Genomic DNA, 230686 nt, shown 5'->3' with positions numbered 1-230686 from the left:
CACGTGGCCGTCGACGCCGGTACCGCGCCCGACGCCGACACGACCCGCATCGACCACGAGACCGCCGAGATGGCCCTCGACTTTGCGGCCTGCATCGGCTGCGGCGCGTGCGTGGCGGCGTGCCCCAACGGCTCGGCGTCGCTGTTCACCGGCGCCAAGCTGACGCACCTGGCGGCGCTGCCGCAGACGCGCCAGGAGCGCGGACGGCGTGCGGTGGCGATGGTCGACCAGATGGAGCACGACTTCGGGCCGTGCTCCACGTACGGAGAGTGCGCGCTGGTGTGCCCGGCGGGTATCCCCCTGACCGCGATCGCCGCGGTCGGCAAGGAGCGCATGCGGGCGTTCCTGCGGGGCCGCGCGAGCTGACCGCCACCGGGCGACCGCTGGGAGCCCACGACCCCCACGGCGGGTGCGTTAGCGTCGCGCCGTGACCACACCCGACGACGGCACGACACCCCTCGCCGTCGAACACGCAGGACCGCCCGTCCACGTCGACAGACTGCGCCGCCGCACGGTCGCGGTCCTCGCGGCGGCGCAGGTGCTCGGCGGCCTGGCCGCGGGCTCGGTCGTGTCGGTCGGGTCGCTGCTGGCCGTGGACCTGTCCGGCGTCCGGGCGTGGGCCGGGTCCGTGACGACCGCCTCGACGCTCGGCGCAGCCCTGGGGTCCCTCGCGCTCGCACGCCTGGCCGTCGCGCACGGCCGACGACGCGCGCTGTCCACGGGTCTGGCGCTCGCCGCGGCGGGCGCCATCGGCATCGTGCTCGCAGCCGTGCTCGCGTTCTTCCCCCTTCTGCTCGTCGCCGGTGCCCTCCTGGGCGTCGGGGCGGCGGTCACACTGCAGTCCCGCTTCGCCGCCACGGACCTGTCGACGCCGACCACGCGATCGCGTGACCTGTCCGTGGTGGTCTGGGCGAGCACGGTCGGTGCGGTCGTCGGGCCCAACCTCGTCCACCTCGACGAGCAGGTGGCGCGGCTCACCGGCCTGCCACCGATGGCCGGCGTCTTCGTGTTCGCGGCCGCCGGTCTGCTCGGTGCGCTCGTGGTGGTGCAGGTGGGGCTGCGGCCGGACCCGCTGGACGTCGCGGGCCGCCGGAGCGGTGCTCCCGGGACGCGGCCGCACGTGCCGCTGCGCAGCGCGCTGACGACGCTGCGGCGGCACCCGCGCGCGGCTGCGGCCGTCGTCGGCGTGCTGACCGCGCACGGGGTGATGGTCGCCGTGATGTCGGTGACGTCCGTGCACCTGGAGGACCACGGGGGGTCCATCTCCGCGGTCGGCCTGACGATCAGCCTCCACCTGGGGGCGATGTTCGCCTTCGCTCCGCTCATGGGCCTGCTGGCCGACGCGGTCGGTTCGCGCCCGACGCTCGTCGCAGGACTTCTCGTCCTGGTGCTCGGAGCCGCAGTCTGCGGCGCGGCGGGCGGTGACCACGTGGCCGTGACGGTCGGGCTCGCGCTGGTGGGGCTCGGCTGGTCGGCGGCGACGGTCGCGGGCTCGAGCATCGTCAGCGGTGCCGTGCCGCGGGCCGACCGGGTGGCGGTGCAAGGGCTGTCGGACGCGATGATGTCGCTCGCCGGCGCCGGCGGCGGGCTGCTCGCCGGGGTGGGGCTGCAGGTGGTGGGGTACTCCGGCATCGCGGTAGCGGCGGCGGTGGTGGGTCTGCTCGGCGCGACGGCCGTGGTCGTGGTCTCCCGGCGCGGGGGCCGCACGACCCCGACGGGCTGAGCCCGACCCACCTCCCCGGGCGTGAGGTCGCCGAGTGCGGTGCAGCGCGCACCGCGCAGGGCCCTGTGCAGGGCACTGCGCGCGCGGCTGCTGCCGGCCCGGTGACAATGACGCATGACCTCTCCCACGATCACCCTGAACGACGGCATCGAGATCCCGCAGGTCGGCTTCGGGACCTTCCAGGTGGAGCCCGAGCAGACGCAGCGGACCGTCGAGGACGCCCTCGCGGCCGGGTACCGCCACATCGACACCGCTGCCGGCTACTACAACGAGGCGGGCGTCGGCGCCGCCGTGCGCGCGTGCGGCCTGCCGCGGGACGAGGTGTTCGTCACCACGAAGCTGCGCAACGGAGACCAGGGCTACGAGCAGGCACTGCGGGCGTTCGAGGACAGCCGCCGCGAGCTCGGGCTCGACGTCGTGGACCTGTACCTGATCCACTGGCCGGTGCCCAGCAAGGACCTGTACGTGGAGACGTGGCGTGCCTTCGAGAAGCTGCTCGCCGACGGCGCGGTGCGTGCGATCGGCGTGTCGAACTTCCTGCCGGAGCACCTCGACCGGCTCGTGCGCGAGACGGACGTCGTGCCGGCCGTCAACCAGGTCGAGGTGCACCCGACATTCCAGCAGCGACCCACCCAGGACGCCTCCACGGGTCACGGCATCGCGGTCCAGGCCTACTCGCCGCTGGGCCGGGGCAAGGACCTGCAGGCCGACGCGATCACGACGGTCGCCGAGCGGCTGGGCGTCACGACCGGCCAGGTCGCCCTGCGCTGGCACGTGCAGGCCGGGCGGATCGTCATCCCCAAGTCCGTGACGCCCGAGCGCATCCGGTCGAACCTGGACCTCTTCTCGTTCGACCTCACGGCGCAGGACGTCGCCGCGATCGACGCCCTCGACTCCGACGAGCGCCTCGGTGCGGACCCGGCGACGGCGGCGTTCTCCCAGATGCGCTGACGCGGACTGACGCGCCCCGCCCCGGACCTCACGTCCGGGGCGGGGCGCGCGTCTGCACACTGTGAGGATGAACGGTCCGTTCGAGGACGTCGTGCGTGTGCACGGCGGCACCGTCCTGCGCGTCTGCCGCGCGGTGCTCGCCGGGCACGACGCCCAGGACGCATGGTCCGAGACCTTCCTCGCGGCGCTGCGCGCGTGGCCGGGGCTGCCCGCGGACGTCAACGTCGAGGCGTGGCTCGTGACCGTGGCTCGTCGCAAGGCGATCGACGAGCTGCGCCGACGAACGCGGCAGGCGGCACCCGTCGCGGAGCCGGGCGCGCTGGACGGCGTCCCGCTGCTCGGTGCCGTGGCCGGGCCGGGGGAGCGGGACCTCGACCTGTGGCAGGCCGTGCGCGCCCTGCCGGACAAGCAGCGACGGGTCGTCGTGCTCCACCACCTCGGCGGGCTGCCGTACGCCGAGGTCGCGGGCCTCGTCGGCGGCACCGACGCGGCGGCGCGGCGCGCAGGCGCGGACGGCGTGGCGGCTCTGCGCCGCATCTACGGAGCCAGGGAGGCGCGATGAGCACCGTGCAGGACGGACGGGGCGGGGACGTGCGCGACACGCTCGCCGGCACCCACGAGGAACGGCTGCTGGCGGTCCTGCACGCGCGCCTGGTCGCACGAGCGCAGGACGAGGGACTGCTGGACGTGGCGTACCGGGTCGTCGACTCGCCCGTCGGCCGGGTGCTCGTGGCGGCGGGCGACGCGGGCGTGCTGCGCGTGGCCTTCGAGGTCCAGGGCCACGACGCGGTGCTGGACGACCTCGCGGCACGCGTGAGCCCTCGGGTGCTCGAGGGTGGCGACCGCCTCGACCCGGTGCTGCGTCAGCTCGACGAGTACTTCACGGGGAGCCGGACGTCGTTCGACGTCCCGGTCGACCTGCGCCTGGCCCGAGGCCTGCGGCGCGACGTGGTCGAGGCGCTGCCGCGCATCGCCTACGGCACCACGGCGTCCTACACGCAGGTCGCCGCCGCCGTGGGGCGGCCCGCGGCCGTCCGCGCCGTGGCGACCGCGTGCGCCCTCAACCCGGTGCCCCTGCTCGTGCCCTGCCACCGCGTCGTGCGCTCGGACGGGTCGACCGGCCGGTACGTGGGCGGCGACGAGGCGAAGCGCACGCTGCTGGCGCTCGAGCGCACTCCTCTGGTTTCCGGCGCACCCGAGGCGTAGTTTCGGCTGGCATGTGCAGGAACATCACGACGCTGCGCGGCCTGGAGCCGCACGCCACCGACGCGGAGATCGAAGCGGCGGCTCGCCAGTACGTGCGCAAGGTCACGGGGGTCCAGCAGCTGTCGGACGCCACGCGTGAGCCGTTCGAGCGCGCCGTCGCCGAGATCGCCCACATCACGGCGCACCTGCTGGAGGACCTGCCGGAGCGGCGACGCCCGCCGACGACCGTGCCGCCGCTGCGACGGCCCGAGGTCGCCGCCCGGGTCGCGGCCCGCGAAGCCGGCTGAGGGACCAGCTGCCCGTACCGCGCGACGCCTCCGCCCGGAGCGGAGCCGCTCAGTCGGCGGACGCGGGCGGCAGCGAGCCGATCAGCCGGGGGATGCCCGGCGGTGCGACGGCCGACAGTGCGAGGAACCGGGCCTCTGCACGGTGCAGCCGGATGTGCTCGTCGAGCGACCAGCCGGGCCCGTTCGTGAGCGTCATGCCGCACGCGCACCCGATCGTCACGCCCCCGTCGGGGTCGACCACGACCTGGCCGACCGTCGTGTGATCGGTGTACGCACGGACCTTGGCGTGCCGCATGGGCGCGCTCACCGGGACGGGCAGGTCCCCGGGCGGGATGTCGGCGCCGTGGGCGCTGTCCTCGTTCTGCACGAGGTCAGTGTCCGCCCGTCAGCGTCCCGTCGTCCACGAGCTGGTGCAGCTCGAGCGCCGCGTCCCACTCGCCGCCGCCCAGGCTGGGCATCAGCCGCTGCAGCTGGGGACGCCACGTCTCGGCGCGGTCCGGGAAGCACCGGTCGAGGAGGTCGAGCATCGTGGCGACCGCGGTCGAGGCCCCCGGCGACGCGCCCAGGAGCCCGGCGATCGAGCCGTCGGCCGAGGCCACCAGCTCCGTGCCGAACTCCAGCACGCCCCCGCCCTTGCCGCGCTTGATGACCTGGACGCGCTGCCCGGCGGTGATGAGCTCCCAGTCGCGGGGGTGCGCCGACGGCATGTAGGCGCGCAGCGAGCGCAGCCGCGCGGTGTCGCTCGCGGTGACCTCCCGCAGCAGGTACGTCACGAGGTTCATGTTGCGCAGCCCGACCGCGAGCATGGGCACGAGGTTGCCGGGGCGGATCGAGCGCAGCAGGTCCGTCCAGGAGCCGCGCTTGAGGAACTTCATGCTCCAGCCCGCGTACGGCCCGAACATCAGCGCCTGGCCGCCGTCGACCGTGCGCGCGTCCAGGTGAGGCACCGACATAGGCGGCGCACCGATCGCGGCCTTGCCGTAGACCTTGGCCCGGTGCTGCTCGACGAGCCGCGGGTTGGTGGTCCGCAGGAACTGGCCGCTGATCGGGAAGCCCGCGTAGCCACGGATCTCCTTGATCCGCGAGCGCTGCAGCAGGTGCAGGGCGCCACCGCCGGCGCCGACGAACACGAAGCGTGCGGTGAGGGTCCGCGGCGGTCGGCCGTTCCAGCGCCGGTCCACGACGGTGACGCGCCAGCGGCCGTCACGCAGCCGCTTGAGGCGCGTGACCTCGCTGCTGGTGTGCAGGGCGGCCCCGCGTGCGACGGCGTCGGTGAGCATCGCGCGTGTCAGGGAGCCGAAGTCGACGTCGGTTCCCCAGGTGGCGCGCGTCGCGGCGATCGGCTCGTCGTCCGTGCGGTCGGCCACCAGCAGCGGCGCCCAGCGGGCGATGACGGCGGGGTCGGTGGTGAACTCGAGGTCCGCGAAGAGGTGGTGCTGACGCAGGGCCTCCCAGCGTCGGCGCAGGTACTCGACGTCGGCGGCCCCGCGCACGAACGTCAGGTGCGGGGTCGTCGTCACGGCGTTCTCGGCGCCCGGCAGGCGGCCTGCGGCGGCGAGGTGGTGCCACAGCTCGCGTGAGAGCTCGTACTGCTCGTTGATCGTCACGGCCTTGGTGACGTCGACGGTGCCGTCAGGGCGCTGCGGCGTGTAGTTCAGCTCGCAGAGGGCCGCGTGCCCGGTGCCCGCGTTGTTCCACGGGTTGGAGCTCTCCAGCGCGGGGGCGTCGAGCCGCTCGTGGACCTCGATGCGCCAGCTGGGCTCGAGGCTCCCGAGCAGCGACGCGAGGGTCGCGCTCATGATGCCTCCGCCCACGAGGAGGACGTCGACGTCGGCGGTGTCGTGCGTTCCAGGAGCCACGTCTGGCGACTTTAGGTCGGTGCCGAGGCGTCGCCCAGGCCGAGTCATGTGATGTTTGTCCCATGGGACTTTGGTCACATCCGGCAATCTGACCTGGCGCGACGCTCCGCAGCCGGACTCGGGCGGCACGACAGCCTGCATGCCACGGGTGTCGAGCGAGGCCGCCCCGGGTCTGGTCCTTCGGGGTGCGGCTGGGGCCGGGTACGCGTCACCGGTGTGAGGCGCTTCGACGCTCGTGAGGCGACGGAGCGCCCAGGACGTGCGGGCAGACCGCCCAGCCGGGCCCCAGGTCCTACCCGGCGGGCGACACACCGGGGACCGTCGCGGCGACACGCGGGGCGACGGGCGCGAGCGGGTGCGGGACCCCGCCCGGTCTTGGTAGAACCGGTGCATGAGCCCGAACCGCACGAGCGACCTGACGTCCGACCCCTCGGCGCACGGTCTCGCCGACCAGCCCCTGGTCCAGGCAGACCTGGACGCCGCGGACGCCCGCGCCGGAGGCGACGCCGCCCGGGCCCCCCGCTCGCTGCGCGCGGCGGAGCTGGGGCCCGACGACGAGGCGATCGCGTCGAGCGACGACTGGGACGACCCCGAGCGGCTCTGAGCCGCAGGACCCCGGCGCGTCAGCCGACGAGCCCGGCCTCCCGGAGGCGCGTCAGCCGACGAGCCCGGCCTCCCGGACGCGGCCCAGGAGCTCCTCCCCGTCGGCGCCCAGCAGCACCTCGATGCCCGGCGTCTGGTCGGCGTCGTCCGCCGCGTCCTCCTGCTCGGGGGTCGCCACGGGCAGGCCGTGCGAGAGCACGTGCTCGCCGGCGGTCAGCTGGCGGATCAGCACCGCCTCGACGTGCTCGGGGTACCGGGCCACGGCCCCCGCGTAGATCTGCGGGTCGTGCTGGCCGTCGTCGCCGACGAGGATCCAGCGCACCTGCGGGAGCTCGGCGAACAGCCGCCGCAGCTGGGCGACCTTGTGGCGCTGCCCGCTGCGGAACAGGCCCGTGTTGGTCGGTCCCCAGTCCGTCATGAGCATCGGACCGGCGGGGTAGTCGTGGCGGCGCAGGAACCGGCCGATCGCGGGCGCCGCGTTCCACGCACCGGTCGACAGGTACACCACGGGGGAGTCGGGGCGCGCCGCCCGCAGCTCCCGGTAGAGCCTGGACATGCCCGGGACGGCCTCACGGGCGTTCTCGTGCCGGACGAACACGTTCCACGCCGCGACGAACGGGCGGGGCAGCCTCGTGACCATCACCGTGTCGTCGATGTCGCTGACGATCCCCACGGTCGGCTCGGGGCCGACGACGACCACCCGCGTCGTGGTACGGGCACCGTCCAGCGACGTGAGCGTCAGGTCGTGCCAGCCGGGCTCGAGGTCCGCGTCGACCAGCTCGTCGACGTAGCCCCCGCGGTCCGCCGTCAGCTGGTGGGTGGTCTCACCGATGGTGACCTCCACGGGGGCACCGGCGACCGGCGCGCTGAAGAAGGACCGCCACCCGCGCACGGCGTCCGCCGGTCGCTCGCCGGTCTGCGCGTCGCCTCCGCTGTCCGGCAGGTCCTGCTGTCGCACGCCCGGGGACGCGAGCAGGGTGCGCGCCAGGACCCGCACCTTGCCGCCGGACCCGTAGCCGGCGTACCCGACGACGCGGACGGTCCACCCGCGGCGCCGCAGGACGTGCGCGAGCGCGGAGTCGAAGCGGTCCTCGAGCCGCGCCGCCACGTGCAGGGGCTGCACCGGCGAGCCGTCGGGGTTCTCCAGCCGCGGCGCGACGCGGCCCGCCCGCAACCCGTCCTGCCCGCCCGTGCCGGCGTGGTCGGGCTGCGCGGCGTGCGCGCCCGGGCGCTGTCCCGTCGTCACGACGTCGTACGGGACGCGGCCGCCTCGGCGGCCTCGGCCGCCCCCGCCTCGGTGGACGTGCCGGCCGTCGAGAGCGCACCACCGGACGACTCGAGGTGCGCACGGACGAACCAGTGGAACAGCTCGAGCTCGGCCAGGTGACCGACCAGGAGGTCGTTCGTCACGGTGTCGAGCTCCTCGGCCTGCGCCGCGGCCTTCCGGTGGTCGGTGATGACCCCGACGTACACCTCGTCGAGGGCGCCGAGGTGCTCCGCCGTGGTCGCGCGACCGATCGAGTAGTCGTCCCACGTGCGGGCCGCGACGAGGGCTCCGGGCGTGCCGACGGGTGCGGAACCCAGCGTGGCGATCCGCTCTGCCGTGGCGTCGACCATGAGCCGCACGGCGTCGACCTGCGGGTCGAGCATCTCGTGGACGGCGATGAAGTGGGGGCCGACGACGTTCCAGTGGATGTGCTTCAGCGTGAGTGCCAGGTCGTTCAGGGCGTTGAGACGTTCCTGGAGGATCGCCGCCACCTGCGCGCCGTCCTCCGGGGTGAGGGACGGGACGGTGTACTTCGGCAGATCGCGGGCCATGACCACTCCTTCGCAGACGAGCCGGGCTCGTCGGGCCCGGGGACGTCCACGCTGCCAGGCCCCGGGGACGCCCGCCATCCGAGCGTCGCCCGTCCCGGACGTCTCGTGCGCCCGGCGTCACGCGGCGAACGGGTCTCCGTCACGAGCCAGACGCGCCGCAGCCTCGGTGGCCGTGAGCTGCTGCAGGCCCGGCCCGATCTCGTCCCAGTGGCGGGGAGCGGCGACCGTGGGACGGTCCCGGCCACGCAGGGACCACGGGGTGATCGTCGTCTTCGCGGGGTGGTTCTGCGACCAGTCCAGCAGCACCTTGCCGCCGCGCACGTCCTTGCGCTGCACGGCGACCACGAGTTCCGGGTGCTCGGCCGCGAGCGCGTGCGCGAGGGTGCGCGCCTCCTCGCGCACCCTCGTCGCGGGGCGGGGGCGGGGGAGCGGTGCGTAGAGCTGCAGCCCCTTGGAGCCCGACGTGACGGGCACGGTCCGGGCGAGGCCCTCGTCGCGCAGCCTCTCGGCGACGAGGTGCGCGACGCGGGCGCACTCGTCGAGGCCCGCGCCGGGTCCGGGGTCGAGGTCGACCACGAGGCGGTCGGCGTCGCGCAACCCTCCGCGGGGGCCGACCGTCCACTGCGGCGTGTGCAGCTCGAGGGCGCCGGAGTTGGCCGCCCACATGAGCCCGGCGAGGTCGTCGAGGAACGGCAGGTCGAGGACGGTGCCCTCGTCGTCCGTCCCGGGCGAGGCGGGCAGCCGTCGGTGACGCAACCAGGACGGTGCGCCGCGGGGGGTGTTCTTCTCGAAGAACTTCTCGCCGCCCACGCCGTCCGGCCAGCGGATGCGGGTGACGGGCCGGTCGCGCAGCTGCCGGAGGATCGCCGGCTCGACCTGCACGAGGTAGTCCATGACCTCGGCCTTGGTCGTCCCGGTCGCGGGGTACACGACCTTGTCGAGGTGGGTGAGTCGGACGGGACGGCCCCCGACGTCGACGCTCTGGCGTTCCGGGCTCATGCGGCTGCGTCCCCTTCTGCCCTCACGGCTGCTCCCAGGGGTCCACGGTGGCATCGGTGCGCACCCCCCGCACCACGGGCTGCCGCAGCCGGCCCGACGGCGTGCGGGCCAGGTACAGGGTCTCGACGACCACCACGGGCTCGCACCAGACCGCACCGCGTGCGTCGAGGGCGGGAACGTCGTCCGCGAACGGGCTGTCGCTGCGTTCGTGGGGCGCGAGGAGCGCACGCATCGCGCGCGCGGCGGGCCCACCGAGCCCGGAGCCCGCACGGCACAGGTACCGCAGCCCGCCGGTCGCGTCGGGCGCACCCAGCAGCACGGCACCGAGCCGCCCGGTACCGGTCGACTCCGGACGCCACGCACCGACCAGTGCCGTCCGGGTGCGGCGGTGCGCGGACTTCACCCAGTCGGGCGACCGCCGTCCAGGTCGGTACGGCGCGTCGCGACGCTTGGCGACGACCCCCTCGAGACCGTGGGCGGCCGTGACCTGCCACAGGTCGTCGCCGTCGTCGTACCAGGGCGAGGTCTGCACGTGCTCGGGCAGCACCAGGCCGTCCAGGACCGCGCGACGCGCGTCGAGCGGCAGCCCCGTGAGGTCCTGGCCGTCGTGGCGCAGCACGTCGAAGACGACGTACGTGACGGGCCGGGCCGCCGCGAGCGCCTGCGCCCGTCGCAGGTCACGCACGTGCATACGCTCGGCCAGCGCGGCGAAAGAGGGGCGTCCGGCGTCCATCAGGACGACCTCCCCGTCGAGCAGCACGTCCCCCAGCGCGGCCAGGCCGCCGAGCTCGGGGTACGCCGGGGTGACGTCGCGCTCGTTGCGGCTGCTCAGCCGCACGGCGCCGTCGTGCGCGTCCGCGAGCACGCGCACCCCGTCCCACTTGACCTCGAACACCCAGTCGCGACCGCGCGGGAGCGCGGCGGGTGCGGGCGCAGGGGTGGCGAGCATGGGCTCCACGGGTCCATCCTGCCCGTGGACGGTGCAGCGGGCCGCGCGGGCGGCCGACGGGGGACGACGCCGCCACGACGAAGGAGGACGGCCGTGCGGGCGATCTGGAAGGGCGCGGTGGCCTTCGGCCTGGTGAACGTGCCGGTGCGGCTGTACGCGGCGACGGGCGAGCACGAGGTCCGGCTCCACCAGGTGCACCGCGAGGACGGGGGGCGCATCCGCTACCGCAAGGTGTGCAGCCTGGACGGCGAGAGCGTCGAGTGGTCGGACATCGCCAAGGGCTACGAGACGCAGGACGGCGAGCTCGTCGTCCTGACGGACGAGGACTTCCAGCAGCTGCCGCTGTCCACGGAACGTGAGATCGAGGTCCTGGAGTTCGTGCCGGCTGAGCAGGTCGACCCGATCCTGCTGCAGAAGACCTACTTTCTCGAGCCCGACAAGAGCGCCGCCAAGCCGTACGCGCTGCTGCGCGGCGCGCTCGAGGAGACGGACCGTGTCGCGGTGGTCAAGGTCGCGATCCGGCAGCGGGAGTCGATGGCCGTGCTGCGGGTGCGGGACAAGGTCATCGTCCTGCAGACCCTGCTGTGGCCCGACGAGGTGCGGGAGGCCGACTTCCCGGTCCTCGACGACGACGTCACGGTCCGGCCCCAGGAGCTGACGATGGCGTCGTCGCTCGTGGAGTCCCTCGCCGGCGACTTCGACCCGTCGCAGTACGAGGACGCGTACGTCGCGGCCCTCGAGCAGCTCATCGCCGCCAAGGTGTCGTCGGGTGACACCCAGGCGCCCCCGGCTCCGCCGGAGGAGGAGGCGTCCGACGGCGGGGGCGAGGTCGTGGACCTGCTGGCGGCGCTGCAGCGGTCCGTCGACAAGGCGCGTGCGGCGCGCGGTGAGGACGCGCAGGCGCCCGAGCCTGCCGAGAGCGGGACGAAGAAGGGGACCGGCACACCGAAGAAGAAGAAGCCTGCGGCGAAGACCACCGCCGGCAAGGCGTCCACGGCCGCGACCCCCGCCAAGGACGAGGACACCGGCGAGGACGCCGCGCCCGCCCGCCGCCGGGCCCGTACCAAGGCGTCGTGACCGCACGCGAGGACCAGGACCGCGCCGTCGCGACGCTCCGGCGCATCGCCTTCCTCCTCGAGCGTGCCCAGGCCAGCCGGTACCGCGCTGAGGCCTACCGGGCCGCAGCGCGCACGGTCGAGGGCCAGGACGCAGCCCGGCTGGGCGTCCTGGCCCGTGCGGGCGCGTTGACGGACCTCCCGGCGGTCGGCAGCAGCACCGCCGAGGTGGTCTCGCGCACGTTGGCGGGCCGTCCGGTGCCGGCCCTCGTGGAGCTCGAGGAGCAGGCAGCGGCGCACGACGCGTGCACGACGCCCGCGGCGGCCGCGCTGCACGCGGCCCTGCGCGGCGACCTGCACAGCCACACCGACGCCAGCGACGGCGCGACCCCCGTCCAGGAGATGGTGCTGGCCGCGCTCGAGCTGGGACGCGACTACCTGGCGGTCACGGACCACTCGCCGCGCCTGAAGATCGCGAACGGGCTCTCCGCGCCCCGGTTGCGCGCGCAGCTGGCGCAGCTCGCCGCCCTGCGACCCGCGGTCGCGCCCTTCGAGGTGCTCAGCGGCATCGAGGTCGACATCCTCGACGACGGCTCGCTCGACCAGGACCCCGACCTGCTCGACGAGCTGGACGTCGTGGTCGCGTCCGTGCACTCGAAGCTGCGGATGGAACGCACCGCGATGACGCGCCGCATGCTCACGGCCGTGCGCGACCCCCGCACCGACGTCCTCGGGCACTGCACGGGACGGCAGGTCGCGGGCAAGCACCGGCCCCCGAGCGACTTCGACGCCCGCGCGGTCTTCGACGCGTGCGCCGAGCACGGCGTCGCCGTCGAGATCAACTGCCGCCCCGACCGGCTCGACCCGCCGCACGAGCTGCTGCAGCTCGCCGCGGACGCGGGCTGCACGTTCACGATCGACTCCGACGCGCACGCGCCCGGTCAGCTCGACTGGTTGCGGGCCGGGTGCGAGCGCGCCGCCGCGCACGGCATCGGACCCGACCGTGTCGTGACCACCCGCAGCGCCGCCGAGGTCCGCGAGCGCTCCCGGCGGTGACCGACGACACGGTGCGAGGAACCACGCCAGTGCAGGTCGGCGCGGCTAGGGTCGGAAACCGTGCGCACGCTGGTCGTGCGGCACCGCCGCGGCCCGTACTGTGCCGCGGCTGCGAAACCCATCACCGAGGAGCACCCGTCGTGAGCTTCAACCGCACCGAGCTCGTCCAGGCCGTCGCCGAGAAGGCCGGACTGACCAACGCCGACACCGACAAGGCGCTCAAGGCCCTGCAGGAGGTCGTGGTCGAGCAGCTCGCCGCCGGCGGCAGCGTCTCGATCCCCGGCTTCCTGGCCGTGGCCCGTGCCGACCGCGCAGCACGCACCGGCGTGAACCCCCAGACGGGCGAGAAGCTGGAGATCCCCGCGGGCTACCGCGTGAAGATCACGGCCGGAAGCGCCCTCAAGCGCGCCGTCCAGGGCTGAGTCGACCGACGGCCCCGTGCCGCACCTGCGAGGGTGCGCACGGGGCCGTCGTCGTTCCCGCGTCAGGCCGGGCCGTCGGGGCCGTCGGGGTCGGCACGCTGGGCGATGACGTGGGGGAGCACCAACCAGGCCACCGCGATCGCGAGCAGCACGGCGCCACCGGCGACGATCCCCGCGGTGCGGGTCAGCACGACGTCGAACAGCAGCATCGTCGCGCCCGTGAGGACCAGCGCGAGGGCCGCGAGTCCCGCGCGGGCGAACCAGTGGCCCGCGTCGACGAGCTGCGACTTGAGACGACGTCGGAAGAGCAGCCGGTGCAGGCTCACCGGCGCGACGATGAGGATCGTCGCGAGCACGGCCAGGAGCACCAGGACGAGGTACACGTCCTGCTGGTACGCGTCGAGGTCGGAGAAGCGGGCCTGGAACGGCAGCGTCAGCAGGAAGCCGGTGAGGATCTGCGCGCCGGTCTGCGTCACCCGCAGCTCCTGCAGGAGCTCGGCCCAGTTGCGGTCCATCCGCTCGACGAACGTCTCGTTGCGGTCGTCGTCACTCGCTCCGGTCGGGGCGTCCGACGCCCGGGCGCCTGCAGGCCGGGCGTCGTCGACGGTGCGGTTCATGGGGGTCTCTCCTGTCGGTCGGCTGCACGGATCATGCCGCTCGCCGGCCCGTCCTGCACGACGAGGACCGTGGAGGGCGACAGGTCGGCGAGACTGGGGACGTGACCGAACAGCACACCTCCGGCGTCCACCACTTCGCCTCGGACAACTACGCCGGAGCGCACCCCGAGGTGCTCGCCGCCGTCGCCGCGGCCAACGTCGGGCACGTGCCCGCCTACGGGGACGACCCATGGACCGCACGCCTGCAGGACGTGGTGCGGGCCCAGCTCGGCGAGCAGGCCGTCACCTACCCGGTCCTCAACGGCACGGGCGCGAACGTCCTCGCGCTGCAGGCCATGCTGCCCCGGTGGGGGGCCGTGATCTGCACCGAGGCGGCGCACGTGAACACGGACGAGAACGGCGCGCCCGAGCGTGTCGGGGGGCTGAAGCTGCTGACCGTCGCGGCCCCGGACGGGCGCCTGACACCCGAGCTGGTGGACCGCCAGGCCTGGGGGTTCGGTGACGTCCACCGCGCGCAGCCCGGTGTCGTGTCCCTCACGCAGGCCACGGAGCTGGGCACCGTGTACACGCCGGAGGCGGTCCGGGAGCTGTGCGACCACGCGCACGCACGGGGGATGCGCGTCCACATGGACGGGGCGCGGATCGCCAACGCCGCCGCGCACCTGGGACTGCCGCTGCGCGCCCTGACGACGGACTGCGGTGTCGACGTGCTCTCGCTCGGCGGGACCAAGAACGGCCTGCTGCTCGGGGAGGCCGTCGTCGTCCTGGACCCGTCGGCGGTCGTTGGCGTGGACTTCCTGCGCAAGGCGGACATGCAGCTCACGTCGAAGATGCGCTTCGTCTCCGCCCAGCTCGTCGCGCTGTACGAGGGCGACCTGTGGCTCCGCTCAGCGGGACGGGCCAACGCGATGGCGGCGCGGCTCCGTGCGGGCATCGACGCGATCGGGTCGCTCGACGTCGTGCAGCCGACCGAGGCGAACGCGGTGTTCGTCCGCCTGCCGGCCCACGTCGCGCGTGCCCTGCGGCGGCGGTGGCGCTTCTACGACTGGGACGCGGCCGACGGCACCGTGCGCCTCATGTGCGCCTTCGACACCACGGAGCAGGACGTCGACGAGCTGCTCGCCGCCCTGGCGGACGCGCTGGACGACGCACCGGCGCCCGAGGGCGGCGCGCCCGCCACGCCCTGACCGAGCCCGGCGTGACCGAACCCGGCGTGACCGAACCCGGCCGCCGTCCCCGGGAGGGAACGGCGGCCGGACGTCAGTGCGTGCGGGTCAGCCCACCGTGCATGCGGCGCCGTTGAGCGCGAAGCCGGTCGGGGTACCGGCCGTGCCGGCGTGCGAGGCGTTGAAGCCGATGTCCGCGGTGCCGCCCGCCGCGAGGTTGCCGTTCCACGCGGCGTTCGTGACGGTCACGGTGGTGCCCGACTGGGACCACGTCCCGCCCCAGCCCTGCGTCACGCTCACGCCGGCCGGTGCGGTGAACGTGAGGTTCCAGGACGTGAGCGTCGTGCCGGTGTTGGTCAGGCGCACCGAGCCCGACAGGCCCGAGCTCCAGGAGCTCGCCGTGTAGGTGACCGCGCACGTACCCACCGCGGGGCTCGCCGTGGCCGACGGCGTCGCGCTCGGGGTGACCGACGGCGTCGCACTCGGGGTGACCGACGGGGTGACGCTCGGCGTGACGCTCGGCGTCGCGCTCGGCGTGACCGACGGCGTCGGGCTCGCGGTGGGGCCCCCGCCGTTCACCTGGGACAGCGACTTGCCCGTGGTGCTGCCGACGCCACCGAGGGGGACGTCGTGGTCCAGGCCGACGAACTTGCCGCCGTCCTGCCACAGCGCGGGCTTGAGCAGCGCGTACTTCTCCTCGTCCCAGGTCGCCCAGTCGTAGCCGAGCAGGCCGCCCGTGTCACCCGAGTTCGGGTTGAGCACCCAGAACGTGTGGCTCAGGCGGCGGTCGGTGATGAGGTCGCGCAGCGCGAGCATCCACTTCTCGTTCGGCCCGCCGTCCATGAACCCGCCCCACTCGCCGATGAGCAGCGGAGCGGTGTTCTCCTTGTGCAGGTACAGCCAGTTCGGGTCCCACACGTCGCGCTCGAGGCTGGTCCGGTCGAAGTCGCCCTTGAACCACGGCTGCAGGTGCACGAGCGGTCCGTAGTCGTGCGGGGAGTACACGAGCTGGTCCTGGTTCGCTCCGAGGTCGATCGGGAAGTCGCGCACGCCGCGCAGGTTCCCGCCCCACCACATGTTGTGGTAGTCGGTCAGCCCCGTGGAGGTCCAGGAGACGCCCTCCTTGGGGTACACCTCGATGCCCTCGACGAAGACGAGCCAGTTCGGGTTGATCGCGAGGATCTTGCGGGACGCCGTCTCGGCGAAGTGCTTGAAGTTGTCCTTGTCCGTCGAGCCGTCCCACTTGGCGCGCTCGGTGGACCCCTGCGTGCCGTGGGGCTCGTTCTTGATGTCGGCGCCGATCATCGTGTCGTTGGTCTTCCAGCGGGTCGCCGCCCACTCCCAGCCCTCGTACACGTCCTCGGTCGTGATCGAGCCCTTCCACCACACCGGGTGCACGTGCCCGGAGTTGTCCGCCTCGGCGCTGTGCACGTCGAGGAAGACCTTCAAGCCGTACTCCTCGCACATCGCGAGCCACTTCTCGAAGATCTGCAGGCTGTTGAGGCCCGCGAGCTCGGGGTTGGCGAACTCGTTGACGTTGGGCTTGCTGAACGTGCCGGCCTTCCACTCGAGCAGCAGCTCGGTGGAGATCGGCACCCGTACCACGTTCATGCCGCGGTCGGCGATGCCCTTGGTCAGCGTGCGCATGTCGGCCGACCACAGCCCGTGGAAGATGCGCTCGTCCGCGTTGAAGCCGAACCAGTTGACGCCCGTGAGCCACACCTCCTTGCCCGAGGCGTCGACGATCTTGTTGCCCTGCACGTGCAGCCAGTCAGGGGTGGACGCGGCCTGGGCCGGTGCTGCGGACAGCGCAAGGGGCAGTGCGAGGGCGCCGGCGGCGAGGACGCCGCCGAGTGCTGTGCGCAGACGGCGCACGGGCGAGCGGGACACGGTTCTCCTGGTGACGTGGAGGGGTGGGGGAGCGAGGCGGGGCCGACGAAGGGGCCCTCCCGGACTGGTCCAGGAGGGCCCCTTCGTCATGTCAGGCGTTCACGACGCCCGGATGGGTGCGACTCAGGAGCAGGTCGCGCCGTTCAGCGTGAACGACGTCGGGACGTTGTTCGTCCCGGTGTGCGAGCCGTTGAAGCCGATGTCGACCGAACCACCCGGTGCCAGCGTGCCGTTCCAGGCCGCGTTCGTGGCCGTCACGGTCGAGCCGGACTGCGACCAGGTCGCGCTCCAGCCCTGCTGGACCTGCTGGCCGTTGGCGAAGGTGAACTTCAGGTTCCAGCCGCTCAGCGCGGTGGTCCCACGGTTCGTGACCTTCACCGAGGCCGTGAAGCCGGTGTTCCAGCTGTTCGCCGTGTAGCTCACCGAGCAGGACGCCGTCGGGTTCTGCGTCGGCGTGGGCGTGACCGTCGGCGTCGGCGTGACCGTCGGCGTCGGCGTCACGGTGGGCGTCGGCGTGACCGTCGGCGTCGGCGTGACCGTCGGCGTCGGCGTGACCGTCGGCGTCACGGTGGGCGTCGGCGTGACCGTCGGCGTCACGGTGGGCGTCGGCGTCACGGTGGGGCCGTCGCTGGTCGGGATGGCCGGGTAGGCGTTCTTGACCAGGGTCACGAACTGCGTCTCGAACCACTTGCCGGAGACCGGGGCGTCCGGGGTCGCACCCGTCAGCAGGTTGGAGAGCTTCGGCGAGTTGAACGTCGGGTCGCACATGCGGTCGAAGCTCTTGCCCTCGTCGTTCGGGATCTCCTTCGAGGCGCCGTCCGACTCGCCCGGGGGCTTGATCCAGACGTACGCGTCGAGGTGCGAGGCGGAGGGAGCGCCGGCCGGCGTGGCCGTCGGGAGCTCGCCGATGCCCGCACCCAGCGGGTTGCACCAGGCACCACGGTGCGTGCGACGGTCGATGCGCGACTCGTCGACGTACGTGTCGACGTTCGTGCTGGTCGAGACGGCCGTCGGACGGTCCGGGCCGCCCCAGCCGTTGCGCGAGGTGTCGATCAGCATGCCGGTCGAGGCCGGGAAGCCCTCGGCGACGAGCAGGCGGTGCAGCTGCGCGGTCCACGCGTGCTCACCGAAGTCGGTGTTCCACTCGTAGAACTTCGACGAGCGGACCGGGACGCCGCCGACCTGCTTGTTCGGGTCCGTCAGGAACGGCTCGGCGAGCGGCGTGGTGTTCGCCGTGTTCGTCACGAAGCCGTCGATCGACGCGAAGCCCTTCTTCGTGGTCTTGGCGACCTCGGCGAAGAGCTTGGCCGCGGGGCCCGCGTTCGTCTCCCAGCCGAGCCAGCCCGAGTGGGCGGCGTCGATGTAGGTGTAGACGTTGTCGAGCGTCTTCAGCTCGTCGAGCGCGTACTTGACGCCCTGGCGGTAGTACGGGCCGGCCGTCTGGCAGGCGGCCTCGGAGTTGTTCGTGATGAGGTTCGGCAGCGAGTCGGGCTCGATCGTCGCCGCGATCCGCAGACCCTCGTACTTCGAGTCCGAGAGCAGGTCGACGATGGGGTCGATGTACTCGGTCTGGTACCGGGTGAGACCGGCGGCGGTGGCGGGGAGCTCACCGTTCGACGCGAGTGCGTAGCAGTCACGGCCGGGCAGGTTGTAGATGACGAGGTTGAAGACGAGCGGCGTGCTGCCGGTCTTCTGCTTGAGGGCCTCGTCGAGGTGGAACTTCAGGCCGGGGCCGTCCGCGTTGCCCGTGATGGCGCTGGTGCGGTCCATCCAGACGGCCGTCGGCTGCTTGGCGACCGTGCGCATCCGCGCCGCGAGGGTCGGGTCGCCGGCACGTGTGGCAGCGCTCTCAACCGTCGCTGCCCAGTTCGGGTTCACGTACTGCTTGGCGCCGGCGTAGGGGTTGTCGACGTGGGCCTCGGCCGCGGTCGCGGCCGAGCTCATGAGCGTCATCGGCACTGCGACGAGCGCCGTTGCCGTCGCGGCGGTCGCGACGGCGCGCAAGCGCCGCCCGGCCGTTCGATTGCCGTGTGTGGACACGGGTGTCCTCCGGGGGGTCGGTCGGTCGTACCCGGCCCTCGGCGGCGACGGGTACGAGCCGCCGGGGACTCCAGTCCTCGACGACTGCTGCGGAATCCATCACGCTCCGTCTCCGAGCGGAGCGGGGCGAATCGTTTAGGCAGCCGCGCGTTACCGAATCGTGACCTTCTCATGGGCCTGCCACAGATGCCGAAGGCCCTGGTCAGGGCCATATCGTCCTGTCGTCCGGCCCTGCGGCAAAGCAGACCGCACCGGGGGCCGAGACCCCCGAGGAGCGGCCTCAGCGCGACCGCGGCCCGGTGCTGCCGCGGACCGCGAGGCCGCCCACCTCGATCTGGCGCACGGGGGTCGGCTGGGAGTCGAGAATCGTGAGGACGGCCTCGCCCACCGCGGTCCCGAGGTCGGCCTGCACGGACGGCAGCGCCGTGATCGAGGGCGTCGCGAGCCGGCACAGGGGGGAGTCCGACAGCGCCACCACGGACACGTCCCAGGGCACGGCCAGACCCGTGCGGCGGGCGACGTCGAGTGCCGCGACCGCCATGTGGTCCGTGTCGAAAACGACAGCCGACGGCGGACGGTCGCCGGTCAGCAGCCGCCGGCAGGCGGCGGCGGCCTCCTCCGGTGAGCCGCCCGTCGGCTCGTGGACGAGCGTCGCACCCCCCGTGTCGAGCGCACGCTCCATGCCGGCGATGCGCGAGCGTGTCCGCTGGAGCGAGGCGGGCCCCGTCACCGAACCGACGTGCCGGTGGCCCAGCTCGATGAGATAGCGCCCGACCCGCTCGGCCGCCTGCTCGTCGTCGACCCGGACGTTCGCGACCTCGCCCGGCACGTCGCCGGCGCCGACGACCACGGCCGGGATGCGCAGCCGCCGAAGTGCGTCGAGGCGCGGGTCCTCGGTTCGGACGTCTGTGACGACCATCACGTCGAAGCGCCGCTCGGCCCACCACTCGCCGTAGAGCGTCACGGCCGCCGGGAGGTCGTCGACCACCTGCAGCACCAGTGCGAGACCGCGGGTCGCCAGGACGTCCTGCAGCGCGACGACGAACTCCAGGACGTGGGCGCCGTACCCGACCGCTCCGGTGAGCCCCCGGTCCACCACCAGGCCCACGGCGCGCGGCCCGCTGCGCATCGAGCGCGCCGCGGCGCTCGGTCGCCAGCCGAACTCGTCGGCGACGCGCAGCACCCGTTCTCGGGTCGCGGCCGAGACGCCAGGACGCCCGTTGAGCGCGTAGGACACGACGGCGATGGACACCCCCGCGGCCTTGGCGACGTCGGTGATCGTCGGTCGGCGGGCGCCAGGGCCGCCGAGGACGGGCTGGGCTCCGGTCGTCGGAGAGGCAGCATCTTTGCCTGTGTCATGTGCAGGAGTGACCACGATCACCTAGTGTTGCGCCCGATGTGGGTGAAATGCATCAGCTCGACTCCGACGGCGTGGGCGAGGTGTGGAAAATGATGGCAGTCCGACGCGGGGTACCCGCCACGGTGCGTCGGACGATCGGCGTCCTGTCCCCGGTGGTCGGGGGCTTCTACTTCGGTGCAGTGATCGCTGGTGTGGCACGTGCCGCACGCGGCGTGGGCCACCGGGTCGTGGCCGTCCAGACGTACCCGGCGGGCCTCGACCGCGAGCGCTATCCCGAGGAGTCGGTCCTCGACACACCGGTGGCGCTGGGCGCGGTGGACGGTCTCGTCGTCATCGGGAAGGCCCTGAGCCCCGAGCGCCTCGCCGCGGTCCGCGAGTGGGGCGTGCCGGTCGTGCTCATCAGCGAGGATCCCGCGCACCCGGACGACCCCGTGGTCGTCCCGGACAACGTCGGCGGCGTCCGCGCCGCCGTGGAGCACCTCATCTGGCACGGTCACACCGCCATCGGCTTCCTGGGGAACCTCGGGCAGCGCGACATGCGCGAGCGCTTCGCGGCGTACCGCACCACGCTGGCGGAGCACGGGATCGAGTCCGACGACTCCTGGTGGTACGAGGCGTCGGACAACCAGGAGCAGGGCGGCGCCGACGCCGCGGGTCGCATGCTCCAGGCGGGCACACCGACGACCGCGGTGATCGCGGCCACCGACCGCAACGCCGTGGGATTCCAGCGCGCGCTGCGGTCGCACGGACTGGTTCTCCCGCGCGACCAGGCTGTCGTGGCGTTCGACCACGCGGACTCCGGTGCGCGTGTCAGCCCTCGCCTGTCGACCGTCGACGCGCACTTCGGGCGTGTCGGTGAGCACGCCGTCGGGCTGCTGCTGGCCCGTATGCGGGGTGACGACGTCACGCCGGGGGAGCACCGCGTGCCGTCGTCGCTCGTCGTGCGTGAGTCCTGCGGCTGCACGGAGATCACGTCACCCGGGGGCGACCTCGCCAGCGGTGACGTCTCGGGTGTCGAGCTGCTGCGACGGCTGGCGGAGTCGGCCTTCGCCGGCCCTGCGGGTTCCGCGGTGTCGCGGCGCGCCGGACCGGACGCACGCGAGGCCTGGTGGCGTGCGGTCGAGGAGCCCATGGACGTCGCCGCGGAGCGGGGCATCTCACCTGCTCCCGCCGCACTCGGACGGCTCTCGGACCTGACGGCGGCGCTGCAGCCCCACCCCGAGGCGCTGGAGCAGATGGTCGCCGTGCTGCGGATGGTCGAGAGCCGACGGGTCGAGTCGTTGGTCGAGGGACGTGCCGCGAACGCGACCGCTGTCCGGCGGGCCGTGACGGACGTCCTGCTGGCCGTGACCAAGGGCTGCACGCGGGCGATGCTCGCGCGCAGCGGGCAGCTGGAGCGCACGATCGTCGACCAGTACGAGGTCGACATGGACCTGCTGCGGGGCGACGGGGCGAGCCCCCGGGCTCTCGGCTGGCTCCCGCGGGGAGTGCGCGGGCACGCGTGCCTGGGTCTGTGGGTGGGCAACGACCGCGGGCCCGGCGACCGCGAGATGGAGATCGTCGGCGTCCACGACACGAGCGGGACGCTGTCACGGCTCGTGGGTCTGCGGACGACGGCCAGCCAGTTCCCGCCGGCCGCCCTCACGCGGGCGGGCACGGTGGGATCCAACGAGCTCACGTTCGTCGTCCCCGTGACGTTCGGTGGCAGCGACTGGGGGCTGCTGGCGATCGACGGGACCGTCGAGACGCGCGCCACCCAGCCGCGCGACCGTTTCAACCACTGGGCTGCGCTCCTCGCGGTCGCGTTGGACCAGGAGCGTCTGCTGGGCTCGCTGCGCGAGCAGCGCAAGGCGCTCGAGCAGGCGGCGGCGCGCGAGCGTGCGCTGGCGGACACGGTCCGTGAGAGCGAGGAGCGTTACGCGCTGGCGTCGATGGCCGCGCACGACGGCACGTGGGACTGGGACGTGTCGGCCGGTGCGGTGTACTACTCGCCGCGCTGGAAGCAGACGCTCGGCTACGCCGAGGACGTCATCGGTGACCAGCCGTCGGAGTGGCTCGAGCGGGTCCACCCGGCCGACCGGGACGAGCTGTCGGCCGCGATCGCGGCGCAGCTCGCCGGGTGCGGTACGCCGCTCGAGCTCGAGCACCGCGTGCGCACGCAGTCCGGCGACTACCGCTGGATGATGTGCCGAGCCGTGACGGTCCTCGACGACGCGGGGTGTCCCGCGCGGCTCGTGGGCACGCTGGTGGACGTGACGGAGCGCAAGGAGGCGGAGATCGCGCTGCAACGCGATGCGCTGCACGATCCCGAGACGGGCCTGGTCAACCGGTTGCTCTTCCTCGACCGGCTGGGCGCCGCACTGCTGCGGTGCCGGCGCTCGTCGGGGTACGACTGCGCGATCGCGCTGGTGCGGGTCGTGGACGGTGCCGCGCTCTCGCGGGACGACGACCACGCGCCCGACGTGCACCGTGAGGTCGTGCGGCAGCTGCGCCGGCCGTTGCGTGAGGGTGACACGACGGCACGCACCGGTGAGGACGACTTCGCGATCCTCGTCGACGACGTCGGCCCCGGCGGGATGCCCGACCGGTTGACGGAGCTGCTGGAGCGTCTGCGTCGCGAGATCGGGCCGCGCATCTCGATCGGTGTGCTCGGGTCCATCCGCGGCATGCGGGACGTCAGCGAGGTGCTGCGGGAGGCCGACATCGTCCTCCTGCGCGGACAGACGCGCAGCGACCCCCGGAACACGGCGGTGCGCTGAGCACGGTCGGTGCGCCGAGCACGGTGCGCCCCGAGGCACCGGGGACGACGAGAGGGGCACCACCCGCGTGGGTGGTGCCCCTCTCGTCGTGCGGAGGCCGGGACCGTCAGACGTGGGCGCGGTGCACGCGCTCACCGCGCGACGGGCCACGCGATGCCTGCGGGCCCGTGTCGAGCCGGATGCGCAGGGGCCGCCCGGCGACGCGCGTGCGCCCGAGGCGGTCGACGACCTCGGCGGTCAGGCCGTCGGGGATGTCGACGAGCGCGAAGCTGCCGAAGATGTCGATCTTGCCGACGTCCTTGCCGGTGAGGCCGCCCTCACCGGTCAGCGCACCCACGAGGGCACCCGGCTGCAGGCCGTCACGCTCGCCCACGGAGACGCGGTAGCGCGGGCGTCCGCTGGGGCCCGTCGTGCCGGGCCGACGGCGGTTGCCGGCAACCGGACCGCCGCGGCTGTCCTCCGCGCGGGTCTCCCGCGCGCGGCGCACAGCGTCGTCGAGGTCCTCGACCTCGGAGGCCGCGCCGGGGCCGTCGTCGCCGACCGCGAGCGCGGTGACGGCGGTGAGGAGGTCGATCGGGTCGAGCTCGGGGTGGGCGGCGAGGTGCTCGCGCACGGCGTCCCGCACGACGTCGAGCCGGCCGGCGGCCATGCGCTCGTCGGTGCGCGTGAGCAGTGCGGTCGCGCGGTGGGCGCTGACCTGTGCCGGGGTCGGGATGGCGATCTCGATGAGGGGGGTGCGCGTCATGCGCTCGATCTGCCGCAGCCGGGGGCGCTCGCTGGGCGTGACGAACGTGAGGGCCTCACCCGAGCGGCCTGCGCGGCCGGTGCGCCCGATGCGGTGCACGTAGGCCTCGGGCTCGCGCGGCAGGTCGAGGTTCACGACGAGGCCGAGGCGCTCCACGTCGAGGCCGCGGGCGGCCACGTCGGTCGCGACGAGGACGTCGAGCGCACCCGAGCGGAGCCGCTCGACGATCCGCTCGCGGTCCGACTGCGCGACGTCGCCGCTGATGTGCGCGGCCGAGATGCCCCGCTGCACGAGTGCGTTGCCGATCTCCTCGGCGGCCTCGCGGGTCCGGACGAACACGATGGCCGCGTCGGCCTCGCTGACGGCGAGCACCCGGGCGAGCGCGCCGGCCTTGTGCCGGTAGGGCACGACGGCGAAGGTCTGGCGCACGGACTCGACCGTCGAGGACTGGCGCGTGACGGAGACGGAGACCGGGTTGACGAGGTGCTTGTCCGCGACCCGCCGGATCTGGCTGGGCATCGTCGCGGAGAACAGCGCGACCTGACGGCCCTCGGGCGTGCCGGACAGGACCTTGTCGACGTCCTCGGCGAATCCCATCCGCAGCATCTCGTCGGCCTCGTCGAGCACGAGGAAGCGGACGTCCTGCAGACGCAGGGTGCGCCGTTCGATGTGGTCGATGACGCGTCCGGGCGTCCCGACGACGACCTGTGCGCCGCGTGCGAGCGCCCGCTGCTGGGGGAGGTAGGGCGAGCCGCCGTAGACGGGGACGACCTGCAGGCCCGGCATGTCGGCCGCGAAGGTGGTGATCGCGTCGGCGACCTGCATGGCGAGCTCGCGCGTCGGGGTCAGCACGACGACCTGCACGGCCGCGATGGTGGGGTCGATCGACTGCAGCAGGGGAAGACCGAAGGCCGCGGTCTTGCCGGTGCCGGTCTGCGCGACGCCGACGACGTCGCGGCCCGCGAGCAGCGCGGGGATCGTCTGCGCCTGCACGGGGGTGGGCGCGGCGAAGCCGAGGCGCTCCACGGCGGAGAGGATCTGGGAGCTCAGGCCCAGGTCGGCGAACGTCGTCGCGGGGGCCTCAGGGGTCGTGGGCAGGGCAGCAGACAGGGGGGTGCTCATGGATCACCGTTCGGTGGCAGCGGGGGAGAGCCGGGACGTCGGTACGACGACCAGGACGTCGCTCACCCCGAACCAGACCACACGCCGTCGATGACGGCGCACGCAATGTGCACGAGAAGGCAGGTGGTTGCCGGACGAACCGGCTGACCGCCCTACGAGAGGGGATGCGACACGACTCCAGATGTCGCGGACACACTACCCGCTGAGGCGCTCGGCCGGGCAGTGGGCCAGGCGTGACCTCTGGCACACGGCGATCCGCGGCTGCCGCGCGCGGCCCGTCATCCGAGCCCGCGCGCCCGTCCCTCGATCACCGGGCACGTGTCCTGCACGACGACGAGCCCCGCCTGGCGGGCCCTGGCCACCGCCTCGTCGGCGTGGACACCGAGCTGCAGCCAGACGGCACGGGCCCCCACGGCCACGGCCTCGTCGACGACCGCGGCCGCGCGCGAGCTGTTGACGAACACGTCCACCGCGTCGGGCGACTCGGGCAGGTCGGACAGCCGGGCGTAGCCGGTGGCACCGTGGACGGTCTCCGCGCTCGGGTGGACCGGCACGATCGTGTGCCCGAGCTGCTGGAGGTAGGCCGACACCCCGTACGCCGCCCGGGCGCGGTTGCCGGACAGGCCGACGACGGCCCACGTCGCAGGGGCGCGCAGCAGCGCTTCGATCACATCGGCCTCGTCCATGGCACGAGGTTGCCACCGCGCGGCGCCCGGCGTCCCGGGATGCACGTCCGGGTGACGCACGGGTTGCGGGCCGCGTCGCGGCGGGGGTCGCGGCGACGCGCGACATAGGATCGCGACCAGGACGACGACGGGGGAGGGTGTGGGCCAGGACGTGGAGGCAAGCTCGCGCGTGCTCACCGTGCCCAACGCCATCAGCCTCGCGCGGCTGCTCATGGTGCCCGTGTTCGCGTGGTTGGTCGCTCAGGGGCACGACGCATGGGCTCTCGCGGTGCTCCTGCTCTCCGGTGCCAGCGACTGGCTCGACGGCGTCCTGGCGCGGCGGATGCACCAGGTCACGCGCTTGGGCCAGATGCTCGACCCCGCGGCGGACCGGCTGTTCATCCTCGTCACGCTCGTCGGCCTCGCGTGGCGCGGCGTCGTCCCCCTGTGGCTCGTGGCAGTGCTGGTCGTGCGGGACGTCGTGCTCGCCGCGATGCTGTTCGCGCTCGCCCGGTCCGGCTACCCGCCGCTGCGCGTGCACCTGGCGGGCAAGGCCGGCACCTTCGCCATCATGTACGCGTTCCCGCTCCTGCTGCTCTCGGAGTGGCCGGCGCCGGTGGGCGTCGTGGCAGGCGTCCTGGGGTGGGCGTGCGCCCTGTGGGGTGTGGCCCTCTACTGGTTCGCGGGCGTGCTGTACCTCACGCAGGCCGCGTCGGTCATGCGTCGTGACACCCGGGCGGCCCGCACGGCCGGGTCGACGTGAACCCGCGGCACGCGGTTCCCGCGCCGCCGCGCGCGGCGGACGAGTCGATGACGCTCATCAACGAGGTCTACCGCCAGCCGCTGGACCCGGGCTACCAGGAGGTCGCCGCGCGCCGTGCGGAGGGCAGCACGCCTCCACGGACGGTGCGGGGAGGCGTGGCGCTGCTGGTGCTGGCCGTCCTGCTCGGAACGTTCGCGACGACGTCCGCCGTCGCCCTGCGCCGACCGGCGCCTGCGGCGCTGGAGGCGCGGGCGCTGCTCGAGGCGGAGATCCGGGAGGGGACGGCGCGGGCCGACGAGCTGCGGCACGCGAACGCCGCCATGTCCGCGCAGATCGCCCAGCTGCAGGGGGACGCCGCCTCCACGGACGACCCCGAGCTGTTCGCCCAGCTGCAGCGTGACGCGGTGGAGTCCGGCGTGGTCCCGGTGACCGGTCCGGGCCTTCGTCTGGTGCTGACCGACGGTGACCCGTCGGACGGCACGACTCCGGACGACGGCAGCGAGCTCGTGCAGGACAACGACCTGCAGGTGCTGGTCAACGGCCTGTGGGCCGCCGGCGCGGAGGCCGTGACGGTCAACGGCGAGCGCCTCACCTCGACGACGGCCATCCGGAGCGCCGGTGACGCGGTCCTGGTCGACAGCACTGCGCTGAGCAGCCCGTACACGGTCGAGGCGATCGGTGACGCGGCGGCGATGCAGACGCGGCTCGCGCGGCTGTCGGCCGGGCAGCACCTCGCGTCGCTCGGGCAGTACGGCATCGAGGTCCGCGTGACGGCCGAGCGTGAGCTGCTCCTGGCGGGCCGCGGTCAGCTCACGCTGCGCTCGGCACAGGTGCTCGGTGACACCGAGACGGCCACGGGCTCCGACGCTGCGTCCACCGCAGCCACGGCGCCAGGTCCGCAAGCCCTTGGGGCGACGTCGTCGGGTGTGGCAGGGTCAGGGCGACACGACGGAGAGGAGTTCCGGTGATCGCAGTGATCGGGCTCGTGCTCGGCGTGCTCGCGGGCCTGCTCATCGAGCCGACGGTTCCCGCCAACCTCCAGCCGTACCTGCCTATCGCGGTCGTCGCTGCCCTCGACGCGCTGTTCGGTGGGTTGCGCGCCTACCTCGACGGGATCTTCGACGAGCGGGTCTTCCTCACCTCGTTCCTGTCCAACGTCGTCGTGGCCGCGCTGATCGTCTTCCTGGGCGACCAGCTGGGTGTCGGGTCGCAGATGACGACGGCCGTGATCGTGGTGCTCGGCATCCGCATCTTCTCCAACGCCGCGTCGATCCGCCGGCACCTGTTCAAGGCATGACCAGCGCGGACGGGACCCGTCCCGACCCCTCCGGAGAGCCGGACACGGAGACGCCGCTCGACGACGGTCCCGTGATCGACCCGCGCGACCCGCTGGGTCTGGGTGCTCTGCCGCTCGGCGACCCGGACCTGGACGCGGACGCGGACGAGCGGTCGATGCCCGTCGTGGCCGCGCAGTCGCCGGACGAGCAGGACGCACCGGCGCAGGACGTGCTGCCGGTCGAGCACCCCGACGAGCCGCCGGTCGGCGCCGCGCGCGACGACCGATCGGATGACGACCGATCGGATGACGGCGGATCGGATGACGGCGGATCCGACGACCTGCACGCCGACGACCTGCACGCCGACGACCTGCTCTCGGACGCCGACGAGCCGCTCGCCGTCCGGTCGCCCGACGAGGGCCCGGACGGCGACGGGTCGGTCGACGGCGTCGACGACGCAGGCGGCGAGTCGAGCCAGGGCCCCCCGTCCGCGGCGGCGGTGCGTCCGGCCCGGTCGGGCTGGGCGCGGCTCGGGCACGCCATGCGACCCCGCACGACGCAGGGTCAGCTCATCACCGCCGCCCTGTGCGCGCTGCTGGGGTTCGCGCTCGTCGTCCAGGTGCGCCAGGCCACCGACACGCAGCTGGGTGCGCTGCGGCAGAACGACCTCGTCCGGCTCCTGGACGAGACGACCACTCGCACCGACGAGCTCGAGCAGGAGTCCCTCGACCTGCAGCGGGAGCGCGACGAGCTGCTGTCGGGCTCGGACCGGCAGCAGGCAGCGCTCGACGCCGCCCGTCGCACGGCCGCGATGCAGGGAATCCTCACCGGGCGGCTGCCCGCGACGGGTCCGGGCGTGCGCATCACCCTGACGGAGCCGGACGGCGAGATCCGACCCGCGACGATGCTGCACGTCCTCGAGGAGCTGCGGAACGCGGGCGCGGAGGCGATGGAGCTCAACGGGCACCGCATCACCGCGAGCAGCGCCTTCACCGGTACCCGTGGCGCGGTCGAGCTCGATGGAGCCACGCTCCGCTCGCCGTTCCGGTGGTCGGTGATCGGCGACCCTGACACGATCGCGCCGGCGCTGGAGATCCCCGGCGGCGCCCTCGTCCGGGTGCGGGCCGACGGCGGGCGGGGCACCGTCGAGAAGTCTGACCGGGTCGACGTCACCGCCGTCCGGACCCCGCACGAGCCCGAGCACGCCTCACCGGCGTCCGACGAGGGGTGAAGTCCGGGGCCGAGTCACCCGACCAGCGCCGTCCGCGTGCTGCGCGCGCGCGTCGACACCGCATAGGGTGAGTCCCGCAAGGCTGGGTCGACGGCGAGCGCGCTCGCACGGGGTGCCCGCGACCGACACGGGAGGTGCGCATGAGCGACGATCGAGGAGCGCCGGACGGCGTTCTGCCCGCCTACCGGACCGACGGTCCGGACACGACGATGACCTTCGGCTCCGTGGAGCCCGCGGAGACCGAGGCCCCCGCGGTCGGTCTGACCAGCGACGAGGCCGCAGCGGTGCACGCGCTGCCCCCCACGTCGGCTCTGCTGCTCATGCAGCGTGGGCCGAGCGCGGGCGCGCGATTCCTGCTCGATGCGGAGCGCACGACGGCCGGGCGCAGCACCAGTGCCGACATCTTCCTCGACGACGTGACGGTGTCGCGCAAGCACGCCGAGTTCGTGCGTGACGGGCAGCAGTTCATCGTGCGCGACATCGGGTCGCTGAACGGCACGTACGTCAACCGGGCGCGCATCGACGCGGTCGTGCTGCGCCCCGGGGACGAGGTGCAGATCGGCAAGTACCGGATGACGTTCCACCCCAGCCCTCACCGTGACGCCTCCTGAGCGCGCGGTGAGCGCAGCGGTCGAGCAGGTTCCGGCCGGGGCCGCGGCTGAGCCGTGGCCCCGGGGGATCTCGCGCCGCGCCTCGATGCGCATCTCGGACGTGCTCGCAGCCCTGCGCATCGAGTTCCCCGCGGTGACGACGTCGAAGCTGCGCTTCCTCGAGGAGCAGGGGCTGGTCGACCCGGTACGCACGCCCGCGGGCTACCGGCAGTACTCGCCGGCGGACGTGGAACGCCTCCGCTTCGTCCTGGTGCAGCAGCGGGACCGCTACATGCCCCTGAAGGTCATCGGGGAGCGTCTTGCCGCGCTCGACGCGGGCGAGGACGAGGAGTCGCCGTCCCGCGCGCGCCTCGCGACGAGTGACGGTGTCGCGCCGACGGCCGATCTGCTCACCGCCGAGCGGCTCGCGCAGGACGCCGGCGTGGGGGTGGAGCTCGTCTCGGAGCTCGTCGCGCAGGGAGTGCTGCGGCCCGGGCCGCGCGGCGTGTTCGACCCCTGGGCGCGTGAGGTCGTGACGGTCGCGGCGTCGCTGGCCGACCACGGCATCGACCCGCGCCACCTGCGGACGTTCCGCGCGTCGGCGGACCGGCAGGCCGACCTCGTCGAGCAGGTCGTCGCGCCATGGCGCGGACAGCGCAGCGTCTCGTCGCGCGCACGCGCGGGCACGCTCGCGGCCGAGGTCGGGGAGCTGTGTGCGCGGATGCACACGGCACTGGTCCGGTCGGCGGTCCACGACCTGGCCCCGTGACGTCGGGTCACCTCCGGCGGGCCGGTCCTCCGTGCTCCCGGCAGACGTCGCGCCCGGAGCGACGTAGCGTGTCCGTGTGGGCGTAGAACCCGAGATGGTCCCTGTCGAGGTCGTCGGTGTGCGCACGCACCTGGCCGACGATGAGATCGTCGTGCTGCTGCTGGATCCCGACGCCGCCCTGCTCGTGCCGATCCTCATCGGCCCCTCGGAGGCGTCGGCGATCGCCTCGGCGCAGGCGGGGATCGTCCCACCGCGACCCATGACGCACGACCTGCTGCGCGACGCGCTGCTGGCCGCAGGCGCGGCGGTCGACCACGTCGAGATCAAGAGGCTCGAGGACGGGGTCTTCCACGCGGCACTGGTTCTCGCGTCGGGGCGCCACGTGGACGCGAGGGCCTCCGACGCCATCGCGGTCGCGCTGCGGTTCGCGTGCCCTGTGCTGTGTTCGGCCGAGGTCGTCGCACTGGCCGGCGTCGAGCTGCGGCCCGCGGCGAGCGAGGACGACATCTCCCAGTTCCGGGAGTTCCTCGACCACGTGTCGGCCGAGGACTTCGAGACGGGAAGGGACCCGGGGCCGGAGGGCGGGGGCCGCGACGGCTGAGCCGACCGGGTGAAGAACCTCGATCTCCACCTGAAGGTGAGACTGCGCGCACGACACGCCGGGCCGCGTTCGTTGCGCCCCTGACCGCGCAGGCCTAGCGTGGCGGAAGAACCAGCACAGTACGGCCGCCTCGCAGCGCCGTCGAGGGAGGGCCCCGTGATCCGCAACGAGAGTGCCGACGACTCCGGCACGATCCCGCAGCACGCGCAGGGCCTGCTGTTCGACGACGACCTGCCCGACCTCGACGTCACGACCGGCTACCGCGGTCCGACGGCGTGCAGGGCCGCGGGCATCACGTACCGGCAGCTCGACTACTGGGCCCGCACCGGGCTGGTCGAGCCGTCCGTGCGGCCCGCGACAGGCTCCGGCACCCAGCGGCTGTACTCCTTCCGCGACATCCTCGTGCTCAAGGTCGTCAAGCGGCTGCTCGACACGGGCGTCTCGCTGCAGCAGATCCGCGCAGCGGTCGGTCACCTGCGTGAGCGCGGGGTCGACGACCTCGCCCAGATCACCCTCATGTCGGACGGCGCCAGCGTGTACGAGTGCACGTCGCCGGACGAGGTCATCGACCTCGTGCAGGGTGGGCAGGGCGTCTTCGGGATCGCGGTCGGCCGCGTCTGGCGCGAGGTCGAGGGGACGCTCGCCGAGCTGCCCAACGAGCGTGCCGACGACGACGCGACCCCCGTGGCCTCGTCCGCGCGCGACGAGCTCGCGATCCGGCGCCAGGCCCGCACCGCGGGCTGAGCCCTGGGAGGTCGGGGCGGCCGGCAGGTCGCGGCGGCTCCACAGGGACGTCCTGCGTTACACGGGCATCCTGCAGGGAGCCGTGGGCGCGGTTCTTCAGCGCGCCGGCGTCGACGCGGGCGCGCGGTCGTCAGCGACGCGGCGCGCGCATCGCCCGGTCGAGCAGCTGGTCGAACACGTCGGCGAGCTCCGCGGCTGCGGCCCCGGGCCACACGTGGACCGGCTGCGCGGCGCCCTGCGCCTGCTGCAGCGCGGCACGCTCCGGGATGCTCGGGGTCAGCACGAGAGGGCCGTAGAGCGTCTGCAGCTCCTGCAGGCGGTACGCCTGCTCGACCGAGCGTGCACGCACCCGGTTGACCACGATGCCCAGCGGCTGGAGCGCCGGCGCCGGGCCGCGGCGCAGCTCGTCGATGGTGCGCATCGCCCTGCCGACCGCCATGACGGCGAACAGGCCGGGCTCCGTCACCACGACCGCGCGGTCGCACGCCGTCAGGCCGGTGCGCGTCAGCCCGCCCAGCGACGGGGGGCAGTCGATCAGGACGAGGTCGTACCCCTCGGCCCAGGACAGCGCCAGGCGCAACCTCTCGGCGTCGGAGTCGTCGATGCGGTCGTGCAGGACGGAACGCTCGGACCCGACGAGCACGTCGAGCCCGTGGTCCGCCCAGGACGACGGAGCGGTCGCGGCCTCCACCGACTGCGGCGACGGCGCGTCGAGCACCGTCGACACGTCACCGCGGCCCGCCGTGGTCCCCAGGGCCATGGTCGAGTCGCCCTGGGGGTCGAGATCGACGACGAGGGTTCGCAGACCGCGTTCCAGGGCCGCCGAGGCGAGCCCTAGTGTCACGGAGGTCTTGCCCACGCCGCCCTTGAGGCTGCACACACCGACGACCAACACGCGGACACCGTAGTCGGATGAGGCGCCGCTCACGAAACGCGCGCCCGACACGCGGACGCCGCGGGCGCGATGGGGCGCGGCGGGCCGCGTCATGTGTCCTGATCTGCGAGGGGATGGCCACTTCGTGCCCCGAGGCGGCCGGCCCAGCGAACCGGCACCGTCGGCCGGTCGCCGGGACACGTACCCCGGGCTAGCGTGGTCGCGCCGTGAGGAGGCCGACATGACCGAGTCGTTCGATGACGCGCAGGTGCCGGAGCTCGAGTACGACGAGACGATCCCGCCGCGACCCGAGGAGGAGGTCGCCGATGCTGCGCGGGCCACCCCGGACCGCGCGGGCCACGGGGGAGACGGAGCCTTCTCGCCGGGCGACGACGCCCTGGTGGCCGACCCGCGCGGCAACGCGGGCGAGGAGCGCACGGGGCACGGGATCGCCTGACGCGCGTCGCGGGCAGCCCCACGGCGCGGATGCGGCATGCTGGTCCGGTGCTGATCCGACGTGTCGACGAGGACGACTGGCCGACCGTGCGCGATGTGAGGCTGCGCGCCCTGCGGGAGTCGCCGGACGTCTTCGGTTCGTCGCTCGCGCGCGAGGAGCGGTTCGCCGAGTCGCACTGGCGTATGCGGCTGCGCACCAGCACCACGTGGATGGCGCTCGACGACGCGGGGGAGCCACGGGGTCTGGTGTCCCTCATCCAGGAGCCCGGCTCGCCTGAGGACGACCGGCACGTCGTGTCGTTGTGGGTCGCGCCCGAGGTGCGCCGGCAGGGCGTCGGCTGGTCCCTGCTCGACGCCGCGGTGCGCGGGGGAGCGGCGCAGGGCGCGGCGACGGTCTCCCTGTGGGTCGTCGACGACAACGCCTCCGCGGTCGACCTGTACGTCCGGGCCGGCTTCACGCGCACCGGCGAACGGCAGGTGCTGCCGCGGAACCCTGACCAGACCGAGGAGCGGTACGTGCGGCACACCGACCCCGGCGGCCTGACACCTCACTGACGTCGGAGGGTGGCCCGGGTGCCTCGAGCGCGCGGATCGCGCGCCCGAGGCGGCATCGTCAGCGAGCCGAGCGGTACTGCTCCGTCAGGGGGCACTGGAACGGGTCGCGTGCCGCGAGACCGACGGCGTTCAGGTGTCGGATGACGATCCCGTACGACTCCAGCAGCGACGTCTCGGTGTAGGGGATGCCGCGCTCGGCGCAGAACGCCCGGACGGTCGGCTGCACCTTGCGCAGGTGCGGGCGCGGCATGCTCGGGAACAGGTGGTGCTCGATCTGGTAGTTGAGGCCGCCCATGAACAGGTCGGTCAGCCGGCCGCCGCGCACGTTGCGGCTCATGAGCACCTGACGGCGCAGGAAGTCGATGCGCGAGTCGCGCGGCACGATGGGCATGCCCTTGTGGTTGGGCGCGAAGACGGCACCCATGTAGAGGCCGAACAGCCCGAGCTGCACGCCCAGGAACGCGAACGCCATGCCGACGGGCAGCACCCAGAAGACGAGCGCGAGGTAGCCGCCGATGCGCGCGGTGACGAACGCGATCTCCACGGGACGCCGCTTGACGGGTCCGCGCCCGAAGATCGTCTTGACGCCCGAGATGTGCAGGTTCAGGCCCTCCAGCAGGAGCAGCGGGAAGAACAGCCAGCCCTGCCGCTGCGTGAACCACCCGACGAGCCCGGAGCGCGGCTCCTTGAGGTCCTCGGTGTGGAAGACGAGGGCACCGGTGCCGATGTCCGGGTCCGCGCCGACCTGGTTCGGCTTGGCGTGGTGGCGGGAGTGCTTGTGCTGCCACCAGCCGTAGCTCATGCCGGCGTACAGGTTGGCGATCACCAGGCTGGCCCAGTCGTTCCAGCGCCCGGAGTCGAAGATCTGCCGATGGGCGGCGTCGTGGCCGAGGAACATCACCTGGCCCAGCACGACCGCGAGGACGGCGGCGGTGACGAGCTGCCACCAGGACGGACCACCGATGACGAGGGCGGCGACCAGGCCGGCCAGCAGGAGGGTCAGCACGACGAATCGCGTCCAGTAGTACGCGTGCCGCCGTCGCAGGAGCCCGGCGGCCTCGACGGTCCGGCTCAGCGCGGTGAAGTCGCTGACGACCCGGTCGCGCACCCGTCCACCTTCGCTGACGGCGGTCGCGGGCATCTGGTCCGTGTCCATCGCGCCTACCTCGCCCATGTCGTCGTCACGAGGCCGCAGAAGCGTCCGGGGGCGGGGGAGCACTGGGCAGGCATGAAGCCCTCCTTCGGGTGCGCGAGGCGGGTCCGCGGGGACGGTCGTCGTCCTGGACGGGTCCGATCGTACGTGTGCGTACGGCAAACCGCCCACAGGGTCCAATGGATTCACTCGCGTGTGGCGGGCGGCGTCCGCGCGGCCCCCTCCGCGTCGTCGCGCGCCGCGCACGAGCTGCAACCGGCGAGGTCACCGAGCGTCGTGGACCGAGCGACGCCGCCACCGGGGGAGTGCCTCAGGATGCCGACGCGCACCTGGGGTTGGCCACGGCCCGTTGCTGAGCCGCTGCGCCTGAAAGCAGTCTTCGGGAAAGAGAACCGGACGACAGGTCCGGCCGAGCGTAAAGACTCATTGCCGCCGCTGTGGCGTCGCGTCGCGGCTAGCTGTCGTGGCTCATGAGGTCGGTGCGCGGCGACGTAGTGGGCCCAGGTGCCGGCGTCGGCCTGCTGATGGCTGAACGCGGTTGCCTGGCTGTGACCGAGCGCGGCGGCGACGACGGCGCGCGCGGAACTGCTCTCGACTTCACGCAGGTCGCAACCCATCTCGGCTGGCGTACCGGGGAGTGGGCGGTCGACTCCATCGTGGCGTCGGATGCACCACGCAGCCGCCTACTGGCACCCCTGCGTATCAAGGACGGTCGTACTCACGAGGTGAGTCAGCGGGGGCGGTCTGAGCCAGCGTCTGCGGGTTGGCCCTCGGGCTCCTGCTGAAGCACTCGCGTAGGGTGGATGCACTGACGATCAAAGGAGATGGTCTCGCGTGGGCAACTATGGATGGGTCCTAGTTATCGCACTGCCCGTGGCGGTCATCGTCGGCATCGTCGTTCGCTATGTCAGATCGCGACACGACCGGCAGGCCCGACGTGAAGGCATGCGAATCGCGTTGAGTGCCGCTGACGAAGCTCAAGGAATATTCCTCGCGCGCCCGGAGCAAAGCCCTCTGCACTCTGAGTTCACGAATCGGGCCGCGCCCGAACTGGTACTTGACGAACATGAATCCTCGCCCGAGAACAGGCTTCGGGAAAGGGAACCCAACGACAGGTCCGGCCGAGCGTAAAGACGCAATGTCGTCACGGCGGAGTCGCGTCGCGGCTAGCTGTGTGGTTGAGGTCGGTGCGCGGCGACGTAGCGGGCCCAGTTGCCGGCGTCGGCCTGCTGGTGGCTGAACGCGGTGGCGTGGCTGTAGCCGAGCGCGTCGGCGACGACGGGCGGCGGGATCTCGTTCACGAGGTCGTCGAGGGCCCGGTTCCGAGCGCCCCGCAGTTCGACTCCGAGCCGGCGGAGGCGGTCCATGACCGTGTTCGGGTGCAGGTGACGGCCTGCGCGAGGGCTGGGAAACAGCCAGTCGCTGGCGTGACTTGCGGTGTTCAGGTTGGGTCGAGCGTGCACGTGTGCGCGAAGGAGCGCGGCGAAAGGTTCGGGCAGCGGGGTGGGGTGCTTGCCAAGGGCCAGAGACATGCCACCGGGAGAGTCGTGGACCGCGTCGACGCGCAGCGCGGATATCTTCACGAGCGGTTGGGCGAGGAGCAGGAGGAGCATCCCTGCGGTCCGGAAGGGAAGCGACTCGCTCTCACCCGTCAGCAGTTCGCGGATCCACGCCATCCGTTGGTCCTGCGTCATGGAGGGCCGGCTGCGAGCCATCCGGTGAGGCACCGTGACTGCCGGGTTGATGCGGCGCGCGTTGGCGAACACGAAGAACGTCCGGATGAAGTAGCGCGTCGTTGGTCCACCGTGAAGGTAGGCGTCGACGTCGCTCTGCAGGCAGGTGGCCGCGGTGCGGCCGTGCATCACGTCGAGCCAGGTCAGGAACTTGATCGTCTCGGTGATCTCCTGCTTGGCGTGGTGCACAGGCCCTCGCAGAGTGCGATCTCCGGGGTCGATCGCGCGGATCCGGTGCAGGTGGTGCCAGCGGGCGAACTGTTCGACTGGCTGCGCGATCTCCCGGCGCAAGGAAGCCAGCTTGCGTTCGAGCCACTGCTCGAACAAAGCCAGGAAGTGCTCACGCGCGGGGAGGATCTGGTGATGCTCCAGGAGGGCGCGCAGGTGTTCGACGTGCGTCCCCGATGCGTAGGCGTCCAGCCCGTCGTGGCTCAGCGGGACCGCTCCGGAAGCAACGTCGGTCAGCAGTGCCTGCACCTTTGCTGACCGCATCCAGGTCCGGATGCTCTCGGGTCGCCGGGCTGCGGACAGCACGTCGACCAGGCGCGACATGGCCGCGGGGTCGGCTGCACCTCGGACGAGTAGAGCATCAAGCTCACGACGCAGCAGGCACCGTGCGCAGCGGCGCGCGCGGCCGATCTCGCCCTCAAGTCCACAGTCGGCGCAGGTGAAGTCGAAGGGGATGCGCGCGCACGGTGCGCACATCCGGGCTCCGTCAGCGCGCAGGCCCGGAGTCAGTCGCCCGGCGCCACACTCGGCGCACGTCCCGTGGCAGCGGGTGGCCTCGTAGAAGCAGCTGCTGCAGATACGCCCTTCCGGCCACGTGGCGCGTTGACGCGTGGCCATGCGACCACAGCGGCCGCACGGTACGTCCCCAACGGATCGGGGGCGGCCGCGGGTGGTGTTCCGAGGTCTGAGTCCGTCGGGGGAGTCACTCATCGTCCAGAACCCGGGCGCGGCGCGGCCGAACAGAACGATCGAGCGCGACGACGTTCTCGCCGGCGGTGGCGGCCTTGCGTCGCGCACGCGCGTCGGCGGCGGTGACCGTGACGAGGTCGCCGATCTCGCACTGGAAGATGTCGCACAGGGCCGCGAGCAGATGCAGTGAGACCCGTTCCGGGCGCTGGTTGACCACCCGGTAGACCTGCACTCGTGACAGCTCGATGCCGCGCTCGGCGAGCAGAGGCACCAGCTCCGTGGTGTTGTGCAATCCGCGGGCGGCCATCAGTTCAGGAAGCCGCCAGGTGTAGTCGACGTCGCGTTTCATGTCCGTCCCTCCAGCGCTTCCCGGGTGGTCCGATTCAACGCTTGTCGCAGGGTAGAGGTCCGGAAGTCGGAACTGACGAAGGTGTAGATGCCCGTGGTCGACGCGTGCTCGTGTCCCATCTGCGCCTGGACGAACAGCGGATCCCAACCGTCCTCGAGCAGGTGGGTGGCGTAGGAGCGGCGAAGCGAGTGCAGGTCGAGCCCGGCGGGGAAGTCCAGTGCCTGGCAGTACCGCCGCAGCCGCCGCAGCAGGGTCGGCTCCGTGACCAGGGAGCCACGCTCGCTCGGGAAGACGTCGAGCGTGTCGCGCGAGCCGCGCCCGTTGGCCAGCCAGTCGCGGATGACGTCGGGGGTCCATCGAAAGACCGTGAGGACCGCTCGAGGCTTCGGGGGAGAGGCGCGTCGCGCCTTGCCGAAACGGACCTTGCACACGCCGTACTTGCCGAACTCCGCGGCGTGCGGGTTGCGCGCGAAGTCGACCAGCTGGAGGTGGCGCAGTTCGTTGAACCGCAGCCCGTAGGAGTACGCGACCTTGAGCATCGTGGCGTCTCGGTACGCGGCCTGCCACCCGCGCACCCCGGCCTTGGCTATCCGTTCGACTTCGGTGTCCGCGTGGTCGAACAGGCGCTGGAGCTCGCCGTGGGTGAACGGCCGCTTCGAGGGCCCGCCTTCGTACTCCTGGACGTGGGTGGCGGTGTTCCAGTCGAAGAAGACCTGCGCCGGGTGCTGGCCGAACAGCCGTTCGCACTCGAGGTCCCAGCCGTAGTCCGGGCTCGAGATGTACGAAGTGAAGAGCCGCAGCGCCGCCTGGTGAGCGCGGATCGTGGAATGGCTCAGGTGCCGGACCGACCTCAGGTCACCGAAGTACTCCTCGACGAGCAACGGGGTCCAGCGCCAGGGAAACTCGTTGACGTACTCGCTGAATCGGCGCACGTAGCGCAGTCGTTGATCGATCGTCGCGAACTGGAGGTTCCGGGAGAGCTGCTGGTTGCGCCATCCCTGCAGCATGTCCTCGACCGTCTGGTCCTCGGGATGCAGTGAGTAGACGCTGGGGACGACCCGCACACGACCTGCCTCGTCGACCGCCACGGGGCCTCCCAGTTGGTTGCATCTGATGAATCATCGTTGCATCAGATGTAACAGGAGGACAAGACGTGCAGGTCACGGCCTCAGGCGTGACGCGCCGTCGAGCGCCGCGCGTCGACGGGGTCGCTGGGCGCGCAGAACTGCTTCCGCGTTCGCGCAGGTCAGGGCCCATCTCGGTCGACGTACCGGGGAGGGGGTGGTCGGCCCGGTGGTTGCACCAGATGCAACACGCAGTCTACGTTCTGACATAATGCACATTATCGGCATTAGCGGGATGGGGCCCGAGAGCGGTGACCCCGACAGCGGCGAGGACTCCCTGGCTCTCTAGAGCACCGCAGCGAGCGCCCTGGCCCGCTCGGCGATCGCGGCGGCGTCGGCCGGCAGCCCCGGTTCGAACGGCAACGCGAGCCGGTCCTTGCTCTTGTCGCGGTAGCGCGGGATCACGTGCAGGTGGAAGTGGAAGACGGTCTGCCACGCGACAGGCCCGGAGCAGTTGAGCAGGTTGACGCCGTCGGCACCGAGCTCGGACAGGACGGCCCGGGCGATCCGCTGCGCCGCCAGCGTGGTGGCGGCCAGATCCTCCGCGGGAATGTCCGTCAGGTCGACGCTGTGCCGCTTCGGGATGACGAGCAGGTGGCCGTCCGAGCCCGGGTCGATGTCCATGAAGGCGAAGGTCGTGGCGTCCTCGGCGACCTTCGCGCACGGGACCGTCCCCGCCACGATGCCGCAGAACACGCACTCGGGCGTCGATACGATCGGCGTCGTCACGCCGCAATCGTAGCGACTCCCCTGCCCGACACTCCGGACATCAGCGACACCCCGCCACACCGGGGACGACGGCGCGCGGTGAACCGACCACAGGGCATGCGCGCGCCAGGGGCGTCCACAGATCCCCGGGAGAGCCACCCTCGCCTGCCGGCCGACCTGCACGCTCGAGCCATGGACAGCGACGACTCCCCCGGCTGGGCAGCGCCGGGGCCGGACGACGACCTCCCCGCGCTGCCGACGCACCCGTTACGCGACGTCGACGACATCCTGGAGGTGATGCTCTCGCTGGTCGGCCCGGAGCGTGCCGGTCCTCCGGCGCTCTGGCTCGTGCTGCTCGACGCCCACGGCATGATGCTGCCCGTCGTGCTGCCCCTCGTCGGGATCCCGCTGCAGCCCGACCCGTCGCAGGTGCGGCAGGTGCTGCTCGCGATGAGCGACATCCTGGCGCACGATGCCCCGGGCGGTTCGATCGCCGCCGCGCTCGTGCGCGCCGCAGGGGGTGACCGCGGAGCGTTCGAGCGGTCGTGGGAGCACGCCCTGCGTGCGGCGAGCGACGACCGCGGCCTGCGGGTGAGCGCCGTCGTCGCGATCGGCGAGCATCGCGCGCGTGTGCTCCCACCGTGACGCTGCGGCGTGACGCCGATGGCGGAGGCGCCTGCTGGTCAGGCCGGTCCGGGCGATGCCTCGTCGATCGCGGCGAGCTGCTCGAGCGTCGGCTCCCACAGCGCGGCCGCGACGTTCGCGCGCACCTGCTCCGGCGTGCGTGCACCGGAGATGATCGACGCGACTCCCGGCTGCGCGGCGAGCCCCCCGAGTGCGACGGTCGGCAGGTCGACACCCCAGTCGTCGGCCAGAGCGGCCAGGGCCTCGATGCGGTCGAAGTCCGCGGCGGCGAGCCGGTGCGGCATGCGCGAGAGTCGGCTGCCTGCGGGGGCTTCCTGCCCGCGTCGGTACTTGCCGGTCAGCAGGCCGGAGGCGAGCGGGACGTACGGCAGGATGCCGACGCCCACGTGCTCGGCGGCGGGTACGAGGTCGGCCTCGACGCCGCGGTCCAGCAGGTTGTACCGGTTCTGCGCGGACACGAACGGGGAGGTCCCGGCCGTGCGCGCCACCCAGTCGGCATCGACGACCTGCCAGGCCGCGAGGTTCGACGAGCCGAGGTACCGGACCTTGCCCTCCACGACGAGCTCGTGGAGGGCGGCGAGCGTCTCCTCGATCGGCGTCGCCGGGTCAGGACTGTGCAGCTGGTAGAGGTCGACGTGGTCCGTGCCGAGTCGGCGCAACGACCCCTCGATCGCGCGTCGGACGTACCGGCGCGAGCCGCGCGCGCCCCAGTCGGCGCCGTTCAGCCCGCCGACGTCGAGGCCGAACTTGGTCGCGACCACGACGTCGTCGCGACGACCACGCAGCGCCGCTCCCAGGAGCTCCTCGCTCTGCCCGGGCACTCCCCCGTACACGTCGGCGGTGTCGAAGAGCGTGACGCCCGCGTCGAACGCCGCGGCGACGACCCCGTGGACCTGGTCGGGCGGGAGCGTCGCGCCGAACGTGTTGCACCCCAGGCCGGCCGTCGAGACGGCCAGACCGCTGTCGCCGAGCCGGCGGAACGTCATGGTCATGCGCACCAGACTAGGCAGACGACGTGACGCACCCCCGCGCGTCACCCGACCGGACCACCGCGCGGACCAAATCCCTGTGAGCGGTGCCCCGGTCCCCCAGCCCGGCGCGCGACCGGTCCGCGTTCCTGCCACAGTGTGTGTTCACCAGACCTTCACGGCGGGACGGAACATCGCGGTCCCCGACCACGTTGGAGCATCAGGAAGCAGATCGATTCGATTCACGACCCGGCACGGCTCGGCACCCTGAGCCGTCGGGACGACACGGCACGGAGGTCCACCATGGCCAACAGGTCCCTGCGCGGCATGCGCATCGGGTCCCACAGCATGGAGACCGAGGAGGGCGTCGACTTCGCTCCTCGGCTCCAGGCGCACTACGACTGCCCCAACGGGCACACGATCATCCTGCCGTTCTCCGTCGAGGCGGACGTGCCCGTCGTCTGGGAGTGCCGTTGCGGCGCCGAGGCTCTGCTGCGCGACGCAGCGCAGCCCGAGGCCAAGGCCGGCAAGCCGCCGCGCACGCACTGGGACATGCTCCTGGAGCGCCGGACCGTGAACGAGCTGCAGGAGCTCCTCGACGAGCGTCTCGGCCTGCTGCGCGCCGGCAAGCTGCGCCGCAGCGCCTGACGCACGGGCTCACGCCCGCTGGTCACGACGACGCCCCGGTGGTTGACCACCGGGGCGTCGTGCTGCGTGCGGGGTGTGGCCCCGTGGCTCAGGCCGGGCCGTCGGGACGCTCGTCGCGCGGCAGCCGTGCCGCGCCCACCATGCCGGCCAGCACGATCCAGACGGCCAGCACGTCGGCCGTCAGCGCGGGCCAGTTCCCTGCGCGCGTGGCGGGCGTCAGGGACTCCCGCAGGGGCAGCGAGGCCACCATCTGGTCGGCGGTGAACAGCTCGGTGCGCTGCATGACGGCACCGTTGGGTGCGATCATCGCGCTGACGCCGACGGTCGAGATCTGCACCGTGGCGCGCCCGTGCTCGATGGCCCGCAGCCGCGACATCGCCAGCTGCTGCGTGGACTCGTCCGACCACCCGAACGACGCGTTGTTGGTCTGGACGACCAACAGCTCGCCGCCCTCGGCCACCGACTCACGGACGATCGCGTCGTACGCCACCTCGAAGCAGATGACGTCGCCGATGACGACGGTGCGCCCGAGCCGGGGCGACTCGACCGGCACCACACCGGGCTCGGTGCCCGGCAGCATGTCGCGCGTCACCAGGTCGACGGCGTCCGAGAAGTGCCGCACGAACGAGCGCATCGGGATGTACTCGGCGAACGGCGCGGGCCGCTGCTTGGAGTACGTCGCGACGGGTCCCACGCCCGGCTCCCACAGGACGGCGGTGTTGTAGCGCCCGCCCGACTCCGGGTACTGCACGGTGCCCACCAGCATCGGTGCGGCGACCTCCTGCGCGACGCCGTCGATGAGCCGGGCCGCCTCCTCGTCGACCTGCGGGTCGATGTCCGTGCCGTTCTCCGGCCACAGCACGACGTCGAGGTCGCCCGGTGCCGCACGGTCCAGCAGCGCACGGGTCCCGGCGACGTGGTTGTCGAGGACCTGGCGTCGTTCACCGAACGCATCGAGGCGTCCCGGCTCGGGGACGTTGCCCTGGACCGCGCCGACGCGCAACGTCCCGATCTGCGCGACCGTGTCGAGCGGGATCAGCAGCGAGGCCAGGACCACACCTCCGGCGGCGGCGAGCGCGCCGACGGTCCGACCCAGCGCGACCTGCCGGGCCGCCAGCACCGCCCGGGCGAGCAGCACCCCGAGCCCGGCCACGACGGCGGAGAGCAACGGCGTCCCGCCCAGCCACATGAAGGCCGCGAGCGGCGAGTCCGCCTGGGAGAACGCGAGCCGCCCCCAAGGGAAGCCCCCGAAAGGCCAGGTCGAGCGCAGCTCCTCCGCCCCGACCCACAGCAGCACGAACGCGAGCAGCTGCCACGCGCTGCTGCGCCACACCGCGTGCCCCCGGCGCGCCCACGCCCAGGCGGCGCCGAACAGGGCGATGTACGCCGCCTCGAGCACGGTGAGGGCGAGCCAGGGCACGGGGCCGACGGCGTCGTCGGCCCAGGTGATCATCGGGCCGAAGCAGGTCAGTCCCCAGACGAGTCCCACGAGCGCGTTCCAGCGGGCCGAGTCACGGCGCAGCGCGAGGTAGAGCAGGGCCATACCCACCGGGGCGAGGACCGGCCAGCCGGGGTCGGGGAACGCCAGCCGCGTGACCCAGCCTCCGGCGGCGGCGAGCACGAGCGTCAACCAGCGTGCGGGCGGCGGGAGGGGCACTGCAGCAGGTTACGTCAGCGACGGGGTGGCTCCGGCGGGAGGCTCCGCGGCGCAAAGCCCAGGCGCGCCGCCGATGGTGCGTCGCGCTCCCCCGCCCGACGCCCGTGTCCGACCGGTGATGCTCGACCGCTCTGTCGGACCGGACCGCTCGGCCGCACCGCACGGCCGGCCCGACCGACCGGCCCGCGCGCCCTTCGTACCGGCGAGGACATGTCCTGCCGTTTTCTGTTGAGCGCGCGGACCCGGCCGGAGCTCGGACCGTGCGGCACCGGATCAGCGGTACGTGTGGATCCCCCTCCGGTGCCCGCAACGACGGGCCACTGCGAAACTACCCCGCTGGCCCATCGTGTCAAGGGGACGTCCGGGCTGGTCAGGAGGATCGACCCAGGCCACAGCGTCCGCTTCGACCGTTCAGGGAAGACTTCACCCGGCGTGTCGTCAGCGTGTCGCGATTCGGGGCGACAGGGACGATTCGCCGCGGCGCCCGATTGCCGCGCTTTTTCACCCGCCGTCGGACGGGTAGCGCACATCAGTCCAGCGCGTCGTGCAGGACGACCCCGGCGCGCGTCGTCCGCAGGCACCGCGGCGTGGGCTCGTCGGGCCCCAGGTCCGGCAGCAGCGGGCTGCCGGCGCGAGGGTCGGCGCTCCACGTCGAGGTCCGCGACGCCTGGACGACGAGGTGCTCGGCCTGCCACACGGCGAGGTGCGCCGGCGCGCCGACCCGCACCTCCCCGGCGCCGCTGTGGTCGAGCCCGGCGAGCCGCCACCCACCGCGGGTCGCGGCACGGAACGCGGCGCGCACCGAGATCCGCTGGTCCGCCTCGTGGTGCCCCGACGCGCCGCGCACACCGGCCCACGGGTCGAACGGTGTCACGGGTGCGTCCGAGCCCAGGGCGAGCGGCACACCGGCCGCCGCCAGGTCGGCGAACGGGTTGAGGGACGCAGCCCGCCCGCGTCCCAGCCGGGTCGCGTACATCCCGTCAGGGCCGCCCCACGCCGTGTCGAACGCGGGCTGCACGGACAGCCGCAGGCCCAGCAGCACCATCTGCGCCAACGAGTGCGCGTCGACCATCTCGGCGTGCTCCACGCGGTGACCCGCGGCGGCGATCGCCGCTGTGCCCTCGACATCGGCCGCGGCGCGCAGACCCAGCAGGAGCTCGTCCAGCGCGCGGTCGCCGATGACGTGGAACGCCGCGTGCCGCCCGGCGCGGGTCACCGCGGTCACGTGGTTCGCGATCTGCTCGGCCGACATGTGCAGCGTGCCCGACGTGCCGGGTGCGTCGGCGTACGGGTGCCGCAGGGCGGCGGTACGTGAACCGATGGACCCGTCGACGTTCAGGTCCCCCCCGATCCCCGTCAGGCCGGGCAGGTCGGCCAGGAGCGCGCGGGCGTCGTCCACGGTGACGCACTGCTCCGCGCGGTACCCGATGACGAGCGGCAGCCCGGAGGCGTCGTCGGCGGTGGTCGTCAGCAGCTCACGCAGCCCGTCCCGCGTGTCGACGTGGGGCGCGGACTGCTCGTGGACGGAGACGATGCCCTGCGCGGCGGCCTGTGCGAGGACGTCGCGGTACAGCTGGCTGCGCTCCTGGGGTCCGACGGCCCGCGCCACGGCACGCGCGGCGTGGTGCGCTGCGCCCGTGACCCGGCCGTCGTCCGACCAGCCGGGCAGGTCGCGCAGCCCGGCGAGGTCGGCCAGCGCGCTGGAGACCACGGCGGAGTGCACGTCGACCCGCGCCAGGTAGACCGGCAGGCCCTGCCCGGCGACGTCGAGCTCGTGCCGGGTCGGGGGTCGTCCTTCGGGCCACGTGCTCTCGTCCCACCCGGTGCCGTGCACGACGCGGCGGTCACCTGGCGCGCGGGACGACGCGATGCGGGCGACGGCGTCCAGCGCGGCGGCCGCGCTCGGCACTCCCCCGGCCGCTGTCAGGTCCAGCCCGGCGGCGGCCAGGGCGGTCTCGAGGAGGTGCACGTGTGCGTCGACGAACCCGGGGGCGACGAGCGCCCCCTGCAGCTCCACGACCTCGTCGACGCCTGCGACGAGGCCGTCAGCGGTGTCGTCCGAGCCGAGCCAGGCGATCACCCCGTCCTCGACGAGCAGAGCCTCGGCGAAGGGGTCCGTCGGTGAGTGCACGACGCCGTGCCGGTAGAGGGTCGAGGTCACAGCGGTCCACGATAGGGCCACCTGGACGGTCGTGGCGTCTGCGGGTCGGACAGGCGTCCGACCCGCCCGCGGTCAGACGGCCGAGTACGCCACCACGCCGCGGCGCAGAGCGGTCACCGCGCGGTCCGCCGTGGTACGTAGGCGGGCCGTGGGCGCGGCGCCCGAGATCTGGTCGAGGACGTCGATCACCTGCTTGCACCAGCGCACGAAGTCCCCCGCAGCGAGGTCCGACCCACGCAGCACGGCGTCCAGGCTGCGACCGGCCGCCCACCGGTGGATCGGTTCGACCAGGCCCATGTCGAGCGGCTGGATGGTCTCGAGCCGCGCGTCGTGCTCGAGGTCCTCGAGCTGGGACCACGCCCGGACCGCGGCGTCGAGCGCGCGACCGAGGCGGCTGTCCGGACCTCCCGGGACGCGCGCCTCCGCGGCGTCGTCCCGACGCGACCGGTACACGATCGTGGAGACCGCCGCGGCGAGCCCGGGCGCGTCGAGCTCGTCCCACACGCCACGGCGCAGGCACTCCGCCAGCACCAGGTCGTTCTCCGCGTACAGGCGGCGCAACCAGCCGCCGTCCGGGGTGACCTGCAGGGCGCCGAACTCGTCCGTCGTGAGGTACCCGAGGGTGCACAGCACGTCGCAGATGCGGTCGAACACGGCCGCGATCGAGCCGGTGCGCCCGGCGATCCGTCGCACCAGTGCGGCGTGCTCGTCCCGCAGCCGTGCCCAGCGCTCGGCCCACCGCGCGTGGTCCTCCCGCTCGGGGCAGCGGTGGCACGGGTGCGCGCGCAGCTCGCGACGCAGCGACTCGAGCTCGGCGTCGTCGGCGGCTGCCGACCTGCGCTCCGCGCGCCGGCCGGCAGCGCGCGCGGGTGCCGGGGCGAGGTCGAGCTCGTCGAGCCGGGACCGCAGCCGCGCCGCCAGGTCGCGCCGGGCGGCGGGCGCCCGGACCTCGAACCGACCCGGGACCTTGAGCCGACCGACGGTGCGCAGGCCGGTCCCCACGTCCGCGACGGTCAGGCGGCGGACCTGCCGGTCCGTGGTCAGGACGGTCGGCCGCGGCCCGTCGAACCCGCCCTTGCCGCCGGGGTCGACGACGACTGCGTGCTCGACGCGCCGTCCGGCGGGGATCTCCACGACGTCACCGACGCGCAGGCCCTCGAGCGTGCGCGCGACGTCGGCGCGCCGCGTCGCGGCCTGGGCCTTCGCCAGGCCGCGCTCGCGGTCGGTGATCGCCCGGCGCAGGTCCATGTACTGGCCGAAGTCGCCGAGGTGGCACGACATCGCCTCGGCGTAGCCCTCCAGCGCCTCGGCGTGCGTCTGCGCCTGGCGTGCCAGTCCCACCACGCCGCGGTCCGCCTGGAACTGCGCGAAGGACGTCTCGAGGACGTCGCGGGCCCGCTCGCGCCCGACCTGCGCGACGAGGTTGACGGCCATGTTGTACGTGGGGCGGAAGGACGAGCGCAGCGGGTACAGCCGCCGTGACGCGAGCCCGGCGAGCTGCACGGGGTCGAGGGCGCCGTGCGCGACGACGACGGCGTGCCCCTCGGTGTCGATGCCGCGGCGGCCCGCCCGCCCGGTGAGCTGGGTGTACTCCCCCGGTGTGACGTCGACGTGCGAGCTGCCGTCCCACTTCACGAGCTTCTCGAGCACGACCGACCGGGCGGGCATGTTGATGCCCAGCGCGAGGGTCTCGGTGGCGAACACGACCTTGACCCAGCCCCGGGAGAACAGGTCCTCCACCGTCTCCTTGAACAGCGGCAGCATGCCTGCGTGGTGTGCGGCGACGCCCCGCACGAGACCCTCGACGAACGCGTCGTAGCCGAGGATCTCGAGGTCCTCCGGCGGGATGGCCGCGCACCGCTCCTCGGCGACGCGCCGGATGTCGGCCCGCTCCGCCGGGGTGGTCAGGCGCACGCCGGCGGTCAGGCACTGCTGCACCGCGGACTCGCAGCCGAGGCGGGAGAAGATGAAGACGATGGCAGGCAGGAGCCCGGCCTGGTCGAGCTCGTCGACGACCACGAACCGCGGCGCGGGGCGCACTCCCGTGCCGGGCCGGTGGCCGCCGCGCCCGCGGTCCCCCCGGTCGCGTGGCCCGCGGCGCTCCCGCTCCCCCGGCGGTTGACGCCGCAGCAGGTGGGTGAGGTCAGGGTTGATGGGCGGGTCGACGCCCGGCGCGGTGGGGTCGACGTGCCCGGCGTACAGATCGAGGAGCCGGTCGCCCACCAGGACGTGCTGCCCCAGCGGGACGGGACGGTGCTCGCTGACGACGACGGTGGTGTCGCCCCGCACGGTGGCGAGCCAGTCGCCGAACTCCTCCGCGTTGGACACCGTCGCGGACAACGAGACCAGCTGGACGTCGTCGGGCAGGTGGATGATCACCTCTTCCCACACGGGCCCGCGGAACCTGTCCGCGAGGTAGTGGACCTCGTCCATGACGACGTACCCGAGGCCGTCGAGCGCCGCCGAGCCGGCGTACAGCATGTTGCGCAGCACCTCGGTGGTCATGACGACCACGTCGGCGTCACCGTTGACGGTGGTGTCGCCGGTCAGCAGCCCGACGCGCTCGGTGCCGTGCAGCCGGGCCAGGTCGGCGTACTTCTGGTTGGACAGCGCCTTGATGGGTGTCGTGTAGAACGCCTTGCGTCCGGCCGCGAGTGCCAGGTGGACGGCGAACTCCCCGACGACCGTCTTGCCGGCCCCGGTGGGTGCGGCGACGAGGACGCCGCTACCGCGTTCCAGGGCGGCGCACGCCTCGACCTGGAAGTCGTCGAGCGGGAAGTCGAGCCGCGCCCGGAACTCCGCGAGCCGGCCGCGGTCGGCGGCGGCGCGACGCCGGGACGCGGCGTAGCGCTCGGCCGGTGACGGCTCGGGTGGGGAGGACGGGCGGTTCGGCTCGAGCGTGTCGGGCGCGACGCGTGGGGTGCTGCGGCGACGTGAGGGCACGGGGCAACCCTAGGCACGTGGGGTCCCCCGGGCGCGCGGCACGTCGCTACCCGAGCAGGAGGAGCGCCCCCGGTACCACCTCGACCAGCAGGGGCAGGCCACCGAGGCGCTCGCCGTCCGCGAAGGCGGCAGGTGGTGCGGGGCCCAGGTCGGGCGCGGGCTCGACGAGGACCCGGCGCCCGCGCAGGACGCGCACCCGCGGGTCGTCGACGTGCCGCCCGCGGTAGATGCGCGGGAAGATCCCGACGGCCTCCCGGCGTGAGAACGGGCCGGCGAGCACGACGTCGAGCAGGCCGTCGTCGGGGACGGCGTCGGGGGCGATCGGCAGGCCACCGCCGAACCACGGGGTGTTGGCCACGGCGACCAGGGTGCCGGCGGACTCCCACGTGGTGTCGTCGACCTGGACGCGGTAGCCGTAGGGGCGGAACGCCGCGAGCTCGGGCACCAGGGCGCGCAGGTAGCGGGCGTGCCCGTGCGGCCACGTCAGGGCGTTCGCGCGCGCGTTGACAGCGGCGTCCAGACCGCAGGACAGGACACCGGCGTACCACCGTGGCGAGTCCCCGTCGGGTGGGCCCGCGCGGACGGCATCGACACGGCGCGGCCCGGCGCGCAGCGCCCGGTCGACCACCGCGACGGCGCGGTCGACGTCGCCGCGGGGCAGACCGAACGACCGCGCGACGTCGTTGCCGGTGCCGACCGCGACGATGCCGAGCGGCAGGTCGGTACCCGCGACGACACCGACGCCCAGGTGCACCATGCCGTCGCCGCCGACCACGACCAGGGCGTCCAGACCGGCGGTCGCCGCCTCGCGCGCGCGGTCCGTCGCCAGGGCGAGCGTGGGCGCGGACAGGTCGTGCACGTCGTGGCCGGCACGCCGCAGGAGACGGTGGGTGCGGCGTCCGACGCTGCTGCCGTGTCCCGTGCCGGCGACCGGGTTGACGACGAGACCGACGGTGCTCATGCGGTGCCCGGTGCGGTGTCGTCGTCGGCCATCGTGCCGTCGAGCCGCGGCAGGCCCTGGGCGACGAGCTTGCGGTCGAGCCGTCGGTCGTGCAGCACGCACACGCCGAGGGCGGCGAAGAAGAGCAGGCACATCGGGATGGCGACGGCCAGCATCGTCATTGCGTCGGGTGTGGGGGTCGCGATGGCGGCGAACACGAACGCGACGAGCACCGCCCAGCGCCAGCCCGCGAGCCACGTGCGGGCGCGCACCAGGCCGACCAGGTTGAGCGCCACCATGACGACGGGCAGCAGGAACCCGACGCCGAACGCCAGGACGACGCGCATGACGAAGCTCAGGTACAGCTGCGCGTCGACCCAGTTGGTGGTCTCGGGTGGGACGAAGTCCGCGAACAGGTGCACCGCGTTGGGCAGGGCCCACCACGCGAGTGCCGCACCGGCGAGGAACAGCGGGACCGCGACGGCGAGGAACCCGACGGCGTACCGGCGCTCCTTGGACGTCAGACCCGGGGTGATGAACGCCCACAGCTGGTAGATCCACCACGGGGCGGTGAGGAGCACGCCGAGGAACAACGAGACCTTCACCTGCATGTCGAACGCGGTGGCCACGCCCTGGAAGTTCAGGGCCACCTGCCGGCCGCGTTCGTCGGCGATGTCGAGGACCGGCTGCTGGAGGATGTCGAAGACCGGCTCGTACAGCAGCCAGCCGCCGACGCCGCCGACGAGCAGCCCCAGCGCGACGAGCACGATTCGTCGGCGCAGCTCGCGCAGGTGCTCACGCAACGGCATGCGGCCGTCGGGCTCGGCGCCGCGCCGGGGTCTCCGGCTCACGGGCGGTTCAGGGACGCGGCGGGGCGGGCGGCCCGGCCGGGGGCGGCGGCGGCACGTCGGTCCCGGGTCCGGCCACCGGGTCCGGGCCGGCAGCGGGGTCGTGCCGCTTGTCGTCGTCGGTGAGGTCCTTGACCTCGTTCTTGAAGATCTTCATGGACTGGCCGATGCTCTTGGCCAGCCCCGGCAGGCGGTTCGCCCCGAACAGCAGCAGGACCACCACCAGGACGATGATCACGTGCCAGGCACTGATGTTCCTGCCCATGACGACCCCTCTGTGATCCGGTGTGTTCCTGCGCCCGCGAGTCTATGTCGTCGCTCAGGCGTGCCGATGCACCTGTCCTCGTGGACGGGCGCCGACGCTGGGTCCGCCGACGTCACCCGAGCCAGCGCGCGGACGCGTCCGCGACGCTCGCGCGGTGCCTGTCGCGTCGCCGTGCGCGTCGCTCACGCCGCTCGGCGCGCAGCTGCTCGACACGGGCCCGCAGCGCGTCGGCGTCGCCACCCAGTGCCGGGCGCAGCTCCACGTGGGCCGCACGTGCCTGCTCCTCGAGCTCGGCGGCGCGCTGCGCGAGCTGCTCGGCGACGTCACCGGCGCGGACCAGCTCGTGCCCGAGCGCGACCGCCGAGCGCCAGAGCCGCCGCCCCACCAGGAACGCCCCGGCGAGGGTCGCCAGCACCAGGACCGTCCAGACCGTGAACCAGAGCACCTCAGGCCTCCCCCGTCGTCGTGCCGAGCAGCGGGCCGTACGCCTCGAGCGCCGCGCGCGCCGCGGCGGCGGTGTCCCGCGCCACGTGCGACGGGCGGACCTCGAGGACCTCGTCGGCGACCTGCAGGAGCAGGTGCCGCAGCCACGCGGGCTGCACGACGCGCAGGTCGACCTCGAAGGCCCCGTCCGGCAGCTCACGCGTGCGCTCGACGGGCACGGTCTCGGCGACCCACCGTGCCCGCCCGGCCAGCCTGACCGTGACGAGCTCACCGGACGCGTCGGGCTGGAAGTCGACGTCGTCGTCGGCGAGCGGGTGCTCGTCCGCCGGTGCGTCCAGGACGGTCGCCTCGACGATCCGGTCGACGCGGAACTTGCGCTCGGCGTCCGCGGCCAGCGACCACGCCAGCAGGTAGGAGTGCTCGTCCGCCGTGACCAGCCGGACGGGGTCGACCTCGCGCTCGGTCAGGACGTCGGACGCGTCGACGTACCGCAGACGCAGGCGACGACGACCCGTCAGGGCGGTCCCGATCGCGGCGGCGACGGCGGGCACAGCGCCGACCTGGAGCTCCACGTCGACCGGCGCGCCGGCGGCCGCGTCACCGGTCGCGGCCTGCACCTTGGCGAGCACCGAGTCGAGCGCCGCGGCGCGCTCCGCGTCGAGTGCCGGGCGCAGCGCCGTGAGCGACCGCAGCGCCGCGAGCAGCGCGACACCCTCCCGCGGCCCGAGCCGCAGGGGCCGCGTGACGCCACGGCCCTCCGTGAGCCGCACGACGCCCTGCTCGTACGACGAGGCGTCGAAGTCGATGAGGTCGTCGGGCAGGTACCCGGGCGTGCCGGTGACCCACAGCGTGTCGACGTCGGCCATGACCTGCTCGGGCGTGACGCCGAACTGGGCCGCGACCTGGTCCACGGGGACGTCCTCGTGCCGCTCGAGGTAGGCGATCATCCCGAGCATCCGCACCAGGCGGTCGCTCGCGCGCTCAGGCACCTCGCGCCTCCTCGACGTGGGGGTCGCGCCGACCCGTGGGGCCGGCCGCGTCGGTGCCCGGTGGCCGCAGCGCGTCCAGCGTCGCCGCGACGCGCAGCATCCCGACGACCGCGTCACGCACCTGCGGCGGGTCGAGGACGACCACGGCGTCGCCGTAGGCGACGACCTCCTCGGCCAGCTCCCAGTCGAGGCGGTAGGGCACCGCCACCAGCTCACGGCCGTCCAGGACGTGGTCGGCACCGGGGGGCAGCGGGCGGTCCGCCGGGGCGGGCGTGGCACGTGCCCGCAACGCCTCCGCCCGGTGCGGGGTCACCGCGAGCAGTGCCGTGCGCTCCGGCCCGTCGCCCATCCATGCGTGCGACGCGTCCGCGAGCTCCTGCGCGGTCGGCGCGTCGAACCCGCCCGGACCGCCCAGGGGCCGGACGGCACCGCGGATGCGGCTGAGCCGGAACGACCGGCTCGCGTCGCGGTCGCGGTCCCGCGCCAGCAGCACCCACCCCCCGCGACGGGCCAGCAGCTTCCACGGCTCGACGCGCCGCTCGCGCACCTCACCGGTCGTCGCCGCGTGGTACGTGAACCGGACGGCCTGCCGGTTCTGCACGGCGTCCACCAGCGGGGCGAAGGCGTCGCCCCCGGCCCGCACGCGCGGGGCCAGACCGGCCACGAGGTCGTGCGCCTGGGGGGCCTCACCCACCGCGCGGAGCTTGGTCAGGGCGCGCGTCGAGTCCGCACGCAACGACTGGTCCTGCCACACCTGCGCCGCGAGTGCCAGGACGCCCAGCTCGGCGGCGGTCAGCTCGATCGGGGGCAGCGACCAGCTCGCCGTGTCGATGCGGTACCCGATGTCGTCACCGTGCCCGGCGTGCGTCACCGTCAGGACCGGGATCCCCAGCTCACGCAGGGTGTCCTTGTCGCGCTCGAACATCCGCTCGAAGGCCTCGTCCGAACGGGCGTCCCTGTACCCGGCGACGGAGGTGCGCACCTGCTCCTTCGTCATGCGGCCCGGAGTGTTCACCAGGGCGATGACGAGGTTGAGCAGGCGCTCGGCGGGCGGGATCGCGGGAGGCATCGAGCACCACGGTAGTCGTCGCGGGCGCGCTCGCGGGCGCGGACGGCGCACGGCACGCCGGTAGCGTGGGCGCGTGATCGCGTGGCGTGCGGGAGTGGTGACGGAGTGCCGGGCCCGGTGGGACGGTGCCTGCGAGTCGACGGTGGCGCTCGACGGCGAGGACCGCACGGTCCGGGCGCTGTCGTACCCGCACCTGGTGGGCGAGGTGGTCCCGGGTGCGCACGTGCTCCTCAACGCCACCGCGTTGCTGCGAGGGCTGGGGACCGGGGGGTACGCGCTCGTCGTGGCACGCACCGACGCGCTGGTGCCCGACCCGCTGCCCGGCCCGGGCCACCTGGTCAAGGCGCGCTACACCCCCCTGCAGGCGATGGTGCTGGGCGTGGACGACCAGGAGTCGCCGCACCACGACGTCCTGCGTGACGCCGACGACCTCGCGGGGCTGCCCGTGGTCGTCGCGGACCTGCACTCGGCGCTGCCCGCGGTGATCGCCGGCGCCCGCGCCGCGGCCGAGCGGCTGGGACGGGAAGCACCACGCGTCGCGTACGTCATGACCGACGGGGGTGCGCTGCCCGCGTGGTTCTCGCGCGCCGTGGACGGCCTGCGCACCGCCGGGTGGATCGCGGCGTGCGTGACGACGGGTCAGGCGTTCGGCGGCGACCTCGAGGCCGTCACGGTCCACACCGGGCTGCTCGCCGCGCGGCACGTCGTCGGCGCGGACCTCGTGGTGGTGGCGCAGGGCCCGGGGAACCTGGGCACCGGCACACGATGGGGCTTCTCCGGCGTCGCGGCCGGTGAGGCCCTCAACGCCGCCGGCGTGCTCGGGGGGCGCCCCGTCGCGTCCCTGCGGGTGTCCGGGGCCGACGCGCGCGAGCGTCACCTGGGCGTGTCGCACCACTCCTTGACGGCGTACGGCCGGGTCGCGCTGTCCCCCGCCGACGTGGTCGTCCCGGTGTTCTCCCGCGACCTGCCCGGCACGCCGCGGGACCTCACGGCCGACCCGGAGCCCGCGGCGTGGACCGCGCTCGCGGACCGCGTCGCCGGTCAGGCCGCCGCGCTCGCGGTGCCGCAGGGACGCCACGCGGCCGTGGCCGAGGCCGCCGGGACGGACCTGCTCGACGCGCTGCGGAGCTGCCCGGTGCGGCTGTCGACCATGGGGCGAGGCCTCGACGCCGACCCCGCGGCCTTCCTCGCGGCCGCGGTCGCGGGCGTGCACGCCATCACGGTCGCCTGACGCGCCCCCGGTGGGGTCGCGTCGCGGCTCGTGCCCGCCGCTGGTCGTGCGTTTGCCGTCAGTCGTCGGCGGCGGTCGCCGTGCGTCGGGCGACGAGGGTCGCGAGCCGACGCGCCTCACGCTCGGCGCGCTCCCCGTCGGAGCGCTGCACGCCCATGACGGCGATGGTGTCGCCGTCGGCCAGGTCCAGCTGGACCCAGGGGCGCCCCTGACCGAACCGCACGGAGACCACCTGCGCCCACGCGACGTGCGTGGTGATCAGCAGGTTGCGCACGCGCAGGCCGGTGTCGTCCGGGACGGCGCTCACCGACGCCTGCCGCCAGCAGAACCAGGCGATCGCCAGGGCGAACAGCACGAAGCCGATCTGGTCGAGCGTCGCCAGGCCCGGCATCGTCGCGACCAGCACGAGCGTCAGCACGACGACCGCCGCCGCCACGGCGAGCGACACGACCCGTGCGAGGCGGGGTCGGAACGGGGCGGCGAGGTCGTCGTCGGCCGTCATGTCAGATCCGGCACGCCAGGATCGAGGTGACGAGGATCGCGCGTGCGCCGACGTCGTACAGGGAGTCCATGACGCGGTTGGTCTGGCTGCGCGGCACCATGGCGCGCACGGCGGCCCACTGGCCGTTGTGCAGCGGTGACACCGTCGGCGACTCCAGGCCCGGGGTGATGGCCACGGCCGCCTCGACGAGCTCCAGCGGCACGTCGTAGTCCATGAGGACGTACTCGCGGGCCGTGAGCACGCCCTGCAGCCGCCGCGTCAGGATGTCGAGGCCGGCGGGCTGGTCGACGTCGGCGCGGCGCACCAGGACGGCCTCGGAGCGCAGGATCGGCTCGCCGAACACCTCGAGCCCGGCGGCGCGCAGCGTCGACCCGGTCTCGACGACGTCGGCGATGACGTCCGCGACGCCGAGCTGGATGGCCGACTCCACCGCTCCGTCGAGCCGCACGACGGCCGCCGGCTCGATGCCTCGCTCGCGCAGGTACGCACCGACGAGCTCGGCGTACGACGTGGCGACGCGCAGCCCGGCGACCTGCCGGGCGTCGGTCAGGCGCCCGGCGGTGCCGGCGAACCGGAACGTGGAGCGCGCGAACCCCAGGGGCAGGTGCTCGACCGCCGACGACGCGGAGTCGATGAGCAGGTCCCGGCCCGTGATCCCGACGTCGACGGTCCCCGCACCGACGTACACGGCGACGTCGCGCGGACGCAGGAAGAAGAACTCCACGTCGTTGTCCGGGTCCGGCAGGACCAGCTCACGGGAGTCGCGGCGCTGGCGGTAGCCCGCCTCACGCAGCATGTCGCAGGCGGGCTCCGACAGGGAGCCCTTGTTGGGGACGGCGATCCTCAGCACGGTGTCCTCGGTGGTTCGGTGGTGGCGGTCGGGGGCGTGACGGTCGGCGGTGCCGTCACAGGTGCGTGTACACGTCCTGCAGCGTCAGGCCCTTGGCGAGCATGAGCACCTGCAGGTGGTACAGCAGCTGCGAGATCTCCTCGGCGGCGCGCTCGTCGGTCTCGTGCTCGGCGGCCATCCAGACCTCGGCGGCCTCCTCGACGACCTTCTTGCCGATGGCATGGACACCCGCGTCGAGCTCGGCGACCGTGCCGGACCCCGCGGGGCGGGTGGCAGCCTTGTGGGACAGCTCGGCGAACAGCTCCTCGAACGACTTCACGCGCCGAGCCTAGACGCCCGTCCGACCCGTCGCGCACACGCGTCGCTCACGCGTCCCCCCAGGTGCGCAGCGTCAGGGCGGTCGCGACCGCCGCCTGCGCCGCCTCCGCACCCTTGTCCTCGTGCGAGCCGGGCAGCCCCGCACGGTCGAGCGCCTGCTGCTCGTCGTCGCACGTCAGGACACCGAAGCCCACCGGCACACCGGTGCGCAGGGCGACCTGCGTCAGACCCCACGTGGCGGCCTGGCACACGAAGTCGAAGTGCGGCGTCCCGCCCCGGATCACCACACCGAGCGCGACGACCGCGTCGGCCGTGCCGGCCGCGCGCTGCGCTGCGACGGGCAGCTCGAACGAGCCGGGGACGCGGACCGTCGTGACGTCCTCGACCCCGGCCTCGGCCAGGGCGCGCTGCGCACCGGCCACCAGGCCGTCCATCACCTCGGTGTGCCAGCTTGCCGCCACGACGACGACCCGCAGGCCGCGGCCGTCCAGGTCCAGGGTGGGTGCGCCTGCGCCGCTCATGCCAGATCCTCCAGAGGGTCGAACGTGTGGTCGGTGGTGTCGGCGCCCGCGGGTGCGGGGCCGGCGATGACGGGCGCCACGTGCACGGCCGGCTCGACACGCGGTGTGCCGGACGCGCCGCCGTCGAGGTGCAGTGCGTGGCCCATGCTGGTGGCCTTGGTGCGCAGGTACGCCTCGTTGTGCGGGGTGCGACCGACCTCGATGCCACGGACCTCGGTCACGTCGATGCCGTGCGCGCGCAGGCCCGCGACCTTGGCGGGGTTGTTGGTCAGTAACCGCACCCGGCGCACGCCCAGGTCCGCGAGGATCGCCGCTGCCGCGCCGTACTCACGCCGGTCCGCGGGCCACCCCAGGTCGATGTTGGCCTCGATGGTGTCGCGGCCGTCGTCCTGCAACGCGTACGCGGCGACCTTCGCGAGCAGACCGATGCCCCGGCCCTCGTGTCCGCGCAGGTACACCACGGCCCCACCCTCCGCGGCCGCGATCTCGAGCGCCGCGTCGAGCTGCGGGCCGCAGTCGCAGCGCGCCGATCCGAACGCGTCGCCCGTGAGGCACTCCGAGTGCACCCGCACCGTCGGCTCGTCGACGAGCCCCGCGGTCGACACGAGCGCGACGTGCTCGTCCCCCGTGCGCAGGTCGCGGAACCCGTGGATGCGGAAGTCGCCGTGACGCGTCGGCAGGTACGCCGTGTGCGTCGGGTGCACGCGCGGTGCCGTGCCCAGGTCGGCCGGGGCCGCGGGCTCCAGGGGGTCGTTCTCCGCACGCCACGCGCGCAGGTCGGCGATCGTCAGCAGCACCAGCCCGGCCTCGGCCGCGATGCGCGAGGCCTCCGGCAGCCGGACCATCTGCCCGTCGTCCCGCACGAGCTCGGCGATCCCGGCCACGGGCTCCAGACCCGCCAGACGGCACAGGTCGACCGCCGCCTCGGTGTGCCCCGCCCGGTGCAGCACGCCCCCGGGGACGGCACGCAGCGGCAGGACGTGCCCCGGGCGGATCAGGTCGTTGTGCCCCGCCGCCGGGTCCGCCAGCACACGCAGCGTGCGCGCCCGGTCGGCGGCCGAGATGCCTGTGGACACGCCCGTCGCGGCGTCGACCGTCACGGTGTACGCCGTGCGCCGCGGGTCCTGGCTGTGCGGCACCATCAGCGGCAGGTCGAGCGCGTCCGCCCGCGCGGCCGGCATCGGGGCGCACAGGTAGCCCGACGAGTGCCGGATCGTCCAGGCCACCCACTCGGGCGTGGCGGACTGCGCCGCGAGCACCACGTCGGCCTCGTTCTCGCGGTCCTCCGAGTCGGACACCAGCACCGGACGCCCCGCGCGCAGCGCCTCGAGGGCCTCCTCGACCGTCCCCAGCCGGATCTCCGCGCTCACCGGGTCACCCCCGCGGTGGTCAGGAGCCGTTCGGTGTACTTCGCGAGCACGTCCACCTCGAGGTTCACCCGCGCCCCGGGAGCAAGCTCACCCAGGGTCGTGACCTGCAGCGTCGTGGGAATCAGCGAGACCCCGAACACGTCGTCGCCCACGTGCGTCACCGTGAGGGACACGCCCTGCACCGTGATCGAGCCCTTCTCCGCGACGTAGCGCGCGAGCGACGGGTCCAACGCGATCTCGATGTCGTCCCACCGCGGCCCCGGGCGGCGCGACCGGACCTCGCCCACGCCGTCGACGTGGCCCTGCACGACGTGGCCGCCGTACCGGCCCCCGACCGCCAGGGCCCGCTCCAGGTTCACGGCGTCCCCCTCGACGAGGTCACCCAGCGCCGAGCGGCGCAGCGTCTCCGGCATGACGTCCGCGACGAACGTCCCGTCACCCGGCAGCTCGGCCACGGTCAGGCACACCCCGCTCACCGCGATCGAGTCCCCCAGCGACGCGTCCGACGTGACCAGCGGCCCACGGACCCGCAGGCGCGCGTCGGCCTCGTCACCGTCCCCCGGCACGAGGGCCACGACCGTGCCCATCTCCTCGACGATCCCGGTGAACATCAGCTCTCCTTCTCGGTGGACGTGCGTGCGATCGGGTCCGCCGTACCGCGCGGTGGGTGCTCGGGCGTCGCGACGACGAGCACGTCGGGCCCCAGCGGCAGGACCTCGGTCGGCACCAGCCGCACCGCGTCCGAGATCGTCGTGATGCCGAGGTCCCCGATCGCGGCCGTACCGGCACCCAGCAGGACGGGCGCCACGTACGCGTGGACCTCGTCGACGAGACCCGCCGCCAGGAACGCGGCCGCGAGCGTCGGCCCACCCTCGACCAGGACGTGACGGACCTCACGCTCGTGCAGCACGGCCAGGACCCGCGCGGGGTCGTGCGTGCGGACCTGCACGAGCTCGCCGCCCGGGCTGCGCAGCCGCGCACCCGGCGGCACGTCCCGCTGCCCCACGACGACGCGCAGCGGCTGCTCCTCGACCAGCGACCCGTCGCCCGTGCGTGCGGTCAGCGACGGGTCGTCGACCAGAGCCGTCCCGGTCCCCACGACGACCGCCCCGACCTGCGCCCGGTGCGCGTGCGCGTGCTGCCGCGCCACGTCCGACGTGATCCAGCGGCTCGTGCCGTCGAGGGCCGCGACCCGCCCGTCGAGCGTCGTGGCGATCTTCAGCGTCACGAACGGCCACCCGCGCCGCACCGCCGCCAGCCACGGCCCCAGCACCCGCGCACCCTCGTGCGCCAGCACGCCCGTGACGACGTCCACGCCCGCCGAGCGCAGCCGGTCCGCTCCCCCGGCCGCGACCGGGTTCGGGTCGGGCACGGCGATCACGGCACGCGCGACCCCGGCCTCCAGCAGCGCCACGGAACACGGCCCGGTGCGGCCCGTGTGGTCGCACGGCTCGAGGGTCACGACCGCCGTCGCCCCGCGCACGTCGGCGCCGCGCTCGCGGGCGTCGGCGAGAGCCGCGACCTCGGCGTGCGGCGTCCCTGCGCCCCGGTGCCAGCCCTCACCGAGGGTCGTGCCGTCGGGTCCGAGCAGCACGCACCCCACCTGGGGGTTCGTCCCGCGAGGGCCGCGGGCGGCGAGCTCCAGGGCGCGGCGCATCGCCGCGAGCTCCTGCGGGGCGACCCCGGGCGCAACCGGGTCGGGGTCGGGGACGCACGTCGCACCGGTCGTCGCGCTCATCGCCCTGCACCTCCGTCGCCTCGAAGGCTCCGGGGTCGCTCGGGCGGCATGCCGCACCGGCACGGCACACCTGGGGTGCGCCGCGCACGCGTCTCCTCCCATCCGGACTTTCACCGTCGGTCCTGGACTTCCACCAGGTCAACCGCTCACCCCTCGCGGGGCTCACGGGTCGCGGACTGTCACCGCCGGCTCGGACTTTCACCGACCCCGGAGCACGTGTGTGTTCGCCAACGATGATGCCACAGCCCGCATTCCCGGACGCCCGGCGTCCACGCCGAGAACCGGCGCGTCAGGCCTCGGTCGTCGGGTGCTGCGCGAGGTGCCGCAGCGCCGCGATCTCCCCGGCGACGTCCTGCGCCCCGTACACCGCGGACCCCGCGACGAACACGTTGGCGCCCGCCCGCGCGATGCGCCCGATCGTGTCGCGCGACACCCCGCCGTCGACCTGCACCCAGGTGGCGGCCCCGGACGCGTCGATCGCGGCACGGGTGCGCCGCACCTTGGCGAGAGTGCCCTCGATGAACGCCTGGCCCCCGAACCCCGGCTCGACCGTCATCACCAGCACCATGTCGACCTCGGCCAGCAGGTCCAGGAACGGCTCGACGGGCGTCGCGGGGCGCAGTGCCACCGCTGCGCGCACACCGCCCGCACGCAGCTCCCGCGCGAGCCGCACCGGCGCCTGGGTCGCCTCCGCGTGGAACGTCACCGACGCCGCACCCGCCTCGGCGTACTGCGGTGCCCACCGGTCCGCGTCCTCGATCATGAGGTGCACGTCCAGGGGGACCGGACTGACCTCCGCCAGCCGGCGCACCACCGGGAGCCCGATCGTCAGGTTCGGCACGAAGTGCTGGTCCATCACGTCCACGTGCGCGTAGTCCGCGGAGGCGATCACCTGCAGGTCGCGCTCGAGGTTCGCGAAGTCGGCGGACAGGATGCTCGGGTTGATCAGCACGGGAGCCACGTCCCCACGCTACCCAGCCGACGCGCCCGGACGCGCCCGCACCGTCAGGCGCGCCGCAGCAGTGTCAGGTGCATCGCGTCCGTACCGTGCACGTGCGGCCACAGCTGCACGTCCGTGCGCCCCGCGACGGGCTCCCACGACGGGGCGACCTGCGCCACGACCGGCGTCGCGTCCACGACCTCGACCGACGTCCCGGCACGTGCCGCAGCACGCACCGCGTCCAGGACGACCAGCTGCGTCTCGGCGAGGTGCGGTGAGCACGTCACGTACCCCACCACTCCCCCCGGCCGCACCGCCGCGATCGCCGACGCCAGGAGCTCGCGCTGCAGCGCGCTCAGCGTCGCGAGGTCCGCAGGCGTGCGGCGCCACCGCGACTCCGGACGCCGACGCAGGGCACCCAGCCCCGTGCACGGGGCGTCCAGCAGGACACGGTCGTACGCCCCCGGCTCCTGGTCCCCGACCAGGCGTCCGTCTCCGGTGCGCACCTCCTCGACCGCTGCGCGCGGGACCGCGCGCAGCGCCTGCGCGACCAGACGCGTGCGGTGCGGCTGCACCTCGTTCGCGACCAGTCTCGCGCCCCGCTGCGCGGCCAGCGCACCCAGGAGCGCCGCCTTGCCGCCCGGGCCCGCGCACAGGTCGAGCCAACGCTCGTCCTTCCCCTCGACGGGCACCGCCGCGAACGCCAACGTCACGAGCTGTGACCCCTCGTCCTGGACCCCCGCCAGACCGTCGCGCACAGCCGGGACGTCGCCCGGATCACCGCCGGCCATCACCAGGGCGGTCGACGCGAGCCCCGCGGGCCGTGCCCCCGTCTGCTCCGCGAGCTCCTCGGGCGACACGAGCCCCGGGCGCGCGACGAGCGTCACGCGCGGCGCCGCGTTGTCCGCGGCCAGCAGCGACCCCAGCTCGTCCGCGGACCGCCCGGACCCGACCAGGGACTCGCGCATCGCCCGCACCACCCAGGCCGGGTGGCTCTCCACGACCGCGAGCCGCGCCACCGGGTCGTCGCCCTGGGGGTCCGCGGCGTCCCCGATCCGGGTCAGCCACTCCTCGAGCGACCGCTCGGACACCCTGCGCAGGACCGCGTTGACGAACTGCGCCGCACCCGCACCCACCCGCTCGCGCGCCAGCCCCACGGTCTCCGACACGGCGGCGTGGGTAGCGACCCGCATGCCGAGCAGCTGGTGCGCACCGAGCCGCAGCACGTCGAGCACGGGCGGGTCGACCTGGTCGAGCGGTCGCGACGCCGCCTGCGCGAGGACCGCGTCGTAGCGTCCCTGCAGGCGCAGCGTCCCGTAGGCCAGCTCGGTGGCGAACGCCGCGTCCCGTCCGACGACGCGTCGCTCGCGGAGCAGGGGCGGCAGCACGAGGTTCGCGTAGGCGTCCGACCCCGCCACGGCCCGCAGCGTGTCGTACGCAGCGCCGCGCGCGGGGTCACCGGCGCGCGCCCGCTGGGCCGGCGCCGCGGTGGTCCGCGCGGCCCTGCCCTCGACGCGGGCCTCGCCGCGCTGACGCCCGCGGGCGTCGCGGCGTGCTTCGCCCCCGCGGCCGCCCCGCCCGCGCGTCTCGTCGCGGTTCATCGGGCACCTGCCGTCGCTGCACCGGCGTCCTGGGCGTCCTGGGCGTCACGGCCCAGGACCGTCCCGGCCGCGGGACGCGCGCCACGCGCCCAGTCGGCGGCCGGCATCGGACGTCGGCCCGGTGGGGTGACGTCACCGAGCCGCACGGCTCCGGAGCCGGTGCCGACGAGCACCTCGCGCCTGTCCGCCCGGATCTCCCCCGGGAGCAGGTCGGTCGCGTCCGGGACGGGCCGGACGGGCCCGAGGCCGAGCCGCTGCCCGTCCGGCAGCGTCGTCCAGGCGCCCGGCGCGGGGGTGCAGCCGCGGATCCGGCGGTCGACGGCGTGCGCGGGGTGGCTCCACCGGACCCGCGCGTCCGCCGTCGTGAGCTTCGGAGCGTGGCTCACGCCGTCAGCAGCCTGCGGCACTGCCTCGAGCAGACCGTCCTCGAGCGCGTCGAGCGTGCGCACCAGCAGCTGCGCACCGGCGGTCGACAGGCGCCCCAGGAGGTCGCCCGACGTGTCGGTCGGTCGGATCGTCTCGGTGAGGGTGCCGTACACCGGGCCGGTGTCCAGGCCCTGCTCGAGGCGGAACGTCGAGGCGCCCGTCACCTCGTCCCCCGCCATGATCGCGTGCTGGACGGGCGCCGCCCCGCGCCAGGCGGGCAGGACGGAGAAGTGCAGGTTCACCCAGCCGTGCGTGGGCACCTCCAGCAGGTCCGCGGGCACGAGCACGCCGTAGGCCACGACGGGCGCCGCGTCCACGTGCAGCTCGGTGATCTGCGCGACCGCGTCCGGGTCCCGCAGGGTCCGGGGGGTCAGGACGGGGATGCCGCGGTCGCGCGCGACGGCCGCGACCGCCGAGGGCTGCAGCGTCCGCCCCCGCCCGACCCGTGCGTCGGGGCGGGTCAGGACGGCCACCACCTCGTGGCGGGACCCCAGGAGGGCCTCGAGGGACGGTACGGCGGCCGCGGGGCTTCCCGCGAAGAGCAGACGCATGGGCTCGATCCTAGGTCGCGCGGACGGGAGCCCCGTATGTCACAGCAGGTCGGCCGGGTCCATCTGCACGCGGACCGTGCCGCCCTCGCGACGCGCGCTGCGGATCGCGAGCGACGCTGCGACGGCTCGCGCGAGCGCCGCACCCCCGGCAGGGTCGACGCGCAGCAGGGCACGCACCTCGGGCTCGAGCGCGGGCCCCCGCTGCTCGTCGACGGGCTGCGGCACCGGGCCGAGCACCTCGAGGGCGGGGACCTCGACACGCGCGACGACCGCTGCCACCGCGTCGCGCGTCCCCGTCAGGGCCGCGACCCGCACGGCGGGCGGGAGCCGCAGCTCGACGCGTTCGTCGAGCTCACGCCCAGCCAGTCCGGAGGGGTCCCAGCGGACCAGGGCCTGCGTCGGACGCGGCGCCCCGTCGCCGACCAGGAGGACCTGCCCCCCGTCACCGGTGGGCCGCACGAGGGCAGCCGCCGCCAGCCATCGCCGCAGCGCGTCCACCTCGGCCCCCAGGCGCTCGCCGGCGCTCGCGACGGCCGCGTCCAGCAGGACGGCGGCCGCGTAGCCGGACGGCGCGTACGGTTCGGCACCCGGGGTGGCCACGACCAGCGCCGGCCGGTCCGGCACCTCCGCGAGGACGCCCCCCGCGACGCGAGCCCCCGAGACCCGGACGGTGACCCCGGGGAACGCGCGCCCGAGCTCCTCGGCCGTCCGCTCCGAGCCGACCCGCACCGAGCGCAGTCCGGAGGCGCCGCACTCGTCGCACCGTCGGTCGGTCGCCAGCCGTCCGCACCACCCGCACGCCGGCGGGCCGTCGCCCCGCGCCAGTCCCAGCGGCCCGTGGCAGGCACCGCACCGGGCCGGCGTCCGGCACCGGACACACGCGACGACGGGGACGTAGCCCGCCCGCGGGACCTGGACCAGCACGGGGCCCACCGCCAGCGCGTCGCGCAGGACGCGCCAGGCGGGAGCGGGGAGCCGCGCAGCCGCGGCGGGGCCCTCCCGCGCGAGCTCGACGCTCGTCAGCGCCGTGACGCGTGGCGTGCGCGCCCGGACGACCGCACGGTCCGCCACGACCTCGCGCGCCCACCCCGAGACGACGAGCTGCTGCGCCTCGACGGTCCGCGCGTGCCCGCCGACCAGCAGCGCGGCGCCCTCGAGCTCCGAGCGCAGCGCGAGGACGTCACGGACGTGCGGGTACGGAGCGCGCGGTTCGGCGTGCTGCAGGTCGCCGTCGTCCCAGCAGACCGCGAGGCCCAGGTCGGCGACGGGTGCGAACGCCGAGGCGCGGGTGCCCACCACGACGCGGGCACTCCCCCGCAGCGCCGCGAGGAACGCGCGGTAGCGGGCCGCGGGGCCGTCGTCGGCCACGAGCCGTGCGACCACGCCGCCGTCGGCGACGTCGAGCAGGCCCACCTCCCTGAGCGCTGCACACACGCGCTCGACGTCACGGCCGTCCGGCACCACCACGAGTGCACCGCGCCCCGCGTGGACGCACGTCGCGACGGCCTGGGCGACCGCGGCCGCCCACCGTCGCTCGTCCAGGCCGGGCAGCGCGGTCCACACGGCGCGCGGCGCACCACCGGTGAGCACGTGGCGCAGGAACGCCGGACCACCCCGGTAGGCGTCCCACGCTGGTGCAGCCGGCGGACCCACGTCGTCGGCGTCGCGATCCGCGCAGGGCGCGTCGGGCACGGTGGCGTCCGTGCCGGCTGGTACCGCGTCGGACGGCGCCTCGCCCTCCACGCGCGCGTGGCGTGGCGGGACGGCGAGGCGCAACACGTCGGCGAGCGTGCCCGCCCAACGGTCGGCGACCGCCCGCGCGAGGAGCGCGACCTGCGGTGCGACCACGGGTTCACGAGACACGACGCGTCGCACCGGCAGCAGACGCCCCTCGTGCTCGGCGTGGTCGACCCGTTCGAGCAGCCAGCCGTCGACGTCCTGACCGGCGAACCTGACCTTGACGCGGACGCCCGGCCGCGCCGCCGCGTCCAGGGTCTCGGGGACGACGTACTCGAACGGCCGGTCGAGGTGCGGAGGCGCGAGGTCCACGCACACGCGTGCCACGGGGAGCCGGGCGGCGGGGCCGGGCGGGGCCGCGACGCGGCGGCGACGCGGCGTCGGCACCTCGAGTCCCGCCAGGGCGGGCTGCTCGGGCGGGACACCGGTCACGGGGCACATCCCACCACGGAGGGCGGACGTCCCGCGGTCACGCGCGCCACGTCACGGGCGACGACGGAGCAGCGTCAGCCGACGGCCGAGAGCAGCGCGGCCGTGCGGTCGGTCCGCTCCCACGTGAACTCGGGCAGCTCGCGGCCGAAGTGGCCGTACGCGGCCGTACGTCGGTAGACCGGCCGCAGCAGGTCGAGGTCGCGGATGATCGCCGCCGGCCGCAGGTCGAAGACCTCGCGGATCGCCGCCGTCAGCCTCTCGTCGGAGACCGCACCCGTGCCGAACGTCTCCACGTACAGCCCCACGGGGTGCGACTTGCCGATCGCGTAGGCGACCTGCACCTCGCAACGGCGGGCGAGGCCCGCGGCCACGACGTTCTTGGCGACCCACCGCATCGCGTACGCGGCCGACCGGTCGACCTTCGACGGGTCCTTGCCCGAGAACGCCCCGCCCCCGTGGCGTGCCATGCCGCCGTACGTGTCGACGATGATCTTGCGCCCGGTGAGCCCGGCGTCGCCCTGCGGACCGCCGATGACGAACTGGCCCGTGGGGTTCACCAGGAGGCGGTGGGCGGACGTGTCGATACCGGCGTCCGCGAGGACGGGCGCCACGACCAGCTCGGCGACCTGCGCCGCGAGCGTCGACTCGGCGAGGTCCGGCTCGTGCTGCGTGGACAGCACGACGGTGTCGAGGGAGACGGGCGTGTCACCGTCGTAGCCGACGGTGACCTGCGTCTTGCCGTCGGGGCGCAGCCCCTGCAGGGTGCCGTCCTTGCGCACCTGCGCGAGGCGCTCCGCGAGGCGGTGCGCCAGCCAGATCGGCAGCGGCAGGAGTGAGGGGGTCTCGTCGCTCGCGTACCCGAACATCAGGCCCTGGTCGCCGGCTCCCTGGAGGTCGAGCGGGTCGAGGTCCTGGTCGTCCTGACGCACCTCGATCGCCTTGTCGACGCCCGCCGCGATGTCCGGCGACTGCTGGCCGATCGACACCGAGACGCCGCAGGAGTCGCCGTCGAAGCCGATGAGCGACGAGGTGTAGCCGATCCCTCGGACCACCTCGCGCACGATCTGCGGGATCTCGACGTACGCGCTCGTGGTCACCTCGCCGGCGACGTGCACGAGGCCGGTGGTGACCATCGTCTCGACCGCCACGCGGGCGCTCGCGTCCTGCTCGAGGATGGCGTCGAGGATGGCGTCCGAGATCTGGTCGCAGATCTTGTCGGGGTGACCCTCCGTCACGGACTCCGAGGTGAACAGGCGGAGAGGCGGGGTGGTCATACGTCCAGCGTAACGGCGTCGCCGTGCCGATCGGCACGGCCGTCCACGACTGGCACGGTGACGTCCCAGATCGCGTGCGCGACCTCGAGCTTGGTGCCCTGCGCCGTCGCGAGGACGGTGCCGTCGGCATCGAGCACCGTGACCTCGTTGGTCGTGGTGCCGAAGCCACGCCCGTCACCGACAGGGTTCATCACGAGCAGGTCGGCGCCCTTGCGGCGCGCCTTGGCCCGCGCGTGGTCGAGGACCGAGCCTTCCGTGTCACCGGTCTCGGCGGCGAAGCCCACGACGACCTGACCGGGCCGCGGGGGGTCGGTGACCAGCTCGCGCAGCACGTCCGTCGTCTCGACCAGCGTCACCGTGGTCGCGTCACCGGTCTTCTTCAGCTTGGCGTCCGCCGTGGTCGCCGGGCGGTAGTCGGCGACGGCCGCCGCCATGACGACGATGTCGGCGAGCCTCGCGGCCGCGCGGACCTCCGACCGCAGCTCCTCGCCCGTCTCGACGGGGACGACGTCGACGCCGGGACCCAGCCCGGCGAGCACGTCCGGTCCGACGTTGGCCGCGACGAGCGTCACGAGCGCTCCGCGGTCCTGCGCCGCCTGCGCGAGCGCGACACCTTGCCGGCCGGACGAGCGGTTCCCGAGGAACCGGACCGGGTCGAGAGGCTCGCGGGTGCCGCCGGCTGACACGACGACGCGCCGACCGGCCAGGTCGACCGGTCGTCCCGGCGTCACGAGCGCGAGGGCGGCCTGCGCGATCTCCTCCGGTTCGGGGAGGCGGCCGGCCCCGGAGTCCTGCCCCGTCAGCCGTCCGCTGGCGGGTTCCAGGACGTGCACACCGCGTGCGCGCAGGGTGGCCACGTTCGCGGTCGTCGCCGGGTGCTCCCACATCTCCGTATGCATGGCGGGCGCGAGCAGCACGGGGCAGCGTGCGACGAGCATCGTCGCGGTCAGGAGGTCGTCCGCCCGGCCCGCTGCTGCGCGGGCCAGGAGGTCGGCCGTGGCGGGCACGACGACGACGAGGTCTGCGCCCTTGCCGACGGCCACGTGCGCGACCTGGTCGACGTCCTCGAACACGTCGGTGGTGACGGGTTCCCCGGACAGGGCCTCCCACGTCGCCCGCCCGACGAACTCCAGCGACGCGCGCGTCGGCACGACACGGACGGTGTGACCCTGCTCGCGCAGGAGCCGGAGCAGCAGCACCGCCTTGTAGGCGGCGATGCCGCCCGCGACGCCGAGGACGATGCGCATGGGGGGAGGCCTCAGGCCTCCGGGACGGGCTCGGACGTCAGCAGGCCGGCGTCGATCTCGCGCATCGCGATCGACAGGGGCTTCTCCTGCGGGCGCGTCTCGACGAGCGGGCCGACGTACTCGAGCAGCCCCTCGTTCAGCTGTGCGTAGTAGGCGTTGATCTGCCGCGCGCGCTTGGCGGAGAACAGCACGAGCGCGTACTTGGAGTCGGCGCGCTCGAGCAGGCGGTCGATCGGCGGGTCGGTGATGCCCGTGGGGGCGGCAACGGTTCCGGACACGGAGGACTCCCGTCCTGTCGGAGAGTGGTGCGAATTCGCAGGCGCCGCGGGCTGTGGCCCGTCATCGAACTCGGGCAGCGCGCGGCGCAGTCGAACCTCATGGTACCTGGTCCGAGGCGCCGGACGGGTGCGTCGGTCAGACGCGCACGCCCATCAGACGAACCAGCTCGTCCGTCGCGCGGTGCACGTCGTCGTTCACGACCACGTGGTCGAACTCCGACTCCGCCGCCAGCTCGACGCGGGCGGTGGCGAGGCGACGTTCGCGCTCCTCCTCGCCCTCGGTCCCCCGTCCGACGAGCCGACGGACCAGCTCGTCCCACGACGGCGGGGCGAGAAACACGAAGCGCGCGTCGGGCATCGACTGCCGCACCTGCCGCGCACCCTGCAGGTCGATCTCCAGCAACGCCGGCTCACCGGCCTCCAGCCGCTCGACCACGGGCCGGCGGGGCGTCCCGTAGCGGTTGCGCCCGTGCACCACGGCCCACTCGAGCAGCTCGCCACGGGCCGCCATCTCGTCGAAGCGCTCGGGCGTCACGAAGTGGTAGTGCAGCCCGTCGACCTCGCCGGGTCGCGGTTCACGGGTCGTCATCGACACGGACAGCCAGACCTGGGGGTACCGGGCGCGGATGTCGGCCGAGACCGTCCCCTTGCCCACGGCGGTCGGTCCGGCGAGCACGGTGAGCCGTGCCGGCGTGGTCGTCATGGGTGGTGCACCGCTCCAGATCCGGGGTGAGGTGTCCGGACGGCTCCGGACACGCAAGCGGCGCCCCGTCCGGGCTCGGACGGGGCGCCGTGGACTTGCGGGACGCTCAGCCGAACCGGTCGACGAGCGCCTTGACCTGGTGCGGGCCGAGGCCACGCACCCGGCGCGTCTCCGAGATGCCGATCTCGGACATGATCGCACGGGCCTTGACCTTCCCCACACCGGGAAGCGACTCCAGCAGGGCGGCGACCTTCAGCTTGCCGATGGTCTCGTCCTGCTGACCCTGCTCGATCACTTCCGAGAGGGAGCCCTGCGAGTACTTCAGGCGGTTCTTCACCTCGGCGCGCGCATGCCGCGCGACCTTGGCCTTCTCGAGCGCGGCGGCTCGTTGTTCGGGAGTCAGCGGAGGAAGAGCCACGCGCGTCACCTTCTCGTCACTGGGCCGGAGATCCTTGTCGCCGATGCGCGGGATCTGAAGACGAAACTAGCGACGCGGATGCCGCTCGGCAACGCGGGGGGCCGCGTGTCGTCGCGGGACCTGCGCCGACGCCCCCTCGTGGGCGTCTCCGACACCCCGCGGCACGGGGCGCCCGGGGCCGTTCCGAGCCTTCACCGACCGGCAGACTGCGCCGGCGCGAGCCCGCGGACGTGGGCGACGGTGCAGGTGCGCAACCGGGGGTCGTCGTCGACGAGCGCGGCGACGACGTCCTGGAACGCCTTGCGCAGCCCGCGCGCCGTGATCGGCATCCCCACCGCGGCGACAACACCGGTCCGGGGGTGGACCGAGGGGTGCGCGCGCACCCACAGCTGGCGCGGCGGACTGCCCTGCAGCGTCGCGACGAGATCGTGACGCGACGCGATCCAGGCCGTCATCGCGTGCCGGGTCGGCTCCCCGAGGGCGTGGCGCGTCCCGCCGAGGGTCAGGCTCACGCGGTCCTCCCCCAGGTCGGTGAGGCGTGCGGCACCGAGGTCTCGCTCCGGCGCGCCCGTGTCGGCGAGCGTCAGCACGTGCGCCCGGAAGCGGACCCAGACGTGCCACGACACCCCGTGAGGGCGCCTGCCGGCCGCTCGCGCGAGGAGCAGCCGCGCCGGTGCCGTGTCACGCAGCACGGGCGGCGTCGCGGGCCGGCGCAGCGCCTGCAGGGCGATGTCCGCGGTCGCGGGGTCGAGCAGTCGTGCCTCGACCGCGAAGCGCACGAGCCCGCGTGCCGCGGTCGCCCGCTGCCGCACGGATGCCGCCGAGGGCTCGTGCCCTCCCCCGGTCGGCGACGCGAGCCACAGCGACAGGCTGTCGCCTGCCATCACCTTCCCGAACGAGTCGTCCCCCAGTGTCTCGGCCAGGTTGCGCAGCGCCCACCGGTAGGCGCGTGCGGTGCTCGGGTGCCGGTCCCCCAGCGCGCCGAGGTACCGCCCCACGGCCTGTCCGATGCTCACGTCCACCACGGCCCGCACCCTAGCGACCTGCACCGACAGCCGGAGACCGGGTGTCGTCCTGGCCGGGCGCCGTCAGGCGCCCCTCCCGGCGAGAGTGGCGCGCCTTGGCAGCGCCAGGTTCCGTTATCTTTCGCGACGACGGCATGACCGAGCTGGCCGACGGCGACGGGCTCGGGTACCCGGCGTCACCACGGCCCGTGGCCGTGCCGCGCTCAGCGCAGCGCGGCCGCCGCCTCGGCGCTCGCTCGCGACGCCGCTGCACGCAACGCAGCCACCTCGGGTCCTGCACGCAGGACTCCCCTGCTGGACGAGGCGAGGACCTGCCGCCGCGCAGCACCGAACACCTGCACCAGCTCGGCGGTCCCCGCGCCCTGCGCGCCGACCCCCGGGGCGAGCAGGGGCCCGTTGACGTGGGCCAGGTCCACGCCGGCCCGCGCCGCGGCGTCACCCACCGTCGCGCCGACGACCAGCCCGACCGAACCGAGCGGGGTCGCGTCCGCGTTGATCGCCGCTGCGCGCGCCGCCACCATCGCCGCGACGCTCACGCCGTCCTCCGTGCGGGCGTGCTGCACCTCGTGGCCCTCCTTGTTCGAGGTGAGGCACAGCACGAACAGACCCCGCCCCGTGGCCAGCGCGAGGTCGACCGCAGGGTCGAACGACCCGAACCCCAGGTACGGCGAGACGGTCAGTGCGTCACCGGCCAGAGGTGAGCCGTCCCGCAGGAACGCGTCCGCGTACGCCCCCATCGTGGACCCGATGTCGCCGCGCTTGGCGTCCACCACGACGAGCGTCCCCGTCTCGCGGCCGGCCGCCACCACCTCCTCCAGCACCGCCACGCCGGCCGAGCCGTGGCGCTCGAAGAAGGCCGCCTGCGGCTTGACCGCAGCGACGTGCCCCGCGACGGCGTCCATCACGCGCAGCGCGAACTCCCGCACCCCCGTGGCGTCGTCGGGCAGACCCCAGTCCGCCAGGAGGGACGCGTGGGGGTCGATGCCCACGCACAGGGGCCCGTGGGCGTCCATGGCCGCAGCCAGGCGGGCGCCGAACGTCGACACGCTCACCCGGCCACGTCCGCGGCCCGCGACGCCCGCCGTGCCGCCGCTGCGGCGTCGTGCTCCTGCAGGCTGGTCACCGTGAACGGACCCGCCTGGCGCGCCTCGATCGCCTGCACGGCCGCACCCAGCTGCTGCACGGTCGTGACGATCGCCTTGTCGGCGGCCGTGGTCGCAGCGCGGATCTCGTAGCCGTCGGCGCGCGTGCCCTGCCCCGACGGGGTGTTGACGACCATGTCGATCTCACCGGAAGAGATGAGGTCGACGACGGTGGGCTCGCCGTCCGGCCCCCGGCCCGCCGAGTGCTTGCGCACGATGCGGGCCACGATGCCGCTGCGCCGCAGCACGGCGGACGTGCCCTCGGTCGCCAGGATCTCGAACCCGAGCTCCACCAGCCGCTTCACCGGGAAGACGATGGAGCGCTTGTCGCGGTCCGCGACCGAGATGAAGACCCGGCCACTGGTCGGCAGCCCCCCGAACGCGGCCGCCTGCGACTTCGCGAAGGCCGTCGGGAAGTCGACGTCGAAGCCCATCACCTCGCCCGTCGAGCGCATCTCCGGTCCCAGCACGGTGTCGACGACCGTGCCGTCCGCGGTGCGGAACCGCTTGAAGGGCAGCACCGCCTCCTTCACCGCGATCGGCGCGTCGAGGTCGACGACGCTCGCGTCCTCGACGGGCAGGACGCCGTCGGCCCGCAGCTGGGCGATCGACCGTCCGGTCATGACCAGCGCCGCGGCCTTGGCGAGCGAGACGCCCGTGGCCTTGGAGACGAACGGTGCGGTGCGCGACGCGCGCGGGTTGGCCTCGAGCACGTAGAGCACGTCGGACACGAGCGCGAACTGGATGTTGAGGAGCCCGCGCACCCCCACGCCGCGCGCGATCGCCTCCGTGGACTCCCGGATCCGGGCGAGCTCCGCCACGGACAGCGTCACCGGCGGGAGCACGCAGGCCGAGTCGCCGGAGTGCACCCCGGCCTCCTCGATGTGCTCCATGACGCCGCCGAGGTAGAGCTCGGTGCCGTCGTAGAGGGCGTCCACGTCGATCTCGATGGCGTCGTCGAGGAACCGGTCGATGAGCAGCGGCGGCAGGCTCCCGCCGCGGTCACCGCCCAGCTGCTCCGCGATCGCGCGATCGACGTACTCGGTCAGCTGCGCCTCGTCGTAGACGATCTCCATGCCGCGCCCGCCGAGCACGTACGAGGGCCGCACGAGGACGGGGTAGCCGATGCGCCGTGCCGTCTCGCGCGCCGCCTCCAGGTTGGTGGCCGTGCCGAACGCGGGGGCCGGAAGACCCGCGGTCGCGAGCACGGCACCGAACTCCCCCCGGTCCTCGGCGGCGTCGATCGCCTCCGGCTGGGTGCCCAGGATCGGCAGGCCCGCGTCCGACAGCCGCTGTGCGAGCGACAGCGGGGTCTGGCCGCCGAGCGTCACGATGAGCCCCGCGACCGGGCCGGCCGCGAGCTCGGCCTCGTAGACCTCGAGGACGTCCTCGAACGTCAGCGGCTCGAAGTACAGGCGGTCGGACGTGTCGTAGTCCGTCGAGACGGTCTCGGGGTTGCAGTTGACCATGACGGTCTCGTACTCGCCCTTGAGCGCCAGCGCCGCGTGCACGCACGAGTAGTCGAACTCGATGCCCTGCCCGATACGGTTCGGGCCCGAGCCCAGGATGAGGACGGCCGGCCGCTCACGCGGACGCACCTCGGTCTCCTCGTCGTACGACGAGTAGTGGTACGGGGTCCGCGCCTCGAACTCGGCCGCGCACGTGTCGACCGTCTTGTAGACCGGGCGCACGCCCAGCGCCCACCGCGTTCGCCGCACCGCGTCCTCGCTGGACTGCCGCAGCGCCGCGACCTGCGTGTCCGACAGCCCGTGCCGCTTGGCGTGCGTGAGGACGTCGGCCGTGAGCGCGGGCGCGTCGGCAGTGGCCTGCGCGACCTCGTTCACCAGCTGCACCTGGTCGAGGAACCACGGGTCGATCCCGGTGCGCGCGTACACGTCGTCGACCGACACCCCGGCGCGGAGCACCTGCTGCACGTCGACGAGACGGTGCTCGGTGGGCCGCGAGATCGACGCCACGAGCGCCTCGAGCTCCTCACCCGTGGCGGGCTCGCCGTCCCAGTGGAACGTCGAGCCGCTCTTGTCGAGCGACCGCATCGCCTTGCCGAGCGCCTCGGTGAAGTTGCGGCCCATCGCCATGGCCTCGCCGACGGACTTCATGGTCGTCGTCAGGGTGTCGTCCGCGGCCGGGAACTTCTCGAAGGCGAAGCGCGGGACCTTGACCACGACGTAGTCGAGCGTCGGCTCGAACGACGCGGGCGTCGAGCGCGTGATGTCGTTGGGGATCTCGTCGAGCGTGTACCCGATCGCCAGCTTCGCCGCGATCTTCGCGATCGGGAAGCCGGTCGCCTTCGAGGCCAGCGCCGAGGACCGCGACACCCGCGGGTTCATCTCGATGACGATCACGCGCCCGGTGTCGGGGTGCACCGCGAACTGGATGTTGCAGCCGCCCGTGTCGACGCCGACCTCGCGGATCACCGCGATGCTGATGTCGCGCAGCCGCTGGTACTCGCGGTCGGTCAGCGTGAGCGCGGGCGCGACCGTCACGGAGTCCCCGGTGTGGACACCGACCGGGTCGACGTTCTCGATCGAGCAGACCACCACGACGTTGTCGTGCTTGTCGCGCATCAGCTCGAGCTCGTACTCCTTCCAGCCGAGGATCGACTCCTCCAGGAGCACCTCGGTGGTCGGCGAGTAGTGCAGCCCCTGACCGACGATGCGTCGCAGGTCGGACTCGTCGTACGCGAGGCCCGAGCCCAGGCCACCCATCGTGAACGACGGCCGCACGACCATCGGGTACCCGAGGTCCTCGGCCGCGAGCAGGGCCTCGTCGACCGTGTGGATGATCACCGAGCGCGCGGACTCCCCGCCCGAGACCGCCACGACCTCCTTGAACGCCTGGCGGTCCTCGCCCTTCTGGATCGCCGCGATGTTCGCGCCGATGAGCTCGACGTCGTACTTCTCCAGGACGCCGGCCTCGTCCAGCGCGATCGCCGCGTTGAGCGCGGTCTGACCGCCCAGGGTCGGCAGGATCGCGTCGGGCCGCTCCTTGGCGATGATCGTCGTGAGGACCTCGGTCGTGATCGGCTCCACGTACGTCGCGTCCGCGAACTCGGGGTCGGTCATGATCGTGGCCGGGTTGGAGTTGACGAGGACGACCCGCAGGCCCTCCTCCTTCAGCACGCGGCACGCCTGCGTGCCGGAGTAGTCGAACTCGCAGGCCTGGCCGATGACGATCGGGCCGGAGCCGATGACGAGGACGGACTTCAGGTCGTCGCGACGGGGCATCAGGCGCCCTTTCCGGTGGTCGCGGCGTCCGGGGTCGAGCCGGCGCCGTCACGGTGCGTGGTCATGAGGTGGAGGAACCGGTCGAACAGGTAGGCGGCGTCGTGGGGTCCGGCGGCCGCCTCCGGGTGGTACTGCACCGAGAAGGCCGGCAGGTCGAGCGCCTCGAGGCCCTCGACCACGTCGTCGTTGAGGTCCACGTGCGACACGCGGACCCGTCCGTAGCGCCCGCCGTCGAAGGGCGCCGGGGTCTCCGCGTCGAGCGGCGCGTCGACGGCGAACCCGTGGTTGTGGGCCGTGATCTCCACCTTCCCGGTGGTCCGGTCGATCACGGGCTGGTTCACCCCGCGGTGGCCGTAGCGCAGCTTGTACGTGCCGAAGCCGAGCGCCCGGCCGAACAGCTGGTTGCCGTAGCAGATGCCGAAGAACGGGATCCGCCGGTCGAGCACGCCGCGCAGCACGTCGATCTCGTGGCGGGCCGCGGACGGGTCGCCGGGGCCGTTCGAGAAGAAGACGCCGTCGGGGCCGACCGCGAGGACGTCCTCGATGGCCGCCGTCGCGGGCAGCACGTGCACCTCGATGCCGCGCTCCGCCATGCGCTGCGGCGTCATCGACTTGATGCCGAGGTCGACCGCGGCCACGCGTGCGCGCGGCTCCGCCAGGGGCGCGCCGTCCGGTCCCAGCGCCGGCACCACGTACGCCTCGGCCACGCTGACCTCACCCGCGAGGTCCGCGCCGGCCATCTGCGGCGCGGCGAGCACCTCGTCGACGAGCTCGTCCACGGGGCGGCGCTCCCCCTCGGGGCGCACGAGCGCGTCGCCCGAGAAGATGCCCGCGCGCATGACGCCGCGCTCGCGCAGGTGCCGGGTGAGCGCCCGCGTGTCGACATCGCTGATCCCGACGACCCCCTGCGACACGAGGTCCTCCTCGAGGGACCGGCGCGCACGCCAGCTCGACGACCGTCGTGCGGGGTCGCGGACCACGTACCCCGCCACCCAGATCCGCGTCGACTCGGGGTCCTCGTCGTTGACCCCCGTGTTGCCGATGTGCGGCGCCGTCATCACGACGATCTGCCGGTGGTACGACGGGTCCGTCAGGGTCTCCTGGTAGCCCGTCATCCCGGTGTTGAAGACGATCTCGCCGACGGTCCGTCCGGTGGCCCCGTAGGCCCGCCCGGTGAACGTGCGGCCGTCCTCGAGGACGAGGATCGCGTCGCTCATGCCTGCTCCTCCTGCGCCGCGGGCGGCGTCGTGTCGGTGTCGGTGGGCGCTGCCAGCAGGGCCCGCACGGCGGCGAGCAGCGCGGCGCGTGCGTCGTCGTGGCGTACCTGCAGCGCGGTGTCGATGGCGGTGCCGGCCCCGGGGTCGGGGACCCACGTGAGCACGACGAGCTCGTCGCGGCCGACGAACTTGCCGGCCTGCCCGCTGGTCGTCCCGACGGCGCGCAGCGCGCCGGCCGGAACCCACACGTCACGGGCGCCCGTGCGGGCGACGTGGACGCCGTCCGCGTGGACGCGCACGCGCGCCGGGCTCCGGATCCCCAGGTCGTGGGCGACGACGCGGTCGAGCCAGTCGCCCGCGCGGGTCGACGACACGTACACGGCTTCGACGTCGTCCGTGCGCGGGGCGCGGGGCGTGGCGGGCACGTCGGGGACGGAGGGGACGAGGACGGCCGTGCGCCGGGCACGGGCCCGCCACCCGTGCCACATGGCCCACAGCCCCAGCAGCGCGATCGCCACCAGGACGGCGACCGAGACCGAGAGCGGCATCAGGCGTGGGCCCCGTGCCGGCCCGACGCACGCTCGACGGACGCACCGGCCTCGACGAGCGTGCCGTCGAGGACGGTCGCGCGGCCCCGCAGGAACGTGGCGACGACGCGTCCGGGCAGCTCGCGGCCAGCGAACGGTGAGTTGACGCTGGCGGTGGCCTGTTCCTCGGGCACGACGACCCGGCGGGCGGCCGGGTCGACGAGCGTGAGGTTGGCGGGCTCACCGACGGCGATCGGCCGACCGTGACCGGGTACGCGCCCGATCCTCGCCGGCGCGGACGACATGACGCGGGCGACGTCGGACCAGGTCAGACGGCCCGTGTCGACCATGACGGCCTGCACGACCGACAGCGCGGTCTCCAGCCCCGTCATGCCGAACGCCGCGGCCCCCCACTCGCAGTCCTTGTCCTCCCGCGGGTGCGGCGCGTGGTCGGTGCCCACGGTGTCGATCGTGCCGTCGGCCAGGCCCTGGCGCACCGCCTCGACGTCGTCGGCCGTGCGCAGCGGAGGGTTGACCTTGAAGCGCGGGTCGTAGCCGCGCACGAGGTCGTCGGTCAGCATCAGGTGGTGCGGGGTCACCTCGGCGGTGACGTCGATGCCCCGGGCCTTCGCCCACCGCACGATCTCCACGGACCCGGCGGTGGACAGGTGCAGGACGTGCAGCCGCGAGCCGACGTGCTCGGCGAGCAGCACGTCGCGCGCCACGATCGCCTCCTCGGCCACGGCAGGCCAGCCCGTCAGCCCGAGCTCCGCCGACACCACGCCCTCGTGCATCTGCGCGCCTTCGGTGAGGCGCGGCTCCTGCGCGTGCTGCGCCACGACCCCGTCGAACGCCTTGACGTACTCGAGCGCGCGGCGCATCACGACCGGGTCGTGCACGCACCTGCCGTCGTCGGAGAACATCCGCACGGCGGCGGCCGAGCGCGCCATCGCGGACAGCTCCGCGAGCTGCTCCCCCGCGAGCCCGACCGTCACGGCGCCGACGGGGTGCACGTCGCACCAGCCGGCGTCGCGCCCGAGGCGCCACACCTGCTCGACGACCCCGGCGGTGTCCTGCGCCGGCGACGTGTTCGCCATCGCGTGCACCGCGGTGAACCCGCCGAGCGCGGCGGCCCGGGTACCGGACTCGACGGTCTCGGCGTCCTCGCGGCCCGGCTCCCGCAGGTGCGTGTGGAGGTCGACGAGCCCGGGCAGCAGCACCAGGCCGTCGGCGTCGACGACGTGCACGCCGCTCCCCCTCGACGCCTCCGCGCCCAGCGCGGCGACCACGCCGTCCGCCACGAGCACGTCCGTCGGGTCACCGCCCAGCGGGCGCGCCCCGGTCAGCAGATACGTCGTCACGCGTGCACCCTCGTCTCGTCCGTGCGCACGTCCGTGCGCTCCTGCCCGTCCCCCGCCCGTCCGGCGCCGCCGTCGTCGCGGCCGCGCGCCGTGTCGCCGCCCGCGAGGAGCAGGTACAGCACCGCCATGCGGACCGCGACACCGTTGGCGACCTGCTCGACGATCACCGCACGCGGCGAGTCGGCCGCGTCCGCCGAGATCTCGAGCCCGCGGTTCATCGGCCCGGGGTGCAGCACGATCGCGTGGTCGGGCAGCAGCGCGAGCCGCCGGGCGTCCAGCCCGTAGCCGCGCGTGTACTCCAACGGGCTCGGGAAGAACCCGCCACCGGCGCCCGACATCCGCTCGCGCTGCACCCGCAGCATCATCACCGCGTCCGGACCGGTCGCGAGCACCTCGTCGAGGTCGTACGACACCTCGGCCGGCCACGCGTGGACCCCGACCGGTACGAGGGTCGGCGGCGCGACCAGGGTCACCCGCGCGCCGAGCGTGCGCAGCAGCTGCACGTTGGACCGCGCGACGCGGCTGTGCAGCACGTCCCCCACGATCGCGACGTGCGCGCCGGCCAGGTCACGACCCGTCACGTCCGCACGTCCGCCGTCGCCCACCAGGTGGCGGCGCAGCGTGTACGCGTCGAGCAGCGCCTGGGTCGGGTGCTGGTGCATCCCGTCCCCCGCGTTGACGACCGCGCCGTGCGTCCACCCGGAGTGCGCCAGGGTGTGCGGCGCGCCCGACGCCTGGTGGCGGATCACGACGGCGTCCGCACCCATCGCCTGCAGCGTGAGTGCCGTGTCCTTGAGCGACTCGCCCTTCGAGACGCTCGAGCCCTTGGCGGAGAAGTTGATGACGTCGGCGGACAGCCGCTTCGCCGCGGTCTCGAACGAGATGCGGGTGCGGGTGGAGTCCTCGAAGAAGAGGTTGACCACCGTGCGTCCCCGCAACGTGGGCAGCTTCTTGATCTCCCGGGCCTGCGTGGCGGCCATCTGCCCCGCCGTGTCGAGCACGAGGACCGCCTGGTCGAGGTCGAGGTCGGCGGCCGAGAGCAGGTGCCTCATCGTGCGCCTCCCTCGATGAGGACGCGGTCCTCGCCGTCGGTCTCCGCCAGGAGCACCCGCACGCGCTCGGCCGTCGCCGTCGGCAGGTTCTTGCCGACGTAGTCCGCGCGGATCGGGAGCTCGCGGTGCCCGCGGTCCACGAGGACGGCCAGCTGCACGGCGCGGGGCCGTCCCAGGTCGCTGATCGCGTCCAGCGCGGCGCGGATCGTGCGGCCCGAGTACAGGACGTCGTCCACCAGGACCACGACCTTGCCGTCGATGCCGTCGCCGGGGACGTACGTCTCGCCGATCGTCCGGGTCGGCTGGTGCGCCAGGTCGTCACGGTGCATCGTCACGTCGAGGCTGCCGACGAGCTCGTCCGCGGGGACGTGCTCGACCTGCTCGAGGCGCTGCGCGAGACGGCGGGCCAGGGGCAGACCGCGGGTCGGGATGCCCAGCAGGACGACGTCGTCGACGCCCTTGTTGCGCTCCACCACCTCGTGCGCGATGCGGGTCAGCGCACGCGCCACGTCGTCGGCGCTCAGGACGGTCGTCCCGGAGGCCTCGTGCGACGTCGGTGGTGCGGGGCGTCCGTGCCCGGACGCAGGTGTCCCAGTGCTCATGCGTGCGACTCCTTCCCCGCCTCACAGGACGGGCTTAAAGGGTGTTGCTCGGCCGCCAGCCTACCGGCCCGCGCGCCATGGGCCCGCTGGGCGGGACGTGACGCGCAGCACGCTCGTGCACGCGTCCGTCCGGGTGGGTGATCCGTCACCCGCTCGGGAGTTCATGTCGGGCCTGATGTGCGCCGATGTACCCGACATGCTCGGCGACGTCCCCCTGTGGACCACCGTCCTGCAGTTCCTCGCTGCCGGTCTGGTCGGTGGCTTCTGCGTGCTCCAGTGGGTCTGGTGGCGCGGTGCCCGGCGCTCGGACGGGTCGACGTGGTCCCTCGCCCTGTCCGTCGCGATGGCCGCGCTGCTGCTGGTCGCGGGCCTGCACGGCGTCGCCCCGGGCGGCGAGGTGCGCGAGGCCATGTCGTTCCTGCACGGTCAGCTCGTGGGCGTCGTGGCGCTGCTCTGCCTGCCGGCCAGCCGTGCACTCGGGGGCGCGGGCCCACGGCTGCACCCGTGGGTGCTGGCCGCGACCGTCGTCCTCGTGCTGCGCACCGGCCTGTGGTTCCTCACGTTCGGCCCGCTCGACGCACCCGATCTCGTCCCCACGGGCCGGCCCGTCGCGGTCGCCCTGCTCTTCGTCGCCCTCGGCATCGTCGTCGGGTACGTCGTCGCGGCACTCGGCACCGTGCGCCTCAACCCTCTGGGCTGGTTGCTCGTCTCGGCAGCAGGCCTGTCCCTCGCCGCACTGACCGCCGGGACGCTGCTCACCGGCCGACCCGTCGGAGCGCTGCTCGCGAGCCTGTGGCCGCTGCCCCTCGCGGTCGGGCTCGAGCTGCTCGCCTCCGTCCGCCTGCGCCGCGCGCAGCTCACCGCGCAGCGCCGCGAGCTCATGCGCGACGCGCTCTCCGCGGTGACCAACAGCGCGTGGTTCCACCGGGACGCGGACGCGCTGCTCGTCCAGGCCAGGGACGCGGCACGCGAGGTCCTCGGCGACCCGAGCATCGAGGGCTCGTTGCGCCCGCTGCAGCGGGACCGCTTCGTCGCCGACCTGTTCCCCGCCGACCCGGACCGGCTCCTGCCGCACGAGCGGACGTTCCTCATCGACCTCGGTCTGGTGGTCTCCACCGCTGCCGAGCGCTACACCCTGAACACGCGGCTGTCGCGGGCCGCGGTGACGGACACCCTCACCGGCCTGCCGAACCGGCGCGCGGTCGACACGCACCTCCTCGAGGTGCTCGAACGGGCCGCGGTCGAACGGACCCGGGTGTCGGTCGTCTACTGCGACATCGACGGCTTCAAGGACGTCAACGACCGCGAGGGCCACGCGGCCGGGGACGAGCTGCTCCGCCGCACCGCGGACTTCCTGCGCACCTGGGTCGACGACGACACCTACGTGGCCCGCCTCGCGGGCGACGAGTTCGCCGTCGTCGTGTGCCGCGCGCCCGGCGACGACGAGCTGGCCGACCTCGCGAGCCGCGTCCGCAGCGGGTTCGGCAGCCGCGTCGGCACGGTGGCCGGCCCTCGGCTGACCTGCGGTGTCGCGACCTGGAACCCCAGCGACATCGTGGACCCCGACGCGCTGCTGCGACACGCGGACGCGGCGATGCTCGAGGCGAAGCGCACCAAGTCCGGGCACCGGGTCTTCGACTCCGCACTGCGGGCGCGCGCCGAGGGCGCGCGCCGGCTGCGCGCCTCCCTCGAGCGCGCGGTCGAGGAGGACCGCATCACCGCGTACTACCAGCCGATCGTCGACACCAGCACGCTCGAGGTCGTCGGGCTCGAGGCGCTGGCGCGCTGGCGTGAGGGCGACAACCTGATCCTGCCCGAGCACTGGCTCACCCTCGCCGAGCAGAGCGGCCTGATCGTGCCGATCGGGAGGGCGATGCTCCGCCAGGCCCGTCGCGCGCTGGACCGGCACCACATGCCGGTCGCCGTGAACCTCTCGGCGCGTGAGCTCCACGAGAACGACGTCCTCGAGCGCATCGACGCCGCGTGGTCGGGCGGACCCTGGGAGCACCTGACCATCGAGATCACCGAGAGCACGATGCTGCGCACGGCCGCGGCCGTCCCGGTGCTGTCCGAGCTGCGCGCACGCGGCGCACGCATCGCGCTCGACGACTTCGGGACGGGGTTCAGCTCGCTCGCGCGGCTGGCACGGCTGCCCGTGGACGTGCTGAAGATCGACCGGTCGTTCGTCCGGGAGGTCCGCACGCCCCGTGGCGCGGGTCCGGTGCGCGCGATCGTCGCGCTGGCGGAGCACCACGGTCTCGACGTCGTCGCCGAGGGCGTGGAGTCGGCCGGCGACCTGCAGGCGCTGGTCGAGCTCGGTGTGCAGCAGGCGCAGGGGAACTTCGTGGGACGGCCCGCGCCCGGTCTGCCCGTCCGGGGGGCCCGGCCGCAGCCGCGGGTGGCGGGCGGCGTGGTCACGGCCGGCGGCGGTTCACCCCGGGCAGAGATCCGGCTGCCGCGTCGGCGCGTGCACCTCGTGGCTCGTCCCCAGCTGGTGGCGCAGGGGGCCTTCGACGACACGACGCCCGAGCACCTGTGAGGGCGCTCGGGCGTCGTGGGCGGGTCGTGCGACGTCTCAGGCGAGGAGCGTCGGCTTCAGCACGACGAGGCGACCCAGCAGGCCGTTGACGAACGCGGGCGAGTCGTCGGTCGACAGCTCACGCGCGAGGGAGACCGCCTCGTCGACGGCGACGGCGTCCGGCACCTCGTCGTTCCAGAGGATCTCCCAGGTCGCGAGGCGCAGCAGCGCACGGTCGACCGCGGGCATGCGGGCCACCGTCCAGCCGTGCGCGTGCGTCGCGAGGAGCTCGTCGATCCGCTCGGAGTGCGCGAGGACGCCCTCGACGATGTCCACCGCGTACTGGGGCAGCGACGCCTCGGTACCCGGCTCCACGACACGCTTCGCGAGGAGCTCGCGGACGTCCAGGCCACGCTGCTCGGCCTCGAACAGCACGTCGAGCGCGCGCTTGCGCGCCTTGGTCCGGGCGCCCACGTCAGTCGTTCACGCGGCCGAGGTACGACCCGTCGCGGGTGTCGACCTTGACCTTGGTGTTGGCCTCGAGGAACAGCGGGACCTGGATCTCGTACCCGGTCTCCAGCGTCGCGGGCTTGGTGCCGGCCGAGGAGCGGTCACCCTGCAGGCCCGGCTCGGTGTACGTGACCTCGAGGACGACCGACGGGGGCAGCTCGACGTACAGCGGCACGCCCTCGTTGGTCGCGACGAGCGCCGTCTGCGACTCCAGCATGAAGTTCGCGGCGTCGCCGACGGTGGCGGCCGGAACGTTGATCTGGTCGAACGTGTCCGTGTCCATGAACACGAAATCGTCGCCGTCCTTGTACAGGTACTGCATGTCGCGCTTGTCGACGGTGGCCGTCTCGACCTTCAGGCCCGCGTTGAACGTACGGTCGACGATCTTGCCGGACAGCACGTTCTTCAGCTTGGTGCGGACGAACGCCCCGCCCTTGCCAGGCTTGACGTGCTGGAACTCCACGACGGTCCAGAGCTGTCCGTCGATCTTCAGCACGATGCCGTTCTTCAGGTCGTTGGTGGTCGCCACGAGCGTCGTTCTCCCGGTCGGTGGTGGGTGCGCGCCGTGCGGCGCGTCCGGTGCACAGCGCCCCACGGGACGGCTGCCGGCCACGGAGCCGTCGTGCGGGCACCCGGTGCCCGCCGCTTCCGACTCGCTGTGCCCGGCCGGACCGTCGCACGAGGTGCACGGACCGGCCGCAGGCCGTCGACCATCCTAGCGCCCGTGACCGCCCGTCAGAGCAGCAGGCGCGCGACGGCGAGGCCGACGACCGCCGACCACAGCAGCGAGGCGAGGGTCCCGATGACGAACCGCTCGGACGCACCCGGGTTCTCGCGGAGCTCGGGGTAGCGCCCGAGGCCCTTGACGGCCACGACGACCGCGACGCCCTCGGGCACGCCCACCAGCAGGCTCCCGGTCACCGCGAGGCGCTCGAGGACGCCGATCCAGGTGCCGCCGCGCAGGACGATCTGCGCCCCCTCCCCCTCGGGGCCGTCGCTCACGCTCAGACGTTCGAGGAGCACGGGGCCGTGCCCGCCGCGACGCCGTCCGGCGTCGCGGGAGCGCGACGCCAGGCGCAGGACGAGCCGGGTGACGAACCAACCCCCGGCGGAGGAGACGAGCAGGGCGCCGACCCAGATGCCGGCGACGAGGGCGGGATGCACGTCGCCGACCCTCTCGTCAGCCGGCCGCGCGCGTCAACAGGCGCGCCGCAGCGGGGCGCGCGGCGAGCTCCTCGGCCCACAGCGCGGTCAGCAGGCGCTGGCTCACGGCCTGCTGCGACACGCCGAGGGCGCGTGCCACGACACCCTGCCCTGCGTCGTCCGTCTCGCGGGCCGCGTCCACGGCGCGCCACCCGGCCGCCGTGCGCCGGGCCGCCACCGCGCCGATGAGCACGAGCACGGCGTCGGCGTCGGCGGCGGCCTGCGGGTCGGCGCCGCGGACCGCCAGCGGCACGGGTCGCTGGCGGCTCTTCGCCGCCTCGACGGCCTCACGGGCGAGCACGAACGCGGGCCCTGCTCCTTCGCGCGGCGAGGCGGGCAGGGGCTCGTCGACGGCACCGGCGCCGATCCCGACGCTCCAGCCACCGTCGCGCAGGACCCGCAGCGCGGTGTCGACGACGACGTCGGGGTCGTCGAGCACCCCTTGGACCTCGTCGCCGACCGTCCGCTCGAAGCCCCGCACGACGGGCACGCGCGCGAGCGCCGCGAGCAGCTCGGGGACACGGTCGGTACCGCTGCGGCTGCCGCGCTGGTCGATGGTGAGCACGAACATGCGACAAGTCTCTCACCTTGTAGGCATGGCTACAAGGTGAGGCCCTTGTGCAACCGGCGGGCGCCGCCACGACGTCCGCCGATGGCTCGTGGGTCAGAGGAGGATGCCGGTGGCGGGTTCCGGGGTGGTCGAGATCTCGGCGTACGCCGCAGCGAGGAGCGTGGGGTCCGGACCCTCGAGGCGCGACGGGCGCGCGAGGCCGTCGAGGACGACGAAGCGCAGCAGGTCGCCCCGGGTCTTCTTGTCGCGGCGCATGGCCGTCAGGAGCTGCTCCCACCGGTCGCCGCGGTACGTCGTCGGCAACCCGAGAGACGTCAGGACGCTGCGGTGGCGCTCGACGACGTCGTCGTCGAGCCGCCCGGCGAGCCGCGCCAGCTCGGCGACGTAGACCATGCCGACGGAGACGGCCGCGCCGTGGCGCCACCGGTAGCGCTCGACCTGCTCGACGGCGTGCGCGAACGTGTGCCCGTAGTTGAGGATCTCGCGCAGCCCTGCCTCGCGCAGGTCCTCACCGACGACGCGGGCCTTGGTCCGCACGGCCCGCTCGACGAGCTCGGCGAGCACGGGTGAGGACGCGGCCGCCACCGGGTCCTGCAGCAGGGCGGTGTTCTCCTCGACGAGCTCGAGGATCCGCGGGTCGTCGATGAACCCGCACTTGACGATCTCCGCGAGCCCGGCGACGAAGTCGAAGGGCGCCATGGACTCCACGGAGGCGAGGTCGCACAGCACCCCGGCCGGCGGGTGGAACGCGCCGACGAGGTTCTTGCCCTCGGCCGTGTTGATGCCGGTCTTGCCGCCGACCGCGGCGTCGACCATGCCGAGGACGGTGGTGGGGACCTGCACGACGCGCACGCCGCGCAGCCACGTCGCCGCGACGAACCCGGCGAGGTCGGTCGTCGCTCCCCCGCCGAGCCCGACGACGGCGTCGGACCGCGTGAAGTCCGCCTGACCGAGCACGCCCCAGCAGAAGGCCGCGACCTGGGCGGTCTTCTGCTCCTCGGCGTCCGGGACCTGCGCGAGGTACACGTCGTAGCCGTGGGCGACGAGGTCCTCGCGGACGGTCTCGGCCGACGTCGCGAGCGCCGCCGGGTGGACGACGAGCACGCGACGCACCGTGTCGCCGAGCACCGCGGGCAGGTGGCCGAGCAGGTGCCGACCGATGACCACGTCGTACGGCTGGTCCCCCGCGACCGTGACGACGGCCTCGGGGCTCATGCGCCGGCCTCCGAGACGCGCTGGTCGCGCAGCCTCGACTCGATGACCTCGGCGACCTCCACCGGGCGCAGCCCGTCCGTCGACACGTGCACCGTCGCGACCTCCTCGTAGACCGGACGCCGCACGTCCATGAGCGCCTGCCACTGCGCGCGCGGGCTGCCGACCAGCAGGGGGCGCGACTGGTTGAGCCCGACGCGCGGGGCGGCGTGCGCGAGGCTCACGTCGAGGAACACCACCACACCACCGCCCTGGCGGTAGGCCTGCAGCAGGTCGCGCGTGCGCGGGTCCAGCACGGCGCCGCCGCCGAGCGCCAGCACACCGTCGTGCTCGTCCAGCGCGGTCGCGACGGCGGCGCGCTCGAGCTCACGGAAGTGCGGCTCGCCGTCCTCGACGAAGACGTCGGCGACGGACTTGCCCGCGGTCGTCTCCACGTCGGTGTCGGTGTCGCGCGGCTCGAGCTGCCAGCGCTGGGCGAGCGCGGCGGCGACGGTGGACTTGCCCGCGCCGGGCGGGCCGATCAGCACGACGCGGGGTCCGGAGGCAGGGGTGGGACGGGGCACGGCGGCAGCCTAGTCCCGCCCTGCGCCCAGCCCCGCGCGGTCCACGGGCCGGTCGGCCGGCGCCGGACGAACCGCGTCAGGCGAGCAGCTCGGGGACCGCCGTCAGGTACGCCTCGAGGTTGCGCCGGACCTCGGCCACGCTGTCCCCGCCGGTCTTCTCCAGCAGCGTCTGGGCGACGACGAGCGCGACCATCGCCTCGGCGACGACGGCCGCCGGCGGCACCGCGCACACGTCCGACCGCTGGTGGTGGGCCGTGACCGGCTCCCCCGTGGCGGTGTCGACGGTGGCCAGCGCGCGAGGAACCGTCGAGATCGGCTTCATCGCGGCGCGCACGCGCACGACCTCGCCGTTCGACATGCCGCCCTCGATGCCACCGGCGCGGTTGGTGCGCCGCACGATGCGCCCGGACGCGTCGCGCTCGATCTCGTCGTGCGCCTGCGACCCGCGACGTGCCGCGGTCCGGAACCCGTCACCGACCTCGACGCCCTTGATGGCCTGGATGCCCATGAGCGCCGCCGCGAGGCGCGCGTCGAGGCGTCCGTCGGCCTGCACGTAGGTGCCGATGCCCGACGGCAGCCCGTGCACCAGCACCTCGACGACGCCGCCGAGCGTGTCGCCGTCCTTGTGGCACTGGTCGATCTCGGCGACCATCGCCGCGCTCGTCGCGGGGTCGAAGCACCGCACCGGGTCGGCGTCGAGGGCCGCGACGTCGTCGGGCGTCGGCGCGGGCGCGTCGTCCGGCACCGCGACCGGTCCGATGGCGACGACGTGGGACACCAACCGCACGCCCGCGACCTGCTCGAGGAAGGCCGCCGCGACGGTACCGAGCGCGACGCGCGTGGCGGTCTCGCGTGCGGACGCGCGCTCGAGGACGGGGCGCGCGTCGTCGAAGCCGTACTTGCGCATGCCGATCAGGTCGGCGTGGCCCGGGCGGGGCCGCGTCAGCGGGGCGTTGCGCGCCCGCGACAGCACCGCGGGGTCCTCGACGGGGTCGGCGGCCATCACCTCGGCCCACTTGGGCCACTCGGTGTTGCCCACCTCGATCGCGATCGGGCCGCCCTGCGTCAGACCGTGGCGCACACCCGCGAGCAGACGCACCGCGTCCTGCTCGAACTTCATGCGGGCGCCACGCCCGTACCCGAGACGACGCCGCGCGAGCGCGGCCTGGACGTCGGAGGTCTGCACCTGCACACCGGCGGGCAGACCGTCGAGGATGCCGACGAGCGCAGGACCGTGCGACTCACCGGACGTCAACCAACGGAGCATGGGCGCGATCCTTTCACGTGGCGCGACGAGCCGTGCGCGCCGTGCCACACGTCGGACGTCGTCGAGGCAGGGCGGCCCGCTGCCGATGTCGGAGCAGCGGCACGCGTCGCGCGCCAGGGCTCGGCCCGCCGAGCACGGCGACGGCACCGGGACGCGGCCTGTGGCACCCGACCACGACGAGCGTGCGGTGCGGCCGAAGCCGCACCGCACGCACCCGATCGAGCTGCCGCTCCCCCAGCGGGCGAACCGCCCGTCGGCGGACCGCCCTTGAGGTCATTGCCCCAGGACGGGGACCAGGGGGTTCTTGCCCGGCACGGTCGCGGGGAGCGCGGCCGGCGCCGGCTCCGCGTCGGGCGCTGCGGCCCACGGGTCCGGCAGGACGTACGTGAAAGCCGAGACGACCAGCTCCTGGTCACCCGGCGCGGTCGCGGGCTTGCCGGCCGACTCGGTCGCCTCCTTCTGTGCGGTGCCGGTGAAGTCGGTCACGAGCACCAGCCGCGGAAGGGCGTTCTGCAGGTCGTCGACGAAGGCGATCGTCGCGTCGTACGTGCCCAGGACGGTGATCGACAGCGGGATCGCCACCATCCCGGCGGGGACCGCCACCGCGACGGGCGCCACGGCCTCGGGGGCGGGTGCCGTCTCGTCCGCGTCGGCGCTCTGCTCGGCCTCCTCGTCGGTCGAGCCCTCGGTCTCGTCGGCCGGAGGCGGCGGTGCCGCAGCCGAGGCCGGGGGGACCACCGTCACCGGGACGCCCGGGGAGAGCGACGTGACCGTCACCCCGTGCGTCGTTGCCACCTGGTCGACCTGCCTCAGCATGTCGGCAAGCTCTGCGGAGGTCGGGACCTGCACGCGCATGCTCGCGAGCTCGGCCTTGTGCTGGTCGAGCTTCGCGAAGTCGGCCGCGAGGGTCGCGACCTGGAGGTGGAGGATCTCGTTGCGCTCCTCCGTCTGCACCGTCTCCTCACGCACCTCGGCGGCCGCCACGAACGCGGGAGAGATGGCGAGGAACCAGGCGGCGGCCCCGAGCAGAAGGACGAGGAAGACGGTTCCTCCGATCCAGGTGCTGCGCTTCATGTTGCCCACGTCAGCCCTCCTCGGCTGCACCGGGCGCGACGGGCGCGAACCGGTTCGTATAGGCGTCGGACGTCACGCGGATGGTGGCCGACACCGTGAAGTAGGGGGTGCCCGCATCATCCGCGGTGAGCGTCAAAGCCGACACCCACGGGTCGGAGAAGCCCGGGACGGAGGACAGCGCGTCGACCCACGCAGCGGAGTCCGGGACGGTCACCGTGCGGCCCGTGAACTGGATCTGGCCGACCGACGGCCCCTCGAGAGGGCTCCCGGCTGCGGGACCCGCTGCGAGCGGGCTCTCACCCGTGAAGGACAGGGAGTCGATGCTCACCCCCTCGGGGAGCACCGCGGCGATCGCGTCGTAGTACGTGCGCCAGCGGATCTCCGTCGACATCCCGAGCTCACGGGCACGGCTCGTCTGGCCGATGCTGTTGAGGACGATCGGCACCTCGGCGTACTTGGCCTGCTCGGCCAGCAGTCGCTGGGTCTCCTGCTCCGCGACCACGAGCTCGGCACGCGCCTGCGCGCCCCGCAGGACGGCGACCACGTACATGAGGGCCAGGACGAGGAGCGCGATGGCGATGCTCAGCAGCAGCCACCGCTTGAGCCGGTGCAGGCCCCGGGCCGCGGTGACCTCGGGCGGCAGCAGGTTGACCTGCGGGCGCGGCGGGGCGAACGTCGCGGTGCCCTCCTTGCGCGCGCGGGCGGCTTCCAGGATCGTGCTCATGCGGCGACTCCGTACGCGAGGCCCACAGGGAGGGCGAACGAGCTCTCGTGCCCCCGCAGGGCGTCGAGCTGAGCGGTCTTGGCCGGGCGCAGGCCCGCGAGCGGGTCTCCCAGCGTGGTGGGCAGCCTGGAGGCGGAGGACAGGTACTGGCCGAAGCCGGGCAGCTGCGCGCCGCCGCCGGTGAGGACGACGACCTCGATGCCCTGACCGGGGTTGAGTCCTGCGTAGTAGACGAACGTGTTGCGGATCGACTCGACCTGGCCCCGAACCACGGTGCTGATGGCTTCGACCGCCGGCGCGGCGTCGCCCCCCGCGCTGAGGCCGACGCCCAGGTTCCGCTTGATCTGCTCGGCCTCCGGGAACGACACACCGAGCGCGCTGGCGACCGCACCGGTCACCGTCGCTCCGCCGGTCGGCAGCGACCGCACGAGGCGCGGCACGCCGCGGACCGCGATGACGACCGTCGTCACGGTCGCTCCCTGGTCCACGTAGGCGACGACTGCTCGTGCGTAGTCACCCCGGCAGATCGCCCGGAGCAGCGCGAACGCGTTGAGGTCGACCATGACCGGCCGCAGACCCGCACCCTCGGCGGCGAGGACGTTGGCGGTGACCGTGTCACGCTGAGCCGCGACCAGCATGCCCTGCACCATGCGGCCCTGGTCGCCCTGCGTCTCCCCCGTGGGGTAGTAGTCCAGCAGCGCCTCGTCGGCCGACATCGGCAGCAGGTCGTTGACCTGGAAGGAGAGCGAGGACTTCAGCTGCGCAGTCGGCAGCCACGGCAGGTCGAGCTCACGCACGAGCACGCGCTGGTTGCCGACGCCCAGCACCACGTCCTTGCTCTCGAAGCGCGCGCGTCCCCACAGGGTGCGCAGCGACTCGGACACCGTCTCGGGCTGGACCACCTCGCCGTCGCGGACCGCACCTTGCGGCAGCGGCTGCTCGCCGACGCGCACGACGGTCGGATTGGACCGGGCACGATCGCCCTTGGCGAACTCGAGCTCGACTGCTCGCACAGCCGTGGAGCCGATGTCGAGCCCGATGACGCGGGTGCTTGCCACAGGGTGTCCCTTTCTGACGCTGAGGTTCACGTGTCGTATCGGTGCACCCGGCACCCGACTTGAGCGACAGCGGACCGTTCTGCGCAGATCAGGCGCCGACCGTGACCCCGAGGTACCAGTCGAGCAGCGGCGGGGCCACGACGGGCGCGACCGCCGCACCGAGGAGCATCCAGGGACCGAACGGGATCGCCGACTTGCGTCCGGCCCGCCCGAGGGCGATCAGCGCGAGCCCGAGGACGCCGCCGAGCAGGAAGGGCAGGAACAGCCCGACCGCCCAGGTCCCCCAGCCGAACCACCCGAGGAACATGCCCAGGACGCCGGCGAGCTTGACGTCGCCGAGGCCCATGCCCGCCGGGTTCGCGAGGACCAGCGCCAGGTAGGCGGCGCCCATCGCCAGCCCACCGAGCAGGGCGCGCAGCAGGGGGGGCCAGTCCGCGGTGCCGCCCGGGTCGAGGCTGGCCAGTGCGAGGAGCGCGGCGACGACCGGGTACGAGGGCAGCACGATCGCGTCCGGCAGGCGGTGCACGTCCACGTCGATGAGCGCGAGCGCCACCGCCACGGCGGTGAGGTACAGCGCCACGGGGAGCAGCCACGACAGTCCGACCAGCGCCGCCACCAGGCCGAACAGCACGGCGGTGGTGAGCTCGACCAGCGGGTAGCGCCGCGAGATCGGTGCGCCGCAGTCCCGGCAGCGCCCCCGCAGGAGCAGCCACGAGACGACCGGGACGTTGTCGCGCGGCCGGATCTCATGACCGCACGCAGGGCACGCGCTGGGGGGCCGGACCACCGACTCCCCGCGCGGCACGCGCCACACCACGACGTTGAGGAACGAGCCGATCGCGAGTCCCAGAAGCGCGCAGACCGCGACCAGCATCCCCGTCACGGTGCCTTGACCTCCCGCTTGTAGACGACGTCGACCCGCACCCCAGAGGATGACACGGGACTGGTGCTCGCGAGGTCCACCCCGGGGATGCCGATGGGCACGTAGCGCACCTTGAGGGCGTTCCGCAGCTTGACGTCCTTGCCGTACAGCTGCCCGTAGAGCGACATCGTGTTGTTGGTGTCGATCGTGCACGGCGTGTAGCCGAAGAACGTGATGGGCGCGGTGATGTTCGTTCCCGAGTCGAACTTGATGTCGCCGGACCTGTTCGGCCCCACGGTCTTGTTGCACTCGGCGACACCGTTCGGCGTCACGTCCGGGTCCGGGACGATGATCCACACCTGGTGCGGGTCGCCGTCCGCCGACGTGATCGTGAAGTTCCCGGTCGCGTAGAAGTTGTTCGCGAAGATCACCATGTCGGCGCGCAGCTTGATGTTGAGGCCGCCCTGGAACGTGGTCGTCGGGCAGAACCGGGTGTCGAACACCGTGGCCACCGTGGGTCCGACCAGCGGCCCCTTGAGGCTGTAGTCCGCCCCGGCCACCGTGCACTTGTTGCCCGCGGGCATGTACATCTCCGACCAGGTCGGCGCCCCGTTGGCGACGGCGTTCGACGTGACCCAGTCCTTGTAGGCCTGCGCGCGGTTGCCGGCGTTGTCGAAACCCACCCAGTCGGACGGGATGTAGTTGACCTCCGGCAGCCCCACCTTCACGTACTGCGGGAGTGCGCCGGCGCCGACGCCCGTGCGGGTGGTGCCGGCCACCTGCGGGCCGGTCCCCCACGTGGTCATCGCGCCCGCGATGATGACGTCCCGGCCGTACTTCGACCCGCCGGCGAGCGTGGCGTCGGCCGCCACGTAGGTGTCCTGGCCGACCGTGCGCAGGCCCGCACCCTGTTGCTCGTGGACCGTCAGCTTCTTCTTCGACCACAGGTCCTGCGTGATGTGGCAGTTGTTCGAGATCTCGGTCGTGCCCTCGACGACGATGAGGTTGCCGTCGATCTTGACGTTCGAGTTGCAGTTGACGTCGCCGGAGTCCACCCACACGTCGACCGCGGTGTCGGGCAGCGCCGTGTCGAGCGTGAAGCCGTTGGTCGACAGGATCGACGATGCCGCGAAGATCGCCGCGCCCCGCCCGTCGATCGTCAGCGGCGTCAGGTTCACCTTCGTCTGGACGGCGCGCTTGACGTCGGTCCCGGCCCCCGTGGCGACGCCGGTCACGACCGCCGACGCCGGCGTGCCGGTGACGACGCCCGCCGCGCACGGCAGCAGGGCGTCGTGCTCGTCGTAGTACGCGATCGTCGCGGTCGCCTGCGTGCCACCGGGTGAGGTACCGCCTGCGTGGCTCCCCGTGGCCGGCCACTGGCAGGGCGTGCCCACCTCGAGCTCGGCGAAGACGGCGTCGACGACGCCCTCGGCCGTGTGCATCTCGGCGGTGCGCGCCCGGTCCTCCCCCGAGTCCCGCGCGCCCTGGATGCTGGACGCGACCACGACCGAGGCCAGCGCGAGCCCGATGAGGGCGATCGCGACGGCGGAGACGAGCGCACTGCCGCGGTCGCGGCCGCTGTGCGCGAGACGACGTGCGATGGCACGGGACATGGGTTCTCCTCGGGGTGCGATCACGGCGCGGGGACCGTGCCACAGCTGTCGGCCGGGTAGCCGAAGACGGTGTTGCGACCGGTGAGCACGGACGTCACGGTCGTCGGCGCGGACCTCGCGCTCTGGTTCGCGTCCTTGAGCCGCAAGGTCACGCGGATGGTCTGGGCTTCGGAGCCGGCGCTGCCGGCCCGTGCCTCGACGAAGAAGGGCGGCCACGTCGTGTTGTCGTCGGGGTCGAACGTGCCGGTGGGACGGACGACGTCGCGCGCGACCACGCGCCACGCCTCGACGCCACCGGTGACCTGCCACGACGGGCGCCACGAGCGGAACTCCAGCAGCCCGCGGTCGGTGCCCGCGGGGTACCGCACGCGCCACTGCACGCACTGGTAGCTGCCGTCCGTCTGGGTGTAGACCCGCAGCGAGTAGTTCGCCGGCACGCCGGCCGACGCGAGCGACTCCCCCGCCGGGTCGGAGATGACGTTGCCGGAACGCACCTGCCGGTCGATCTGCATGAGGCCGATCCGCGCCTGGTCGGCCGACCGGGTGCGCGCGAGGTTGTCCTTGGTCTGCTGGCTGACAGTCACGAGGACGGAGAACACGATCCCCAGCAGCCCGGCGAAGATCATCATCGACACCATCAGCTCGACCAGCGTCAGCCCTCGCTCCGACTCCCCCGGGCGCATCACCCGCCGCCACGCGGCCCGTGCCTCACGCATCGGGGGCCGCCCGGTACGCCGCGTCGGCCTGGGAGGTCCCGAGACTGGTCGTCGCGACGAAGGCGACCTGCGCCGCCCCGTCGGTCGCCGTCCACCGCACCGCGACGTTGACCGAACCGGCGTCCGCCGAGATCGAGCAGCCCTCGCCCGTGCACGCGACCGGGTCGAGGTTGTCGGTCATGGACATCGCCGGGGTGATCGTCACGGTGGGGGTCGCGGTGACCGTCCACCCGCCACCCGTCCAGGTGGTCGTCCCCCCCACGTAGGTGGCCGAGGTCGTCGCGTTGACGTTCACGCTCGAGTACCCGGTGCCGTTCCAGTACGCGAGCACGGCGCTGCGCGCCCGTGTGGCGGTGGTGACGGGCTGGAGCTTGCCGCGCTGGACGAGCACGCTGTCCGTGTAGGCGGACGTCAGGCGCACCAGCCCCGTGGGCGCCGCACCACCCGCCCACGGGGCGGCACCGAAGACCGCCGTGGGGATGCTCCGGGAGCTGCCGGCCGCCACGCAGCCCGCGCCGTCGAGGACGGTGCACCCGATCCCGGTCGCGCCCGCCGCGGTCGTCAGCCGGGCACCGAACGACGAGGACGCCCCCGCGCCGACGTCGGCCAGGGTGAACGCCTGCCCGGCGACCTCCATGCCGGCGGAAGTCGCGGTGCCGCCGGTCACGGTGGCACCGCTGCAGCCCTGACCGGCCGGGATGCCGGAGGCGCACGACGCCACCATCGAGCTCCTGGCGGCACCACTCACACCCGAGCCGGCGGTCAGCCGGAGCGTCACGCCGCCGCCGCTGATCGTGATCGGGGAGGCGGTCCCGACCGCCGACTGTGCCGGCGGGTTGGAGGGGGCCGCACCCGAGGCGCCGACGTCGTCGGAGGCGCCGTTGTGCAGCTTCGCCCCACCGCTCGTCACCTGCGGCACGGCCGCGTCCGGTGGTGCGAAGCTCGAGGTGGGCATCGCGACGCTGGACTCGGTCGACGTCGTCTGCTGGGACGTGACGCCCACACCGGTGCCCGCGGCCGTCACGGTGCCGGACGAGTGCACGGCACCCGGCAGCAGCTCGCCCGGTGCGACGCCTCCCCCGACGGGGTCGAAGGCGGCCGGCGTCAGCGACGTGACCGGCCCCACGGAGCCACCGCTCGCGGAGAAGAGCGCCTGGCAGGCGCCGAGGAAGGGCATGTTCGCGTTGTCTCCGCACCCGCCCTGCGGGGCGTACGCCTCCGAGCGGAGCAGCACGCTGCGCGGCGTCCCGGTGCGGTTGGCCGTCCAGGAGGTGACGACCGTGAGGGTCAGGACCCCGTCGGCCGTCGCCGGGTTGTCCGACACGTACGCGCGTGAGACGAACTCGACACCCGGGATGGACGGGTCGGTCTGCCGGGTGACGTTCGAGCCACCGGGACCTGACAGCGGGGGTGCGTCCGTCACCTGCGACGACGTCAGCACGAGGGCCTCGTTGATCGCCGGGCTCGAGGGGGGTCGGAGCCGTCCGGCCGAGACGTTGGCGTCCGGGCCCGCGGACTGGAAGGACGTGTGCAGACCTCTGCTGAGCACGAGGTGCGGCAGTGCACGCAGCTCTTCCATGACCTGGTTGGCCACGGCCGTGCCGAGCGAGCGCTGCCGCGTCTGTGCCGTCGTCACCAGGGCCGAGACCTGCACCATCATGAGCGAGACCAGGACCATCGTGATGATCATCATGGCGACGACCAGCTCGATCAGCGTGAACCCGTCGTCGCGCCCGACGCGGTCCCGCGGTCGCAGTCTGTTCACCCTCGGTCTCCTCTGATGGACGTACTCGTGTGGTGGTGGCGGGCCGAGGCCCGCCACCACCACACGACACTCACTCGAAGGTCAGCAACCGCCGGTCTTGTCCAGGCCGTCCTGCGCGCTGTACGAGACCTCGGAGGTCGCGCCCTGCGAACCACCCGAGTACACGACCTCGACGCACCAGCTGGTGGACGCCTGGACCACGTCGGTGCCGGTGTGCGAGTAGGTCGCCGCCGTCACGCCGTTGCTCGCCTTGCCGGCGTCGTTGCCCTGGATCGCGTAGCGCCCGCCGCCGAGGAACACGCCGGCCGTGGCCGTGCCGGTCGTCGCGAGCGGCGCGGTCGCGTCGACGTAGAACGTCGCGATCTCCTTGCCCAGCGTCGACACGTCGGACACGGCAGCCGTGTCGTTCGCCTTCTTGCGCTGGTTGAGGAACACGGGGATCGCGATGGCCGCGAGGATCCCGATGATGATCATGACGACGAGGAGCTCGATCAGGGTGAAACCCCGGTCCTTCTCGTCGATGGACTTGCGGATCCGAGCGATCACGCCGGCCTCCTGTGTGTGCGATATCGGAAAGGAAGACCAGCCCATCAGGGCCGGTTCGGGTCGTACATCCGGTTCATCGACAGTGACTGCCGCCGCCTTGAGCGACCGCACCGAATCGGTGCGCATGATCACCCGTTCGGCCCGCGCCTACTGGATGACGTTGAAGATCTGGAAGATCGGCATGTACAGACCGATGACGATGAAGCCGATGATCCCGCCGATGCCGACGATCATGAGCGGCTCGATGAGGCTCGTGAGCTGCTCCGTCGTCGCCTCGACCTCCTGGTCGTAGAAGTCGGCGACCTTCGCGAGCATCGTGTCCAGGGCCCCGGTGTCCTCGCCGACGGCCATCATCTGCACGACCATCGGCGGGAACACGGGGTGCTGGGACAGCGGTCCCGAGAGCGACTCGCCCCTGCGCACCGAGTCCTGCACGGCGCGTGCCGCGCGCTCGATCACGATGTTGCCGCTGGTCGCGCCGACGATGTCCAGGGCCTGGAGGAGCGGGACGCCCGCGTGGATCATCGTGCTGAAGTTCCGCGTGAAGCGCGAGATCGCGATCTTGCGTGCGAGCGGGCCGAACACCGGCACCCGGAGCATGAGCGGGTCGAGCCGTTCCCGGATCGGCGGGTCGTTCTTGTGCTTGCGCCACCAGACGCTGAACGCCACGAGCCCGATGGCGGTCGGCACGATGGTCCACTTCATGATGTTCGAGAGCACCACGAGGACCCGCGTGAGGAATGGCAGCTCGCCACCGAGGGTCGCGAACATCTCCGCGAAGATCGGGACGATGAACAGCAGCATGCCGATCATCGCGAGGATTGCCACGACGAACACCACGACCGGGTAGGTCATGGCGGACTTGATCTTGCCGCGGAGCTTGACCTCGGCCTCGAAGTTGTTGGCGACCGAGATGAGCGCCTCGTCGAGGAACCCGCCGACCTCACCCGCCTTGACCATGTTGATCATCAACGGCGGGAACACGTCCTCGTGCTTCCCGAGCGCCACCGAGAAGGCGGTCCCCACCTCGACGTCGGAGCGCACCTGCCCGAGGATCTTCGCCAGCGGCTTGGACTCGGTCTGCTCCGCGAGGATCGTCAGCGCGCGCAGGAGCGACAGACCCGAGTCGATCATCGTCGCCAGCTGGCGCGCCATGATCGACAGGTCCTTGAGCTTGATCTTGTTGCCGCCGAAGCCGGGGATGTTGATCTCGGACTGCAGGCCGGCGGTGCTGACCTCGGAGATCGAGACCGCTGCGAGGCCCATCTCGCGCAGCCGGTTGGCCACCGCGGCCTGGTTCGGGGCCTCGACGCGGCCCTTGACGATCTTGCCGGCCCGGTCCCGGACCGCGTACTCGAAGGTCTTCGTCGCGGTCGCCATCAGAAGGCCTGCCCGCCGAGGCCGCCGGTCGCGTTCGACACGCCGGCCTGCGCCTGGGACTGTCCGGAGAACCGGCCCGTGAGCCGGTTGAAGTCCTCGACGTGGTGGCACTTCTCGAGCCCCACCTCGTAGGTGATCTTGCCGGACTTCACCAGCTCCGCGAGGTGCTGGTCGAGCGTGTGCATGCCCTGCTTCGCCCCCGCCTGCATCGAGGAGTAGATCTGGTGCGTCTTGCCCTCGCGGATGAGGTTGCGGATGGCGGGCGTCGCGATCATGACCTCCGTCGCGACGGCACGGCCCGGCTGGTCGGTGCGCTTGCACAGGGTCTGGCAAACCACGGCCTGGATCGCGCCGGCGAGCTGCGTGCGGACCTGCGCCTGCTGGTGCGACGGGAACACGTCGATGACGCGGTCGATGGTCTGGGCGGCGTCCTGCGTGTGCAGGGTCGCGAACACCAGGTGCCCGGTCTCTGCCGCGGTGAGCGCGACGCTGATCGTCTCCAGGTCGCGCATCTCCCCCACGAGGATGATGTCGGGGTCCTGGCGCAGCACGTGCTTGAGGGCGTTGGCGAACGAGTGCGTGTCCGCACCGACCTCACGCTGGTTGACGAGCGACTTCTTGTGCCGGTGGAGGAACTCGATGGGGTCCTCGACCGTCATGATGTGGTCCTGGCGCGTGCGGTTGGCCAGGTCGATGATCGAGGCCAGCGTCGTCGACTTGCCCGACCCGGTCGGCCCGGTGACCAGCACGAGCCCGCGGGGCAGGCCCGCGAACGTCCCGACGACCGGCGGCACGCCGAGTTCCTCCAGCGGCTTGATCTCGTACGGGATCACACGGAACGCCGCGCCGATGGACTCGCGCTGCTGGTAGACGTTGACGCGGAACCGCGCGAGCCCGCGCACGGCGTACGACAGGTCGAGCTCGAGCTCCTCCTCGTACCTCTCCCGCTGCTTCTGGGCGAGGATCGAGTAGATCGAGCGGCGCAGGCCGTCCGGCATGACGGGGCCGAACTGGTCCAGCGGCTGCAGCGACCCCGAGATCCGGACCATCGGCGGCGATCCGGTGGTGAAGTGCACGTCGGACGCCCCGAGCCGGACCATCTCGCGCAGCACGTCGTCGATGGGCAGGTCACCGGCCTGCTCCGCCTGGCCCATCGCCCGGCGCGGCGCACCGTCGGCCGGCGGCCGGGCAGGTGGCACCTGCGGCGACTGCGGTGCGGGCACGTGAGCCGGCGGCGGGACGGCACCGGTCGGCAGGGGCGCCGGCGTGTACGACTGCTGACCCGCAGGCCCCCCGTGCGTCTGCGGCGTGTAGGCAGCCGCGACGGGGCCGCCCGACGCAGGCGCGTAGGTCTGGGCTGCGGGCGCGCCCGCAGCCGACGGGTACGCCTGCGTCGCCCCGGCCGACGGGTACGCCGGGGTCCCGGCGGCCGAGGGGTAGGCCGGCGCCGCGGGTGCGCCCGTGCCCGCTGCGGGTGCCTGGTGCTGCGACACCGCGGCGCTCTGGGAGGGCACGGGCGTGAACATGGGTGTGCCACCCGGGCCGGCCTGCGGTCCGGCGGGCCGGTACGGCGGCAGCGGGCGCGACGCTCCGCTCGGGTGGCCCTGGTAGGCGTCGGTCACGTCGTCCTCCACATGCGTCTGTCCTGCGCCGCGGTGTCGTCGGGACGGCCGCGCTCCAGTGCACCCGAGGGTGCCCTTGTCTCATCGGACCGGGTACCGCGCGACTTGAGCGGCGACGCGCAACGACTCACGCGACGACGCGGAGGATCTCCTCGATCGACGTCAGTCCCGACGCGACCTTCTGCCACCCGTCGTCGCGGAGCGTGATCATGCCCTGCTTGACCGCCGTGGCTGCGATGTCCGCGGACGACGAGTGCGCGACCGCGTGGCGCTCGATGTCCTCGGTGACGCGCATCACCTCGTGCAGCGCGAGCCGCCCCTTGTAGCCCGTGCGCGAGCAGGCGGCGCAACCGGCCGGCCGGAAGAACTCCGGCAGGTCCTCCCCCTCGACCCAGGGGAACCGCGCCGCCGTGAGCTCCGTAGGCGTCGGACGGTAGGCCTCCTTGCACTTCGGGCAGAGCCGCCGCGCGAGCCGCTGCGCGACGACGCAGTCGAGCGCCGACCCCACGAGGAACGGCTCGATGCCCATCTCCGTCAGACGCGTGACCGCCGAGGGCGCGTCGTTCGTGTGCAGCGTCGAGAGCACCAGGTGACCGGTGAGGGCGGCCTCGATCGCGATCTGCGCCGTCTCGTGGTCGCGGATCTCACCGAGGAGCACGACGTCGGGGTCGGACCGCAGGATCGAGCGGAGCGCCGCCGCGAAGGTCAGGCCAGCCTTGGGGTTCACCTGGACCTGGTTGATGCCCCCGAGCCGGTACTCGACCGGGTCCTCGACGGTGATGACGTTGATCTCCGGCTTGGAGACCGCGTTGAGCGTCGCATACAGCGTCGTCGACTTGCCCGAGCCCGTGGGCCCGGTGACGAGGATCATGCCGTACGGCTTGGAGTACGACTCCTTGTACGTGGCGTAGTTGTGCTCGAGGAACGACAGGTCCCGCAGGTCGAGGCTCGCGGTGGAGTTGTCGAGGATGCGCATGACGATCTTCTCGCCCCACACCGTGGGCAGCGTCGCCACGCGCAGGTCGATCTTGCGGCCGTTGTGCACGACCGACATGCGGCCGTCCTGCGGCTTGCGCTTCTCGGCGATGTCGATGTCGCTCATGATCTTCACGCGGCTGATCACGCCGCCGGTGATGTTCTTGGGTGCCCGCTGCGTCTCGTGGAGCACGCCGTCGATGCGGTAGCGCACGCGCAGGTCGTGCTCGCTGGGCTCGATGTGGATGTCGGAGGCGCGGTCGGTGATCGCCTGCGTCACCAGGAGGTTCACGAACCGGACGATGGGGGCCTCGTCGTCGAGGACGTCCCCCATGCGCGTCGACAGGTCCTCCTCGGGCTGGTGCGACTCCTCGAACGCGTTGGTGAGGTCCTCCATCTCACCGTCGGCGCGGCAGTACCGGTCGATCGCGCGCAGCACGTTGTCGTGGGTCGCGACGACCGCGACCACCGTCATGCCCGACATGGTGCGCACGTCGTCGACCGCGACGACGTTGCCCGGGTCCGCCGTCGCCAGGACCAGCGCGCCGTTGCGCACGCCGACCGGGAGCACCGAGTGCCGCCGGCACAGGGCACCGGGGACCGCCGCCACCGCCGTGCGGTCGACCGGGTACTCGTCGAGGTCGACGAACTCCATGCCGACCTGCGCGGCCAGCGCCCGCACGAGCTGCGCCTCGGTGAGGATCCCCAGCTCGACGAGCGTGCGCCCCAGGGACGTCCCCAGGGAGTGCTGCTCGTCGAGCGCGGCCAGGAGCTGCGCCTCCGTGACGAGACCTTCGTCGAGCAGAACCTCACCGAGCTGCTTCACACACGCCTCCTGTGTCCGTGGCGCCGACAGCGGCACCTCGGGAGACATCGGCACCGTGGCAGGCCGCCTGAAGCGTCCGGCACGGACGAAGGTCCGCGGTGTGCAGGTCAGGACACGGCGGGCGCGAGCGCGTCGTCCAGGGCCGCGGCCATCGCCGCGAGGGGTGCCGGAGCACCGGTCATGAGCCGCACCTGCTCGGCCGCCTGGTGCAGGAGCATCCGCTCGCCGCCCACCACGCGCCCACCGCGGGTGGCCCACGCGGCAGCCAGCGCCGTGGGTCGCGGGTCGTAGCACACGTCGAGGAGCACGCCTGTGATGTCGGCGACCACGGCGTCGGCGACCACGGCGGCGGCCAACGGGTCCGCGGCGTGCGCCGGCAGGGTGCTGACGACCACGTCGAGCCGTCCGATCTCACCCGCCGCGTCGTCGAGCCGGCACAGGCGCGGTTCGACGCCCATGCGGTGCGCAGCGCGCAACAGGCCCCCGGCCCGCGCCTGGGACCGCACGTACACCCGGGGGGACGTACATCCCAGCTGCGCGAGCGCGGCGAGGGTCGACGCCGCGGTCGCGCCCGCCCCGACGACGCCGGCGGAGCGCACACCTCCGCTGACCCCAGCCTCACCGATCGCGGCGACCAGGCCGTACACGTCGGTGTTGGCACCCGTGAGCATGCGCCCCGGACCCGAGCCGTGCACGAGGACGGTGTTGACGGCACCGACCACCTGCGCGAGGGGCTCGACGTGGTCCAGGAGCGGCACGACCGTCTGCTTGAGCGGCATGGTCAGACTCAGTCCCGCCCAGGACGCGTCGAGACCCGCGAGGAACGTCGGCAACTGCTCCTCCGTGACGTCGACGGCGCCGTACCGCCACGTGTCCAGCCCCAGCGCGGCGTACGCCGCCCGGTGCAGCACGGGTGACAGCGAGTGCGCGATCGGGTGGCCGAGCACCGCCGCGCGGCGGTGCGCTGCCGTCACCCCCCGTTCTCCTTCTGCCACTGCCGCAGCAGCGCGACGTTCTCCTGGTGCTCGTCGTGCGTCTCGGCGAAGCGGGTCTCACCGGTCTCGAGGTCGATCGCGACCCAGAACACCCACTTGCCCTCGGCGGGGTTGAGCGCGGCGTCGATGGAGATCTCTCCGGGCGACGCGATGGGCGTCGGCGGCAGACCCAGGTGCTTGTACGTGTTGTACGGGTTGCTCGGGTCCTGCGTGTTCTCGCGCGTCAGAGCCGTCCCGGAGATCCCCAGGCCGTAGGCGACGGCGGCGTCGACGTCGAGCGTCATGCCGCGGTCCAGCCGGTTCTGGATGGCGCGGGCCATGATGGGCCGGTCCGTGTGGAGCTTGGCCTCCTTCTCGATCAGCGACGCCTTCTTCAGCACGTCCTGCCACTGGTCCTGCGGCACGCCCTTCGAGTTGAGAACCTGGACGGTCTTGGCGACCATCTGCGCCAGGATCGCCGGCGCCTGCATGCCAGGCTCGATCTGGTAGGTGGAGGGGAACAGCCAGCCCTCGACGTTGCCTCCCGCCTCGGCCGGCAGACCGATGGCGGCGGGATCGGCCGCGGCCGCGCGGACGTCTTCGATGCTGATGAGCGCGACCTTGCTGATGCGCGTGAAGATGTCCTCGGCGGTCAGCCCCTCGGGGATCGTGACCTTCATCGACACCTTGCTCTTGGGGTCGAGCAGTGCCTGGACCGCCTTCTCGGCCTTCATCTCCAGCATGAGCTGGTACGTGCCGGGCTGGATGGACGCGGCGTCGGGGTTCGCATTGAACGCCGTGCGGAAGGCCTCCTCGGACGCGACGATGCCGGCGTCGTGCAGGGTCGTCGCGATCGCGGCCCCCGAGTCGCCGGCCTCGATGACGATCGTCGGGGCACCCGGCCGCCCCGACCCGGGGTAGTCCGTCACCTGCGCCGCGTCGCCCGATCCGCCGAAGAGCGACTTGCCCATCAGGGAGAACACCACGTAGACCGCTCCGGCCACGAGCACCAGAGCCACGATCAGCACGGAGACGGACCGGCGGCGGCGCTGCTTGCGCATCCGCTCCTCGCGCTTGCGCCCGGACGCGCGGGACCGGCGACGCGGCTCCGGCTCACCCGGTGCAGCCGCGACACGGTCACCGCCGAACAGCTCGGTCACGCTCTCGTCCGACTTCACCGGGGCCCACCACTCCGTCTGGTTGCTCACCTGCGCGTCACTCCACAGTCGTCGTGCCGTCACCCGCAACGCCCCCGCGCGCCGGTGCGGAGCGGTCAGGGTCCACCTCGACCCGTTCCCCGGGACGACGTCCCGTGGACCTCTCCACGTCCAGCGCGTGCTGCAGGATCACCACCGCGGCCGCCTGGTCGACGACCTGCCGGTGGCGGCGCCCGGATCGGCCGGCCGCCTGAAGCGCGTGATGCGCGGTCACCGTGCTCATCCGCTCATCCACGAGCCGGACCTGGAGAGGCCCGACCGCGTGCGCCAGTGCGACAGCGTACGCGCGCGCGACCCCGGCCGACGACCCCTCGGCCCCGGAGAGGTGACGCGGCAGCCCGACATACACGACTTGTGCACGTCGCTCCCGCGCCTCGTCCGCGATCCGTGCCACGTCGGTGGCCGTCGACGACGGCTTGCCCGCCGCGCGCGCCAGCGTGGCGACGGGCGTGGCGAGCATCCCGTCGGGGTCGCTCGCCGCGACGCCGACACGCACGGTGCCGACGTCGACCGCGAGGCGGGCGCCACGCGTCACCACGTCCACGTCGGGCGTGTCGCGGGGCGCCACGGCGTCAGCCCCGGACCGCCGCGACGACACCGGCCAGGGCGTCGGGCAGCCGGGTCGCGTCGGTACCGCCACCCTGCGCGACGTCGTCCTTGCCGCCGCCGCCACCGCCGAGGACGCCCGACGCCGCCCGGACGAGCGCACCCGCCCGGTGACCGGCCTCGCGCGCCGCGGCGTTGGTCGCCACGACGACGACCGGACGCCCCTTGGCGACACCGCCGACCGCGACGACGACCGGCGAGGACTCCCCCAGCCGACCGCGCACGTCGAGCGCGAGCGTGCGCAGGTCGTCCGGTGCGGACACCTCACCGGCGTCGTGCGCGACGACGCGGGCCACGCCGACCTGCTGCGCACCCGCCGCGAGGGAGCCGGCAGCCGCCAGCACCTGCGCCTGCCGCAGCGCCGCGAGCTCCTTCTCGGACTCGCGCACCCGGGTCAGCAGCGACGACACCCGCTCACCGAGCTCGTCGGGACGCGCGCCGAGCAGGCCGGTGAGCTGGCTCACGAGCGCACGCTCCTTGGCCTGGTAGCCGTACGCCGAGTCGCCGACGAGCGCGTCGACGCGGCGCACCCCCGACCCGATGGACGACTCGCCGAGCAGCGTGACCAGGCCGAGCTCGCCGGACCGGCGCACGTGCGTACCGGCGCACAGCTCGCGCGACCAGTCACCGCCGATGGACACGACGCGCACCTGGTTGCCGTACTTCTCGCCGAAGAGCGCCATCGCACCCAGTGCCCGCGCCTCGTCGATCGCCATGGTCCGGTCGGTGACCTCGAGGTCGTCCTGCAGCCGCTCGTTGACGCGCCCCTCGATCTGCGACAGCGACGACGCCGGGACGGAGGCACCCGAGCGGAAGTCGAACCGCAGCCTGCTGGGCGCGTTCTCCGACCCGGCCTGCGTCGCGTTGTCCCCGAGCTCCTCGCGCAGGGCCTTGTGGACCATGTGCGTCGCGGTGTGGGCGCGCGCGATCGCGCGCCGACGCGCCGTGTCGATCGTCGCCGTGCCCGCGTCGCCCAGCGTGATCGTGCCGTCGACCAGCCGGCCGTGGTGCACGGACAGCCCCTTGACCGGTGCCTGGACGTCGTCGACCTCGACGATGCCGCCGTTCTCGAGACTGATCGTGCCCGTGTCGGCGAGCTGACCGCCGGCCTCCGCGTAGAACGGCGTCACGTCGAGCACCACCTGCACGTGGGCGGGTGCGGTTGCCGCAGGCGCGGGCACGCCGTCGACCAGCAGGCCCACGACCTTGGCGGTGGCGGTCGTGTCGGTGTAGCCGACGAACGTGACGCCGGAGCCGTGCTCGCCCGCGAGCGACTGCTGGAGCTGCTGGTAGGCGCTCGTGTCGGCGTGGCCCGTCTTCTTCGCCAGCGCGTCGGCGCGCGCGCGGTCCCGCTGCGCCTGCATGAGCGTGCGGAACGCCTGCTCGTCGACGCTGACGCCGTGCTCGGCCGCCATCTCGAGGGTGAGGTCGATCGGGAAGCCGTACGTGTCGTGCAGGGCGAACGCCTGCTCGCCGGTCAGCGCCGCGCCGCCGCCCTCCGCAACCGCCTTCGCCTTGCTGACCGCACCCTCGAAGATCGTCGTCCCGGCGGTCAGGGTCCGCAGGAACGTCTCCTCCTCGCCGTACGCGACCTGCGCGATGCGGTCGAAGTCCCGCGCGACCTCCGGGTAGGACGCGCTCATGAGGTCGCGGCTGATCGGGAGCAGCTGGGGCAGCGCCGCCTCCTCCACGCCGAGCAGCCGCATCGAGCGCACCGCGCGGCGCACGAGTCGCCGCAGCACGTAGCCACGCCCCTCGTTGGAGGGTGTGACGCCGTCACTGATGAGCATGAGCGCGGACCGGACGTGGTCGCCGACGACCCGCAGCCGAACGTCGTCCTCGTCGTCGGCGCCGTAGCGGCGGCCCGCCATCTCGGCCGCACGCTCGATGACGGGGAAGACCTCGTCCGTCTCGTACAGGTTGTTCTTGCCCTGGAGCAGGTACGCGATGCGCTCGAGGCCCGCCCCGGTGTCGATCGCCTTGCGCTCGAGCTCGCCCAGCAGCGGGTAGTCCTTGCCGCGGCCCTCGCCGCGCACGAACTGGTCGAAGACCAGGTTCCAGATCTCGAGGTACCGGTCGCCACCGGGGTCGACCGTGCCGCCCACGGCGTCGGGGCCGAACTCGGGGCCGCGGTCGTAGTGCCACTCGGCGCACGGGCCCGCGGGTCCGGGCTGGCCGGTGTCCCAGAAGTTCTCCTCGCGCGGCAGGCGCACGATCTGCCGCGGGTTGACCCCGACACGCACGAGCGCGTCGGCCGCCTCGGTGTCCTCGTCCCAGATCGTCACCCAGAACCGGTCACCGTCGAGCCCGAGCCCGCCGTCGGCCTGGGACCCGGTGAGGAAGCCCCACGCGAGCTCGATCGCACCCTGCTTGAAGTAGTCCCCGAACGAGAAGTTCCCGAGCATCTGGAAGAACGTGCCGTGCCGCGTGGTGCGCCCGACGTTCTCGATGTCGTTGGTGCGGATGCACTTCTGCGCGTTGGCGACGCGCGGCCACGGGGCGTCCTGCGTGCCGAGGATGTACGGGATGAACGGGACCATGCCGGCGATCGTGAACAGGATCGACGGGTCCGGGGAGATGAGCGGCACGGACGGCACGATGGCGTGGTCCTTGCTCGCGAAGTAGTCGAGCCAGCGCTGGCGGATCTCGGCGGTGCGCATGTCGTCCTCGTGGTGTGCGGTCCGCCACGCAGGGGCGGAAGAATCGGGTGGGTCCGGGCCTGCGAGCCCGGGGTGGAACGGCGGACCGCTCAGAAGAACGGGGCCTGCGCGTCGTCGTCGGGGTCGGTGACGGGCTCGCCCGCCCAGCCCCGGGCGGACAGGTCCCGCGCGAGGTCGTCGCGGGCGGGTCGACCGAAGGTCTCGCGGAGCTCGGCGCGGTGCCGCGGCGCGTTCGCCCGCAGCGTGTCGAGGTCGACGTCACCGACGAGGGCGTCGAGCAGCTCGGCCTCCCGCTCGGCGACACCGGTGCGGAAGTCGTCGCGCGCGGCCCGCAGCGCGCGGCCGATCCGGACCGCGCCGTCGACCGCGTCGCCCGTCCCGGCCGGCGCGTACTGCTCGACGAGGCGACGCCCCTGGCGCACGACGACGACCGTGACCGCGACGCCGACACCGACCCAGAACAGCCGCCTCATCGACGCGCCCCGCCCGTGCGCAGGCCCGCGAGGGCGCGCCGCACGCCGTAGGAGAACGCCGCGACCTTCAGGAGCGGCGCCCCGACGGTGGCCGTCACGAGGGACGACAGCGCCGAGACGTTCTCGCCGACCTGGGCTGCGGCCGTCGTGACGGTGTCGACCTTGTCCATCTGGGACGCGGACGACGCGACGACCTTGGCCGCCTCGTCGAGCATCGGGAGCGTGTGGTCGGTCAGCTCCTTGACGGAGCTGCGCGTCTCGTCGAGCACGGCGGCGACCTTCAGGGACACGAACCCGAGGAAGCCGACGAGGCCGACGAAAGCGATTGCGGCGATGAGTCCCGCGACGTCACCGATCGACACCATGCCCGACCTCTCCTCCACATGCGTGTACGTCCGTGATCGGACGTCGTCACCCTACCGGGGTGCCGGTGCGCGCCGAGGCGCGTGTCGTGCGCGCCGGACGCGCGAACGCCCCGCCGGCAGGTGTGCGCGGCGGGGCGTTCGTGAGGCGTGGTTCAGCGGGCGTAGTACTCGACGACCAGCTGGACCTCGCACGTCACGGGGACCTCGGCGCGCTTGGGACGACGCACCAGCGTGGCGCTGAGCTTCTCGAGCTGGACCTCGAGGTAGCCCGGCACGGCCGGCAGGACGTCGCGGTGGGCGCCGGCGGCGGCGACCTGGAACGGCACGGTGGCCTGCGACTTCGGCTTGATCTGCAGCGTCTGGCCCTCCTTCACGCGGAAGGACGGACGGTCGACGATCTTGCCGTCGACGAGCACGTGACGGTGCGTGACCGTCTGGCGCGCCTGCAGGATCGTGCGGGCGAACCCGGCGCGCAGGACGAGCGCGTCCAGACGCGTCTCGAGGTCCTCGACGAGGGCCTCACCGGTCAGGCCCGGGGCCTTGCGTGCGTTCTCGTACGCCTTGGCGAGCTGCTTCTCGCGCAGCGCGTACTGGGCGCGCAGACGCTGCTTCTCGCGCAGACGCACCGCGTAGTCCGACTCGGTGCGGCGACGGGCGCGGCCGTGCTCACCCGGGGGGTAGGGGCGCTTCTCGAAGTGCTTGACGGCCTTGGGCGTCAGGGCCAGGCCGAGCGCGCGGCTCAGGCGGACCTGGCGACGCGAACGGGTCACGCTGCTCACAGTGGTACTTCCTGTCGTGTTGATGGACGAGCACACCCGCGCTCCGGACGAGGTCCGGACGGAACGGTTTCCGGCGGGCGTGGGGCCGACCACGGTGCGGGCTCCCGGTCGTCGTGAGACGGCCGGTGCCGCGGGCTAGGACCCCAGGTGCTGGATACTGCCGTCCGCACGCGGCGGACGACCGGTCGATACTACCCGACGACCGAGCCGCCGACGTCATCCGGGCCCGGCACGGGCGACCGTCCGGGCCCCTCACCGACGGTGGGCCCCTGCGACGGGTCGAGGATCGACCGGATCCGCGTCAGCCGCTCCCCCACCGAGCGCTCGAAGCCCCGGTCCGACGGCTCGTAGTAGCGGGTGCCGGCCAGGTCGTCGGGGAGGTACTGCTGGGTCGCGACCGCGTGCGGCGCGTCGTGCGCGTAGCGGTAGCCCTTGCCGTGGCCCAGACCCTGCGCACCCCCGTAGTGCGCGTCCCGCAGGTGGGGCGGCACCGTGCCGATGCGCCCGGCGCGCACGTCCGCGAGCGCGCGGTCGATCCCGACGTAGGCCGCGTTGGACTTGGGGGCCGTGGCCACGTGCACGACGGCCTCGGCGAGGATGATCCGCGCCTCGGGCATCCCGATGAGCGCGACGGCCTGGGCTGCGGCGACGGCGGTCTGCAGCGCGCTCGGGTCGGCCATGCCGACCTCCTCGGCCGCGGCGATGACCACGCGGCGGGCGATGAAGCGGGGGTCCTCCCCCGCCGCGACCATGCGCGCGAGGTAGTGCAGGGAGGCGTCGACGTCGGAGCCGCGCATGGACTTGATGAAGGCGCTGATGACGTCGTAGTGCTGGTCGCCGTCCCGGTCGTAGCGGACCGCGGCCACGTCGATCGCGCGCTCCACCGTGGCCAGGTCGACGGTGACCGGGGTCGTGGCGTCGTGGACGGGGCCGCGGTCGGACAGGCCCGCGCCCGCGGCGGCCTCGAGGATCGTCAGCGCCTTGCGCGCGTCCCCGCCGGCGAGCCGCAGCAGGTGGTCCATGGCGTCGTCGTCGAGCGTGACGGAGCCGGCCAGGCCCCGCTCGTCCCGGACCGCGCGTTCGACCAGCACACGCACGTCGTCGGTGGTCAGCGGCTGCAGGGTAAGCAGCAGCGAGCGGGACAGCAGCGGCGAGTTGACCGAGAAGGAGGGGTTCTCGGTGGTCGCGGCCACGAGCGTGACCCAGCGGTTCTCGACGCTCGGCAGCAGGGCGTCCTGCTGCGCCTTGGTGAAGCGGTGCACCTCGTCGATGAACAGCACGGTCTCGGAGCCGTCGGCGGCGAGACGTCGTCGTGCGTCGTCGACGACGGCGCGGACGTCCTTGACGCCCGCGGTGACGGCGGACAGCTCGACGAACCGGCGTCCGGACGTGCTGGCCACGAGGTAGGCGAGCGTGGTCTTGCCCGTGCCCGGCGGACCCCACAGGACGACCGACGACGGCACGGCACGACGGGCACTCTCCTCGGCCGGCTCGACGAGCCTGCGCAGGGGGGACCCGGGGACGAGCAGGTGCCCCTGCCCGGCCACCTCGGCGAGGGTGCGGGGCCGCATGCGCACGGCGAGGGGGGCGCCGGCCGCGGGTGCGGGCAGCCCCTGCGCGGTCGAGGAGACCGCGTCGAACAGGTCCATGCCTGCGAGCCTACGCACCGCCGTGGGGTGCCCGTCGCGTGGTCACGGCGCCGCGCGACAGCGCGAACCGTTCCCGTGACATGCGCCGGGCCCCGACGACCTGCGAGCATGGCCAGCGTGTTCGCACGCCTGGGTCGCTCCGTCGCCCACCACCCGCGTCTGACGGTCGTCGTCTGGCTGGTGCTCACGGCTCTGGGCTACGCCCTGGCCGTGCAGGGCCTGCACGGTGAGAACCTGTTCGACCGCGTCGCGACCGGTGCGCCGGGGGTGCCGGGCGCCGAGTCGACCCGCGGGCAGCAGATCCTCGCCGACGAGCGGACGACCGGCCCGAGCGTGAACCTCGTCCTGTCGGGCCTCGACCCGGCCGACCCGGAGCTGGGGCCCGCGCTCGAGCCCGTGCGCGCGGACCTCGCGGGCGTCGACGGGGTCGTGTCGGTCATCGACCCCCTCGTGCTGCCCGGCGGTGTCGAGAACCCGGCGGCGGCCCCGTTGCTCGCCCGTGACGGCCAGGGGTTCCTCGTGGTCGTGGAGCTGGAGCCCGACCTCTCCTCCGACGCGCAGGCCGCGGCGCTCGACGCCGTCGAGCAGCGGCTGCGCGACGTGCCCGACGACCTGCGCACGGTGGCGCCCGACGTCGAGGGGGTCGTCGGTGCCGAGCACCTGATCGTCGACGAGATCACGGAGCAGGCCGAGGAGGACCTGCGCACGGGTGAGGTCGTCGCGCTGCCGATCGCGCTGCTCATCATGGTGGTCGTCTTCGGCGGGTTTCTCGCCGCGGCGATGCCGATGGCCGGCGCACTCGCGTCGATCGCGGGCGGTCTGGGTGCGCTGCTGGGGCTCACGTACGTCATGGACGTCGACGCGTCCGTCGTGAACGTCGTGACGGTGCTCGGGCTCGGGCTGTCCATCGACTACGGCCTGCTGATCGTCTCGCGCTTCCGGGAGGAGCTGCACCGGTCGGTCGGCACCGACGACGGCGCGGGCAGCCGCCGGCGGCGCGGTGACGGTGCGGTGCTGGCCGCGGTCGAGCGGACGATGGCGACCGCGGGCCGCACCGTGGTGTTCTCCGCCGTGACGGTCGCGGTGTCCATCGCGGGCCTGCTGGTGTTCCGTCCGGACATCCTGCGGGCCGTCGGGGCGGGCGGCGTGGCCGTGGTGCTCATCGCGGTCGCGACGGCCGTGACGCTGGTCCCCGCGCTGCTGACGATGACGGGCCGCCGGCTCACGAAGCCCGGGCTGCTGGCGCGCGTCCCCGGTCTGCGACGCGCGTCGGACGTGCGTCACGACGAGGGCGCGTTCTCCTCGCTCGCCGGGCGCGTGCAGCGCCACCCCTGGTGGGTGATGCTCGGGTCGGTCGCCCTGCTGGGGGTGCTGGCGGCGCCCGCCCTGGGCATGGAGCTGCGGATCAGCGGGCTCGAGCTGCTCCCGACGGCCTCGACGCAGCGCGAGTACGTGTCGGACCTGGAGGAGAACTACCCCGCGGCGGCGTCACCGGCCGTCACGGTCGTCGCGGAGGCGTCGCTCGCGGAGGCCACCGCGTGGGCGCAGGAGGTGGCCGAGCTTCCCGACGTCGCGTCCGTCGACCCACCGGCTCCGCTGGGCTCGTACGTCGTCATCGGCGTCCGGGCTGCCACGGACGACCCGGGCGGTGCGGTGGCCGCGGACGTCGTGCGGGAGGTCCGGGCCGTCGACGCGCCGTTCGACCGGTGGGTCGTGGGTCAGGCCGCGTCGCAGATCGACTTCACCGACGCGCTGGTGGCGCGCGCGCCGCTCGCGCTCGGCATCGTGGGGGTCGCCACGCTCGTTCTGCTGTTCCTCATGACGGGTTCGGTCGTGATCCCGATCAAGGCGCTGCTCACGAACGCGCTGTCGATCGTCGCGTCCCTGGGGGTGCTGGTGTGGGCCTTCCAGGACGGCCATCTGGAGGGCCTGCTCGGGTTCACGTCGACCGGCGGGATCGAGACGTACGTGCTCGCGCTGGTCATCGCGTTCGCGTTCGGGTTGGCGATGGACTACGAGGTGTTCCTGCTCTCGCGGGTCAAGGAGCTGCACGACGAGGGCCTGCCGACGGACGAGGCGGTCCGGCTCGGGCTCCAGCGTTCGGGGCGCATCATCACGTCGGCGGCGGCGATCATCATCGTCGTGTTCTCCGGCTTCGTCGCCGGTGACCTGGTCGTCATCAAGCAGGTCGGGTTCGCCCTGGCGTTCGCGGTGCTCATCGACGCGACGGTCGTGCGCCTGCTCCTCGTGCCGGCGACCATGACGATCCTGGACCGTGCGAACTGGTGGGCGCCCCGGCCGCTGCGCCGCCTCTACCAGCGGTTCGCGATCATCCACTGAGCCGCGGGTACCGTCCGCACGTGACCACGCCGCTGCCGACCGCGCCGCCGCGCGCCCCCCGCGCCGCGCGCCGTCGGGCTCCGCTCGCCGTCGCAGCCGTCGTGGTGGTCCTCCTGGGGCTCACCGTGTCCCGGGGCGACGACCTGCTCGCGGACCTCGCCGGGGGTGCCCTGTACGCGGCGCTCGTGCAGCTGCTGGTGCTGCTCGTGGTCCCGACGGTGCGGACGGGACCTGCCGCGGCGACGGCCCTCGGCGTGTGCGTCGCCGTGGAGCTCGCCCAGCTCACGCCGGTCCCGGTGGCCGTCGTGGCGGCGTGGCCGCCGGCCGCGTACGTCCTGGGCTCGACGTTCGTCGCGACGGACCTCCTGGCCTACGCCGCCGGGGTCGTCGTCGTGACCGCCGGCGACGCGCTCCTGCGCCACCGTGGCACGGCCACCCGCTGACGGTCGCCGTCAGGCGACGAGCGACTGCCCCCCGTCGACGAACACCTCGGTGCCGGTGACGTGGCTCGCGGCGTCCGACACGAGGAACGCGATGACGTCCGCGACCTGACGCGACGCGCCGGACCTCTCACCCGTGAGCGGGATCTGCCCCTGCGGGTACTCGGCCGGCACACCGACGCCCTCGGTGTCGCGCTGCTCGGTGCTGTCCAGGATGTTCGTCTCGATGGCACCGGGGCACACGGTGTTGACCCGCACCCCGCGCGGCCCGAGCTCGACCGCCGCCATGCGCGCGAACGCGACCTGACCCGCCTTGCTCGTCGAGTACGCCGACGCGCCTGCGGTGGTGAAGGTCCGGGTCCCGTTCATCGACGAGACGACCACGACCGCTCCCCCCTGCCGCACGAGCAGCGGCACGGCGTAGCGCACGGTGAGGAACGTGCCCGTGAGGTTGGTGGTGAGGGTGGACTGCCACTCCTCCGGCTCGAGCTGGTCGAGCGGCGCCCACACGCCGTTGACGCCCGCGTTCGCGACGACCACGTCCAGGCGTCCCAGGTCGCGCTCGACCCGCGCGTAGACGTCGCGCACGGCGGCGGCGTCACCGACGTCCGCGGCCACCGCGAGCACGGTGCCACCGCCGCTGCGGATCTCCTCGGCGACGTCGTCGGCGCTGCCCTGGCTGTGCCCCAGCGCGACGACCGTCGCACCGTCCTGCGCGAGGCGCACCGCGGTGGCCCGCCCGATGCCCGATCCCGCACCCGTGACCAGCGCGACCTTGTCCTGCAGCGTCATCGTCCGCCCTCCTGAGCTCCGGCAGGCCGACGCTAGCCAAGGTGAGCGAGGACCGCCCGGCGAGAGACAGCCCGGCGGGTGGGACCGGCGGGAGGGCCGCCCGCCGGCCCGGGGCTCACGGGTGGGTGACGCCCGGTGGCCCGTAGCCCGCGTTCTCGACGTCCACCCGGAATCCCAGGGCGTCGTAGACCCGGCGCGCGTGGACGTTGTCCGCGTACATGCCCAGCGAGACCCACGGCGCGCCGGCGTGCAGGGCGCGCCGTGCGGCCGTCGCGGTGATCGCGGCACCCAGACCCCGCCCCCGCGCGGCGGGCACGACGCCGAGACCGTGCAGGTGCATCGACGGCGTCGCCCCGCTCGGGCGGGTGGTGACGCCCAGCACGCCGAGGAGGTCGCCGCCCTCGCCGTGGACGCCCCACCACCCCGCGTCGTCCGGGGCGCCGGGTCGGTCGCGCGTCGTGGGGTGACCGACGTCGAGGCAGGCGTTGATCGCGGCGGCGTCACGCACGGGGTCGAGCGCGACCACGGCGTCCTCCCCCGGCTGCGGCGGCGGCAGCGCGTCCGTCGTGAAGCGGTCCCAGGTGGTCTGCCGGCGGATGCCGGCCGCGGCCAGCGCCTCGGCGGGCACCTCGACAGCCCGCGGCACCGTGGCCCACCGCAGCCCGCCCCCGTGCCCGACGAGCGCGTCGGGTACGAGCCGCCCGAGCTGCTCGACGTCCCCGAGCGCCCACAGGATGTCGCCGTCGGGCGAGTCGACGACGAGCACGACCGCCGCGTCGTCCTGCGCGACGACGGACGCGGCGGCCCAGCGTTCCCGCCCGTCGAGGACGTCACGCCGCTCCCGCAGCACGGGCGGGAGGCGCTCGAGGAGTCGTGCGGCCACCCGAGGCCCGCCCGTCAGTCCTGGACGGCGGCGCTCGGCGCCGGCTTGGGCTTGACGTCGACGCCCGTGTCGCGGCGCTGCTCGGGCGAGATCGGGGCCGGCGCACCGGTGAGCGGGTCGTACCCCCCGCCGGACTTCGGGAACGCGATGACCTCGCGGATCGAGTCCGAGCGTGTCAGGAGCGTGACGATCCGGTCCCAGCCGAACGCGATCCCGCCGTGCGGCGGCGCACCGAACGCGAACGCGTCCAGGAGGAAGCCGAACTTCTCCTGCGCCTCCTGCGGCCCGATCCCCATGACCTCGAACACCCGCTGCTGGACGTCGCGGCGGTGGATACGGATCGACCCGCCACCGATCTCGTTGCCGTTGCAGACGATGTCGTAGGCGTACGCCAGCGCCTCCCCGGGCGCCTCCTCGAAGCGATCGATCCACTCCGGTGTCGGCGACGTGAAGGCGTGGTGCACAGCGGTCCAGGCGCCGCCGCCGACCGCGACGTCGTCGTCCTCGCCGGTCGGCTTGAACAGCGGCGCGTCGACGACCCAGACGAACGACCACGCGTCCTCGTCGATCAGCCCACCGCGGCGGCCGATCTCCAGGCGTGCGGCACCGAGCAGGGCGCGCGCCTCGGTGATCTTGCCGGCGGCGAAGAACACGGCGTCCCCGGGCTGCGCGCCGACGGCCGCGGCGAGCCCGGCCCGCTCCTCGTCCGTGATGTTCTTGGCGACCGGTCCCCCGAGCTCGCCGTCCTCGCCGACGGTGACGTACGCGAGGCCCTTGGCACCGCGCTGCTTCGCCCACTCCTGCCACGCGTCGAAGCCGCGGCGCGGCGTGCTCGCACCACCGGGCTGCACGACGGCCCCGACGTACGGCGCCTGGAACACCCGGAACGGCGTCGCGGCGAAGTACTCCGTGAGGTCGGTCAGCTCGAGCCCGAACCGCAGGTCCGGCTTGTCGGTGCCGTACCGGCGCATGGCGTCGGCGTACGTCATGCGCGGGATCGGCGTCGGGATCGTGTACCCGATGAGCTCCCACAGGGACGTCAGGACGGCCTCGGCCAGCTCGATGACGTCGTCCTGGTCGACGAAGCTCGCCTCGACGTCGAGCTGCGTGAACTCCGGCTGCCGGTCCGCGCGGAAGTCCTCGTCGCGGTAGCAGCGGGCGATCTGGTAGTACTTCTCGAGCCCGCCGACCATGAGCAGCTGCTTGAACAGCTGCGGGGACTGCGGCAGCGCGTACCAGCTGCCGGGTGCCAGCCGGGCCGGGACGACGAAGTCGCGCGCCCCCTCGGGCGTGGACCGCGTCAGGGTGGGGGTCTCGACCTCGACGAAGCCGCGCTCGTCGAGCACCGTCCGCGCGGCGCGGTTGACCTGCGCGCGCAGCCGCATCGCGTGCGCCGGCGCCGGACGGCGCAGGTCGAGGTACCGGTAGCGCAGCCGCGCCTCCTCGCCCACGGGCTCGTCGACGGACGCCGAGACCTGGAAGGGCAGCGGTGCGGACTCGTTGAGCACGACCACCTCGTGCGCGACGACCTCGACCTCACCCGTCGCGAGGTTCGGGTTCTCGTTGCCCGCGGGGCGCCGACCGACCTCACCGGTCACCTGCAGGACGTACTCGGCGCGCAGGCCGTGCGCGACGGACTCGTCGCGGATGACGACCTGGGCGATGCCCGAGGCGTCCCGCAGGTCGACGAACGCGACGCCGCCGTGATCGCGGCGCCGGTCCACCCAGCCCGTGAGGGTGACGGTGGTGCCGATGTCCTCGGCACGCAACGAGCCGGCGGTGTGGGTGCGCAGCACGGAAGGTCCTTCAGGTCGGGGGTCAGCGCCCGGGCGGGCGCATGACGATCATAGGTGCGCCCGCGGGGCCGGCCCACGCGGGATCGGCGACGCGGACGCTGCCCCCACCGCGCGACGACGGTCAGAAGAGCGCGGGCTGGAGCTGCGCCGCTGCCGGGTGGGCGTCGCCGTCCCGGCGGGCCCAGCGCACTCCCTCCGCGTCCGGCTGCGGCCGGTCGAGGCCGTGCTTCGCGAGCAGCGGCCGGACGCGCGCGTCGAGCCATGCGCGGTACTCGCCGTGCACGTACGACCCGCCCCGGAACACCCGGCCGTACCCCGCCACGAGCTCCGGACGCTCCCGCGTCAGCCACGCGAGGAACCACTCGCGCGCGCCGGGTCGCAGGTGGAGCGCCATGACGGTGGCGCGCTGGGCGCCCGCGTCCGCGACGGCACCGAGCAGCCGGTCCAGGTGGTCGGTCGAGTCGGTGAGCCACGGCAGGACGGGCGCGACCAGGACCTGCACGGGCAGGCCTGCGTCCCGGATCGCCCGCACCAACGACAGCCGCGCCCGGGCGGTCGGCGTGCCGGGCTCGAGCTGCTGCTGGAGCTCCTCGTCCAGCACGGCGATCGACACCGCGAGCGACACGGGCACGTCGTGCGACGCCGCGGCCAGCAGCGGCAGGTCCCGTCGCAGCAGGGTGCCCTTGGTGAGCACCGACAGGGGCGTCCCCGAGCCCGCGAGCGCCTCGATGATCCCGGGCATCAGCGTGTAGCGCCCCTCCGGGCGCTGGTACGGGTCGGTGTTGGTGCCGAGCGCCACGTGCTCGCGCGCCCACGACCGGCGGGCCACCTCGGCGCGCAGCACCTCGGCGACGTTGGTCTTCACCACGATCTGCGTGTCGAAGTCCTTGCCCGCGTCCAGGTCGAGGTAGCGGTGCGTGCCGCGGGCGAAGCAGTTGTGCGCGATGACACCGTTGGCCACGAAGTCCCCCGTACCTGTGGTGATATCGAGCAGCGGCACCGGTGCGCCCAAGGGTTCGATCTCGACGACGCGGAGGTCTGCGGTGCTCTTGACGGCCCGCCCGACGATCTGCAGCTTGCGTGTGATGGCCGGTTGCACCGCGGCGAAGAACCGGCCGACCGCGGGGCGACCGCCCCGGAGCCGGACCGTCTGGACACCGATCGCGTTGGGCCCCTCCCGCACCGTCTCGAGACCGAGCGAGGCGAACGCTGCCTCGACAGCAGCCAGGTACACCTCGTCCTTGTTGCTGATGCGCACGATGCCGCCTGAGCAGCTCCCTTCCGCGTCGAACGCACCGGAGAGGAAACCCGCGTGCCACGCGGAGGCCGGGTCGTCCGGCACCGCCATGAGCTCGACGATGCGCTCGAAGTCGGCGGCGCGTGACGTGAAGATCGCATCGAGGGCACGTCGCGTGGGCGTCGCCGCGACGAATGGACGTCGGTGAGTCGCCACGCCGAAGTGCTCCAGGTAGTGGCGAGTGCGGTCGAGGGCCTCGACGTCGGCAAGCGCCAGCCGGAACATCGTGACGTTGTTCGCCGCGCCGGATCTTCGGCGGTACGTCCGCCGCAGCATCATCCCGTCGCCCCGGATCATGCCCGCGAGGTACCCGCGGCGGTAGTCGTCATGCGACTCCCACTGGTCCCACGCGCCGTCGACGATGCCGCGGCCGAAGCCCACGAGGGAGTTGTTCCCCGTCAGGTAGGGCCGCTGCAGGGCGCCGTGAAGGGGCCCGGTGACATGCTTCCAGCCACGCTCGGTGAGGAAGCGGTGCTCACCGCTGGCGATGATCTCGGTCCCGTCCGCCAGGCGGACGCGATAGGCCGGCTTGACCGACTCGATGCGGCCGAGGACCTCGGTGGCCACGTACCGGCGATAGCGACCGACGAGACGCGTCCCGACGATCTGGTCACCGACACGGAGGTCGGCGAGCGCCCGCTGACGCCCGTCCGCCATGAGGATCGACGTGCTCGGGTCGAGGCAGTAGGTGCACGCATGGAGGCAGCCGCGCATGGGGTTGACGGTCCACCGGAACGGGACGGCCGAGGCGTCGGGGACGCGGTTGAGCGCGGTGCGCGAGAGCACCTCGTGGAACGTGACGCCGGCGAAGTCGGGCGTGCGGACGCTGCGGACCAGCCCGGGCAGGGTGCGCAGGTCGAGGCCGGGCAGGGCGTCGCCCTCCCCCGCGTCGACCTTCTGCCCGTCCCACCGCACCCAGCGATTCGAACACGTGTTCGAGCCGGGGTCAAGGTGGCGCGACGACCGTGACCCGGACCGCCGTGACGGCGGGGGCCGCGGGCACCGACGAGAAGCCGAAGCGCACGGGCGGGTCGACGCGCGCCAGGTCGCCGAGGGAGCGCTCACCCCAGTGCGCGTCGAGCGCCACGAGCGCGTGCTGGTCGCGCGCGGCGTACACCTGCGACGAACCGTCGCGGCCCCGGCCGCGCGTGCGCACACCCGGGACGAGCGCACCCGCGAGCGCGTCGACGACGCCGGCGGTCGCGCGGGCGCGTACGACGACCGGAGGGACGAGCCGGAGCAGTGCCCCGACCGGTGTGCGCGCCCCGATGGTCAGGCGTGCGCGCAGGGGCCCGGCGACCACCGTCCACGTGCGCGAGCTCGCGTCGGCGACGACGCGCACGGGCACCACGTGGACGGCGTCGAAGGTGTACAGCCGCGTGACGAGGTCCGCCACGTCGCTGCGTGGCGCCAGCAGCACCCGCGTGCCGTCGGGCTGCTCGACCATGACGTCGGCGAACCCGCCGAGCGGTGAGCGTCGCCACCGCCCGACCACGAGCCGCGTGCCGTGCGCCGAGCCGGCGCCCGCGATGTGCCCGTCGAGGACGACGGGCGCCGGGGCGACGTCGGACGCGACGGTGGGCACTCCGCCACGCTAGGCGTGGGCCGGCACGGCCGCACCACGACCGGGCCGGCCCCTCGGGGCACCGCGTGCGTCAGCCGGCGGCGACGACGCGCGGCAGCAGGTCCTCGGCGGGCGGCGTCCACGTCGACGCGTCGACCGGCGTCTGCTCGCCCGACCGGATGTCCTTGACCTCGTCCTGCGCGGGTGCGCCGTCGTCGTCCGTGTCGCCGACGAACCACACGAACGGGATCCCCCGGCGGTCGGCGTGCTTGATCTGCTTGCCGAACTTCGCGGCGCTCGGCGCGACCTCGGTGGGGATGCCGCGCGCCCGCAGCGCCGCGGCGACGGCGTCCGACGCCGTGCGACGCTCCTCCGAGGTGACCGCGACCAGCACCGCCGTGGGCACCGAGCGCGTCGCGCGCACGAGACCCGCCGACAGCAGGCGCGAGACCAGCCGGGACACCCCGATCGACAGGCCCACACCCGGGTAGGTCTGGCTGCCGTCGGACGCGAGGGTGTCGTACCGCCCGCCCGAGCAGATGGACCCGAGGTCCTCGTGGCCGACGAGCACGGTCTCGTAGACCGAGCCGGTGTAGTAGTCGAGCCCGCGGGCGATCTTCAGGTCCGCCACCAGGACGCCCGGCGCCCGCTCCGCTGCGGCGCTCACGAGCGCACCTAGCTCGCCGAGGCCCTCCTCGAGCAGCTCGGTGGACGCGCCGTGACGCTCGGCGAGCGCGCGGACACGGTCGACGACGGAGGCGTCCTCGCCCCGCACGGCCGCGAGCTCCAGGCACGCGGCGGCCTGCTCCGGCGTAGCGCCGGCGTCGCCGACCAGCAGCTCCGCGACGCCGTCCGGGCCGATCTTGTCGAGCTTGTCGATGCCGCGCAGCACGGCCTCGACGTCGTCGAGGCCGAGGCCGCGGTAGAAGCCCTCGGCGACCTTGCGGTTGTTCACCAGGATCCGCACGGGCGGGACGCCGAGGTCCCGCAGCGCGCCCAGGGCGTCGGCCATGACCAGCGGCAGCTCGACCTCGTAGTGGTACGGCAGCGCACCGGCGCCGACGACGTCGATGTCGGCCTGGACGAACTCGCGGAACCGGCCGTCCTGCGGCCGCTCGCCGCGCCAGACCTTCTGGATCTGGTAGCGCCGGAACGGGAAGGCGAGGTGCCCCGCGTTCTCCAGCACGTACCGCGCGAAGGGCACCGTCAGGTCGAAGTGCAGACCGAGCTGACCTGCGCGGTCCGCGTCACCCGCCTGCGGGTCCTCCTGCAGGCGCCGCAGCACGTAGACCTCCTTCGAGGTCTCGCCCTTGCGCAGGAGCTGGTCGAGCGGCTCGACGGCACGCGTCTCGATGCCAGCGAAGCCGTGGAGCTCGAAGGTACGACGCAGCACGTCGAGCACGTGCTGCTCGACGATGCGCCCGGCAGGCAGCCACTCGGGGAATCCGGACAGGGGTGTGGGACGCGCCATGGTGTCGATGATCCCAGACCGGCGCCCACGTCACGCACGCCTCGCACGCCGAGGCGCGAGGCGCGAGGCGCCGGCCGGCGCTCAGCGCGCGCGGGGCAGGTACGGGTTGGTCGCCAGCTCGGTGGCGACGTCCGTCGCCGGGCCGTGCCCGGGCAGCACACGCGACGCCGGCGGCAGGGTCGCGACGACCTCCCGCAGGGTCGTCGCCATCGCCGCCGGGTCCCCGCCCGGCAGGTCGGTCCGCCCGATCCCGCCGGCGAACAGGACGTCGCCGGACAGCACGACCGGGTCGGCTTCGCCCCCGTCGAACAGGTACATCGTGGAGCCCTCCGTGTGCCCGGGCGCGTGCCGCGCGAGGACCCGGACCCCACCGAGGTCGAGCTCGACGTCGGGTGTGCGCCCCGCCGCGGCAGCGCCGAACGGCTCGACGCGCTCCGGGGCGCGCCACGACGCGACGTCGACCCCCGCGGCACGCAGCGCCTGTGCGAGCGGACCGGAGGGGTCGTGCCGCGGGTCGAGGACGCCGAGCGTCCCGAACGGGTCGTCCAGCCGGTAGGCGTCACCCGCGTGCAGCAGCACCGGCACGTCCAGCTCCCTCGACAGGGCGGGCGCGTCCCACGTGTGGTCGGCGTGCCCGTGCGTGACGAGCACCGCACGCGGTGTCAGCCGCCGGGCCTCGACGAGTGCCCGGACCTGCGCCCCTGCCCCTGCGCCGGGGTCCACCACGACGCACGCGCCGTCCTGCGCGACGAGCACCGAGCACCGGGTGGCGAAGACGGGCGCGACGACCGTGAGGAGCTCCATGCACCGCACGCTAGACGAGCGGACGCACCGGAGCCGAGGTCACGGCGGCGCCACGCCGCGCGCGCCCGTGCCGTACGTGCGCGACGAGGCCCTCGCCTTGCCTAGACTGTCCGGGGTCCGGCACGTGTCCGCCGGTCGCAGGCCTGACGGCGGCGGTGCTCCGGAACGACGGAGCCGTACGCGCGGGCACGACGAGACGAGGAGAGCGGTGTCTTCGAAGCGCGAGCGCGAGTACGAGCGCCGTCGGTACGAGAAGCTGCACGAACGTCAGCTCCAGGCGCAGCGCGCCCGGCAGCGGCGCACGCGCGTGGTCGCCGGCGGCGTCGTCGCGGTACTCGCGCTGGGACTGGGCGCGGTCGCCGTCGTGAACCTCTCCCGCGACGCGGACCAGCAGACGGCCGCACCGACCGACGGCGACGCCACCGCCCCGGCTGCGCCGGCCACGTACCCCCCGCGCACCGGCAACGGCGGCGTCGTGCCGGACGCGACCCTGGCCGAGGACCGGACGTGGACCGGGACCATCACGACGTCCGCGGGTGACGTGGGCATCGAGCTCGACGGTCAGGCCGCGCCGCAGGCCGTCGCGAACTTCGTGACGCTCGCGGCCGAGGGGTACTTCGACGACACGATCTGCCACCGGCTCGTGCCCCAGGGCATCTACGTCCTGCAGTGCGGTGACCCCACCGCCACCGGCACCGGCGGCCCGGGATACTCGTGGGGGCCGGTCGAGAACGCGCCGGCCGACGACGTGTACCCGGCCGGCACGATCGCCATGGCCCGGATCGGCGGCGACGCCGAGTCGATGGGCTCCCAGTTCTTCCTCGTCTACGAGGACTCGCAGATCCCGTCAGACGCGGCGGGCGGCTACACCGTGTTCGGCCACATCACGTCCGGTCTGGACGTCGTGAAGGCCATCGCTGACGCGGGGACCCAGGACGGCAGCGAACGTCCGGTCACCGACGTCACCATCGAGGGAGTGGAGATCCAGTGACCGAGCACCCGACGACGTCGTCCACGGACGACGCCGAGCAGGCTCCCCCCCTCGCGGGCGACCCGGCGGACACGTCCGCCGGCGTCACCGACGCGCCCGCACCCGAGGCGGCGGCCGACGTCGCCGACGTCGCACCGGCGCCGCAGGACACCGCGCACGAGCCGGACGCCTCGACCACGGAGGTCCCCGCAGAGGCAGGGACACCGCCGGTCGACGACGCAGGCACGGATGCCGCTGCGGCTCAGGACGCGGCACCGGAGGTCAGCGAGACGACCTCCGACATCACCGGGACCGACGCACCGCAGGACGCGGCGCCGGACGCTACCGACGACGCACCGCAGGCCCCGGCCTCGGACGCGCCCGAGGCACCCGCGACCGAGAGCACCGAGGCACCGTCGGGTGACGTGGCGCCGTCGGGTGACGAGGCGCCGTCGGGTGACGAGGCGCCCAGCCCCGCACCGGACGCCGACGCACCGGCGCCCGCACCCGCTCCGCGCCCGTCGCCGGCGGCGATGCGACCGGTCCCCCGTCCCCTGCCGCGCCCGTCCGCGGTGGCCGCGTCCCCGTCCGGCCCGGTCGTGCCGGTCCCGACCCCCGACGAGGAGGCCGCGGCGGCGCACGCCGCGACCTTCGGGCGTGTCGACGAGGACGGCACCGTGCACGTCGTCGAGGCCGCGGGCGAGCGCGTCGTCGGGCAGTTCCCCGGCGCGAGTGCCCCGGAGGCGCTCGCGCTGTACGTCCGGCGGTTCCTGGACCTGCAGGCGAAGGTCGCGCTGTTCGACGCTCGGCTGTCCGCCACGGACCTGTCCGTCAAGGAGATCGACCAGACGCTCGCACGGCTCACGGAGGAGCTCGCCGAACCGGCCGCCGTGGGTGACCTCGATGCGCTGCGTGCGCGGCTGGAGGGCCTGCGAGCCCGTGCCGCCGAGCGTCGCGCGCAGGCGGACGCCGAGCGCGCCGCCGCTCGCGAGGCCGCGGTCGCCGCACGGACGCAGATCGTCGAGCAGGCCGAGAAGATCGCCGCGACCGACCCGTCCCGCATCCAGTGGCGTCCGGCCGGCGAGCAGCTGCGCACGCTGCTGGACCAGTGGAAGGACGCCCAGCGGTCCGGACCGCGCATCGACCGCCCCACCGAGGAGTCCCTCTGGAAGCGGTTCAGCCACGCACGGACCACGTTCGACCGCGAGCGTCGGCACTTCTTCGCCGAGCTCGAGTCGCGCAACTCCGAAGCGAAGGCCGTCAAGGAGCAGCTCGTGGCCGACGCGGAGCGGCTCGCGACGAGCACCGACTGGGGTGCCACGTCCGCGGCCTTCCGTGACCTCATGACGCGCTGGAAGGCCGCCGGACGGGCGAGCCGCCAGGTCGACGACGCCCTGTGGGCCCGGTTCCGGGCGGCGCAGGACGCGTTCTTCGCGGCGCGTGACGCTGCCAACCAGGCCATCGACGAGGAGTTCCGCGCGAACCTCCAGGTCAAGGAGGCGCTGCTCGTCGAGGCGGAGGCCCTGCTGCCCGTGCGGGATCTCGGCGCCGCGAAGGCCGCGCTGCGTTCCCTGCAGGACCGCTGGGACGCCGCGGGCAAGGTGCCGCGCGCCGACGTGCAGCGTGTCGAGGGCCGGATGCGCGCCGTCGAGAGCGCGGTGCGCGACGCCGACTCGGCGCAGTGGCGTCGCAGCAACCCCGAGACGCGTGCGCGCGCCGAGGGAGCGGCGGCCCAGCTCGAGCAGGCGATCGCCGGTCTCGAGGCCGACCTCGAGGCCGCGCAGGCCGCCGGGGACCAGCGCCGGGTGAAGGAGGCGCAGGCCGCGCTCGACGCACGTCGCGCCTGGCTCGAGCAGGTGCAGCGCGCCGCGCAGGACGCCCGCGGCTGACCTGGGCGCCCGTCCGTCCACAGGATGCCCGTCCGCTCCCCGCAGGGGGACGCGGGCGGGCATCCTGGCGTCCATGACGCTCTGCGACACCACGACGACGCCGGCACCCCTGCACCGGCTGCGTCCGCGCGTCGCCGCACCGGGGCCGGACGTCGTGCGGCGCGACGACGTCCCGCCCTGGGCTTGGACGGGCCTGCACCTCGACGGCGCCCTCGTGCACCTGTGGCGGGACACGGCGCGCGTCACCGGCACACCCGAGGACCGGGCGCTGCGTGCGAGCGCCTTCGCTCCCCTCGTGCCCCGGCGCGGCGTCGTCGGGCGCCTCTCCGCGGCGTGGGTCCACGCGGGCGGTACGCCACCGGACCGGGTCACGGTGCTCGTCCGCTCCGGTGCGCGCCGGCCCCGGCCGCACCCGCACCGCGTGTCCGCCGAGGCGGACCTCGTCGACGAGGACCTGTTGACCGTGGGTGGCGTGCTCGTCACCACCCTGACGCGTACCGCGGTGGACGTCGCCCGGTGGGTGCACCCGCACACGGCGGTGCCGGTGCTGCGCGCCCTGGTCACGCAGGGCCTGGACCCCGACGACGCGCGGCGTCGCATCGAGGCGCACGCCCCGGGCCGTGGTCTGCGGGCGGCGCGCGTGACGCTGCGCCTGGTGTGAACGTCCTGGCGCGCCAGAGGCGGAGGGCGCGCGGGAGGGTCGAGCCCGGTCAGGCGCGGATCGCGGGTTCCTCGGCTCCCCGCGACCCGGTGACGCGGTAGACGTCGAACACGCCCTCGACCTTGCGGACCGCGCTGAGCACCGACGTGAGGTGCGAGGGCTCGGCCATCTCGAACACGAAGCGGGACAGGGCGACCCGGTCCCGCGACGTCGACACCGACGCCGACAGGATGTTGACGTGGTGGTCGGACAGGACTCGCGTCACGTCCGAGAGCAGGCGACTGCGGTCGAGCGCCTCCACCTGGATCTGCACCAGGAAGAGCTGCGAGCTGGTGTGCGTCCACTCCACGTCGACGATCCGCTCGGGCTGACGCCGCAGCGCGTCCACGTTCAGACAGTCGGTGCGGTGCACCGAGACGCCCGCGCCGCGCGTGACGAACCCGATGATGTCGTCGCCCGGCACGGGTGTGCAGCACTTCGCCAGCTTGACCCACACGTCCTCGACGCCCTTGACGACGACACCCGGGTCGCCCGACCGCACGCGGCGCCCCGTGGCTCCCGGGCGTGCGGCCTCGGCGAGGTCCTCCTCCTGGGCCGGCTCGCCCCCGAGCGAGTGCACGAGGCGCTGCACGACCGACGCGGCCGACGCCTGCCCCTCACCGACCGCCGCGTACAGGGCGGACACGTCCGCGAAGCGCATCTCGTTCGCGAGGGCGACGAGGGCCTCGTGCGACATCAGACGCTGGATCGGCAGGTTCTGCTTGCGCATCGCCTTGGCGATGGCGTCCTTGCCGTGCTCGATCGCCTCCTCGCGCCGCTCCTTGGTGAACCACTGACGGATCTTGTTGCGCGCGCGAGGGCTCTTGACGAACGCCAGCCAGTCACGGCTGGGCCCGGCCGTCTCGGACTTGGACGTGAAGACCTCGACGACGTCGCCGTTCTCGAGCGTCGAGTCCAGCGGCACGAGCCGCCCGTTGACGCGCGCGCCCATCGTGCGGTGCCCGACCTCGGTGTGCACCGCGTACGCGAAGTCCACGGGCGTGGAGCCGGCCGGGAGCGCCTGCACGTCGCCCTTGGGGGTGAAGACGTAGACCTCGGCGCCCGCGATCTCGTCGCGCAGCAGGTCGAGGAACTCCGCAGGGTCAGCGGTCTCCCGCTGCCAGTCGACGAGCTGTCGCAGCCACGTCATGTCGTTGCCCGCGGCGTCCTGCGGCCCGTTGCTCTTGGTGGTCTCCTTGTACTTCCAGTGCGCCGCGACGCCGTACTCCGCGCGCCGGTGCATGTCGTGCGTGCGGATCTGGATCTCGACGGGCTTGCCCCCCGGACCGATCACCGTCGTGTGCAGCGACTGGTAGAGGTTGAACTTGGGCATCGCGATGTAGTCCTTGAACCGGCCGGGGACCGGGTTCCATCGCGCGTGCAGCGCACCGAGGGCCGCGTAGCAGTCGCGGACCGTGTCGACCAGGACGCGCACGCCCACGAGGTCGTAGATGTCCGTGAAGTCACGGCCGCGCACGATCATCTTCTGGTAGATCGAGTAGTAGTGCTTGGGGCGGCCGGTGACGGTCGCCTTGATCTTGGCGGTCCGCAGGTCCGCGCCGACCTGGTCACGCACCGTGGCGAGGTACTCCTCCCGCGCCGGCGCGCGCTCGGCGACGAGGTGGACGATCTCGTCGTAGACCTTGGGGTAGAGCGTCGCGAACGACAGGTCCTCGAGCTCCCACTTGATGGTGTTCATGCCGAGCCGGTGCGCCAGCGGTGCGTAGATCTCGAGCGTCTCGCGTGCCTTCTTCTCGGCAGAGGCGGCCGAGACGAACTTCCACGTGCGGGCGTTGTGCAGTCGGTCGGCCAGCTTGATGACGAGGACCCGGATGTCGCGGGACATCGCGACGACCATCTTGCGGACGGTCTCGGACTGGGCCGCGTCGCCGTAGGCGACCTTGTCGAGCTTCGTGACACCGTCGACGAGCATCGCGACCTCGGGCCCGAAGTCGCTGCGCAGCTGCTCGAGGGAGTACTCGGTGTCCTCGACCGTGTCGTGCAGCAGCGCCGCGACGATCGTCGACGGCGTCATGCCGAGCTCGGCGAGGATGGTCGCGACGGCGACCGGGTGGGTGATGTACGGGTCGCCGCTCTTGCGCAGCTGACCGCGGTGGGCGTGCTCCGCGACGACGTAGGCCTGCTCGATCACCGACAGGTCGGCCTTGGGGTGGTTGGTGCGCACCGCCTGCAGCACCGGCTCGAGCGCCGGGTACGCCGGCACGGACCGGCCCGAGAGCCGCGCGAGCCGCGCGCGCACACGGCTGGTCGACCCCGGCGACGTCTCGCTCTCGTGCGATCCGTTGGCGCCCGTGCCCGCGGTCTGCGCTTCTGCGGGCGCGGGCACGACGGGCACGGGTGACGTCACCGCGTCCGTCCCTGCTCCGAGCTTGTCCGCCATCACCACGCACCCCCTCCCGTCGTCCGGACGAGTCTACGACCGCGGCCCGTCCGGACTGCCATCGGAACGCCTCTCCCGACCCGCGGACGGTCCGGCGTCAGGGCAGTGTCAGGAGTGCGTCGACGTCCCGTCCCGGCAGCAGCGCGCGACCACCGAGGCCCTGGAGCTCGACGAGGAAGCTGAGCCCGACGACCGTCGCCCCGCAGCTCTCGAGCAGCTCCACCGTGGCCGCAGCGGTCCCACCGGTCGCGAGCACGTCGTCGATCACCAGGACGCGCGCGCCGTCGGCGACGGTGAACGGCTGCACCTCGACGGCCGCCGAGCCGTACTCCAGCGCGTAGGACCGGGACGCGACCGGGCCGGGCAGCTTCCCGGCCTTGCGGACGGGCACGACGCCCGCGCCGAGCGCGACCGCGACGGGCGCCGCGAGCAGGAAGCCCCGTGCCTCCATGCCGGCGACCAGGTCGACCGGGCCGTAGACGTGGTCAGCGAGTGCCGCCACCACCTGAGCGAACGCGTCAGCGTCCGCGAGCAGCGGCGTGATGTCCCGGAACTGCACGCCGGGCCCGGGGAAGTCGGGGACCGTCCGCATCAGGCCGTCGACGAGGCGTGCCAGCGCGTCCGGGCCGCCCGACGGGCCGGGCTGCGCGCCCGGCCCGTCCGTGCGCCCGCTCATCGACCCTTGCGCTTCGGCTGGGCCGCGGTGCCCAGGTGGCTCCCGGGCCGAAGCGCGGCCGCAGCCCGCGGCGCCACGGCGACCGTCTCGCCGTCCGCGCCGGTCACGCCCGCGCGTGCCGCCAGCACCTTCGCCGTGTGCTCGCGGATGCGCGGCTCGCGCTCCCGGAGCGTCACCTCCAACGGCGTCGCGAGGAACACCGACGAGAACGTCCCGACGAACATGCCGACGAACAACGCCAGGGCGATGTCGCGCAGGGTGCCCGCGCCCAGGATGAACGCGCCGACGATGAGGATCGACGCGACGGGCAGCAGCGCCACCACGGACGTGTTGATCGAGCGGACGAGCGTCTGGTTGACCGCGAGGTTCGCCCGCTCGGCGTACGTGAACCGCGTCTGGTCCAGCACGTCAGCGGTGTTCTCGCGCACCTTGTCGAAGACGACGACGGTGTCGTAGATCGAGTACCCGAGGATCGTGAGGAAGCCGATCACGGTTGCCGGGGTGACCTCCCACCCGATCGCGGCGTACACCCCGACGGTGAGGATCAGGTCGTGGAACAGCGCGAGCATCGCGGCCGCGGCCATCCGCCAGTTGCGGAAGTACACGGTCATGACGACCGACACGAACAGCAGGAAGACGACGAGCCCCGTGACCGCCTTCTCGGAGACGTCCTGGCCCCAGGTGGGGCCGATGAACGTGCTGGTGACCTGGTCCCCGTCGACGTCGAAGGCCGCGATGAGGCCGTTCGTGACCTCCGTGACCTCGTCGCTCGTGAGCTCCGCGGTCTGGATGCGCAGGGACGAGCCGCCGACCGTCGTGACGCGCGGCACCTCTTCGGGTGCGACCGCCAGCACCGTGTCGGTCGCGAGCTGCTGGTCGGTCGTGTCGATCCCCGACACGACGAACTCGGAGCCTCCACGGAACTCGATCCCGGGGTTCAGCCCGGGCACGATCAGCAGGATGCCCGAGATCGCGACGAGCACCGCCGAGATCAGGTACCAGGTGCGTCGGCGCCCGACGATGTCGTACGAGCGGCGACCCGTGTAGAGGTCGTTGCCCCACTGGGCGAATCCCGTGGCCATCAGCGGTCGCTCCCCTCGGGACGGCCGGTGGTGGGCTCGTCGTCAGTGGTCGTGGGTGGGTCCTGCGGTGGCGCGGAGGCCGTCCCGGCCGCACGTGCGGCGGCGCGCCGCTCGGCGATGGTCAGGCCGGGTGCACCGACCGCGACCGGCTCGCGCGCGGACGCGGAGCCCGTGCGCTGCTCGACGCCCTGCTTCACCCGGCCGCGTCCGGCGTAGCGCGCCACGTCGACGCCCAGCCGACGCGGGTCGAGACCCGAGGCCGGGTGCCCGTCGGCGAAGAAGCGCGTCCGACCGAGCAGCACCATGAGCGGGTGCGTGAACATGAAGACCACGACGAGGTCCACGATGGTCGTCAGGCCGAGCGTGAACGCGAAGCCGCGCACGCCGCCGACGGCCAGCAGGTAGAGCACGATCGCGGCGGTGAAGTTGACCGCGTCGGACGCCAGGATCGTGCGGCGCGCACGCTCCCAGCCCTTCTCGATGGCCGCACCCAGGGAGCGGCCGTCGCGCAGCTCGTCGCGGATCCGTTCGAAGTACACGATGAACGAGTCCGCGGTGATGCCGATCGCGACGATGATGCCCGCGACACCCGGCAGCGACAGGCGGTAGCCCTGCACCCAGGACAGCAGGGCGATGACGCCGTACGTGATGACGGCCGCGACGAGCAGCGAGGCGACCGTGACCAGCCCGAGCGTGCGGTACTGGAAGAGCGAGTACACGACGACGAGCAGCAGGCCGAACACACCGGCCAGCAGGCCCTTCTGGAGCTGCTCCGACCCGAGCGTCGCCGAGATCTGCTGGACGCTCTGCTCCTCGAAGCTGATCGGGAGCGAGCCGAAGTTCAGCTGGTTCGCGAGCGTCGCCGCCGTCTCCCGTGTGAACGAGCCGGAGATCTGCGCCTGACCGTTGGGGATGACCTCGTTGACCGACGGCGCCGAGATCACGAGCGCGTCGAGGACGACCGCGAACTGGTTCAGCGGCGCAGTGCCCTGGCCGGCCAGGCGGGTGGTGACCTCCGTGAACTTCGGCGTGCCGGCACCGGTGAACTCGAGGTTGACGACCCACTGACCGGTCGACGCGCCGGTGGACGTGGCGCCCGTGCCGGAGGTGGCGCTCTTGATGTCGGCGCCGGGGATCTCGACAGGGCCGAGGATGAACTTCGCCGTGCCTTCGACGTCGCACGCGACGACGGCCTTCTCCGGGTCGCCCGGCACGCCGCCCGTCCGGTTCTCCGGCAGCGTGCAGTCCAGCGCCTCGAACTCCTTCTGCACGGCCGGCGTCACGTAGTAGGCCACGTCGCTGGGGCTGTCCGGTGCTGCCTTGGTGGGCTGGTCCGACGGGGCCGCGTCGTCCGTGGCCGGGTCCGCGGTCGGGTCCGCGGTCGGTGCCGCGGCGCCCATCACCAGGACGGGGCGGAACTCCATCTGGGCCGAGGTGCGGACCAGGTCGAGCGTCTCCTCGCTGGGCCGCCCCGGCAGACCGACGACGATCTTGTCGCCACCCTGGCTCGTGATCTCGGCCTCGGCGACACCGGAGGCGTCGACACGCTGCCGGATGACCGCGATCGCCTGGTTGATCGTCTCGGCAGTGACGTCACCCTTCGCCTCGGGCACCGGCTGGAGGATGATCTGCGTCCCGCCCTCGAGGTCGAGCGCGAGGTTCGGCGTGAGGGACGCGTCACCCCATCGGGTACCGGCGAAGATCGACGCGAACAGCGCGACGATCAGCACCGCGAGGGTGACGAGCGTGCGGACCGGCCGTTCACGGCGGCGGGGAGGAGGAGCCAACGGAGTTCTTCTCTCGTGCGCGCACCGGCCGCGGGGACGGCCGGTGGGGTCGGGGCCCGGGCGTCATCGCCCGGGCCAGGGAGTCACTTGCTGTCGCGGTCGCGGCCCTCGTCTCCGGGCGCCGGCGGCTCCGGCGGCAGGGAGGACAGGTCGTCGGGCACGTCCACCACGGGCACGTCCTCGACCACGGCCGGCGCGTCGTCCGCGGTGTCGTCGACGACGACCGGGTCGGACCTGCGGGCGATCGCCGCGCGCAGCCACCGGGTCGAGCTGCCGGGCGTCGACTCGAGCGTCACCACGTCACCGTCGATGGCGGTCACGGTGCCGAAGAGGCCGGAGCCCGTCATCACCTCGTCGCCGACCGCGAGGTTGTTGCGGAAGTCCGCGGCCTCGCGCTGCTGCTTGCGGGAGCGGCTCGACATGAACCACAGCGCCCCGAAGGCGAGCAGCATGATGATGAGGAACGAGATGTCAGGCATGGGGTCGTGGTGCTCCGTAATCGAGTCGGACGTCGGCCGCAGTCTAGGCGCCGCGGCCCGCCCCTCCAACGCGTGTCCGCCCCCGAGGGTTCCCGCAAGCCCGCAGCCGCTCGGGGTCGACGCCCCGTCGGTCAGCCGAACAGCGTGTCGGACGGCGTCGGCACCGGCAGGCCGAGGTGCTCCCACGCGGGCGGCAGCGCGACCCGCCCGCGCGAGGTACGCCCGATGAGGCCCTCGCGCACCAGGAACGGCTCGGCGACCGTCTCCACGGTCTCGGGCTCCTCCCCCACGGCGACCGCCAGCGTCGTCAGACCGACGGGACCGCCGCCGAAGCGGCGGCACAGCGCGTCGAGGACCGACCGGTCGAGCCGATCCAGACCCCGCTCGTCGACCTCGTACACCTCGAGGGCCGACCGCGCGGCGGCGAGCGAGAGCATGCCGTCGCCCCGGACCTGCGCCCAGTCGCGGACACGGCGCAGCAGGCGGTTCGCGATGCGGGGCGTGCCGCGCGAGCGCGACGCGATCTCGGCTGCGGCCGTCGCGTCCAGGGGCACACCGAGGAGCCCGGCGGACCGGACCAGGACCCGCTCGAGCTCGTCATCGGCGTAGAAGTCGAGGTGGCCGGTGAAGCCGAAGCGGTCGCGCAGCGGCGCGGGCAGCAGCCCCGCCCGGGTCGTCGCACCGACCACCGTGAACGGCGGCAGCGACAACGGGATCGCACTCGCGCCCGCACCCTTGCCGACGATGACGTCGACCCGGAAGTCCTCCATCGCGACGTACAGCAGCTCCTCGGCCGGGCGGGCGAGGCGGTGGATCTCGTCGATGAAGAGCACCTCGCCCTCCTCCAGCGAGGACAGCACCGCGGCGAGGTCGCCCGCGTGCTGGATGGCCGGGCCGCTCGTGACCCGCAGCGACGCACCGAGCTCGGCCGCGATGATCATCGCGAGCGTCGTCTTGCCCAGCCCTGGCGGACCCGACAGCAGCACGTGGTCCGGCGCGCGCCCGCGTCCCATCGCCGCCTGCAGGACCAGCGAGAGCTGGTCGCGCACGACGCGCTGCCCGACGAACTCCTCCAGCCGCCGGGGGCGCAGCGCTGCCTCCGCGGCGCGCTCCGGCTCGTCCGCGGCAGGACGCACCAGCGACTCGGCGCCGTACGGCTCGCCCTCGTCGTCGCTGACGCCCACCTCGATGCGCGGCGACCCCGCGTCACGCACGTGCGCTGCCCAACGACCGCAGCGCCGCGCGCAGGACCCCCGGGACCTCGTCGGCACCAACGGGCGCCGGCGAGCCGTCGAGCACCGAGCCGACCGCGTCCTGCGCTGCGCGCAGTGGCCAGCCGAGTCCCACGAGCGCCTCGACGACCTGCTCGCGGTGGTCCGCCGACGACGACGCGGCAGCAGCGCCTGCCGTCGGCGCCGGCGCACCGAGCCGCTCCCCCAGCTCGAGCACGATGCGCTGCGCGCCCTTGCGCCCGATGCCTGGCACCCGCATCAGTGCCGCAAGGTCCTCCTGGGCGACGGCCCGACGCAGCCCGTCGGGCGTGTGCACGGCCAGCATGGCCAGGGCGAGCCGCGGGCCGACGCCGGAGACGGTCTGCACGGTCTCGAACACGTCGCGCTCGTCGTCGTCGGCGAAACCGAAGAGCGTCAGCGCGTCCTCCCGCACGACGAGCGACGTGAACAACCGGCCCGGCTGCCCGACGCGCAGCCCCGCGAGCGTGGCCGGCGTCGCCTGGACGAGCAGGCCCACACCCCCGACCTCCACGACGGCGGCGTCCAGCCGCACCGCCAGCACCGTGCCGTGTACCGACGCGATCACCGCGCACTCCTCCCGTCGACGACGGCCACACTGTGCCACACCAGGCGAACAGGTGTACGAACGACACGCGTCATGCGCGTCGCCGGGCCGCCTGCTCCGCCGCCGCCCACTGCCGCTGCGCGGTCGTCAGTCCCCCGGGCTCGCGCTGGGGCGCGCCGAGCGCCCCCGCAGGTCGCCACAGGTGGCAGATCGCCAGGGCGAGGGCGTCCGCCGCGTCCGCGGGCCGCGGCACCTCGGACAGGCCGAGCAGCCGCGCGACCATGGTCTGGACCTGCGCCTTGTCGGCGCGGCCCGACCCGGTGACCGCCGCCTTGACCTCGCTCGGGGTGTGCAGCGCGACCGGGATGCGCCGCCGCGCGGCGGCGACCATGGCGAGGCCCGCGACCTGGGCCGTGCCCATCACGGTGCTGACGTTGTGCTGGGCGAAGACCCGCTCCACCGCGACGGTGTCGGGCGCGTGCTCCTCGAGGCACTCCTCGAGCGCACGCTCGATGAGCAGCAGGCGCTGGTCGACGTCGAGCGCCGGGTCCGAGCGGGCGACCGACACGTGGACCAGGCGCGCGCGCCGCCCCGGCAGGGAGTCGACGACGCCCAGGCCGCAACGGGTCAGGCCGGGGTCCACTCCGAGCACGCGCACCGGGTCATCGTCGCAGCAGCCCGGCACACGACGGGCCCCGCCACACCGGTGGCGGGGCCTGTCGGCACGCGCGGACGCGTGCCGTGCGTCACTCGGCGTCGAGCTCGGCCATGACCTCGTCGGACGCGTCGAAGTTCGCGAAGACGTTCTGCACGTCGTCGGAGTCCTCGAGCGCGTCGATGAGCCGCAGCACCTTGCGCGCGCCGTCCGCGTCGACCTCGACCTGCGTCGAGGGCCACCACACGACGTCGGCCGAGTCGTAGTCGATGCCGGCGGCCTGCAGCGCCGAACGCACCGGGACCAGGTCCGTGGCGGCGCTGATGACCTCGAACGACTCACCGAGGTCGTTGACCTCCTCGCCGCCCGCGTCGAGCACCGCCTCCATGACGGCCTCCTCGTCGGTGCCCTCCTTGGGCACCATGACGACACCGCGGCGACTGAAGATGTACGCGACGGACCCCGGGTCCGCCATCTGGCCGCCGTTGCGGGTGAATGCGACGCGCACGTCGGACGCAGCCCGGTTGCGGTTGTCGGTCAGGCACTCGACCAGCACGGCGACCCCGCCCGGGCCGTAGCCCTCGTACGTGATCGACTGGTAGTCGGCGCCGCCGGCCTCCTGGCCCGAGCCTCGCTTGACGGCCCGGTCGATGTTGTCGTTGGGGACGGACGACTTCTTGGCCTTCTGGATGGCGTCGAAGAGCGTCGGGTTGCCCGCGGGGTCACCGCCGCCCGTGCGGGCGGCCACCTCCACGTTCTTCACGAGCTTGGCGAAGAGCTTGCCGCGCTTCGCGTCGATGACGGCCTTCTTGTGCTTGGTGGTGGCCCACTTGGAGTGACCCGACATGACTCGTTACCCCTTCGTCTCCGCTGGTCCGCCCGCGTCGCTCCCCTCGGCACCGCCGTTGCGGACGGGTCGGGGGTCGCCGCGACGTCAGAGGCTGTCGCGGACGATCTGCACGAACAGTCGGTGCACCCGCGGGTCCCCGGTCACCTCGGGATGGAACGAGGTCACGAGCGCCGGGCCCTGGCGTACCGCGACGATCCTACCGGCGGCGGGGCCGTCCGCGACGCGGCCCACCACGGTGGCCGCGGGTCCGACCTCCTCCACCCAGGGGGCCCGGATGAAGACCGCGTGGACGGGGACCTGGGCGCTGTCCTCGATGCCGTCGACGACCAGGTCGGTCTCGAACGAGTCGACCTGACGACCGAAGGCGTTGCGACGCACCGTGATGTCGACGCCACCGAGCGTGCGCTGACCATCGATCCCGCCGATGACCCGGTCGGCCAGGAGGATCATCCCCGCGCACGAGCCGTAGGCCGGCATGCCTGCTCGCAGCCGCTCGCGCACCGGCTCGTCGAGCTCGAACGCACGCAGCAGCTTGTCGATGGTCGTCGACTCCCCGCCGGGGATCACGAGCGCGTCGACGGCGTCGAGCTCGGCCGGGCGGCGCACGCCCACCGCGTCGACTCCGAGCGAGGTCAGGACGGCGACGTGCTCACGCACGTCGCCCTGCAGTGCCAGGACACCGATGGTGGGACTCACGGTCGCCGATCCTAGGCGGCGACGGCCGTCAGGCCGTGACGCTCCCGGTGTGACCGGTCGGGACGTCTCACTCGCGCATGAGGCCGAGGTGCCGCGGCGCGCCGTCCCACACCAGGACGTCCCGGACCAGGTCTGCCAGGCCGGCGGGGAAGACCTCGATCTCGACGCGGGCCAGCTCGTCGAGGTCCCACCACCGCAGCTCGTCGATCACGTCGCGTTCCACGTCGGTCCAGCCGTCGCGTGTCAGCGCGAGGTCGGTGCTGCGCACCCGGGCCAGGAACAGGTCCTCGTGCTGGCGGCACGTGCGGGCCGCGAAGTCGAACAGCGCGGAGCGCGTGTAGACAGGCCCGACCAGCTCGCCCGGGTCGAGCACGATGCCAGTCTCCTCGCGGACCTCGCGCACGGCGGCGGACCGCGCGTCCTCCCCGGCGTCGATGCCCCCGCCGACGGTGAACCACCACGAGCGGTCCGGGGCGTCCACGTCGTGGCCGCGGACGAGGAGCACCCGGTCGTCCTCGTCCAGCAGGATCACGCGTGCCGCGTCACGGGTCAGCACGCCGTCGGGTCCGGGCTGCCACTGCGGCCCCAGGACCAGAGCGGGGCCGCCACCGTCGGCGCCTGCGCGCTCGACGGGGGCGGCCCCGGTGCCCTGCGGGTCCGGCTGCGGGTCGGGCGTCGTCACCAGCCCCGCTCGGCGAGGCGGTGCGGGACGGGCACGTCGTCGACGTTGATGCCGACCATGGCCTCGCCCAGGCCCCGCGAGACCTTGGCGATCACGTCCGGGTCGTCGTAGAACGTCGTGGCCTTGACGATGGCGGCCGCGCGCTCCGCGGGGTTGCCCGACTTGAAGATGCCGGAGCCGACGAACACGCCCTCGGCACCCAGCTGCATCATCATCGCCGCGTCCGCGGGGGTCGCGATGCCGCCGGCGGTGAACAGCACGACGGGCAGCTTCCCGGCCGTCGCGACCTCCTTGACCAGCTCGTACGGCGCCTGCAGCTCCTTGGCGGCCAGGTACAGCTCGTCCTCGGGCAGCGACGTCAGGCGGCGGATCTCGTCGCGCAGCGTGCGCATGTGCGTCGTCGCGTTCGAGACGTCGCCGGTGCCGGCCTCACCCTTCGAGCGGATCATCGCCGCGCCCTCGGTGATGCGGCGCAGCGCCTCGCCCAGGTTGGTCGCACCGCAGACGAACGGCACGGTGAACGCCCACTTGTCGATGTGGTGCGCGAAGTCGGCGGGCGTGAGCACCTCGGACTCGTCGACGTAGTCGACACCGAGGGACTGCAGCACCTGCGCCTCGACGAAGTGACCGATGCGGGCCTTGGCCATCACGGGGATGGACACCGTCGAGATGATCCCGTCGATCAGGTCGGGGTCGCTCATGCGTGCGACGCCGCCCTGGGCGCGGATGTCGGCGGGCACCCGCTCGAGCGCCATGACGGCGACCGCGCCGGCGTCCTCGGCGATCTTGGCCTGCTCGGGGGTGACGACGTCCATGATGACGCCGCCCTTGAGCATCTCGGCCATGCCGCGCTTGACCCGCGCGGTTCCGACCTCGCCGGCAGCGCCGGGCTGGGGGTTCTCGGTCACGTCAGACCTCTTCGATCCGTGGTTTCGGGACGCGCGGCGCCTGCAGGGTCGTGCGCTGCAGGGCGGGACCGACGGCGCCGGCCGCCGTGGTCGGGACGCGCTCATCCTAGGTCGTCGCCGTACGGACGCGGAGGGGGTGCCCGTCACGCGGACGCGCCGTGCGTGCCGAGACGTCAGGCCTCGACGCCGTGCGTGCCGGGCCGCGCCTGGCGGGAGCCCTCACCCGGGCGCGGGAGCCCGTGCGGCCAGGCGTCGTCGAGCTCGAGCGTGCGCGGTTCCGGCGCGTGGCCGGCGAGGCGCAGGAGCCGCACCACGACGCCGCGGCGCACCCGCTGGGTCTGTGCGACCGCCTCGTTGTGAAAGCGTCGCGCGAGCTGGACCCGGTACCACGCGGCTGCGAGATCCTCGAGCAGCCGACCGCCCAGCGGGTCCTCGGCCAGGGCTGCGACCTCGTCGGGGTCGTCGAGGATCTCCCGCAGGGCCGCCGTGAGGTCGCTCTCGACCTGGGCGCGGTCCACGGCCTCGTGGACCGACGCCGTGGTGTCCAGCTGGTCGCGCAGGTCCGCGGGCAGCAGCCTGGCGGGGACGTCCCCCGCGTGCGCGAACGTGAGCGACCGCCAGACCGCCTCGTCGACGACGAGCGAGCTCGCCGGGTCCAGCAGCCCGCTCGTGGCGAGCTCGGCCGCGACGGACGCGCGCCGCACGAGCTGGGCGTCCACGACCGCGCGCGACGCGGCGACCTTGCGGTGCAACCGGTCGAGGCGGCTCGCGCGGACCCACACCAGCCACAGCAGCAGCACCACGACACCGACGACGACGGCGACCAACGTGCCGTCCGACCAGCCGCTCATGCCCGACCCCTCCGGAACTCGATCAGCCGGGCGCCACGCAGGGACGACGGGTCCTCCCCGACAGGTGCGTCGCCGCCCGCGACGGCCATCTCGTACACGGCGAGCACCTGGTCCGTGACGGCCGACCAGTCGTAGCGGCGCACGACGCGCGAGGCGTGCTCGCTCACGCGGGAACGCAGCTGCGGGTCACCGAGGACGCGGACCAGCGTCGCACCGAGGTCGGCGGCGTCGCCGTTGCGGAACAGCACGCCCGCCTCACCGTGGTCGAGCACCCGGGAGAAGGCCCCGAGGTCGCTGGCGACCACGGTCGTGCCGGCGCTCATGGCCTCCACGAGGACGATGCCGAAGCTCTCGCCGCCGGTCTGCGGCGCGCAGTACACGTCCACCGACGCGAGGAGCCTGGCCTTGTCCTCCTCGCTCACCCCGCCGAGGAACTCGACGGCCCCGGCACGCGGGCCGAGCACGTCGCGCGCCTGCTCCTGCCCCGTCTCGCCGCTGCCGGCCACGAGGACCCGCGCGCCCGGGTAGGTGTCGAGCACGGTCCCCACCGCGCGCAGCAGGACCGCCAGGCCCTTGCGCGGCTCGTCGAGGCGCCCGAGGAACGCGATCGTGGGGGCCTGCGGCGTGCCCGTCCAGCGCGGGTCGGTCCCGGCGTTCGCGAACGTGTCGACCCACACACCGTTGGGGATGACGACCGCGTCGCCGCCCAGGTGCTCGACGAGGGTGCGGCGCGCGTCCTCGGACACCGCTATCCGCAGGGAGATCTTCTCCAGCGACTGCCGGACGAGCGGGTACGCCATCTGCAGCGGACGCGAGCGCACCAGCGACGTGTGGAACGTCGCGACGACGGGACCGTCCGCGATCCACAGCGCGAGCATCCCGAGACTCGGCGTGACCGGCTCGTGCAGGTGCAGCACGTCGAACTGCCCCGCGGCGAGCCACCGGCGCACGCGGCCCGCCGTGACGGGCCCGAAGGTCATGCGGGCGACCGACCCGTTGTAGTGCACGGGCACCGCCCGGCCGGCCGCGACGAGGTACGGCGGCACCGGGGTGTCGTCGGCCGCGGGAGCGAGCACCGACACCTCGTGACCGCGCCCGATGAGCGACTCCGCGAGGTCCCGGACGTGGAACTGGACCCCGCCCGGCACGTCGAACGAGTACGGGCACACGATCCCGACGCGCAACGGACGCCCCCCGGTCACGACGCGCTCCCGACGTCCAGGACGTCGCCGCCCGACGCACCCTGGTCCGGGTCCTCGGCACCGGACGCGGTGGCCGCGGCACGCCGCGCGGCGTCCCGTTCCGGGTCCAGGTCCGCGACGAACACGCGCTGCAGCATGTGCCAGTCCTGCGGGTGGGCGTGGATCTCACCGGCGAGGACGTCGACCCACGCCTGTGTCATCGCGGCGACGCGCGCGCCGCGCGGGAGGTCGGCGTCCGCCTCGACGGGCGCGTGGAACCGGACCACGATCCCCCACGGCCCACCGGCGGCGCGCCGCCGCTCGCTGCGCAGCCGCTCGTAGTGGATCGAGGCGGGGACCAGCGTCGCACCGGTCGTCACCGCGAGCGCCGCGGGACCCGCGGCGACGCGGGCACGGTGCCCGAACAGGTCGACCTCGAGCCCCTTGGCGGTCAGGTCCCGGTCCGCCAGGAGCGGCAGCAGGCCGGGGCCGGTGCGCGCGACGCGCACGAGACGGCGGAACACGTCGCCCGACCCGCTCAGGGGGATGATCCGCAGGCCGATGCTCTCGCGGAAGGCGGTGAACTCCTGGTACAGCTCCTCGGGCCGCAGTCGCTCCGCGACGGTGGTGACCGGGGCGACGTGGCTCGTGGCCCAGGCGCCGGCCATGTCCCAGTTGCCCGTGTGGCCGAGTGCGAGCACGACCTGGCGTCCCGCGTCGAGGTCCGGACGCAGGTGCTCCATGCCCTCGACGCGCACGCGCGCGGCGAGCTGCTCGGTGCTCAGGCCGCGCAGCGTGAAGGCCTCGCCGAAGTACCGCAGGTAGGAGCGCATGCCGGAGCGGGACAGCCGCCGCAGCGCGCGCGCGTCGAGCTCGGGGCGCACCCGCGCGAGGTTGGCCTCGAGCCGGCGCACGCCGTCGCCGTGCCGCCACCAGGCCACGTCGGCAGCGGTCGTCATCGCGGCACGCACGAGCCATCCGGGCAGGCGGTGACCGACGCGCCAGGCCAGGTGGTAGGCGCGCGCGACGTCGAGGCTCACGGCGCCGCCTGCCGGACCTGGTGCCGCACGGTGGCCATGCGCTGCACGACGGTGACGGCCGAGGCCACCGTCAGCAGCGCGAGCACGACCGTCATGACGGTGTCGGGAAGCCCGGCCCCGACGAGGACGGTCGCGACGAGGACGGCGAAGAGCCGGTCCGCGCGCTCGGCGATCCCGACCGCGGCCGTCATGCCGAGACCCTCGGCACGTGCACGGGCGTAGGGCACGATCGAGCCGAGCACGAGGCACGCGAGGGCGAGCACGGCGTTCGGGCGGGAGTCTCCCGCGCCGGTGTACCAGAGCACGAGACCGGCGAAGATCGCGCCGTCGCCGAACCGGTCGAGCGTCGAGTCGAGGAACGCGCCCCACGGCCCGCTGCGGCCCGATCGCCGCGCCATGACGCCGTCGATCGAGTCGGTGAGGGTGAACACCGCGATGAGCAGCCCGCCCAGCAGCAGGTGCCCGGTCGGGAACGCCCACAGCGCGGTGACCACGACGACGAGCGTCCCGGTGATCGTCACGGCGTCCGGGGAGACCCCGGCCCGCAGGAGCGCGTCGGCGAGCGGCGTCCACAGCCGCGTCATCACGCCGCGCAGTCGGCTCAGCACGGGTCGGTCGTCCCTTCGGTGGCGGGCCAGGCGGCGGCGAGCGCCGCCCGGGTGTCGCCGAGCAGCGCGGGCAGCGCCCGGGTGCGCGCGACGATCGGCAGGAAGTTGGCGTCGCCGCCCCAGCGTGGCACGACGTGCTGGTGCAGGTGCGCCTGGATGCCCGCACCGGCGACCTGGCCCTGGTTCATGCCGAGGTTGAAGCCGTCGGGGGCCATGACGTCGCGCACGACGCGCATGGCCGTGCGGGTGAGCGCCGCGACCTCCGCCACCTCGTCGTCGGTGAGGTCGGTGTAGTCCGCGACGTGCCGGTACGGGCACACGAGCAGGTGCCCGGAGTTGTACGGGTACAGGTTCATGACGACGAACGCGACATCGCCACGACGCACGACCAGGCCCTGCTCGTCGTCCAGCGTCGGGATGCGGCAGAACGGGCACCCGTCACCGGGCGCGTCGTCGGCGGGCTTGTCCTGCCCGCCGATGTACACCATGCGGTGCGGCGTCCAGAGCCGGTCGAGCCCGTCCGGGGTGCCGGCGAAGGCGCCGGCGGGCTCGACCTGCGGGTCGTCGGGCAGGTTCACGGGTCAGACCTGGACGCGGTCGCGCACGGCCGCGACGATGCGCTCGATCGCCTCGTCGACGGGCACGCCGTTGTCCTGGCGGCCGTCGCGGTAGCGGAACGAGACGGCACCGGCCTCGGCGTCCTCACCACCGGCGATGAGCACGAACGGGATCTTCTGCGTCGAGGCGTTGCGGATCTTCTTGCCGAAGCGGTCGTCGGACCGGTCGACCTCGGCACGGATCCCCTGCGCCCGCAGCCGGGAGACGACCTCGTCCAGGTACGGCTCGAAGGGCTCGGCGACGGGCACGGCCAGCACCTGCACGGGTGCGAGCCACGCGGGGAACGCACCGGCGTAGTGCTCGGTGAGCACCGCGAAGAACCGCTCGATGGAGCCGAACAGCGCACGGTGGATCATCACCGGTCGCTGGCGGGTGCCGTCGGGCGCGGTGTACTCGAGCTCGAAGCGCTCCGGCAGGTTGAAGTCGAGCTGGATGGTCGACATCTGCCAGGTGCGCCCGATCGCGTCCTTGGCCTGCACCGAGATCTTCGGGCCGTAGAACGCGGCGCCGCCCGGGTCCGGCACGAGGTCGAGCCCAGACGCCTCGGCGACCTGGCGCAACGTCTCGGTCGCCTCCTCCCAGACCTCCTCGGAGCCCACGGACTTCTCCGGGTTGCGGGTCGACAGCTCCAGGTAGAAGTCGTCGAGCCCGTAGTCCTTCAGCAGGTCGAGAACGAACGTGAGCAGGCCGGTGAGCTCGTCCTTCATCTGGTCACGGGTGCAGTAGATGTGCGCGTCGTCCTGCGTGAAGCCACGCGCGCGGGTCATGCCGTGCACGACGCCGGACTTCTCGTACCGGTAGACGGTGCCGAACTCGAAGAGCCGCAGCGGCAGCTCGCGGTACGAGCGCCCGCGCGAGGAGAAGATCAGGTTGTGCATCGGGCAGTTCATCGGCTTGAGGTAGTAGTTCTGCCCCTCGCGCCGGACCGTGCCGTCCTCGTGGTACTCCGCGTCGAGCTGCATGGGCGGGTACATGCCCTCGGCGTACCAGTCGAGGTGCCCGGAGATCTGGAAGAGCTGCTCCTTGGTGATGTGCGGGGAGTTCACGAACGAGTAGCCGGCCTGCACGTGCCGGCGCCGCGAGTACTCCTCCATCTCCATGCGGATGATGCCGCCCTTGGGGTGGAACACCGCCAGGCCGGACCCGATCTCCTCGGGGAACGAGAACAGGTCGAGCTCGTTGCCGAGCTTGCGGTGGTCGCGGCGCTCCGCCTCGGCGATGCGCTCGAGGTACGCCTTGAGCTCGTCCTTCGTGGGCCACGCGGTCCCGTAGACGCGCTGCAGCTGCGGGTTCTTCTCCGACCCGCGCCAGTAGGCGGCGGCCGACCGGGTCAGCTGGAAGCCGTTGCCGATGAGCCGGGTGCTGGGCAGGTGCGGCCCGCGGCACAGGTCCTGCCACACGACGGCCTCGGACTCGCGTCCGGCGCCGCGCACGTTCTGGTAGATCGACAGGCCGCCCAGGCCGACCTCGACGGACGCGCCGTCGGTGCTGCCGGCGTCGCCCTTGAGGCCGATGAGCTCGAGCTTGTACGGCTCGGCCGCGAGCTCCTCACGCGCCTGCGCCTCGGTGACGTCCCACCGCCGGAAGGTCTGCCCCTCCTTGACGATGCGGCCCATGACCTTCTCGATCGCCTTGAGGTCCTCGGGGGTGAAGGGGGTCTCGACGTCGAAGTCGTAGTAGAAGCCGTCGGTGATCGGCGGGCCGATGCCGAGGCGGGCCTTCGGGTTGACCTCCTGCACGGCCTGCGCCAGGACGTGCGCCGCCGAGTGCCGCAGCACCGAGAGCCCGTCCGGGGAGTCGATGGTGACGGCCTCGACGGTCGCGCCGGCGGGCAGCGGCGCTGCGAGGTCCTTCAGCTCGCCGTCGACGCGCACGACGACGACGTCACGGCGGTCGGCGTACAGCTCGGTGCCCGTCGTGCCCTGCGCGACCGGGGTCTCGACGCCGTCGACGGTCAGGGTGATCTGCTCGGGCACGCTGCGCCAGCTCCTCGGGTCTGCCCGCTCCGCGTGTCGCGGCGGGTCGGCGGTCGCCGACACGGGCCTGGTCGATGCTACCGACCACCGCGTCCGGCGACGCACCGTCGGTCCCGCCCCGTGGTCCGGTTCAGCCCGGTGCGGGGGCGCCCGGCAGGTCGTGGGGCACGTGCGCGTCGAGCTCGGCGAGCCACGCGGCCACCGACGCGTCGGACGGCATCCGCCAGTCACCGCGCGGCGACATCGTGCCGCCCGCGCTGACCTTGGGCCCGTTGGGCAGCGCCGAGCGCTTGAACTGGCTGGCGAAGAAGCGCCGCAGGAACACCTCGAGCCAGCGGCGCACCGTCGGCAGGTCGTAGGCGGGGCGACGGTCGTCCGGCCAGGCCGGGGGCCACGCGCCCGCCTGCGCGTCGTGCCACGCGTGCCACGCGAGGAAGGCGATCTTGCTGGGACGCACGCCGTACCGCAGCAGCTGGAAGAGCGCGAAGTCGTGCAGCGCGTACGGGCCGATGGTGTCCTCGGTCGACTGGATCCGCTCACCCTCACGCGTCGGCACGAGCTCCGGGGAGATCTCCTGGTCCAGGACCCGCAGCAGCACGGTGTTGGTGGCGTCGTCGAAGTGCCCCTCCGACACGACCCAGCGGATGAGGTGCTGGATCAGTGTCTTGGGCACGCCCGCGTTGACCGCGTAGTGCGACATCTGGTCGCCGACCCCGTACGTGCACCACCCGAGCGCGAGCTCGGACAGGTCGCCCGTGCCCAGGACGATGCCCCCGCGCTGGTTGGCGGCACGGAACAGGTAGTCGGTGCGCAGGCCGGCCTGCACGTTCTCGAACGTGACGTCGTAGACCTCCTCGCCCGCACCTGCGGGGTGCCCCAGGTCGGCCAGCATCTGACGTGCGGCGGGGCGGATGTCGAGGGTCTCGGCGGTCGTGCCGAGCGACTCCATCAGCGCCAGCGCGCTGGCCTTGGTGCTCTCGCCCGTCGCGAAACCCGGCATGGTGAACGCGAGGATGTCGCTGCGCGGGCGACCCAGGCGGTCCATCGCGTTCGCGGCGACGATCAGTGCGTGCGTCGAGTCCAGGCCGCCCGACACCCCGATGACGACCTTTGCGTCACCGACCGCCCGCAGACGCTGCTCCAGGCCGCTGACCTGGATGTTGTAGGCCTCGTAGCAGTCCAGCGCCAGGCGCTGCGGGTCGTCGGGGACGAAGGGGAACCTGTCGACGGCACGCCGCAGCCCCACGTCGCCCGTCGGCGGCTCGAGCGTGAAGGCGACCGTCCGGTGCGACGCCCCGGCCGGCGGCATCCCCAGGCCGCGCCGGTTGTCGTCGAACGTGCCCGTGCGCAGGCGCTCCTGACGCACGCGGTCGAGGTCGACGTCGCCCACCGTGAGGACGGTGCCGTCGACGAACCGCTCCCCCTCGGCGATCAGCTCCCCCAGCTCGTAGAGCATCGTCTGACCGTCCCACGACAGGTCCGTCGTCGACTCCCCCTCCCCCGCGGCTGCGTAGACGTAGGCGGCCTGGCACCGGGAGGACGCCGAGCGCACCAGCAGCCGGCGGTCCTCGGCGCGTCCGACGGTGATCGGGCTGGACGACAGGTTGACCAGGACCGTCGCACCGGCGAGCGCTGCGGTCGCACTCGGCGGTACGGGCACCCAGAGGTCCTCGCAGACCTCGACGTGCATCACCAGGCCGGGCACGTCGGTCGCAGCGAACAGCAGGTCGGGCCCGATCGGCGCGTCCTGGCCCGCGATCGTCACCGTGCCACGCACGTCGTCACCGGGCGCGAACCAGCGCCGCTCGTAGAACTCCCGGTACGTCGGCACGTAGGACTTGGGTGCGACGCCCAGCACGCGTCCGCGGTGGACGACGACGGCGGTGTTCAGGACCCGGTTGCCGTGCGCGAGAGGTGCTCCGACGACGATCACGGGGCGCAGGTCCCGGGACGCGTCGACGACCTGCACCAGCGCGGCCTGCACCGCGTCGAGCAGCGCGTCCTGCAGGAAGAGGTCGTCGATGGCGTACCCGGACAGGCACAGCTCGGGCAGGACGGCCACCGCCACCGCGTCGTCGTGGCACGCGCGGGCCGCGTCGATGACGGCGGCGGCGTTGCGTGCGGGGTCCGCGACGGTCACCGGCACGGAGCACGCGGCGACCCGGGCGAACCCGTGGGAGTAGGCCGAGAGGAAGTCCACAGCGCGAGTCTGGCACGGTGGCGACCACACCACCTGCGACGACGAACGCCCCCGGCCGGAGCCGAGGGCGTTCGAGGGGGTGGGCGATACTGGGTTCGAACCAGTGACCTCCTCGGTGTGAACGAGGCGCTCTACCACTGAGCCAATCGCCCGCTGCGCGTGCCACCCGAGGGCGGCACGGGAGACGATGGTAGCGGACGCCGGGCCGATCTCCGAACCGAGGTGCGGACACACGCCGCCGGACGCGTCGGCCATGCACGGCGGGCGGGATCGCGCGGCGAACGGGGCGAAATGTCGGTTTCGGCACCCGGGAGAGCGACGGGCAACGTTTTCCATCCGCACTGAAAGGGTCCGGGCGGGTGAACTGTGGTCCCGCATCGGTCCAATAGGACATCTGTCCTGCCATGATGTGACTTCACGGGCCGGCCGGGCCTCATCATGCGACAGGAGAACCCGATGGCGGATTCGTCCTACGACGTCATCGAGGTCGTGGCCATGCAGCTCATCGGATCCGATGCCACCGTCATCCCGGTATCCGCAGAGATGTGCTTCCGCACCACCGACCCGTACACGGTTCGCGCCGTCTTCACCGGCGCTCACACGATGTCGACGTGGCTCCTCGGCCGCGAGCTGCTCGCGCAGGGCGTCCAGGCGGTCGCGGACGCGCCCGCCGGCACCGGCGACGTGCAGGTGTGGCGCGACGACGACCCGGACTACACCCTCGTGTCGCTCTCGGGCGTCGAGGGCAGCGCGCTGCTGGCCGCGCCGACGGAGCCGCTGCTGCGGTTCCTCGCCGCGACCGAGTCCCTCGTCCCCATCGGGGCCGAGTCGGACAAGATGGAGGGCGAGATCACCGCGCTCATCGCGGCGCTCCTCACCGCCTGACACGCGCACCCGCACCACCACCAGCCGGTCCCGCCACGCGGGGCCGGCTGTCGTGCGTCCGGGCGTCACTCCCGGGCCCCGAGCGCCCTCCGGGCGTCGCAGGCCGCGAGCGGCGCGTACAGCCGCCCTCAGCGGGTCGTCAGCAGTGCCCGCAGCCACCGACGACGCACTCGACCGTCGTCGACGGCAGCTGAGCCGCAGGTGGTCGACCCGCTGCGACCCGCCGGGGCGGCGCGCGCCACCTGCGACAAGGCCGTCGCAGCCCTCCTGCGAGCCCTTCGCGGACGCCCCGCGCCACGCCCGGACGAGGGCCGGTTGGACTCTCGTCGATGTTGTCGTCTAGAGTCTTCGACGCACCAGGAACGCCGGTGAAACGGCGGTACTGACGCGCGGACGTGGCTCAGTGGTAGAGCATCACCTTGCCAAGGTGAGGGTCGCGGGTTCGAATCCCGTCGTCCGCTCGGAGGCTCTCCTCTTCGGCTCCCAGCCGTGGTGGACTGCGGTCTCACAGCGGTGGAGTGGCCGAGAGGCGAGGCAGCGGCCTGCAAAGCCGTATACACGGGTTCGAATCCCGTCTCCACCTCGTATGCACTCCCATGGGCGATTGGCGCAGCGGTAGCGCGCTTCCCTGACACGGAAGAGGTCACTGGTTCGATCCCAGTATCGCCCACCAGCAAGGCCCCAGGTCATCGACCTGGGGCCTTCGTTGTGCTCGGGGACGGGACGGGACGGGACGGGACGGGCGGCGCACAGGACCGCTGCTCGCCCCGGACATCCCCCGCCTCGACCCCGTCCTGCCGCCGTGGCACCAGGAACGGCAACCACGCGAACGCGGAGGCATATCCCCCGTGCAGCTCCGCGAATCCTCCCGACACAGACGGACGACCCAGAACAAGAGAACAAGGCACAGTCCTCGCGTCCGTGCAGTTCCCGGCGCCGAAGAAGGCGGAGCACGCCTCGTGAACAGCGGGAAGGCCGCGACGGCGGGGTGACCACGACGAAGAACAACGCACCGCCGGACATCGGGACCGTCCCGTGCGGGTGCGACGCACGGTCGCCGACACGATCGACACGCGCCGCGCGGGCAGCCCGGTGGAGACCTCTGCCCTGCGCGGAGGAGTCGGCGTGACGAGTCCCGCGCACGCGGGGACGCTCATCCCCGCAGCCGTACCCGCCACCGCTCCCACGGCGGCATCACCTGCCACTGCCGCCGCAGGGTGCGGAACGCGCGTCCGAAGCGCCGGAGCCACTGCCGCCCCGGACGCACGGACCGGGCCGAGACCCCCACGCGCCACGTCCGGTCCACGACGACCCGGGCCGCGGGGCCGAGCGCCATCGCGAGGTCCAGGTCGTCGTGGACGTCGTCCGTGCGGGTCACCTCGCCTCGGACCCGCTGCCAGGCGCTCGTGCGGAGCGCCGTCGACGACCCCCACAGCACCGGGTGCCCAGCGGCGAGCGCACCGAGGGCGTAGTACGACCCGAGGTACGTCCGGGCGAGCAGCGCGCCCCACGGCACCGGCAGGTCGAACCGGCCCCAGCCGCTGACGGCCTCGATGTCCGGGTCGCGCAGCACGTCCAGCGCGTGGGCCACCCAGTCGGGGCCGGGGCGGGAGTCGGCGTCCAGGCGCAGGATGACGTCGCCGCGGGCGGCGTCGTACCCGGTCGCGACGGCCGCGGGGATGCCGACGCGCGGCTCGTGGACGACGCGGGCGCCGTGCCGTCGGGCGACGTCGACCGTCTCGTCCCGAGACGCGTTGTCGACGACCACGACCTCGTCCGGGACGCGGGTCTGACGCGCGAGGAGCGCGAGGCACACGGCGAGGTGGTCGGCGTCGTCCCGGGCGGGGACGACGACCGAGACGACGACGTCGCGCCCGTCGCCGGACGTCGCCGGCGCAGCGGTGGCGTCCGGGTCCACGGTCCTCCTGCCTGGTCACGACCACGTCGGGGCTTGTCCGCACGATCGTGACGGCTGCACCCCACGCCCGCCACCGGTACCCGCCGGTTCGCGAGGCGCGGCAGACGGTCGACACCGCGCGGTCCTGCTGCTGGGGGCGGCGCTGCTCGCCGGGGCCGCCGCCGCCACCGGGCCACGGCACGTCGACCGCGTGGTCGAGGGCTGGATCTCGCGCGGGGAGCCGTACCCCGGCACCTGGTACGGCGTCCCGCTCGGGGTCGGGACCGTGCTCGTGGTGCTCGCCACCCACGTCGTGCTGCGCCTGGTGGCGGCACGGTCCGCGGTGAGCGTCGTCGGCGTCGTGCGCGTGGTCCTCGCCGTCCGCCGCGGCACGCCCCGAGCACGTCGGTGGCCGCCGCGCTGCTCACGCTTCCGCGGACACCGCGGGCGACCACGTCGCCGACGCCTGCGCGGTGACCGCGTCGTACCGGTCCAGCACGATCGTCGCGAGTCGCGGATCAGGGGCCAGTGCGTCCGTCACCACGTCAGCACCTGCCTCCAGCACCCGGTCGAGGAAGAACCCGGGTGCGAGCAGGTACGAGGCGATCACCACGCGCCCGCCCGGGGCCAGCTCGGCGCGTGCCGCAGCGACGGCCTCCGCGACGCGCGGGTGCGCGCCCGCGCCGTAGCCGACGGTGACCGGACGTGCCAGGTGCGCCGCGAGCGCGGCCACCACGACGCGGACGGCGTCGGCGGCCTCCGGGTCGGTCGAGCCGGCCGCGGCCAGCACGACGGCGTCGTCCGGAGCCAGCCCGGCCGCGGCGAGCCGGTCGGCGAGGATCTCGACGAGCAGCGGGTCGGGACCCAGCGGGCGCGCCGCAGCCGCGCCCGGGCGGTCGACCGACCCGTGGATGTCGACCTTGACGTGGAACCCCACCGACAGCAGCAGCGGCACCACGACGGCGGGTGCGGACCCGACGGCTGCCGCCACGACGGCGTCGACCTCGGGCTGCTGCACGTCGACGAACGCCTCGCGCACGTCCAGGTCGGGACGCGCCAGAGCGACGTCCTGCAGGATCGACGCGATCGCCGCGCGTCCGGGGACGCTGTCGGTGCCGTGGGAGCAGCCCACCAGGACGGGCGCCGGGGTGGACGTCATGACTGCTCCTGGAGCTCGATCCGGTAGCCGCGCTTGACCACCGTGCGGATGAGCGCGCGGCTGCCGGTGGCGTCCCGCAGCCGTGCGATCGCGACCTCGGCCGCGTGCGGGTCGGACGATACCCCGGGCAGCGCCGCGAGCACACGGTCGCGCGGCACCACCGAGCCGCGCGCGTGCGCGAGCAGCCGCAGCACCTCCAGGCCCGTGCGGGACAGCGGCAGGACCCGGCCGTCGAGCACCGCCGCGCCGCGCCGGACCCGCAGCGGGCCCGCCACCGTGTCGAGCGCCTCGATGCCCCCGTAGTGCGTCACGACGGCCCGCACGAGCGACCCGAGCCGCCCCCGGTCCGGCACCAGCGGGTCGATCCCCGCCTCGATCAGCGGCCTGGCCGTCACAGGTCCGACGGCCGCGAACACGACCCCGCCCGACGCGTGCCGACGCACGACGCCGTCGAGGACGCCCGCGTCCTGCGCCGCGGACACCCACGCCGCGGCGCCGGGCGCGGACGTGAAGACGACCGTGTCGATCTCGCCCTCCGCGACCGCACGCGCGGACTCCCGGACCAGCGCGGGGTCCGGGGGCGGGCCCCAGCGGTACACGACGACGCTGCGCACCCGGGCACCGGCGAGCGCGAACGCCTCGTCGAGCCCGTCCCCGCCGGCGCCGTGGTGCTGGATGACGATGTCGCGGCCCGCGACGCCCTCGTCCAGGAGCGTCTCGCCGATCTCGGCGCTCGTCTCGGACTCCGCGACCCAGTCGGCGCTCAGACCGGCGGCCTGGATGGCGCCGCGCGCCTTGGGACCGCGCGCGACGATGCGGGTCGCCGCGAGGACCTCGAGCAGGCGGTCGGCGACGCCCGCGGCGTCGGCGGCCTCGATCCAGCCGCGGAACCCGATGCCGGTCGTCACCACGACGGTGTCCGGCGGGTCGGCCAGCAGGTCGCGCGTGCGCTCGAGGAGCAGTGCGTCGTCGGTGTGCGGCACCATGCCGAGCGCGGGCGCGTGCCGCACGGTGGCACCGCGGCGCTCGAGGGCGGCGCTCAGCTCGGAGGCCCGACGGTCGGCGGTGACGAGCACGACGCAACCGGCCAGCGTCTGGTCGATCATCTGCCCCGTCACGCGCCCATTCTCGCCGGGTCCGGGGACAGGGCGTCCACGGGTTCGCCCTGCGGGACGTCGAGGAGCCCTGGACGGGCGACCTCGCCGATCACGACGACGGCCGGCGAGCGCACCCCGCGCGCGCCGCACAGCGCCGCGACCTCGTGGAGGGCCCCCCTCGTCACACGCTGGTCCGGCAGGGTGGCCTGCTCGACGACGGCCACGGGGACCTCGGGGTCGACGCCGCCGCTCAGGGCGTCACGCACGAGCCCGGGCAGCGCCGCGACACCCATGAGGACGACCACCGTGCACGATCGGTCGCGCAGGCCGGTCAGCGCGGCGGCGGACCACCCGTCGGTCCCGTTCATGACGTGCACGGCGCCCACGACGCCACGGTGGGTCAGGGGGATCCCGGCGGCCGCAGCCGCCGCGAACGCGTTGCTCACGCCGGGGACGACCGTCACGGGAACACCCGCGGCGCGGCACGCGACCACCTCCTCGCCGCCACGCCCGTACACGAACGGGTCCCCGCCCTTGAGCCGCACGACCAGGCGCCCGCGCTGCGCGTGCTCGACGAGGATCCGGTTGATCTCGTCCTGCGGCACCGGGTGGTGACCGGGCGACTTGCCGACGTCGATGACCTCGACGTCGGCGGGCAACTCGTCGAGCACGTCGGTGGGGCCCAACCGGTCGGCGACGACGACGTCGGCCTCGGCCAGCGCGCGCCGCCCCGCGACCGTCAGCAGACCGACGTCACCGGGGCCGCCACCGACCAGGACGACCCGACCGCGGTCCGCTGCCGCACGCCGGCGCCGCAGGTCGACGTCACCGGCCCGCAGGTGCGCGGCCAACCGGTCGCGCACCTGCACGGTGCGACGCGGGTCGGCGCCCGTCGTCGACACGACACCCACCAGCACGTCGCCGGCGCGCGCCGTCGCGGGCGTGCGTGCGGTCCCGGCCGCGGGCCGGCGCGGCCCACCCGCGTCCACGCAGAACACGCGGCGCGCGGTGGCCCACCCGACGACCGCGGCGTCCGTGGTCCGCTCGCCCGTGGCCGTGTGGACCAGCCAGACGTCGTCGAGGTCGGTCTCGATCACCTCACGGTCCGACCACCGCGCCCGACCCGCGACGACCAGGTCCGCGAGCGGTTCACACACGTGCGGCGCGACGACGTGGACGCGCGCACCCTGGTCCGCGAGCGCCTCGGCGCGCCGGGCCGCAACCGGTCCCCCGCCGACCACGAGCACGGGGCGGTCGGTGAGCTCGACACCGAGCAGCGTGGTCACGCGGTGCCCCCGCCGACGGCGACCCGCACGTCGCCGTCCGCGACCTGCACGGTCCAGGTCCGCAGGTCCGGCGCGCAGCCGACGACGGGCTGCTTGCCGGCGGGGTCGAGGCACGCGCCGGTCCGCAGGTCGAACACCTGCTTGTGCATGGGTGAGGCGACCGTGGGCACGTCCTGCCCGTCGACCCGCCGTGTGCCGACGATGCCGCGCGCCATGACGTGCGCGTCGCTGAACGGGTCGTGGTGCTGCACGGCCAGCACGGTGTCGTCGAGCAGCCGGAACAGGGCGACCTGCGTGAGCACGGGTGCGCCGGCGATCTCGTCCGGGACGAGGGCGGCCGCACCGCGCTCACGCGCCAGGTCGTCGAGCCGGCACACGGTGAGCCACGTCGTGGCACGTTCGTCGAGCGTCGTCATGACCGGACCTCCAGGGTGGTGCCGGCGACGAGCACGGCGCGCTCGTCGGCGGAGGCGGGGCGCACCTGGCCGCGCTCGGGGACGTAGGCCAGGGACGGGTCGGGGACGTCGGGCGCGTTGACGAACGAGGCGAACCGCTTGAGCTTCTCCGGGTCGTCGAGCGTCGCGCGCCACTCGTCCTCGTAGTCCTCGACGTGCCTCGCCATCTGCTCGTCGAGGTCGGCGCAGATCCCCAGGGCGTCCTCCAGGACGACCGCCCGCACGCCGTCGAGCCCGCCCTCGACCTCCTCGATCCAGGGGGCGGTGCGCTGCAGCCGGTCGGCGGTGCGCACGTAGTACAGCAGGAAGCGGTCGATCGTCCGCACGAGGGCCTCGGTGTCCAGGTCCTCGGCGAGCAGCCGGGCGTGCCGCGGCGTGAACCCGCCGTTGCCGCCGACGTAGACGTTCCAGCCCTTGTCGGTCGCGATGACACCGACGTCCTTGCCGCGGGCCTCGGCGCACTCGCGCGCGCACCCCGAGACGCCCAGCTTGATCTTGTGCGGTGAGCGCAGGCCGCGGTACCGCAGCTCGAGCATCACGGCCAGGGCGACGGAGTCCTGCACGCCGAACCGGCACCACGTCGACCCGACGCACGACTTCACGGTGCGCAGCGACTTGCCGTACGCGTGCCCGGACTCGAAGCCGGCGTCGACGAGCCGGCGCCAGATCAGCGGGAGCTGGTCGATGCGGGCCCCGAACATGTCGACGCGCTGACCGCCGGTGATCTTCGTGTACAGACCGAAGTCGCGCGCGACCTCCCCGACCGCGATGAGCCCCTCGGGGGTCACCTCGCCACCCGCCATGCGGGGCACGACCGAGTACGAGCCGTCCTTCTGCAGGTTCGCCATCACGTGGTCGTTCGTGTCCTGCAGCGTCGCCCGCTCACCGTCCAGGACGTGCGCCGGGGCGGTCGTCGCGAGGATGGACGCGACGGCGGGACGGCAGATGTCGCAGCCGCGCCCGTGGGTGCCGAACCGCTCGACGACCTCGGTGAAGGTACGCAGACCTGCGACCCGGACGGCGTCGTAGAGCTGCGCACGTGACAGGGTGAAGTGCTCGCACAGCGCGCTGCTGACGGTGACGCCGAGCTTGCCGAGCTCGGTGGCCATGAGCTTCTTCACCAGCGGCAGGCACGACCCGCAGCTGGTGCCGGCCCGGGTGCACGCCTTGACGGCGCCGAGGTCGTGGCAGCCGTCCTCGGCGACCGCGTGGCGGATCGCACCGGCGGAGACGTTGTTGCACGAGCAGACGCTCGCGTCGTCGGGCAGCTCGAGGTCCGGTGCGCCCGCTCCCCCCTCCGGCAGCAGGAACGCGGCGGGGTCGCCGGGCAGCTCGCGGCCGACCATGGGGCGCAGGCTCGCGTACGCCGAGGCGTCGCCGACGAGCACCCCACCCAGCAGGGTGCGGGCGTCGTCGGACATGACGAGCTTCTTGTACACCCCGCCCACCGGGTCGGCCCACACGACCTCGAGCGCGCCGGGGGTACGCGCGAATGCGTCCCCGAAGCTGGCGACGTCCACCCCGGCGAGCTTGAGCTTGGTGGCCGTGTCGGCGCCGGGGTAGACCGCACCGCCGCCGAGCAGCCGGTCGACCGTCACCTCCGCCATCGTGTATCCGGGGGCGACCAGGCCGATGCAGGCACCCCGGATGCAGGCGACCTCCCCGACCGCGGACACGTGCGGGTCGTCCGTCAGGCAGGTGTCATCGACGACGACCCCGCCGCGCGGGCCGATCGGCAGCCCGCAGTCGCGGCCGAGCTCGTCCCGCGGCCGCACGCCCGCGGCCACCACGACGACGTCGGCGTCGAGGCGCGTGCCGTCGGCCAGCTCCACCCGGCCCACGCCGCCGCGCCGGTGCGGCACGACCCGCGTCGTCATCGACTGCGTGCGCACACCGATGCCGAGGCGGTTGACGAGGCGACGCAGCGCCTCGCCGCCGCCGAGGTCGACCTGCGCGGACATCAGGTGCGTGTCGACCTGCAGCACCGTCGGGCGGGCGCCGAGCGCGTCGAGCGCACCCGCCGCTTCCAGACCGAGCAGCCCGCCGCCGAGCACGACGCCGCGCACGGACCGCTCCGCTGCGAGGTCGGTGACGTAACCCCGCAGCGCGGCGACGTCGTCGAGCGTGCGGTACACGAACACGCCGTCGAGGTCCGCACCCTCCATCGGCGGCACCCACGCGAACGACCCGGTCGCCAGGACGAGGTGGTCGTAGCCGAACGTCCGGCCGGACTGCGCCGTGACCGCACGCGCGGCCCGGTCGATCGCGACCGCCTTGTCCCCCCGCACGAGGGTCACGAGCGGGTCGTCCCACAGCGCCGGGTCCCCGAGCGCGAGGTCCTCGGGCGTGCGCCCGGAGAAGTAGCTGGTCAGGGCGACGCGGTCGTACGGGCGACGCGGCTCCTCGGCCAGGACCGTCACCCGCCACGCCCCGGTGGTGTCGCGGTCGCGCAGCGCCTCGACGAGGCGTTGCGCCACCATGCCGCCGCCGACGACGACGAGGTGACGGGGGTCCATGGGGCCTCCTGGTGCGATCCGGCGCGGTCCGTGCGGGCGAGCGCGGGGGTGGGACGTGTCGACGACGCTACGAACCGGCCGTTTCGGGCAGGCACCCGGACCCGTTTCGGCCCCGGAACTTTTCCCTCTCACCCCCGGGCGCGTCGATGTGAGCCCGCACGCCGGCCGTGCCTCCGCACTCCTCGCGGGGGCGACGGCCGGATCTCAGTTGCGCGCCCCGGTCGATGAGTGGACCGGCCACCCCCGCCGCGTCTTGACCAGCGGAAGCGCGTACGGGCCCACCTTGCTCGTGGTCAGGCCCGTGCCGACGAGCGCCTCGGCCATCGACACGCCTGCCGTCACGGCATCGACGACGGGCACGTCCAGCGCCCGGGACACCTCCTGCCGCACCGCCGTGAACCCGGCGCACCCGAGGCAGAGCACGTCGGCACCGGCCGCCAGCGCCCGGGTCCCCGCCTCGACGAACGCCTCGATCGTCCGGTCGGTGTCCTGGCCGACGGCCAGGACCGGGAGATCGGTCGCCTCGATCGCGGCGCAGCGCGCGGCGAGCCCCGCCGTCACGAGGCTGTCGTGGATCTGCCCACGCACCCGCGGCAGGGTCGTGACGATGCCGTAGCGGTGCCCGAGCAGCAAGGCCTGCATGGCGGCCGCCTCGGTGATGTCGACGACCGGGACGTCCAGGAGCTCGCGGGCGCCCTCCCTGCCGTGCTCGCCGAACCCGGCCATGACGACCGCGTCGACGTCCCGCACGGTCGTGAGCAGGTCGAGGACCGCGGCCGCGGTGATGAAGCTGTCGTAGAAGCCCTCGGCCGAGACGGGGCCCCAGGACGGCTGCAGCGCAAGGATCTCGGTCCCGGGCGCGGCCGCGGCCCGGGCACCCTCACCGATCTCCGCGGTCATCGCCTCGGAGGTGTTGCAGTTGACCACGGCGATGCGCATGGCCCGTCCGCCGGTACTGCGCCGCTCAGGCGAAGACACGGCGCACCTGACCCCAGCCGGGCTCCGTCAGGTGGGACTGCAGACCGGCGGCGACGACGTGCCCGACGGCCACGCGCTGCGCCTCGGCGACCACCGCGGGCGCATCGACCCTTGTCGGCACGCCGGCCTCGAGGAGGACCTCGCCGCCGACGAGGACCGTGTGGACGTCGCGGCCGCTGGCCTGCCCGACGATCCGGTGCACGGGCATCCACCAGGGCGTCAGGTGCGGGCTCTCCACGTCGATGAGGGCGAGATCGGCCCGCTTGCCGACCTCGATCGAGCCGATCTCGTCGTCCATGCCCAGCACACGGGCTGCGTCGACCGTGATCATCTCGAGCAGCTTGCCCGGAGGGAGGAGGTAGGGGTCCCGCTCACGCACGACGTGCGCGTCACGCACGGCGCGCGCGGCCAGCAGGAGGTCGAACGGCCGCTGCGGTGCACTGCCGTCCGTGGTCGCGGCGACCACGACGCCCTGCGCCATGAGGGACGGCACGTCGACCAGCCCACCGGGGGCGTGCGAGAAGTGCGTACCCGTCGCCGCGAGCATCGTGATCTCCTCGGCGTCGAGCCCGACGCCGTGCTGCAGGTGGACGTGCGGCCCGAGGATGGCGGTGTCGGGATCCTGCAACGCGAGTCGCACATGGCCCCCGAAGGCGTCGGAGTGGATCCGGGTGCCCGTCCGACGGGCGAGGTCGAGCACGGCCGCACCGTGCGCACGGTCGGCGTCGGTGAGGCGGACCGCCCGGTGTGGCGTCGACGGGCCGGAGGGGTACAGCGACGGGACGATGGTGAACGGAGTGACGAAGACGCGTGTCAGACCGTCCCGCGTGCCGTCGAGCTCACGGATCACCGCCTCCGTGACGTCGATCATGTCCGCGAGGCTGCTCGTCCGACTCTGCCAGCCGTCACCGTCGGGGACGGCCGTCGGATGGGGCAACGGGTTCCCGGAAGGCCCGATGCCGATGACGTCGGCGACGCCGACCTCGGCGTAGCCGCGGGCGTGGGCGGCGCTGAAGACCGTCTGGTCGGCACGGGGGCGCGACCCCATGACGCTCACGGACGTCGTCACACCGTTGCCCAGCCGGTCCATGGCCGAGAGGAGGCCGTCGAGGTACCAGTACTCCTCGGTGGTCCGTGCGAAGTAGAACGGCGTGACGACGTCCATCCACACGTCCGGCCGGTCGGCCCCGAGGGTCTTGAGCAGGCTGTGACCCGCGTGCCCGTGGGCGTCGACGAGGCCCGGGATCACCGCGAAGGACGGTCCCCCGATCCGCTCCGCGACGTCCGAGTGCTCGACGTCGATCCGCGAGCGCGGCCCGACGTCGACGATGCGGCCCTCGTCGACGACGACCGCCGCGTCGTCCAGCACCCGACGCTGCTGGTCCATCGTCACGATTGTGCGTCCGTACACGATCTTCATCGGTGGTCTCCTGGGCGATGGTGCCAGAGGCGTCGGCAGGCGGGACGGCACGTCGGCCGGGGTGCCGAGGGGCACCTCGGCCGACGTACGACGCGTCACTCGACGGACGTGTCCGCGAACGCGTAGAGCCCGTCGACGCGCGGGGTCCACCCGAGAGCGGGGTCGATCGCGTAGACGGTCTGCGGGGAGTACAGCGGGATGAGCAGACCCTGGTCGATGTTGAGGGCCGCGAGCTCGGCGAAGACCGCGACACGCTCCTCGCCGCTGACCGTGCGCTGCGTGGCCACGAGAGTCGCCGTCTCGGCGGACTTCGTGTAGTCGTTGGCGCCGCCGGCGAACATGTTCGTCGCCGGCATGTCACCGTCCATGGTGGAGGGCGCCCAGGTGTTGAGGAACAGGCCCTTCATGTCCATCGTCCCGTAGATCCGACCCGACAGGCTGGCCTGGTCCATCCCGGTCATCGTCACGTTGATGCCGACGTCCTGCAGGAAACCCTGGATCGCCTGGGCGACCTCCGTGGACAGCGGGATGCGTCCGTCGGTGGCGTACTCGAACGCGATCGGCTCACCGGCGTAACCGGCCTCGGTGAGCAGCGAGCGGGCCAGGTCCGGGTCGTACTCCGCGACCCCCACGGACGGCGCGAACCCGGTGACGCTCTCGGCGACGATCTGGCTCGTCGCCGAGCCGCTGCCGGCCAGGACGTTCTCGACGATCGACTCACGGTCGATCGCGTGCACGATCGCCTTGCGCACGAGCGGGTCCTGGAGCGCACCGGCTTGCGTGTTGACGCCCAGGAACGTCACGCCGTTGGAGATGAGGCTCTCGAGGTCGATCGCGCTGTCCCCCTCCACGCCGGCCACCTGGCTCGGTGACACGAGGGCCACGTCGATGCTGCCCGACAGCACGCCGTTGAGGCGCGCGTCCTCGTCGGCCACCGTCTGGAAGGTGATGCGCTCGACCTCCGGCGCACCGCCCCAGTAGTCGTCGTACCGCTCGACGACGTACTCGACCCCACGGGTGCGGGACACGAAGGAGAACGGGCCGCTGCCGACCGGGCTCTCCGCGAACGCCTCGGAGCCGAGGTCCTCGTACACCGCCTGCGGGACGATCGAGACGGCCGTGGTGATGGAGGGCCACGGGGAGAACGGCGCGTTGAGGTCGAAGACCACCGCCGAGCCGTCCTCGCTCGCGCTCACCGATTCCAGGACCTGCATGTACTCGAGGAGCTGGGACTCCGGGCTCTCGAGGATCTGCTGGTACGTGAAGGCCACGTCGGCGGCCGTCAGCGCGCTGCCGTCGTGGAATGTGACGTCGTCCCGCACGGTGAACGTCCACCGCGTGAAGTCCTCGTTCGACTCCCAGCCGGTCGCCAGCTGCGGCTGCAGGGCGCCGTCGGCGTCCAGCATCACGAGACGGTCGAACACGTTGTAGTAGTAGTTGTATCCCGCGAGTGAGCCGTCGACCACAGGGTCCGGGATCGTGTCGGGCTCGGTGACCTGGGCGACGACGATCGACGCCCCGGACGCACTGCTGTTCGCCGACGAAGTGGTCGTCGTCCCGCACGCGGTGAGCGCGAGGGCTGCGCCGACCGCCAGGCCGGCGAGGGTGGCACGGGTCGTTCTCATGAGGACCTGCTTTCTGGGCGGGAGGAGAGGCGTGGAGCCACGGTGGTCAGGGAAAGCTCGGCGCGGTGGCACGCGAACATGTGGTCGGAGCGAGCAGGGCCGAGCGTCGGATCGACGGTGGCGCAGACCTCGTCGGCGATCGGGCACCGGGTGCGGAACGAGCAGCCGGACGGTGTCGCGGTCGCGTCCGGCAGCTCGCCGACCAGGGCGATGTGGCCGCCGCGCGCCCGCGGGTCCGGCACCGGCGCCGCGGCCAGCAGCGCCCGGGTGTACGGGTGCATCGGGCGGGCGAAGACCTCCTCGGTGGGACCGGTCTCGACGATCTTGCCCAGGTGCATGACGGCGACCCGGTCGCTGATGTGGCGGACGACCGACAGGTCGTGCGCGATGAAGAGGTAGGCGAGGCCGAGGCGCTCCTGAAGCTCTTCGAGCACGTTGATGACCTGGGCCTGGACCGAGACGTCGAGTGCCGAGACCGGCTCGTCCAGCACCAGCACGTCCGGGTCGAGCGCGAGGGCCCGAGCGATACCGAGGCGCTGCCGCTGCCCGCCGGAGAACTCCCCGGGCCGCCTGTCCATGACGTCAGCACTCAGACCGACGCCCTCCAGCAGATCCACGACCCTTGCGCGGGAGTACCGCTTCACGATGCGGAGCGGCTCGGCCACGATGTCGTGCGCGGACATGCGCGGGTCGAGGGACGAGTACGGGTCCTGGAAGACCAGCTGCATGCGGTTGCGGACGGCGCGGCGACTCCGCGGCGTGAGGCGCGCAAGCTCGGACCCCAGCACCTCGACCCTCCCGGAGGCGGGCGCGTTGATCCCGAAGATCGTCCGGACCAGCGTCGACTTGCCGCACCCGGACTCCCCGACCAGCCCGAGGGTCTCCCCCCGTGCCAGCCGCAGGCTGACGCCGTCCACGGCGCGCAGCGTCCGCCGCCCGCGAGGGGTGCGGACGGTGAAGTGAACGTGCAGGTCGTCGACGAGCAGGACGTCCCGGCTCTCCTCGAGCCGGCTGAGCGCAGCCTTCACGAGACCCTCCTGGTGAGGTCGGTGGGTGCGTCGAGGTGGTGGCACGCCGCAGGGTGACCCGCGACCGTCACCACGAGCTCGGGGACCTGCGACGTGCAGCGCGGGTCCTTTGCCGGGTTCGCACAGCGCGGTGCGAACGCACACCCCGTGCCGCGCGCCGTGGGGAGGGGTGGCGCGCCAGGGATCGCGTACGCGCGCTCCCCGGTCGCCGGGCCCCGGAGCATGCTCGCGAGCAGGCCCGCGGTGTAGGGGTGCCGCGGCCGGTCGAAGATGTCCCACACGGTGCCCTGCTCGACGATCCGCCCGGAGTACATGACCGCGACACGGTCGGCGACCTGGGCCACGAGCCCGAAGTCGTGCGTGATGAGCACCATGGAGGCCCCGACGCCCTCCCGGGCTCGCGACAGGGTGTCCATGACCTGGGCCTGCACGGTGGTGTCCAGCGCGGTGGTCGGCTCGTCCGCGACGAGCAGCTGAGGGGCGTTCGCCATGGCCATCGCGATGACGGCCCGCTGGCGCATCCCGCCCGACCACTCGTGCGGGTACCCCTTGGCCCGCGCGGCCGGCTGCGGCACACCGACGGACGTGAGCAGCTCGACGACGCGGCGCGACCGCGCGGACCGCGACAGCCCGCGGTCGTGCACGGCCAGGGCCCGCCCGATCTGCGTGCCGACCCGGCGCACAGGGTTCAGCGCGGTCATCGGGTCCTGGAAGACCATGGCCATGTCCTTGCCCCGCATGGCCCGCCACTCGGCTTGCGACATCGCGAGGACATCACGTCCCCGGAAGAGGATGGAGCCACCCCGGACCTCGAGCGGGTCGGCGAGCAGGCCCATGACGGCCAGCGACGTCACGCTCTTGCCGGACCCGGACTCGCCGACGAGGCACACGACCTCGCCCGGCTGCACGCTGAAGGAGACGTCGTCGACGAGCACGACGTCGCGTCCGTCGGCGTCGGTGTAGCCCACCGTCAGGCCGCGGACGTCGAGCAGCGGCCTGCCGGTCGCGTCCTGCGCCTGCGAGGGCGGGGAGGTGGTGGCAGTGGTCATGACCGCGCCTTCCGACGACGTAACGGCGTGCTCTCGTGGGTGAACCGCTGGCTGATGAGGTTGGCGCCGGTGACCATCAGGAAGATGCAGATGCCGGGGACGAGGACGACCCAGGGCGCCTGCCGGAGGTAGGCCTGACCGTCCCCGACCATCGAGCCCCAGCTGGGTACCGGCGCCTGGACGCCCAGGCCGAGGTAGTCGAATGAGGCGGTCAGGAGGATGACGGCACCGAGGTCGGTCGTCGCGATGATGAGCACCTGCGTGGCGACGCCCGGCAGCACGTGCTTGCGCAGGATCCACGTCACCCTGGCGCCGAGGATCTTCGGCGCGAGGACGAAGTCCCGTCCCGCGAGCCCCATGGCGACGGACCGCGCCACGCGGGCGTACCCGACCCAGTAGGTGGCGGCGAGCACGCCCACCATGAGCCACACGCTGGGGGCGAACACCGCCGCGAGGGCGATGAGGACGAGCATGACGGGCAGCGCGAGCTGGATGTCGGCGACGCCCATGAGCACGTTGTCGGCCCGTCCACCGAGGTAGCCCGCGGTCATGCCCACGACGATCCCGATGAGGCAGTTCGCGACGATGATGCCGAGCACGATGGCGAGGGTGACGCGGCCGGCGAGGGCGAGCCTGCTGGCCGTGTCCCGTCCGAGGGCGTCGGTCCCGAGGGGGTGGTCGGCGCTGCCCGGCTGCAGGAGCTTCGAGGCGAGCTCCTGGCCGTAGGGGTCGAACTGCGGCAGCAGCGGGTAGAGCGCCGTGAAGAGGACGACGGTCGCGACCATCGCGAGCCCGGTGAGCTGCAGAGCCGTCCAGCGGGTGCCGCGGCGCCGGCGGACGGACGCGGTCGGCGCCACAACGGTGGCGGCGCTCGTGACGGTGGCGGTCATCGCAGCCTCACCCGGGGGTCGACCAGGCTGGAGACCAGGTCCACGAGGAGGTTCGCGGCGACGAACAGCAGGGCCACGACCACGAGTGCCGACTGCACGACGGGGAAGTCCCGGGCGTACACCGAGCTCAGCATGAGCTGGCCGAGCCCGGGCCAGGCGAAGACGTTCTCGACGATCACGAGTCCTCCCAGGAACGTTCCGAGGTTGATCCCGGCCACGGTCATGACCGGGAGCAGCGCGTTTGGCAGCACCTCGCCGAGCAGGACCCGCGAGTGTCCTTCACCGCGCGCCCGCGCGGTGCGCACGTAGTCCATGGAGCTCTGGGCAACGAGGGAGTTGTCCAGCAACCGCGCGTAGACCACGAACTGACCGGTTGCGATGGTCAGGGCCGGCATCACCAGCGCGGCCGGGCCGCTCGCCCCCAGCGACGGCAGCAGACCGAGCTGGACGGCGAGGACGATGACGAGCAGCAGCCCAAAGAAGAAGTCGGGCGTGGACTGGCGCATCGACCCGAGCGCCAGCGCCACGGTCCGCAGCGGCCACCAGCCGGTCAGGTGCGTGACGAGGACGACGAGGAACGCGAGCGCGAGCCCGAGCCCGAGGCCCCAGGCGCCGAGGTGCAGGGACAGCGGCAGCCGTTCGAGCACGAGATCCATCGACGACGTGCCCCGCTCCCGGTACGAGGCCCCGAAGTCGCCCCGCAGGACGCCGCCGAGGTAGGCGAGGTACTGCTCCGTGACGGGCCTGTCGAAACCGAGCTCGGCGTCCAGTGCCGCGATCTGCTCCGGGGAGGCGTTCTCACCGAGGATGAGGACGGCCGGGCTGCCGCTCAACCGTCCGAAGACGAACGCGAGCGTCACCACCGCGTAGATGGTGGCGAGGGCCTGGGCCCCACGTCGAGCAAGGTACCGGATCACCGTGTTCACCTCCCGGGCGACAACTCTGAGCCGTTCGGTATACAGAATCGCCGCCACGTGTTTCGGTAGCGTCGTCGTTCGTAAACGGCAGGTGAACTCTCGAACGCGTCCAAAGTGAGGCGATGGGGCGATGAAAGGCGTTTCAGGGAGATGAGGGTGAGCAGGAGGGCGCAGAGGCCGGTTCCCGATTCGGCGGCTCTGGTATACAAGAAGCTCGCCGCTCACCAGGAGGCCGACGTGCTGACCATCAAGCCCGAGCTCTGCGAGGCCCTCCTCGCACCGGAGGACGTCATCACGGCTCTGGCAGCGGCCCACGCCGGGCACCACGCCGGCCGCATCACGCAGCCGCTACCCGTCGCTCTCGCGGTGCCCGGCCATGACGACCTCGGGCCGGAGCGCCCTCGGCACGTCCTCATGTCGGCCTGCGACGGGGACATCACGGTCGTCAAGACGCTCCTCGACGCCCCTGCGCGCCGCAGGGCGGGCGACCCCGCGCAGCGCTCGGTCGTCTCGGCGTACTCCACCGCGACCGGTGAGTGCCTCGTGCTCGTCGACGGGCGCACGCTCACCCGGGTCCGGACGGCAGCGGCGACGGTGCTCGCCGCGTCGCACCTCGCCCGGCCGGGCTCCCGCGTGCTCGGCGTCCTCGGAGCGGGCCCGCTCGCTGAGGAGCACGTGCGCGCCGCGCGCGAGCGGTTCACACTCGACGCGGTGGTGGTCTGGTCGCGGACGCGGGAGTCCGCCGACGCCCTGGTCGCACGCGTCGCACGTGACGGCACGCCGGCACGCGCTGTCGCGTCGCCTGCGCTCGTCGCGGCCGAGGCCGACGTTGTCTTCTGCGTGACGCCGTCGACCGCGCCGCTCCTGGATGTCGGCGACCTGCGTCCCGGGATCCACGTCGCCGCGGTCGGCTCTCCCCCGCGCCCGGGCTACCAGGAGGTGACGGGCGAGGTGCTGATGCGTGCCGACGTCGTGGCCGTCGACGACGTCGCCATCGCGAGCGCCGAGTCCCACACCGTCGCTCAGGCGCTGCGGGCCGGAATGTCCGCCGACCGGCTCGTCGAGCTCGGCGCGATCGTCGCCGGCGACCATCCGGGGCGGACGAGCCGCGACCAGGTCACCGTCCACAGCTCGATCGGCGTCGCACTCCAGGACCTGGCCGCTGTCCGCCTCCTCCTCGACCGCCTGGCCGCCGGCGCAGGTGTCGCACCGACGACGGCTGCCTAGGATCACGGCCATGTCGCTGACGGACGATGACGACGGGGCCGTGGACACCTCGCTCGCGGCGCGGATCTACGACACCGTTCGCGCACGGATCATCCTCGGTGATTTCCCCCAGGGCTCGCGGTTGCCCGAGCAGCGCCTCGCCGACGAGCTGCAGGTGTCGCGCATCCCGTTGCGCGAGGCGCTGTCCCGCCTCGCCGCGGACGGCCTCGTCGTGACCACACACCGCCGCAGCGCGGTGGTCTCCTCCTGGGCACCAGGCACGGTGCACGACCTGTTCGACGCCCGTCTCGCCCTCGAGACCAGCGCAGCGGGGCTGGCGGCTCGCCGGCTCAATGGTGTCGCCGAGCTCCAGAGATCCCTGGAGCGGTCGATCGACGAGATGCGTGCGGGTGACGAGCTGGGCATCGCCGAGGCCAACGTGCGGTTCCACCAGGCGCTGGTGGCCGCCGCGGGGAACCAGCTCATGGACGGCCTCATGCGCAGGATCAGTGCCCGCATGTCGTGGCTGTTCTTCCTCACGGCCCACAGGGACCACGACGTCGCGTGCAGCGAGCACTCCGCGATCGTGGGCGCCGTCAGACTGGGCAACGTGCGGCTGGCCGAGACGCTCACCTACGCCCACATCGAGACCGGCCGTGAGCCGTCCCTGGCGGCGATGCACGCACTGCTGCCCGCATGAGAGGTGCGGCCCGGGCGGGTGCCCGGGCCGCGGGGTCGACTCGTCAGACGAGCACGCCGTCGTGGGCGACGACGCGGCCGGCACGCAGCACGGTGCGCCCTCCGAGGCGATCCATGACCGCTGCGGTCGGTGTGTCGCCCTGGACCAGCACGAGGTCGGCGGGGTCGCCCGGGTCCACGCCGGGCCGGTCCGTCACGGACGTCAGACGCCTCGAGGACGGGTCGACGACCGAACGCCCGCCGACGGTGGCGACCGCGAGCGCGTGCTCGATGAGCTCGTCCGCGTTCCAGCCCTGCGTGAAGGCCAGCTGCCAGGTGCGGTCGAGCATGTCGGTCGTGCCGTACGGCGACCAGTAGTCGCGCTGCCCGTCCTGCCCCAGCCCTGTACGGACGCCACGTGCGACGAGCTCGAGCAGCGGCAGACCCTCGCGGGGCCCCGGGGCGACCGTCGTCACGGCCACGTCGAGCTCCGCGAGACGGTCGAGCACGGGGCGCACCTGGTCCAGCGGTGACTGCCCCAGCGCGAACGAGTGGGCCAGCGTGACCCGCGAGGCCATCCCCAGTGCCCGGACCCGCTCGAGCACGAGCCTCGTCGAGAACAGACCGAGCTCCCCCGCCTCGTGGAGGTGGATGTCCACCGGGACGTCGTGACGTTGTGCCAGGTCGAAGACGATGTCGAGGTGTTCAACCGGGTCCTGGTCGAGGCTGCACGGGTCGATCCCACCCATGACGTCGGCACCCATCTCGAGGGCTGCGCGCATGAGGTCGGGGACACCGGGCTCCAGGAGCAACCCGGCCTGCGGGAAGGCGACGACCTGCACCTCAGCGCGAGCTGCATGCTCGTCGCGGGCCGCCAGGACGCCCTCGAGGCGCTCGAGGCGGCAATCCGCGTCGACCTGGGCGTAGGAGCGCGCCTGCGTCAAGCCGTGCCCGATCGCACGCCCCAGCGTCGTGGCGGCACGCTCGGCGACGCCGGCACCTGCGCTACGCCAGTTGCGGCGGTCGTTCATCACGCAGTCCCACAAGGTGCGGGTCGACGGCACGCTGTGCGGCCGGAACGGCAGACCGACGAGCGTCGAGTCCAGGTGCACGTGCACGTCGCTGAAGGACGGCAGCAGGATCCTGCCGTCTCCGGCCACATCATCGGGCGCCGGAGCCCGCGCGGGCTCGTGGGCGGTGACGGCGGCGACGACGCCGTCGGTCACTACGACGTCGCTGGCGGGGCCGCCCCATGGGCGGACGTTGATGATGACGACGCGGTTCACGCGTTCTGTCTACCGATCGTGCGTTTCGGCGACGTGAACAGAGCCTGCGCGCGACAGGCGGCTCGCCTCGTAGACGACATCTCGCCCCGGCCGCGATGTGCAGGGCTGCTCGGTCGGACGAGAGACCCGCCGTGGCGCCGCGGGGCGAGGATGACCGGTGGACCACCCGCGCCGGGGTGTCCCGCACGAGGACGCGTGACCGTCCAGCCGCCCGGGCGCGTCCCCGACCCGCGGCCTGGGTTGGGACAGCTCGGCGCTGGCGGGCCGGTGACGGGCCACCTATCGTGACGCGCATGACCGCCCCCACGGTCGGGCAGCGCGGCCGGTTGCGGATCTCGAGGGACGACGCTGCCGCCGGCCTCGCCGGCGCCGCGGCAGGCGCCGTCACGGTCGGGACCGGTACGCTCCTCACCCTCGTCGCCGGACCGTCCAGCGACCCGCTCGTGGCAGTGGGGTCCGCGTTCGTCGACGCCACCCCGGGGTGGCTCAGGGACTGGGCCGTCGCAGTGCTCGGCACCGCCGATAAGTTCGCGCTCGGCATCGGCGAGGTGCTGGTCCTCGCCGCGCTGGCGGCGCTGGCAGGCGTCCTGGCACGGCGGTCGTGGACGTGGGGTGCGGTCCTCGTCGTCGCGCTGGGCGGCCTGGCCGCACTAGCCGCCACCACGCGCCCCGACGCCGGCCCGTTGGCACCGGTGCCCGCGCTCGCCGGTGCCGCCGCCGGGCTGTTCGCCATGCGCGCGCTCGTCGGCCGGCTCCCGACGCCGCCGACGGGCCGCACGGACCGGCCGGTCGACGCTGGACCGGACCGGCGCGCCTTCCTGCGCGCGACGGCGCTCGTCGCGACCCTCGGTGTGCTCGGCGCAGTGGTCGGCCGCGTCGTCACCGCGGGCGCGCGCGGTGCCGAGGCGGTCCGCGAGGCACTGCGGCTCCCGGTGGCCACCCGGCCTGCCCCGGTACCACCGGCCGCGGTGTCCGTGGGCGTGGAGGGCGTCGAGCCGTGGGCCACGCCGCCGGGCGACTTCTACCGCATCGACACCGCGCTCGTCGTGCCGCAGGTCGACCCCGCACGCTGGCGGCTGCGCGTGCACGGCATGGTCGAGCAGGAGGTCGAGATCGGCTGGGACGAGCTGCTCGCGAGCGACCTCGTCGAGGCCTGGGTGACCCTCGCGTGCGTGTCGAACCCGGTCGGCGGGGGCCTCGTGGGCAACCAGCGCTGGCTCGGGCTGCCCGTCCGCGAGGTGCTCGCCCGTGCCGTGCCGGCACCCGACGCCGACATGGTCCTGTCGCGCAGCGTCGACGGGTTCACCGCGTCGACGCCGATCGAGGCGTTCACCGACGACCGGGACGCGCTGCTCGCGATCGCGATGGACGGTGAGCCGCTGCCGCCGGAGCACGGCTTCCCCGTGCGCCTGGTCGTGCCCGGGCTGTACGGCTACGTGTCGGCGACCAAGTGGGTCACCGAGCTCGAGGTCACGCGCTTCGAGCGCGCGGAGGCGTACTGGACGACGCGCGGCTGGTGGCCGCGCGGCCCCGTCAAGACGCAGTCGCGCATCGAGGTCCCCCGCCCGGGTGCCGACGTGCCTGCGGGCGACGTCGTGGTCGCCGGCACCGCCTGGGCCCAGCACCGGGGGGTCGAACGCGTCCAGGTGCGCGTCGACGACGGGCCGTGGCAGGACTGCGACCTCGCCGCCGACGGGGGCATCGACACGTGGCGGCAGTGGCGCTGGGCCTGGCGCGACGCCCCGACCGGTGAGCACCTGCTGGCGGTGCGCGCGTGGGACCCCGACGGCCCACAGACGGGCGTCCCCACCGCTGTGGTGCCCGACGGCGCGAGCGGCTACGACACGCTCACCGTCACCGTCACCTGACGCCTCGACGCCTTGGCGGTCCTCCGCCGGTGGCCCACCACCACCCCGGTCCGACCCGCCGCGGTCTCGCGAGCCCGGGTGCGGCAGCGGGTGGTGCGGTGGCTCGGTCAGTAGACGTCGCGGGCGTAGCGGCGCTCGGCGGTGAGCCGCTTGACGTACGCGGCCGTGGCCGACGCGTCCAGACCTCCGTGGCGCTGGACGACGTCGCGCAGGGCGGCGTCGACGTCCGGTGCCATGCGCGCCGCGTCGCCGCAGACGTACACGTGCGCGCCGCGCTCGAGCCAGTCCCACACAGCCGGGCTGCGCTCGCGCAGCCGGTCCTGCACGTAGACCTTCTGCCGCTGGTCCCGGGAGAACGCCGTGTCGAGACGTGTCAGCACGCCCCGCTCGCGCCAGGACTCGAGCTCCTCGCGGTACCAGAAGTCGGTCGCCCCGTGCTGCTCACCGAAGACCAGCCAGCTCGGGCCGGTGTGGCCCGCCGCCTCCCGCTCCGCGAGGAAGCCGACGAACGGTGCCACGCCCGTCCCGGGGCCGATCATGACCGCCGGTGCCGTCGGGTCGCTCGGCGGGTGGAAGTGGGCGCTCGGCTGCACGTGCACCGCGACCTCGGCGTCCGGCGGTGCGTCCGCGAGGAAGGTCGAGCACGTGCCGCCGCGCGGGCGTCCCGTCGAGCTCGTGTAGCGCACGACCGACACCGTCAGTCGCACGCGCAGCGGGTCGACCAGCGGGCTCGAGGAGATCGAGTACGCGCGGGGCTGCAGCCTGCGCAGCGCGTCGACCCACTCCTGGGCCGTGGCCAGGACGCGGTGCTCCGCCACGACGTCGACGACCCCGCGGTGCCACGTCCACGCCGCGAGGTCGTGCCGGTTCTCGCTGCGCAGCAGGCGTCGCAGGTCGGCACCGGCGTTGCCCGCGGCGCGCTCCGCGACGAAGCGCAGCAGGGCGGGTGCCGGGTGGCCCAGGTCGAGACCGGTGCGCAGCACGTCGTGCAGCGGGCTGACGACGCCGTCGAGCACGACGGGGCTGTCGCCGTCCAGGCCGGTGACGGTGAGCCACTCGTCGACGAGCGCGAGCGGTGTCACGGGCCGCACCGCCAGCGCGTCACCCGCCTGGTAGGTCACGGGCAGCGGGCTGGACGACGTGTCGAGCAGGATCTCACGCACCTCCTTGGCCGACCCGGGCTCGCCGAGACGACGGCGCCCGACGAGGCGCGCGGTACCCGGTGCCGCGCGCGTGGCACGCGTCGCGGCAGCCTCCCGCGGGGCCTCGCGAGGCACGCTCGTCACCGGGCTGCGGGGTGCGGTGCCGCCCGCGGCCCCGGCCCCCGGTCCGCCCACCAGCGCCTCGACGAGGGTCGTGAGCCACCGCTCGACGGCGTCGTCGTCACCGGGCTCGCGGTCCAGCCGCTCGACGAGGCGGTGTCCCCCCAGCTCGGCGAGCCGGTGGTCGAGACGGCGCCCGTGCCCGCAGAAGCGGTCGTAGGCCGGGTCGCCGAGCGCGAGCACCGCGAACCGCGCGCCGGAGAACGACGGTGCCTGCGGGTCGGCGAGCAGCTCCCACAGCGCCGTGCCGTTGTCGGGGGCGTCGCCGTCACCGAACGTGCTGGTGACCAGGATGACGTCGGCGTGCCGCGGCAGGTCGTCGAGAGCGTCGTCCATCGAGACGACGCGCGGTGCGCACCCAGCGTCGGTGAGCCGGTGCGCGACGGTCCGTGCGACGTCCTCCGCCGCCCCGGTCTGCGAGGCCCACAGGACCGTCACGGTGCGGGTCGCCGCCGCGGGCGCCGGCATCCGCGGCGCCCGCGAGAACATGCCGGCCAGCACGCCGTCGACCCACAGCGCGTGGTCCTGCCGCAACGGTGCTGTCGCGGGCAGCACCGGTGTGCCGGCAGGTCCTCCCCCGAGACCGGCGAGGAAGCCCGCGAGGTAGCGGCGCTCGTCGTCGCCGAGCGCGGGCGGGTCGACCTCCTCGACGCCGAGCGCGGCCGCGAGCGCGCGCATCGTCGCCGGGCCGTCGAACGTCGCGACGGCCGGAGCCGGTGCGTCGTCGGGCGTCAGGACCACGACGGGGGTCAGCGCGACCGCGCACGCCTTGAGCTCGGGCTGGAACGACAGCGGGTCGACGGCGTCGTTGGTGACGGCGTTGACGGCCAGGTACTCGCCGAAGACGTCGTTCCAGTGGAAGGGCGCGAAGCAGGTGCCGGGCGGCACGCGATCGGTGACGACGACGGGCAGCACGGCGCGCCCCCGGCGTGACGCGACCTCGACGGGCGCGCGGTCCGCGACTCCCAGGCGTGCCGCGTCCTGCGGGTTGACCTCGACGAACGGCCCGGGCTCGAGCTTGGTGAGCGCCGGCACCTTGCCCGTCTTCGTCATCGTGTGCCACTGGTGCTGCACGCGACCGGTCGTGAACCAGAAGGGGTGGTCGTCGTCGGGCGTCTCGGCCGGGTCGGCGTGCGGGCGCGCGTGGAAGACCGCCCGCCCCGTGGGTGTCGCGAAGGCCAGGCGCGGGCGGGTGCCGTCGGCTTGCGTGAGGAGCGGCCGGTGCTCGCCGTCGTTGAGGTAGCGCACAGGGTTGCGCGCGGGCGCCTCGGGTGACGAGCAGGGCCACTGCACGGGCTCGCGGCGCAGCCGGTCGTACGTGACGCCGCGCAGGTCGTAGCCCGTGCGCGGGTTGGACGCCTGCCGCAGCTCGTCGAAGACCTCCTGCGACGAGCCGTACGCGAACCCCTCGTAGCCCATGGCGGTCGCCACCCGGGCGACGAGCTCCCAGTCCGGCAGCGCCTGACCCGGCGCGGGCAGCGCGCGACGCGCGAGGGTCATGGTGCGCTCCGAGTTCACCATGACGCCGTCGGCCTCCGACCACATGGCCGCGGGCAGCACGACGTCCGCGTAGGCGTTGGTCTCGGTGTCGGCGAACACGTCCTGCGTGATGACGAGCTCGGCGCGCTCCAGCCCTTCGATGACGGTGCGGCGGTTGCCGACGGACGCCACGGGGTTGGTGCAGATCACCCAGCACGCCCGGATGTCGCCGTCGGCCATGCGCCGGAACATGTCGATCGTGCCGGTCCCGACGCCGTCGGCCCGGATCGTCCCGCGGGGCAGACCCCACAGGTCCTCGCAGAAGGCGCGGTCCTCGGGGTCCTGCACGGTGCGCTGCCCGGGCAGGCCGGGTCCCATGTACCCCATCTCCCGCCCGCCCATGGCGTTGGGCTGCCCCGTCAGGGAGAACGGCCCGCTCCCCCGCCGACCGATCGCACCGGTCGCCAGGTGGAGGTTGACCAGCGCGTTGGTGCTCCACGTCCCGTGCGTCGACTGGTTGAGGCCCATCGTCCAGCAGGACACCCAGTCCCCCGCCCCGGCGATCAGGTCGGCCGCGGCGCGCAGGTCCGCCGCGGGCACGCCCGTGAGCTGCTCGACGACGTCCGGCGGGTAGTCGGCGACGAACGCCGGCATCCGGTCCCACCCCTCGGTGTGCTCGGCCACGAACTGCTGGTCGACCGCACCGGCCTCGGCGAGCAGGTGGAGCAGCCCGTTGAGCAGCGCGAGGTCCGACCCGGGGCGCACCTGCAGGAACAGGTCGGCCTTGTCGGCGGTCGCGGTCCGGCGCGGGTCGACGACGATCAGCTTCGCGCCCGCCTTCACCCGGTCGAGCAGCCGCAGGAACAGCACGGGGTGGCAGTCCGCCATGTTCGCGCCGACCAGCAGGAACACGTCCGCGTGGTCGAGGTCCTCGTAGGAGCCCGGCGGGCCGTCCGAGCCCAGCGACAGCTTGTAGCCCGTGCCGGCGCTCGCCATGCACAGCCGGGAGTTCGACTCGATCTGGTTGGTGCGCCAGAAGCCCTTGGCGAGCTTGTTGGCCAGGTACTGGGCCTCGATGCTCATCTGCCCGGACACGTACAGGGCGACCGCGTCGGGGCCGTCGCGGTCGAGGATCTCGCGCAGCCGGTGCGCGACGGTGGCGATCGCCGCGTCGACGTCGACGGGCACGGGCTCCGTGCCGCGCTCGGTGCGCACGAGCGCGGTCGTCAGCCGCCCGCCCGCGGCGAGCATCGTGGCGCTCGTCGCGCCCTTGGTGCACAGGCGCCCGGCGTTGGCAGGGTGCGACCGGTCGCCGCTCGCGCGGCGCACCGCGCCGTCGTCACCGACGTCGAGCACGATGCCGCAGCCCACGCCGCAGTACGAGCACACGGTCGCGACCTGGGTCGCGGCCGTGCGCTCGTGCTGCGCGGTCGTCGTGAGCGTCATCAGATGAGGGCGTCGCCGAACGCCGAGCCGCGGCGGCCGTACACGACCCACGTCGTGGCGGCCATGACGCCGTACATCGCGACGATCACCCACAGCGCGGTCTCGATCCCCCCGGTCGCCGTGGTCGAGACGGCGAAGCCGCGCGGGATGAGGAACCCGCCGACGGCTCCCACGGCCCCGGCGATGCCGATGCACCCGGCGGCGACCTTGGCGCGCCGCGCGCGGTCGGCAGCGTCGCCCGCACCGTGCCGGAACACGGCCGGGATCATGCGGTAGACCGAGCCGTTGCCCGCGCCCGTCGCGAGGAACAGCAGGAGGAACGAGCCGAAGAACAGGCCGAACGACCCCGAGCGCAGGGCGAAGATCGCCGACACCGTCCCCGCGGCCATGACGGCGAACGCGACGACCGTCACGAGCGCCCCACCCAGCCGGTCGGCCAGGATGCCGCCCGCGGGCCTGGCGACGGACCCGACCAGTGCGCCGAGGAACGCGATCGACAGCGTCATGCCGGGGAACTCGTTCTTCAGCAGCGTCGGGAACGCGCCCGAGAACCCGATGAACGAACCGAACGTGCCGATGTAGATGAACGAGATGACCCACGTGTGCTTCTGGCGGGCCGCCGAGCCGTAGGCCCGCGGGTCGGTCGCGGCGTCCTTGACGTTGTCCATGTACCGCCACGCGAGCACCGCGGCGAGGACGGCGAGGGGCACGAACATCAGACCGGCGCGCTCGAGGTGCACGCCCGCGCCGATGACGATCACCAGCGGCACCGCGAGCTGCACCGCCGCCGTTCCGATGTTGCCGCCGGCGGCGTTGAGGCCCAGCGCGCGTCCCTTCTCCCGCTCGGGGTAGAAGAACGAGATGTTCGCCATCGAGGAGGCGAAGTTGCCGCCGCCGACGCCGGCCAGCGCGGCCACGACCAGCAGGACGGTGAACGACAGGTCCGGCCGCTGGACGGCCCACGCGAGCGCACCGGTCGGTACGAGCAGCAGCAGTGCGGACACGATCGTCCAGTTGCGGCCACCGAAGACCGGGACCGCGAACGTGTACGGGATGCGCAGCGTCGCCCCGACGAGCGAGGGCACGGCGATCAGCCAGAACATCTGGTCGGGCGTGAGCGCGAAGCCCGCCTCCGGGAGCTGCGGCACGACGATGCTCCACAGCGCCCACACGGCGAACCCGAGGAACTCGGCGAAGATCGACAGGACGAGGTTGCGACGCGCGACGGCGCGACCGACGGCCTGCCACTGGTCGGTGGCCTCGGGGTCCCAGCCGTGCAGCCAGCGGCCGCGGTGGCGGACGAGCTCGGGTGCGGTCCCGGGTGGGGTCAGGACGACGGCACCGGGCCCGTGGTCGACGGTGGTCGGTGGCGAGGCGGTCGCCTCCTGCGGTGCGGGGGTCGTCGGGTTCTGGGTCACGGGAGCCTCCGGGCGTCGGGCCGCGTGCGGGAGGGGCGCGCGGGTTCGGGCGTCGGTGCGGGTCGCTGCCCGGCGGGGCGTCGCCGCGAGGTGCCGGCGTCGCATCCGAGGATAGGGATGCCGTGTTTCACCCGTTCGCCCGTCCGCGTAACCCTCCGCGAACGTTCCCCGCACAGCCCTGGGTCGCCACGTGTGAGGACGGCAGGTCGCGGACGTGTGCGCCAGGTCCCGGGCCGGCCTCAGGGCGAGACGACGAACCGCCCCGACGCACCGCGCTCGGCGTCCCCCATGACGTGCGTGACGAACGGGTAGGTCCCCGCCTCGGGGAACGTCAGCTCGACGAACCCGCCCTCGGCGGGCTGCAGCGCGAGCACCTGGGCGCCGCCCGTGCCGGTCGAGCCGCCGTCGCGCAGCGTCCAGTCCCCCTCGCGGTACACGGTGTCGAACTGCCCGCCGACGACGTGGAACGACGAGGGTCGGTTCGGTCCAGCGTCGAGGACCCACACCCGGACGCGCTCGCCCACGGCGACCTGCAGCGGCCGGTCGCGGTACTGGTTCGCGTAGCCGTTGAACGTCAGCAGCGTCGGGGTCTGGGCGCTGAGCGCCGTCTCGTCGGCCGGCCCGCCCTGCGCGCCGAGGTACAGCTCCGACTGGACCAGCACGTACTCGTGGTCGACCGGGGGCAGCCCCGGTGGGTCGATGACCACGGCACCGAGCATGCCGTTGGCGATGTGCAGGCTCATCGGCATGGTCGAGCAGTGGTACATCCAGATGCCGCTGCGGGTGGCCGTGAACGTGTAGGTGAGCGTCTCGCCCGGCTCGATGGTCCGCATGACGTCGTCGGGTGCCAGGGCACCGGCGTGGAAGTCGATCGAGTGCCCCAGGCTCCCGTCGTTGACGAGCGTCACGACGAACCTGTCGCCGACGCGCCCGTGCAGGACCGGCCCCGGCGCCGTGCCGCCGAACGTCCACGCGGTGCGGGTCACACCGGGTGCGACCTCCTGCACGTGCTCGGTGACCTCGAGGCGCACGTGGTGCGTCGTGCCGTCGCCGACGGGCGGCAGCACGGCGTCGTGCGCGACGAAGTCGTCGTCGGGGGTCGCCATCAGGTCGAGGAGGTCCGCAGCGGGTGTGCCGTCCGTCGTGTCCGCGTGACCCGCGTGCCCGCCTGCGGCGGCGTCCTCGTCCTGCGGTCCGTGCTGCGGTCCGTCCTGCGCGAGCGCCGCGCCGCCGGTGACGACGACCGAGAGCGTCATGCCCATGAGCCGGTGCCCCGCCACCGAGCACCACCCCGCCAGGTCACCCCCGACGACGCCCACGTCGAGGGTCACGCGCGCGCCCGGCGCCAGCCGGCCGGACGTCGCGCCGCCGTCGAGGACGAGGTCGTGCACGGTGTCGTCGACGTTGACGACCTCGAGCACGAGCCGGTCGCCCGCGGGCACGTCGATCGTGTCGGGGACGAACCGCATGTCGTGCGCCTCCACCGTCACCGTCGTCGTGCCCCCCGTCGCGACGACCCCTCCGGCCCCGGCTCCGCCCGCGCTGCCGGCCGTGACCTGGGTGAGTCCGGCCGCCACGGGGTCCCCCGCGAGCGCGACGGCCACGGTCACGAGCAGCGCCCCGACCGCGAGGCTGCCCGCGCCACGTCGGCGCGCCCGGACCAGCCCGGCGGCGACGGGGTCCGGTCCGCTGCCCCGCGCCGGGACGACCGCCGCGGGTGCGCCGTCGGCGCCGCGCCGCGCGATCCGCACGGCACGCGCGACGAGGACCAGGAACCAGGCGCCGACCGCGAGGGCGAGCACCGAGGCCGTGACGCGCACCAGGCTCGGCGACGGCAGGACGAAGAACGCCAGCCCGCCGTTGAGCAGGACCACCCGGACGACCGCCGACCGGTCGAGCTCGGCGGCGACCGCCCGGGAGACCGCCGGCCCGCCGCCGAGCACGACGGGCAGCAGGTACGACAGGGCCCCGACCAGCACCTGGGCCGCGAACCCGGCGACCGTCGCGGGCGCGAGCGCGGACAGGTGCGGGACGGCAGCCCGCCACGTCGGCGCCACGGCCACGACGACGCCGAGCGCCGCGACCGTCGCCGCCCACCACACCACGGCGGCCCCGACGCTCGCGGCCGCGAACGTCACCGGCGGTGCCGTGCGCGCCTGTCGCACGAGCACCCGCACGACAAGCGCGATGCCGGCGAGGACGACGAGCAGGCCCACGACCGTGACGGCACGCACACCCGTCGCGGGCCCGGCGGCGGCGATCAGCGTGCCGGTGACCAGCAGCAGCAGCGCACGTGAGGCGGACCGCTCGGCGACGTCGTCGATGCGCGCGTGCAGGATCGTCGGCCACAGCACGACGAGCGTCCCGGCGACGGTGACACCGACCCAGCCGACGAGCGTGAGCACGACGTGCGCGACGTACCAGCGCGCGTACGGTTCAGGCCCGGGTGCGAAGGCGGCCATCGCGACGCCGCACGCGACGCCTGGCACCAGGAGCAGCCCGGCCTCGACGTACGCGCGCACGAGGTGCCCGAACCGCGAGGGCAGAGCACCGCGCCGCTGCCGGCTGATCCCCACGGCCTGGGCGACGCCCGCCGCGGCGACGGCTGCGCCGCCCGCGACGAGGACGGGTGCGAGGGAGGCCAGGTGCCCGACCACGACCGCGAGCGCGCCCACGGTGTGCGTCGCGAGCCGCGCGACGAGGGCGCCCCGCGGCGCGGGGTGGCGCAGCAGCGTGTCGGCGAAGTGCTGGCTCCACACGAGGATCGCCGTGGTGACGGCGCCGAGCAGGGGCAGGTGGACGAGCAGCCACCCCGCCTCGGGGAGCCACCGGTGCGCGACCGCCGCGACCGCCGCGGCGACGAGCCACGCGAGCACGAGCGCGTTGGCACGCAGGTGGTGCCCGGCCCGCGTCATCGCGTGCCGCCGACGGTGAGGCCGGTGGGCGTGGCCGCCACCCGCGGGGTCCCCTCGCGCCGCGGCGGGCGTGGCGGTGCGGCGACGGGGCCGCGCAGGGCCGAGGTGACGGCGACCGCGACGAAGAGGAGCAGGGCCACGACGTTGCCGACGCCGCCGGCCCGCACGACCGCGTCGATGCCGTGCGCGTCCCCGACCAGCACGCGCACCGCGAGCGTGACGTGCAGCAGCACGAGGGGCGCGTACATGACGGGCCGGTAGGGCAGCGGTCGGCGGAGCACCGCGGGCAGGATGACCGGCGCGTGCGCCATGACCATCGACAGCACGAAGCCCAGGAAGACCGCGTGCAGCACGGCATCGTACCCGGGGCCGGACAGCACGGGCCCCGCGACGAGCCACAGGGCACCCGCGGCGGCGAGCCACGCGTACCCCGCGAGCATCGCGCACGCCATGAACCGCGGCAGCCCGGTGCCGCGGACGGTGCGCCGCGCCACGTCGTACCGGGCGAGCACCGCGACGAGCGCGAGCAGCACGGCACCCAGGGCGTGCCACCCGGTGCGCGGCCACACCAGCGCGGCGGTGGCGGCGACCGCCCAGGCGCAGGCGAGCGCCCACACGACGTCCTCGACATGCTCCCCCGGGCCGCCGACGCGCAGCAGCTCGAGCCGCTCGCCGGCGATGGTCAGGACGAGGAAGCCCGCGAGGCACGGCACGAGGTGCGGGACGGCGACGCCGGCCAACCACAGCACGGCGGCCGCCACGGCGTGCGCCGCGCCCAGCGCCTGCACGGCGAGCGCGGCGGCGGGCTGGCGTCGCCAGATGACGACGTACACGGCGACGAGCGCACAGGTCCCGGCGACGAACGCCGACTGCCCGACGGCCAGGGGCAGCGGACCGAGCAGCGCGAGGCCGCCCAGCCCGAGCAGCGCGGGCGCGACGAGCGCGGCGCGACGCCGCACGGCGACCGCGCGCTCGAGCACGACGAGCGTGCCGACGAAGCCCAGGACCATGAGCGGCCCGTGCACGTCGGCCCACCGGTCGAGGTGCACGGGCGCGGGCAGCCCGAGCAGCAGCAGGGCGGCGTCCAGGCCGGCGAGCATCGCCAGACCACCCGGGACGAGCAGGACCGTGTGCTGCGGGACCCTGGTCCCGGTCTTTTCCACGCCTCGACGGTATTTAATGGCGCCAGGCGGCACACGGGACCTGGGTCCTGCGTCGCCGCCGGACGACGAGGAGGTGGCCATGACGACCGGCAACGAGCCCGAGCGCACCACGCGTCGCACACCCGCCGCACGCGTGCTGTCGTCCGCGAGCCGCGTCGAGCTGTTGCACGTGCTCCAGGACGAGGGACCGTCGACGACCCCGGCGCTCGCGGCACGCACCGGCCTGCACGAGAACACCGTGCGGGAGCACCTGCAGCGGCTCGTCGACGCGCGGTTCGTGGTGCGCGAGACCGAGCGCCGCACGACGCGCGGCCGACCCCGCACGGTGTACCGGGCCACGACGCGCGACGACGTGCGCACCGATCCGACCGCCGCACGCCACCTCGCCGAGTCCGTCGCCCGTGCGCGGCTCACGAGGGTGCTGCTGGGCGGCTACGGCGCCGCCGTCGAGGACGTCCCCGCGTCGGCCCGACGTGCCGGCCGCGAGATGGTCGACGAGCTGCCGGCGCTGCCCGCGGGACCGCGCGACCAGGTGCTCGCCCTCGAGGCGCACCTCGACCGGCTCGGCTTCGATCCCGTCCTCGACGCGAGCGGGACGACGTTCGACCTGTGGCGCTGCCCGTTCCTCGACCTGGCACGCACCCGTCCTGACGTCGTGTGCAGCGTCCACCTCGGGCTCGCGCAGGGCGTCCTCGAGCAGGTCGGCGGGCCGGTGCGCGCCGAGCGCCTCGTCCCGTTCGTCGGCCCGCGCCACTGCGAGCTGCACCTGTCGGAGGTCGGCGCCGCCGACGTCCCGTCCCCCGCGCGGGCCGCACGGCACGCGCCCACCGAAGGAGAGCCATGAGCCAGCCCGTCGAGATCCTGCCCACCGCACCGCAGCCCGCCGGGCACACGTGCGGCTGCGGCGGCCACGACGAGAGCGACCCCGTGCTCGACGTGCGCACGATCCCGCACGCGATCCGGCACGCCACCGTCTTCGGCGCGTTCGACGCGATCGCCCCCGGCGCCTCGCTCGTGATCATCGCGCCGCACGCGCCGCGGCCGCTGCTCGCGCAGCTCGCCGAGCGCGCTCCGGTCGACGTCACCTACCTCGTCGAGGGGCCCGACGCGTGGCACGTGCGGCTCACGCGCCGCCTCGACACGGTGGCCCAGCCGTGAGCGCCGCGACCGAGGGAGCCGTCATGACCGAGGTCGCCGACCTCGCCTCTCTCGTCGAGGTCCAGCCCGAGTCGACGGTCTCACGCACCGTGCTGCGTGCCGAGGGCGCACGGGTCGTGCTCTTCGCGTTCGACGCCGGTCAGGTCCTCACCGAGCACACCGCCGCCATGCCCGTGCTGCTGCAGGTGCTGACCGGGCACCTGCGCGTCACGGCGGACGGACGGACGGTCGACCTGCGGCCCGGCGGTGTCGTGCACCTGGGCACCCGGCTGCCGCACGAGGTCGAGGCCGTCGTGGCGAGCAAGCTCGCCCTGACGATGCTCGATCCCCGCTGAGCCCCCGGCCCAGGCGGGCGCACCCACGGGGGCGCCTGCCCGGGCCCATTTTCCACGGTGTTGTGCGTACCGCCGCCTCGCCGACCCCTGCCAGGGTGCGCGTACGTAGTTGACCGACGACGACACCAAGAGGCATTCGATGACGAAGGCCACCCGCTCCGCGGACGTGGGCACCTGGGACCCCGAGGACCCGGCTGCGTGGGACGAGCGCCTCGCCTGGCGCACGCTGTGGGTCACGACGTACAACCTGACGCTCGCCTTCGCGGTGTGGTACCTGGTCAGCGCGATCGCCCCGCGCCTCAACCTCGTCGGGTTCGACCTGACGACCGGCCAGCTCTACTGGCTGGTCGCGCTGCCGGGCCTCGCGGGCGGGCTGATGCGGCTGGTCTTCATGTTCCTGCCGCCCGTGGTCGGCACGAGGACGCTGGTGGGCGGCTCGGCGACGCTGCTGCTGCTGCCGATGATCGGGTGGACGTTCGCGGTACGCGATGCCTCGACGTCGTACGCCACGCTGCTGGTGCTGGCGTTCGCGACCGGCATCGGCGGCGGCGCGTTCGCGGGCTTCATGCCGTCGACCAGCTACTTCTTCCCGCGGCGCATGTCCGGCACGACCCTGGGCCTGCAGGCAGGCATCGGCAACTTCGGCGTGAGCCTGATCCAGTTCCTCGTGCCGTGGGTCGTGGGATTCGGCCTGCTGGGCACGACGGTGCTCACACCGCAGCAGACGGTCGACGGTGGGCACATCTGGCTGCACAACGCGGCGCTCGTGCTGATCCCGTGGGTGGTGCTCGGGATCGTCCTGGCCGCGCTGTTCCTCAGGCGCGTGCCGGTGCAGGCCGACTTCCGCGAGCAGCTCGACATCTTCCGCGAGAAGCACACGTGGGTCATGACGGCGGTCTACACCATGACGTTCGGTGCGTTCTCGGGTTTCGCCGCACAGCTCGGCCTGCTCATCAACAACGTCTACGGCGGGTTCGAGAACGCGCCCGACCCCCTGCGGTACGCGTTCCTCGGGCCGCTGCTCGGGTCGATCACGCGAGCCGCGTGGGGTCCGCTGTGCGACCGGTTCGGCGGCGCGGTGTGGACGTTCGTGGCCGGCATCGGCATGACGGCCTCGACCGTCGTCGCGACGCTGTTCCTCACGCCGTCCGACGTCGGTGAGTTCACCTGGTTCCTCGTCGCCATGCTCGCGCTGTTCACGTTCGCGGGGATCGGCAACGCGGGCACGTTCAAGCAGATGCCGATGATCTTCCCGCGCCGCCAGGCCGGCGGCGTCATCGGGTTCACGTCCGCGATCGCCGCGTTCGGCCCGTTCCTGGTCGGCATCGCCCTGTCGTTGTGGACCCCCGTCGCCTTCTTCGTCGGCGCCGCCGCCTACTTCGCGATCTGCACGGCCCTGACCTGGGTGAACTACGCCCGGCCCGGGGCACCACGCCCCAGCTGACGCCGTCACCCCGACCACCCCACCCTCTCGGGAGGTGCGATGAGCACGACCAGCCCTCGCCACACCGGCACCGACACCGGCCCTGCGCAGGCGCTCGTCCGCCTCGGCTCACGCCTGCGGCGCGGTGAGGTCTCGCCGGACCTGCGCACGGTGTTCCTGGAGGGCGGCCGCGAGGGTGACGCGTTCTACCGGGACCGCTGGAGCCACGACAAGGTCGTGCGCTCCACCCACGGCGTCAACTGCACCGGCTCGTGCTCGTGGAAGGTGTACGTCAAGGACGGCATCATCACGTGGGAGACGCAGCAGACGGACTACCCGTCGGTGGGGCCCGACTCCCCCGAGTACGAGCCGCGCGGCTGCCCCCGGGGTGCGGCGTTCTCCTGGTACACGTACTCCCCCACGCGCATCCGCTACCCGTACGTGCGCGGAGCCCTGCTGCGCGCGTACCGCGAGGCGAAGGCCCGCACCGGTGATCCCGTCGAGGCGTGGAAGGCCGTCACGGCCGATCCGTCCGCGCCGTACAAGAAGGCCCGCGGCAAGGGCGGGCTCGTGCGCGCGACGTGGGACGAGGCGGCCGAGATCGTCGCGGCCGCGCACGTGCACACGATCGAGGAGTACGGGCCCGACCGGATCGCGGGGTTCTCCCCCATCCCGGCCATGTCGATGGTGTCCCACGGCGCGGGCGCACGGTTCGTCTCGATGCTCGGCGGCACGATGCTCTCGTTCTACGACTGGTACGCCGACCTGCCGGTCGCGTCCCCCCAGGTCTTCGGGGACCAGACCGACGTGCCGGAGTCCGCCGACTGGTGGAACGCGGCGTACCTCATCATGTGGGGCTCGAACGTCCCGGTGACGCGCACGCCCGACGCCCACTTCATGGCCGAGGCCCGGTACCGCGGGCAGAAGGTCGTCACGGTCAGCCCTGACTACGCGGACAACACCAAGTTCGCCGACGAGTGGCTCGCCCCCCACCCGGGCACCGACGGTGCCCTGGCGATGGCGATGGGCCACGTCGTGCTGCGCGAGTTCCTGGTCGAGCGGCGCACGGCGCGCTTCGCGGACTACCTGCGGCAGTTCACCGACGCACCGCACCTGGTGCGGCTGGTCCCGCGCGGCGACGCGTACGTGCCCGACAAGTTCCTCACCGGCGACCAGCTGCCCGTCCCGTCGGCCGACCGCGACGGCGCGTTCCAGACCGTCGTGCTCGACGCCGACGGCACCCCGACGGTCCCGAACGGCACGCTCGGCCACCGCTTCGACCCCGCGAAGGCGGGCAAGTGGAACCTGCTGCTGGGCGAGCTCGACCCGCAGCTGTCGGTCGCGGACCTCGGGTCGTGGGACGGGGCGGCCGTCCCGGTCGACCTGCCCCGCTTCGACGTCGCACCGGACGCGGGACGCGAGCACGAGGGCGGTGCGGGCGTGGTGCGCCGCGGCGTGCCCGTGCACCGCGTGGGCGACCACCTGGTCACGACCGTGTTCGACCTGCTGCTCGCGCAGTACGGCGTGGGCCGCGACGGGCTGCCCGGCACCTGGCCCACCGGCTACGACGACGCGTCGAGCCCCGGCACGCCGGCGTGGCAGGAGGAGATCACGTCGGTGCCCGCGTCGACGGCCGCGCGCATCGGGCGCGAGTTCGCGGCGAACGCCGAGGCGTCGGGCGGGCGCTCGATGATCATCATGGGCGCCGGGACCAACCACTGGTTCCACTCCGACACGATCTACCGCACGTTCCTCGCCCTGGTGCACATGACCGGCTGCCAGGGCGTCAACGGCGGCGGCTGGGCCCACTACGTGGGGCAGGAGAAGTGCCGGCCCGTCACGGGGTGGGCGCAGTACGCGTTCGGCCTGGACTGGGCGCGCCCGCCCCGGCAGATGATCGGCACGGCGTTCTGGTACCTCGCGACCGACCAGTGGCGGTACGACGGGCTGCCCGCCGACGCCCTGGCCAGCCCGCTCGCGCGCGGCACGTTCGCGGACCGCACCACCGCGGACTGCCTCGTGGAGTCCGCGCAGCGCGGCTGGATGCCCAGCTACCCGACGTTCGACCGCAACCCGCTCGACCTCGCCGACGAGGCCGCCGCCGCGGGCGTGGACCCCGCGCAGCACGTCGTGGACGAGCTGCGGGCGGGCCGTCTGGGCTGGGCGTGCCAGGACCCCGACGACCCGCGCAACTTCCCGCGCGTGCTCACCGTGTGGCGCGCCAACATCCTGGGCTCCTCGGGCAAGGGCAACGAGTACTTCCTGCGGCACCTGCTGGGCACGGACTCCGCGGTCCGGGCGGACGAGGCCGGGCCGGACCGCCGACCCCGGACCATGACGTGGCGCGACGAGGCGCCGCGCGGCAAGCTCGACCTGCTGGTCACGAGCGACTTCCGCATGACGTCGACCACGCTGTTCTCCGACGTCGTGCTGCCGGCGGCGACCTGGTACGAGAAGTACGACCTGTCGACCACCGACATGCACCCGTTCGTCCACTCGTTCAACCCGGCCATCAGCCCGCCGTGGCAGACCCGCACGGACTTCGACGTCTTCGCGACCCTCGCCCACGAGGTGCAGCGCATCGGCGGGGAGCGCCTCGGGGTGCGGCGCGACGTCGTGGCCGTCCCGCTCCTGCACGACACCCCGGACGAGCTCGCGACGCCGCACGGCACCGTGCCGGAGTCCGACCTGCGGCCCGGGCTGACGATGCCCCGGCTCGTCGTGGTCGAGCGGGACTACACGACGATCGGCGACCGCTGGGGCGCCCTGGGGCCGCTGACCGCGAGCGCCGGCATGGTCACCAAGGGCGTCGCGTTCTCCCCCGACCAGGAGGTGGCCGCGCTCGCGCGCACCAACGGCACGGTCGCGACCGGCCCGGCGGCGGGCCGGCCGCGCCTGACGGACGCCCGGCACGTGTGCGAGGCGATCCTCGCGCTGTCGGGCACCACCAACGGGCGCCTCGCGGTCCAGGGGTTCGAGCGCGTCGAGGCGCGCACGGGGACGTCCCTCGCGGAGCTCGCGCGCGACCACGAGGGCGAGCGCATCCGGTTCGCCGACGTGCAGGCGCGTCCGGTCGCCGTGATCACGTCCCCCGAGTGGTCCGGCTCGGAGCACGGCGGGCGGCGCTACTCGGCGTTCACGATCAACGTCGAGCACCACAAGCCGTGGCACACGCTCACCGGGCGCCAGCACTTCTACCTCGACCACGACTGGATGACCGAGCTGGGTGAGGCGCTGCCGGTGTACCGCCCCCCGCTGGACCTGCACCGGTTGTTCGGGGACTCCAAGCTGGGGCCCGCGGAGCCGGAGGGCGGCCACGCGGCCGTGACCGTGCGCTACCTGACGCCCCACTCCAAGTGGTCGATCCACTCGGAGTACCAGGACAACCTGTTCATGCTGTCGCTGTCCCGCGGCGGCCCGACCATCTGGATGTCCCCGCAGGACGCCGCAGCGATCGAGGTCCGCGACAACGACTGGGTCGAGGCGTACAACCGCAACGGGGTGGTCGTGGCCCGGGCGATCGTGTCGCACCGCATGCCCGCCGGGACCGTGTACATGTACCACGCCAAGGACCGCACGGTGGACGTGCCCCGGTCCGAGACGTCAGGGCTGCGCGGCGGCATCCACAACTCCCTGACCCGCGTGCTGCTCAAGCCGAGCCACCTCGTCGGCGGGTACGCGCAGCTGTCCTTCGCCTTCAACTACCTGGGACCGACCGGCAACCAGCGCGACGAGGTCACCACGATCCGCCGCCGCTCGCAGGAGGTGGAGTACTGATGACCGAACGGCGACGTACGGAGCGAGGGACGAGCGAAGTGCGGAGCGTGACCACATGAGGGTGATGGCCCAGATGGCGATGGTCATGAACCTCGACAAGTGCATCGGGTGCCACACGTGCTCGGTGACCTGCAAGCAGGCGTGGACGAACCGCACGGGCGTCGAGTACGTGTGGTTCAACAACGTCGAGACCCGCCCGGGGATCGGCTACCCCCGCACGTACGAGGACCAGGACCGGTGGCGCGGCGGCTGGGTGCGCACGCGCCGCGGGCGCCTGAAGCTGCGGGCGGGTGGACGGCTGAGCAAGCTCGCGCACATCTTCTCCAACCCCACGCTGCCGCAGATCCACGACTACTACGAGCCGTGGACGTACGACTACGACGTGCTGCTGTCCTCGCCCCAGGGTGAGCACACCCCGGTCGCGCGGCCCAAGTCGCTGCTCACGGGCGACGACATGGCGATCCGCTGGTCGGCGAACTGGGACGACAACCTGGGCGGCGCGGGCGAGACCATGGCCGCGGACCCCGTGCTCGCGACGATGAGCACGCAGGTCAAGGCGGAGTTCGAGCAGACGTTCATGTTCTACCTGCCGCGCATCTGCGAGCACTGCCTCAACCCGTCGTGCGTCGCGTCGTGCCCGTCGGGCGCGATGTACAAGCGGGTCGAGGACGGCATCGTGCTGGTCGACCAGGACAAGTGCCGCGGGTGGCGGATGTGCGTCACGGGCTGCCCGTACAAGAAGGTCTACTTCAACCACAAGACCGGCAAGGCCGAGAAGTGCACGCTGTGCTACCCCCGGCTCGAGGTCGGTCTGCCGACGGTCTGCTCCGAGACGTGCGTCGGGCGTCTGCGGTACCTGGGCCTGGTGCTGTACGACGAGGAGAAGGTGCTCGAGGCCGCGTCGGTGCAGGACGAGCGCGCGCTGCTCGACGCCCAGCGCGCGGTGTTCCTCGACCCGCACGACCCCGAGGTGGTCGCCGGTGCCCGCGCGGCGGGCATCCCGCAGGACTGGGTGGACGCGGCGCAGCGCTCACCGGTGTGGCGGCTCATCAGCGACTACCAGGTGGCGCTCCCCCTGCACCCGGAGTACCGGACCATGCCGATGGTCTGGTACATCCCGCCGTTGTCGCCGGTCGTCGACGTGGTGGCCGGCAGCGGCGCCGACGGCGAGGACGCCCCCACGCTGTTCGCCGCGATCGACCGGCTGCGCATCCCGCTGGAGTACCTCGCGGGGCTGTTCACGGCCGGTGACGTCGGGCCCGTCCAGGACGTGCTGCAGCGGCTGGCGGCGATGCGCGCGCACATGCGCAACGTCAACCTCGGTCTCGAGCAGGACCCGCGCATCGCGGCGTCCGTCGGTCTGGACGCCGACGAGATGGAGTCGATGTACCGGCTGCTCGCGATCGCCAAGTACGAGGAGCGCTACGTCATCCCCGCCGCGCACGCGGAGACGGCGCGCGACCTCGAGGAGCTCGCGACGGGCTGCTCGCTGGAGACCGAGGGTGGGCCGGGCATGGGCGGCGCGGGCCCGTTCGGCTCGTCGAGCGGGCGGCCGATGCGGGTGGCGGCCGAGACGTTCCACGCGCTGCGCCACCGGCAGCGCGCCGACCGGCCCCCCGCCGGCGAGGGCACGCCCGAGCGGGTCAACCTGCTGAACTGGGACGGCAACGGCGCACCGGCGGGCATGTTCCCGCCCGCCCCGGACCACCCGGGCTACGGCGAGGGTCCCGACGTGCCGAGCGGAGCGGACCGGTGAGCCCGCGCACGCCGGCCCTGCCGTTCCTGGCGCCCGTGCACGTCGACGCCGAGCAGCGCGCCACCGCGCACATGGCGGCGGCCCTCCTGCTCGACCACCCGGGCCCCGACCACGACGCGCACCTGACCGCGGTGCGGGAGGCCGCCGCGACGCTGCCCACCGCGGTCCGCGACGCGCTGCTGCGCTTCGTCGACGCCGTCGCGGGCTGGGACGTCACCGACCGCCAGGCCCACTACGTCCGGACGTTCGACCTGCGTCGGCGCTGCGCGCTGTACCTGACGTACTACGCGGCCGGGGACACACGTCGCCGCGGCATGGCGCTCGTGCGGTTCGTCGAGGCGTTCCGCGCGTGCGGCTGGGCGCCGCGCGACGACGAGCTGCCCGACCACCTGCCCGGCGTCCTCGAGCTGTCGGCGCGCGACCGGGGCCCGGTGCCCGACCTGCTGCTCGCGAGCCACCGCGACGGCATCGAGGTGCTGCGCTCGGCGCTGCACGGCTACGGCACGCCGTACGCGCACCTGCTCGACGCGGTCTGCCTCACGCTGCCGGAGGTGGACCCCGCGACTGCCCGGCGCTTCGCGGCCCTGCTGGCGCAGGGGCCCCCGCAGGAGACCGTCGGGCTCGACCGCCCGCTGCTGCCCTTCCCCACGACACGTCCGACGGAGGTCCCGGCATGAGCCCCACCGACGCGCTGCTGTGGGTGGCGATGCCGTACGCGGTGGCCGCGGTCTTCGTCGTCGGGCACGTCTGGCGGTACCGGTACGACCAGTTCGGCTGGACGACGCGCTCGTCGCAGGTCTACGAGAACCGGCTGCTGCGCTGGGGGTCGCCCATGTTCCACCTGGGCATCCTCATGGTCGTCGCCGGGCACGTCGTGGGTCTGCTGATCCCGCGCGCGTGGCTCGAGGCGCTCGGCGTCGACGAGCACACGTACCACCTGGGGGCGACGTGGCTCGGCACAGCCGCCGCGGTCCTGACCATCGCGGGGCTCGGCATCCTCGTGTACCGGCGCCGCATGGTCGGCCCCGTCTTCCTGGCCACGACCCGCTCCGACAAGCTGATGTACCTCGTGCTCGCCGCGACCTTGGGGTTCGGCACCGCTGCGACCGTCCTCCACCAGGTCTTCGGCGACGCCTACGACTACCGCGGCAGCATCTCGCCGTGGGTCCGCAGCCTGCTGACGCTGCAGCCGCAGCCCGAGCTCATGGCCGGTGTGCCGGCGATGTTCCAGGTGCATGTCGTCAGCGCGATGGTGCTGTGCGCGATCTGGCCGTTCACGCGGCTCGTGCATGTGTTCTCGGCGCCCGTGGGCTACCTGTTCCGCCCGTACGTGGTCTACCGCTCACGGGACGCGGGGCCCGGGTCGCGCGCCGCACGCCCCGGCTGGGAGGGTGTCGAGCGACCGGGCGCACGGCCTCGGCTGTGAGCACCCGGTCATACGACCGTCACCGACCACCGGGAGGACCGCCCCATGCCGGATCTCACTGCCCTCGCCGCCGACCTGCTCACCGCGGCGCGTACCGACCCGCACGGCCGCAGCGCCCAGCTGGTCGTGCACGACGGCGAGCTGCGCCAGACCGTGCTCGCACTGGTGGCCGGCGCCCGCCTCGGCGAGCACTCCTCGCCGCCCGCCGCGAGCCTGCAGGCGCTGAGCGGGCGCGTCCGCGTCGAGGTCGACGACGAGGTCCAGCAGGAGGTGGCCGCGGGCGAGCTGTGGGAGCTGACGCACGAGCGGCACTCGGTGCTCGCGCTCGAGGACAGCGTGCTGCTGCTGACCACCGTGACCGGCGTCACGACGAGGCCGCACGGGTGAGCGGGACGTGCCCGGTCAGCCGGGGTGGTCACCGCCCGCGACCTGCGCCACCGCGTGCGGCAGCACGGGGCCGAGCACCTCGAGCGCATCGCGCGCCGCCCCCACCGAGCCCGCGACGTTGACGACGAGCGTGCGCCCCGCGACGCCCGCGACCCCGCGCGACAGCACCCCGGCGGCCACACCCCGGCGCACCGCGTCCGCGCGCAGCGCCTCGGCGATGCCCGGCACCAGGCGGTCCAGCACCGCGAGCGTCGCCTCGGGCGTGCGGTCGCGCGGCCCGAGCCCGGTACCTCCCGTCGTCACGACCAGCGCGGCACCCGAGGCGACCGCGTCGCGCAGCGCCTGCTCGACCGGCGCGCCGTCCGGCACGACGACCGGGTCATCGACCCGCAGGCCGAGCTCCCGCAGACCGGCGACGAGCACCGGTCCCGAGCGGTCGGTGTACTCGCCGGCCGCGGCACGGTCCGACGCCGTCACGACGACCGCGCGCGGGGCGTCCGTCGGAGGTCCGCTCGCGGACGCGGGCTCAACCACGCGTCCACGTCCCGCTGCGGCCGCCCGACTTCTCCTCGACGCGCAGGTCCGTCAGGTACGCCCCACGGTCGACGGCCTTGACCATGTCGACGAGCGTGAGGCCGGCCGCGGCCACGCATGTCAGCGCCTCCATCTCGACGCCGGTGCGGTCCGCGGTGCGCACGCGCGCGCTGATCGTGACGCCGTCGTCGACGACCTCGAGGTCGACCTTCACGCCGTGGATCGCGATGGGATGGCACAGCGGCACGAGGTCGGGCGTCCGCTTGGCCGCCTGGATGCCCGCGATCCGCGCGACCGCCAGCGCGTCGCCCTTCGGCACCCCCTCACCGCGCAGCAGTGCCACGACCTGCGGTGTCGTGACGAGCCGCCCGGTCGCGCGGGCGCTGCGGACGGTGACGTCCTTGTCGGCGACGTCGACCATGTGCGCGGCGCCGCGCGCGTCGACGTGGGTCAGGTGGTCCTGCTCGCTCACGCGTCGTGCTCCCTCAGGTCGATGACGGTCACGGGGTCACCCGCGGCCACGTGCGTGACGTCCTCGGGGACGTCGACGAGTGCGTCGGCGCGCGCCAGCGCGCCGAGCAGGTGCGAGCCGGGCCCGCCGACGAGCACCGCGACGGGCGCACCGCCGCTCCACTCGAGCCGCGCCCGGAGCAGCTGGCGGCGCCCGGCGGGTGAGTGCAGGTCGCCGGCCGCGGTGGCGGTCAGCGTGCGCCGGTGCACCTCGCGGGCGCCGAGCATGCGCCGCAGCAGCGGCCGGACGAACACCTCGAACGACACGTACGAGCTCACGGGGTTGCCGGGCAGCGCGAGCACGGGCGTGCCGTCGGCGAGGGTGCCGACGGCCTGCGGCTTGCCGGGCTGCATCCGCACGTGCACGAGCTGCGCGTCGCCGTCCGCGAGCAGCGCGTCGCGCACCACGTCGTACGCGCCCACGGACACCCCACCCGTCGTCACGACGACGTCGGCGCGCGCGCCGAGCTCGGCCAGCGCGGCGCGCACGGCGTCGACGTCGTCGCTCACGCAGCGCACGTCGACGACGTCCGCGCCGGCGTCCGCCGCGGCCGCCGCGAGCTGCGGGCCGTTCGACTCGTGGATCTGGCCGTGCCGCAGCGCGCCGCCGGGCGCGACGAGCTCCGAGCCCGTCGACAGCACCGCCACGCGCGGCCGCGCGTGCACCTCGACCTGCGCGTGGCCGGTGGCCGCCAGCAGCCCGATCGCACCGGCACCGAGCACGTCGCCCGCACGCAGCACGACGTCCCCGGTGCGCACGTCCTCACCGCGGGGCCGCACGTGCGCGCCGGGCGCGACCACGCGGTCGACGCGCACGCGGACCGTGCCGCCGTCGGTGAGCTCCACGGGCAGGACGGCGTCGGCGCCCCCGGGCACGGGTGCGCCGGTCATCACGCGGACGACGGCACCGGCCGGGACGCGCACGTCACGCGTGTCGCCCGCCGGCACGTCGTCGGCCACGTCGAGCACCGCACCCGCGTGCAGCTCTTCGCTGCGCACGGCGTACCCGTCCATCGCCGAGCTGTCCCACGGCGGCAGGTCGACCGTGCTGCACACGTCGCCCGCGAGCGCGCGCCCCCGGGCGTCGGCCAGCGCGACCCGGACGCCCGGCAGCGGGCCCGCGAGCGCCAGGACTGCTGCGGCGTGCTCGTCGAGGCTGCGGACGGTGCGGACCGGCAGCCCGGCTCCGGCGGCGAGGACGTCGGCCATGGGCTCAACCTACTGCCGGGAGGCCGCCCGTCCGCGTGGTGGCGGATCCGCGGTGCGGCAAGCGGACGGGCTCCGTATCATCGCCGGATGCGAGCCGTGAGCGCCGCCGGCGCCGCGGCGCCGCGCGAGGGAGGGCTGGTCGACCGGTACGGCCGGGTGGCCACGGACCTGCGGGTCTCGTTGACCGACCGCTGCAACCTGCGCTGCACGTACTGCATGCCGGCCGAAGGTCTCCCCTGGGCTCCGGACGACACCGTGCTGACGGACGACGAGGTCGTGCGGCTGGTCCGGGTCGGTGTCGAGCACCTCGGCGTGCGCGAGGTCCGGTTCACGGGCGGTGAGCCGCTGCTGCGGCGTGGGCTCGAGGGCATCGTCGCCGCGACGTCCGCGCTGCGGACGGCCGACGGCGCACCGGTGCGTACGGCGCTGACGACCAACGGCCTGGGACTCGACAAGCGTGCCGTGGCGCTGGCCGCCGCGGGGCTCGACCGCGTCAACGTGTCGCTCGACTCGCTCGACCCGCAGCGGTTCGCGGCGATCGCGCGGCGTGACCGGCACGCGGACGTGCTCGCCGGCCTGGCCGCTGCCGCGGCCGCCGGGCTCGCGCCCGTGAAGGTCAACGCGGTGCTGGTGCGCGGGGTCAACGACGACGAGGCCGTCGCGCTGCTCACCTGGGCGCTCGCGCACGGGTACCACCTGCGGTTCATCGAGCAGATGCCGCTGGGACCGCACGGGTCGTGGCGACGCGAGGACCTGGTGACGGCGCGCGAGATCCTCGACGCGCTCGCGGCGCAGTTCGAGCTGGTGGCCGAGCCGGCCGCGGCGCGCGGCGGTGCCCCCGCGGAGACGTGGCACGTGGGCGGGTACCCGGGTGCGACGGTGGGTGTCATCGGCTCGGTGACGCGGCCCTTCTGCGGCGCGTGCGACCGCACCCGCCTGACCGCCGACGGACAGGTCCGCAGCTGCCTGTTCGCCCGCGACGAGGACGACCTGCGCGGGCCGCTGCGCGGTGGGGCGGACGACGCGACGCTCGCGGCTGCGTGGCGCACGGCGATGTGGGGCAAGGCTGCCGGCCACGGGATCGACGACCCGACGTTCCTGCAGCCGTCGCGGACCATGAGTGCGATCGGAGGGTGACGCGATGACGACCGCGAGCACGACCGGGCAGGACACCGTCACACTCGTCGAGGTCCGCTACTTCGCGGCGGCCGCCGAGGCAGCAGGCTGCGATGCCGAGCACGTGGCGGTGCCACCCGGGACGCGCGTAGGCGCGCTGCTCGACGCGCTCGCGGAGCGGCACGGCCCCGCACTGGGCGAGGTCGCAGCCCGGTGCGCGCTGCTCGTGGACGGCGTGCTGCACCGTGACCGGGACGAGCCGCTCGGTGCGCCGCACCGCGTCGACGTGCTGCCGCCCTTCGCGGGCGGCTGACCGGTGTCAGGCGCTGTCGACCCACTCGTGGCCCCCGGCGGTCAGGTCCTGGCGCTTCCACACCGGCAGGTGCGCCTTGATCTCGTCGACGAGCAGCGCGGCCGCGGCGAAGGCCTCGTGGCGGTGCGCGGCGGAGACGGCGACGCCCAGCGCGCAGTCCCCCACGTCGAGCGCGCCGATGCGGTGGACGCACGCGACCGCGTCGACCGGGCTGCGTGCGGCGACGTCCGCGACGACGCGCGCGACCACGTCCGGCGCGTCCGGGTGCGCGACGTACTCGAGCCCCGTCACGCCGCGCCCGCGGTCGTGGTCGCGCACCACGCCGGCGAACGTGACGACCGCACCGGCCGCAGCGTCGCTGACGGCGCGCGCGAGCGCGTCGACGTCGACGGGGTCGGCGGTGACCTCGGCGAGGACCACACGGCGGGCCGGGGCGTGCAGGCGCGAGTCGTCGGAGGTCACGCTCGTCAGCCTAGGCCGGGGCGCGCAACGCGCTGCCGCGCCGCCGCCGTTCCGTCCCGCAGCGACCGCAGATGCGGCTCGTCGGGGGCAAAACGCCCGCAGATGCGGTCGCTCCCCTAGGCTGGGGCGGGTGCCGACCTACCGCGCCACCGAAGCCGCGACACTCCTGGGCGTCAGCGACGACACCGTGCGGCGCTGGATCGACTCCGGGCGGCTCGCCGCGGTGCGCGACGCCGCCGGGCACCACGCCGTCGACGGCCGTGCGCTCGCCCGCCTCGCGCAGGAGCTCGGGGCCGAGCCCGCACCCGGCGGGCACCAGCGCTCGACCCGTAACCGGCTGCGCGGCATCGTCACCCGCGTCGTGCGCGACACCGTGATGGCCCAGGTGGAGATCCAGGCCGGGCCCTTCCGGGTCGTCTCGCTCATCAGCCGCGAGGCCGCCGACGACCTGGGCCTGGAGCCCGGTGTCGTGGCGGTCGCGTCGGTCAAGGCGACCAACGTCGCGGTCGAGCACGTGGAGCAGCCATGACCCTGCCCTCGGCCCGGCGACCCGCGGTCGTCCTGCTCGCGGTCGTCACGCTCGGGCTCGTGGGCTGTGCCGCGTCGGCGCCCGCCGCGGTCCCGGCCGAGCGGCGTCCACCTGCCGCCTCGGGCACGCTCGACGGCACCCTGGTCGTGCTCGCAGCGGCCTCGTTGACGGACGTGCTGACGACCCTCGCCGACGACCTCGAGGCCGAGCACCCCGGGTTGACGGTCCGGACGAGCTTCGCCGGGAGCGCGACGCTGGCACGCCAGGTGGTCGCGGGCGCCCCCGCCGACGTGCTCGTCACGGCGAGCCCGCAGACCATGGCGGGCGTCACCGAGGTCACCGGCGGAGACGCCGTCGTCGTCGCCCGCAACCGGCTGCAGCTCGCGGTGCCGGCCGGCAACCCCGGTCACGTCACGTCGCTCGCGGACGTCGCCGACCCCGCCCTGACGGTCGCGCTGTGCGCGCCCGAGGTGCCGTGCGGCGCCCTCGGCGCGCAGGCCCTCGCCCGGGCCGGCATCACGCCGTCGCCGGACACCCTCGAGCAGGACGTGCGGGCCGTGCTCACGCGCCTGACGCTCGACGAGGCCGACGTCGGCCTGGTCTACCGCACGGACGTGGTCGCCGCCGGCAGCGCGGTGGACGGCCTCGAGCTGCCACCGGACGCGCAGGTGACGACCGCGTACCCGGCGCTCGTGCTGCCCGACGCCCCGCACGCCGAGGCCGCCACGGCCTTCCTCGCGCTGCTGCGCGGCCCGGAGGGACGCCGCACGCTCACCGAGGCCGGGTTCGAGGTCCCGTGACCACACGGGACGCCCCGACGACGCGCCCGACCACGGGGGCGAGCGCGCTCGCGTCGGGCTGGGCCAGTCGCGTGCTCGTCGGGCTCGCGGGCCTGGGCGTGGCGGTGCTCGTGCTGCCGCTGGTCGCGCTGCTGCTCGCGACGCCGTGGCACGACATGACGACGCTCGTGGCCGACCCCGCCGTGCTGCAGGCGCTGCGGCTCTCGCTCGTCACGGCGGGCACCGCCACGCTCGTGGCGCTCGTGCTCGGTGTCCCGCTCGCCTGGGTGCTCGCGCACGACGACCTGCGGGGCGGGTGGCTGCTGCGCTGTCTGGTCACGGTGCCGCTCGTGCTGCCACCCGTCGTGGGGGGCGTCGCGCTGCTGCTGCTCCTGGGGCGGCGCGGCCCGCTCGGCGGGACGCTCGAGGCGTGGTTCGGGGTCACGGTGCCGTTCACGTCGGTCGCCGTCGTCCTCGCCCAGGTGTTCGTGTCGCTGCCGTTCCTCGTCCTGGCCGTCGAGGGCGCCCTGCGCGGGGCCGACCGACGCCGCGCGCTGGCCGCGCAGACGCTGGGCGCCTCCCCCGCGTACGTGCTGCGGCGTGTGACCCTGCCGGCCGTCGGACCGGGCGTGGCCGCGGGCGCGGCGCTGTGCTTCACGCGCGCGCTCGGGGAGTTCGGCGCCACCGTGACGTTCGCCGGCAGCTTCCCCGGCACCACACGCACGATGCCGCTGGCCGTGTACCTGGCGATGGACACCGCACCCGAGCAGGCGGTGGCGATGTCCGTGCTGCTGCTCGTGCTCTCGGTCGCGGTGCTCGTCGCGATGCGCGGACGGTGGGTCGGCGGGCTGCCGCTCGCCCGGGCCTCGCGGACGGGGGCACGATGACGCTCGAGGTCGACGTGCGGGTCGCGCGCGGCCCCTTCGGGCTGGACGTGGCGTTCCGCGTCCCGGCCGGGTCGGTGCTCGCGGTCATGGGGCCGAACGGCAGCGGCAAGTCCACGCTGCTGGAGGCGGTCGCCGGCCTGGTCCCGGTCACCACCGGGCACGTGCGCCTGGGGGACGCCGTCCTGGACGACGCGTCCGACGGCCGCCACGTGCCACCGCGGGACCGCCGTCTCGGGGTGGTCCTGCAGGACGGCCTGCTGTTCGGTCGCCTGTCCGCCCGCGAGAACGTCGCGTTCGGGCCGCGCGCGCAGGGCGTACGGGCGCACCGGGCGCGTGCGGTCGCCGACGCGCTGCTGGCGGACGTCGGGCTGGCTGCACACGCCCGCACGCGTGCCGACCAGCTCTCCGGCGGGCAGGCGCAGCGCGTCGCGGTCGCCCGGGCCCTGGCGGCGAACCCGCGGGCGCTGCTGCTCGACGAGCCCTTCGGCGCCCTGGACGCCGGGACCCGCGAGCGCGTGCGTGACGTCGTGCGGCGTGCGGTCGGGACCGGCGTCCCGGCGCTCGTCGTCACCCACGACCTGCGCGACGCGCTGGACCTGGCCGACGAGGTCCTCGTGCTCGAGGAGGGTCGCGAGGTCCAGCGGGGCACGCCGGCCGCGCTCGCCGCCGCGCCCGGCACGCCGTACGTCGCGCGGGTCGCCGCGGCGATCTCCTGAGCACCGCCTAGCGTGGCGGTCGTGACGTCCGCACCCGCCCTCGTGGTCGTGCTGACCGGCGGCACCGCCCGCCGGCTCGGTGGCGTCGACAAGACCGCGCTCGACGTCGGCGGGCTGCCCGTGCTGCGGCGCCTGCTGGACGACGTGGGGCCGCTGCCCGTGGTCGTCGTCGGTGAGCCGCGGGACGTCGGGCGAGCGGTGCTGTGGGCGCGCGAGGACCCGCCGGGCGGCGGGCCGTTCGCGGGGGTGGCCGCCGGGGTCGCCGCCGGACTGGCGGCCCACCCGGGCACGGCGGTGGTGGTGGTGCTGGCCGGTGACCAGCCGTTCGCCGGCGCAGCCGTCGCCGCGCTCACCGCGGCGCTGGCCGAGGAGCCCGACGTGGACGCCGCACTGGCGACGGGGCCTGACGAGCACCCCCAGCCGCTGCTCGCCGCCTACCGGATCGCGGCCCTCGCGGACCGGCTGGCCGACCCGCACGGCCGGCCCGCGCGCGACCTCGCCGCCGGCCTGCGGACGCGGCTCGTCCACGTGGCGGCACGCACGGTGCTCGACGTCGACGACCCGGACGACCTGGCCACGGCGCGGCGGGCGGCAGCACGGCTCGGGACACCGCGGGACGCCGACGGGTCGGGCTCCCCGCGCAGCGGGCGTCCTGCGGGGCCGCTCAGCCCGCAGCCGCCCCCCGGTCGCTGAGCAGCGCGTCGACCTGGGCGAGAGCCTCGGCCACCGCTGCTGCCACGTCACCGCCCTGCGCACCGGCACGCCCGGCCGCGAGCCCCACGACGTAGGCCGTCAGTGGTGCTGCCGGCCGCACGACGCCGTGCGCGACGTCCCGCACCATGTCGAGCACCTGGTCCTGCGTCGCGGCCACCAGACCCACGTCGACCCCGAGTGCCGGGGCCACGCTCCGCGTCCAGTCCTGCAGTGCGTCCATCGCCACACCTCCTCGGTGCAGCCTAGGCCGCCGTGGTCCACCCGCCGGGTGACACGTCGCAGGATCTCACCGCGCCGGGGCGCTCCCGGCCTGGTCCGCACCGGTCGCACCGAACGCCTGCGCCCGGTGCCGGGCGTGCATCCCCTCGACCAGCTCGGCCTGCGCACGCGAGCGCTCGACCAGGCGGTCCAGGCGTGCTGCGTCCAGCCCGAGGGCGTCGGCGTGCTCGCGCAGCGTCATCCAGCCCAGCCGCTTGCCCTCGAGCCCCGACCGCAGGATCTCGAGCTCCAGGACCAGCGAGAGGGGCGAGCGGCTGCGGATCCGCCCGTTCGGCTTGAGGCGCGCGACACGCTCCGCGACGGCCGCGCCCGCGTGCTTCCACCGCGACAGCGTGAACCCCAGGTCGCGCGCGGTCGCCTCGTGGACGTCACGCTCCTGGCGCAGCTCGCGGGCCAGCTGCGCGAGCACCGGCGCGTCCTCGCCCGCGTCCGGGTTGCCGCTCATGCGCTCGACGCGTGCCGACACGGCGCTGGCGCCGGTGATGTGGTCGTTGATGTAGGTCCGGACGAGCGCCAGGTCGAGGGGCTCGTCGGTGTGGTCCGTCATGGCGTCCCTCCGGTCGGCGTCACCCTGATCCTGCGGTGCCGCGACCCCGGGCGCACGCCGGGACGGGTGGTTCAGACGCTCTCGGTCCGCGGCGCGGGCGGCGGGCCTGCCTGCTCCGCCTCGCGCTCGACCAGCAGCTCACGCCGGCTCGACTCCCGCGGCCGGTACACGACGCGGGAGTGGAACGTGAAGCGCACCACGAAGGCGATCGCGATGGTGATGGCCGTCGCGAGCACCGCCGCGACGTGCATGGTCTCGACCAGCAGCGCCATGACGGGCATCCGGATGAGCGTCTCGACGTTGTTGAAAGTGAACGACTGCCCGAACCGCGCCCACACGCCCTTGCCCTCGTGCCGCAGGTCGCGGAACACGAAGCGCTCCTGCAGCAGGAAGTTGCCGACGATGGTGAGCTCCGCGGCGACGAGGGCAGCGAGCAGCCACGGGGCGCCGAGCCAGGTGAGCAGCGCCACGATCGCCACGTTCGCGACGGCGCCCATCCCGCCGATGATCGCGAAGCGGGACATGCGCCCGAACCGCAGACCCGCGAGCTGCCACATGAAGTGCACGCCCTGCGCGAGGTTCGCCTTGGACTCCCCGGCGAACCGGGAGCCGAACACGAACGGCACCTCGACGACCCGCATCGGGTGCCGCGCGAGGATCTCGAGGAGGATCTTGAACCCCCGCGGACGCAGCGTCTCGAGGTCCACCGCGGCCTTGCGCACGGCGAAGAAGCCGGTCATGGGGTCCGAGCAGTCCCGCAGCCGCACGGGGAACATCGCGCGCGTCACGGCCGTCGACGCGGACGACACCGCGTGCCGCACGACGCCCGACAGCCCAGCGCTGGACCCGTCGCCCGTGTAGCGCGACGCGACGACGACGTCGACGTCGGGCTCCTGGACCCGCTTGACGAGACTGGGGATCAGCTCGGGCGGGTGCTGCAGGTCGCCGTCCATGACGAGGAAGTACGGGGTCGTCGACGCGCGCACGCCCTCGAGCACGGCGCCACCGAGGCCACCTTCCGGCTCGTCACGGTGGATCACCCGCACCGGGAGCTCGGCCGTGGGGGCGACGGCCCGCACCACGTCCGCGGTGTCGTCGGACGAGTCGTCGACGAACAGCAGCTCGACGCCCAGGCCGCGCGTGGCCTCACCGACCCGGCGGACCAGCTCGGCGACGTTCGGGGCCTCGTTGAACGTCGGCACGATGACGGTGACGCGCGCGTCGTTCCGCTCGGGCGTTGCGGTCATGGGGGCCTCGCTTCGCTCTCCGCCGATCCCTGCCGACTCTGGCGAGGGTGCTGCCACGGTAACGGACGACGCCGTGCGGGCCGAAGGGACGACCGGTCCTAAACGCTTCGGGCGTTCGAGGACCGTGACATCCGTCCGCGCGCGGGAGATCGCCCGCTCTGTCACCATGTCGCACGTGAAGCGCGATATGACCGCCCACCTGACCCTCGACGTCACGTCCCCCGCGCGCCTGGTCCTCGAGGTGGCCGTCGCCCTCGTGCACGACCCGACGGAGCAGCTCACCGTGACGTCCGCCGGCCGCGCCGTCACGCCACGCGAGGTGGTCGACCCGCACGGGACCCGCCTGCACGTGCTCGACGTGGATCCCGGCCCGCTCACGGTGGACTACCGCGCGACCGTCACCGGCCGTGCCGAGCAGGACCTGGGCGGCCCCTCCGACGAGCTGGTGTACCTGCGCCCGAGCCGCTACTGCGAGTCCGACGAGCTCGCCCCCACGGCACGCTCGGAGTTCCAGGGCCTGACGGGCGTCGACCTGCTCGCGGCGGTGAGCTCCTGGGTCGGGACCCGCGTCGCGTACGTCCCGGGCGCCAGCCTGCCGACGGACGGCGCCGTCCGCACGCTGCTCGCCCGCCGGGGCGTGTGCCGCGACTTCGCGCACCTCGTCGTCGCCCTCCTGCGCGCGCTCGACGTCCCGGCGCGCGTCGTCGCCGTGTACGCACCCGGGCTGAACCCCATGGACTTCCACGCGGTGGCCGAGGCGTACGTCGAGGGCCGGTGGCGGGTCGTCGACGCGACGACGCTCGCGCCGCGCTCGACCCTCGTGCGGATCGCGACGGGGCGCGACGCGTCCGACACCGCCTTCCTGTCGGTGCACCGCGGGACCGCGACGCTCCGGGAGGTCGTCGTGAGCGCCGTCGTCGACACCCTCCCCGACGACGACGTGCGCGAGCTGGTGTCCCTCGGCTGACCCTCGCCGGCACGCGCAGCGGACGTGACGCCGACCACACCTGCTCGAAGAGCCGACCTCACACCCGCCTGGCACGCTGGGCCCATGCACATCTGGCCCGGACGCCCCTACCCCCTCGGCGCCACCTACGACGGCACGGGAACCAACTTCGCGCTGTTCTCCGGCGTGGCCGAACGCGTCGAGCTGTGCCTCATCGCCGACGACGGCACCGAGACCCGCGTCGACCTGCCCGAGGTCGACGCCTTCGTCTGGCACGGCTACCTGCCGTCCATCGCGCCCGGTCAGCGGTACGGCTACCGCGTCCACGGGCCGTACGACCCGGCGGCCGGACACCGCTGCGACCCCTCGAAGCTTCTGCTCGACCCGTACGCCAAGGCGATCGACGGGCAGGTCGACGGCGACCCGTCGCTGTACTCCTACACGTTCGGCGACCCGCAGACCCGCAACGAGGCGGACTCCGGCGGCCACACCATGACCTCGGTCGTCATCAACCCGTTCTTCGACTGGGGCCACGACCGACCGCCGGAGCACGAGTACCACGAGTCGGTGATCTACGAGGCGCACGTCAAGGGCCTGACCCGCCTGCACCCGGCCGTGCCGGAGGAGATGCGCGGCACGTACGCGGGGCTGGGCCACCCCGCGGTCGTCGAGCACCTGTCGGGTCTGGGGATCACCGCGGTCGAGCTCATGCCCGTCCACCAGTTCGTCAACGACCCCTCGCTGCAGGAGAAGGGGCTGTCGAACTACTGGGGGTACAACACGATCGGCTTCTTCGCGCCGCACAACGGCTTCGCGTCGGCGGCCGGCCGGGGCCTGCAGGTCCAGGAGTTCAAGTCGATGGTCAAGGCGCTGCACGCCGCGAACATCGAGGTCATCCTCGACGTGGTCTACAACCACACGGCCGAGGGCAACCACATGGGCCCGACGCTCAGCTTCCGGGGCATCGACAACGCGAGCTACTACCGCCTGGTCGACGACGACCAGTCGCACTACTTCGACACCACCGGCACGGGCAACTCGCTGCTGATGCGCTCGCCCGCTGTGCTCCAGCTCATCATGGACTCGCTGCGGTACTGGGTGACGGAGATGCACGTCGACGGGTTCCGCTTCGACCTCGCTGCGACCCTTGCGCGGCAGTTCCACGAGGTGGACCGCCTGTCGGCGTTCTTCGACCTCGTGCACCAGGACCCCGTCATCTCGCAGGTCAAGCTGATCGCCGAGCCGTGGGACCTCGGCGAGGGCGGCTACCAGGTCGGCGGCTTCCCCCCGCTGTGGACCGAGTGGAACGGCAAGTACCGCGACACCGTGCGCGACTTCTGGCGCGGCGAGCCCTCCACCCTCGGCGAGTTCGCGAGCCGACTGACGGGCTCGTCCGACCTGTACGAGCACACGGGCCGCCGCCCGATCGCCAGCATCAACTTCGTCACCGCGCACGACGGGTTCACGCTGCGCGACCTGGTGTCGTACAACGACAAGCACAACGAGGCGAACGGCGAGGACAACCGGGACGGCGAGAGCCACAACCGGTCCTGGAACTGCGGCGTCGAGGGCGCCACGGACGACGCGCAGGTCCTGGCCCTGCGCGCGCGCCAGCAGCGCAACTTCCTCGCGACGCTGCTGATGTCGCAGGGCGTGCCGATGATCGCGCACGGCGACGAGCTGGGTCGCACGCAAGGCGGCAACAACAACGGCTACTGCCAGGACAACGACATCACGTGGGTCGACTGGCACCTCGACGACGAGCGGCAGTCGCTGCTCGAGTTCACGCGCCGCGTGGTCCACCTCCGGCGGGACCACCCCGTCTTCCGGCGGCGCCGGTTCTTCGCGGGCGCCGCCGAGCACGGCGGCGAGTCCGACCTGCGGGACATCGCCTGGATGAGCCCGACGGGCGGCCACATGTCCGACGAGGCCTGGAGCTCGGAGCACGCGTTCGCCGTCATGGTCTTCCTCAACGGCGACGCGATCGACGAGCCGGACCTTCTCGGGCAGGAGGTCGTCGACGACTCGTTCCTGCTGCTGTTCAACGGGCACTGGGAGAAGAAGCAGTTCCAGCTCCCCGGCACGGAGTACGGCGCCGTGTGGACCGCGGTGCTCGACACCGACGCGCAGGTGCGCCCGGGCCGCGAGATCCGCGCGCGCGGCCGCGTGACCCTCGCCCCGCGGTCGATGGTGCTGCTCACCCGTCCGCCCGAGCACGACGCGCCGTCGGCGTCCGGCAGCGGGTCGGCGGCCACGGCCTCGCGCCAGGCGAGCCGGTCCGCGCGGGAGGGCGGGGCATGAGCGAGGCCACGCCCGAGCGCTCGGTCCCCGGCCGCCGGTCGGTGCGGGCACCGCACCGTGCCCCGGTGTCGACGTACCGCGTGCAGCTCGGCGCCGACCTGACGTTCGACGACGTCGCGGCCCGCGTGCCCTACTACGCGCGCCTCGGGGTCACGCACGTGTACCTGTCGCCGGTGCTCGCGGCCGCGCCCGGATCGACGCACGGGTACGACGTGGTCGACCACGACCAGGTCTCCCCCGTGCTCGGGGGCGAGGATGGCCTGCGGCGGCTCGCGGAGGTGGCGCACGACGCGGGGCTCGGGCTCGTGCTCGACATCGTCCCCAACCACATGGCGGTCCCGACGCCGGTGTGGCACAACCGCGCGCTGTGGTCCGTGCTCGCGGACGGCTCGGACTCGCCGTTCGCGGCCTGGTTCGACGTCGACTGGTCCGCGGGCGACGGCGCGCTCCTCATGCCGGTGCTCGGTGACCGCATCGGCGCGGTGCTCGCACGCGACGAGCTGCAGGTCGAGGAGCTCGACGTGCCCGGCCTCGGGAACCGCACGGTGCTGCGCTACCACGACCACGTCTTCCCCGTGCGGCCCGGCACCGAGCACCTCCCCCTCGCGGAGCTCGTCGAGCGGCAGCACTACCGCCTCGCGTACTGGAAGGTCGCCGACGAGGAGCTGAACTACCGCCGGTTCTTCGACGTCGGGACGCTCGTGGCCGTGCGCGTCGAGGATCCCGAGGTGTTCGACGCCACGCACGCGCTGGTCCTGCGGCTGCTGCGCGACGGCGTGGTCGACGGGCTGCGGATCGACCACCCCGACGGCCTGGCCGACCCCGCCGGCTACCTCGCGCGGCTGCGCGACGCGACGGACGGGGCCTGGGTCGTCGTCGAGAAGATCCTCGCCGGCACCGAGGAGCTCCCCGACGACTGGGCGACCGCCGGGACCACCGGCTACGAGGCCCTGTGGCGCGTGCAGCAGACGTTCGTCGACCCGGGCGGCGCGGGCGTCCTCGGCTCGGTCATGCACCGGCTCACCGGTGACGTGTCCGACGCGTTCGACGCCGTCGAGGAGGACGCCAAGCGCGAGGTGGTCGACGGACCGCTGTACGCCGAGGTGCACCGGCTGACGAACCTCGCGGCGGAGATCTGCCACGAGGACCTCCGGCTGCGCGACCACACGTGGCGCGCGCTCGAGGACTGCCTCGTCGAGCTGCTCGTCGCGTTCGACCGCTACCGCGCGTACGTCGTGCCCGGCGAGCCGGCGCCCCCGACCTCGGTCGCCGTCATCACCGCGGCGGCGCGGCGGGCCCGCCGGCGGCTCGGCAGCGAGCGCGACGAGACCATGGACGTGCTCGTCGACCTCCTGCTGGGGCGCGAGGCCGGGTCCGCCGGCCGGACACGCGACCCCCGGCGCGACGAGCTCGTGGTGCGCTTCCAGCAGACCTGTGGCGCCGTCATGGCCAAGGGGGTCGAGGACACGGCCTTCTACCGCTGGACGCACCTCGTGGCGCTGTGCGAGGTCGGCGGCGAGCCTGCGCGGTTCGCGACGACCCCCACCGACCTGGCCGCGTGGGCCGCGCGGGCCCAGGCGTCGGCACCGTTGGGGATGACGACCCTGTCGACGCACGACACGAAGCGCGGCGAGGACACGCGTGCGCGGCTCGGCGTGCTCTCGGAGCTGCCGCACGAGTGGTCCACGCTCGTCGAGGAGCTGCGCCGCGCGTCGGCGTCGTACCGGGGGGCGCTGCTCGACGGCCGCACCGAGTACCTGCTGTGGCAGACGCTCGCCGGCACGTGGACGGACGACGGCCCGCTCGAGGAGGACCGGCTCGTCGAGTACCTCCTCAAGGCCGTGCGCGAGGCGAAATCGCACACCTCCTGGACCGCGCCCGACGACGCGTACGAGCAGGCCGTCCTGTCGACCGCGCGGCAGGCTCGCACGGACCCCGCCGTGCAGGGCCTGCTGGGCGACTGGGACGTGCGCGCACGCGAGGCGGTGCGCGCCGCGACGCTGGGTCAGAAGCTCGTGCAGCTGACGCTGCCGGGTGTGGCCGACGTGTACCAGGGCACCGAGGTGCCGAACCCCACCCTCGTGGACCCCGACAACCGTCGGCCCGTCGACGCCGACGAGCTCGCGGCACGGCTGGCCCGCCTCGACGAGGGTGCCGGGCCCCGCGGGCTGGCCGACGAGAAGATGCTCGTCACGTCGCGCGCCCTGCGGGTGCGGCGCGACGTCGCCGAGGCGTTCGTGGGACCGGAGGCGGGCTTCCTGCCGCTCCCCCACTCCTCGGGTCACGCCCTGACGTACGCACGCACCGTCGGCGGGCAGCCGCGGGTCGCCGTGGTCGCGACCCGGCTCGCAGCGGCGGTGGAGCGACTCGGCGGGTGGGCCGACCACACGGTCGCGCTCCCCGAGGGCAGGTGGCACGACGTCCTGACGGACCGGGTCGTGGCGGGAGGGGTCCAGCGCGTCGCCGACGTGCTCGATCGGCTGCCGCTCGCGCTGCTGGTCCGCGAAGGAGCATGAGATGGCTCTGACTCCGCGCCTCTGGGCACCGTACGCCGGCCACGTCGACCTCCTGCTGCCCGCCGCGGGTGGACGCACGCCGCTGCAGGCGGCCTCCGACGGGTGGTGGGCGTCGGACGTGGCGCTCCCCCACGGCACCGACTACGCGTTCTCGCTCGACGGCGGCGACCCCCGCCCCGACCCGCGGGCCGCGTGGCTGCCCGCGGGCGTCCACGGCCCGGCGCGCGTGTTCGACGTCGACCGCTTCCCGTGGACGGACGGCGGGTGGAGCGGCGTCGACGTGCGCGGTGCGGTGATCTACGAGCTGCACGTCGGCACGTTCACGCCCGGCGGCACGCTCACGTCCGCCGTCGAGCGCCTCGAGCACCTCGTGGCGCTCGGTGTCGACGTCGTCGAGCTGCTGCCGGTCGCCGCGTTCAACGGGAGGCACGGCTGGGGGTACGACGGCGTCGCACCGTACGCCGTGCACGACCCGTACGGCGGGCCGGCCGCGCTGCAGGCCTTCGTCGACGCCGCGCACGGCCTGGGCCTGGCCGTGTGCCTCGACGTCGTCCACAACCACCTCGGCCCGTCCGGCAACTACCTGCACGAGCTCGGGCCGTACTTCACCGACGCCCACAGCACCCCCTGGGGCCCCGCGATCAACCTCGACGGCCCCGGCTCGGAGCACGTGCGCCGGTGGATCTGCGACTCGGTGCTGCGGTGGGCGCGCGACTTCCACGTCGACGCCTTCCGCCTCGACGCCGTCCACGCGCTGCACGACGACTCGCAGCGGCACGTGCTCGCGCAGCTCTCCGACGAGGTCGCCGAGCTCGCCGAGGAGCTGGGCCGTCCCCTCGGCCTGGTGGCCGAGTCGGACCTCAACGACGTCGTGACCCTGGGCTCCACGCAGGACGGCGGCTGGGGCATGACGGGCCAGTGGGCCGACGACGTGCACCACGCCATCCACGCCCTCGTGACGGGTGAGCGGCACGGCTACTACGTCGACTTCGGGTCGCCCGAGGTGCTGCGCACCGCGCTGACCCGGGTCTTCGTGCACGACGGCTGCCTGTCGACGTTCCGCGGCGAGCCGTGGGGCACGCCGGTGCCCGACGACATCGACGGCCACCGGTTCGTGGTCTTCGACGCCAACCACGACCAGGTCGGCAACCGTGCGCTCGGCGACCGGCCCTCGTCCCGCCTCGACACGGGGGCGCTGGCCGCGCAGGCCGCGCTCGTGCTCCTGTCGCCGTTCACGCCCCTGCTGTTCATGGGCGAGGAGTGGGGCGCGACGACACCCTGGCAGTTCTTCACCGACCACCCGGAACCGGAGCTGGCCGCCGCGGTGCGTGAGGGCCGTCTGCGTGAGTTCAGCGGTCACGGCTGGGCGGACCTGTACGGCGGCGACGTCGAGGTGCCGGACCCGCAGGATCCCGCGACGTTCGCGGCGAGCGTCCTGGACTGGAACGAGCCCACCCGCCCCGAGCACGCCCGGCTGCTGGAGTGGTACCGGGTGCTGGTCGCGCTGCGTCGCGCGGTGCCGGACCTGGGGTCGGGCGACAGGATGCGGACGTCGTTGGACGTCCACCCGCGCGAGGATGCCCAGGACGGGCCGTGGCAGGGCGTGCTCGTGCTCCACCGGGGCGGCGCGCGTGTCGTGACGAACCTCGCGCACGTCCCGACGGCCGTCCAGGTACCCACCGCGCGACCGCTCGAGGTCGTGGCGGACTTCGGCGGCGGGGTCCTCCAGCCGCCTGCGTCACCGGACTCCCCGCTCGTGCTCGAGCTGCCGCCGCGCTCGGTCGTCGTCCTCGCCTGAGGTCGCCGGCGCGCGCCGTCGAGGCGCGTCAGCGGGCTACGGCCTCGTCCCGCGCGGGCACGAGACGGCCGCCGTCGACGTGCACGACACGGTGCGCGGACGCGCGCAGCAGTGTCCGGTCGTGGGACACGAGCAGCACGCCGATGCCCCGGGCGACCGCCAGCCGCGCGACGAGCGCGCCGAGGCGGGCGGCCGACACCGCGTCCAGCATCGCGGTGATCTCGTCGCACACCAGCAGCGCGGGGCGCAACGCGAGGGCCCGAGCGATCGCCGCGCGCTGCAGCTCGCCGCCGGAGACGTGCGACGGCCTACGGTCGAGCAGCGCGAGGTCGAGCCCGACGGCACGGGCCAGCTCCTCGACGGGCTCGAGGTCGTCACGCCCCGCGGCCTGCTGCGGCAGCGTGAGGGAGCGCCGCAGCGTCAGGCGCGGGTCCATGGCCTGACGGGGCTCCTGCTGCACCCAGCCGACACGGCGCCGCACCACGGCGGGCACGCGCCACCCGGCGCCCCGCACGGCGACCCCGTCCACCTCGACGCGGCCCGCGTCAGGGCGGTGGATGAGCGCCGCGACCGCGGCCAGGGTGGACTTGCCCGCGCCGGACCTGCCGGCGACGCCCACGACCTCGCCGGGGCGGACGTCGAGGTCGACCCCGTCGAGGACGACGTGCGTGCCGTACCCGGCGCGGACGTCGCGCAGCCGCAGCACAGGGGGCGTCTCGGGTGACACCGCCGGCGACGGCAGCCCGCCCGGCCGGCGCGCCGTGACGAGCTCCCGGGTCAGGGGCGCCTGCGGGCTCCCCAGGACGCGGCGCGCCGACCCGTGCTCGACGACCTCGCCGTGCACGAGCACGTCGAGGGTGTCACCGAACGCCTGGGCGATCTCCACGTCGTGCGTCACGAGCAGCGCCGCGTGGCCGGCGTGCGCGTACGCGCGCAGCATCTGCGCGAGCACCGCGGCGGCGTCCTCGTCGAGCCCGCTCGACGGCTCGTCGGCCAGCACGACCGGCGGGTGCCCGACCAGCGCGGCCGCCACCGCGGCGCGTCGCACCTGACCCCCGGAGAGCTCGTGCGGGTACCGGTCGAGGAGCGCGGGGTCGAGGCCGGCCGTCGCGACGAGGTCCGCGAGGTGCGCGTCGGGCGTCACGGGCGCGAGGTGCGGGTGCCCCGGCAGCAACCGGGCCCGCGGCGGGCCGAGGGCCTGCACCACCTCGGCGAGCTGCGCGCGCAGGGTGCGCACGGGCGTGAACGACGTAGCCGCGGCCTGCGGCACGACGCCGATCACGCGGCCGTGGACCCGGTGCAGCGCCGCCCGGTCCGCGCGCAGCACGTCGACGGACCCGCCGGCGCCCAGCACCCGGACGTCGCCCGCGACGCGGCTGCCGCGCGGCAGCGTCCCGGTGAGCGCCCGCAGCAGCATGGACTTGCCCGCACCGGACGGCCCGAGCACGACGTGCAGGTCGCCGGGGTCCAGGTCGAGGTCCACGCCCCGGAGCACGTGGTCCGGGCCGAGCGCGACGTGCAGGCCCCGCACCCGCAGCCGGGCGGCGCGCTCAGCCGGCACGACCGGTCCCCCGCTGCATCGCGAGCCCCAGGCAGACGGTCGCGACCACCAGCAGCCCGACGGGCGCGACCAGCGTCCACCAGGCGCCCGTCGTCACGGACTGCTGCGCGAGGTCGATGAGCGAGCCCAGCGACGCCTGGTGAGGCGGCAGGCCCAGCCCTAGGAACGTCAGGGTCGTCTCGTGCCACACGGCGTGCGGCACGAGCAGCGCGGTGGCCACCGCCACCTGTGCGCCGACGTGCGGGAGCACGTGGTGGCGTAGGACGCGGGCGCGCGAGCCGCCCTGCGAGACTGCCGCCCGGACCCACCCGCGCTCCCGCAGCGACAGCACCTCGCCGCGGACCAGGCGGGTGGTCGCGGTCCAGTGGGTGACGGCGACCACCAGCACGACGGTCCACAGGCTGCCGCGGTAGACCGTCGCGACGAGGATCCCGAGCAGCAGGTGCGGCACGGCCGCGAACGCGTCGACGCCGCGCATGAGCAGGCGGTCGGCCCGGCCCCCGAGCACCGCGCTCGTCGCCCCGAGCAGCGTGCCGACGAACGCCGAGGCGGCGGAGCCGACGAGCGCGGCGAGCAGCGAGACCTGCAGTGCGCGGGCGCACCGCACGAACATGTCCCGGCCCGCCACGTCGGTGCCGAAGGGGTGCGCGGTCGACGGCGCCGTGGACCCGGTGACGTAGTCGACCGCCCTCCCCCCGGCCCCGCCCCACCAGCCGGTCGCGGAGGCGACGACGGGCACGAGCACGGCGTACAGCACGACCAGTCCACCCACGATCAGCGCCCCCCGCGCGCGTCGCGCGCGGGCCCCGGTGTGAGCCTCGCCGTGCACGTCACCGGGGGTCGTCCACCGCACGACGTCGGCGCCCACCCGCTGGTCAGAGCTCATCGGCCACCACCCGGGGGTCGGCCGCCACGAGGGCGGCGTCGGCCAGCAGGTTCCCCGCGAGGACCATGACCGTGAGACACACGGTCGTGCCGGCGAGGAGCGCGAGGTCGCGACCGACCGCCGCGTCGACCAGCGCCTGCCCGAGCCCCGGCCACGAGAACACCGTCTCGACGAGCACCGCACCGACCACGAGCTCGGGCAGGCGCGCCCCCATCAGCGCGAGCAGCGGGACGACAGCGACCGGCAGGACGTGGCCGCGCGTCACGGTCCGCGGCGGCAGGCCCCGCATCCTCGCGGACAGCACCGCGTCCGATGCCCGCGCGCCGACCAGCCCGGCGTGCAGGTGCAGCGCGATCCACGGCACCTGCGACAGCGCGACCGCCAGGCACGGCAGGGCGGCGTGCCGCGCGACGGTGGCCGGGCCGACCGTCTCCCCCGGCGGCCCCAGCCCTCCCGCGGGGAACCAGCCGAGCGCCACGGAGAACACCAGCAGCAGGCCCAGGCCCACGATGTACGCCGGCGCGGCCGACAGCACCCACGCGCACGCCGTCAACAGCCTCGCCGCGGCGCCCGTCCCCCGCGCCGCCGCGGCAAGCGCGAGCGGCACGGCGATCATGAACGCGAGCACCAGGCCCACCGTCATGACGAGCAGCGTCCACGGCACGCGGCCGGCGATCGCGTCGGACACCGACCCGCGCAGGACCGTGGACGTCCCCCAGTCGCCGCCCGCCGCACCGCGCCACCACGACGCCCACGCCTCCCACCACGCGCCCTGGTCGAGCATGCGCGCGACGGCCTCGCGCGTCCGCGCGTCGACGAACTGCGTGCGGGCGCCGAGGAAGCCCGTGGTGCTGTCGCTCGGCGTGCGCGACGCCAGCAGGAACACCAGTGCGCTGACGCCCAGGACCAGCGGGACGGCCCACGTCGCGCGCCGCACGACGAGGCGCCGGACCTCGTGCACCCGGCGACGTCCGCCCGTCGTGGCGGTCCGCGTCGACGTCACGAGGCGACCTGCCACGTCTCCACGTTCCACCAGGGTCCCCACGCCACACCGTGCTCGTGCGGCTCGACGACCTCCTGCACACCGTCGAAGCCGTCGAGACCACGGGCGGCGTACGTGTGCTCGAGCACCACGAGGGTGATCATCGGCGGGTCGTCGGCGAGCACCTGCTGGACGTCGCGGTACATCCCCGCGCGCTCGTCGGGATCGGTGCTGCGGCGTGCCGCGTCCAGCAGGCGGTCGACCTCCGGCTGCACGTACTGCGACGGGTTGGAGTACGCGTCGTCCGGGTCGTACGCCGCGTACGACGAGTGCAGCGCGGTGTACACCTGCGTGTCGGGGTCGTAGGGCTGGTCCCCGCCGCCGAGCACGAACGCCTTGCTGCCCATGCCCGCCGCGGCTCCGGCGGAGTCGACCGCCTCGACGTCCACCTGGACGCCGACCTCGGCGAGGTCGGAGGCGACCGCGAGCGCCAGGTCCCGCCGCAGGGCGTCCTCCGCGAAGTACATGAGCGGGAAGGACAGGCGTGCGCCGTCCTTCTCCCGCACGCCGCCCGCGCCCGGCGCCCAGCCCGCCTCGGCGAGCAGAGCGGCGGCCTGCGCGGTGTCGTGCTCGTACTGCACGTCGGGGTCGAACGCGTCGCCCTGGGCGACGGTGAACGGCGTCGCGGCGGGCGCCCCGTAGCCGCGCAGGATCCCCTCGACCATCGCCTCCCTGTCCACCGCCAGGTTGAGCGCGCGGCGCACCGCGGGGTCCGCGAGCGCCGGCACGCTCTGCGGCAGCGTGACCGCCCGGTAGTCGGCTGACGGGTGCGCGACCACGGTGAGCCCGTCGACGCCCTCGAGCGCCTGCGCGGCGCGCGGCGAGAGCTGCGCCCCGTCGAAGTCCCCGCTGCGCAGTCGCTGCGTGCGGACGTTCTCGTCCAGCACGAACCCGACGACGACGCGCTCGACCGCCGGGGCCTCGCCACGGTACGTCGGCGACGCGGCCAGCGTCAGCGACTCCCCGGCCTGCCACTGCTCGAGCACGTACGGCCCGGACCCCACCGGCTCGCGGTTCAGCGGCGAGTCGAGCACGGTGCCCGTGAGCGCCTCCGCCGGGGCCACGCCCACGGTCAGGGTGCTGGGGAACGCCGCGTACGGCTCCGAGAGGCGGAACTCCACCGTCGTGGGGTCGACCGCCGTCACGTCGACGAGGAACGGGAACGAGGACGCGAGCGGCGACGCGTAGCGGGGGTCGACGACGGTCGTGTAGGTCGCCGCCACGTCCTGCGCGTCGAGGGTCGAGCCGTCACTGAACACGACGTCGTCCTGCAGGCGCACGGTCCACGTCGTCAGGCTCGCGTCGGGCTCCGGGTCGCCGACCGCCAGGTCCGGCGCCACCGTCCCGTCGGCGGCCACCGCGTACAGCCCGTCGTAGATCTTGCCGGTGATCCCGAACATCGCGTCCAGCGGGTTGAGGCTGGGGTACTCCGACGTCTCCGCGAGCCGCAGCGTCACCGCCGGGTCGTCCGGCGCAGGCTCGCCGGGCGCCGCGCACGCGGCCAGCCCGAGCACCGCCGCGACCGCGACGACCCGTCCCATGACGCGTGCCCGCCCGGATTCGCCCACCTGTCGACTGCTGCCCACGTCCCGCCCCCGTCGCCGTCCCGTCCTCGAGTCTTGACCGCCCGCCGGCGCACGCGCCCCCCGTCCCGGCAGGTCGCCGCCGGGATCACCCGTCACGGGTGAGGCGCGCGAGGCGGCCCGACGCCGAACCTGGAGGGGTGGCGGGCTGCCGGGTGACGTGCCCGCGGTCGACCGCCACGGACGAGGAGACGACGGTGGCCACTCTCAGCGTGTGGAAGTTCGACACCCCCGAGGGGGCGCAGCAGGCCGAGGACGCGTTGGTCGAGCTGCAGAAGCAGGAGCTGATCTCTCTCGAGGACGCCGCGACCGTGTCGTGGCAGCCGGACAAGAAGAAGCCGAAGACCCGGCAGGCCCACAACCTCGCGGGCATCGGCGCCCTGGGCGGCACGTTCTGGGGGCTGCTGTTCGGGCTGCTGTTCTTCATGCCGCTGGTCGGCGTGGTCGTCGGCGCCGCGGCCGGGGCCATCGGGGGCGCGTTGACGGACGTCGGGATCGACGACGACTTCATCCGCTCGGTGCGCAGCCAGGTGACGCCGGGTACGTCGGCCCTGTTCCTGCTCGCGTCGAGCAACGTGCCCGAGCGCGTGATCGCGGAGCTGCGGGAGCGTGGCATCCAGGGCGAGCTGATCCAGACGAACCTGTCGCACGCGGACGAGCAGAAGCTGCGGGAGGCGTTCCAGGAGAACGTCTGACACGTGGCCGTGGGGCGCGCCTCAGAGCAGACCGCGCTCCACGGCCGTCCGCACGGCGTCGCGCCGGCTCGTCACGCCGAGCTTGCGGTACACGGCGCGCACGTGCGTCTTCACCGTGTTGACCGACACGAACAGTGACGCGGCGACCTCGTCGAGGGTCATGCGTGAGGGCAGGCAGGCCAGCGCCTGGAGCTCACGCTCGGTGAGGGTCCACGCCGACCCGCGCGGAGCCGGGGCGTCACGGTCGGCGGCGAGCAGGCGTGTCACGAGCCCCTCGTGGCTGCTGCCTCGCCCGAGGTGCGCGAGCAGCAGCGGTCGCAGCGCCGCCGCGCGGTCCCGCAGGGGCCGCACCACGCCGTCCGGCGCGGCCGCGTCGAGGGCGCGCTCGAGGTCGCGGTGCGCTGCGGCGGGCTCCTCGCGGAGCAGTGCACGCGACGCGTGCAGCGCCACCGTGTCGGCGACGTGCCACGCCGGGTCGTCCGGGACGCCGGCGAGCGCGGCGAGGGCTGCGGCCCGGTCCCCGGTCCGGCGGTGCAGGTCGCTGCGGCGGCACACCCCGGTGGGCGACGTGAAGGCGGGGTCGGCGAGGTCGACGAGGGCGAGCGCGTCGCGGGGCTCCCCGTGCGCGTCGTGCTGCGCCGCCACGAGGAACGCGAGCGAGATCCCGGCGGGCGCGCGCCGCTCCAGCGTCGCCAGCACGTCCGCGACGCCGGCGGGGTCACCGTCGGCCAGGCACACGTGCACGAGCACGGCCGCGGCGCGTGCCGCGAGCGCGGGTCGGCTCGAGGCCGCCTGCGCGGCGGCGGTGAGATGACGCCGCGCAGGCGCCTGCTCGTCGCACCAGAAGGCGACGAGGCCCGCCGCGAGGTGGGCGGCCGCCGTCGCCGGAGCCGAGACGGGTCCGAGCGCCGCGGCGTCACCCAGCACGCCCTGGGCGCGGGCGCGCGCCTCGGCGACACGCGAGGAGCGCGCGCACGCGAGCGCGTGCTCGGCGCGGCACGCGAGCGCGAGCACGGGCCAACCACGCACGGCGGCGACCTCCGCGGCGTCGGCCAGCGCGTCGACGACGTGCTGGAGGCCGCCGCGGCCGCACCGCTCGGCGGGGACCCCGGCCACCGGGGTGTCCGACGCGTGCAGGGCCGCCCGCCCGACGAGGTACGCCACCACCGTGCCCGTCGCGTCGCCCTGCGTGGCCGCGGCGAGCAGGTCGTGCGGCGTGGTGGGGGCGTCGGCACCCACGAGCGCGCGCACGACGAGCGCGGCCGCCGCGTCGTGGTCCTCGGGACGGGACTCGCCGCGCAGCGCGCGGCTCACGGCGGTCGCGGTCGCGACGTCGCGCCCCCCGGCCTGCGCCGGCACGGCGCCGCAGAGCCGCACCGCCGCCCCCAGGCTGCTGCGGGCGAGCAGCTCGGGCCACCGCTCCCCCAGCACCTCGTGCGCGAGCTCGGGGGCGTGACCCTCGACGGCGTGCCGCACGGCGGCCGCCGGGTCCGTGCCGGCCACGTGCCGCGCGAGCGCGCGGTGCACGGTCCGCACGACCGACGGCTCGGTGCGGCCCACGACGACGCGCACGTGCGTCGCGAGCACGTCGTGCCAGGGCAGCGCGCGCGACGCGTCCGGGGGCAGGAGCCCGCGCCCGACGCACTCCTCGAGCAGGCGCGCGCCGCCGGGCGCGAGCGCCTCGGCGAGCGGGGGGTCCAGCACCCGGCCCACGCAGGCGCGACGCAGGAACGTCCCGACGTCGGACGGCAGTGCACCGAGGACCTCCTCGCGCACGTAGTCGTCGACGGGCACGTCCTGCGGGCGCAGCGCGCGCTGCGGGCGCCCGCGGTGCAGCACGCCCGCGGCGCACGCCGCCCGGACCGCGACCGGCCAGCCGCCTGTGGCGCGCCACAGGTCGGCGACGACGTCCGGGTCGGCCGGGCCGCCCCACGCGCGGACGAGGTCGGACGTCTCCCGCGGCGTCAGGGCCAGCACCCGCGTCCCGAGGTCGCCGACCTGGCCGGCCAGCCGCCCTCGCCCCAGCGCCAGGTCGGGCACGTACCGCCCGACGAGGACGAACCGGGGGCCGGGTGTGCGCAGCAGCGTCGCCACGGCGTGCCGGGCGGCGGGCGAGGTCAGGAGGTGCACGTCGTCGAGCACGACGAGGGCGCGTTCGCCGAGGTCGGTCAGCACGCTCACGAGGGCGTCGAGCACACGGCCCGTGGACCCCGCCGCGGCCCGCACGGCCGCCGGGAGGCCGTGCGCGGCGCCGGGGTGCGCGGCCGCGACGGCGGCGGCCACGACGCCCAGGAGCCGCTCGGCGTCGTCGTCGAACGGGTCGAGCGTGACCCATGCCGTCGGCCGCGCGTCCTGCGCCGCCCAGCGGGTCACGACCGTGGTCTTGCCGAAGCCGGGCGGGGCGGCGACGACGACCACGGGACGCAGCGCCGTGGCCGAACGGAGGGCCGCCTGGCAGCGCGGGCGTTCGACCACCGGCCCGTCGGCGCGCGGTGCCTGCGTGCGCCAGGACGCCGGGGTGTGCGGCGACACGATCGTCATGGCCGTCCCGCCGCTCAGCCCGCCACGGGCGCCGGGTCGGCGACCGGCTCCACGGCGTCGGGGGCCAGGTCGCTGATCAGCAGGACGACCGTGCGGTTGACGCGGTCGACCCGTCGCAGGACCGCGCGCTCGTGCTCCGCGCCCGGCGCGTGGGGGTCCACGTCCTGCGCGCTGCCGAGGTCCTCGTGCACGGCCGGGACGGCTCGGTGCTCGAGGATCGCCAGGAGCGCCGCCATGTTGTCCGCCGTGGTGGTCCGCAGCGCAGCCCAGTCCCGCGCGCTCAGGTCGGCGTCGACGGCGTGGGCCTGCTCCAGGGCGTGCACGAGGTAGCGCACGTCGTACGCGACGAGCTGCACGGCGGTCAGCCGCTGCTGGACGCCCCCGGCGTCGAGGACGCCGCCCGACCTCAGCAACGGGTCGGCCGTGACGCCGATCCGCCGGACCTGGTCGTCGATCACCAGCAGGTGCGAGTTCAGCGCCGCGACGGACGCGGTCCCGTCGCTGCGCTCGAGGCGGGCGAACACGCCGTCGAGGACCAGCTGCAGGTCGCGCACCAGCCGCGCGAGGTCGCGGTCGACGAGCACGCGCGTGCGCGTGGGCAGGACCACGGCGGCGACGACGAGCGCGATGGCCGAGCCGACGGCGGTCTCGACGATCCGCAGCTCGACGGTCCCTGGGGTCAGGCGGCCGAGGGTCTCGTAGACGGTCGAGAAGATCACCATCGTGAAGAACACCTGCACGGCGGTGGACACGCCCCGGTAGAACAGGGAGCCGAAGATGCCGATCGCGACCATGACGACGAGCGCGACGTGGTCGCCGCCGGTCGCGATCGCGACGCCGAAGCCCACGAGCGTGCCGGCGACGGTCCCGGCGACGCGCTGGCCGCCCTTGACGAACGTCTCGGCGTCGGACGCGCCGAGCACCTGGTAGGCGGCGAGCATGGCCCAGTACTGGTGCGACGACGACAGCGCGTCGCCGACGAGCAGGCCCGCGGCCACGGCGAGCCCCGCCTGCACGGCGCGGCGCGTGGCGGGCGCGAGCGCGCGGCGCGGCGGTGCCGGGGCGGGCTGCCGCGCGTCGAGGGCGTCGTCGGTCTCCAGGTCGCGGTCGGTCGCGCCCTGCTCGGCGTGCCGCAGCGAGTCGAGCGCATGGGCCAGCTCGTCGACGGCCCGGTGCACGGCGCGGGCCTCGCGGGGCCAGGTCACCGGGGTCTTCTCACGCCGCCAGTCGTCGGACGGCGGACCGTCCGCGCCCGCCAGGACGGCCTGCGTGACGTGCGCGCGCAGCAGCTCCAGGCGGCCCGCGAGGCGCCCGCGCAGCTCGAGCGAGACTCCCGCCGCGGGCAGCGACCGGACGGCGGCCACGAGGTACTCCTCGGCGAGGTTCGCGCTGAAGATGTGCAGCCGCAGGGTGCGGGCCCGCCGCTCGTCGAGGTCGGCTGCCTCGGCGCCCGTGCTCAGCCGTCCGGCGAGGAACTCGCTGCCGCGCCGCAGGCGGCGCTGCGCCAGGTTGAGGCGGTGCGCGAGCACGCGGTCCCACCGCCCCCAGGCGGCGCCGTCCTCGAGGACCTCCAGCGTGGCGACCATCTCGCGTCGGTAGGAGTCGAGGGCGGCCCGCAGGACCCGGACGGGGCGCTCCGGCATGAGCGCGCCACCGAGCAGCAGCGGCCACCCGACCCCCAGGACGGCGCCGGCGGCGTAGAGCAGGACGTCGGACGCCTCCAGGCGCATGAGCAGCGCGTAGTAGAACGCCATGAAGCCCACGGTCCCGAGCCCGGCGTACCGCGGCCCGAACCGGCTGGCCCAGGCGGCGACCACGGCCACGAGGACGGCCGCGGCGCCGGTCCACAGGTGCGAGCCGGACGACGCCGCGGCGAGCACGACCACCACCAGGACGACGGCGAGCACCGAGACGGCCGCCCGCAGCCGACGCGCCGCGCCGCGGCCCGCGACGGCGCCGGACGCGAGCATCGCGACGAAGCCCGCGAAGATCACGGGCCGCACCTGGTCCTGCTCGCCCAGCCCCCGCGCGACGAGGAGCGCCGTGAGCGCCGCGACCACGGCCGAGACCAGGCCGCGCACCGCCGTGCGCAGGCGGGCCCCGCCCGGGTCGAGCAAGGAGAGCCTGCTGCTCAGCCGCCCGCGCAGACGGCCCCGGTCGTGGCGTGGCGGGACGGGGTCCGTCAGGTAGCTCTCGACGTTGCGCACGGCCACGCGGTCGCCGTGCAGGAGCGAGACGGGCACGTCGGTGACGATGACCGGCTGGTAGTCCAGGTCCCGGCCGACGGAGGTGGTGACCACCTCGGCGCGGTACGCGAACGGCAGCCACTGCGTGTAGCGACGGTGGGCGTCGTCGAGGTCCGCGAGCGGGTCGGAGCCGATGACGTCGGCGAGCTGCAGCTCGAGCTGCGTGAACCGCGCGACCCAGGGGTCCCGCTGCTCGACGCGGGCGCCGCCGCGCACGATGCGCTCGAAGGTGTCCCGGTCGACGGGCTCGGGAGGCTCCGGCTCGTCGCTCCAGCGCACGGTGGCCTGCAGGTACTCGCCGAACTCCAGGTACTGGAACGTCAGGGCGGGCAGCGTCGGCGAGGTCGACGCGGGGTGCCCGGTCGGCAGGCCCCAGCGCAGCGCGCCGAGGGTCCCGCCGATCATGCGCAGCGCGTACGGCAGCGCGAACCGGTCGCGTCCGCTCTGGAAGAAGTAGGCGGCGTGGTGCAGTCGCACGCCGGACGTGTAGTCCGCGAACGCGTCGGAGATGGCGTCGAGGTGCCCGTCGGCGCCTTCGCCGCCCGGGCGCAGGTAGGGGCGCAGCGTCGCGACGGGCGAGCCCGCGCCCCGCTCGGCGCTGACGAACCGCGTGCACAGCGTGTTGAGGCTGCCGATGACGTCGTACACGCCGAGCAGGAAGGTGAGGATCATCGACACCAGCACGACGCCCGTGAGCGTCTCGGCGATGCTGAGGAAGCGCAGCAGGTCGGTCGCGGCGGTCAGGTCGGAGCCGCCCACGGTGGAGAGCTGCGCGGCGCTGAAGTACATCGCGTCGAACAGGTCCAGCTCGCGCGGGGCCGCGGGCGTGAACGAGGTGGGCGTCATCAGGCCGTAGTAGATGAGCCCGTACCCGGTGATCGTGCCGACGATCCACAGCAGCACCACGCCGATGACCTGCACCCCGGTGACCTGGCGCAGCACGACCGGCCGGCGGTCGCGTGGCAGGCGGTGGGTCACCGAGCGCAGCACGCGCCACAGACCGCGGGAGAACGGCCCGGCCAGGAACCCCGCCTCGTCGTAGTTGAGCGCGGTGAGGAACACGTCGGCCAGGGTCGCCAGGAGCACGACCACTCCGAGCAGCCACCAGACCGTGTCCACCCGTTCCCCCCTTCGACGTGATGTTCCAACCCGTGCTGTTCCGACCCGTGCTGTTCCGACCCGTGCTGTTCCGACCCGTGCTCAGGTCACAGGACCAGCTCGGGCTGCAGGCTCGTCGGCGTCCAGACCCGCTGTCGGTGGGCTGCCCACGCCGTGGCCGCGAGCGCCACGACGAAGACGACCAGGAGGAGGACCGTGTACCGGGCGGCCGTCGCCAGGTCGCCGCCGTAGAGGGTTTGGCGCAGCCCTTCGACGGTGTACGACATCGGCAGCACCCGGTGCAGCGACAGCAGCGGCTCGGGGATCGTCTGCCACGGGAACGTGCCGCCCGCGGTGACGAGCTGGACGAGCATGAGCACCAGGCCCAGGAACTCCCCCACGGCGCCGAACCACACGTTGAGCGCCTGCAGGATGGCGACGAACGTCGCGGACGCGACCACGAGCAGCGCGATCGTCGCGCCCCCGTAGACCGGCGTGATGTCCAGCGCGTACGTCACCAGCAGGTACATCAGCCCGACCTGCAGGACGCCGATGAGCGCGGCGGGCAGCCAGCCGCCGACCGCGGCCTGCCAGGCGTGGCGCCCGGTCGCCAGTGCACGGCTCGACAACGGCTTGACCAGCAGGAACAGCACGTACCCGCCGATCCACGTCGCCAGCGACATGAAGAACGGCGCCAGGCCCGCGCCGTAGCTGCCTGCGCGGGCGAGCTGGTCGTCGGCCACCCGCACCGGGTCGCCGATGGTCCGCGCCGTGTCACGCTCCGTCTGCTCGTCGAGGTCGGGGATCCGGCCCAGCCCGGACTGCAGGCCGTCGCGCAGCTCGGTGACCCCGGACGCCAGCTGCTGCGTCCCGTCGCGCAGCGTGACGCTGCTGCTCGCGAGCTCGTCGGCGCCCTGGGACACCTGGGCGGTACCCGACGAGAGCTGACCGGCGCCGGCGGCCGCGTCAGCGATGCCCTGCGCGAGCCGCGGCGTGGCGTTCGCGAGCGCCTGGTTGCCCCGGGCGACCTCCCCGGCGCCGACGTCCAGCGCCTTCAGGTCGGTGGTCGCCTTGTGCAGTGCCGCCTCGGCCGCCGCGAGCTCGCCCTGCAGCCTGGGGAGAGGATCGGTGAGGGCCTGGACCTGCTCAGGTGTGAGCTGGCCCTCCTCCTGCAGGGCAGCCAGCTCGCGCTGGACCGCTGCGCGCGCTCCCTCGAGTGCCGTGTACGCGTCGTCGAGACTCTGCCCCTGTTCCGTGGCGCGACGCTCCTCCACCCGCCGGGCACCCTCCTCCGCCGCTCTCGCCGCGGCCTGCGCCTCGGTCGCCGCCCTCGTGAACCCCGCCTGGACCTCGGCCGCGATCCTGTCGATCTGGGCGTCGCCCGCCGCCACCTTCGCCGCGCCCGCGGCCAGGCGGCGTGTCGCGTCCGGCAGCGTGCGGGTGTCGGCCCGCAGCGTGTCCAGGCCACCCGCCAGCTCAGCCGCTCCGCGGGACGTCTCCGCCGCGCCCGTCGCCAGGCGTGCGGTCCCGCCCACCAGCTCCGCCGTCCCCGCCGCGAGCTCACCGGCGCCCTCGACCAACCGGTCAGCGCCCTGGACGCCCTGGGCGAGGTTGGTGTGGATGGAGCCGAATCCCTGCAGGAAGAGCCCGGCGGCCTCGGTCCCCACCTCGGTGGCGATGGCGTCCCGCACGTCGTCGGCGATGGTGTTCGCGATGGTCGTGGACAGGTAGTTGTTGGCGTCGTTGGTGACCAGCGTCAGGCTGGCCTGCTTCGGCTTGTACTGCGCGGACGAGACGAGGTCCTGCGAGAACGTGGAACCGATGATCAGGGCGGCGTCGAACCTCCCGGAGCGCACACCCGCCTCGGCGTCACGCTGCGTGGTGCGGACCCATCGGAAGCCGCCCTTCCCGCCGGTGAGCCTGTCGGCGACCTGGGCGCCGTAGTCGACGCGGCGCGTGCCGCCCCCGTCCTCGTCGGTGGTCGTCGCGCCGCGGTCGGCCACGACGAGCGCGGCCGGGACCTCGTCGAGGTGGCCGTAGGGGTCCTCGTTGGCGAACAGGTAGAGCCCGGAGTACAGCGACGGGATGACGATGAGCGCGAGCAGCGCGAGCTTCGGCAGGGTGCCGGTCGCCAGGCGCCGCAACTCGGAGCCCGCGAGCCGGGTGGCGATCACTGCTCAGCCTCGTGCGGCTCGACCTCGGACTCTTCGCGCTCGTCGCGTGCGACGTCGAGCTCCTGGGTGTAGTCGAGCTCCTGGGTGTCGTCGAGCTCCCGGGTGTCGGTGCGCTGTCGGCTGTCGGTCAGCGCGGCCAGCTCGTCGGCGCCGGTCCGCAGCGTCTCGACGGGCGTCGCCCGCTGGGACGCGTCGCCACAGGCCGGCGCGAGCTCGGCGCCGAGCTCGCGGGCCGACGATCGCCAGCACTGCACCAGCACGCCGTAGCCGCGGGCGGCGCACGCCTGCGCGACGGCCCACCACTCGGCGGGGTCGCCGCCGTGGCGGTCCGGCAGGCTGATCACGAGGAACCGCACGTCCCGTCGCTCGAGCGCGAGCGACGTGAGCAGCGCGGTGCGCACGGGGCCGGCCAGGTCGTCCATCCGCACGTCCCGGTACCGGGTGAGCCCGTGGCTGTCGAGCCACTCGTGGACGTGCCCCCGACCGGACCGGACCCCGGCGAGCGCCAGCTCCTCGGCGACCACGGTCACGGCGGGCAGGTTGTCGTCGGGCTCGGAGATCCCCGGCAGGTCCACGACGGCGGACACACGACGCAGCACCTCGGAGTCGGTGGTGGTCGTGCCGTCCGCGTCCGTCAGGTCGACGCTTCCCCCGAACGGCGCGAGGCGTCCGGTCGCGACGAGCGCGAGCGCCGTGTGGCCCTGCCCCGGCTCGCCCGCCACCAGGACGCACTCCCCCGTCGCCAGGCTCAGGCCGGGCAGGTGCAGCATCGCAGCGCGGCGACCCTGCACGTGCACGCCCTGCAGCGTGAGCCGGAGCGGCCCGTCGAGGCGCACCGGCCGCGGCCTGCCGACGCGCCCGCGGTGAAGCCTCGCGTCCTCGTGGGACGGGGACTGCGCGCGGCGCCGCACCGGCGCGCGCGTGTCGGCGGCCCCGACGCCGTCGGGTGCACTCACGCGGGGTCCGGACGCCTCAGGGCGGGGACCGCGACCGCGACGACCAGGAACACCCAGGTCGTGAGGATGTACGGCCACGTGTAGTGCGGCGCGTCGAAGGCGTCGTTGAGCCAGAGCGTGACGAGTGCCGTGACGACGGTCCCCAGCGCTGCGTACAGCCAGGACGCGGCGCTGCTGCGCAGGAACACCACCGACAGCGCGATGGCCGTCAGCACCCCGGAGTACCCCGCGAGGCCCTCACCGAGGTCGGCCTGCGACCAGCCGAGTGCCAGCGCGCACACGCTGCCGATCACGGTGCCCATGACCGCGGCGAGCCCGACCTTCCACGACGCGATGAACAGCCCGAGCAGGATCAGCGCCCCGGCCCACACGCTGCTGACGAGCACGACCTCGGAGACGTTCGTCAGCAGGGACCGCACGAACGTCGTCGTGGCGTCGTCGTTCCAGTGCACGGCCGGCGAGCGGACCTGGAGCTCGGCGGTGGTGGCGTGCATGATCCCGGCCACGATGCAGAAGGGCGCCGTGGTGGCCGGCAGGGCGAAGCGGGCGAGCGGGCGTGAGGCGAACAGCGCCACGACCGCGACCTGCACGGGCGCGCACAGCGCTCCGCCGACCAGCGCGATGACGTACGCCCACACCTGCTCGCCCCCGAGCGAGACGTACACCGCGGCGCCGAGGAGCGCGCCGCAGAAGCCCTGCATGCCGTCGGGGACGTCGCGGGCCCCGAGCAGCGCGCCGGTGACCGTCCCCGCGATCGTGCCGATCGCGACGAGCACGGCCATGCGCCAGTCCGCGACGACGAACGCCGCGAGGATGAGCAGGCCCGCCCAGGTGTTGCGCTGGAAGAAGATCTGGCTGAGGCCCCGCGCCAGGGACGCGGGCTCCACCGCGGAACGCAGCGGCGGGGTGGCAGTCTGTCGCGTCGTGCTCACGGTGTCCTCCTGACGTCGGTCCGTTCCGGGTCGTGCGCAGCTCTCAGGTCTTGCGCAGTGCGGGCGCCGGCAGTCCGGTCAGGCGCAGGCGCAGCGCGTGCCACGCGGCGTTCACCGCGTGCGCGACAGGGGCGGTGGTGTCGCCGACGACCCGCAGACTCACGCCGGCCTCCGTGGGCAGGCGGCTCACGCCGACGAGGACGTCCGGCGCGTCGGCCAGCTCGTCGTGCAGCAGGTCCGCCAGCTCGCCGGCCGGCGCCTGGTCGGTGACGACCACGAGGTTGCCGAGCACGTCGTGGCCGGCGAGCACCGCCAGCGCGTCGCCGCGCCCCGGCACGAGCCGCACGCGGTCCACGGCGACGGGCGTGCCGTCGGGTCGCCTGATCTCCAGGTCGGCCGCCACGGCCGCGTACCGGTGCCGCTCGTCGCGCGCGAGGCGCCCGGCGACGAACGTGTCGGCGAGGATGAGTGTCGCGCCGGGGGCGACGGTCGCGCGCGTGAGCTGGTAGAACCGCGTGTCGACGAACGCGATGACCGGCTCGGGCAGGTACTCGGCGTACGCGTCCTGCCCGACCCCGAGGTTGACCTGCGACACCCCGTAGTCGTGCTCCATGCGCATCGCCCGGGTCGCGGCCGTGGTCGTCACGTGCGCGGACGCGCCCGGGCCGAACGTCAGGTCGGTGCGCAGCCTGTCCCCCTGCAGCACGCCGGCGCCGGTGGAGATCACGTAGGTGTACGGCATGTCGGGGCGCAGCGGGTCGACGTACAGCGGCCGGGTGATGTGCAGCGGCGCCTTCTGGTAGTGGTGCACCAGCTCGGTGCCGTTGCCGGTGCGCCCGTAACCCAGCTCGAGCACCCCGACCTTGGCAGGGCTGCCCACCGGCAGCGTGTCGAGGCCACCGGAGTACCGCGCCACCTCCTGCGGCACGTGCTCCGGCTCGTAGTACGCCGGCGTCAGGCGGTGCCCGCCGTACGGCGCCGCCGGCGCCACCGCGACGTCCTCGACGACGAGGTCGGCGCTCACGGGACCAGGGCGCCGGAGCGCTCGCCCCACATCGCCAGGATCGTCGACTGCAGGTCGTCGATCCCCTCGCCGGTCAGCGAGTTGGTGAGGACCACCGGCCTGCCCTCGCGCACCCGCAGGGCGTCGGACCACATGACGTCGAGGTTCGTCCGGACGTACTGCGCGATGTCGATCTTGTTGATGACCAGGATGTCCGAGTCGGTGATGCCCGGGCCGCGCTTGCGCGGCATCTTCTCGCCCTCGGACGTGTCGAGGACGAAGACGAACACGTCGGCGAGGATGGGCGAGAACGTCAGGGTGAGGTTGTCGCCGCCGGACTCGTACAGCAGCGTGTCGACGTCGGGGAACCGCTCGAGCAGCTCGGCGCCGGCCGCGAGGTTCATCGTGGGGTCGTCGCGCACGGCCGTGTGCGGGCACGCACCGGTCTCCACGCCCACGACCCGGTCGGGGTCGAGGACGCCGGCGAGCTCACGCCGCACGTGGTGCGCGTCCTCCTGCGTGTAGATGTCGTTGGTGATCACGGCGGGCGTCCGCCCCGCCGCGATGAGCCGCGGCACCAGGGCCTCCGCGAGCGCGGTCTTGCCCGACCCCACCGGGCCGCCGATGCCGATCCTCAGCACGTTGTTCATCCGTCCTCCTCCGTCGCCCTGCGTCGTCGTGCGTCGTCGTGCGCTCGTCAGCTGGTGAACAACCGCCCGTCCGCGCGCTCGTGCCACGCCGACATGACGTCGGCCATCGGGACGCACCCGCCCATGTCGGCCAGGTCGCGCCCGACCGCGTCCGTCGCTGCCTGCTCGATGACGGGTGCCGCTGCGTGCAGCAGCACCTGCAGCTCGCGGTGGTCGGTGAGCCGCAGGCGCAGCGCGGCTCCCAGGAAGCTCGTGGCGAACGCGAACAGGTCCGACACGACCGCCTGGCGGGTCCCGACACCGGCCGCGGCGTAGACCACCGCCGTGGCCACGGCCTGACACCCCGGCGCCTCCTTGGCCGCCAGGGCGCGGGCCCACTCGTCCAGCTCGGGACCGCCGATCGCGGCGCGCGCGACGTCCGTCAGCTGGTGTCCGCTGCGGGCCGACGCCCGCCGCATCTCGGCGTTGAGCTTGGTGGCGTGCAGCAGCCGGTCGACCTCGCGCACGCGCGCCCAGTCGCCGGCGACCGCCGCCTCGTGGGCCCGGGCGAGCGCGGTCGCGTCGCCCGGGCCCACGGCGTGCAGCAGCATCCCGGTGAGCAGGTCACCGACCTCGCCGCGCTCGACCAGCCGCGCCTGCGCGAACCCCTCGAGCCCGTGCGACATCGTGTAGAAGCCGCTGGGGAACGCGGAGTCGGACAGCTGCAGGCTGACGAGCAGCGCCTGCACGTCGGTGGCCGGCACGTCGCCCTCAGGCCAGGAAGAACAGCTGCGTCATCGGCAGGCTCTGCGCCGGCTCGATGTGCGCCGGCTGCCCGTCGAGGGTGACCTTGTACGTCTCGGGGTCGACGTCGACGACCGGCGTGGCGTCGTTGCGGACCATGTGGGCCTTGCCGAGCTGCCGGCACCGCCGCACCGGCAGGATCTGGCTGCGCAGGCCCAGGAGCTCCGGGACACCGGCGTCGATGGCGGCCTGCGACATGAAGGTCACGCGCGTGCTCTGCATGGCCTTGCCGTACGCCCCGAACATCGGCCGGTAGAACACCGGCTGCGGCGTCGGCAGGGACGCGTTCGGCTCCCCCATCAGCGCCCAGCGGATCACCCCGCCCTTGAGCACCATCTTCGGCTTCGCGGCGAACGAGCCCACCGGCCACAGCACGATGTCGGCGAGCTTGCCCGGCTCGAGCGAGCCCAGGTAGTCCGAGATCCCCGCCGTGATGGCCGGGTTGATCGTCACCTTGGCCAGGTAGCGCAGCACCCGGAAGTTGTCGTTCCGCTCCGAGTCCTGCGGGAGCTTGCCGCGCTTGTCCTTGTTGTGGTGGGCGGTCTGGAACGCGCGCGTCACGGACTCGCCGATGCGGCCCATGGCCTGCGAGTCCGACGAGAACATCGAGATGACGCCCTCGTCGTGCAACACGGTCTCCGCGGAGATCGTCTCGGCGCGCACGCGCGAGTCCGCGAACGACACGTCCTCCGGGATGTCGTGCGACAGGTGGTGGCAGACCATCACCATGTCGAGCAGCTCGTCGACCGAGTTGACCGTGTACGGCAGCGTCGGGTTGGTCGACGAGGGCAGCACGTTCGGGTAGCTCGCGAGCTTCATGATGTCCGGCGCGTGCCCGCCGCCGGCGCCCTCGGTGTGGAACGTGTGGATCGTCCGGCCGTCGATCGCCGCCACGGTGTCCTCGACGTACCCGGCCTCGTTGAGGCTGTCGGTGTGCACCGTGACCTGGACGTCGTACTCGTCGGCCACCGACAGCGCGTTGCTGAGGGCAGCAGGGGTGGCGCCGAAGTCCTCGTGCACCTTGAGCGCGGCCGCACCGCCCCTGATCTGCTCGGCCAGCGCCTCGGGCAGCGAGCCGTTGCCCTTGCCGTAGAAGCCCATGCTGACCGACATCTCCTCCGCCGCCTCGAACATGCGGTGCAGGTACCAGACGCCCGGTGTCGTGGTGACGCCGTTCGTCGCGTCGCTGGGCCCGGTGCCGCCCCCGAACAGCGTCGTGATGCCGTTGCTCAGTGCGGCCTCGGCCTGCTGCGGCGAGATGTAGTGCACGTGGGTGTCGATCGCCCCGGCCGTCGCGATGAGGTGCTCGCCGGCGATGACCTCGGTGCCCGTCCCCACGACCAGCCGCGGGTCCACGCCGTCCTGCAGGTGCGGGTTCCCCGACTTGCCGACGCCGACGATGAGGCCGTCCTTCACCCCGATGTCGCCCTTGAGCACGCCGAGGACCGGGTCGAGGATGATCGCGTTGGTGATCACCAGGTCGAGGACGCCCTGCGGGGCCGTGGCGCTGGGGTCGGAGGCCATGCCGTCGCGTGCGGTCTTCCCGCCCCCGTAGACGACCTCGTCGCCGTAGAACCCCTCGTTGAAGTCCTTCTCGATCTCGATGACGAGGTTCGAGTCGGCCAGGTTGACGCGGTCTCCCCGCGTCGGCCCGAACAGGTCCGTGTACTGCTTGCGCGAGATGATCGCCATCAGCCCTTCCTCCCCTGCGTCGTCTTCTTGCCACTCGGAGCCGTCGTCTTCTTGCCACTCGGAGCCGGCGCCGCCGGCGTGCCGTCCTTGAACTCGCACTCCGCCAGCCGGCGCAGGGCGTCAAGACGCTTCTGGCGCGAGTCGAGGCCGCCGTCGACGAGGTTGTTGAACCCGTAGAGCCGCCGCCCGCCGCCGTACGCGGCGAGCGTGACCTCACGCGTGTCCCCCGGCTCGATGCGCACACCGGTGCCCGCGGGGATGTCGAGGTGCATGCCGTAGGCCTTCTCACGCTCGAACAGCAGCGCACGGTTGGCCTCGAAGAAATGGAAGTGCGAGCCGATCTGCACGGCGCGGTCGCCGGTGTTGGAGACCCGCAGCTTGACCTTCGCGCGGTTCGCGTTGATCTCGATGTCGTCCTCGTGGTGGTGGTACTTCGGGCTGCCGAGCATGGTGGTCCCCCTCCGAGCAGTTCTGGGTCCGAGCGGTAGGACGTCAGCCGAGCGCCGACGCGTGGCTGGTGGCGTGCGGGTCCGGGTGCGGCGCGTGCGGCGCGTGCGCGTGCGCGTGGTCGCCGTGCGTGTGGGTGTGATCCCCGTCCGGGCCGTGGGAGTGCGCGTAGCCGTGGCCGTGGTCCGCGTCGAGGCCGGCGGCGATGCCGTCGTGGCCGTGACCGAGGTCGTGCAGGGCCCCGGCCGTGCGCTCCCGCACGACCCGCAGCACCGCCGACGTGGTCATGAGCGGCCCGACGAAGTCGACGTCCGCGAGCGCGTCCGCTTCGGGGCACGCGGTCGCGAACCCCGCCGGGACGACGGCGACGTGCCCGGGGCGCAGCGCACGGACGCGGTCGACGGCGAGCGTCAGGTCGGCCGGCTCCCCGACGCACGCCACGCCGATCTCCAGGCCCGCGCCGTGGACACGGACCAGGTGCGCAACACGGTGCAGCTCGGCGTCGTCGAACGGGGAGGCGCGCGGCGCGGACACGACCAGCCCGGATCCCGGCCACCGGGTCGCGGTCCGCGTCGCCGCGGTGCGCAGCAGCGCGATCAGGTGGTCCGTCGTCCCGAAGGGCTCGCTGAGCGCGACACGCCCGTGCGCGTCGCCTCCCGCGACCCAGCGCAGGGTCCGCGCGGTCTCGGCGATCATGACCGGGTCGCGCCCCCACGTCATGGGCAGCACGACGACGGGCGCGTCCGAGCCGGCCAGGGCAGCGCGGACCTGGCTGAGCAGTGACCTGCCGGGCGTGCTGACGGCGGCCTCGGGCAGCTGCTGCACGACCGGCGCCAGGTCTGCTCCGTCGGCGCTCTCATGGCCGCCCACCAGCACGACGCGGACGGCACCCACCTCAGGCCTGGACAGGGTCGTGGCAGGACACGAGCTTGCTGCCGTCGGGGAACGTCGCCTCGACCTGCAGGAGCGAGACGCGCTCGCGGACACCCGGCATGCAGTCGCCCTCCGAGACCACGCGCTTGCCGAGCTCCATGCACTCCGCGACCGACTTGCCGTCGCGCGCGGCCTCGATGATCGCCTCCGACACGAGCGCCTGCGCCTCGGACACGTTCAGCTTCGTGCCGCGCTGGCGACGGCGTCGCGCGAGCTCGGCCACCTGGTAGATGTACAGCTTCTCGATCTCCCGCGGTGTCAGGTCCATTGCCTACCTCGAGCTCTCGTGAAAACTAGGTCCGCGATTCGGACTACACCAGACACATTACCCCGATGCGGGCGACGCACAACCGACCCGCACAATACGCTCGCCACCAGCGAGAACGCGTCGATCCGCGCCCTGGGCGGAATTCTGGACGCGTGTATCAGACAGTTGTCGTAGACGGTCGTCGTAGACATGCGTCCGAGAAATCCCGACCATTCTCGGCGTGCAGATCGGGCGCTCGCCCCTAGCATCGAATTCATGGATTCCCCACCTACGACGCCGGGCAGCCCCGGCGAACCCGCGCACGGCGCGCACGGTGACGTCGACGGCCACGGCGCGCACGCCACGGACGCCCCGGCGCCGAAGGCGGCCCGCCGCCCGCACGTCGCGCTGTCGGCCGTCGCGCTGGTGTTCGTCGGCGGCGCCGTCGGGGTGGCCGTCCGTGAGGGCTTGACCCTCGACATCCACCCGGTCGACCAGGTCGCGGTGGCGATCCCGGTCGTCAACGTCCTCGCCGCCCTCGTGCTCGGCTACCTGTACGAGGCGCTCGCACGCTCCGCGCCCGGCACGCTGGGCGCCGGGCGCGTGAAGCTCCTCATCGGGACCGGCTTCTGCGGCGGCCTGAGCACGTACAGCTCGTTCGCGACCGACAGCGCCAAACTCCTGCTGGCCGACCGCGCCGGTGCGGCGGCCCTCTATGCGCTGGGAACACTCCTGCTGGGGGCGCTGGCCACCCTCGCCGGCATCGCGATCGGCGCACGCCTGCACCCGCAGCCGGTGAACCACCGTGAGCTGCGCAGCATCGAGGGCCACGCGTGGGGAGGCCGGTCGTGACGGAGCTGCTGCTGCTGACGCTCGCGGGAGGTCTGGGGGCTGTCGTTCGCTACGTCGTCGACGCGTGGATCCGCACGCGCACCGGGTCGGCGACGTTCCCCTGGCCCACGGCGATCATCAACCTCACGGGTTCGCTCGCCCTGGGCCTCCTCACCGGCCTGATCGCGGGTCGGCTGGCGCCCGAGGCGCTCGGCGCGGTCCTGGGCACGGGGTTCCTCGGCGGCTACACCACCTTCAGCACGGCGAGCTACGAGCTGGTCCAGCTCGTGCGCAAGAAGCAGGTGGGAACCGCCCTGGCGTACGGGGTCGGCGTGCTGGTCGCGTCCGTCGCACTCGCCTACCTGGGATTGCGCTGGGCCGCCGACTGGTGATCCGCACGGAGCTCCTGGGGATTCTTTGAGGAGCCGTCGCACTGCAGCCCTCCCGCAGCGCGCGCATAATCCCATCCCTGTGATTCGCGCTCCCTGCCGGGCGAGAGTTTCGCCGACAGGTCCGACGATCGCGGGGCCCGTTACGCCTTTCTCTCCGCAACCAGCGCCGCACCCTGCGACGTCAGTGCCGCAAGCCGCGAAAGCGCGCGGAAGTACTTCTTGCGGTAACCGCCTGCCAGCATGTCCGCCGTGAACAGGTCCGTGCCGTCGCCCGACGCGACGACGGGCACGTCCCGGTCGTAGAGCCGGTCCACCAGGACGACGAATCGCAGGGCGACGTCCTGCCGGTCGATCCCGTGCACACCGGTCAGGCCGACCACGTCCACCCCGTCGAGGAGCGCGCCGTAGCGGCTGGGGTGCACGGACGCCAGGTGCGCCAGCAGTGCGTCGAAGTCGTCGAGCGCCCCGCCGGGGCGCGCGCTGACGGCGGCGCGCACGGCGTCCGCGTCGAGCAGCGCGGCGTCCGTCGTGACGACGCGGTGGCGGTGGTCCTCCCCGTCGATCCGCAGGACCTCGAAGCGCGCGGCGAGCGCCTGGATCTCGCGCAGGAAGTCCTCCGCGGCGAACCGCCCCTCGCCGAGCGACTCGGGCAGCGTGTTCGACGTCGCGGCGATCGCGACGCCGCGGTCGGCGAGCTCGCGCAGCAGACGCGACATCAGCACGGTGTCGCCCGGGTCGTCGAGCTCGAACTCGTCGATGCACACCAGGCGCCGCTCGCCCAGCGCGTCGACCGTGGCCGCGAACCCGAGCGCCCCGACCAGGTTCGTCAGCTCGACGAACGTCCCGTACGCGACGCGCTCGGGCCCGACCGCGTGCGCCAGGGCCGCGAGCAGGTGTGTCTTGCCGACCCCGAAGCCGCCGTCCAGGTACACCGCGGGGGCGCTCGCGGCCGCGCGCCGGCGCCACCACGAGCCGCCGGTCCGCGTGGGTGCCGCGAGCGCGTCGGCGACCTCGCGCAGCCGGTCGCGCACCTCGCGCTGCGACGCGTGCGCCGGGTCGGGCTCGTAGGTGTCGAAGGACTCCCGCGCGAAGTGCTGCGGTGGCACGAGCTCGGCCAGCAGGCGTTCGGTGGGCACCTTGGGGTGCCGCACCGTCAGCGACACGGCGCCGCGGTCCGACGAGCCGGCGGGGTTCACGGGACGGGCTGCGCTCACCGGGTCGACGATACGTCCCACGACCGGCGCGCCCCAGGCGCCTCGCGTTCGACAGCCGCGGCCGCCCGGGGGCACCGGTGTCCAGCCTGCGAGAGAGCGTCTCACGCACCGGACATAGGGTCCCGATTCACCCGGACGCGTGCCACGCTCGTCACGTGAGCCTCCCCGGGAACCGTGCCATGTGTCGGTGCTGTCGCGCCGCCGCGGTCCCGTGTGCCTGCTGTCCGCGGAACCGCTGACCCGCCCCGTATCTCCCCGACGGGCGCGTGGTCCGCGCCCGTCCCCACGACCTGTGTCGTGCGCGGCCGCGTGAGCACGCCCCCCAGCACCCCGGAGGTGGCGCCCCATGGCGCAGACCACGTCCCGCTCCCCTGTCGTCCCTCCCGCCAAGCGTCCCGAGGGGCAGTGGGCCTTCGACCAGCGCGAGCCCCTCAACGCCAACGAGGCGCTCAAGCAGCAGGACGACGGCCTCAACGTCCGGCGCCGCATCGAGACGGTCTACGCCCGTGAGGGCTTCGCCTCGATCCCCGGCGACGACCTGCGCGGCCGCATGCGCTGGTGGGGTCTGTACACCCAGCGCCGCCCCGGCATCGACGGCGGCCGCACGGCGACGCTCGAGCCGCACGAGCTCGAGGACGAGTACTTCATGCTCCGCGTGCGCTGCGACGGCGGCACGCTGAACCTGCGCCAGCTGCGCACCATCGCCGGTGTCTCGCAGGAGTTCGGGCGCGGCACGGCCGACATCACCGACCGGCAGAACATCCAGCTCCACTGGATCCGCATCGAGGACGTCCCGGAGATCTGGCGCCGGTTGGAGTCCGTCGGTCTGTCGACCCAGGAGGCGTGCGGGGACGTGCCGCGCGTCATCATCGGCTCCCCGGTCGCGGGGGTCGCGGCCGACGAGATCATCGACGGCACCCCGGCCATCGAGGCCATCCGTGACCGGTACATCGGCGATCCCGCGTACTCCAACCTGCCGCGCAAGTTCAAGACGGCCATCAGCGGGTCCCCGCACCAGGACGTCGCGCACGAGATCAACGACGTGGCGTTCGTCGGCGTCGCGCACCCCGAGCTCGGCCCCGGCTTCGACCTGTGGGTGGGCGGCGCGCTGTCGACCAACCCCATGCTCGGCAAGCGGCTGGGTGCGTTCGTCACGCTCGAGCAGGTGCCCGAGGTGTGGAGCGGCGTCGTGGGGATCTTCCGCGACTACGGCTACCGCCGGCTGCGTACCCGCGCCCGCCTGAAGTTCCTGCTCGCGGACTGGGGCACCGAGGTCTTCCGTCAGGTGCTCGAGACCGAGTACCTCGGCCGCGCGCTGCCCGACGGCCCCGAGCCCCCGCCGCCGCCGACGGGCAGCCGGGACCACGTCGGCGTGCACCCCCAGAAGGACGGCCGGTTCTACGTCGGCGCCGCTCCCGCCGTGGGACGCGTCTCCGGCCCCGTGCTCACCGCGCTCGCCGACCTCGTGGAGGAGGCAGGCTCCGACCGGGTCCAGCTGACGACCGAGCAGAAGCTCGTGGTGCTGGACGTCGACGCACCGCGCGTCGACGCGCTCGTCGACGGGCTCGAGTCCCTCGGGCTGCGGGTGCGCACCGCGTCGACCTTCCGCCGCGGCACCATGGCCTGCACGGGCATCGAGTTCTGCAAGCTCGCGATCGTGGAGACCAAGGGCCGCGCGACCGCCCTGGTCGGCGAGCTCGAGCGCCGGCTGCCGACGTTCGACCAGCCGATCACGATCAACGTCAACGGCTGCCCCAACTCGTGCGCCCGCATCCAGACCGCCGACATCGGCCTCAAGGGCGTCCTCGCGGGCGACGAGGAGGGCTACCAGGTGCACCTCGGCGGCGGTCTGGGACTGACGAGCGGGCTCGGCCGGACGCTGCGCGGCCTGCGCGTGCCGTCCTCGGAGCTGCCGGACTACGTCGAGCGCGTCACGCGCCGCTTCGACGAGCAGCGGCAGCCCGGCGAGCTCTTCGCGCAGTGGGCGCACCGTGCCGACGAGGCGGACCTGCGATGAGCGAGCCGGATGCCGGCCAGCGCGCCGTGCCCTACTACTGCCCGTTCTGCGCGGGGGAGGACCTGTGGCCGGCCGGCGAGACGCACGGCCAGTGGGAGTGCCGCTCGTGCGCGCGTGCGTTCGCGCTGCGCTTCCTCGGCCTGGTGGGTGCGCGATGAGCGCGACGACGCGTCCGGTGACCGAGCTGACGCCCGACGAGCTGCGAGCGCTGGCGGAGCAGGCGGGCCGTGACCTCGAGGGCGCGCACCCGGGCGACGTCCTGCGATGGGCGCGCGCCGTGTTCGGCTCCGACCTCGTGCTGGCCTCGTCGATGGGTGACGAGGTGCTCGTCGACATCGCGGCGAAGGCCGCGCCGGGCATCGACGTCATCTTCCTGGACACCGGCTACCACTTCGCCGAGACGCTCGGCACGCGCGACTACTACGCCGACTTCACGGACGTGAACCTGCGCACGGTCCTGCCGCTGCGCACCGTCGCGGAGCAGGACGCCGAGCACGGTCCGCGCCTCCACGAGCGGGACCCGAACCTGTGCTGCGCGCTGCGCAAGGTCGAGCCGCTCGAGCGCGGCCTCGCTCCCTACACGGCATGGGTCACCGGCATGCGCCGCGAGGACGCCCCCACGCGCACCGACATCACGGTCGTCGGGTGGGACGCCCGGCGGTCCAAGGTCAAGCTCAACCCCCTGGCCGCGTGGACCTGGGGCGACGTGAACGCGTACGTCGCGGAGCACCACGTGGTGCTCAACCCGCTGCGTGAGCTGGGGTACGCCTCGATCGGCTGCGCGCCCTGCACGCGCGCGGTCGCACCGGGTGAGGACCACCGGGCCGGACGCTGGGCAGGCACGAACAAGACGGAATGCGGGCTGCACACATGACGACGATCTCCACCGACACCCCCACCGTGGTCGGGGCCCCCGGCACCCCGCGGCTGAC

General features: G+C 73.8%; 209 protein-coding genes, 4 tRNA genes and 1 riboswitch (2 of these 214 only partly in view). Of the genes, 65 read left to right on the top strand and 148 right to left on the bottom strand.

Annotated elements, in window-relative coordinates:
• The 6 genes from NP048_RS09710 to NP048_RS09685 all read left to right on the top strand — a co-directional run.
• Positions 1–366, top strand: the 3' end of a protein-coding gene (locus NP048_RS09710; protein ID WP_227575423.1) for a succinate dehydrogenase/fumarate reductase iron-sulfur subunit. 384 nt of this gene lie to the left of the window's left edge; 366 of the gene's 750 nt are visible here — the last part of the coding sequence; its start codon lies off the left edge, out of view; it ends in the stop codon at positions 364–366.
• A gap of 61 nt (positions 367–427) precedes the next feature.
• Positions 428–1723 (top strand): MFS transporter, encoded by a 1296-nt coding sequence (locus NP048_RS09705; protein ID WP_227575422.1) that lies wholly within the window; start codon positions 428–430, stop codon positions 1721–1723.
• A 114-nt stretch (positions 1724–1837) separates the two neighbouring features.
• A complete protein-coding gene (locus NP048_RS09700) occupies positions 1838–2674 on the top strand; it encodes an aldo/keto reductase (RefSeq protein ID WP_227575421.1) in 837 nt (278 codons plus the stop codon).
• Positions 2675–2741: 67 nt separating this feature from the next.
• Entirely contained in the window at positions 2742–3236 is a 495-nt protein-coding gene (locus NP048_RS09695; RefSeq protein WP_227575420.1) for an RNA polymerase sigma factor, read from the top strand.
• Positions 3233–3880 carry a methylated-DNA--[protein]-cysteine S-methyltransferase gene (locus NP048_RS09690; protein ID WP_227575419.1) on the top strand — a complete coding sequence of 216 codons (648 nt, stop codon included), beginning with the start codon at positions 3233–3235 and terminating at the stop codon, positions 3878–3880. The genes NP048_RS09695 and NP048_RS09690 overlap by 4 nt, the downstream gene beginning before the upstream one ends.
• A gap of 11 nt (positions 3881–3891) precedes the next feature.
• Positions 3892–4167: a DUF2277 domain-containing protein gene (locus NP048_RS09685; protein ID WP_227575418.1), complete on the top strand. Its 276-nt coding sequence runs from the start codon at positions 3892–3894 to the stop codon at positions 4165–4167.
• Between the two features lie 49 nt (positions 4168–4216).
• On the opposite strand, the gene NP048_RS09680 is transcribed toward NP048_RS09685, so the two are convergent.
• Complete coding sequence (locus NP048_RS09680) at positions 4217–4534, bottom strand: hypothetical protein (protein ID WP_372456766.1); 318 nt, start codon at positions 4532–4534, stop codon at positions 4217–4219.
• Positions 4535–4538: 4 nt separating this feature from the next.
• Positions 4539–6026: a malate dehydrogenase (quinone) gene (gene mqo, locus NP048_RS09675; RefSeq protein ID WP_227575417.1), complete on the bottom strand. Its 1488-nt coding sequence runs from the start codon at positions 6024–6026 to the stop codon at positions 4539–4541.
• A 391-nt stretch (positions 6027–6417) separates the two neighbouring features.
• Here mqo and NP048_RS09670 point away from each other — a divergent pair, with 391 nt between their 5' ends.
• Positions 6418–6630 carry a hypothetical protein gene (locus NP048_RS09670; RefSeq protein WP_227575416.1) on the top strand — a complete coding sequence of 71 codons (213 nt, stop codon included), beginning with the start codon at positions 6418–6420 and terminating at the stop codon, positions 6628–6630.
• 51 nt (positions 6631–6681) lie between these two features.
• Here NP048_RS09670 and NP048_RS09665 read toward each other — a convergent pair whose 3' ends face one another.
• The 4 genes from NP048_RS09665 to ligD (NP048_RS09650) form a co-directional block, all read right to left on the bottom strand.
• On the bottom strand, positions 6682–7875 hold the full coding sequence (locus NP048_RS09665) for an App1 family protein phosphatidate phosphatase (protein WP_227575415.1): 1194 nt from the start codon (positions 7873–7875) through the stop codon (positions 6682–6684).
• A complete protein-coding gene (locus NP048_RS09660) occupies positions 7872–8447 on the bottom strand; it encodes a Dps family protein (RefSeq protein WP_227575414.1) in 576 nt (191 codons plus the stop codon). The genes NP048_RS09665 and NP048_RS09660 overlap by 4 nt, the downstream gene beginning before the upstream one ends.
• A 117-nt stretch (positions 8448–8564) precedes the next feature.
• Complete coding sequence (ligD, locus tag NP048_RS09655) at positions 8565–9446, bottom strand: non-homologous end-joining DNA ligase (RefSeq protein ID WP_227575413.1); 882 nt, start codon at positions 9444–9446, stop codon at positions 8565–8567.
• A gap of 22 nt (positions 9447–9468) precedes the next feature.
• Positions 9469–10395, bottom strand: a complete 927-nt coding sequence (ligD, locus tag NP048_RS09650; RefSeq protein WP_255619535.1) for a non-homologous end-joining DNA ligase — start codon at positions 10393–10395, stop codon at positions 9469–9471.
• Positions 10396–10488: 93 nt separating this feature from the next.
• Here ligD (NP048_RS09650) and ku point away from each other — a divergent pair, with 93 nt between their 5' ends.
• The 3 genes from ku (at position 10489) to NP048_RS09635 (ending at position 12928) form a co-directional block, all read left to right on the top strand.
• Positions 10489–11472 (top strand): non-homologous end joining protein Ku, encoded by a 984-nt coding sequence (gene ku / locus NP048_RS09645; RefSeq protein ID WP_227575411.1) that lies wholly within the window; start codon positions 10489–10491, stop codon positions 11470–11472.
• Entirely contained in the window at positions 11469–12506 is a 1038-nt protein-coding gene (locus tag NP048_RS09640) for a PHP domain-containing protein (protein ID WP_227575410.1), read from the top strand. Before ku ends, NP048_RS09640 begins: the two co-directional genes overlap by 4 nt.
• Before the next feature lie 140 nt (positions 12507–12646).
• Positions 12647–12928, top strand: a complete 282-nt coding sequence (locus NP048_RS09635) for an HU family DNA-binding protein (protein ID WP_227575409.1) — start codon at positions 12647–12649, stop codon at positions 12926–12928.
• 62 nt (positions 12929–12990) lie between these two features.
• Here the strand turns inward: NP048_RS09635 and NP048_RS09630 are convergent, their stop codons facing one another.
• Entirely contained in the window at positions 12991–13545 is a 555-nt protein-coding gene (locus tag NP048_RS09630) for a DUF6328 family protein (RefSeq protein WP_227575408.1), read from the bottom strand.
• Positions 13546–13646: 101 nt separating this feature from the next.
• Here NP048_RS09630 and NP048_RS09625 point away from each other — a divergent pair, with 101 nt between their 5' ends.
• The gene (locus NP048_RS09625) at positions 13647–14732 is read left to right on the top strand and encodes a threonine aldolase family protein (protein WP_227575407.1); all 1086 of its coding nucleotides are present in this window, start codon (positions 13647–13649) and stop codon (positions 14730–14732) included.
• A gap of 87 nt (positions 14733–14819) precedes the next feature.
• Here the strand turns inward: NP048_RS09625 and NP048_RS09620 are convergent, their stop codons facing one another.
• From NP048_RS09620 to NP048_RS09610, 3 genes are all read right to left on the bottom strand, one after another.
• The gene (locus NP048_RS09620) at positions 14820–16601 is read right to left on the bottom strand and encodes a cellulase family glycosylhydrolase (RefSeq protein WP_227575406.1); all 1782 of its coding nucleotides are present in this window, start codon (positions 16599–16601) and stop codon (positions 14820–14822) included.
• 123 nt (positions 16602–16724) lie between these two features.
• Positions 16725–18641: a glycoside hydrolase family 6 protein gene (locus NP048_RS09615; RefSeq protein WP_431355879.1), complete on the bottom strand. Its 1917-nt coding sequence runs from the start codon at positions 18639–18641 to the stop codon at positions 16725–16727.
• 280 nt (positions 18642–18921) lie between these two features.
• On the bottom strand, positions 18922–20016 hold the full coding sequence (locus NP048_RS09610) for a LacI family DNA-binding transcriptional regulator (RefSeq protein ID WP_227578761.1): 1095 nt from the start codon (positions 20014–20016) through the stop codon (positions 18922–18924).
• Positions 20017–20048: 32 nt separating this feature from the next.
• On the opposite strand from NP048_RS09610, the gene NP048_RS09605 reads away from it, so the two are divergent.
• On the top strand, positions 20049–22760 hold the full coding sequence (locus NP048_RS09605) for a substrate-binding domain-containing protein (RefSeq protein ID WP_256769252.1): 2712 nt from the start codon (positions 20049–20051) through the stop codon (positions 22758–22760).
• 106 nt (positions 22761–22866) lie between these two features.
• On the opposite strand, the gene NP048_RS09600 is transcribed toward NP048_RS09605, so the two are convergent.
• Together NP048_RS09600 and NP048_RS09595 are read right to left on the bottom strand one after the other, a co-directional pair.
• Positions 22867–24627, bottom strand: a complete 1761-nt coding sequence (locus tag NP048_RS09600) for a DEAD/DEAH box helicase (protein ID WP_227578759.1) — start codon at positions 24625–24627, stop codon at positions 22867–22869.
• Positions 24628–24905: 278 nt separating this feature from the next.
• Positions 24906–25313, bottom strand: coding sequence for a CoA-binding protein (locus NP048_RS09595; RefSeq protein ID WP_227578758.1), 408 nt, complete (start codon positions 25311–25313; stop codon positions 24906–24908).
• A gap of 169 nt (positions 25314–25482) precedes the next feature.
• Here NP048_RS09595 and NP048_RS09590 point away from each other — a divergent pair, with 169 nt between their 5' ends.
• The 8 genes from NP048_RS09590 (at position 25483) to NP048_RS09555 (ending at position 31267) form a co-directional block, all read left to right on the top strand.
• Positions 25483–26055: a CDP-alcohol phosphatidyltransferase family protein gene (locus NP048_RS09590; protein ID WP_256769466.1), complete on the top strand. Its 573-nt coding sequence runs from the start codon at positions 25483–25485 to the stop codon at positions 26053–26055.
• A 47-nt stretch (positions 26056–26102) separates the two neighbouring features.
• Complete coding sequence (locus NP048_RS09585; RefSeq protein ID WP_227578756.1) at positions 26103–27023, top strand: DUF881 domain-containing protein; 921 nt, start codon at positions 26103–26105, stop codon at positions 27021–27023.
• Positions 27020–27352, top strand: a complete 333-nt coding sequence (locus NP048_RS09580; protein WP_191779508.1) for a small basic family protein — start codon at positions 27020–27022, stop codon at positions 27350–27352. Before NP048_RS09585 ends, NP048_RS09580 begins: the two co-directional genes overlap by 4 nt.
• Positions 27349–28563 (top strand): DUF881 domain-containing protein, encoded by a 1215-nt coding sequence (locus tag NP048_RS09575; protein ID WP_227578755.1) that lies wholly within the window; start codon positions 27349–27351, stop codon positions 28561–28563. The genes NP048_RS09580 and NP048_RS09575 overlap by 4 nt, the downstream gene beginning before the upstream one ends.
• Positions 28564–28703: 140 nt before the next feature.
• Positions 28704–29174 carry an FHA domain-containing protein gene (locus NP048_RS09570; RefSeq protein WP_227578754.1) on the top strand — a complete coding sequence of 157 codons (471 nt, stop codon included), beginning with the start codon at positions 28704–28706 and terminating at the stop codon, positions 29172–29174.
• Between the two features lie 7 nt (positions 29175–29181).
• Positions 29182–29922 carry a transcriptional regulator FtsR gene (ftsR, locus tag NP048_RS09565; RefSeq protein ID WP_227578753.1) on the top strand — a complete coding sequence of 247 codons (741 nt, stop codon included), beginning with the start codon at positions 29182–29184 and terminating at the stop codon, positions 29920–29922.
• Positions 29923–30016: 94 nt separating this feature from the next.
• Complete coding sequence (locus NP048_RS09560) at positions 30017–30523, top strand: bifunctional nuclease family protein (RefSeq protein ID WP_227578778.1); 507 nt, start codon at positions 30017–30019, stop codon at positions 30521–30523.
• 156 nt (positions 30524–30679) lie between these two features.
• On the top strand, positions 30680–31267 hold the full coding sequence (locus NP048_RS09555; protein WP_284439734.1) for a MerR family transcriptional regulator: 588 nt from the start codon (positions 30680–30682) through the stop codon (positions 31265–31267).
• A gap of 130 nt (positions 31268–31397) precedes the next feature.
• Here the strand turns inward: NP048_RS09555 and NP048_RS09550 are convergent, their stop codons facing one another.
• Complete coding sequence (locus tag NP048_RS09550) at positions 31398–32162, bottom strand: ParA family protein (protein WP_227578752.1); 765 nt, start codon at positions 32160–32162, stop codon at positions 31398–31400.
• 220 nt (positions 32163–32382) lie between these two features.
• On the opposite strand from NP048_RS09550, the gene NP048_RS09545 reads away from it, so the two are divergent.
• Both NP048_RS09545 and NP048_RS09540 read left to right on the top strand, forming a co-directional pair.
• The gene (locus NP048_RS09545) at positions 32383–32598 is read left to right on the top strand and encodes a hypothetical protein (RefSeq protein ID WP_227578751.1); all 216 of its coding nucleotides are present in this window, start codon (positions 32383–32385) and stop codon (positions 32596–32598) included.
• Between the two features lie 47 nt (positions 32599–32645).
• On the top strand, positions 32646–33152 hold the full coding sequence (locus NP048_RS09540; RefSeq protein WP_227578750.1) for a GNAT family N-acetyltransferase: 507 nt from the start codon (positions 32646–32648) through the stop codon (positions 33150–33152).
• Positions 33153–33210: 58 nt separating this feature from the next.
• Here NP048_RS09540 and NP048_RS09535 read toward each other — a convergent pair whose 3' ends face one another.
• From NP048_RS09535 to NP048_RS09510, 6 genes are all read right to left on the bottom strand, one after another.
• A complete protein-coding gene (locus NP048_RS09535; protein ID WP_372456855.1) occupies positions 33211–34308 on the bottom strand; it encodes a fatty acid desaturase family protein in 1098 nt (365 codons plus the stop codon).
• An 852-nt stretch (positions 34309–35160) separates the two neighbouring features.
• Positions 35161–35373, bottom strand: coding sequence for a hypothetical protein (locus NP048_RS09530; protein WP_227578749.1), 213 nt, complete (start codon positions 35371–35373; stop codon positions 35161–35163).
• A gap of 98 nt (positions 35374–35471) precedes the next feature.
• Entirely contained in the window at positions 35472–36590 is a 1119-nt protein-coding gene (locus NP048_RS09525; protein ID WP_227578748.1) for a recombinase XerD, read from the bottom strand.
• Between the two features lie 379 nt (positions 36591–36969).
• Entirely contained in the window at positions 36970–37305 is a 336-nt protein-coding gene (locus NP048_RS09520) for a helix-turn-helix domain-containing protein (protein WP_227578747.1), read from the bottom strand.
• Positions 37302–38393 (bottom strand): tyrosine-type recombinase/integrase, encoded by a 1092-nt coding sequence (locus NP048_RS09515; RefSeq protein ID WP_227578746.1) that lies wholly within the window; start codon positions 38391–38393, stop codon positions 37302–37304. Before NP048_RS09515 ends, NP048_RS09520 begins: the two co-directional genes overlap by 4 nt.
• A 321-nt stretch (positions 38394–38714) precedes the next feature.
• The gene (locus tag NP048_RS09510) at positions 38715–39158 is read right to left on the bottom strand and encodes an HIT family protein (RefSeq protein ID WP_227578745.1); all 444 of its coding nucleotides are present in this window, start codon (positions 39156–39158) and stop codon (positions 38715–38717) included.
• 171 nt (positions 39159–39329) lie between these two features.
• On the opposite strand from NP048_RS09510, the gene NP048_RS09505 reads away from it, so the two are divergent.
• Positions 39330–39782, top strand: a complete 453-nt coding sequence (locus NP048_RS09505) for a hypothetical protein (protein WP_227578744.1) — start codon at positions 39330–39332, stop codon at positions 39780–39782.
• Positions 39783–39820: 38 nt separating this feature from the next.
• On the opposite strand, the gene NP048_RS09500 is transcribed toward NP048_RS09505, so the two are convergent.
• Positions 39821–40768, bottom strand: a complete 948-nt coding sequence (locus NP048_RS09500) for an aldo/keto reductase (RefSeq protein WP_227578775.1) — start codon at positions 40766–40768, stop codon at positions 39821–39823.
• Between the two features lie 285 nt (positions 40769–41053).
• Here NP048_RS09500 and NP048_RS09495 point away from each other — a divergent pair, with 285 nt between their 5' ends.
• On the top strand, positions 41054–41398 hold the full coding sequence (locus NP048_RS09495; RefSeq protein WP_207342246.1) for an RNA polymerase-binding protein RbpA: 345 nt from the start codon (positions 41054–41056) through the stop codon (positions 41396–41398).
• Between the two features lie 88 nt (positions 41399–41486).
• Here the strand turns inward: NP048_RS09495 and lnt are convergent, their stop codons facing one another.
• The 9 genes from lnt to NP048_RS09450 form a co-directional block, all read right to left on the bottom strand.
• Positions 41487–43055 (bottom strand): apolipoprotein N-acyltransferase, encoded by a 1569-nt coding sequence (gene lnt / locus NP048_RS09490; RefSeq protein WP_227578743.1) that lies wholly within the window; start codon positions 43053–43055, stop codon positions 41487–41489.
• A 529-nt stretch (positions 43056–43584) separates the two neighbouring features.
• Positions 43585–45216: an amidohydrolase gene (locus NP048_RS09485; RefSeq protein ID WP_227578742.1), complete on the bottom strand. Its 1632-nt coding sequence runs from the start codon at positions 45214–45216 to the stop codon at positions 43585–43587.
• A 72-nt stretch (positions 45217–45288) separates the two neighbouring features.
• Complete coding sequence (locus tag NP048_RS09480; protein WP_227578741.1) at positions 45289–48159, bottom strand: DEAD/DEAH box helicase; 2871 nt, start codon at positions 48157–48159, stop codon at positions 45289–45291.
• Positions 48160–48205: 46 nt separating this feature from the next.
• Complete coding sequence (locus NP048_RS09475; protein WP_227578740.1) at positions 48206–49120, bottom strand: diacylglycerol/lipid kinase family protein; 915 nt, start codon at positions 49118–49120, stop codon at positions 48206–48208.
• The gene (gene tatC, locus NP048_RS09470; RefSeq protein ID WP_227578774.1) at positions 49117–49908 is read right to left on the bottom strand and encodes a twin-arginine translocase subunit TatC; all 792 of its coding nucleotides are present in this window, start codon (positions 49906–49908) and stop codon (positions 49117–49119) included. Before tatC ends, NP048_RS09475 begins: the two co-directional genes overlap by 4 nt.
• Before the next feature lie 49 nt (positions 49909–49957).
• Positions 49958–50212 (bottom strand): Sec-independent protein translocase subunit TatA, encoded by a 255-nt coding sequence (tatA, locus tag NP048_RS09465; RefSeq protein ID WP_227578739.1) that lies wholly within the window; start codon positions 50210–50212, stop codon positions 49958–49960.
• Between the two features lie 112 nt (positions 50213–50324).
• Positions 50325–50657 carry a hypothetical protein gene (locus tag NP048_RS09460; RefSeq protein WP_227578738.1) on the bottom strand — a complete coding sequence of 111 codons (333 nt, stop codon included), beginning with the start codon at positions 50655–50657 and terminating at the stop codon, positions 50325–50327.
• A 1-nt stretch (position 50658) separates the two neighbouring features.
• Positions 50659–51645 carry a helix-turn-helix transcriptional regulator gene (locus NP048_RS09455; protein WP_227578737.1) on the bottom strand — a complete coding sequence of 329 codons (987 nt, stop codon included), beginning with the start codon at positions 51643–51645 and terminating at the stop codon, positions 50659–50661.
• Entirely contained in the window at positions 51638–52714 is a 1077-nt protein-coding gene (locus NP048_RS09450; protein ID WP_227578736.1) for a helix-turn-helix transcriptional regulator, read from the bottom strand. Before NP048_RS09450 ends, NP048_RS09455 begins: the two co-directional genes overlap by 8 nt.
• A gap of 73 nt (positions 52715–52787) precedes the next feature.
• Here NP048_RS09450 and NP048_RS09445 point away from each other — a divergent pair, with 73 nt between their 5' ends.
• Positions 52788–53945, top strand: coding sequence for a DUF3866 family protein (locus NP048_RS09445; protein WP_227578735.1), 1158 nt, complete (start codon positions 52788–52790; stop codon positions 53943–53945).
• Between the two features lie 58 nt (positions 53946–54003).
• Here NP048_RS09445 and NP048_RS09440 read toward each other — a convergent pair whose 3' ends face one another.
• The 24 genes from NP048_RS09440 to pyrR all read right to left on the bottom strand — a co-directional run bounded on the left by NP048_RS09440 (position 54004) and on the right by pyrR (position 79022).
• On the bottom strand, positions 54004–54447 hold the full coding sequence (locus NP048_RS09440; protein ID WP_227578734.1) for a PH domain-containing protein: 444 nt from the start codon (positions 54445–54447) through the stop codon (positions 54004–54006).
• Between the two features lies 1 nt (position 54448).
• A complete protein-coding gene (hisG, locus tag NP048_RS09435; protein WP_227578733.1) occupies positions 54449–55297 on the bottom strand; it encodes an ATP phosphoribosyltransferase in 849 nt (282 codons plus the stop codon).
• 55 nt (positions 55298–55352) lie between these two features.
• Positions 55353–55616, bottom strand: a complete 264-nt coding sequence (locus tag NP048_RS09430; protein WP_227578732.1) for a phosphoribosyl-ATP diphosphatase — start codon at positions 55614–55616, stop codon at positions 55353–55355.
• Between the two features lie 46 nt (positions 55617–55662).
• Positions 55663–56136, bottom strand: a complete 474-nt coding sequence (ribH, locus tag NP048_RS09425; RefSeq protein ID WP_227578731.1) for a 6,7-dimethyl-8-ribityllumazine synthase — start codon at positions 56134–56136, stop codon at positions 55663–55665.
• Complete coding sequence (gene ribB / locus NP048_RS09420; RefSeq protein ID WP_227578730.1) at positions 56133–57506, bottom strand: 3,4-dihydroxy-2-butanone-4-phosphate synthase; 1374 nt, start codon at positions 57504–57506, stop codon at positions 56133–56135. Before ribB ends, ribH begins: the two co-directional genes overlap by 4 nt.
• A complete protein-coding gene (locus NP048_RS09415; RefSeq protein ID WP_227578729.1) occupies positions 57503–58117 on the bottom strand; it encodes a riboflavin synthase in 615 nt (204 codons plus the stop codon). The genes ribB and NP048_RS09415 overlap by 4 nt, the downstream gene beginning before the upstream one ends.
• A complete protein-coding gene (ribD, locus tag NP048_RS09410; RefSeq protein WP_372456854.1) occupies positions 58117–59244 on the bottom strand; it encodes a bifunctional diaminohydroxyphosphoribosylaminopyrimidine deaminase/5-amino-6-(5-phosphoribosylamino)uracil reductase RibD in 1128 nt (375 codons plus the stop codon). The genes NP048_RS09415 and ribD overlap by 1 nt, the downstream gene beginning before the upstream one ends.
• Before the next feature lie 86 nt (positions 59245–59330).
• Positions 59331–59464: riboswitch (FMN riboswitch) on the bottom strand.
• Positions 59465–59533: 69 nt separating this feature from the next.
• The gene (rpe, locus tag NP048_RS09405) at positions 59534–60205 is read right to left on the bottom strand and encodes a ribulose-phosphate 3-epimerase (RefSeq protein ID WP_227578728.1); all 672 of its coding nucleotides are present in this window, start codon (positions 60203–60205) and stop codon (positions 59534–59536) included.
• A 44-nt stretch (positions 60206–60249) separates the two neighbouring features.
• Positions 60250–61785 carry an RsmB/NOP family class I SAM-dependent RNA methyltransferase gene (locus tag NP048_RS09400; RefSeq protein ID WP_227578727.1) on the bottom strand — a complete coding sequence of 512 codons (1536 nt, stop codon included), beginning with the start codon at positions 61783–61785 and terminating at the stop codon, positions 60250–60252.
• Complete coding sequence (fmt, locus tag NP048_RS09395; RefSeq protein ID WP_227578726.1) at positions 61782–62762, bottom strand: methionyl-tRNA formyltransferase; 981 nt, start codon at positions 62760–62762, stop codon at positions 61782–61784. The genes NP048_RS09400 and fmt overlap by 4 nt, the downstream gene beginning before the upstream one ends.
• A gap of 39 nt (positions 62763–62801) precedes the next feature.
• The gene (locus NP048_RS09390) at positions 62802–64940 is read right to left on the bottom strand and encodes a primosomal protein N' family DNA-binding protein (protein WP_227578725.1); all 2139 of its coding nucleotides are present in this window, start codon (positions 64938–64940) and stop codon (positions 62802–62804) included.
• 65 nt (positions 64941–65005) lie between these two features.
• Complete coding sequence (metK, locus tag NP048_RS09385; protein ID WP_227578724.1) at positions 65006–66205, bottom strand: methionine adenosyltransferase; 1200 nt, start codon at positions 66203–66205, stop codon at positions 65006–65008.
• Entirely contained in the window at positions 66202–67452 is a 1251-nt protein-coding gene (gene coaBC, locus NP048_RS09380) for a bifunctional phosphopantothenoylcysteine decarboxylase/phosphopantothenate--cysteine ligase CoaBC (RefSeq protein ID WP_227578723.1), read from the bottom strand. The genes metK and coaBC overlap by 4 nt, the downstream gene beginning before the upstream one ends.
• A gap of 11 nt (positions 67453–67463) precedes the next feature.
• Positions 67464–67730: a DNA-directed RNA polymerase subunit omega gene (gene rpoZ / locus NP048_RS09375; RefSeq protein WP_227578722.1), complete on the bottom strand. Its 267-nt coding sequence runs from the start codon at positions 67728–67730 to the stop codon at positions 67464–67466.
• Positions 67731–67866: 136 nt separating this feature from the next.
• Positions 67867–68433: a guanylate kinase gene (gene gmk, locus NP048_RS09370; protein ID WP_227578721.1), complete on the bottom strand. Its 567-nt coding sequence runs from the start codon at positions 68431–68433 to the stop codon at positions 67867–67869.
• A 106-nt stretch (positions 68434–68539) separates the two neighbouring features.
• On the bottom strand, positions 68540–68851 hold the full coding sequence (gene mihF, locus NP048_RS09365) for an integration host factor, actinobacterial type (protein ID WP_227578720.1): 312 nt from the start codon (positions 68849–68851) through the stop codon (positions 68540–68542).
• Between the two features lie 191 nt (positions 68852–69042).
• Positions 69043–69876, bottom strand: a complete 834-nt coding sequence (locus tag NP048_RS09360; RefSeq protein ID WP_227578719.1) for a hypothetical protein — start codon at positions 69874–69876, stop codon at positions 69043–69045.
• Between the two features lie 203 nt (positions 69877–70079).
• Complete coding sequence (pyrF, locus tag NP048_RS09355) at positions 70080–70928, bottom strand: orotidine-5'-phosphate decarboxylase (RefSeq protein ID WP_227578718.1); 849 nt, start codon at positions 70926–70928, stop codon at positions 70080–70082.
• A complete protein-coding gene (gene carB / locus NP048_RS09350) occupies positions 70925–74263 on the bottom strand; it encodes a carbamoyl-phosphate synthase large subunit (protein WP_227578717.1) in 3339 nt (1112 codons plus the stop codon). The genes pyrF and carB overlap by 4 nt, the downstream gene beginning before the upstream one ends.
• Positions 74263–75480 (bottom strand): glutamine-hydrolyzing carbamoyl-phosphate synthase small subunit, encoded by a 1218-nt coding sequence (carA, locus tag NP048_RS09345; protein ID WP_227578716.1) that lies wholly within the window; start codon positions 75478–75480, stop codon positions 74263–74265. The genes carB and carA overlap by 1 nt, the downstream gene beginning before the upstream one ends.
• Positions 75477–76028, bottom strand: a complete 552-nt coding sequence (locus tag NP048_RS09340; protein ID WP_227578715.1) for a PH-like domain-containing protein — start codon at positions 76026–76028, stop codon at positions 75477–75479. Before NP048_RS09340 ends, carA begins: the two co-directional genes overlap by 4 nt.
• Positions 76028–77368, bottom strand: a complete 1341-nt coding sequence (locus NP048_RS09335; protein WP_227578714.1) for a dihydroorotase — start codon at positions 77366–77368, stop codon at positions 76028–76030. The genes NP048_RS09340 and NP048_RS09335 overlap by 1 nt, the downstream gene beginning before the upstream one ends.
• Complete coding sequence (locus tag NP048_RS09330) at positions 77365–78420, bottom strand: aspartate carbamoyltransferase catalytic subunit (protein ID WP_227578713.1); 1056 nt, start codon at positions 78418–78420, stop codon at positions 77365–77367. The genes NP048_RS09335 and NP048_RS09330 overlap by 4 nt, the downstream gene beginning before the upstream one ends.
• A complete protein-coding gene (pyrR, locus tag NP048_RS09325; RefSeq protein WP_227578712.1) occupies positions 78417–79022 on the bottom strand; it encodes a bifunctional pyr operon transcriptional regulator/uracil phosphoribosyltransferase PyrR in 606 nt (201 codons plus the stop codon). The genes NP048_RS09330 and pyrR overlap by 4 nt, the downstream gene beginning before the upstream one ends.
• Positions 79023–79119: 97 nt before the next feature.
• Between pyrR and NP048_RS09320 the strand changes: the two genes are divergently transcribed.
• Positions 79120–81561: a putative bifunctional diguanylate cyclase/phosphodiesterase gene (locus NP048_RS09320; protein ID WP_227578711.1), complete on the top strand. Its 2442-nt coding sequence runs from the start codon at positions 79120–79122 to the stop codon at positions 81559–81561.
• Between the two features lie 36 nt (positions 81562–81597).
• Here the strand turns inward: NP048_RS09320 and nusB are convergent, their stop codons facing one another.
• The 26 genes from nusB to NP048_RS09190 form a co-directional block, all read right to left on the bottom strand.
• Complete coding sequence (gene nusB / locus NP048_RS09315; RefSeq protein ID WP_227578710.1) at positions 81598–82014, bottom strand: transcription antitermination factor NusB; 417 nt, start codon at positions 82012–82014, stop codon at positions 81598–81600.
• Position 82015: 1 nt separating this feature from the next.
• On the bottom strand, positions 82016–82579 hold the full coding sequence (gene efp / locus NP048_RS09310) for an elongation factor P (RefSeq protein WP_227578709.1): 564 nt from the start codon (positions 82577–82579) through the stop codon (positions 82016–82018).
• Positions 82580–82785: 206 nt separating this feature from the next.
• Positions 82786–83214, bottom strand: coding sequence for a hypothetical protein (locus tag NP048_RS09305; protein ID WP_227578708.1), 429 nt, complete (start codon positions 83212–83214; stop codon positions 82786–82788).
• A 16-nt stretch (positions 83215–83230) separates the two neighbouring features.
• Positions 83231–83824: a hypothetical protein gene (locus NP048_RS09300; RefSeq protein ID WP_227578707.1), complete on the bottom strand. Its 594-nt coding sequence runs from the start codon at positions 83822–83824 to the stop codon at positions 83231–83233.
• 93 nt (positions 83825–83917) lie between these two features.
• Positions 83918–85039 (bottom strand): 3-dehydroquinate synthase, encoded by a 1122-nt coding sequence (aroB, locus tag NP048_RS09295; protein WP_227578706.1) that lies wholly within the window; start codon positions 85037–85039, stop codon positions 83918–83920.
• Entirely contained in the window at positions 85036–85599 is a 564-nt protein-coding gene (locus NP048_RS09290; protein ID WP_227578705.1) for a shikimate kinase, read from the bottom strand. Before NP048_RS09290 ends, aroB begins: the two co-directional genes overlap by 4 nt.
• A gap of 76 nt (positions 85600–85675) precedes the next feature.
• Positions 85676–86866, bottom strand: coding sequence for a chorismate synthase (gene aroC, locus NP048_RS09285; RefSeq protein WP_227578704.1), 1191 nt, complete (start codon positions 86864–86866; stop codon positions 85676–85678).
• Positions 86867–87139: 273 nt separating this feature from the next.
• Entirely contained in the window at positions 87140–87940 is an 801-nt protein-coding gene (locus tag NP048_RS09280) for a type IV pilus inner membrane component PilO (protein WP_227578703.1), read from the bottom strand.
• Between the two features lie 10 nt (positions 87941–87950).
• Positions 87951–88664, bottom strand: a complete 714-nt coding sequence (locus NP048_RS09275; RefSeq protein WP_227578702.1) for a PilN domain-containing protein — start codon at positions 88662–88664, stop codon at positions 87951–87953.
• A complete protein-coding gene (pilM, locus tag NP048_RS09270) occupies positions 88661–89722 on the bottom strand; it encodes a type IV pilus assembly protein PilM (RefSeq protein ID WP_227578701.1) in 1062 nt (353 codons plus the stop codon). Before pilM ends, NP048_RS09275 begins: the two co-directional genes overlap by 4 nt.
• 88 nt (positions 89723–89810) lie before the next feature.
• Positions 89811–90596 carry a prepilin peptidase gene (locus NP048_RS09265; protein ID WP_227578700.1) on the bottom strand — a complete coding sequence of 262 codons (786 nt, stop codon included), beginning with the start codon at positions 90594–90596 and terminating at the stop codon, positions 89811–89813.
• A gap of 5 nt (positions 90597–90601) precedes the next feature.
• Complete coding sequence (locus NP048_RS09260; protein ID WP_227578699.1) at positions 90602–92197, bottom strand: hypothetical protein; 1596 nt, start codon at positions 92195–92197, stop codon at positions 90602–90604.
• A gap of 20 nt (positions 92198–92217) precedes the next feature.
• Positions 92218–92913, bottom strand: coding sequence for a PilW family protein (locus tag NP048_RS09255; protein ID WP_227578698.1), 696 nt, complete (start codon positions 92911–92913; stop codon positions 92218–92220).
• The gene (locus NP048_RS09250) at positions 92906–94678 is read right to left on the bottom strand and encodes a type II secretion system protein (RefSeq protein ID WP_227578697.1); all 1773 of its coding nucleotides are present in this window, start codon (positions 94676–94678) and stop codon (positions 92906–92908) included. The genes NP048_RS09255 and NP048_RS09250 overlap by 8 nt, the downstream gene beginning before the upstream one ends.
• Positions 94679–94759: 81 nt before the next feature.
• Positions 94760–95224 carry a type II secretion system protein gene (locus NP048_RS09245; RefSeq protein ID WP_227578696.1) on the bottom strand — a complete coding sequence of 155 codons (465 nt, stop codon included), beginning with the start codon at positions 95222–95224 and terminating at the stop codon, positions 94760–94762.
• A gap of 147 nt (positions 95225–95371) precedes the next feature.
• The gene (locus NP048_RS09240; RefSeq protein WP_227578695.1) at positions 95372–96604 is read right to left on the bottom strand and encodes a type II secretion system F family protein; all 1233 of its coding nucleotides are present in this window, start codon (positions 96602–96604) and stop codon (positions 95372–95374) included.
• Positions 96604–98226 (bottom strand): type IV pilus twitching motility protein PilT, encoded by a 1623-nt coding sequence (locus NP048_RS09235; protein ID WP_284439733.1) that lies wholly within the window; start codon positions 98224–98226, stop codon positions 96604–96606. Before NP048_RS09235 ends, NP048_RS09240 begins: the two co-directional genes overlap by 1 nt.
• Positions 98227–98353: 127 nt before the next feature.
• Positions 98354–100027 (bottom strand): GspE/PulE family protein, encoded by a 1674-nt coding sequence (locus NP048_RS09230; RefSeq protein WP_227578694.1) that lies wholly within the window; start codon positions 100025–100027, stop codon positions 98354–98356.
• A 107-nt stretch (positions 100028–100134) separates the two neighbouring features.
• Complete coding sequence (locus NP048_RS09225) at positions 100135–101001, bottom strand: shikimate dehydrogenase (protein WP_227578693.1); 867 nt, start codon at positions 100999–101001, stop codon at positions 100135–100137.
• On the bottom strand, positions 100998–102209 hold the full coding sequence (mltG, locus tag NP048_RS09220; RefSeq protein WP_227578692.1) for an endolytic transglycosylase MltG: 1212 nt from the start codon (positions 102207–102209) through the stop codon (positions 100998–101000). Before mltG ends, NP048_RS09225 begins: the two co-directional genes overlap by 4 nt.
• A 7-nt stretch (positions 102210–102216) precedes the next feature.
• Positions 102217–102786, bottom strand: coding sequence for a Holliday junction resolvase RuvX (ruvX, locus tag NP048_RS09215; protein WP_227578691.1), 570 nt, complete (start codon positions 102784–102786; stop codon positions 102217–102219).
• A gap of 4 nt (positions 102787–102790) precedes the next feature.
• A complete protein-coding gene (gene alaS, locus NP048_RS09210; RefSeq protein WP_227578690.1) occupies positions 102791–105484 on the bottom strand; it encodes an alanine--tRNA ligase in 2694 nt (897 codons plus the stop codon).
• Positions 105485–105573: 89 nt separating this feature from the next.
• Positions 105574–105957, bottom strand: coding sequence for a hypothetical protein (locus tag NP048_RS09205; protein WP_227578689.1), 384 nt, complete (start codon positions 105955–105957; stop codon positions 105574–105576).
• The gene (locus tag NP048_RS09200) at positions 105954–106319 is read right to left on the bottom strand and encodes a DUF948 domain-containing protein (RefSeq protein WP_227578771.1); all 366 of its coding nucleotides are present in this window, start codon (positions 106317–106319) and stop codon (positions 105954–105956) included. Before NP048_RS09200 ends, NP048_RS09205 begins: the two co-directional genes overlap by 4 nt.
• Positions 106320–106474: 155 nt before the next feature.
• Positions 106475–107101 carry a 30S ribosomal protein S4 gene (rpsD, locus tag NP048_RS09195; protein ID WP_013117046.1) on the bottom strand — a complete coding sequence of 209 codons (627 nt, stop codon included), beginning with the start codon at positions 107099–107101 and terminating at the stop codon, positions 106475–106477.
• A gap of 191 nt (positions 107102–107292) precedes the next feature.
• Entirely contained in the window at positions 107293–108750 is a 1458-nt protein-coding gene (locus NP048_RS09190) for a replication-associated recombination protein A (protein ID WP_227578688.1), read from the bottom strand.
• 108 nt (positions 108751–108858) lie between these two features.
• Here NP048_RS09190 and NP048_RS09185 point away from each other — a divergent pair, with 108 nt between their 5' ends.
• Positions 108859–111090: an MMPL family transporter gene (locus NP048_RS09185; protein WP_227578687.1), complete on the top strand. Its 2232-nt coding sequence runs from the start codon at positions 108859–108861 to the stop codon at positions 111088–111090.
• 20 nt (positions 111091–111110) lie between these two features.
• On the top strand, positions 111111–111533 hold the full coding sequence (locus tag NP048_RS09180) for a DUF2809 domain-containing protein (RefSeq protein WP_227578686.1): 423 nt from the start codon (positions 111111–111113) through the stop codon (positions 111531–111533).
• A 9-nt stretch (positions 111534–111542) separates the two neighbouring features.
• Here the strand turns inward: NP048_RS09180 and NP048_RS09175 are convergent, their stop codons facing one another.
• The 7 genes from NP048_RS09175 to NP048_RS09145 form a co-directional block, all read right to left on the bottom strand.
• Positions 111543–112322: an SDR family oxidoreductase gene (locus NP048_RS09175; RefSeq protein ID WP_227578685.1), complete on the bottom strand. Its 780-nt coding sequence runs from the start codon at positions 112320–112322 to the stop codon at positions 111543–111545.
• A gap of 115 nt (positions 112323–112437) precedes the next feature.
• Positions 112438–113205 (bottom strand): GNAT family N-acetyltransferase, encoded by a 768-nt coding sequence (locus tag NP048_RS09170; RefSeq protein WP_227578684.1) that lies wholly within the window; start codon positions 113203–113205, stop codon positions 112438–112440.
• Positions 113206–113219: 14 nt separating this feature from the next.
• The gene (gene aspS / locus NP048_RS09165; protein ID WP_227578683.1) at positions 113220–115001 is read right to left on the bottom strand and encodes an aspartate--tRNA ligase; all 1782 of its coding nucleotides are present in this window, start codon (positions 114999–115001) and stop codon (positions 113220–113222) included.
• A gap of 121 nt (positions 115002–115122) precedes the next feature.
• Entirely contained in the window at positions 115123–117213 is a 2091-nt protein-coding gene (locus NP048_RS09160; RefSeq protein WP_227578682.1) for an intein-containing Rv2578c family radical SAM protein, read from the bottom strand.
• A 31-nt stretch (positions 117214–117244) separates the two neighbouring features.
• Entirely contained in the window at positions 117245–117883 is a 639-nt protein-coding gene (locus NP048_RS09155; RefSeq protein ID WP_227578681.1) for a hypothetical protein, read from the bottom strand.
• A 70-nt stretch (positions 117884–117953) separates the two neighbouring features.
• Positions 117954–119333, bottom strand: a complete 1380-nt coding sequence (hisS, locus tag NP048_RS09150) for a histidine--tRNA ligase (RefSeq protein WP_227578680.1) — start codon at positions 119331–119333, stop codon at positions 117954–117956.
• 81 nt (positions 119334–119414) lie between these two features.
• Positions 119415–120137 carry an MBL fold metallo-hydrolase gene (locus NP048_RS09145; RefSeq protein WP_227578679.1) on the bottom strand — a complete coding sequence of 241 codons (723 nt, stop codon included), beginning with the start codon at positions 120135–120137 and terminating at the stop codon, positions 119415–119417.
• 208 nt (positions 120138–120345) lie between these two features.
• Between NP048_RS09145 and NP048_RS09140 the strand changes: the two genes are divergently transcribed.
• The 3 genes from NP048_RS09140 (at position 120346) to NP048_RS09130 (ending at position 123657) form a co-directional block, all read left to right on the top strand.
• The gene (locus tag NP048_RS09140) at positions 120346–121128 is read left to right on the top strand and encodes a peptidylprolyl isomerase (protein ID WP_227578678.1); all 783 of its coding nucleotides are present in this window, start codon (positions 120346–120348) and stop codon (positions 121126–121128) included.
• Positions 121125–122996 carry a DUF349 domain-containing protein gene (locus NP048_RS09135; RefSeq protein ID WP_227578677.1) on the top strand — a complete coding sequence of 624 codons (1872 nt, stop codon included), beginning with the start codon at positions 121125–121127 and terminating at the stop codon, positions 122994–122996. The genes NP048_RS09140 and NP048_RS09135 overlap by 4 nt, the downstream gene beginning before the upstream one ends.
• A 73-nt stretch (positions 122997–123069) precedes the next feature.
• Positions 123070–123657: a type IV toxin-antitoxin system AbiEi family antitoxin gene (locus tag NP048_RS09130; protein WP_227578676.1), complete on the top strand. Its 588-nt coding sequence runs from the start codon at positions 123070–123072 to the stop codon at positions 123655–123657.
• Positions 123658–123706: 49 nt separating this feature from the next.
• Here the strand turns inward: NP048_RS09130 and NP048_RS09125 are convergent, their stop codons facing one another.
• The 20 genes from NP048_RS09125 to NP048_RS09030 all read right to left on the bottom strand — a co-directional run bounded on the left by NP048_RS09125 (position 123707) and on the right by NP048_RS09030 (position 144335).
• Positions 123707–126097, bottom strand: a complete 2391-nt coding sequence (locus tag NP048_RS09125) for a RelA/SpoT family protein (RefSeq protein WP_284439732.1) — start codon at positions 126095–126097, stop codon at positions 123707–123709.
• Between the two features lie 97 nt (positions 126098–126194).
• On the bottom strand, positions 126195–126773 hold the full coding sequence (locus NP048_RS09120) for an adenine phosphoribosyltransferase (RefSeq protein WP_227578675.1): 579 nt from the start codon (positions 126771–126773) through the stop codon (positions 126195–126197).
• Entirely contained in the window at positions 126770–127855 is a 1086-nt protein-coding gene (secF, locus tag NP048_RS09115; protein ID WP_227578674.1) for a protein translocase subunit SecF, read from the bottom strand. The genes NP048_RS09120 and secF overlap by 4 nt, the downstream gene beginning before the upstream one ends.
• Entirely contained in the window at positions 127855–129642 is a 1788-nt protein-coding gene (gene secD, locus NP048_RS09110; protein WP_227578673.1) for a protein translocase subunit SecD, read from the bottom strand. The genes secF and secD overlap by 1 nt, the downstream gene beginning before the upstream one ends.
• Before the next feature lie 83 nt (positions 129643–129725).
• Positions 129726–130121 carry a preprotein translocase subunit YajC gene (gene yajC, locus NP048_RS09105; RefSeq protein ID WP_227578672.1) on the bottom strand — a complete coding sequence of 132 codons (396 nt, stop codon included), beginning with the start codon at positions 130119–130121 and terminating at the stop codon, positions 129726–129728.
• 131 nt (positions 130122–130252) lie between these two features.
• Complete coding sequence (gene ruvB / locus NP048_RS09100) at positions 130253–131305, bottom strand: Holliday junction branch migration DNA helicase RuvB (RefSeq protein WP_227578770.1); 1053 nt, start codon at positions 131303–131305, stop codon at positions 130253–130255.
• A 22-nt stretch (positions 131306–131327) separates the two neighbouring features.
• Positions 131328–131939 carry a Holliday junction branch migration protein RuvA gene (gene ruvA / locus NP048_RS09095; RefSeq protein WP_227578671.1) on the bottom strand — a complete coding sequence of 204 codons (612 nt, stop codon included), beginning with the start codon at positions 131937–131939 and terminating at the stop codon, positions 131328–131330.
• A gap of 70 nt (positions 131940–132009) precedes the next feature.
• Complete coding sequence (ruvC, locus tag NP048_RS09090) at positions 132010–132576, bottom strand: crossover junction endodeoxyribonuclease RuvC (RefSeq protein WP_227578670.1); 567 nt, start codon at positions 132574–132576, stop codon at positions 132010–132012.
• Positions 132577–132664: 88 nt separating this feature from the next.
• A complete protein-coding gene (locus NP048_RS09085; protein ID WP_227578669.1) occupies positions 132665–133420 on the bottom strand; it encodes a YebC/PmpR family DNA-binding transcriptional regulator in 756 nt (251 codons plus the stop codon).
• Between the two features lie 87 nt (positions 133421–133507).
• Positions 133508–134119, bottom strand: a complete 612-nt coding sequence (gene pdxT, locus NP048_RS09080) for a pyridoxal 5'-phosphate synthase glutaminase subunit PdxT (RefSeq protein WP_227578668.1) — start codon at positions 134117–134119, stop codon at positions 133508–133510.
• A 67-nt stretch (positions 134120–134186) separates the two neighbouring features.
• A complete protein-coding gene (locus NP048_RS09075; RefSeq protein ID WP_372456853.1) occupies positions 134187–134801 on the bottom strand; it encodes an NUDIX hydrolase in 615 nt (204 codons plus the stop codon).
• Positions 134798–135709: a pyridoxal 5'-phosphate synthase lyase subunit PdxS gene (pdxS, locus tag NP048_RS09070; RefSeq protein WP_227578667.1), complete on the bottom strand. Its 912-nt coding sequence runs from the start codon at positions 135707–135709 to the stop codon at positions 134798–134800. The genes NP048_RS09075 and pdxS overlap by 4 nt, the downstream gene beginning before the upstream one ends.
• A gap of 173 nt (positions 135710–135882) precedes the next feature.
• On the bottom strand, positions 135883–136560 hold the full coding sequence (locus tag NP048_RS09065) for a hypothetical protein (RefSeq protein WP_227578666.1): 678 nt from the start codon (positions 136558–136560) through the stop codon (positions 135883–135885).
• A complete protein-coding gene (locus NP048_RS09060) occupies positions 136557–137744 on the bottom strand; it encodes a glycosyltransferase family 4 protein (protein ID WP_227578768.1) in 1188 nt (395 codons plus the stop codon). Before NP048_RS09060 ends, NP048_RS09065 begins: the two co-directional genes overlap by 4 nt.
• Positions 137745–137758: 14 nt before the next feature.
• Positions 137759–138781, bottom strand: a complete 1023-nt coding sequence (locus NP048_RS09055) for a phosphatidylinositol mannoside acyltransferase (RefSeq protein ID WP_227578665.1) — start codon at positions 138779–138781, stop codon at positions 137759–137761.
• The gene (pgsA, locus tag NP048_RS09050) at positions 138778–139389 is read right to left on the bottom strand and encodes a phosphatidylinositol phosphate synthase (RefSeq protein WP_227578664.1); all 612 of its coding nucleotides are present in this window, start codon (positions 139387–139389) and stop codon (positions 138778–138780) included. The genes NP048_RS09055 and pgsA overlap by 4 nt, the downstream gene beginning before the upstream one ends.
• Positions 139383–139967 (bottom strand): HIT family protein, encoded by a 585-nt coding sequence (locus NP048_RS09045; protein ID WP_227578663.1) that lies wholly within the window; start codon positions 139965–139967, stop codon positions 139383–139385. The genes pgsA and NP048_RS09045 overlap by 7 nt, the downstream gene beginning before the upstream one ends.
• Positions 139968–139970: 3 nt before the next feature.
• Complete coding sequence (gene thrS / locus NP048_RS09040) at positions 139971–141983, bottom strand: threonine--tRNA ligase (RefSeq protein WP_227578662.1); 2013 nt, start codon at positions 141981–141983, stop codon at positions 139971–139973.
• Between the two features lie 130 nt (positions 141984–142113).
• Positions 142114–144183, bottom strand: a complete 2070-nt coding sequence (locus NP048_RS09035; RefSeq protein WP_227578661.1) for an NAD(+) synthase — start codon at positions 144181–144183, stop codon at positions 142114–142116.
• Between the two features lie 80 nt (positions 144184–144263).
• Positions 144264–144335: transfer RNA gene (locus NP048_RS09030), tRNA-Val, on the bottom strand.
• 304 nt (positions 144336–144639) lie between these two features.
• Here NP048_RS09030 and NP048_RS09025 point away from each other — a divergent pair.
• The 4 genes from NP048_RS09025 to NP048_RS09010 all read left to right on the top strand — a co-directional run bounded on the left by NP048_RS09025 (position 144640) and on the right by NP048_RS09010 (position 145741).
• The gene (locus NP048_RS09025) at positions 144640–145068 is read left to right on the top strand and encodes an SsgA family sporulation/cell division regulator (protein ID WP_227578660.1); all 429 of its coding nucleotides are present in this window, start codon (positions 144640–144642) and stop codon (positions 145066–145068) included.
• Positions 145069–145457: 389 nt separating this feature from the next.
• Positions 145458–145529 (top strand) — tRNA-Gly (locus NP048_RS09020).
• A 51-nt stretch (positions 145530–145580) separates the two neighbouring features.
• A tRNA-Cys gene (locus NP048_RS09015) sits at positions 145581–145651 on the top strand.
• 15 nt (positions 145652–145666) lie between these two features.
• A tRNA-Val gene (locus NP048_RS09010) sits at positions 145667–145741 on the top strand.
• Positions 145742–146221: 480 nt separating this feature from the next.
• Here NP048_RS09010 and NP048_RS09005 read toward each other — a convergent pair.
• The 13 genes from NP048_RS09005 to NP048_RS08945 form a co-directional block, all read right to left on the bottom strand.
• Complete coding sequence (locus NP048_RS09005) at positions 146222–146986, bottom strand: glycosyltransferase family 2 protein (protein WP_227578659.1); 765 nt, start codon at positions 146984–146986, stop codon at positions 146222–146224.
• A 403-nt stretch (positions 146987–147389) separates the two neighbouring features.
• Positions 147390–148124, bottom strand: coding sequence for a sirohydrochlorin chelatase (locus NP048_RS09000; RefSeq protein ID WP_227578658.1), 735 nt, complete (start codon positions 148122–148124; stop codon positions 147390–147392).
• Positions 148121–149230 carry a uroporphyrinogen-III synthase gene (locus NP048_RS08995; protein WP_227578767.1) on the bottom strand — a complete coding sequence of 370 codons (1110 nt, stop codon included), beginning with the start codon at positions 149228–149230 and terminating at the stop codon, positions 148121–148123. Before NP048_RS08995 ends, NP048_RS09000 begins: the two co-directional genes overlap by 4 nt.
• Before the next feature lie 8 nt (positions 149231–149238).
• Positions 149239–150507, bottom strand: coding sequence for a uroporphyrinogen-III C-methyltransferase (gene cobA / locus NP048_RS08990; protein ID WP_227578657.1), 1269 nt, complete (start codon positions 150505–150507; stop codon positions 149239–149241).
• On the bottom strand, positions 150504–150923 hold the full coding sequence (locus NP048_RS08985; RefSeq protein ID WP_227578656.1) for a nitrite reductase (NAD(P)H) small subunit: 420 nt from the start codon (positions 150921–150923) through the stop codon (positions 150504–150506). Before NP048_RS08985 ends, cobA begins: the two co-directional genes overlap by 4 nt.
• The gene (gene nirB, locus NP048_RS08980) at positions 150920–153478 is read right to left on the bottom strand and encodes a nitrite reductase large subunit NirB (RefSeq protein WP_227578655.1); all 2559 of its coding nucleotides are present in this window, start codon (positions 153476–153478) and stop codon (positions 150920–150922) included. Before nirB ends, NP048_RS08985 begins: the two co-directional genes overlap by 4 nt.
• Before the next feature lie 204 nt (positions 153479–153682).
• Positions 153683–154417 carry an aspartate/glutamate racemase family protein gene (locus NP048_RS08975; RefSeq protein ID WP_227578654.1) on the bottom strand — a complete coding sequence of 245 codons (735 nt, stop codon included), beginning with the start codon at positions 154415–154417 and terminating at the stop codon, positions 153683–153685.
• Positions 154418–154442: 25 nt separating this feature from the next.
• Positions 154443–155876, bottom strand: coding sequence for an amidohydrolase family protein (locus NP048_RS08970; RefSeq protein WP_227578653.1), 1434 nt, complete (start codon positions 155874–155876; stop codon positions 154443–154445).
• Between the two features lie 95 nt (positions 155877–155971).
• On the bottom strand, positions 155972–157501 hold the full coding sequence (locus tag NP048_RS08965; RefSeq protein WP_227578652.1) for an ABC transporter substrate-binding protein: 1530 nt from the start codon (positions 157499–157501) through the stop codon (positions 155972–155974).
• Positions 157498–158529, bottom strand: a complete 1032-nt coding sequence (locus NP048_RS08960) for an ABC transporter ATP-binding protein (protein WP_227578651.1) — start codon at positions 158527–158529, stop codon at positions 157498–157500. Before NP048_RS08960 ends, NP048_RS08965 begins: the two co-directional genes overlap by 4 nt.
• Complete coding sequence (locus NP048_RS08955) at positions 158526–159578, bottom strand: ABC transporter ATP-binding protein (protein WP_227578650.1); 1053 nt, start codon at positions 159576–159578, stop codon at positions 158526–158528. Before NP048_RS08955 ends, NP048_RS08960 begins: the two co-directional genes overlap by 4 nt.
• On the bottom strand, positions 159575–160468 hold the full coding sequence (locus tag NP048_RS08950; protein ID WP_227578649.1) for an ABC transporter permease: 894 nt from the start codon (positions 160466–160468) through the stop codon (positions 159575–159577). The genes NP048_RS08955 and NP048_RS08950 overlap by 4 nt, the downstream gene beginning before the upstream one ends.
• Positions 160465–161385, bottom strand: a complete 921-nt coding sequence (locus tag NP048_RS08945) for an ABC transporter permease (RefSeq protein WP_227578648.1) — start codon at positions 161383–161385, stop codon at positions 160465–160467. The genes NP048_RS08950 and NP048_RS08945 overlap by 4 nt, the downstream gene beginning before the upstream one ends.
• A 237-nt stretch (positions 161386–161622) precedes the next feature.
• Between NP048_RS08945 and NP048_RS08940 the strand changes: the two genes are divergently transcribed.
• On the top strand, positions 161623–162612 hold the full coding sequence (locus NP048_RS08940; RefSeq protein WP_227578647.1) for an ornithine cyclodeaminase family protein: 990 nt from the start codon (positions 161623–161625) through the stop codon (positions 162610–162612).
• 10 nt (positions 162613–162622) lie between these two features.
• Positions 162623–163291, top strand: a complete 669-nt coding sequence (locus NP048_RS08935; protein ID WP_227578646.1) for a GntR family transcriptional regulator — start codon at positions 162623–162625, stop codon at positions 163289–163291.
• A 43-nt stretch (positions 163292–163334) separates the two neighbouring features.
• Here the strand turns inward: NP048_RS08935 and NP048_RS08930 are convergent, their stop codons facing one another.
• The gene (locus NP048_RS08930; RefSeq protein WP_227578645.1) at positions 163335–164555 is read right to left on the bottom strand and encodes an amidohydrolase family protein; all 1221 of its coding nucleotides are present in this window, start codon (positions 164553–164555) and stop codon (positions 163335–163337) included.
• 293 nt (positions 164556–164848) lie between these two features.
• Here NP048_RS08930 and NP048_RS08925 point away from each other — a divergent pair, with 293 nt between their 5' ends.
• Positions 164849–166423 carry a molybdopterin-dependent oxidoreductase gene (locus NP048_RS08925; protein ID WP_227578644.1) on the top strand — a complete coding sequence of 525 codons (1575 nt, stop codon included), beginning with the start codon at positions 164849–164851 and terminating at the stop codon, positions 166421–166423.
• Between the two features lie 107 nt (positions 166424–166530).
• Here NP048_RS08925 and NP048_RS08920 read toward each other — a convergent pair whose 3' ends face one another.
• The 4 genes from NP048_RS08920 to NP048_RS08905 form a co-directional block, all read right to left on the bottom strand.
• Positions 166531–170670 carry a bifunctional nitrate reductase/sulfite reductase flavoprotein subunit alpha gene (locus tag NP048_RS08920; protein ID WP_227578643.1) on the bottom strand — a complete coding sequence of 1380 codons (4140 nt, stop codon included), beginning with the start codon at positions 170668–170670 and terminating at the stop codon, positions 166531–166533.
• The gene (locus tag NP048_RS08915; RefSeq protein WP_227578642.1) at positions 170670–172088 is read right to left on the bottom strand and encodes an MFS transporter; all 1419 of its coding nucleotides are present in this window, start codon (positions 172086–172088) and stop codon (positions 170670–170672) included. Before NP048_RS08915 ends, NP048_RS08920 begins: the two co-directional genes overlap by 1 nt.
• 239 nt (positions 172089–172327) lie before the next feature.
• A complete protein-coding gene (locus NP048_RS08910) occupies positions 172328–175003 on the bottom strand; it encodes a multicopper oxidase domain-containing protein (protein WP_227578641.1) in 2676 nt (891 codons plus the stop codon).
• The gene (locus NP048_RS08905) at positions 175000–176166 is read right to left on the bottom strand and encodes a DUF8744 domain-containing protein (RefSeq protein WP_227578640.1); all 1167 of its coding nucleotides are present in this window, start codon (positions 176164–176166) and stop codon (positions 175000–175002) included. The genes NP048_RS08910 and NP048_RS08905 overlap by 4 nt, the downstream gene beginning before the upstream one ends.
• 79 nt (positions 176167–176245) lie before the next feature.
• Here NP048_RS08905 and NP048_RS08900 point away from each other — a divergent pair, with 79 nt between their 5' ends.
• The 9 genes from NP048_RS08900 to NP048_RS08860 all read left to right on the top strand — a co-directional run bounded on the left by NP048_RS08900 (position 176246) and on the right by NP048_RS08860 (position 186428).
• Entirely contained in the window at positions 176246–177010 is a 765-nt protein-coding gene (locus tag NP048_RS08900) for a helix-turn-helix transcriptional regulator (RefSeq protein ID WP_227578639.1), read from the top strand.
• Positions 177007–177324, top strand: a complete 318-nt coding sequence (locus NP048_RS08895; protein ID WP_227578638.1) for a DUF2249 domain-containing protein — start codon at positions 177007–177009, stop codon at positions 177322–177324. Before NP048_RS08900 ends, NP048_RS08895 begins: the two co-directional genes overlap by 4 nt.
• Positions 177321–177659: a cupin domain-containing protein gene (locus tag NP048_RS08890; protein ID WP_227578637.1), complete on the top strand. Its 339-nt coding sequence runs from the start codon at positions 177321–177323 to the stop codon at positions 177657–177659. Before NP048_RS08895 ends, NP048_RS08890 begins: the two co-directional genes overlap by 4 nt.
• Positions 177660–177798: 139 nt before the next feature.
• Positions 177799–179103, top strand: a complete 1305-nt coding sequence (locus NP048_RS08885; protein WP_227578636.1) for an MFS transporter — start codon at positions 177799–177801, stop codon at positions 179101–179103.
• A gap of 39 nt (positions 179104–179142) precedes the next feature.
• A complete protein-coding gene (locus NP048_RS08880) occupies positions 179143–182859 on the top strand; it encodes a nitrate reductase subunit alpha (RefSeq protein WP_227578635.1) in 3717 nt (1238 codons plus the stop codon).
• Positions 182860–182914: 55 nt separating this feature from the next.
• Positions 182915–184615 (top strand): nitrate reductase subunit beta, encoded by a 1701-nt coding sequence (narH, locus tag NP048_RS08875; RefSeq protein ID WP_227578634.1) that lies wholly within the window; start codon positions 182915–182917, stop codon positions 184613–184615.
• Positions 184612–185292, top strand: coding sequence for a nitrate reductase molybdenum cofactor assembly chaperone (gene narJ, locus NP048_RS08870; protein ID WP_227578633.1), 681 nt, complete (start codon positions 184612–184614; stop codon positions 185290–185292). The genes narH and narJ overlap by 4 nt, the downstream gene beginning before the upstream one ends.
• A complete protein-coding gene (gene narI / locus NP048_RS08865) occupies positions 185289–186041 on the top strand; it encodes a respiratory nitrate reductase subunit gamma (protein ID WP_227578632.1) in 753 nt (250 codons plus the stop codon). Before narJ ends, narI begins: the two co-directional genes overlap by 4 nt.
• A gap of 45 nt (positions 186042–186086) precedes the next feature.
• A complete protein-coding gene (locus NP048_RS08860) occupies positions 186087–186428 on the top strand; it encodes a cupin domain-containing protein (protein ID WP_227578631.1) in 342 nt (113 codons plus the stop codon).
• A gap of 15 nt (positions 186429–186443) precedes the next feature.
• On the opposite strand, the gene NP048_RS08855 is transcribed toward NP048_RS08860, so the two are convergent.
• From NP048_RS08855 to NP048_RS08845, 3 genes are read right to left on the bottom strand one after another with little or no spacing between them, the layout of a single operon-like run.
• Positions 186444–186962 carry a MogA/MoaB family molybdenum cofactor biosynthesis protein gene (locus NP048_RS08855; protein ID WP_227578630.1) on the bottom strand — a complete coding sequence of 173 codons (519 nt, stop codon included), beginning with the start codon at positions 186960–186962 and terminating at the stop codon, positions 186444–186446.
• Complete coding sequence (gene moaC / locus NP048_RS08850; protein ID WP_372456857.1) at positions 186955–187383, bottom strand: cyclic pyranopterin monophosphate synthase MoaC; 429 nt, start codon at positions 187381–187383, stop codon at positions 186955–186957. Before moaC ends, NP048_RS08855 begins: the two co-directional genes overlap by 8 nt.
• 47 nt (positions 187384–187430) lie before the next feature.
• Complete coding sequence (locus NP048_RS08845; protein ID WP_227578628.1) at positions 187431–188681, bottom strand: molybdopterin molybdotransferase MoeA; 1251 nt, start codon at positions 188679–188681, stop codon at positions 187431–187433.
• An 87-nt stretch (positions 188682–188768) separates the two neighbouring features.
• Here NP048_RS08845 and moaA point away from each other — a divergent pair, with 87 nt between their 5' ends.
• Both moaA and NP048_RS08835 read left to right on the top strand, forming a co-directional pair.
• Complete coding sequence (gene moaA, locus NP048_RS08840; protein ID WP_227578627.1) at positions 188769–189818, top strand: GTP 3',8-cyclase MoaA; 1050 nt, start codon at positions 188769–188771, stop codon at positions 189816–189818.
• A 4-nt stretch (positions 189819–189822) separates the two neighbouring features.
• Positions 189823–190110: a MoaD/ThiS family protein gene (locus NP048_RS08835; protein WP_227578626.1), complete on the top strand. Its 288-nt coding sequence runs from the start codon at positions 189823–189825 to the stop codon at positions 190108–190110.
• Between the two features lie 6 nt (positions 190111–190116).
• Here NP048_RS08835 and NP048_RS08830 read toward each other — a convergent pair whose 3' ends face one another.
• Positions 190117–190572: a molybdenum cofactor biosynthesis protein MoaE gene (locus NP048_RS08830; protein WP_227578625.1), complete on the bottom strand. Its 456-nt coding sequence runs from the start codon at positions 190570–190572 to the stop codon at positions 190117–190119.
• Between the two features lie 130 nt (positions 190573–190702).
• Here NP048_RS08830 and NP048_RS08825 point away from each other — a divergent pair, with 130 nt between their 5' ends.
• From NP048_RS08825 to NP048_RS08805, 5 genes are read left to right on the top strand one after another with little or no spacing between them, the layout of a single operon-like run.
• On the top strand, positions 190703–191101 hold the full coding sequence (locus NP048_RS08825; protein WP_227578624.1) for a TOBE domain-containing protein: 399 nt from the start codon (positions 190703–190705) through the stop codon (positions 191099–191101).
• Positions 191098–191901: a molybdate ABC transporter substrate-binding protein gene (modA, locus tag NP048_RS08820; RefSeq protein WP_227578623.1), complete on the top strand. Its 804-nt coding sequence runs from the start codon at positions 191098–191100 to the stop codon at positions 191899–191901. The genes NP048_RS08825 and modA overlap by 4 nt, the downstream gene beginning before the upstream one ends.
• On the top strand, positions 191898–192767 hold the full coding sequence (locus NP048_RS08815) for an ABC transporter permease (RefSeq protein WP_308054117.1): 870 nt from the start codon (positions 191898–191900) through the stop codon (positions 192765–192767). Before modA ends, NP048_RS08815 begins: the two co-directional genes overlap by 4 nt.
• Positions 192764–193483 carry an ATP-binding cassette domain-containing protein gene (locus NP048_RS08810; protein WP_227578622.1) on the top strand — a complete coding sequence of 240 codons (720 nt, stop codon included), beginning with the start codon at positions 192764–192766 and terminating at the stop codon, positions 193481–193483. Before NP048_RS08815 ends, NP048_RS08810 begins: the two co-directional genes overlap by 4 nt.
• Before the next feature lie 21 nt (positions 193484–193504).
• On the top strand, positions 193505–194176 hold the full coding sequence (locus NP048_RS08805; protein WP_227578621.1) for an NTP transferase domain-containing protein: 672 nt from the start codon (positions 193505–193507) through the stop codon (positions 194174–194176).
• On the opposite strand, the gene NP048_RS08800 is transcribed toward NP048_RS08805, so the two are convergent.
• The 3 genes from NP048_RS08800 to NP048_RS08790 form a co-directional block, all read right to left on the bottom strand.
• Complete coding sequence (locus tag NP048_RS08800) at positions 194148–194417, bottom strand: DUF6457 domain-containing protein (protein WP_227578620.1); 270 nt, start codon at positions 194415–194417, stop codon at positions 194148–194150. The two genes, NP048_RS08805 and NP048_RS08800, sit on opposite strands and share 29 nt — an antisense overlap.
• 66 nt (positions 194418–194483) lie before the next feature.
• A complete protein-coding gene (locus NP048_RS08795; RefSeq protein WP_227578619.1) occupies positions 194484–195023 on the bottom strand; it encodes a hypothetical protein in 540 nt (179 codons plus the stop codon).
• A gap of 71 nt (positions 195024–195094) precedes the next feature.
• On the bottom strand, positions 195095–196270 hold the full coding sequence (locus NP048_RS08790; RefSeq protein ID WP_227578618.1) for a glycosyltransferase: 1176 nt from the start codon (positions 196268–196270) through the stop codon (positions 195095–195097).
• A gap of 175 nt (positions 196271–196445) precedes the next feature.
• On the opposite strand from NP048_RS08790, the gene NP048_RS08785 reads away from it, so the two are divergent.
• The 4 genes from NP048_RS08785 (at position 196446) to treZ (ending at position 203831) form a co-directional block, all read left to right on the top strand.
• Positions 196446–197237 carry a transglutaminase-like domain-containing protein gene (locus NP048_RS08785; RefSeq protein WP_227578617.1) on the top strand — a complete coding sequence of 264 codons (792 nt, stop codon included), beginning with the start codon at positions 196446–196448 and terminating at the stop codon, positions 197235–197237.
• 84 nt (positions 197238–197321) lie between these two features.
• A complete protein-coding gene (gene glgX / locus NP048_RS08780) occupies positions 197322–199517 on the top strand; it encodes a glycogen debranching protein GlgX (RefSeq protein ID WP_227578616.1) in 2196 nt (731 codons plus the stop codon).
• On the top strand, positions 199514–202033 hold the full coding sequence (treY, locus tag NP048_RS08775) for a malto-oligosyltrehalose synthase (RefSeq protein ID WP_227578615.1): 2520 nt from the start codon (positions 199514–199516) through the stop codon (positions 202031–202033). Before glgX ends, treY begins: the two co-directional genes overlap by 4 nt.
• Before the next feature lies 1 nt (position 202034).
• Entirely contained in the window at positions 202035–203831 is a 1797-nt protein-coding gene (gene treZ / locus NP048_RS08770) for a malto-oligosyltrehalose trehalohydrolase (RefSeq protein WP_227578614.1), read from the top strand.
• 28 nt (positions 203832–203859) lie between these two features.
• Here treZ and NP048_RS08765 read toward each other — a convergent pair whose 3' ends face one another.
• Genes NP048_RS08765 through NP048_RS08750 form a run of 4 tightly spaced genes read right to left on the bottom strand, consistent with a single transcriptional unit; the run spans position 203860 to position 208861 of the window.
• A complete protein-coding gene (locus NP048_RS08765; protein WP_227578613.1) occupies positions 203860–205392 on the bottom strand; it encodes an ABC transporter ATP-binding protein in 1533 nt (510 codons plus the stop codon).
• Complete coding sequence (locus NP048_RS08760; protein ID WP_227578612.1) at positions 205382–206278, bottom strand: ABC transporter permease; 897 nt, start codon at positions 206276–206278, stop codon at positions 205382–205384. The genes NP048_RS08765 and NP048_RS08760 overlap by 11 nt, the downstream gene beginning before the upstream one ends.
• The gene (locus NP048_RS08755) at positions 206268–207296 is read right to left on the bottom strand and encodes an ABC transporter permease (protein WP_227578611.1); all 1029 of its coding nucleotides are present in this window, start codon (positions 207294–207296) and stop codon (positions 206268–206270) included. The genes NP048_RS08760 and NP048_RS08755 overlap by 11 nt, the downstream gene beginning before the upstream one ends.
• Complete coding sequence (locus NP048_RS08750) at positions 207278–208861, bottom strand: ABC transporter substrate-binding protein (RefSeq protein ID WP_227578610.1); 1584 nt, start codon at positions 208859–208861, stop codon at positions 207278–207280. The genes NP048_RS08755 and NP048_RS08750 overlap by 19 nt, the downstream gene beginning before the upstream one ends.
• A gap of 239 nt (positions 208862–209100) precedes the next feature.
• Here NP048_RS08750 and NP048_RS08745 point away from each other — a divergent pair, with 239 nt between their 5' ends.
• On the top strand, positions 209101–209598 hold the full coding sequence (locus NP048_RS08745) for a DUF1269 domain-containing protein (protein WP_227578609.1): 498 nt from the start codon (positions 209101–209103) through the stop codon (positions 209596–209598).
• Positions 209599–209619: 21 nt separating this feature from the next.
• On the opposite strand, the gene NP048_RS08740 is transcribed toward NP048_RS08745, so the two are convergent.
• The 12 genes from NP048_RS08740 to NP048_RS08685 form a co-directional block, all read right to left on the bottom strand.
• Positions 209620–212139 (bottom strand): LuxR family transcriptional regulator, encoded by a 2520-nt coding sequence (locus NP048_RS08740; protein WP_227578608.1) that lies wholly within the window; start codon positions 212137–212139, stop codon positions 209620–209622.
• A gap of 14 nt (positions 212140–212153) precedes the next feature.
• On the bottom strand, positions 212154–215504 hold the full coding sequence (locus NP048_RS08735; protein WP_227578607.1) for an FUSC family protein: 3351 nt from the start codon (positions 215502–215504) through the stop codon (positions 212154–212156).
• Positions 215505–215590: 86 nt separating this feature from the next.
• On the bottom strand, positions 215591–217657 hold the full coding sequence (locus tag NP048_RS08730; protein ID WP_227578606.1) for a YhgE/Pip domain-containing protein: 2067 nt from the start codon (positions 217655–217657) through the stop codon (positions 215591–215593).
• Entirely contained in the window at positions 217654–218613 is a 960-nt protein-coding gene (locus tag NP048_RS08725; protein WP_227578605.1) for an ABC transporter ATP-binding protein, read from the bottom strand. Before NP048_RS08725 ends, NP048_RS08730 begins: the two co-directional genes overlap by 4 nt.
• Entirely contained in the window at positions 218610–219545 is a 936-nt protein-coding gene (locus NP048_RS08720) for an urea transporter (protein ID WP_227578604.1), read from the bottom strand. The genes NP048_RS08725 and NP048_RS08720 overlap by 4 nt, the downstream gene beginning before the upstream one ends.
• A 43-nt stretch (positions 219546–219588) precedes the next feature.
• Positions 219589–220569 (bottom strand): urease accessory protein UreD, encoded by a 981-nt coding sequence (locus NP048_RS08715; RefSeq protein ID WP_227578603.1) that lies wholly within the window; start codon positions 220567–220569, stop codon positions 219589–219591.
• The gene (ureG, locus tag NP048_RS08710) at positions 220566–221198 is read right to left on the bottom strand and encodes an urease accessory protein UreG (RefSeq protein WP_227578602.1); all 633 of its coding nucleotides are present in this window, start codon (positions 221196–221198) and stop codon (positions 220566–220568) included. Before ureG ends, NP048_RS08715 begins: the two co-directional genes overlap by 4 nt.
• Positions 221199–221245: 47 nt before the next feature.
• Entirely contained in the window at positions 221246–221941 is a 696-nt protein-coding gene (locus NP048_RS08705; RefSeq protein ID WP_227578601.1) for an urease accessory protein UreF, read from the bottom strand.
• A gap of 7 nt (positions 221942–221948) precedes the next feature.
• Positions 221949–223673 carry an urease subunit alpha gene (gene ureC / locus NP048_RS08700; protein ID WP_227578600.1) on the bottom strand — a complete coding sequence of 575 codons (1725 nt, stop codon included), beginning with the start codon at positions 223671–223673 and terminating at the stop codon, positions 221949–221951.
• Positions 223673–224122, bottom strand: coding sequence for an urease subunit beta (locus tag NP048_RS08695; protein ID WP_227578599.1), 450 nt, complete (start codon positions 224120–224122; stop codon positions 223673–223675). The genes ureC and NP048_RS08695 overlap by 1 nt, the downstream gene beginning before the upstream one ends.
• 43 nt (positions 224123–224165) lie before the next feature.
• Positions 224166–225014 carry a hypothetical protein gene (locus NP048_RS08690; RefSeq protein WP_227578598.1) on the bottom strand — a complete coding sequence of 283 codons (849 nt, stop codon included), beginning with the start codon at positions 225012–225014 and terminating at the stop codon, positions 224166–224168.
• A 1-nt stretch (position 225015) separates the two neighbouring features.
• Entirely contained in the window at positions 225016–225321 is a 306-nt protein-coding gene (locus NP048_RS08685; RefSeq protein ID WP_227578597.1) for an urease subunit gamma, read from the bottom strand.
• 255 nt (positions 225322–225576) lie between these two features.
• Here NP048_RS08685 and NP048_RS08680 point away from each other — a divergent pair, with 255 nt between their 5' ends.
• Positions 225577–226152: a fluoride efflux transporter FluC gene (locus tag NP048_RS08680; protein ID WP_227578596.1), complete on the top strand. Its 576-nt coding sequence runs from the start codon at positions 225577–225579 to the stop codon at positions 226150–226152.
• Complete coding sequence (gene crcB, locus NP048_RS08675; RefSeq protein ID WP_227578595.1) at positions 226149–226523, top strand: fluoride efflux transporter CrcB; 375 nt, start codon at positions 226149–226151, stop codon at positions 226521–226523. Before NP048_RS08680 ends, crcB begins: the two co-directional genes overlap by 4 nt.
• A 140-nt stretch (positions 226524–226663) precedes the next feature.
• Here the strand turns inward: crcB and zapE are convergent, their stop codons facing one another.
• Positions 226664–227737 carry a cell division protein ZapE gene (zapE, locus tag NP048_RS08670; RefSeq protein WP_372456852.1) on the bottom strand — a complete coding sequence of 358 codons (1074 nt, stop codon included), beginning with the start codon at positions 227735–227737 and terminating at the stop codon, positions 226664–226666.
• Between the two features lie 346 nt (positions 227738–228083).
• Here zapE and NP048_RS08665 point away from each other — a divergent pair, with 346 nt between their 5' ends.
• The 4 genes in view from NP048_RS08665 to cysD are tightly spaced (each overlapping or abutting the next) and all read left to right on the top strand, a layout consistent with a single transcriptional unit that may run on beyond the window.
• Positions 228084–229754, top strand: coding sequence for a nitrite/sulfite reductase (locus NP048_RS08665; protein ID WP_227578594.1), 1671 nt, complete (start codon positions 228084–228086; stop codon positions 229752–229754).
• Positions 229751–229912 carry a hypothetical protein gene (locus tag NP048_RS08660; protein WP_191779252.1) on the top strand — a complete coding sequence of 54 codons (162 nt, stop codon included), beginning with the start codon at positions 229751–229753 and terminating at the stop codon, positions 229910–229912. The genes NP048_RS08665 and NP048_RS08660 overlap by 4 nt, the downstream gene beginning before the upstream one ends.
• Positions 229909–230628, top strand: coding sequence for a phosphoadenylyl-sulfate reductase (locus tag NP048_RS08655; RefSeq protein ID WP_227578593.1), 720 nt, complete (start codon positions 229909–229911; stop codon positions 230626–230628). Before NP048_RS08660 ends, NP048_RS08655 begins: the two co-directional genes overlap by 4 nt.
• Positions 230625–230686, top strand: partial view of a sulfate adenylyltransferase subunit CysD gene (gene cysD / locus NP048_RS08650; RefSeq protein WP_227578592.1) — the start only. Its footprint extends 883 nt past the window's final position; only the first 62 of its 945 coding nucleotides appear in the window; its start codon is at positions 230625–230627; the stop codon falls past the right edge of the window. The genes NP048_RS08655 and cysD overlap by 4 nt, the downstream gene beginning before the upstream one ends.

It is taken from the genome of Cellulomonas xiejunii (genome assembly GCF_024508315.1).
In the GTDB taxonomy this organism is placed as follows: Bacteria; Actinomycetota; Actinomycetes; order Actinomycetales; family Cellulomonadaceae; genus Cellulomonas; species Cellulomonas xiejunii.
The sequence above is the reverse complement of the archived record's forward strand: the minus strand, read 5'-3'. Positions and strand labels throughout refer to the sequence as shown.

What these genes read in the sequence shown, in the direction of transcription:
- NP048_RS09700 (WP_227575421.1), top strand. Translation starts at nt 1,838, where the DNA reads ATGACCTCTCCCACGATCACCCTGAACGACGGCATCGAGATCCCGCAG.
- NP048_RS09695 (WP_227575420.1), top strand. Translation starts at nt 2,742, where the DNA reads ATGAACGGTCCGTTCGAGGACGTCGTGCGTGTGCACGGCGGCACCGTC.
- NP048_RS09690 (WP_227575419.1), top strand. Translation starts at nt 3,233, where the DNA reads ATGAGCACCGTGCAGGACGGACGGGGCGGGGACGTGCGCGACACGCTC.
- NP048_RS09685 (WP_227575418.1), top strand. Translation starts at nt 3,892, where the DNA reads ATGTGCAGGAACATCACGACGCTGCGCGGCCTGGAGCCGCACGCCACC.
- NP048_RS09670 (WP_227575416.1), top strand. Translation starts at nt 6,418, where the DNA reads ATGAGCCCGAACCGCACGAGCGACCTGACGTCCGACCCCTCGGCGCAC.
- NP048_RS09660 (WP_227575414.1), bottom strand. Translation starts at nt 8,447, where the DNA reads ATGGCCCGCGATCTGCCGAAGTACACCGTCCCGTCCCTCACCCCGGAG.
- ligD (WP_227575413.1), bottom strand. Translation starts at nt 9,446, where the DNA reads ATGAGCCCGGAACGCCAGAGCGTCGACGTCGGGGGCCGTCCCGTCCGA.
- ligD (WP_255619535.1), bottom strand. Translation starts at nt 10,395, where the DNA reads ATGCTCGCCACCCCTGCGCCCGCACCCGCCGCGCTCCCGCGCGGTCGC.
- NP048_RS09630 (WP_227575408.1), bottom strand. Translation starts at nt 13,545, where the DNA reads ATGAACCGCACCGTCGACGACGCCCGGCCTGCAGGCGCCCGGGCGTCG.
- NP048_RS09605 (WP_256769252.1), top strand. Translation starts at nt 20,049, where the DNA reads ATGCATCAGCTCGACTCCGACGGCGTGGGCGAGGTGTGGAAAATGATG.
- NP048_RS09600 (WP_227578759.1), bottom strand. Translation starts at nt 24,627, where the DNA reads ATGAGCACCCCCCTGTCTGCTGCCCTGCCCACGACCCCTGAGGCCCCC.
- NP048_RS09595 (WP_227578758.1), bottom strand. Translation starts at nt 25,313, where the DNA reads ATGGACGAGGCCGATGTGATCGAAGCGCTGCTGCGCGCCCCTGCGACG.
- NP048_RS09585 (WP_227578756.1), top strand. Translation starts at nt 26,103, where the DNA reads ATGACGCTCATCAACGAGGTCTACCGCCAGCCGCTGGACCCGGGCTAC.
- NP048_RS09575 (WP_227578755.1), top strand. Translation starts at nt 27,349, where the DNA reads ATGACCAGCGCGGACGGGACCCGTCCCGACCCCTCCGGAGAGCCGGAC.
- NP048_RS09570 (WP_227578754.1), top strand. Translation starts at nt 28,704, where the DNA reads ATGAGCGACGATCGAGGAGCGCCGGACGGCGTTCTGCCCGCCTACCGG.
- NP048_RS09560 (WP_227578778.1), top strand. Translation starts at nt 30,017, where the DNA reads ATGGTCCCTGTCGAGGTCGTCGGTGTGCGCACGCACCTGGCCGACGAT.
- NP048_RS09545 (WP_227578751.1), top strand. Translation starts at nt 32,383, where the DNA reads ATGACCGAGTCGTTCGATGACGCGCAGGTGCCGGAGCTCGAGTACGAC.
- NP048_RS09535 (WP_372456855.1), bottom strand. Translation starts at nt 34,308, where the DNA reads ATGGACACGGACCAGATGCCCGCGACCGCCGTCAGCGAAGGTGGACGG.
- NP048_RS09530 (WP_227578749.1), bottom strand. Translation starts at nt 35,373, where the DNA reads ATGTTCGTCAAGTACCAGTTCGGGCGCGGCCCGATTCGTGAACTCAGA.
- NP048_RS09525 (WP_227578748.1), bottom strand. Translation starts at nt 36,590, where the DNA reads ATGTCGCGCCTGGTCGACGTGCTGTCCGCAGCCCGGCGACCCGAGAGC.
- NP048_RS09520 (WP_227578747.1), bottom strand. Translation starts at nt 37,305, where the DNA reads ATGAAACGCGACGTCGACTACACCTGGCGGCTTCCTGAACTGATGGCC.
- NP048_RS09505 (WP_227578744.1), top strand. Translation starts at nt 39,330, where the DNA reads ATGGACAGCGACGACTCCCCCGGCTGGGCAGCGCCGGGGCCGGACGAC.
- NP048_RS09500 (WP_227578775.1), bottom strand. Translation starts at nt 40,768, where the DNA reads ATGACGTTCCGCCGGCTCGGCGACAGCGGTCTGGCCGTCTCGACGGCC.
- NP048_RS09495 (WP_207342246.1), top strand. Translation starts at nt 41,054, where the DNA reads ATGGCCAACAGGTCCCTGCGCGGCATGCGCATCGGGTCCCACAGCATG.
- NP048_RS09475 (WP_227578740.1), bottom strand. Translation starts at nt 49,120, where the DNA reads ATGAGCACCGTCGGTCTCGTCGTCAACCCGGTCGCCGGCACGGGACAC.
- tatC (WP_227578774.1), bottom strand. Translation starts at nt 49,908, where the DNA reads ATGCCGTTGCGTGAGCACCTGCGCGAGCTGCGCCGACGAATCGTGCTC.
- tatA (WP_227578739.1), bottom strand. Translation starts at nt 50,212, where the DNA reads ATGGGCAGGAACATCAGTGCCTGGCACGTGATCATCGTCCTGGTGGTG.
- NP048_RS09450 (WP_227578736.1), bottom strand. Translation starts at nt 52,714, where the DNA reads ATGCCTCCCGCGATCCCGCCCGCCGAGCGCCTGCTCAACCTCGTCATC.
- NP048_RS09440 (WP_227578734.1), bottom strand. Translation starts at nt 54,447, where the DNA reads ATGACGGCCGACGACGACCTCGCCGCCCCGTTCCGACCCCGCCTCGCA.
- ribH (WP_227578731.1), bottom strand. Translation starts at nt 56,136, where the DNA reads ATGAGCGGCGCAGGCGCACCCACCCTGGACCTGGACGGCCGCGGCCTG.
- NP048_RS09415 (WP_227578729.1), bottom strand. Translation starts at nt 58,117, where the DNA reads ATGTTCACCGGGATCGTCGAGGAGATGGGCACGGTCGTGGCCCTCGTG.
- ribD (WP_372456854.1), bottom strand. Translation starts at nt 59,244, where the DNA reads ATGAGCGCGACGACCGGTGCGACGTGCGTCCCCGACCCCGACCCGGTT.
- NP048_RS09400 (WP_227578727.1), bottom strand. Translation starts at nt 61,785, where the DNA reads ATGAACCGCGACGAGACGCGCGGGCGGGGCGGCCGCGGGGGCGAAGCA.
- fmt (WP_227578726.1), bottom strand. Translation starts at nt 62,762, where the DNA reads ATGCGTCTGCTCTTCGCGGGAAGCCCCGCGGCCGCCGTACCGTCCCTC.
- NP048_RS09390 (WP_227578725.1), bottom strand. Translation starts at nt 64,940, where the DNA reads ATGTGCCCCGTGACCGGTGTCCCGCCCGAGCAGCCCGCCCTGGCGGGA.
- metK (WP_227578724.1), bottom strand. Translation starts at nt 66,205, where the DNA reads ATGACCACCCCGCCTCTCCGCCTGTTCACCTCGGAGTCCGTGACGGAG.
- coaBC (WP_227578723.1), bottom strand. Translation starts at nt 67,452, where the DNA reads ATGCGCATCGTCCTCGGCGTCGCGGGCGGCATCGCCGCCTACAAGGCG.
- gmk (WP_227578721.1), bottom strand. Translation starts at nt 68,433, where the DNA reads ATGACGACCACGCCGGCACGGCTCACCGTGCTCGCCGGACCGACCGCC.
- carB (WP_227578717.1), bottom strand. Translation starts at nt 74,263, where the DNA reads ATGCCCCGTCGCGACGACCTGAAGTCCGTCCTCGTCATCGGCTCCGGC.
- carA (WP_227578716.1), bottom strand. Translation starts at nt 75,480, where the DNA reads ATGAGCGACGCGATCCTCGTCCTCGAGGACGGCCGCACGTTCACCGGG.
- NP048_RS09340 (WP_227578715.1), bottom strand. Translation starts at nt 76,028, where the DNA reads ATGCCGCTCTCGGTCTCGGTCGCCGTCCTGGTGGCGATCGCGCTGCTG.
- NP048_RS09330 (WP_227578713.1), bottom strand. Translation starts at nt 78,420, where the DNA reads ATGAGGCACCTGCTCTCGGCCGCCGACCTCGACCTCGACCAGGCGGTC.
- pyrR (WP_227578712.1), bottom strand. Translation starts at nt 79,022, where the DNA reads ATGAGCACTGGGACACCTGCGTCCGGGCACGGACGCCCCGCACCACCG.
- NP048_RS09300 (WP_227578707.1), bottom strand. Translation starts at nt 83,824, where the DNA reads ATGTTCGTGCTCACCATCGACCAGCGCGGCAGCCGCAGCGGTACCGAC.
- aroB (WP_227578706.1), bottom strand. Translation starts at nt 85,039, where the DNA reads ATGAGCCCCGAGGCCGTCGTCACGGTCGCGGGGGACCAGCCGTACGAC.
- aroC (WP_227578704.1), bottom strand. Translation starts at nt 86,866, where the DNA reads ATGCTCCGTTGGTTGACGTCCGGTGAGTCGCACGGTCCTGCGCTCGTC.
- NP048_RS09280 (WP_227578703.1), bottom strand. Translation starts at nt 87,940, where the DNA reads ATGAAGCGCAGCACCTGGATCGGAGGAACCGTCTTCCTCGTCCTTCTG.
- NP048_RS09275 (WP_227578702.1), bottom strand. Translation starts at nt 88,664, where the DNA reads ATGAGCACGATCCTGGAAGCCGCCCGCGCGCGCAAGGAGGGCACCGCG.
- NP048_RS09265 (WP_227578700.1), bottom strand. Translation starts at nt 90,596, where the DNA reads ATGCTGGTCGCGGTCTGCGCGCTTCTGGGACTCGCGATCGGCTCGTTC.
- NP048_RS09260 (WP_227578699.1), bottom strand. Translation starts at nt 92,197, where the DNA reads ATGTCCCGTGCCATCGCACGTCGTCTCGCGCACAGCGGCCGCGACCGC.
- NP048_RS09255 (WP_227578698.1), bottom strand. Translation starts at nt 92,913, where the DNA reads ATGCGTGAGGCACGGGCCGCGTGGCGGCGGGTGATGCGCCCGGGGGAG.
- NP048_RS09240 (WP_227578695.1), bottom strand. Translation starts at nt 96,604, where the DNA reads ATGGCGACCGCGACGAAGACCTTCGAGTACGCGGTCCGGGACCGGGCC.
- alaS (WP_227578690.1), bottom strand. Translation starts at nt 105,484, where the DNA reads ATGCGCACCGCCGAGATCCGCCAGCGCTGGCTCGACTACTTCGCGAGC.
- NP048_RS09205 (WP_227578689.1), bottom strand. Translation starts at nt 105,957, where the DNA reads ATGAGGCGGCTGTTCTGGGTCGGTGTCGGCGTCGCGGTCACGGTCGTC.
- NP048_RS09190 (WP_227578688.1), bottom strand. Translation starts at nt 108,750, where the DNA reads ATGGACCTGTTCGACGCGGTCTCCTCGACCGCGCAGGGGCTGCCCGCA.
- NP048_RS09185 (WP_227578687.1), top strand. Translation starts at nt 108,859, where the DNA reads ATGGCCAGCGTGTTCGCACGCCTGGGTCGCTCCGTCGCCCACCACCCG.
- NP048_RS09175 (WP_227578685.1), bottom strand. Translation starts at nt 112,322, where the DNA reads ATGACGCTGCAGGACAAGGTCGCGCTGGTCACGGGTGCGGGATCGGGC.
- hisS (WP_227578680.1), bottom strand. Translation starts at nt 119,333, where the DNA reads ATGGCGCGTCCCACACCCCTGTCCGGATTCCCCGAGTGGCTGCCTGCC.
- NP048_RS09145 (WP_227578679.1), bottom strand. Translation starts at nt 120,137, where the DNA reads ATGGAGCTCCTCACGGTCGTCGCGCCCGTCTTCGCCACCCGGTGCTCG.
- NP048_RS09130 (WP_227578676.1), top strand. Translation starts at nt 123,070, where the DNA reads ATGACGCTCTGCGACACCACGACGACGCCGGCACCCCTGCACCGGCTG.
- NP048_RS09125 (WP_284439732.1), bottom strand. Translation starts at nt 126,097, where the DNA reads ATGGCGGACAAGCTCGGAGCAGGGACGGACGCGGTGACGTCACCCGTG.
- NP048_RS09120 (WP_227578675.1), bottom strand. Translation starts at nt 126,773, where the DNA reads ATGAGCGGGCGCACGGACGGGCCGGGCGCGCAGCCCGGCCCGTCGGGC.
- secF (WP_227578674.1), bottom strand. Translation starts at nt 127,855, where the DNA reads ATGGCCACGGGATTCGCCCAGTGGGGCAACGACCTCTACACGGGTCGC.
- yajC (WP_227578672.1), bottom strand. Translation starts at nt 130,121, where the DNA reads ATGCCTGACATCTCGTTCCTCATCATCATGCTGCTCGCCTTCGGGGCG.
- NP048_RS09085 (WP_227578669.1), bottom strand. Translation starts at nt 133,420, where the DNA reads ATGTCGGGTCACTCCAAGTGGGCCACCACCAAGCACAAGAAGGCCGTC.
- NP048_RS09065 (WP_227578666.1), bottom strand. Translation starts at nt 136,560, where the DNA reads ATGAGCGGCTGGTCGGACGGCACGTTGGTCGCCGTCGTCGTCGGTGTC.
- NP048_RS09025 (WP_227578660.1), top strand. Translation starts at nt 144,640, where the DNA reads ATGGCGGATTCGTCCTACGACGTCATCGAGGTCGTGGCCATGCAGCTC.
- NP048_RS09000 (WP_227578658.1), bottom strand. Translation starts at nt 148,124, where the DNA reads ATGACGTCCACCCCGGCGCCCGTCCTGGTGGGCTGCTCCCACGGCACC.
- NP048_RS08995 (WP_227578767.1), bottom strand. Translation starts at nt 149,230, where the DNA reads ATGATCGACCAGACGCTGGCCGGTTGCGTCGTGCTCGTCACCGCCGAC.
- NP048_RS08985 (WP_227578656.1), bottom strand. Translation starts at nt 150,923, where the DNA reads ATGACGACGCTCGACGAACGTGCCACGACGTGGCTCACCGTGTGCCGG.
- nirB (WP_227578655.1), bottom strand. Translation starts at nt 153,478, where the DNA reads ATGGACCCCCGTCACCTCGTCGTCGTCGGCGGCGGCATGGTGGCGCAA.
- NP048_RS08975 (WP_227578654.1), bottom strand. Translation starts at nt 154,417, where the DNA reads ATGCGCATCGCCGTGGTCAACTGCAACACCTCCGAGGCGATGACCGCG.
- NP048_RS08970 (WP_227578653.1), bottom strand. Translation starts at nt 155,876, where the DNA reads ATGAAGATCGTGTACGGACGCACAATCGTGACGATGGACCAGCAGCGT.
- NP048_RS08965 (WP_227578652.1), bottom strand. Translation starts at nt 157,501, where the DNA reads ATGAGAACGACCCGTGCCACCCTCGCCGGCCTGGCGGTCGGCGCAGCC.
- NP048_RS08955 (WP_227578650.1), bottom strand. Translation starts at nt 159,578, where the DNA reads ATGACCACTGCCACCACCTCCCCGCCCTCGCAGGCGCAGGACGCGACC.
- NP048_RS08950 (WP_227578649.1), bottom strand. Translation starts at nt 160,468, where the DNA reads ATGACCGCCACCGTCACGAGCGCCGCCACCGTTGTGGCGCCGACCGCG.
- NP048_RS08935 (WP_227578646.1), top strand. Translation starts at nt 162,623, where the DNA reads ATGTCGCTGACGGACGATGACGACGGGGCCGTGGACACCTCGCTCGCG.
- NP048_RS08925 (WP_227578644.1), top strand. Translation starts at nt 164,849, where the DNA reads ATGACCGCCCCCACGGTCGGGCAGCGCGGCCGGTTGCGGATCTCGAGG.
- NP048_RS08920 (WP_227578643.1), bottom strand. Translation starts at nt 170,670, where the DNA reads ATGACGCTCACGACGACCGCGCAGCACGAGCGCACGGCCGCGACCCAG.
- NP048_RS08910 (WP_227578641.1), bottom strand. Translation starts at nt 175,003, where the DNA reads ATGACGCGGGCCGGGCACCACCTGCGTGCCAACGCGCTCGTGCTCGCG.
- NP048_RS08900 (WP_227578639.1), top strand. Translation starts at nt 176,246, where the DNA reads ATGACGACCGGCAACGAGCCCGAGCGCACCACGCGTCGCACACCCGCC.
- NP048_RS08895 (WP_227578638.1), top strand. Translation starts at nt 177,007, where the DNA reads ATGAGCCAGCCCGTCGAGATCCTGCCCACCGCACCGCAGCCCGCCGGG.
- NP048_RS08885 (WP_227578636.1), top strand. Translation starts at nt 177,799, where the DNA reads ATGACGAAGGCCACCCGCTCCGCGGACGTGGGCACCTGGGACCCCGAG.
- NP048_RS08880 (WP_227578635.1), top strand. Translation starts at nt 179,143, where the DNA reads ATGAGCACGACCAGCCCTCGCCACACCGGCACCGACACCGGCCCTGCG.
- narH (WP_227578634.1), top strand. Translation starts at nt 182,915, where the DNA reads ATGAGGGTGATGGCCCAGATGGCGATGGTCATGAACCTCGACAAGTGC.
- narI (WP_227578632.1), top strand. Translation starts at nt 185,289, where the DNA reads ATGAGCCCCACCGACGCGCTGCTGTGGGTGGCGATGCCGTACGCGGTG.
- NP048_RS08860 (WP_227578631.1), top strand. Translation starts at nt 186,087, where the DNA reads ATGCCGGATCTCACTGCCCTCGCCGCCGACCTGCTCACCGCGGCGCGT.
- moaC (WP_372456857.1), bottom strand. Translation starts at nt 187,383, where the DNA reads ATGGTCGACGTCGCCGACAAGGACGTCACCGTCCGCAGCGCCCGCGCG.
- NP048_RS08845 (WP_227578628.1), bottom strand. Translation starts at nt 188,681, where the DNA reads ATGGCCGACGTCCTCGCCGCCGGAGCCGGGCTGCCGGTCCGCACCGTC.
- moaA (WP_227578627.1), top strand. Translation starts at nt 188,769, where the DNA reads ATGCGAGCCGTGAGCGCCGCCGGCGCCGCGGCGCCGCGCGAGGGAGGG.
- NP048_RS08835 (WP_227578626.1), top strand. Translation starts at nt 189,823, where the DNA reads ATGACGACCGCGAGCACGACCGGGCAGGACACCGTCACACTCGTCGAG.
- modA (WP_227578623.1), top strand. Translation starts at nt 191,098, where the DNA reads ATGACCCTGCCCTCGGCCCGGCGACCCGCGGTCGTCCTGCTCGCGGTC.
- NP048_RS08810 (WP_227578622.1), top strand. Translation starts at nt 192,764, where the DNA reads ATGACGCTCGAGGTCGACGTGCGGGTCGCGCGCGGCCCCTTCGGGCTG.
- NP048_RS08800 (WP_227578620.1), bottom strand. Translation starts at nt 194,417, where the DNA reads ATGGACGCACTGCAGGACTGGACGCGGAGCGTGGCCCCGGCACTCGGG.
- NP048_RS08795 (WP_227578619.1), bottom strand. Translation starts at nt 195,023, where the DNA reads ATGACGGACCACACCGACGAGCCCCTCGACCTGGCGCTCGTCCGGACC.
- NP048_RS08790 (WP_227578618.1), bottom strand. Translation starts at nt 196,270, where the DNA reads ATGACCGCAACGCCCGAGCGGAACGACGCGCGCGTCACCGTCATCGTG.
- glgX (WP_227578616.1), top strand. Translation starts at nt 197,322, where the DNA reads ATGCACATCTGGCCCGGACGCCCCTACCCCCTCGGCGCCACCTACGAC.
- treY (WP_227578615.1), top strand. Translation starts at nt 199,514, where the DNA reads ATGAGCGAGGCCACGCCCGAGCGCTCGGTCCCCGGCCGCCGGTCGGTG.
- treZ (WP_227578614.1), top strand. Translation starts at nt 202,035, where the DNA reads ATGGCTCTGACTCCGCGCCTCTGGGCACCGTACGCCGGCCACGTCGAC.
- NP048_RS08760 (WP_227578612.1), bottom strand. Translation starts at nt 206,278, where the DNA reads ATGAGCTCTGACCAGCGGGTGGGCGCCGACGTCGTGCGGTGGACGACC.
- NP048_RS08750 (WP_227578610.1), bottom strand. Translation starts at nt 208,861, where the DNA reads ATGGGACGGGTCGTCGCGGTCGCGGCGGTGCTCGGGCTGGCCGCGTGC.
- NP048_RS08740 (WP_227578608.1), bottom strand. Translation starts at nt 212,139, where the DNA reads ATGACGATCGTGTCGCCGCACACCCCGGCGTCCTGGCGCACGCAGGCA.
- ureG (WP_227578602.1), bottom strand. Translation starts at nt 221,198, where the DNA reads ATGAACAACGTGCTGAGGATCGGCATCGGCGGCCCGGTGGGGTCGGGC.
- ureC (WP_227578600.1), bottom strand. Translation starts at nt 223,673, where the DNA reads ATGGCGATCATCTCGCGCAAGCAGTACACGGACCTGTTCGGGCCGACG.
- NP048_RS08695 (WP_227578599.1), bottom strand. Translation starts at nt 224,122, where the DNA reads ATGCTCGGCAGCCCGAAGTACCACCACCACGAGGACGACATCGAGATC.
- NP048_RS08685 (WP_227578597.1), bottom strand. Translation starts at nt 225,321, where the DNA reads ATGGACCTGACACCGCGGGAGATCGAGAAGCTGTACATCTACCAGGTG.
- NP048_RS08680 (WP_227578596.1), top strand. Translation starts at nt 225,577, where the DNA reads ATGGATTCCCCACCTACGACGCCGGGCAGCCCCGGCGAACCCGCGCAC.
- NP048_RS08665 (WP_227578594.1), top strand. Translation starts at nt 228,084, where the DNA reads ATGGCGCAGACCACGTCCCGCTCCCCTGTCGTCCCTCCCGCCAAGCGT.
- NP048_RS08660 (WP_191779252.1), top strand. Translation starts at nt 229,751, where the DNA reads ATGAGCGAGCCGGATGCCGGCCAGCGCGCCGTGCCCTACTACTGCCCG.
- NP048_RS08655 (WP_227578593.1), top strand. Translation starts at nt 229,909, where the DNA reads ATGAGCGCGACGACGCGTCCGGTGACCGAGCTGACGCCCGACGAGCTG.